The sequence below is a fragment of the Luedemannella helvata genome, assembly GCF_039528415.1.
GTDB lineage: Bacteria > Actinomycetota > Actinomycetes > Mycobacteriales > Micromonosporaceae > Luedemannella > Luedemannella helvata.
In genome coordinates, this window is sequence record NZ_BAAALS010000005.1 from 1 (window position 1) to 227,845 (window position 227,845).

A 227,845-nucleotide genomic window follows, 5' to 3' on the forward strand; every position below is an offset into this window, starting at 1 on the left:
CGATCGTCGCACCGGAGTTCCCGATGATCGTCTTGTTCGACCGCACCCGCAGCATTCCCGAGCAGGAGATCGTGCCCGACACCCGGATCACGGCCGCGTTCGTCGACCCCAACGCCGAGGTCAACGCCGAGGCGGAGGTGACGGTGGTGACCCCCGCGCTGCCGCCGCCCGTCGTGCCGCCGTTCTGGGTGGCCCAGCCGACCAGGCCGGTCGTGTTCGTGCCGCCACCGCCGCCGCCGCTCGTGGTGGGCGTGGTGCCGCCGCCCGTGCCGACCTGGACGAGCTGCCACTGCTGGTTGGCGCCGTCAAGATCCGCGTACTGCGACACGATGCCGCCATCCGCCACCGACCACTGCCACATGTCGAGCGCCTTGCCGCTGTGGCGGTTGATGAACCGCACGTAGCCGCCCGACGAGTCCGCCACCCGGAAGTGCTGCTTCGTGTCGGAGCTCGCGGTCGTCTGGATGACCTGCACCCCGTCGTTGGAGTTGGGAACCGCGACGACCTTGCCGCTGTGGCGGCTGCGCAGCTGGTAGTAGCCGCCGCCCACGTCAACGAACTGGAACTGCTGGTTGTCGGCGTTGGTGCGGGTGTACTGGCGGAGGTGGCCGCCGTCGGCGGTGGACCATTCCCAGACGTCCATGGCCTTGCCGCTGTTGCGGTTGACCAGGACGTACCAGGCGCTGGTGTTGATCGTGGCGGCGTTAGCCTGGGTGATGGCGAACGCGCCGATGCCCGCGGACAGGGCCAGCGCGGTCGTGATGATGGCGGGCAGCCGCCAGCGGTGCCTGCCGGTGGTGGATCGGGCTCGGTTCATGGGACTCTCCCGGACTTGTGCGGACGGTCCCGTCATCCGGTCGCGTGGTGGACCGCGTTGACCGTGACGTGGTCCGCCCGCAGGCGGACTGATTACCGCGCCTCGCACGCGTTGAACTACCGCGCGACCCGTCGAGGAAAACGCTTTCCGCGATGCTAGGGGAAGCAGTGATAACTGTCAATCATATCGGCGCCGCCCTACCGCGCGCGCCCGCCGTCGGGCATGCTGTCCCCCTGTCCCCGTGATCACACCGGATGGAGACTGGATGCGCAGCCGGGAGCTGACCCTCGGACGCACCTTCGCGGTGGTCTTCGACCACGGCGAGGACTTCATGACGGCGCTGAGCGAGTTCTGCGCGGCCAACGACGTCCGCCAGGGCTACGTGCCCGGCTTCCTCGGCGCGTACAGCAGCGCGGACCTGGTCGCCACCTGCGAGGCGCCCGCCGACCCGGTCGCTCCGGTGTGGACGCGCCTGCAGGTCGAGTACGTGGAGGCGATCGGCTGCGCCACCCTCGCCTGGGATCCGGACGCCGGCCGCGTCGTCCCCCACGTGCACCTGGCGACCGGCGTCAAGCGCTACGCGGCCGCCGGGCACACCAGCCACCTGCTCGGCGCGACCGTCCAGTTCGTCAACGAACTGCTGGTCTTCGAGGTCGTCGCCCCGCAGCTGCGCCGCCCCCCGCGCCCCGACCTGTACGACATCCCCGTTCTCACCCTGGAGGATTAGGCAGGTCAGAAGCGGAAGTGGACGAAGACGCGGCCGAAGTTCTTCGAGTCCTTCTCCACCCGGTGGTACAGGGCCTTGATGTCCTTCTGGTCCAGAAAACGCAGGACCCGCTTCTTGAGCTGACCGGAACCCTTACCCGGGATGATCTCGACGAGCTCCGCCTTCTTGCGGATCGCCTCGTCGATGATGCCGCGCAGCGCGCGGTCGATGTCCTGGTTGCGGTTATAGATGTCGTGCAGGTCCAGCTTGAGTTTCACGCCGCGAATCTACTGCGTGGCGACGGCGGCGCGCCCGCGGGAGTTCAGCACCTTGTGCGCGGCGACGCGGGTGTCGCAGGGTGCGGGCCGGCCGCACGCCCGGCAGCAGCCGGTCCACGGGACCTCCGTGTGCGCGGCGAGGACACGGCGCGCGGCGGCCAGCCGCTCGGCGGAGAACTGCGCGTACGAGTCACGGTCGCTGATCATCGCGTGCCCTCGGGCGTCGTGCCGGTGATCAGCATCGCGTAGAGCGCGTCCGGACAGGGCCATTCAGCGCCGCAGTCGATGCACACCCGCCGCACGACCGGGCGGGCGGCGTGGATGTCGAGGATGTCCCTCGCCTGGGCGACATCGGCCCGGGAGGCCAGCGACGCAAGCGGCACGGACAAGTCGCGATTCATCCGGTTGGGGTCACGTCGCGGTTCGGCTAGTCCATCGCCCCCGGTCAGCATGGGTGTCTCCGATCTGTCGCCACTCAAGGTGATGTCAGCAACGCTATGCGTCAACGTTATGGCATAAGTTTGCCTCACGCAGCGCGATCGGGCGATTTCGCCACGCGATTCCCACCCGCCCTGCTTGCTCCCCGTCGTCCCGAACACGAGACTTGTGCCCGGAAGGAGAGGCCCATGCCGAAGCCGATCGGTCCGACCATTCCGCGTTGGCAACTCGGCGAGCAGCTCGCTCGCCTGCGCGACGAAGCGGACCTGTCGCAGGCCGACATGGCCAAAAGCCTCGGCTGCTCGGTCAGCAAGATCCAAAAGATCGAGGCCGGCGATGTGGGTATCGTGCGCTCCGAGCTCCTCGCGATGCTCGACGCGTACGGCGCGATGGACGATCCCCTGCGCGCGGAGCTCCTGGAACTGCAACGTCTCGGCAAGCAGCGCGGCTGGTGGTCCACGTTCGGACAGCTCCCCACACCGTTCGCCACGCTGCTGGGCATGGAGAGCGCGGCCACCAGCATCCGCGTCTTCGAACCCACGATCGTGTACGGCCTGCTACAGACCCGGGAGTACACGACCGAACTCATCAGGGCGGCGCAGCCCGAACTGGCCGACGCCGACCGGCAATGGCGCATCCGCCACGCCCGCCAACAACGCGTGCTCGGCGATGATCCGCCCACCATTCACGTCATCCTGGATGAGGCCGCCCTCCGCCGTCCCGTAGGTGGCCCATCCGTAATGCGAAATCAGCTCAATAATCTGCTGAGCCTGCCGCGTCACGTCACTTTGCAGATCGTCCCCTTTGCAGCGGGCTCGTACCCGGGCCAATTAGGCTCGCTGGCAATCTTCGAATTCCCACCAAAGTTGCACTCCCCCGTGGCGTACGCGGAGACGCAGGCCGGCAACCTCTACATTGAGAAGGAGCAGGATCTGCACCGTTGTACGGTCCGGTTCAACCGGATTGCTGAGATGGCCCTCAGCGAAGCGGACTCCTCCGCACTAGTTACGAGAATAATTCGAGAAATGACCCAGTAGGAGACATGGTGAGTTTTGATCAGACGGAGTTCGCGTGGCGGAAAAGCTCATATTCCGCCGGGGACGGGAACTGCGTTGAGGTAGCCTCCGCCGGAGACCGGATCGCGATCCGGGATTCGAAGAACACCGACATTCCGCCGCTCGTCTTCTCGCGGGAGTCGTGGGCGACATTCATTACCGCCGTGCACGAGGGCGCTTTCGACCGGAAGTAACGGGCAATAATCTTGGGCTGCTCCGCCAGCGCAACGGCGGAGCAGCCCAAGATTGTCAGTTGCGGGAACGTGTCATGGTTAACTGATGCGTACCCACCCGGTTCCCCAACGGCTCCGCATGGCGGTACTGACGACCGCCATTCTGTCGGTGGTCGCGACAGCGACAGCACTACTTGCCTTGTCCCCGCCGATGATGCGTAATCTTGCCGACACCCGGTCGGACTGGACTCTTCTCGCCGACGTTGGCCAGACATATCAAGGCGTTGCCGCGGTGCTCGCTGGCCTGGCGTTCTGCGGTGTCGCCATGTCGCTGCTACTACAGTGGCGCCAGAATCGGACCGCGCAGATCATCGCGACCCGCGAGCGACATCAGGACCTCCTGCGCTTCGCTCTCGATAACCCGCGCTATCTACCCCTTGGCTTCGGCGACCTGGACGGCGACATCGACTACGGGCCCTGGGTGTACTCCCACCTTCTCGTATCCCACTGGAAACTCGCCTGGGATCTGGGTCAACTAAGTGAGGACTCGGTAAGAGAGCACGCACACACGCTTTTCCTGTCCCCTGAGCCATATGCCTGGTGGAGAGCGGTCGGTCACAAATGGGCCAGCGACGACAGCCGACGAAACAAGCGGTATACATCAATGATCAACGAGGCTTTTGATCTCGTTACGGCCCACCACGCCGCTCAAGCACCTGGTAGCGACGCCGCGGGCGGAGGCGAAACAAGCGCCTCCGACACGCGTATACCCAGTAAATCGTCATGATCAAGGGGTGGTCGGGGTGGGTTCGGAGGACCTACCCTGCAGGGACCGTATCGAGAGCGTGACGGCCGTCACGCACCCGTGACCGAAGGATGCCCCCAATGACGCTGGCCCTGCCGTACCGGTCGATTCCGGACATGTTCCTGCAGCGAGTCGCGGCCACGCCCGACAAGGACGCGCTCGGCTACCCCACCGCCGACGAGGACATCGCCTGGCTGAACTGGGCTCAGGTCGGCACGCGTGCGACGGCCATCGCCGCCGGGCTGCGCCAGTTGGGGGTCCGCCACGAGGACCGGGTCGCCATTCTCGCGTCGACCCGCCTGGAGTGGGTGCTCGCCGACCTCGGCGTCATGTGCGCGGGCGCCGCCACCACCACGGTGTACCCGACGACCGAGCCGGAGGACGCGGCGTTCATCATCAGCGACTCGGGCTCCAAGGTGCTCATCGCGGAGAACAACGAGCAGGTCGCCAAAGTGGCGGGGGCGAGCCTGCCCAACCTGACCCACATCGTCGTCATCGACGGCGAGCCCGCCGGCTGCGGCTCCGTGCCCGTACTCAGCCTGGCCCAGCTGGAGGCCGACGGCGCCGCGGCCCTCGCCGCGGACCCCGACCTGATCGCGAACATCGTCAAGGAGATCGGCCCGGACGATCTCGCCACCCTGATCTACACCTCCGGCACGACCGGGCGGCCCAAGGGCGTCGAGCTGCTGCACGCCGGCTGGGTGTGGGAGGGCGTCGCGCAGGCGGACATCGACCTGCTGCGCCCCGACGACCTGCAGTACCTGTGGCTGCCGTTGTCGCACTCGTTCGGCAAGACGCTGCTGTGCGGCATCCTGCACGCCGGCGTGCAGACCTATGTGGACGGCCGGGTCGACAAGCTCGTCGTCAACCTGGGCAAGGTGCGGCCCACGCTGATGTGCTCGGCGCCGCGCGTCTTCGAGAAGGTGTACAACGCGGCGGTCACGAACGGCACGTCGGCCGGCGGCCTCAAGGCCAAGATCTTCGGCTGGGCGGTCCGGACCGGCAAGGCGAAGGTCGCGCTGGAACAGGCCGGCAAGCCCGTCCCGGCCGGCCTCAACCGCAAGCACGCCATCGCGACCAAGCTCGTCTTCTCGAAGCTGCAGGCCCGCCTCGGCGGGCGCATCCGGGTGCTCGTGTCCGGGTCGGCGCCGCTGAGCCCGCAGATCTCGGAGTTCTTCTCCGCCGCCGGGCTGCCGATCCTGGAGGGGTACGGCCTGACCGAGACGTCGGCCGGCAACTTCGTCAACCGCCCCGGCCGCCTGCGCATCGGCACGGTCGGCCTGGCCATGGGCGACCTTGAGGCCAGAATCGACACGGACGGTGAGGTGCTGCTGCGGGGCGTGCCCGTGATGCGCGGCTACCACAACCTGCCCGACGAGACCGCCGCCGCGTTCACGGACGACGGCTTCTTCCGCACGGGCGACATCGGTGAGATCGACGCCGACGGGTACCTGAAGATCACCGACCGGAAGAAGGACCTCATCAAGACCTCGGGCGGCAAGTACGTCGCGCCGAGCCACATCGAGGGCCTGTTCAAGTCGCTGGCTCCGCTGGTGTCCCAGGCCGTGGTCATCGGACAGGCGCGCAACTACTGCACCATGGTGGTCACCCTCGACCCGGACGCGCTGGCCACCTGGGCCAAGGGCGGCGAACTCGAGGGCCGGCCGTACCCCGAACTCGTGGCGGCGCCCGCGACGCACGCGGTGGTATCTGGTTACATCGACGAGTTGAATGAGAAGCTCAACCGCTGGGAAACGATTAAGAAGTTCACGATCCTGCCGCGCGACCTGTCCATCGCCGACGGCGAGCTGACCCCTTCGCTGAAGATCAAGCGACGGGCGGTCGAGGCCAGCTTCGCGCGGGAGATCGAGTCGATGTACGAGGGCACGGTCGCGCAGCTCTGACGGGTTGGGCGGCCGTCGCCTACCCAACACGGTGGAGGACTACCCCTGATGCAACCGAGCGACCCGACCCAGCCGCCCGCGCCGGGCGCCGGCGGTCCGCCGTCCGCGCCGGCCTGGCCACTCACGCTGGGCGACGCGCTGGAGATCGGCGGCGGCGCGCTGATCTTCCTCTTCTCCTTCGCGCCGTTCATCTCCTCCAGTACACCGTCGCTGTTCGGCGGGCCGGAAGGCCGCTATGACGACTGGTGGAACGCCTGGTCGCTGCAGATCTTCATGGTGCCCTTGACGCTGTTCGTCGTGGCGGCCGGCGTGCTGCTCATCCTGATGGGGTTGAGCCGCAGGTTCTGGTCGCCCGACCGCGAGGTGCTGGGCTTCAGGCCCAACCAGATCGCCGTCGGCATCGCGCTGTTCGCGTTCCTGGTGCTGCTGGGGTACGCCCTGTCGCGCAAGACGGCCTACATCTCGTTCTCGTGGGGCGGGGCGTTCATGCTGATCGGGGCGCTCGCCGCCACGGTCGGCGCGTTCCTCAACCACTTCCGGGTGGGCGGCCTGCTGCCGCTGCCGAACCTGCGCCCCCGCCCGGCCGCCCCGCCCGCCGGGCAGTACCCCGGAGCGCAGTACCCCGCTGGGCAGTACCCCACCGAGCAGTACCCGGGCGGGTACGCGCAGCCGGCCGCGCCGCCCGCCGCCCCGCCCGCACCGGGGCAGCAGCAACCGCCGGCACCGCCGGCTCCACAGTAGAACGAAACGCCGGGGTGGCCGGGTGACCGGCCGCCCCGCGCGTCGATCCGCCTCCGGTACGGTCCCTCGGGTGAGCGCCCCCGCCGACATCGCGACCGAGCCCACCGCCCCGTCCGCGCGGGCCGCGCTGTCCGCCTGGGTGCCCGCCCTCGCGCTCGCCGCCGTGGCCCTCGTGGTGCTGCGCGCCGCGCGCACACCGTGGTGGGACATCGCCGGCTACGCCGGCTACCTCGCCTACGCCGTGCTGCTGCCCGGCACCCTCGTCTTCCGGGCACTGCGCCGCTCGCCGCACACGCTGCTGGAGGACCTCACCTACGGCGCGGTCACCGGACTGCTGCTGGAGATCGGCGCATGGGCGGCGTCCTCCGCAACCGGGCTGCGGTCCTGGCTGTGGGCCTGGCCACTGCTCGTGGCGGCCGTCTTCGCGGCCGTGCCCCGGCTGCGGCGGCACTGGCGGGTGCGGGGCTACACCCGCGTCCCGGCGGCCGTGGCGTGGGCGGTCGCGGCGATCGGGGCGGGCTTTCTCGCGTACCTCTGGGTGGTCTTCCTGCGACCGACGCCGGTGCTGCCGACGGGCGAGGATCAGGGGCTCTACATCGACCTGCCGTTCCAGCTGTCGCTGGCCGGCGAGGCCAAGCACCACTTCCCCACGCATGTGCCGCAGGTGGCCGGCGAGCCGTTGCACTACCACGTGTTCACGTTCGCCCACCAGGCGACCGCGAGCCTGGTCAGCGGGGTGGACCTCACCTCGATCGTGTTCCGGTTGGACGTGCCGGCGCTGTGCCTGGCCGCCATCGCGGCACTCGTCGTCACCGGCTGGCGCGTCAGCGGCCGCCCGTGGGTGGGGGTGGGCGCCGCCGCGCTGACGTTCACCGTGGGCGAGTTCGGCTTCAGCGACCCGGTGACGTTCCCGTTCGGCACGATCGCCACGTTCATCGTCTGGAGCAGCCAGTCGATGACGTACTCCTGGGTGTTGCTCATCGCGGTCGTCGGCGTCCTCGCGGACCTGGTGGCCCGCGGACCCGGGCACGGCGTGCCCGCGCTGGGTCGTGGCGGGTGGGTGCTGTACGCGCTGCTCGCCGTCGGCTGCGTCGGCGCCAAGGCGAGTTCGCTGCCGGTGGCCCTCGGCGGCCTGGCCGTGCTCGGCGCGTGGCAGCTGCTCACCCGGCGGCGCGTCAGCCGGGGCGTCCTGCTCGCATTCGGCATCGGCGTGGCCGCGCAGCTGTTCGGCAACGCGGTGCTGTTCGCGTTCGAGACGCACGGCATGACCGTGCGGGCGCTGTGGGGGCCCGACCGGTTCTATCCGGAGGGCGGCGGGGCGGCGGCCGTCGCGGGCATCGCGCTCGGCTTCGTGGCCATCATCGGGTTGCGCCTGGCCGGCCTGCCCGTGCTCCTGCGGCTGCGCGGGCGGCGGCTCGGCGACGCCGAGGTGCTGCTCACCGGCGGCCTCGCGGCCGGCATCGGGGCGTACCTGGTCTTCGCGCACCCCGGCGACGGCAACCAGTACTTCATCCGGGCCGGATGGATGTTCGGCGTGGTCGCCTCGGCCTGGGGCTGGGCGCTGCTCGCCGAGCGGGCCCGGGTGACCGGGCCCGGCCACGACGCCCGTCAGTGGCGCGGCTGGCTGGTCTTCGGCGGCTGCCTCTACGGCCTGGGGCTGCTGTGGGCCCAGTTCGCCTTCGCGGGCCCGAACCCCGCGCGCGGCGCGTTCGCGCCCCTCGTACCGGCGCTGAGCTGGCTCGCCGTGCTCGCCACGGTGGCGCTCGTCGCCGGGCTGTGGTGGCGGGCGGTACGTCGCCCACAGCTGCGCGGGCGCGGCGGGCTGGTCCTGCTCACGGCCGTGCTGCTCGCCGGCCTGCCGGGCCTGGTCATGGAGGCGCGCACCGGGTGGACGCACCCGAACGGCGGCGGGTACGTCTTCGTCGCGATGCCCGCGAGTCGGGTCCAGGCGGCCCGCTGGCTGCGCGCCCACAGCGACCCGGACGACGTGGTGGCCACGAACTCCCACTGCCTCTACCGGACGGCCAGCGGCGCCTGCGACAGCCGCTCGTTCTGGATCTCGGCGTACGCGGAGCGCCGGGTGCTCGTCGAGGGCTGGCTCTTCGCGCCGCGCGCGACCGCCCAGGGCGCCTTCACGACCGGGGTCTACACGCCGTTCTGGGACGCCGGGCTGCTCGCGCTCAACGACGGCGCGTTCGCCGCGCCGAGCGCCGACACCCTGGCGCGGCTGCGGACCGAGCACGGGGTGCGGTGGCTGCTCGCCGACCGTACGTCGGCCGACGGGCCGGAGTCCGGGGACCTCGCTTCGCTGGCGCCGAAGGTGTTCGACAACGGCCGGGTAGCGATCTACCGGCTCGGGTAGCGGCCGTTACGCGTCGAGGACGCGGTCGGCGCGGTGCAGGGCGTCGGCGAAGTCCAGGCCGCGGATCAGGGCGCGGACCTCGTCGAGTACGGCCGGGGTGACCGACAACGCGGTGCACCCGGCGCCGATGAGCAGGGGCGCCACCCACGGGTCGGCGGCGGCGTCGCCGCACACGGTGACCGGGATGTCGGCCGCCCGGCCGGCCGCGCACACGTGCGCTATCGCCCCCAGAACCACGGGATCGCCCGTACGGCGGGGGGTCAGCGCCGGATCACGCCGGTCGACGCCGAGCAGGGCGGCCGTGAGGTCGTTCGTGCCCAGCGACAGGAAGTCGGCCTCGGCGGCGATCTCCTCGACGCCCTCCACCGCCTCCGGCAGTTCGATCATCGCGCCGAGCGGCGGGACGGGCACCCCCACGGTCGCGGCGGCGGCGTCCAGCACCTTGCGGCAGGCGCGCAGTTCCGAGACGTCGGCGACCATGGGGATCATCAGGCTGAGCCGGATGTCCGTCTCGTCGGCCGCCCGCAGGATCGCCTCGAACTGGTCGCTGAACGCGGCCGGCGCGGCCAACATGAGCGGCAGGCCCCGGCCCAGCCGACCGGCCAGGCCGGTGGCCAGGAACGGCGGCAGCTTGTCGTCGGCGAAGTCGAGGGTACGCACGGTGACCGGCAGTCCGGCAAGCGGACGCAGCACCGGAACGAGGTTGGCCAGATGCTCGGCGACGGACGGCCACCGGGCCGCGGACAGGAACGGCAGCTCCGTGCGGACCAGCCCCACGCCCTCGGCCGCGGTCACCACGGCCGCACCCGCGTCGGCCGCGCTGCCCACGTTCGCGAGCAGGTCAACCGGGTGCCCGTCGACCGTGACCGTCGGCAGCGTGCGCGCTTCCGCGAGCACCCCGCGCCGCAGCCGGGCCCGCTGGATCGCATCGCGGGCCTCCGCCCGGTCGAGCATGCCCGGCGCGACCGTCAACCGGCCCGTGGCGCCGTCCAGCAGCACCTCGGCACCCTCGGGCACGTCCAGGGCCTCGGCCGGCAGGCCGAATACCATCGGCACCCCCAACGCCCGCGCCACCGTGGCCGCGTGGCCGGTCGCGCCGCCCACCGCGGAGGCGGCCCCGGCCACGTCGCCCGGCGCCATCAGCAGGTCGTCGGCGGTCACCTCGGTCGCCATGACGATCAGCGGTCCGGGCAGCTCCGCCGCGTCCGGGTCCGGTGGGCGTACGGGGTGGTGTGCGCGGCCCAGCGCGACGCCCGGCGCCCCCGGCTGCCCCGCGAAGACCTCGCGGCCCCCGCCGGTCATGGCGCGCTGCGGTCGGTCGGGGCGGGCACGGGACTCCTTGTCGGGGGCGGGTACAGGGGCGGCCGCACCAGCGTAGGCCGCCGGCGCCACCGGGCGCTCCCCCGCCCGGCCCTACACCGGTGGCGGCACGTACACGGGCCGCGCGCGGCGGCGGCTCGCCGCCACAGCCGTGCTGACCAGGACCCCGATCGTGATGCCGATGGCCAGGTTGACGAAGGCCGTCGCCAGGCGGCTCTCCAGCGGCTGGTCCAGCGAGAGCGGCACCAGCATCGCGGCGGCCGTGGCGAGCCCGATGATCCAACCGAAGAACACCCGTGGCCGCGGGGTGGTCACGACCAACACGTGCGCGAGCGCCGTGCCGACCAGCCCGGCGACGAACGCCAGGAAGGCGTAACCCACCAGGGACATCTCGACCACCTGGCCGGACGGCTCGGCACTGAGCATGTGGATGCCCAGGACGCCGCGCACGAACAGGTACCCGACCGCGGCCACGCCGGCCGCCACGAGGGACGCGGCGACCCCGCCGGCCCACAGCCGCCCCGGGTCGACGCCGTGCCGCGCCGGAGACCCCGGCGGCGGGTACTGGCCCTGCGGGTACTGGCCCGGCGGGTACGCGTCGGGCGGTTCCGGGACACTGCCATACGTCGCCATAGCTCACCCCGGAATCCACGTTAGGCGCCCGGTACGGCGTATATGCCGTAATCGGCCAACGTGGCCGTCAGCGGACGGGGTGCCCGGCCTCCCGCAGGGCGCCCTTGACGGCGCCGACGCTCAGCTCGCCGAAGTGGAACACGCTCGCCGCGAGCACGGCGTCCGCGCCCGCCGACACGGCCGGCGGGAAGTCCGCCACCGCGCCCGCGCCGCCGCTCGCGATCACCGGGATATCCACGACCTCGCGTACGGCCCGGATCAGCTCCAGGTCGAAGCCGTCCTTCGTGCCGTCGCGGTCCATCGAGTTGAGCAGGATCTCCCCGGCGCCCAGCTCGGCGACCCGGCCCGCCCACTCCACGGCGTCGATGCCCGTACCGCGCCGGCCGCCGTGCGTCGTGACCTCGAAGCCGCTGGGCGGCCCACCGGCCCGCCGCACGTCCAGCGACAGGGTCAGGACCTGGTTGCCGAACCGGTCGGCGATCTCGGCGATCAGCTCGGGCCGGGCGATCGCGGCCGTGTTCACCCCGACCTTGTCCGCCCCGGCGCGCAGCAACGTGTCCACGTCGGCGACCGTGCGGACGCCGCCGCCCACCGTGAGCGGGATGAACACGCTCTCGGCCGTACGGGCGACGACGTCGAGCATGGTGGCCCGCGCGTCGGAGGAGGCGGTCACGTCGAGGAACACGACCTCGTCGGCGCCGGCGGCGTCGTAGGCGGCGGCCAGCTCGACCGGGTCGCCCGCGTCGCGCAGGTCGAGAAAGTTGACGCCCTTGACCACCCGCCCCGCGTCCACGTCGAGGCAGGGAATGACTCGGACGGCGACCGTCACGCTGGCACCTCGCTCCGCTCGGACATGCGCCGAGCCTAACCGAGCCGTCCGGCCGGGTACCGTTGCCGTCGTGACTTCCACCCTCGACGCCCGCCACCACGCCCGGATCCGGACGTTCCACCCCCGGCGGGGCCGGACGGGCACCCGGCGCGCCGAGGCGCTCGAGCGGCTGTGGCCCAGCCTCGGGCTCGACATCCCGGCCGATCCCGCGGCGCGCGGGCCGGTCGACACGGCCGCGCTGTTCGGCCGGCGCGCGCCACTCGTGCTGGAGATCGGCTGTGGCATGGGCGACGCGGCCGTCGCCATGGCCGCCGCCGACCCGGACCGCGACTACCTGGCCGTGGACGTGCACACCCCCGGCCTCGGGCGGATTCTCACGGAGATCGAGGGCCGCGGGCTGACCAACCTGCGGCCCGCCCGCGGCGACGCGCTCGACCTCGTCCGCGACGGGCTGACCCCCGCGAGCCTGGCGGCCGTGCACGTGTTCTTCCCGGACCCGTGGCCCAAGGCCCGCCACCACAAGCGCCGCCTCGTGCAGCCGGCCACGGTGGCGCTGCTGGCCGACCGCCTGGCGCCGGGCGGGCTGCTGCTGTGCGCCACCGACTGGGCCGACTACGCCGAGCAGATGCTCGCGGTGCTCAGCTCCGAGCCGACCCTGGTCAACCTGCACGACGGCGCGGCGCCCCGGCTGGAGACGCGGCCGGTCACCGCGTTCGAGCGGCGGGCGATCGACGCCGGCCGGCAGGTCGCCGACTTCGCCTTCGCCCGCCGTCCGTGAGTCAGGCGCCCGCCAGGACCGCGAGGGCCTCGGCCACCGTGAACGCGCCGGCGTAGATGGCCTTGCCGGTGATGACGCCCTCGACGCCGACCGGCTCCAGGGTCGCCAGCGCGCGCAGGTCGTCCAGGGTGGACACCCCGCCCGAGGCGATCACCGGCGCGTCGGTGTGCGCGCACACCTCGCGGAGCAGGTCCAGGTTCGGGCCGGTCATCGTGCCGTCGCGGCGGATGTCGGTGACGACGTAGCGGGCGCACCCTGCCTTGTTGAGCCGGTCCAGCACCTCGAACAGGTCGCCGCCCTCGCGGGTCCAGCCGCGCGCCGCGAGCGTGTGACCGCGCACGTCGAGCCCGATGGCCACGCGCTCGCCGTACTCGCCGACGACGCGGTCGCACCAGACCGGGTCCTCCAGGGCGGCCGTGCCGATGTTGATCCGGGTCGCGCCGGTGGCCAGGGCGGCGCGCAGCGAATCGTCGTCGCGGATGCCGCCGGACAGCTCCACCTGCACGTCCAGCTTCTTGATCACGTCGGCGAGCAGCGCCGCGTTGGAGCCCCGACCGAACGCCGCGTCGAGGTCCACGAGGTGGATCCACTCGGCGCCGCCGCGCTGCCAGTCCAGCGCGGCCTCCAACGGGTCGCCGTACCCGGTCTCGGAACCGGCCTCGCCCTGCACCAGGCGCACGGCCTGACCGTCGGCGACATCCACCGCCGGGAGCAACTGCAACGTCATCTCATTACCTTTCAACGGGTGCGGCGGTCGAAGGCCACCACGACCAGAACCGGCACAGCCACGATCGCGAGCACCGTCAGCCCGATGCGCACCGGCCAGGAGTCCAGCAGCAGCCACACCGCCGCGAGCGCCACCACCGTCATGGTGGTGATCACCAGCCGTTCGCCGCTGTTGCGTCGGGGCAGCAGCCGGCCGGTGCGCCGGTCGGGGACGATCCGCCGGTAGAGGGTACGCGGCGCGAGGGCGCGGCGCATCGGCCGCCACCGGGCCCGGCGCGCCACCTGCCGCGCCCGCTTGGCCTTGCGGAGCGCCTCCTCCGCCTCCCGGACCGCCCGGCGCTGCGCCCGCTCCTTGCTCACAGGGAACGGACCCAGTTGGCGAGCAGGCGGGCGCCCGCGTCGCCGGACTTCTCCGGGTGGAACTGGGTGGCGCACAGGCTGCCGACCTCGACGGCCGCGACGAAGTCGCCGCCGTGCCTCGCCGTGGTCACCGCCACGCCCGCCTCGGCGAGCGCCGGTTCGGGCCGGGCGGCGTAGGAGTGGACGAAGTAGAACCGGGTGTCCGGGGCGGCGCCGTCGAACAGCAGCGAGCCGGCCGGCGGGGTCACCGTGTTCCAGCCCATGTGCGGGACCACGTCGGCCTCCAGGCGCACCACGCCGCCGGGCACGAGCCCGATCCCCTTGGTGACGACGCCGTGCTCCTCGCCGTACGAGAAGAGGATCTGCATGCCCACGCAGATGCCCAGGACGGGCCGGCCGGCGGCCACCCGGGAGGTGATCACGGGCGCCGCGCCGACCGCGTCGATGCCGGCCATGCACGCCGCGTACGCCCCTACGCCCGGCACCACCAGCCCGTCGGCGGCCTCGGCCGCGGCCAGGTCCGGGGTGACCGTCACGTCGGCGCCGGCCCGCGCGAGCGCCCGCTGCGCCGAGCGCAGGTTGCCGGAGCCGTAGTCCAGGATCGTCACTCGGGGAGCAGCCACAGCACGCCTCCCGCGGCCGCGAGCGCGGCCAGCACACCCATGATGATCAGCGTCAGCTTGCTCGCGCCGTTCGTACGCAGCTGCAGCAGCCCGCCGACCAACAGCCCGGCGATGCCGAACAGCACGATGGGCATGACCGAACTCACAGCACGCCCTTGGTGCTGGGTACGGCGCCGCCAGGGTGCTCCACGCGCACCGCGTCGCGCAGGGCGCGGGCGACGGCCTTGAACTGCGCCTCGATCACGTGGTGGGCGTCGGGCTGGGCGCCCGGCCGGCTCGCGCGCACGACGTTGACGTGCAGGGTGACCCGCGCCGCGTGGCCCAGCGACTCCCAGAAATGGCGGGTCAGGCTCGTCGCGAACACCGGGCCGGTGCCGCCGACGAACGGAGCCAGGTTGGCCGGCTCCTCGTGCACCACGTACGGGCGCCCGGACAGGTCGACGGCCGCCTGCACGAGGACCTCGTCCAGCGGCACGAGGGCGTCGCCGAACCGGCGTACCCCCGCCTTGTCCCCGAGCGCCTGGGCCAGCGCGGCGCCGATCGCCAGCGCGGTGTCCTCCACGGTGTGGTGGGCGTCGATGTGCAGGTCGCCGTCCGTGCGCACGGTCAGGTCCAGGCCGCCGTGCTTGGCCAGCTGGGCGAGCATGTGGTCGTAGAACCCCACGCCGGTGCTGACGTCGTGGCGGCCCGTGCCGTCGACGTGCAGCTCGACACGGATCTTGGTCTCGGCGGTGGTCCGTTCCACCGTCGCGCTACGACTCATCGCTGCTCTTCTCCTGCCCCACTGTCACAGTTTCCCTGGTCCCGGACTCGGCGACCACTTCGGCCATCGCCTCGAGGAACCACGTGGTCTCCTCCTTCGTGCCCGCGGTGACCCGCAGCCAGCCCGGCAGGCCCACGTCGCGCACGAGCACGCTGCGCTCCAGCAACGCCTGCCAGGTCGCCTTCTGGTCCGGCGTGGGCGTGGCGAAGAGGACGAAGTTCGCGTCGCTGTCGGCGACCCGCAGGCCCAACGCGCGCAGCCCGGCGACGATGCGGTCGCGCTCTGCCTTGATCGCCTCGACCTGCGCGAGCAGCGTCGCCGAATGGGCCAGGGCGGCGCGCGCGGCGGCCTGGGTCAGCGCCGAGAGGTGGTAGGGCAGGCGTACCAGCTGAACGGCCTGGACCACCGCGGGGTCGGCGGCCAGATAGCCCAGCCGGACCCCCGCGAACGCGAACGCCTTGCTCATGGTGCGCGTGACGATGAGCCGCGGGTACCTGGGCAGCAGCGTCACCGCGCTCGGGGTGCCGGCGCGGGCGAACTCGCCGTAGGCCTCGTCGACCACCACGACGCCGGGCGCCTCCCGCGCCACCGCCTCGATCACCTCAAGGTCGAGGGCGGTGCCGGTCGGGTTGTTCGGCGAGCACAGGAACACGATGTCGGGCTGGTAGACCCGCACGAGCGCGGACGCGCTCTCCGGCCGCAGGCCGAAGTCGGCGCCGCGCTGCGCGTCGTGCCACTGCGTCCCCGTGCCGGCCGCCAGGATCTCATGCATCGAGTACGACGGGGAGAAGCCCATCGCGAGGTGGCCCGGCCCGCCGAACACCTGCAGCAGTTGCTGCTGCACCTCGTTGGACCCGTTGGCCGCCCACACGTTGTCGGCCGTGAGCCCGGTGTGCCCGGTCGACGCGCCCAGGTAGGCCGCGAGGTCGCCGCGCAGCGCCTCGGCCTCCCGGTCGGGGTAGCGGTTGAGGCCGCGCAGGACGCCGCGCAGCGCCTTCTCGACCTCGTCGGCCACCGCCTCGGGCAGCGCGTACGGGTTCTCGTTGGTGTTGAGGCGCACCTCGACGTCGAGCTGCGGTGCCCCGTACGGAGAGCGGCCCTTGAGGTCGGACCGCAGCGGCAGATCGTCCAGCGTGGTCATCGGCCCTGGCCCCGCAGCCGCGCGGTGACGGCCTGGCCGTGCGCGGGCAGGTCCTCGGCCTCCGCGAGCGTGACGACGTGGCGCGCGACGTCCGCGAGCGCCGTTTCGTCGTACGTGATGACGTGGATGCCGCGCAGGAACGTCGCCGTCGACAGGCCGCCGCTGTGCCGCGCGCACCCGCCGGTGGGCAGCACGTGGTTGGAGCCGGCGCAGTAGTCGCCGAGCGACACCGGCGAGTACGCCCCGACGAAGATGGCGCCCGCGTTGCGCACCCGGGCCGCCACCCCGGCCGCGTCCCGGGTCTGGATCTCCAGGTGCTCGGCGGCGTACGCATCGACAACCGCCACGCCCGCGTCGATGTCGTCGACGAGGACCGTGCCGGACTGCGGGCCGGTCAGCGCCGTGAGGATGCGGCCGGAGTGCTTCGTGACCGGCACCTGACGGGCCAGCTCCTCGTCGACCGCGTCGGCCAGCTCGGTGCTCGTGGTGACCAGGACGCTGGCGGCCGAGGGGTCGTGCTCGGCCTGGCTGATCAGGTCGGCCGCGACGTGCACCGGGTCAGCCGTCCCGTCCGCGAGGATCGCGATCTCGGTGGGACCCGCCTCGGCGTCGATGGCCACGACGCCGCGCACCGCGCGCTTGGCGGCCGTGACGTAGATGTTGCCCGGGCCGGTGATCAGGTCGACGGGCTCGCACTCGCCCGCCCCGTACGCCAGCACGGCCACCGCCTGGGCCCCGCCCACGGCGTAGACCTCGTCGACGCCCAGCAGCGCGCAGGCCGCGAGGACCCGCTCGTCCGGCAGGGCGCTCGGCTTCTGCGGCGGGCTCACCACCACGATGCTGTCGACGCCCGCCTCCTGCGCCGGCACGACGTTCATCACGACGCTCGACGGGTACATGGCCAGGCCGCCGGGGACGTAGAGGCCCACCCGCTGGACCGGCACGAACCGCTCGACGACCACGCCGCCGGGCACCACCTCGGTGGTGACGTCGGGTCGACGCTGCTCGGCGTGCACCTTGCGGACCCGCTCGATGGCGACCTGGAGGGCCTCGCGGATGTCGGGATCGAGCGCGGCCAGCGCCCGGGCCAGCTCGGCCGGGTCCACCCGCAGGCTGGCGGGGCGCACCCCGTCGAACCGCTCCGAGTAGTCGTGGGCCGCCTCCTCCCCCCGATGACGCACGTCGGCGATGATCGGCTCCACCGTGGCGAGCACGGAGGCGACGTCGACGGCGGCGCGCGGAAGGATGCCGCGGAGCGATCTCGGCGTGGGCCGGGTCCCCCGCAGGTCGAGGCGAGTCAGCACCTGGCCGAGTCTAGTCCGGGCGCCTGGCCGGGTCGACACGGTCCAACCGGCGGGACAACGCCCTACACGGGAGGGCGACGGCCGCCTAGGCTCGATGACGTGACCCCGGCCCTGCCCTTGTTTCCCCTCGGCACGGTGCTCTTCCCCGGACTGGTCCTGCCGCTGCACGTCTTCGAGGAGCGGTACCGGGCCCTCGTGCGCGACCTGATCGCCCTGCCGGACGGCACGCAGCGCCAGTTCGGCGTGGTGGCCATCGCCAGCGGGTGGGAGGTGGAGGGCGGCTCGGGCGCGGTCACGCTGCACGAGGTGGGCTGCACGGCCGAGCTGCGGCAGGTCACCGAGCACCCCGACGGCCGGTTCGACCTGGTGACGGTCGGGCGGCGCCGGTTCGCCATCGACGAGGTGGTCACGGACGACACCCCCTACCTGCGGGCGCGGGTGAGCTTCCTGCCGGAGCCGCGGGACAGCCCGGCCGCCGAGGCGCTCGCGCCCCGGGTCCTGGCGGTGTTCCGGACGTACCTGGGGCTCGTGCGCACGGATGCCGAGGAGGTCGCCGAGCAACTGCCGGAGGACCCGACCGTGCTGTCACACCTCGTCGCGGCGACCGCGTCGCTGACGCTCGCCGAGCGCCAGGCGCTGCTCGCCGCGCCGGAGACCGCCGCCCGGCTGCGCGCCGAGCTGGCGATCCTCCAGCGGGAGGTTGTGCTGTTGCGTCAGGTGCGGGCCGTGCCGGTCCCGGTGTCGGAGCTGCCGGTGCGGCCAGGGCCGAACTGATCATCGGTCGCCGGCGGCATCTGATAAGCCGGATATGAGGGATATGTCGGCTCTGGGTCCGGGCCGCGCAGCGACGCGAACCGCGACCACCCGGCGCAGCACGTGTACACGAACGCGGCCGCCAGCGCCTGCACCGCCAGCACGCCGGTCAGCTTCGGCGTCCACGGGTGGGCGGCCGCGAAGTCCGTGGCCCGCAACCCCAGCGGGGCCAGCAGCTGGGTGCCCACGGTCGCGGTCTCGCGCAGCCGCTCGAACTCCGCGAGCCCCACCTGCCGCCCGGCCCACCACGCCAGCCACGCCCCGCCCAGGCTGCCCAGCACCAGGCCGATCACGATGAACGGTCCGCGCCACCGCTTGAGCAACATCCACGCGACCACCGCGAACAGGATGCCCGCCCCGGCGCCGAGCAGCATGAACCAACCGTCCGCCGCGACCACCTGCTCCGGCTCCGCGTCCGCGTACGTGAACCCGCCGTCCACCCGCACGATCGGGATGCGCGGCGCGAGCGCCGCCCACAGCCAGCCCAGCGGCGCGCCCAGGGCCGCGACGACCACGGCGGTGAGTACGCCCACGAGCACGTCCCCCAACAGGTTCGACCGGGGCGCGGCCGGGGGCGGCTGACCGTAGCCCCACGCCGCCGGGTCGTACCCCGGCCCGCCGCCCGGCCACGCCACCGCGGCTCCGCCCGGACCGCCGCCCGGCCACGCCGCGGGGGCGCCGCTCGGACCGCTGCCCGGCCACGCCGCGGGGGCGCCGGCGACCGGCGGCTGACCCGCCACGTCGTGGTCCTGCCCGTGGTCGTGGCCCTGGCCTTGGGGCGGATCGTGGCGATCTGCGGGGCCGGTGGGTGGAAACGTCACCGCGTGATCCTCTCAGGTGGCTGCCCGTACTGACACCCGGCCCGTACCTCCGACCCCACTTTCGGCGACCGATCCGTGTGGCGCGGGGGCAGGCCGAGTCATGATCGCCGTTTCGTGCCCGGACGTGCAGCCCACCTGCACTCCGGCACCGGAAACAGCGATCTTGGTGCCGGGTCGACTCGCTCCCAGGATCGCCCAAGCGGCCGGCGGGAGCGGCCGGCGAAGCCCGGCGGGATGCGGCGCTACCGGGTCTCGACGACGATGGCGGTGATGTTGTCCCGGCCGCCAGCCGTGAGGGCCAGTTCCACCAGCTGGTCGGCGGTGCGCTGGGCGTCCGCGCCGGCCGTCAGGGTGGCGGCCAGCACGTCATCGGGCACCTCGTTGCTCAGCCCGTCGGAGCACAGCAGGAAGCGCTCGCCGGACTGGGGGGCACGCAACCAGTAGTCGGGCAGCGGCGTCGGGTCGGTGCCCAGCACCCGGGTCACCACGTTGGCGCGCGGGTGGTCGCGGCGCTGCTCCTGGGTGATCGCGCCGGCCTCGTAGAGCTCCTGCACCAGCGAGTGGTCCACCGAGACCTGTTCCAGCTCCCCGCCGAAGCTGCGGTAGAGCCGGGAGTCGCCGACGTTGAAGGCGAACCAGAAGTCGTGCCCGTCGTTCTGGACCGCGATGAGGCCCACGACGGTGGTGCCCATGCCGCCGCGGCCCTCGCCATGACGGGCGGCGTCGAGGATGGAGTCGTTCGCGTCGGCGACGACGTTGAGGACGGCCTCCGGCCGGATGGACCAGTCGCCGGCCAGCCCGTCGAACGCCTCGACGGCCAGGCGGCTCGCCACGTCGCCCGCGGCGTGGCCGCCCATGCCGTCGGCGACCACGAAGACCTGCCCGTTGGCCACGAGGCTGTCCTCGTTGACCTGTCGGATCTTGCCGACGTCGGTCGCCGCACCCCAGCTAACCGCGATCATCAGGTGGACCTCAGGCTTCTCGGCCGGCGCGCCCGGACTGCGTTATCTGTCCGACGATGACGCGGTAGGCCGCGGCCAGCGTACTTTACCCAGTGTCCAGTCGACGTGCGAGCCACCGTGTTCAGCCAATCGCACCGGGGCCGAGCAACGCCTTGAGGTCGGCCATGAGCGCGGTCGTGGGCGCCACCCGCACCGGGTTGAGGCGCAGCATGGTCGTCCGGCCACCGCCGGAGAGCAGCCGCAGGTGGACCTCGGCGGAGCCGGGGTGGCTCGTGAGGACCTCCTTGAGACGGTCGACGAGCGGCGGGGTGCAGCGGTTGCTGGGCAGGGCCACCACGACGGGCCGGCCCGCGTCGGGCTGGCTGATGTCCGGCAGTGAAAGATCCATGGCCATGAGCCGGGGTTGGTCGTCGCGGCGGTCGACCCGCCCCTTGACGACCACGATCGCGTCCTCCGCCAGGTGCTCCCCCACCACCTCGTACGTGTTGGGGAAGAACAGCACCTCGACGGCGCCGCCGAGGTCCTCCAGGGTGGCCGAGGCCCACGCGCGGCCCTGCTTGGTGATGCGCCGTTGCAGGCCCGACAGGATGCCGGCGAGGGTGACGATCTGGCCGTCGCCGACGACGCCCTCCTCGGCGAGCGCCGAGATCGACATCTCGGCCGCGTTGGCGAGCACGCCCTCCAGCCCGAGCAGCGGGTGGTCGGACACGTACAGGCCGAGCATCTCCCGCTCGAACACCAGCAGGTCGGCCTTGTCCCACTCGGTCGTGGGGATCGGCGGGGTGACCGACAGCCCGCCGCCCGACGACGACGGGTCGTCACCGAGGAGGTCGGCGAACAGGTCGAACTGGCCGACAGCCTCGTTGCGCTTGACGTCGAGGATGCTGTCGATCGCGTCCGCGTGCACGGCGAGCAGGCCCTTGCGGGTGTGCCCGAGCGAGTCGAACGCCCCCGCCTTGATCATGGATTCGATGGTCTTCTTGTTGCAGGCCACCTGGTCGACCTTGCGCAGGTAGTCGTAGAAGTCGGTGTAGGCGCCCTTCTCCCTGCGGCACCGCATGATCGACTCGACGACGTTGACGCCGACGTTGCGCACGGCCGCGAGGCCGAACCGGATGTCCTCGCCCACCGACGTGAACCGGGCCGAGGACGCGTTGACGTCCGGCGGTAGCACCTTGATGCCCATCCGCCGGCACTCCGCCAGGTAGACGGCGGACTTGTCCTTGTCGTCGCCGACGGAGGTGAGCAGCGCCGCCATGTACTCGGCCGGGTAGTTCGCCTTCAGGTACGCCGTCCAGTACGACACCAGGCCGTACCCGGCGGTGTGCGCCTTGTTGAACGCGTAGTCGGAGAACGGGACGAGGATGTCCCACAGGGTCTTGATGGCGTCGTCGGAGTATCCGTTGGCGCGCATGCCGCCGGAGAACGGCACGTACTCCTTGTCGAGAATCTCCTTCTTCTTCTTGCCCATCGCGCGGCGCAGCAGGTCGGCGGCGCCCAGCGAGTAGCCGGCGAGCTTCTGGGCGATCGCCATGACCTGTTCCTGGTAGACGATCAGGCCGTACGTGTCGCCCAGGATGTCGGCGAGCGGCTCGGCCAGCTCGGGGTGGATCGGCACGACCGGCTTGCGGCCGTTCTTGCGGTCGGCGTACTCGTTGTGGGCGTTGGCGCCCATCGGGCCCGGCCGGTAGAGCGCGAGGACGGCGGAGATGTCCTCGAAGTTATCCGGCACCATCGAGCGCAGCAGGGAGCGCATCGGGCCGCCGTCGAGCTGGAACACCCCGAGCGTGTCGCCGCGCGCGAGCAGCTCGTACGCCTTCTTGTCATCGAGCGGCAGCGATTCGAGGACGAGGTCCTCGCCCCGGTTGGCCTTGATGTTGACCAGGCAGTCGTCCATCACCGTGAGGTTGCGCAGGCCCAGGAAGTCCATCTTGAGCAGGCCGATGGTCTCGCAGGCGCCCATGTCCCACTGGGTGATGATGGCGCCGTCCTGCTCGCGCTTCTGGATCGGCAGCACGTCCACGAGCGGGTCGCGGGACAGGATCACGCCGGCCGCGTGCACGCCCCACTGCCGCTTGAGGCCCTCCAGGCCCTTGGCGGTGTCGACGACCTTCTGGACGTCGGCCTCGGACTCGTAGAGGGAGCGGAACTCCGCGGCCTCCGGGTAGCGCGGGTGGGCGGGATCGAAGATGCCCGTGAGCGGGATGTCCTTACCCATGACCGGCGGGGGCATGGCCTTCGTGATCTTGTCACCCACCGCGAAGGGATACCCGAGTACGCGCGCCGCGTCCTTGATCGCCGCCTTGGCCTTGATCGTGCCGTACGTGATGATCTGGGCGACCCGGGCCTCGCCGTACTTCTCCGTCGCGTACCGGATCATGTCGCCGCGCCGGCGCTCGTCGAAGTCCATGTCGATGTCGGGCATCGAGACGCGGTCGGGGTTCAGGAACCGCTCGAACAGCAGCTTGTGCGCGATGGGATCGAGTTCGGTGATGCCGAGGGCGTACGCGATCAGCGCGCCGGCCGCCGACCCCCGGCCGGGGCCGACCCGGATGCCCTCCCGCTTGGCGTAGGCGACCAGGTCGGCCGTCACCAGGAAGTACCCCGGGAAGCCCATCTGGCAGATGACGTTGAGCTCGTACTCGGCCTGCTGCTTGTGGCCCTCCGGCACGCCGCCGGGGAAACGGATCTCCAGCCCGCGCATGACCTCGGCGCGCAGCCACGACTCCTCGGTGTGCCCCTCGGGCACCGGGAACTGCGGCATCAGGTTGCGGGAGGCGAACACGCTCTTGTAGTCGCCGATCCGCTCGGCGATCTCCAGCGTGTTGTCGCAGGCGCCCGGCACCTGCGCGTCCCACATCGCGCGCATCTCCTCGGCCGACTTCAGGTAGAAGTCGCGCGCGTCGAACTTGAACCGCTTCGGGTCCGCCAGCGTCGAACCGGACTGCACGCACAGCAGCACCTCGTGCGCGTCCGCGTCATGGGCGTACGTGTAGTGCAGGTCGTTCGTGGCGATCGGCTTGAGGTTGAGCACCTTGCCGAGCTTGAGCAGGTCGTCGCGGACCCGGGTCTCGATGCCCAGGCCGTGGTCCATCAGCTCCAGGTAGAAGTTGTCCGCGCCGAAGATGTCGCGGAACTCCGCCGCCGACTCGACCGCCTTGTCGAAGTTGCCGATGCGCAGCCACGTCTGGATCTCCCCCGACGGGCAACCGGTCGTGGCGATGAGCCCCTTGCCGTACTCGTGGAGCAGTTCGCGGTCGGCGCGCGGCTTGTAGAAGTAGCCCTCCAGGCTCGACCGGGACGCGAGGCGGAAGAGGTTGTGCAGGCCGTCGGCGTCCGCCGCCAGCATGGTCATGTGGGTGTACGCGCCACCGCCGGAGACGTCGTTCTCGCCGCCGTCGGCCCAGCGCACCCGGGTGCGGTCGCGGCGGTCCGTGCCCGGCGTGAGATAGGCCTCCAGGCCGACGATCGGCTTCACGCCGGCGGCCGTGGCCTGCTTGTAGAAGTCGTAGGCCCCGAAGACGTTGCCGTGGTCGGTCATCGCCAGCGCGGGCATGCCCATCCGGGCCGCCTCGCTGAACAGATGCTTGAGCCGGGCCGCCCCGTCGAGCATTGAATACTCGGTGTGCACGTGGAGATGCACGAACGAGTCGGCCACGCTGCGCCTCCCTTCAGCGGTACCGCCCGAGCCTAGTCTTCCCGGCCCCGCGACACGCGCCCCGCGGGGCCTACGACACGGTGACGCTCACCCCTTGGGAAGCCGGCGAATCATGCAGTTCCAGGCGCTTCAGGACGGCCTGCTTCGGAAGATCGAACACCAGCGACCCGCTCACCTGGGCACCCACATCGACCTTGGTGAAGAACGCCGCGTGGCCGCGATTGGCGTACGCGCCCGCCAGGCTGTCCGCCCGGTACGACTTGCCGGCCGTGTCGTACGCCCGCTGGAACACGTCGCTGAACAGTCGCGCCTCCGAACCCACGTTGCGGACCGTGAGGCTCGCCACGCAGAACTGGCCGTCGGCCGTGACATGCCGGTCCGGCGTGCCGACCTCGGCCACCCCGCAGTTCGCGGAAACCACGACGAACTGCAGCACGCCGTCCGTCAGCGGGGTGCCGATGCCGCCCGCGGTCGGGTGGCCCGGCGCGGCCGGCAGCGGTGCGGTGGGCGACGCGGGCCCGGTGGTGGCCGACGAGGCACCCGACGATGTGTTGTCGGTGCTGTCGTTAAGGGCGGCGATGACAATGATCGCCCCGAGGCAGCAGAGGATGAGCAGGGCCACGAGCGCGACGAGCAGCCAGATCCACCAGCGCTGCTGCTTGTTCCCTTCGCCGGGTGGGTAGCCGGCGGGCGGCTGACCGCCGTACGGCTGGCCGGGCATGGTGCCGGGTGGATACCCGTACTGGCCCGGGTAGCCCGGTGGGATTCCCGGCTGGCCTGGCTGCCCCGGCTGGCCGGGCGGCGGGTAGCCGCCATGCGCCTGGGCTCCGGGCGGCGGCGGGCCGGGCGGCGGCGAGCCACCAGGCGGATGAGGGCCGGGCGGCGGGCCGGGCGGCGGGCCGGGCGGCGGCGGGTGCTCACCGGCGCCACCCGGGGGCGGATGACCAGCATCAGGCGGCGGCGGATACCAGCCGGCGGGCCCTTCGAGCGGCTCCTGGGGGCCGGGTGCGGCGGGCGACTGCGGCCGGTCCGGGTCCCTGCCGGCGGCACCCGACGGCGCGGAGTCGTCCGGGGCGGGCGGCCACGGTGACGGCTGCCCGGGCGGTTGTTCGGGTTCGGCGCGCGGGTCCGGCTCATCGGGCCCGGGCGTGGCACTGGTCATGCTGGCTCCTCGACCTGGCCCCACGACGGGGCGCCCGTGCATCGAGCGAACCACACCCGCCCGCCCTATGCGGGCAATTAAGACATCTCGCCGGGCCGCGTGCGCTGTGTGCGCCACAGTGCATGCGTGGGCGGCCTCGCGGCGCACGGTGGCCGCCCCGGCGCGCACCGCGGCGCGGAGGGCGGGGCGCGGTCAGCGGGCGAACGGGGCCATCATGACGGCGGCGGCGTGCAGCCAGGCGGCCCGGGTGGCGGGCGCGAGCTGCGGGAACTCGATCGACGACCCCGGCTCCAGGGCGGGGTCGTAGGGCACCACGACGACCGAGCGCGTACGGGTGGCGAAGTGTCGCGCGAGGTCGTCGAGCAGGGGCGAGGGCCGGGGTGTCGGGCACGACAGCAGGGTGACCGCGTTGGAGACGAGGGAGCTCATGCCCTTCTCCTCCAGCAGGTCGAGCATCCAGTCGGCGGTGAACGCCGCGTCCTCGCGGGGGACCGTGGTCACCACGAGCTGGTCGGCGGAGTCCAGGACGGTCTGCCAGTTGGCCGACTCCACATTGTTGCCGGTGTCCACGCAGATGACCTCGTGCGTGCGGCGCAGCAGCTCGAGCACCCGACGCACCGAGTACGGGTCGAGTTTCTCGGCGAAGCGCGGGTTCTCCTCGCCGGCGAGGACGTCGTAGGTGCCGTCGGAGGCGTGGCGCAGGAAGTCGTCCAGGCGCTCGGCCAGGGCCGGGCCGTAGAGCGCCTCCACCTCGAGGAGCTCGCGCATCAGGTGCCGGATCGTACGGGCATGCCGGGCGCTGCCGGCGCGCAGGCCGAGCGTGCCGCGCAGCTCGTTGTCGTCCCAGGCGAGCACGCCCCGGCCGCGCACGGCACCGATGGTCGCCGCCGCGAGAACCGTGGCCGTGGTCTTGTGGACGCCCCCCTTGGGGTTGGCGAACGCGAGCACGCGGGGCCCGCCGAAGCTGCGCCGCAGCAACTGCAACGCCGGATCGTTCGGGGCGGCCTGCGGCGGCGGGGACGCGTGCCCGACGGGAGCGGACGACGCCCGGCCGTGGGCCGGGGGCGCGTAGCCCTGGGGCGGCGGGACGGGTCGGGGCGGGAGACGGCCGTCGCGCTGCGCCGGGTACGGGTGGTCCTCGGGCGGCGCCGCCCGGCCACCGTGGCGGCCGAGGTCGCGGAGCGCGCGCCACCGGCCGTCGGCGTCGGCCTGGGCCCGCTCGGTGTCCACGCTGCTCCTCCCGAACCGTGATGTCACGCCAAGGCTACGGACTGCGGCGCCCTTTGCCATCCCCGCACGGCCAACTATTGGTGGTCGGTCGGGCAGCTCATCCTATCCAGCGGGACAACGCTCAGGCCGCGGCCCGCAGGGTCCCGAGCGCGTCCGCCAGATCCGGGGGGTACTCACTGACGAAGGTCACCTCGTCGCCCCGGGTCGGGTGCTCGAACGTCAGCGAACGGGCGTGCAGCCACTGCCGCTCCAGCCCCAGCCGGGCCGAGAGCGTCGGGTCGGCGCCGTAGGTGAGGTCGCCGACGCACGGGTGGCGCATCGCGGAGAAGTGGACCCGGATCTGGTGGGTACGGCCGGTCTCCAGGCGCACGTCGACGAGGCTGGCGGACGGGAACGCCTCCAGCGTGTCGTAGTGGGTCACGCTCGGCTTGCCGCCGGAGATCACCGCCCACCGGTAGTCGTGCGTGGGATGGCGGTCGATCGGCGCGTCGATGGTGCCGCGCAACGGGTCCAGCTGCCCCTGCACCACCGCGTGGTAGCGCTTCTCGACCGTGCGCTCCTTGAAGGCCCGCTTGAGGACGCTGTAGGCGATCTCACTCTTGGCGACCACCATGAGGCCGGTCGTGCCGACATCGAGCCGGTGGACGACGCCCTGCCGCTCGGCCGCGCCGCTCGTGGAGATGCGCAGTCCCATGGCGGCGAGCCCGCCCGTGACGGTCGGCCCGGTCCAGCCGGGGCTGGCGTGCGCGGCGACGCCGACCGGCTTGTCCACCACGACGATGTCGTCGTCGTCGAACACGATCCGCAGGTTGTCGACCGGGGTCGGCTCCACCTCGGTCACCGGTACGGGTGGCGGCGGCAGCACGACCTCAAGCCAGTCGCCCGCCCGCACCTTGTCGGACTTGCTGCGGGACACGCCGTCGACCGAGGCCGCGCCGTCATCGACGAGGGTGGCCGCCGCCGTGCGGGACAGCCCGAACAGCCGGGAGATCGCGAGGTCCAGCCGGAGCCCGTCGAGGCCGTCCGGGACCGGCACCGTGCGCCGCTCGCCCTCCCGCCCGGCCGGGGAGTACGCCGCCGTCACGAGCCGTCGGCGGTGGCGGGCAGGCCGTCGCGGCGGCGGCCGGTGAACTCGAGGATGATCGCGAGGACGACGCCACAGGTCAGCGCCGAGTCGGCCACGTTGAAGACCGGGAAGCGCTCGCCCGCGTCGCCGAACACGCTGATGAAGTCCACCACGTGGCCACGGAACGGCCCGGGCGCGCGGAAGATCCGGTCGGCGAGGTTGCCCATGGCGCCGCCCAGGATGAGCCCGATGGCGATGGCCCACGGTGTGGACGCGAGCTTGCGGGCGAGCGCCACGATCACGCCGCACACGATGATGGCGATGATCGGGAAGACCCAGGTCAGGTCCTCGCCGATGCTGAACGCCGCGCCGGCGTTGCGGGTGAAGGTGAGGTACACGGCACCGCCGAGCAGGCGGATCGAGTCCTGGCCGTTGCCCAGGTGCTGGATCGCCAGCGTCTTGGTGACCACGTCGGCGACGATCACCACCGCCGCCGTGATGGCGAGGAACAGCCACGCCCGCCGCCGCGAAGCCGCCGCGATGGGCCGATCTTCTTCCACCGCCTCGCGGTGGGCATCCTCCGAGCCCGGCGAAAGAAGATCAGGTGTCAACGCCGCTCCTCCAGCTGCTTGCAGGTCACGCAGAGAGTAGCCGATGGGAACGCGGCCAGCCGCTCGACCGGAATGGGGTTGCCGCACCGCTCACACCAGCCGTACTGGCCGTCGTCGAGGCGCTCCAGGGCACGCTCCACCTGGTTGATCCGGTCGAGGATGTTGTTGGCGAGCGAGATCTCCTGCTCGCGCTCGAACGTCTTCGTGCCCGTGTCGGCCTGGTCGTCGCCGGCCGAGTCGGTCAGCCGGTCGCGCTGCAGTTCGGCGATCTCGGTGAGCGTCGACTCGTACTCCTCGCGGAGTTCGTCGCGGCGGGCGGCGAGCGCCTCACGGATCTTCTCGGTCTCCGCCGCGCTACGCGAGGCCTTGACCGGCGCGGCCTTCCGGGCGGTCTTCGTGTCAGCTGGCTTCGCCATTGTCGCTCCCTCGGCCGCACTGGTGGCGGCGGATTCCGGTGCCTCGGCCCGGACGGCCGCCGGTCGCGCCGGCGGCCCCCCGCCCGTGGATGTGTTCTTACGGGTCGCCGTCCTGGTTGCCGGCGCCGCCTTCTCCGCCGACTTCTTCGCCTGGGCCGTCGTGGCCCGGGACGTCGCTGGCGCGGCCTTGGCCGCCTTCGCCGGGGCCGCCTTGGCGGCCACCGCGCTCTTCGGGGCTGTCTTCTTCGCGGGCGGCGCCTTCTTGGCGGGAGCCGCCTTCTCGACCGGAGCCGCCTTCGCGGCCGACTTCCTGGCCGGCGCGGCCTTCCCGGTGGTCGCCTGCGTGGCCGTGGTGGTCTTCTTCGTGGGGGTGGCCTCCGCGGCCGGCGCCGTCTTCGCCGGAGCCGCCTTGGCGGCGGCCTTCTCAGCCGGCGTCGCCTTCTTCGCCGGCGTCGCCTTCTTAGCCGGCGTCGCCTTCTTCGCCGGGGCGGCCTCCGTCGCCGACGCGGCCTTCGTCCGGGCGCGCGCCGAGGGCGCTTCGGACGCCGGCACGGCGCCCGATTTGTTGGCCTTCCGCACGGCACCTGCCCGCTCGGCCATGGCTGTCCCCCACATGCAAAAACGGGCACGCGGCGGGGCGCCGCGCACTCCAGAGGCTGGCAAGGATACGGAACCTGTGGGCTTCCGACAAACATGCCACACGTACGCGGACCATTTCGGGCAACGCGGAAACTCAGTGCAGCTCAGCCTCACCCTTTTCGCCGTACCAGCGGGCCAGGCGCCCGCGCCGGCTCACCGCCCGCAGCCGCCGCTCGGCGGCGTCCCGGCTGTCGGAGGTCGCGACGATGAGCAGGCTGTCACCGGACCGCAGCCGGCTGGCGGGCTGGGGCACGAAGCCCCGCCCCTCGCGCAGCACCAGGGTCACCGCGGCGCCCTGGGGCAGGCGCAGCTCGTCGATGTACATGCCGGACAGGTGGGAGCCCGGGGGCACCTTCAGCTGGAGCATCTCCGCGTTCATCTCGTCCAACGGGGCGGTCTCCACGCGCAGTTCGGTCGGCTCGGCCGGGGCGGTGACGCGCAGCCACCTGGCGACCGGGGTCAGCGAGGTGGCCTGGAGCACTGTGAAGATCACCACGAGGACGAAGACCACGTCGAACAGCCGTGTCGCGTCCGGTACGCCGGCCGACAGCGGGATGGTGGCGAGCACGATCGGCACCGCCCCGCGCAGCCCGGCCCAGGACAGGAACATCTGTTCACGCCAGCCGACCCGGAACCAGGCGACGCTCAGCAGCACCGACAGCGGCCGCGCCGCGATGACGAGGACCGTGCCCACGACGAGGGCAGGCACCACGGCCGACGGCAGCCGTGCCGGCGACGCGAGCAGCCCGAGCAGGACGAACAGGCCGATCTGGGCCAGCCAGGCCAGCCCGTCGGCGAAGCCGAGCACCGCCTGCCGGTGCGGGAGGCGGGCGTTACCGAGGATCACCCCGCACGTGTACACGGCCAGGAAACCGGAGGCGTGCACGCTGGCGCCCAGCGCGTACGCCAGGATGGTGAGCCCGGCCACCGCGAGCGGGTAGAGGCCCACGGCCGGCAGCGCCGCGCGGCGCAGCCCGAAGGCGCCGATCACCCCGACGGCCACGCCGACCAGCCCGCCGGCCGCGAGTTCGTACAGCATGATCAGCAGCTCGTGCCACCAGACGAGGTGTGACCCCGCCGGCACGGACAGGGCGAGCACCAGCAGCACGGCCGGGGCGTCGTTGATGCCGGACTCGGCCTCCAGGGTGGCGGCCAGCCGGGGCCGGACGAGCAGCCGCCGCAGCGTGGCAAAGACGGCCGCCGCGTCGGTCGAGGAGAGCACCGCGCCGTACAGCAGCGCCAACTGCAGGGGTACGTCCAGCAGCAGGTGCACGACGACGCCCACCACGGCGACGCTCACCACGACGCCGAAGGTGGCGAGCGTGGCCGCCGCCGGCAGTACGGGTCGCACGACGGACCAGCGGGCGGACAGACCGCCCTCCGCGATGATCACGACCAGGGCGCACACGCCGAGAACCCGCGTGAGATCGACGTTCTCGAAGTCGATGCCCAGCCCGGACTCGCCGAGGGCGACCCCGAGAGCCAGGTAGATGAGCAGGCTCGGCAGGCCGGCACGGGTGGACAGGCGCACGGCGGCGACGGCGACGAGCAGCACGAGCGACCCGATCAGCAGGCCTTCGTCGAGATCCCCTGTCACTGGGCGGCGTCCCCGCGGAGTTCCGCGAGCCGGTCCGACCAGGTCGCGGGCGGGGCGGCGATGGCGACGAGCTTGTCGCGGCTGGCCTGCCCGGCGCGCAGGGCCACGTCCGCGCGCCGAAGGCCGAGAGCGGTGGCCAGCTCGCGCAGCGCGGCCTCCGTGGCGCGCCCGTCGACAGCCGGCGCGGAGACGGCGACGACGAGGGCCGGACCATGAGCGCCCTCGTGGCGGCCGCCGACGCGGGGGCGGCGTGCCCCCGGTTTGACCCGGATCGCGATGATTGTCACGTCGGCACTGGCCACGCACCATTGAAGCATCGCGGCCGGCGCACCGATATCGGCGGACGGGTTATGCGTACGGGGCGGGCGCGTCACGGCGCCCACCCCGGTCACGCGTCAGTGGGCTGCGCTGTCCGTGGCGCGGCCACCGGGGCTGCCCAGGGCGCCCGCGCCGGCCGTCGCGAGGCCGCCGGCCGGGCCCGCCGGGCGCGGCGCGTCGGCGGCGCCGCCGTTGCGGGTCGGCTCGTCCTGCAGCGCCTCGCCGCGACCGGCCAGGTCGCGCAGCTGGCTCTCCAGGTAGGCCTTCAGGCGGGTGCGGTACTCCCGCTCGAACTGCTTGAGCTCCTCGAGGTGCTTGGCCAGCGCGGTGCGCTTGGCCTCGAGGCCGCCCATGGCCTCCTGGTGGCGGGTGCGGGCGTCACGCTCAAGCGCCTCGGCCTTCGAACGGGCCTCGCGGGTCAGCTCGTCGGCCTTCGTGCGCGCGTCCGTGAGCAGCTTCTCGGCCTCGCGGCGCGCGTCCGACACGTGGTCGTCGGCGGTGCGCTGGGCCATCATGAGCACCCGCAGCGCCTGCTGCTCGCCGTCGCCGGCCGCGCCGCCCTGGGCGCGCACCTGCTCCAGCTCGCCCTGCATCTGGCGGGCGGCCTGCTCAGCGGATGCCTTCTCGCGCTGCACGCGGTCGAGCGTCGCCTTGAGTTCGTTCAGCTCAGCGGCCAGCCGCGGGTCGCCGCCCGCGCCGGTCGCCGGCGCGCGGCCTCCGCCCTGCGCCCGGAGCTCGTTGTTCTCCTCGATGAGTCGTGCGAGTTCGCGCTCAACTTCGTCGAGGAAAGCATCGACCTCCTCCTCGTCGTACCCCCGCTTGCCGATCGGGGGCTTCTTGAACGCGACGTTGTGGACGTCAGCCGGGGTTAGCGGCATCGAATCTCCTCGGGTCAGTCGCGGCCGCGTGGTGTCGGGCCTAACTCGACGTTATGGCAATCAGGCTCGGAACCACGAAGTACATCAGCACGAACACAATAACCAGCAGCACAAGAGAAGCTAGGTCGACGCTCACCGTACCAACTCGCAGCGGTGGGATCACTCGCCTCAACGCCTTGAGGGGTGGATCGGTGACGCTCCAGACAACTTCCAGCGCTGCCGCGGAGCCGCGGGCCGGACGCCAGCGCCGGCCGAGACTGAGCACCGTACCCAGGATGAAACGGGCGATAAGCGTCAGCAGGAAGAAGTAGATGACCAGGTACAGAACCTGAAAGACCACCGACAGCACGTCCTGCTACGCCTCTCAGCCATGCTCAAAGAACCCGCCCTGAGCGATCTTCGCCTTGTCCTCCGCGGTGACCTGCACATTGGCGGGCGAAAGCAGGAAGACGCGGTTGGTGACGCGCTCCATGCTACCGCGCAGCCCAAACGCGAGCCCGGCGGCGAAGTCGACGAGCCGACGGGCGTCGGGCTCATCCATCTCCGTGAGGTTCATGATGACGGGCACACCCTCGCGGAAGTGCTCGCCGATCGTCCGCGCCTCCTTGTAGGTGGTCGGGTGGACCGTGGTGATCTGGTAACGGCCCTCGTGCGCCGTCTCGTAGCCCTCCCCGACCACTGCCCGCTCGCGGAGTTGGACCTGCGGCGCGAGCGCGAGGTTGTCCTGTGTCGGGTAGCTGGTGGACGCCGTGGCCCCCGGCCGCGCCAGCGACCGCACGCTGCCGCGCTCGGCCACGACGGGGTCGCCCGCGTGCCCGCGATCGGCCAGGTGGGAGCGGTCGCGCTCCACCCGCTCCCGGTCGGCTCGCTCGCGCTCGGCGGCCCGCTCGGCCGCGCGCTCCGCAGCCCGATCGGCCAGGCTGGCGCGCTCCGCGGCCCGGTCGGCGAGCCGCTCACCCGGACGCGAGCCGCGCGGGCGGACCGGCTGGAACTCCTCGTCGTCGGCGAACTCGTCGTCGTAGTCACCGGGGTAGGCGCGGTCGTCCTCCTCCTCGACCAGGCCCAGCCACACACCGGCCCTGCGCAGTGCACCCATCGCCGCGCCCCTCCGTCGCTCTGCGGCACGCCCCCGCGTCGTGCTGCCCCTCTGCGGCCGCCACCGCAGCCATCCGGCCGGGCAGTTCGCGGCCACCCGTCCTGATTCCGGTCCTGGCACCGGCTACCCCACTGACGGCGACGCGCCGCCGGTGCGTGGTCACACCGCCGGCGCGCCAAATAACAGTGATGTAGTTCAGCGCCCTGAGCACCAGGCTACCGGAGCGGCGGGCGGTTACCGAGCAATGCGCTGCCGATCCGGACATGTGTCGCGCCGTGGGCGAGCGCGTCGCGGAGATCACCGCTCATCCCCGCCGACACAGCGTGAGCGGTCGGATATCCGACACGAAGCCGTGCGGCGATGTCCGCCAACAGGGTGAACGCGCGCGCCGGAGGCCAACCGAGGGGTGCCACGGCCATCACTCCGCGTAACCGGAGCCGTTCCCCGGCCGCCACGGCGGCCGCCACCCGCTCAAGATCACGATCCGGCTCGGCCGTGGGACCCGACACGCCCGGGGCGTACCCGGGCGGGGCCACGGCGCCGCCGCGTGTCGGATCCCCGTCGAGACTGATCTGGACGAACACGTCCAGGTCGGTGTCGCGGTGCCGCCCGGCCGCCCGGCCCAGGGCATCCGCGAGCCGCACGCTGTCGACGGAGTGCACGACGTCGGCGTAGCCCACCACGGACGCGCACTTGTTGCGCTGCAGTTGTCCGACGAAGTGCCAGCGCGGCGCGGCGCCCGCGGCGGCCACCTCGGCCGCCTTGGGCGCCGCCTCCTGGTCGCGGTTCTCGCCGACGTCCGTGACGCCCAGCGCCACCAGGTGACAGACGTCGCTGGCCGGGTACGTCTTCGTGACCGCCACGAGCGTCACCTCGGCCGGGTCCCGGCCGGCCGCCGCGCAGCCGTCGGCGATCTCCGCCCGTACCCGGGCGAGGTTCTCCGACAGCTGGGCGCGGCGCGCGTGCTCCGGGGCGCTCACTCGCCGTTCTTGAGGAAGTCGGGCACGTCGACGTCGTCGAAGAGCACCCGGCGCGGGCCACTCTGCACCGGCGGCAGCGACGGGCCCGGTTGGCGGGGCTGCTGACCCTGCTCGGCGGGAACCTTGCGCTGCAGCTCCGCCGGCTTGTAGGCCGGCGCGCCGCCGTCGAAGCCGGCCGCTATCACCGTGACACGCACCTCGTCGCCGAGGGCATCGTCGATGACCGCGCCGAAGATGATGTTCGCGTCCGAATGCGCGGCGTCGGTGACCAGCTGGGCCGCGTCGTTGATCTCGAAGAGGCCCAGGTCGGAGCCGCCCGCGATCGACAGCAGCACGCCACGCGCGCCGTCCATGCTCTGCTCCAGCAGCGGGCTGGAGATGGCCGCCTCGGCGGCCTCCACCGCGCGGTTGTCGCCGCGCGCGCTGCCGATGCCCATGAGGGCGCTGCCCGCGCCGCTCATCACGCTCTTCACGTCCGCGAAGTCGAGGTTGATCAGACCCGGCGTGGTGATCAGGTCGGTGATCCCCTGCACACCGGAGAGCAGCACCTGGTCGGCCTGACGGAAGGCGTCCATCATGCTGATGCCCCGGTCGCCGAGCGCGAGCAGGCGGTCGTTCGGGATCACGATGAGCGTGTCGCACTGCTGGCGCAGCTCCTCGATGCCCGACTCGGCCTGCACCTGGCGCCGCTTGCCCTCGAACGAGAACGGCCGGGTGACCACGCCGATGGTCAGCGCGCCGAGCTTGCGCGCGATGTTGGCGACCACGGGCGCGCCGCCCGTACCGGTGCCACCGCCCTCGCCGCAGGTCACGAAGACCATGTCGGCGCCGCGCAGCACCTCCTCGATCTCGTCGCGGTGGTCCTCGGCGGCGTTCTTGCCGACGTCGGGGTTGGCGCCGGCGCCGAGTCCGCGGGTCAGCTCCCGGCCCACATCGAGCTTGACATCGGCGTCGCTCATCAGCAGGGCCTGGGCATCGGTGTTGATCGCGATGAACTCAACGCCCTTGAGACCGACCTCGATCATCCGGTTGACGGCGTTCACCCCGCCACCGCCGATGCCAACCACCTTGATGACCGCCAGGTAGTTGTGCGGAGGTGTCATCAATGCCTTCCCTTCGAGGTGCGTCGCGGTCGATCAGCGCCAGCCACCTCGCCGGTCCACGGTGGACGGTAGCCCGAGCGCGTACGGCTCAGGCGCAAACCCTCACCGTCTACTTGAGGCTCATAGTTATGTGAACTAGAATTCCTGCCCCGGACCGTAGGCGCCACAACCATCCGAACCAAGGACCCCAGCGGCGTGTCTTCCCACCGTTGTCCGGGTGTTATCCCACAGTGACGAATTCGGGCGCGCTCACATCGATGAGCGTGCCCTCTTTTTTGAGCAGCGCCGTCGCCACGCGGGCCTTCGTGTCGCTGTCCTCGGCGTCGCCCCACACGACCGTACGGCCGCCGCCGAGCTCCAGCCGGATGCGCGCCGGCGTCGGGGCGACCATCCGTACCAGGCTCTCGCGCAACTGCGGGGTGAGCGTCCGCAGCACCCGCAGGGCCGACCGGGTCGACACGTCATCCGGGCCCGGTGAGGCCAGCACGACCAGCGGCAACTCGCGCGGGCGCTGTGCCAGCGTGCGGAACACCACGCCCGCCCCGTCGATCACCGCGAACTGCGAGCCGACCGGCACGGTCGCCAGCGCCACCCGCTCCTGCACGTCGATGACCAGCGTTCCGGGCCACTGCCGGCGGACGCGCGCCTCCCGTACGGGCGCCAGCTCGCTGACGGCCGCGCGTACCCGGTCAAGGTCCACCCGGGCGAGCGGCGTGCCGGGCGCGACACCGGCCGCGGCCGTCACCTGCTCGGAGGTGAGCACGGACGTGCCCGTCACGGCCACCTCCCGCACGCCCAGCAGCGAGGTTGCGAAGATCACCCAGGCAAGCAGCGCCGCCAGCCCCAGTGCGCCGACGACGGCGAGCCACGGCGCCGCCGACCGCAGCCGGCGGCGGCGGATGCGCTGATGGAACCGCCGCACCGAGGCCGGCACCGACCGGCCCGGGGCCCGGACCAGCCGCCAACGCCGGGCGACCTCGGTGCGGATCACGCCGTCAGCCGTCCATCTCCGCGACGGCGTGCCGGGCCACGTACGCCTCGGCGGCGTGCTCGCGCCCGCGCAGGTCCAGCGCGGCGAGCAGTTCGTCACCCATGAGCGAGATCGGCGGCGCGCCCATGGTCACCACGACGTCGCCCTCGTGGGCGCGGGCGACCACCTCGGCGGCCACGTCCTCCCAGGAGGCGACGAAGACCTTCCGCTCAGGGGGCAGCCCGACCGCGGCGGTGAGCGCGATGCCGCCCTCGCCCGGCGCGCGCGCCTCGCCCGGCCCGAACACCTCCATCACGACGGCCTCGTCGGCGATGGCCAGCGCCGTCGCGATCTCGGCCTGCAGGTCGCGCGTGCGGTACACCCGGTACGGCTGGAAGACCACGATGAGCCGGCCCCGGCCGGCGACCTCGCGCAGCGTGCTCAGCGCGGCGGTCATGGCGGTCGGGTGATAGGCGTACTCGTCGTAGACGCGCACGCCGTCGGCGACGCCCTTGAGCTCGAAGCGGCGCCGCACGCCCGGGAACGCGGCGAGCGCCTCCCCGATCGCGGCGACCGGCAGCCCGAGCTTGACGGCGACGAGCACGGCGGCGGCGCTGTTGAGGCCCAGGTGGCGGCCCGGCACGGGCAGCGCGAACTCGCCGAGCGACTCCCCGTCGAGGGCGGCCAGGTAGCGGACGCCGACCGGGCTGGAACGCACCTCGCTGATGCGCAGGTCGGCGTCGTCGGCCTCGCCGTACGTGAGCACGGTCAGCCCGGCCGCGCGCACCCGCCCGGCCAGGATGCGCGCCTGCGGGTCGTCGGCGCAGATCACCACGAAGCCGTCCGGCTCGGTGCGCTGGCAGAACTCGAGGAACGTCTCCTGCAGCCCGTCCAGGTCCCCGTAGGTGTTGAGGTGATCGGCGTCGATGTTCGTCACGATCGACACGTACGGGCGGTAGTGCAGGAACGACCGGTCGCTCTCGTCGGCCTCCGCGACGAAGTACTCCCCCGAGCCGTGGTGGGCGTTCGAGCCGACCTCGGAGATCTCCCCGCCGATGACGAACGACGGGTCGAGCCCGCAGTGCTGCAGAATCGATGTGATCATGGAAGTGGTCGTCGTCTTGCCGTGCGTACCGGCGACCGCGACCGTGCGCCGGCCGGCCATGCACGCCGCGAGCGCCTGCGAACGGTGCAGCACCCGCAGCCCGCGCGAGCGCGCCTCGACCAGCTCCAGGTGGTCGGACGGGATGGCCGTGGAGTAGACCACCGTGTCGACGCCGTCGAGGTTGTCCGCCACGTGCTGCATGTGGATCGTGGCCCCCAGGGCCCGCAGGGCGGCCAGCGCCGGCCAGTCCTTCAGCTCGCTGCCGGTCACCGGGACCCCGCGGGTCAGCAGCAGCCGCGCCAGCCCACTCATGCCGACCCCGCCCACCCCGATCAGGTGAACCGTGCCGAGCTCCTCCGCCGTCAGCTCGCTCATGCCACGACCTCCAGGAGGTACTCGCGCAGCCGCTCGTCGCCGTCGCGACGGCCGTACGCGGCGGCGGAGATGCCCATGGTGGCCAGCTTCCCGGGGTCGGTGACCAGCGGCAGCACGGTCCGCTCGATCCACTCCGGAGTCAGGTCGGCATCGGCCACGAGCAGGCCGCCGCCGGCCTCGACCACGGGCAGGGCGTTGCGCCGCTGCTCGCCGTTGCCGTAGGGCAGCGGCACGTAGACGGCCGGCAGCCCCACGGCGGTCACCTCGGCCAGGGTCATCGCCCCGCCGCGCCCGACGAGCAGGTCGGCCGCCGCGTACCCCTGCTCCATCTCGCTCAGGTACGGCACGCAGACGTACGGGGTGGGCAGGTCCGGCGGGATCTCCACGGGCTCGTTACGCGCGCCGATGACGTGCAGCACCTGCACCCCGGCGGCGGCGATCGCCTTGGCGGCCCCGGCCATGGCGCGGTTGACCGACCGGGCGCCCTGCGAGCCGCCGGACACCAGGATCGTGGGCAGGTCGGGGCGCAGCCCGAAGCGGGCGCGGGCCGCGGCGCGGGCCGCCGGCCGGTTCAGCCCGGTGATGCTCGTGCGCAGCGGCACGCCGACGACCCGGGCCTCGGCCAGCAGCGGCGACGCGGCGGTCTGCAGCTCGAAGCCGACCGCCACATGGTTGGTGAACCGCATGCCCAGCCGGTTGGCCACGCCCGGCGGCACGTTCACCTCGTGGATGACGATGGGGGTCTTGCGACGCCAGGCGGCCAGGTAGGCCGGCACGGACACGTACCCGCCGAAGCCCACGACCGCGTCGGCCTCGACATCGTCGAGGACCGCGCGGGCGGCGCGCATGGAACGCAGCATCCGGGTCGGGGTGCGGGCCAGGTCCAGGTTCACGGAGCGGGGCAACTGGTAGGCCGGCACCTGGCGCAGCTCGTAGCCGGCCGCCGGGATGAGCTGGCCCTCCAGACCCTTGGCGCTGCCCACACAGGTGATGCGGATGTCGGGCTGATGGCGACGTAGGCAGTCGGCGAACGCCAGCAGGGGGTAGATGTGGCCGCCGGAGCCGCCACCGGCCAGCACCACGGATCGCAGCTGGGTCATGCCGTCACCTCCGCTCCGCTCCGGCGCCGGCATGACATGGCACTGCGCCTAATGATTCCCTCGCTTCGCTCGGTCATACCGTCACCTCCGCTCCGCTCCGGCGCCGGCATGACGTGGCACTGCGCTTAATGATTCCCTCGCTTCGCCCGGTCATGGGCTCACCTCTCGCCCGCGCTCGCCGACGGAGCCTCCCGCTGCCGCGCGCGGCGCGGAAGCGGCGGCAGCGGAGCCCAGAGTAGCCGGCCCAGTTGGCCGGGCGGACGGGCATGCAGGGCATGCGCCGCGGCGGGCTCCGCCCGGGCGAACGACGCCAGGACACCGATCATCGCCATGGTCACCACCAGGGCACTTCCGCCGTCGGAGATCAGCGGCAGCGGCAGGCCGGTGATCGGCAGCAGCCCCACCACCCCGCCGAGGTTGATCGCGGCCTGACCGGCCAGCCAGACCGTGATGCCGGCCGCCACGAGCCGGCGGAACGATCCGGGGACCCGACGGGCGATGCGCAGGCCCGTGTACGCGAGCACCGCGAACAACCCCAGCACCACGACGCAGCCGACCACGCCCAACTCCTCGGCGATGACGGCGAAGATGAAGTCGTTGTGCCCGTTGGGCAGCCAGCCCCACTTCAGCTTCGCCCGGCCAAGGCCGACACCGAACCAGCCCCCGTTGGAGATGGCGAACAGGCCCTCCATCGCCTGGTACGCCATGCCCTGGGCGTGCGCGCCCGGATCGAGGAAGGCGTCGAGGCGCTCCTGGCGGTAGCCCACCCCGGGCATTTTGATCAAGACGAACACGCCGATCAGCGCGAAGGCGAACATCCCGCCGAGCACGGACAGCCGCACGCCGGCAGCCCACAGCACGCCGACGAACATCACCACCAGGCACAGCATGGTGCCCAGGTCGTTGTAGCCCACCAGCAGGAACAGCAGGCCGGCCACCGGGAACAGCGGCCGGGACAGCTCGCGCCAGCGGCCCGCCAGCGCGCCCTTGCGCACGAGCACGTCGGCCGCCCACACCACAAAAGCGATCTTGGCCAGCTCGGAGGGCTGCAGTTGCACCGGGCCGAGGTAGAGCCAGAGTTCGTCCGCGCGCAACGGGCCGATCTTCGGATCGTGCAGGATCTTGGCCTCGGCCAGCAGGGCCAGCACGTCCAGCAGGATCAACAGCACGAACGCGGCGATCAGACCGGGCCGGGCGAGCCACCGGTAGGTGCGCGCGGGCAGCCGCTGGCAGGCCCAGAACGCCACGAACCCGATGAGCGCCGAGGTCGCCTGCTTCTCGATCGAGGTGAAGGCGTTGCCGTGCGTGGCGTACGCCTGCAGGCTCGTCGCGGAGAACACCATCACGAGGCCGACGATGAGCAGCAGGCCCGCGCTGGAGATCAGCAGATAGTACGACGCGAGGGGCCGCGACAGCAGCCCGCGCAGCAGTGCCGTCCAGGCGAGGAACGGACTGCCCGGCGCGGGCGGCGAGGGAGCGTCGGCCTCACGGGACCCCGTGGTGACCGGCCCCTCCCCACGCTCGCTCATGCCGTCGCCTCCCTCAGTCACCCCGCAAGCTCGGCCACCGCGGCGGCGAACGCGTCGCCGCGGTGCGAGTAGCCACGGAACATGTCCAGGGATGCCGCCGCGGGGGCCAGCAGCACCGTGTCGCCGGGGGCGGCCATGGCCGAGGCCGCGCGGACCACCTCCCCCATCGCACCATCATCGGTCCTCGCCACATCCACCACACGCACCGCCGGCGCGTGTCGCGCGAGCGCGCGGGCGATATCCACGCGGTCGACGCCCAGCAGTACCGCGCCGGCGAGCCGGGGCGCCACCGTCGCCACGAGGTCGTCGATGTCGACGCCCTTGAGCTGCCCGCCGGCGATCCACACGACGCGCGGATACGTGGCCAGGGAGGCGAACGCGGCGTGCGGGTTGGTGGCCTTGCTGTCGTCGACGTACGCGACACCCTCCACAGTGGCCACCAGGGCGTTGCGGTGCGGTTCGGGCGTGTAGCCCGCCAACCCCGCCGCGACCGCCCCGGCCGGGACGCCGTAGGCGCGGGCGAGCGCCGCCGCGTGCAGCGCGTTGCTGAGGTTGTGGGCCCCGGCCGGCCGCACCGCCGCGGCGGTGCCGAGTTCCACGGCGTCGTCATCGAAGGCGCGATCCACGAGTACGCCGTCGACGACGCCGAGCTCGCCGCGCTCCGGCTCGCCCAGCGTCACGCCGACCGACCGCCCGGACACGGCGAGAAGGCGCGCCGCCACGCGCGGATCGTCGAGATTGCCCACGGCCACCCCGCCGCCCGGCGCGCCCCGCCAGATCGCCTCCTTGGCGCCGGCGTACGCGTCGAAGCCGCCGTGCCAGTCGAGGTGGTCGTCGGCGAGGTTGAGCAGCGCGCCCGCGTACGGCGCGAGCGTGTCCGACCAGTGCAGCTGGAAGCTGGACAGCTCGACGGCGAGCACGTCGTAGGCGGCCTCGTCGAGGCCGACGAGCGGCTCGCCGATGTTGCCCAGCGCGGCGGTGCGCTTGCCGGCCGCCCGCAGGATCGACGCCAGCATGGTGGTCGTCGTGGTCTTGCCGTTCGTGCCGGTCACGGCGAGCCACCCGGGCGCGGCCGGGCCGCGCAGCCGCCAGGCCAGCTCCGGCTCGGCGTAGACGGGCAGCCCGGCCGCCAGCGCGGCACGGGCCAGCGGCGAGTGCGGGGCGAAGCCCGGCGACACGACGACCTCGTCGATCCCGTCGAGCAGCCCGGCCGGCGGGGTCTCCGCGACCACCACGGCGGCGCCGGCCGCGCGCAGTGCCGCGAGGCCCTCGGAGTCGCGCCGGTCCAGCACGGTGACGGTCGCGCCCCGCGCGAGCAGCGCCCGCGCGCTGGCCGCGCCGGCCACGGCCGCGCCGGCCACGAGCACGTGCCGGCCAGCGTAGGCGGTCATTTATTGACCACGGCGGCGCCCACCACCCGCAGGAAGTCGGCGTAGAACAGGCCGAGCGCCGTGGCCACGCCGAGGCCCGCGATGATCCAGAACCGGATGACGATGTTGACCTCGCTCCATCCGGCCAGCTCGAAGTGATGATGGAGCGGCACCATGCGGAACACGCGGCGTTGCCAGATCTGGTACGACCCGATCTGGATGATCCAGGTGATCGTGATGATCGTGAAGAGCATGCCGAGGATCGGTACGAGCAGCACGGTGCGGGTGGCGAACGCGAGACCGGCGATGAGCCCGCCGAGGCCGAGCGCGCCCGTGTCGCCCATGAAGATCTTCGCGGGCGACGCGTTCCACCACAGGAAGCCGAAGCAGGCGGCGGCCGCTCCGGCCGCGATGATGCTGATCTCCAGCGGGTCGCGCACGTAGTAGACGTAGTCGCCCTTGTAGCTCGGGTCGGCCGCCCAGTGCCGGTACTGCCAGAAGCCGATGAAGGCGTAGGCGCCGAGCACCATGACGCAGGCGCCGGTGGCCAGGCCGTCGAGGCCGTCGGTGAGGTTCACCGCGTTGGACATGGCCATGACCACGAACACGAACAGGGCCAGGGCGCCGAGCTTCGTGATGGTGAGCCAGTTGACGTCCTTGACGAACGAGATGTACTCGCTCGCCACCGTGCCGGCATCGCCGCGGCCCGGCACGTACAGCGCGATAACGCCGAAGATCGCGCCCACGATCGTCTGCGCGATGAGCTTCTGCTTCTCGCTCAGGCCGGCGCTGTTGCGCTGGCGCACCTTGAGGTAGTCGTCGAGGAAGCCGACGAGGCCCAGCGCCACGAACAGGCCCAGCACCACGAGCGCGGTGATCGTGGGACCGGTCGGGTGCAGCTGGGCGTCCGGCAGCGTGAGCAGCGACAGGTGCCCGGCGATGTAGGCGATCACCGTGGCCAGCACGAAGACGACGCCGCCCATGGTGGGCGTGCCCTTCTTGCTCTGGTGGGTCTGCGGCCCTTCCGTCCGGATCGGCTGGTCGGCCTTGAGCTTCGTGAACCCCTTGATGGCCAGCGGCGTGCAGAACAGCGACAGCAGGAACGCCACGGCCGCAGCGACGATGACGGCCCTCACGCTGCCACCTCGCGTCGCGGGGCGTCCGCGCGGGTCAGACCTGAGCTGATGCTTCGCTCGCTCACGCTCCGGCCTCCCGCAGCGAGTCAGCGATGTCCCACGTGCGGTACCGCGAGCCCTTCACGAGTACCACGTCCCCCGGCTTCAGCTCGTCCCGCAGCAACGCGACGGCCTGCACCTGATCGGTCACGTGCACCGACTTTCCTCCCCACTGAGCAACCGTGAGCGCGCCGTCGTGGATCGCGCCGGCAGTGCCGACCGCCACGAGCAGGTCCACGCCAAGTTGGGCGGCGAGCCGTCCCACCCCTTCGTGGCCGGCCCGTTCATGATCGCCCAACTCGGCCATGTAGCCCAGCACGGCGATCCGGCGGCGGCCGTCGCCGACCGTCGTCAACGCGCGCAGCGCCGCCGCCATCGAGGACGGGTTGGCGTTGTACGAGTCGTCGATGACCGTGACACCGTCGGCACGGTCGAAAACATCCATCCTTCGGCTCGACACCGACCGCAGATCGGTGAGGGCCTCCGCCACAGCGGCCAGGGTCATGCCGGCGGCGAGCCCCACAGCGGCCGCGGCGAGGCTGTTGCCGACCTGGTGGGCGCCCGGCACGGGCAGTGCCACGGGCGCCGAGCCGCCGGCCGTGACCAGCGTGTACGACGCCCGCCCGCGCGCGTCCAGGCGCACGTCCACGGCGCGCACGTCCGCCCGCTCGTCCTGGCCGACGAACGTCACGCGCGCGCCGGTACGCGCCGCCATCGCCCGTACCCGGTGATCGTCCACATTGAGCACGGCGACGCCGGCGGCGGGCAACGCCTCGACCAGTTCGCCCTTGGCCCTCGCGATCGCCTCGACGGAGCCGAACTCGCCGATGTGGGCGTCGCCGACATTGATCACGACGCCGACGCGGGGCGGCGCGATGCCGCACAGGTAGGCCACGTGGCCGATGCCCCGGGCGCCCATCTCCAGCACGAGGTAGCGGGTGCCGGCGTCGGCCTTGAGCACCGTGTGCGGCAGGCCCAGCTCGTTGTTGAACGAGCCCGCCGGCGCCACGGTCGCCCCGTGCCGGGCGAGCACCTGGCCGATCTGGTCCTTCGTGGTGGTCTTGCCGGACGACCCGGTGATGCCGACGATCGTCAGTTCCGGCAGCCGGTCGACGACCGCGCGGGCGAGCCTGCCGAGCGCCACGAGCGGGTCGGCCACGACGATCGTCGGCGCGTCGACCGGCCGGGTGCCGAGCACGGCCACGGCCCCGGACGCCAGCGCGGCCGGGGCGAACTCGTGCCCGTCGACCTTCGCGCCGGCGAACGCCACGAACAGGCCGCCGGGGCGCACCGCCCGCGAGTCGTACTCCACCGGCCCGGTGATCAGAAGATTTTCATCGGGTACGCCGTGGAGCGTGCCGTCGACGGCCGCGGCCACCTCGGCCAGCGTCATGGGGATCATGCGACCGCCCCCGCGAACCGGCCCGCGAGGGCCTCGGCGAGCACGACCCGGTCGTCGAAGGGATGCACCTGGCCGTTGACCTCCTGGCCGCGTTCGTGGCCCTTGCCCAGCAGCGCGATCACGTCGCCGGGCCGGGCCAGCCGCACGGCCTCGGCGATCGCCGCGCGCCGGCCGGCCACCTCGATGACCTCGCCCGCGCCGGTCGCGCCCGCGAGGACCTGCGCGCGGATGGCCGCCGGGTCCTCGGTGCGCGGGTTGTCGTCCGTGACGATCACCAGGTCGGCGCCCTCGGCGGCCGCCGCGCCCATGACCGGCCGCTTGCCCTTGTCGCGGTCGCCGCCCGCGCCGATGACGCAGATGAGCCGGCCACCGTCGCGCAGCGACTCGCGCAGCGCGGCCAGCGCCGCCACGATCGCTCCGGCCTTGTGCGCGTAGTCCACGAACCCGGCCACCGGGCCGGGCGCGGCGACCCGCTCCAGCCGGCCGGGCACGCCCGGACAGTCGGCCACGCCTTTGGCGGCCACCGCCGGGTCGACCCCGAGCGCCGCGAGCGAGGCGAGGGCCAGGAGCGCGTTCGCGACGTTGTGCAGGCCGGGCAGGCGTACGGCGGCGTCGAGGACGAGCCCGCCGGGACCGTGCGCCGTGAACCGCTGGCCGGACTCCGCCGGGCGCACGTCGGTCGCGCGCCACGTGGCGGCCGGGTCACCCGCCGCCGAATAGGTCACGGTCGCGGGCCGCACGAGCCGGCGTACGGCCTGGTCGTCGAGATTGAGCACCTCGGCGCCGCACCGGCCGTCGAACAGCGCCGCCTTGGCGGCGAAGTAGTCGTCGAGGTCGCGGTGGAAGTCGAGGTGGTCGGAGCCGAAGTTGGTCCAGCCGCCCACCGCGAAGCGCACGCCGCCGACGCGGCCGTAGGCCAGGGCGTGGCTGGACACCTCCATCACGGCGGCCGTCACGCCGTCCTCCAACGCGGCCGCGAACAGGGCGTGCAGGTCGGTGGCCTCCGGGGTGGTCCGGACGCTGTCGATCACGGTGTCGCCGACCCGCGTCTCCACCGTGCCGATGAGGCAGGTGCGATGCCCGGCCGCGCGCAGCCCGGCCTCCACCAGGTACGCCGTGGAGGTCTTGCCGGCCGTGCCGGTGAGGCCGATGACCGGCAGGCGGTGGGTCGGGTCGCCGTAGACGGCGCTGGCGAGCGGGCCGAGGACCGCGCGGGGGTCGGCGACCACGAGGGTCGGCAGGCCGGCCGGGGCCGCCAGCTCGGCGCCCCGGACGTCCGTGAGGAGTGCGACCGCGCCCGCCGTGGCGGCCGCCGCGGCGAACTCGGCGCCGTGCCGGTTGGCCCCCGGCAGGCCCGCGTACAGGTCGCCGGGCCGCACGTCGGAGCTGGCGTGGGTGATGCCGGTCACCGTGAGTTCTCCGGGCAACGGCGAGCGCACCACGGCCGGGTCGGTGGGGAGCGCGTCGCGGAGCTCGACCAGGCGTCGCGGTGTCACGCCACGGGGACGGGGATAGCCGGACACGACCGCTGACCCTACCCGTTCGGTGGGGAGCGACGGTGCAGGGCGACCTGTCCGGCAACCGATCATCACGGATAAACGCGGAACTTGGGTGGTTTTGTGCCAGTTGGTGGGACGCGGAAATGCGCCAGGGTGAAGGTCATCATGTCCTTGAACGCGGGCCCCGCCACCACCCCGCCGTTGCCACCGGGCGTGTACGCGAAAACCCCGATCGCGTAGCGCGGCGCGTCCGCGGGCGCCAGGCCCACGAACGAGGCCACCTCGCCCGGGGCGTACCTGCCGTCCTTGACGACCTTGCCGGTGCCCGTCTTGCCGGCCACCCGGTAACCGGGCACCGCGGCCGTCAGGCCGGTCGCGCCCGGCACGGTCGTCACCGCCTCCAGCATGGTGCGCAGCGACCGCGCGTTCGCGGCCGACATCACCTGACGGTTCGGGACGGCCGGGACCGGGGTGACCGTCCCGTCCGGGGCGATCGTCGCGCGCACCAGGTGCGGGCGCACCCACACGCCGTCGTTGGCGATCGCCGCGTACGCCGCCGTCATCTGCAGCGGGGTCACGGAGACGCCCATCCCGATCGGGATGGAGCCGGCGCTCGACCCGCTCCAGTTCTTCGGCGGCTGCACCAGCCCGGTCGCCTCGCCCGGCAGGCCCTCGTGGGTCGAGGCCCCCAGGCCGAACCTGCGCTGGTACTCGTAGAGCTTCTGCGGACCCAGCCGGTCGGCGATCATGATCGTGCCCACGTTCGAGGAGTACGCCAGGATGCCCGGGATCGTCATCCGGTCCTTCTCGGGCCAGTGGGTGTCCGTGTACGTGGTGTCGCCCTTGCGGATCGAGCCGCTCACCGCGAGGGTGCTGTCCGGCGTGATCACGCCCTCCTGCAACGCCGCCCCGACGACGATCGCCTTGTGCACCGAGCCCGGGTCGACCGGGTTGCCGGTGGCGCAGTCGCCCCGGTCCTCCGGCTTCGACTCGAACCAGGCTGCCGCGTTGAACACGGGGTAGGACGCCTGGGCCAGCACCTCCCCGGTCTTCACGTCCAGCACGATCGCGCAGCCGAAGGTCGCCTTGACCTCCTTCATCCGCGCCGCCAGGACGCTCTGTACCTCGAACTGAAGGTCACGGTCGATCGTCAGTTGCAGCGTGGTGCCCGGCCGGGCCGGCGTCTCCTCGTGGTACCCGCCCGGGATCTCATGGCCGAGGTCGGACTCCTCCTGGCCGACCTCGAACCGGCGCTCGCCGTCCTCGCCGTGCAGCACGTCGTTGTAGGTGGCCTCCAGGCCACCGAGGCCCGTGAGGTCCTGGTTGGTGAAGCCGATCAGGTTCGCGGCCAGGTCATGGCCGGGCACCAGGCGCCGCTCGTCGCGGCGCACCTGGATGCCGCGCAGGTTCAGCGCCATCACCTTGTCGGCCCGGGCGATGTCGATGCCCCGGGCCAGGTACACGAAGCGCTGCTCGATGCCGTCCTTGCGGACGTGCCGCTTGAGCTTGGGCAGCAGTTCGGACTTCGGCACGCCCAACACCTGGTAGAGCTGCTCCGCCGTGCGCTCCGGGTCCACCACCTCGACCGGGTCGGCGTACACGTACCGGGCCTCCACAGTGGTCGCCAGGACGGCGTTGTTCCGGTCGAGGATGCTGCCGCGCGGGGCGACCAGCGGCACCGTGTGCAGCCGGTCCTTCAACCCTTGCGCGGCGTACGCCTTGGCGTCCGTGAGCTGGATCGCGACCAGTCGCAGGCCGATCACCACGAACAGCGCGAGCACCAGGGTCGTGGCCACCCGCAGCCGCCGGCCGGGGTCGGCCAGCGGCGGCAACGGTCGCTTGGGGCGCGGCGCGCCGGCCATGGGCGCCCGCCGTCGCAGAATCCCGCCCCGGGCCGGCCGGCTGAGGACCCCGGCCCGCCCGCCGGACGATCTGCCCGTACGCCCCGCCGAGCGGCCGTCGGCGGTGCGGCCCCGCCCGCCCGCGCGCCCCGCGCCGCCGGAACCGCCCGCGCCCCTTGCGCCGCCCACGCCTCTGCCCGCGCCGGCTCCTCTGCCCGCGCCGTTGCCATTGCCGGCGCTAGTTCCCTTGGCTGCCCCGGTGCCTCTGCCCGCACCGGTGCCTCTGCCCGCGCCGGCGCCTCTGCCCGCGCCCTTGCCTGCGCCGTCGCGGCCGGCCGCATCCCGCCGCGACGTGCCGGCCCGGCCGGTCGCGGCGGTGTCGTCCGCGCCTCCCGCGACCAGGCGCAGGTTGGGCCGCGCGCGGTCGGGGTCGTCCGGTTCGCCGTCGCGGACCGTACGGCCGCGCGGCTGGTAGCGGCGGGCGTCCGCCATCCGGCTGCGGCGCGTCGGCGTCCCGCTCTCGGGATCGTCGTCGCGGCGGCGCGGCATGTCGGACTCCTCGTGACGCTCGTGGGTACTCCCCGGCCGGCGGTCGGCCGGCCGGGGAGTCTCGGTCAGTTAGTTGTTCTGGGCGGTGACGCTCACCGGGCCGCTGGCCGGCTCCGGCACGCTCAGCACCCGCCCGTCGGGCAGCTGGATGACCGCCGTCGAGCCGGCCGGCACGAGGCCGAGCCGGCGCGCCGCGGCCGCCAGGTTGCCGGGCGCCTCGACCATCGTCAGCTCGTGCGTGAGCTGCTGCTCCTGCTGGTCGAGCGAGCTCTGCGAGTCGTTCATCTCGGCCAGCGTGAAGGCGTTCTCGTTGATCTTAGTGTTGATCAGCAGGACGCCGAACACGCCGGCCACGACGATCACCAGCAGCAGCACCAGGAACGGCGCGCGGGGCACGGCCACCGGCAGCGGCGGCGCGACCCGCAACCGCCCCCGGCCGGCGCGCACCGCGGCGCGGTCCGGCGCGACCGGCGCCTGCGTGCCGTCGACCCGGTCGAGCGCGTCCGGCTCCACCGGCTCCGCGGCGAGCAGCCGCTCCTGCTCGAGCACCTCGTCGTACTCGGCGATCTTCAGAGCGTTCGCGCCGACCACCGTGCCGCGCCGTGCGGCCTGGCGTGCCTCGTGGGCCGCGTCGCGCGCGGCCCGGCTGTTGTCGCTGCCCGCGGCGGTGCGGCCGGTGCCGCGCAGCGGCACGACCTGCGGCCGCGTGGCGCGCCGGATGTCGGCGCCGGTGCGGCCGGTGCGGGCGCCGGGGTTCTTCCCGTTCATCGCCCTCCCCCTCTTTCTGTCGCGGTATGGCGACCGGGACGCCCCCGCGTCCCGGGTTGGTGCATGGCGACCCGCGCCGCGCCCGGCGCGAGCGGGTCGAGGCGCTCAACCGCCCGCAGCCGCGCGGGCGCGGCTCGCGGATTGGTCGCCACCTCGGCCTCGTCCGCCTGCTCAGCCCCCCGGGTGAGCAGGCGTACGGTCGGCCCGGTGCCGGGCAGTTCGACCGGCAGGTCCGGTGGGGCGCTGCTGCGAGCGCGACGGGCGAACTCCTGCTTGACGATCCGGTCCTCCAGCGACTGGTAGGACATGACCACCACGCGTCCGCCCGGCGCGAGCGCGTCCAGCGCCGCCGGCAGCGCCGCCTCCAGCGCCGCCAGCTCACCATTCACCTCGATCCGCAGCGCTTGAAACGTGCGCTTGGCCGGGTGTCCGCCGGTACGCCGGGCCGGTGCCGGGATCGCGTCCCGGACCAGCTCGGCGAGCAGCGCCGACGACACGATGCGGTTCTTCTCCCGCTCCCGCACGATCGACGCGGCGATACGGCCGGCGAACTTCTCCTCGCCGTAGACCCGCAGGACGCGCGCCAGATCCGCCGCCGGGTAGGTGTTGACGACCTCCTCGGCCGTCGCCCCCCGGGTCGGGTCCATCCGCATGTCCAGCGGCGCGTCCTGGGCGTAGGCGAAGCCCCGCGCCACCTCGTCGAGCTGCATCGAGGACACCCCCAGGTCGAACAGCACGCCGTTCACCCTGGTGATCCGCAGGTCGGCCAGCACCTCGGGCAGTTCGTCGTAGACGGCGTGCACGAGGTGGACCCGGTCCGCGTACGGCGCGAGGCGCTCGCGCGCCTGCGCCAACGCGTGCGGGTCACGGTCCAGGCCGACGAGCTCCACATCGGGGTACGCCTCGAGAACGGCGGCCGCGTGGCCGCCGAGCCCGAGGGTCGCGTCGACGTGGACGGGTGTCGCTTCGCGGGCGGCGTCGAACGCGGGCCCCAGCAGCTCCAGACAGCGCTCCAACAGCACCGGAACGTGCCTGCGCGGCTCCCCCACGTCGACCCCCTAGATGCCACCGGTGTGACCGTTCGCGGCGGTCACACCGGAGCGAAGCGTCAGCGGTACCATTCGCACGTACCGCCAGATCCCCATCCGCCCTTCTGGCGCCTGGCACCGGGGAAGGGATGTCAGGAGCCGCGCCGAGCGGCTGGAGATCTGGCGGTACGGCTACCCCGTCGGTGTCGACAAGGGACGGATGGACCGCCAACCCCCTGCGTGCTGATCAGAGCCCGCCGGGTAACACCCCTTCCTCGATGCCGGAGAACGCTTCCTCACTCTCGTTGAGGTAGGTCTCCCACGCCTGCGAGTCCCAGATCTCCACGCGGCTGCTCGCCCCGATCACGACGACGTCGCGGTTGAGTCCCGCGTACTCCCTCAGGTGGCCGGTCACGTTGACCCGCCCCTGCTTGTCGGGAACCTCGTCGTGGGCGCTGGCGAAGAACACCCGGCTGTACGCGCGGGCCGCCTTGTGGGTCATGGGCTGCGTCTGCAACTGTTCGGCGATCCGACGGAACTCGGCGACCGGGAACACGTAGAGACAGCGCTCCTGTCCTTTAGTGATCACGACACCTCCCGCCAGCTCGTCCCGAAACTTCGCCGGAAGAATCAGCCGGCCCTTCTCGTCCAGGCGAAGGGTGTGGGTGCCCAGGAACAAGCGACCCACCCCCTTCCGCCCTGACGCATCCGCGTGCGTCTCGTTGCTGCGCGGTCCCCCCGGGGCCGGCGGCGCCTCCCGGCTTCGCCATTGCGCCCCACTCTACTCCACTTCCCTCCACCGTCAATCAGTTTGACCTCGTGTCGGGCCTGATTCACGAGTCAAATCCGCAGGTGAACAACGGTGGGGCGCAGTGGAGGGCCGGCGCGCCGCCCGACCCGCGCCCGGGCTCGGCGCGCCCGGTCACCGCCGACTTACCGGGAGCAACCAGCCGCCGTTCGACACCATTTCGACACGAACCAAGATCCCGCCAACCGGGGTACACGGCCCGGCTGGCCGACAGGACCGCGCCGCAGGTCGTCGCCATTCGCATCGCCGGGCCGGCCGGGTTCGCGGGGTCTTGCCTGGTTCGCGGTGATTGCGCGGATCGCATCGCGGGACTCGCCGGGCTCCCCCGGTTCGCGGCGCCCGGGTCCCCCGGGTTCGCATCGCAGGTTCGCCGACCGGGCTGGGGTACGGCCAATGGATCCGCCGCCTGGATTCATGCGTTTCGACGGATCACCGATGGCGAGCCGGCGACGTTCGCCGGGGTTGTGGATTCCTTGAGCGAAATAACGACCCTTTTAATCCATGACCCCCGCCCAGCCTGGGCGAGGAGGCCAAAGCAGCGCCGCCGCCGGACGCCGGGCGGGCTGCACTCGGCGGGGCCACCCGAGAAGGGCGCACACCCGCCCCCGGCGTGCACCGCAACCAAGGGCCACACTCGCGCCGGGTGGACGGCGGGCGACACTTTGAGGTATTTCACAGATAGTTGGGCGTTTTGTCATATAACCGGTGCCATAATCAGCACGGGTCTCGTGACGGGGACACCCCGGTCCTGCGGCGTGGAACGAAAGACGTGGTGGGGGTGGCCGCCCACAAGGCGGCGACCCCCACCACGTCACTTACGCGAGCAGCCAGGCGGAGCTGTTGCCGGGCAGCGGCGCGCCCTCGGTCCAGGCGCTCGACGAGCACAGCGCCACGGTCCCCCACCCGGCCGGCACGGCGAACGGCTCGTCGCCGAAGACGGTCACCACGGTCAGCGGCCCCCGCCGGTACGCCAGGACGTCCTCGCGCGCCGCCAGCCACGACAGCGGGGCGGCCCCGACGACGTCGAGCAGCGAGCGGCGCAGCTCCAGCGCCCGGGCGTGCAGCCGCAGCGTCGACGACGGGTCGGCCCACTGCGCCTCGACGGCGTAGTCGCCGAACCAGGAGGGCTGCGGCAGCCAGGCCGCCCCGGACGAGAAACCGAACGTCGGCCCGGACGCCACCCACGGCAGCGGCACCCGGCAGCCGTCGCGGCCGTACTCCGTCCCGCCGGAGCGGCGGAAGATCGGGTCCTGGCGCGCGGAGTCGGGCAGGTCGAGCACCTCGGGCAGGCCCAGCTCCTCGCCCTGGTAGAGGTAGACCGACCCGGGCAGGCCGAGCACGAGCAGCAGGGCCGCCCGGGCCCGCTGCGCGCCGAGCGCGACGTCGACCTCGCCGCGGCCGCGTACCCCGTCGCTGAACGGGTCCGCCGAGGACCCGTTGACGGACCGGACCAGGCCGTAGCGGGTGACGGAGCGGTGCACGTCGTGGTTGGCCAGCGTCCAGGTGACGGACGCGCCCGTGGCGGCGATGGTGGCCAGGCCGCGCTCGATGGAGGCGCCGAACGCCGGCCCGGACCAGCGGCACTGCAACAGGTCGAAGTAGAACGCCTGGTTCAGCTCGTCGGGACGCAGGTACCGGGCCAGGTCCTCCACGGTCGGCACCCAGATCTCGCCGATCAGGGTCAGGTCGCGATCGTAGGCCGCGGCGACCGAACGCCACCGGCGCATGATGTCGTGCACCTCGGGCTGGTTCTGGGCGTACTCGTTGTAGGCGGCGGAGCCGTCGGCGGGGAACGCCCAGTCGGGCAGCTCGGCGTGCTTGACCATCATGTGGGCGACGTCGATGCGGATGCCGTCGACGCCCCGGTCGAACCAGAATCGCAGGATGTCGTCGAAGTATTCGACGACGTCGGGCGAGCGCCAGTTGAAGTCGGGTTGGCTGGGGTCGAAGCTGTGCAGGTACCACTGGTCGGTGTCGCCGACCCGGGTCCACGCGGGCCCGCCGAACACGGACCGCCAGTTGTTCGGCGGTGCGGATCCCCGGCCGGTACGGAAGATGAAGCGGTCGCGCGCAGGCGAGCCGGCCGGCGCGGCGAGCGCCTCGACGAACCAGGGGTGCGCGGCCGAGCAGTGGTTGGGCACCAGGTCCATGAGCACCCGCAGCCCGGCGGCGTGCGCCTCGGCCAGCATGGCCTCGAAGGCCGGCAGGCCGCCGTAGAGCGGGTCCACGTCCTGGTAGTCGGCGACGTCGTAGCCGTGGTCGACGCCCGGCGACGGGTAGCACGGGTTGAGCCACAGCCCGTCGACGCCGAGGCGCGACAGGTGGCTCAGCCGGGCCCGCAGCCCGTCCAGGTCGCCGATCCCGTCGCCGTCGGAGTCGGCGAACGAGCGCAGGTAGAGCTGGTAGATGGCGGCGTCGCGCCACCAGGGCGCCCGCGTGGTCGCGACGGTGGGCACGGATGCGGCCAGTGTCATCAGGAGTCCCCCAGGAGAACAATCTGCCAGACGCCGAGCGTGGGCAGGTCGGCAATCACGTACTCGCCGTCGACGCGCGCCGGCACGTCGACGAAGAACGGCCCGCGGTCGGGGTCGGCGACCCGGACGGTCGGCGTCGCGGCGCCCACCCGCCGGAACCGCACCGTCAGCCGGTCGACCGGCGTGACGTGCGCCTTGGCGGTGTCCCAGCCGAGGTCGGCCTGGCCCACCAGGTTGATCAGGTGCACCACCGTGCCGTGCGGGGTCGCCACCACGCGCCGCCACACCTCCTCGGGCGCCTCCACGTCGATCTCGCCGTTCAACCCGCCCACGACGGAGCGGGTTATGTCAGCGTTACCCGGATCGAACAGAACATCACCTGCGGCGACGAGCAGGTCGTACCAGTCGGCCAGCATGTCCACGGTCGACGGCGCGGCCGGGTGGTTGCGCACGTAGTACGGGTCCACGAGCACGTGCCCGTCCTCGCCGGCCAGCAGCTGCGTGGCCCCGTGCGAGAACAGCGTGGCCATGGTCAGCTTCGTGGTCAGCTCGGCGTCCGCGGCGGGCAGGCGATCAAAAACCGTCTGGTACGCCGCGAGCACGGCGGGCCGCGACGGCGCCAGGGTGCGGGCGCGCACGGCGACCGCGGCCACGTCGTCGAGGGCCTCGTGCGGCTCCCACACCTCGGTGTAGGTGGCGTCCTGCGGGCTGCGCGTCGTCCGCCACACCGGAAAGTCATTGACGTTGTTGAAGATCAGCCGGGCGTCGGGCAGTTCCTCGCGTACCTCACAGATCATGGTGTGGAACGCCTCGGCCAGGTCGACGACCCGGCCGTCGGGGCGGACGGCCCGGCGCGGGAAGCCGTACTGGTCGAGGTGGAAGCCGGCCAGGCCGACCCGCTCGACGGCCTTGCGCAGGTCGGCGCGGAAGTGGGCCAGCCATGCGGGGTCGGCCGGGTCGACGATCGACAGGAAGCCGGCCAGGTCGTGCACGGTCCCGTCGGCGCGCAGCAGGGCGGCGTGCTCCCAGGCCGGCCACTCGTCCTTGCCGACGCCGTAGACGGCCGCGTACCCGATCGGGGCCGTCCCGACCGAGGCCAGGCCGGCCGCCAGGGCGCGTACGGTCGCCAGCGAGACGGGCTGGCCGAGCGGGTCGGCGTACTCGTCGGGGCCGACGAGGTCGGCGTGCCGGTACGCCCAGTCGTAGAACTGGACCGCGGTCAGGTGCAGGCGGCGGGCCAACCGCAGGACGCCGTCGATGTCGCGCCCGGGGGCGTACGAGGCGACGAACCCGTACCGCAGCCGCGCGAACGGGTCGGCGAGCACCTCGACGGCCGTGTGGCCGGCGCCGTCGCGCAGTCGCACGCCGTAGCCGCCGACGGGCAGCGGGCCGAGGTCGACGTGGTCGGCGCCGGCCGGCACGGTCACGGTGGCGACACGCACGCCGAGGCGCTCGACCTCGATGGCGCGGGCCGCCGGGGCGGCCGGCAGTTCGATGGCGACCGGCTCGCCGGGGGCGTAACAGGCCTTGGTGGGCAGCAGCATGGTGGCTCCGTGGTTCACGATTTCAGGGCGCCGGCCTGCAGGCCGGTGACGATGTGGCGCTGCCCGATGAGGTACACGAGCAGGACGGGCAGCATGCCGATGGCGGACGCCGCGAAGACCAGCCCCCAGCTCGTGGCGTGCTGGCCCTGGAACTGGGCGATCGCGATCGGCAGGGTGTACTTCGCGGGGTCGTTGATCGAGGTGACCGCCCAGGAGAACTCGTCCCAGGCGGCCAGGAACGCGAACACCGCCGAGGTGGCCAGCGCCGGCCGGGACAGCGGCAGGTAGAGGGCCACGAACTTGCGCACCGGCCCGGCGCCCTCCAGCGTCATCGACTCGTCGAGTTCCTCGGGCACGCCCTCGAAGAAGCCGCGCAGGAGGAACGTGTTGAGCGCGACGCCCGCGCCGACGTAGAAGAAGACCAGCCCGGACAGGCTGTCGTTGAGGTTGAGGGCGCTGGCCACGAGGAACTGCGGGATGAGGATGACCACGCTGGGCACCATGAGGCCGAGCATGAGCACCCAGAACAGCACCGACCGCAGCGGGAACCGGAACCGCGCGAACCCGTACGCGGCCAGCGCCGCCAGCAGCGTGGTGCACACCGTGCTGAAGCAGGCGACGAACACGGAGTTCAGGAAGTACCGGCCGAAGTCGTTGGCGCCCCACGCCTGGGTGTAGTTGGCCAGGGTGGCCGGGTTGGGGATGAACTGCGGCGGCCACTCGAACGCCAGCCGGTTGGGCTTGAACGACGTGCTGAGCATGTAGAGGAACGGCGCGATGAGCACGAGCGCGCCGGCGCCCAGCACGACCAGCCGGGCCGACATGCGGGTGCGCCGCAGGCGGGGGGTCTCCAGCGTCATCGCGCGGCCCTCCGGTTGGCGATCACGGTCTGCCCGACCGACAGGACGAGCACGAGCACCGTCATGATCACGGCGAGCGCGGACCCGTACCCGAAGTCGAGGTACGAGAACGCCTGCTTGTACAGGTAGGTCAGCGGCATCTCCGTGTCCCCGGCCGGCCCGCCGTTGGTCATGAGCAGCACCTGGATGAACACCTGGAACCCGCCGATGACCAGCAGCACGGTGACGAACAGCAGCTGCCCGCGCAGCGCCGGCAGGGTCACGTGCCAGACCCGGCGCAGGTAGCCGGCGCCGTCCGTGGCCGCGGACTCGTGCAGCTCACGCGGCACGTTCGTCAGGCCGGCGAGCAGGATGATGGCGGTCCAGCCGATGCCCTTCCAGATGCCGAGGGCGCACATGGCGAGGATCCCGGTCCACCGCGAGTCCAGCCAGCCGACCGGCTGGCCGGCGACGTGCACGCCGTCGACGAGCACCCAGTTGACCAGGCCGCCGTCGGTGGCGAACAGGTAGCGGAACAGCAGCGAGACGACGACCCAGCTGGTGACGACCGGCAGGTAGTACAGGACCCGCAGCAGGGTGCGGCCGGGCAGCCGGCTCTCCAGCAGCAGCGCGACGACCAGCCCGAGCAGGATCTGCGCCGGCACGGTGACCAGCATGTAGACGGTCGCGTTGAGCAGGGCCTTGCCGAACAGCGGGTCGCTCAGCGCCCGGGTGTAGTTGCCCGCGCCGAGAAACGTCTGCTCGACCCCGGGAAACGGGCTCCACTCGTACAGGCTGACCTGCGCGGCCTTCCCGATCGGCACGAGCATGACGACCGTGAAGATGACGAAGGCCGGCGCGATGAGCAGGTACGCGGCGAGCGAGTGCCCCGCGCGGACCCGCCGCGTGGACCGGCCCGGGGGCGGTTCCCCGGCGCTCGCGCGCCGGGGAACCACGGGTGCCTGGACTGCCATGGCCGCGGCTGCCTCAGCCCTGCGCCAGCAGCGGGTCGATCTCGGCGGCCGCCTGATCGAGCGCGGCCTGCACGGTCAGGTCGCCCTTGAAGGCGTTCTGCAGCTTCGCCTGGAGCAGGTCGTTGATCTTCGACCAGTTGGGTACGGGCGGGCGCGGCTTGGCGGTCTGCAACTGCTGCACGAACGGGCCGTAGATCGGGTTGACCGCGGTCACGTCCAGGTCCTTGAGCACGGACATCTGGCCGACCTTCGCCATGGCCAGCTGCGCCTCCTCGGAGAGCAGGTAGCGGGTGAACTCCAGGGCGGCGGCCTTGTTCTTCGACGCCCTGAACACCACGACGTCCTCGCCGCCGACCACGCTGACGCTGCCGCCGGGGCCCGCGGGCACGGGCGCGACCTGCAGCTTGAAGTCGGGGTGGGCGCTCTGGAAGATCGGGTACATCCACGGCCCGTCCAGGATCGTGGCGTACTTGCCGGTGGCGAGGCCGTCCGAGGTGGGCGTGCCGCCCGTACCGCCGAGGATGATGTTCGGCAGCTGCTTCTGCCCGTACAGGTCGAACAGCAGCTGGACGCCGGACACCGAGGCGGGGCTGTTGAGGAACCCGGTCGCCTTCGTGTACTCCGGGTTGGTGATGTCACCGCCCGCCGACCAGATCCACGGCAGCACGTTCCAGCCGGACAGGCCGTTGTCGGCGAAGGCGAACACGCCCTTGCCGTCGAGCTTGGTGGCGAGCGCGCGCAGGTCGTCGAACGTCCTCGGCGGCTCGGTCACGCCCGCCTTGGCCAGCGCGTCCGCGTTGTACATGAGGACCCGGGTGTTCGTGTCCAGCGGCAGGCCGTAGTACTTGCCGTTGTAGAGGTTGGTGGCCAGCGTGCCCGGGAACGTCCTGGCGGCCAGCTCCTGGAAGTCGGGCATGGCCGCGTCGAGCTGCTCCAGCAGGCCCAGCTTGGCCAGCTCGGAGACCCACGCGATGTCGGAGCGCATGACGTCGGGCACGTCGCCGGCCGCCGCCCCGGTGATGAGCTTCTGGTGCAGCTGGTCGTACGGGATGGCGACCTGCTTGACGTCGACGCCGGGGTGCTTGGCCTTGAAGCCGGGGAGGACGACCTCGTTGAGGGTCTTGACCTCCTGCGAGTCGGCGCTGTACGCGTGCCAGAAGGTGACCGTGCCGGACAGCTCGGCGGAGGTCGTCGGCTCGGGGTCGTCGGTCGTACAACCGGTCAGGGCCAGCGCGGTGGCGCTGAGCGCGGCTACACCGGCGGTGAGAAAACGCCGGCGGTTGAGTACGCTTCGCACGGTGCTCAACTCCTTGATGAGGGATCTTCGAGGGGACGAGTGGCCGCCAGGGGGCAGCGGCCGGCGTGGTGCGTGCGGCTGGTCAACGCATGGGGATGCCAGTTGACGGGCCGCGGAACAGCTGCGCTATCGCTACGGCCGCCGCCCCCCGCGCCCAGATCGCGTCCGGAAGCGGGCGGGTCACGAGGTCGCAGTCGGCGGCCTGCCCGAAGGCGTGCCGCGCGAACGAGGCCCGCGCGGCGGACTCGAACAGGTCGCTGGCGGCGAGGCCCTCGCCGGACAGCACGATGCGGTGCGGGTTGAGCAGGTTCGCCACGATGGCCAGCGCCCGGCCGAGCGCGTCGCCCGCGGTGGCGAACGCCGCCGCGGCGCCCCGGTCGCCCTCGCGGGCCAGGACGGCGGCGGCCGTGATGTCGAGGTCCGGCCGCCCGGTGGCGGCGCGGACCCGGTGCAGGATCGCCCCTTCCGCGGCGATCGACTCCACGCAGCCGGCCTTGCCGCAGCGTGGACACTCAGGACCGTCGGCGGTGATCGGCACGTGGCCGAGTTCGCCGGCGAGGCCGACCGCGCCGTGCACGAGCGCGCCGCCGACGACCAGGCCGCAGCCGATGCCCGCGCCGATGGTGACGACGGCGAAGGAGGGCACGTCGACCCCGGCGCCGAACCACTGCTCGGCCACGGTGAGGGAGTTGACGTCGTTCTCGATGACGACGGGCAGGCCGCAGCGGGTGCCGAGCAGCTCGCGGAGGGGCACCTCGCGCCACTCGTCGCCGGCCGCGTCGGCCAGGAACGGCGCGTAGCGCACGACGCCGGCGCGCGCGTCGACATGGCCACCGAGGCCGACGCCGAGGCGGGTGACCTGGCCACCCTGGACGGCCGCCGCGGCGCGCAGGTCGTCGACGAGGGCGCCGATGGCGTTGATGACACCGGCGACGGAGTGGTCGGTGAGCGCGACGTCGCGCGCCGCGCGCACGTTCGCGAGCAGGTCGACCACGACGCCGGACAGGTGGTCGGCGGCCAGCTTCACGCCGATGACGTACTCGCGTTCGGCCACGACGCGCAGCGGGACGACCGGGCGGCCGGGGCGCGTGGCGGCCTCGGACTCGCCACCGGATTCGGTCAGGTAACCGGCCGCCAGCAGGGGCCGCACGGCCTTGGAGACGGTGGCGGCGGAGACGCCCAGCCGGGCGGCGATCTCCGTGCGGGGTATCGGGCCGCGCGTCAGGACGGTGACGAAGATGCTCGCCGCCGTCGCGTCGCCGACCGTCGCGGCGCCCGTCACCTCGCTGTTCATGGTGATCAGGATCGGCGGCATTAGTTTCGTTCGTCAAGTAATAAACACGTCACGAACTCGTAACGCCCGCCCGATCCCTCGGGCGGGCGTGACGAGTCGTCAACCGCGGCTTACGCGACGAGGCGGCGGAACCCTACGGAACCGCTCCAGAGCTTGTGCTTGCCCACCCGGGTGCCGGGCCGGGCGGCCTCGTAGATGTAGCCGTTGCCGGCGTAGATGGCGGCGTGGTAGACGTACCCGCCGCTGTAGAAGACGACCAGGTCGCCGGGCTTCGCCGAGCCCCGCGACACGGCCTTGCCGTAGTGCTTCTGGGCGTCGGCGCTGTGCGGCAGCCGCACGCCCGCCGCGCGGTAGGCGTACAGGGTGAGGCCGGAGCAGTCGAACGCGTTCGGCCCGCTCGCGCCGAACACGTACGGCTTGCCGATGCCGCGCTGCGCGGCGGCCACGACCTTCTGCCGGGCCGTCGGCCGCACGGTCACGGTGACCACATTGGACACGGACGCCAGCCGGCTCTTCGACGCGGTCACGTAGAGCTTGAACTGGCGGGTCTGGCTCGTGCCCGGCTGGACGGTGAAGACACCGTTGCTGGTCAGCTTGCGGACCGCGACGTTGTGCCACTTCCCGCCGGCGACGCGGGCCTGCAGCGTGACCGTGGCGCCGGCCAGCCGCTTGCCGTCCGTGCCCACGGTCACGATGCCGGTCAGGCGCGTGGCCTGGCCCTTGTTGACGGTGGTCCTGCTGGCCCGCAGCGTCGCGCCCGTGGGCTGGCGCTTGGCCGCCGCGCTCGACACGGACGCGACCGACGCGGTGGTCACCGTGGTGGTCGCGGCCTGCGCGCCGCCGGCCGCGACCAGACCACCGGCGAGTACGCCGCAGGTGGCGGCGGCCACGGTGCCCAGCCGCAGGGCGAGCCGGCTACGGCTCCTTCGGGGCACACGGATGCCCGGGGTGGTGGAGTTGCGCACGAAGACAGTCCCTTCGGCACGCCTGCGGGGTTAGCTGTCGGGTTCGGGCGCGAAGGGGGCGGCGTGGGGCCGCGATGCCCGGCCGCGTGAGCGGCTACACCCCAAGGACGCCGGGGGCGACGTCCGCGAGAGTTGGTTCCCCCGCTCCTGCCCGGTTCCCTGTGCAGTTGTTGGGGGTTGGCGCGCCACCGGGCGGGCAGGACTCGGCGTGACTCCGGGTGTCGCGCGGCCCGGGCGGACCCGGGTCGGGTGCCTTTCTAACCCACATCCCCGATCACCCGAGGTGGCCGCAGAGCTACGTCTGGTGATCACCGTTGGCGAAGACGGCTCGCCTGCGCCGGGCTGTCCGAAGTGCTCTCACCTTCCGCGAAGGCGCGGTGACGCTAGGCTGACAAACGCTGGTGACCCAGGTCACAAGAAAAGTTCTGCGCCTCGCGAGAGGTATCCGATTTGTCGAGAGATGGAGCAGGCGTGGCGATCCAGGTGGCGGTCTGCGGGCCGGCACGGTGCACCTCCGCGGAGGCGGAGCAGGCCCGTCACGTGGGCGAACTGCTTGCCCGGGCGGGTGCCACCGTCCTGTGCGGCGGCGGGCCGGGCGTCATGGCGGCGGCCGCCCGCGGCGCACGCTCGGCCGGCGGCCTGGTCGTCGCCGTGCGCCCGGACGACGGGCGCGCGGTCACGCGTACTCCTGACGAGGACTTCTCGGCCGTGGTGATGACCGGGATGGGCCAGGCCCGCAACGTCATCCTCGTGCTCTCGGCGGACGCCGTCATCGCGGTGGGCGGGTCGTGGGGCACGCTGTCCGAGGTCGCGCTCGCGATGCGGCGCGAGCGGCCCGTGGTCGTCCTGGGCGGATGGCGGGTCGTGGACCCGGCCGGGGAGCCCGTCGCGGGGCCTGTCGTCGTGACGACGCCGGCCGAGGCGGTGCGGGCGGCACTGGAGGCCGCCCGGTAGGGTCGTCGCATCTGCGAGTCCCGGGAGACCACAGACGATGACGGACAACAAGCTGCCACTGCGCGCCAAGGTGGCCACGTCGGTGTCGAAGACCGCCGCCGCTTTGTCACGGGCGGCCGGCCGCGGCGACGGCTCGGTGATCGGCGGCTGGATCGGCCTCAAGATCGACCCTGACCTGCTGGCGCACCTGGCGGCCGGACGGGCGATCGCCCTGATCTCCGGCACCAACGGCAAGACCACCACGACGCGGCTCACGGCCGCCGCCATGGGCGTGCTCGGCGACGTCGCCACCAACTCCCTCGGCGCCAACATGCCGACCGGGCACACGTCGGCGCTGGCGAAGGCGGGCCACACCACGTACGCGGTGCTGGAGGTCGACGAGCACTACCTCAGGCAGGTCGTGGAGGCCACCAACCCGAAGGTGATCGCGCTGCTCAACCTGAGCCGCGACCAGCTCGACCGGGCCAAGGAGGTCGCGATGATGGCGGCGCTGTGGCGCGACGCGCTGCGCGGCGTGGACACGCACATCGTCGCCAACGCCGACGACCCGATGGTCACCTGGGCCGCCCGCGACGCCGCGTCGGTGACGTGGGTGGCGTCCGGGCAGCGCTGGCACGACGACTCGTGGGTGTGCCCGGAGTGCGGGGCGCACATCGAGCGCGACGGCGACGACTGGTGGTGCGTGGCCGGCGACCTGCGCCGGCCGGCGCCGACCTGGTCGGTCGCGGACGGCGCCGTGATCGACCCGGCCGGCGTCGCGCACCCGGTGTCGTTGCAGCTGCCCGGGCGGGTCAACGTCGCCAACGCGGCCACCGCGCTGGCGGTCGCGACCCAGTTCGGCGTACGGGTGACGGACGCGCTGCCCCGGCTGTCGTCGGTCGCCTCGATCGCCGGGCGGTACGCCACCGTGGAGCGCGACGGCCGCACCATCCGGCTGCTGCTCGCCAAGAACCCGGCCGGCTGGCTGGAGGCGTTCGACATGGCCGAGGACGCGCCGACCCTGCTGTCCATCAACGCGCGCGACCCCGACGGCCTGGACACCTCCTGGCTCTACGACGTCGACTTCTCCCCGCTGCGTGGCCGCCGGGTGCTCATCACCGGCGACCGGGCGATGGACCTGGCCGTGCGGCTGGAGGTCAACGCCATCCCGTTCGAGCACGTCACCTCGTTCGACCGGGCGCTGAACGCCGTGCCGCCCGGCCGGCTTGAGGTGATCTCCAACTACACCGCCTTCCAGGACATCCGAGCGGAGCTTGACCGTGTCAACTGAGCCGATCGGTCGCGGATCCACCTCCGGCGAGAGCCACCCCTCCGGAAGCCACGCGACGAGTCCCTACGGCACCCCGGGCTACCGGCCCGCCCACGCACGCCCGGACGACACGGACACCTACGTGGCGATCGTCGACGAGGCGGCCGCCGATGTCGCGGCCGCCTCCCACCTGGACGGCGGGTCGTCGTCCGCGCTGCGGATCGTGTGGCTCTACCCCGACCTGCTGTCGACCTACGGCGACCGGGGCAACCTGCTGATCCTGGTGCGCCGCGCGCAGGTGCGCGGCCTGGCCGTCGAGGCGATCGAGGTCCGCTCCGACCAGGCGGTTCCCGCCGACGGCGACATCTACCTGCTCGGCGGCGGCGAGGACGGCCCGCAGGCGCTGGCCGCGCAGCGGCTGGCCGCCGACGGCGGTCTGCACCGCGCCATCGACCGGGGTGCGGCGGTGCTCGCCATCTGCGCCGGCTACCAGCTGCTCGGCCGGTCCTTCTTCGCCAAGGGCGCCAAGTACCCCGGCCTGGAACTGCTCGACCTCGACTCCGACCGGGGGCCGAGCCGGGCCGTCGGCGAGCTGGTCGGCGAGCCCGACCCGGCCCTGGGCCTGCCCACCATCACGGGCTTCGAGAACCACGGCGGGCGCACCCACCTCGGCCCCGGCGTGCGCCCGCTCGCGCGGGTCAGCGCCGGCATCGGCAACGACGGCACGACCGAGGGCGCCTGGCGCGACAAGATCGTCGGCACGTACATGCACGGCCCCGCGCTGGCCCGCAACCCCGCCCTGGCCGACCTCGTGTTGGGTTGGGCCACCGGCGCGCAACTGACCCCGGTCGACGACACGTGGCCGGGCCGCCTGCGCAGCGAGCGCCTCGGCGCCGTCCGGACCGGATGACGTCTCAGGCCACCTCGCGGGCGCGCGGGACGGAGTCGGCGGACGGCCGGCCGCGCGGCAGGCGGGCGGTGGCGTTGCGCGCCGCCGGACTCGTCGGCGGCGTCGCGGCCCTGGCCGTGGTGTCGGCGTTCGTGCCGGTACGCGAGGCGGCCGAGGCGGTCGCCGGCCTGGGCGCGGTCGGCTGGGTCGGCGTCGGGTTGCTCGTCGTGGTGCTCCTGGCCGGCATGGTGCCGCGCACGCCGATCTCGATGGCGTGCGGCGCGCTGCTCGGCCCGGTCGCCGGTCCCCTCGTCGCGGTCGTCGCGGCCCTGGTCGCGGCCGTGGTCACGGCCGCGGCCGGCCGGGCGTTGGGGCGCGAGTTCTTCGTGCGGCACGCCGGCGGCCGGCTCCGGCGCCTGGACCGCTTCGTCTCGGGGCAGCGCACGCTCGGCATCGCCGCGATCCGCGCCCTGCCCATCGGCCCGTTCGGGCTGGCCGGCTACCTGTACGGCGCCACGGGCGTGCCGTGGCGGCACTACCTGCTGGGGACGGTCATCGCCGCCCCGCCGGCCGGCGTCAGCTATGCGCTGCTGGGCGCGGCGGTGGTCAGCGATGACCCGTTCAACCCCGTCACGTTGCTGCCGATGGCGTTCAGCCTGCTGCTCACGGTCGCGGCCGTCACCGCCTGGCGCCGCCGCACCCGTGTCATCCCCGTGAGCCCGGGTCCGGTCGACCCCGGCGGATCGCCCCGGGCAGGGCGGTGACCGCGGGCCCACGCCCGTCAGCCGTAGGCGCCCCTCAGCCCCAGGCGATCGGCGGCTGGCCCGCCTCGGTCAGGGCCGCGTTGGCCGCGCTGAACGGCCGGCTGCCGAGGAAGCCCTTCGGGTTCATCGGGCTCGGGTGCCCGGCCTCCAGCACCACGTGCTGCGGCCCGGTGACCAGCTGGGCCTTCTTGCGCGCGTAGCCGCCCCAGAGCAGGAACACGACCCGCTCCGCCCGGGCGTTGAGCGCGCGGATGGCCGCGTCGGTGAACTCCTCCCAGCCCTTGCCGGCGTGCGAGCCGGGCCTGGCCTCGCGGACGGTCAGCACGGAGTTGAGCAGCAGGACGCCGGCTTGCGCCCAGGCGGTGAGGTCGCCGTGCTTGGGCGGGGTGACGCCGAGGTCGTCGCGCAGTTCCTTGTAGACGTTGCGCAGCGACGGCGGCACGGACACGCCCTGGCGGACGCTGAAGCTGAGCCCGTGCGCCTGGCCGGCCTTGTGGTAGGGGTCCTGGCCGAGGATCAGCACCCGGGTCGCCTCCGGCGGGCACAGCCGGAACGCGGCGAACAGGTCGTCACGCGGGGGGTACACGGTCTCGTTCGCGTATTCCTTGTCGACGAACGCGGCGAGCTGCGCCACCGCGGCCTGGTCGAGGAAGGGCGTCATGGCCGCGCGCCACGGCGCGGGCAGCAGGTCAAGCAGATCCGAAGTCACGCCGGACACGCTATCGCCACCCACCGACACGGGATGGAGCAACGGCGTCCACCGACATGCGGGATCATCCGCCGAAGCCGGGAAGGTTGCCGTTGTTGCCCGACACCGGGTCCGGGTACGACCGCGCGCCCTTGGCCCACGGCGCCAGGCCGGGCGGGTAGCGGTTCACCGAGACGACCGGGTCGCCGTCGCCGGAGCGCAGGCTTGCCTTCGCCGACACCGTGATCGTCCCGCCGGCCTTGACGTCGGCCGTGCGGCACCACAGCAGGTAGTCGGCGGGGTTCGTGGTGGAGGTGCCACCGGTGCAGGAGTGCAGCCCTGAGCCGGCGGAGATGGTGCGCGCGTTCCGGACCCAGATGAACACCCACACGCGGGTCGCGGCGACGGTGCTCTTGTTGCTGATGGTCACCTTGAGGGCGCCGGCCTTGCCGGCCGTCAGCGCCGCGGCGAGGTCGACGACGAGCGGGTTGGGCGGGAACTGCGTGGGCCCCGACGGGGCGAACGCCATGTACGGCGTGGTCGACGTGACGTACCGGTACGCGCGCCAGTGGTGGACCTGCACCCCGGGCAGCTCGCACCCGCTGTACTCCGCGACGCGCGCCTCGACCACCCCGGCGCGCGGCACCCGGATCCGCTCGATCGACTGGATCTGTCGTTGCATCGCGACGACCTGCAGCGACATGAAGACCTTGCCGGCGGCGTCCCGGTCGACCACGGCCACCTGGGCGATGACGGCGCAATCGGACCTGCGTTGGCAGTGCAGCAGCGCCACGGTCTCGCGCCGCCCGTCGCCATCGACGTCGCTGGCGATGGCCTGCCTGATGGTGATCTGGTAGCCGCCGGTGCTCGCCCTACCTCCGCGGAACCGCAGCGTCTTCGTCGGACAGTCCTCGCCCCAGTTCAGGATCGGCAGCGTCTGCTCACCGAGCTTGGCCAGGGTGAAGGAGGCGTCCGGCCCCGGTGGCGCCGAGCTGGGCGCGACCGGCGGCGAGGCCGTGGCGCCGGTCGCCGGGCTCCAGACGGCCGCCGGCTCGCCGTCTGACCCACATCCGCTCACCGCGAAAGCGAACGCTCCTACGAGAAGTACGCCCACCCAGCGCACGCGACAACCGTCCACAGTGCCCTCCCCGTAAGCCTGTGCGCGCATCCTATGCAACCCGTCAAGGGCTGAACCGCAGCCGCACCAGCGTCCCGCCGATCACCGGGTGGGTGGTGACGTCGTCGCAGATGAGGCCCACGATGGCGAGCCCACGGCCGCCCTCGGCGCTCGCCGCGGGCATCGCGCCCGCAACCGACCGGTCAGGTCCGCCGTCGACCACGTCGCACACGACCTGGCCGCCGTCGAACCAGACCCGCACGTGCCCGCCGCCGGCGGTGTGCATGAGCGTGTTCGTGGCCAGCTCGCTGACGGCCAGGGTGAGCAGGTCGGCGCGGCCGGTCGCCAGGCCCAGCGCGAGTCCCCGCGCGCGGACGAACGCGCGCACGGCGACAAGGTCGGCCGCGGCGGCGTAGAACATGGAGTCGGCGGCCGGGCTCATGCCGGCCCTCCCGCGCTGAGCAGCCGGGACACGCCGGTCATGTCGAGCACTTCGGCGACCACGCCGGTCGCGCCCGTCAGGTGGAGCGCCTTACCCGCCCGTACCGCGAGATGGTGGGCGCTGACCAGCTCATGGATGCCGCTGGAGTCCAGAAATGTCAAGCCGCTCGCGTCGACCGTGACCGTACGCCCGACGCCGAGCGCCTTGCGGAGCGTGGCCGCGAGCTCCTCGCGGGCCGCGAGGTCGCACTCGCCGGTGAGGGACACCACCACCGCGTCGGGGCCGCCGGAGGTGCTCGCCGTGAAGACGGTCATCGCACCACGCCCTTCCCGCCCTCGGCCGCCCGGGTCATCATGCCATCCCGAAGGCCCATCGGTCGCTTGCGCGACCGATGGGCCTTGTCCAGCGGGGGTCAGGACAGGACGTCGTTGACCCAGACGCGCACGACGGGGATGTCGACGCGCTGGTAGCCGCCGAGGTAGCGGCAGTTGTCGGTGTACCCGTAGCTCGTCACGGCCACCAGGTAGCCGTTCAGGAACACCGGGCCGCCCGAGTCGCCGAAGCAGGTCCCGCCGCCGCCGCGGACGTCGTTGGGGTTGCCGTTGAGCTGCAGGATCTGCTCGGTGAGCTTCTGACCCGGCCCGGTGGTGTACCGGCGGATCAGGGGGTAGCTCATCGGCTGCGGCTTCTGCGGCCCGGCGTCCGGCTTGCGGACCTCCGTGCCGTAGCCGACCAGGTCGAACAGCGTCTTCGACAGGGCCGGCTGCTGGTACTGGTCGAGGTAGCCGACCGGAGCGAGCGTCGCCGGGGCGATGCCCGTGACGGGCGAGTCGAGAACCACGACCCCGACATCGTTCCAGTTGCGCAGGTCGGTGAAGTTCGAGTACTCGGGGTGGGTGAGCGCGGTGCCGGAGAGGTAGCCGGCGGCCGCGAGCTCGGCGGCCGTGTACCCGGCGGCCGGGTCCGCCGCCACCGGGAAGGGGGACGGGGGCTGCTCGGCGATGACCGGGTCGAACGAGACCAGCGTCTTGCCGACGGTGCCCGAGGTGCAGTGCGCGGCCGTGATCAGCACCGTCGGTGTGATCAGGGTGGCCGAGCAGCGGAACCGGCCGTCGGGGTCGTAGAACAGGATGATTCCGACGTTCGGGTGACGGTTGCCGTCGGGCTCACCACCCGTGATCGCCTGTGCCGGGGCGGCGAGCCCCAGCACGGTGACCACGGCCATGGCCAGCACGGCGGCGGTACGGCGGATTGACTTCATGCAGGTGCGCCTTTCCGTTGTGGGGAGTCCTTCGCCACTGCGCCGAGCAGCGTAAGGCAGTCCGAAATACGGGATCAAGACCCCCACACAAGCCGGTGACCTGCGCTTGGCATCTGCGGGACCGGCCGGTAAGCCCGGCCGACCCGAACCGGGGTGGGGACGGCGACGCCGCTCCACCCCGGTTCGGCTCAGCAGGCCAGGCCGTCGGCGTCGCGGTCCAGCCGGTGGGTGTCGCGGCCGACCACCTTCAGCGGTGGGTAGCCGTGCTCGCGGAGCCAGGCGCACGTGTCCCTGACCCCCCGCGGGAACGTCAACGGCACGCAGGCGTTCGGGCCGGCGTAGTTGTGGTCGCAGCCGTCCTGGCCCACCGGCAGCGTCAGCTTCGCCGTGGGCGACGCGACCGGCGCCCTCGGCTTGCGGGTACCCGTCGCGAAACCCTGCACGAACGGCTTGGGGCCCCGGCTCTGCGGGGGCGATCCCGTGCGCACGGGTGGCGTGGTGCGCACGGGCGTGCCGCCCGGGCGCGACGGCGGCGCCACGCCGGTCATCCCGGCCGGAGCACCGGACGGACGCGCCGCCACGGGCACCATCGCGTCGGCGGCGGCACCCGCGCCGCGGGTGCTGCCCGACGCCCCCATCAGGAGGATCACCAGGACCACGGCGGTCAGCCCCAGCAGCGCGGAGCCCAGGGAGAGCAGTCGTTCCCTCATGAGAGGTTCACCCACTTAGCGACCGAGGGGACGCCGTTGGCGCCGAGGACGAAGAGCATGTACCAGCCCGGCGGCGCCAGGTTGGGGTTGCTGGTCACGTTGAGCCCCACGGTCGACCCGCTCACGCTCATCGGCAGCTCGATGGAGCGCTGGTTCGGGTCCGACGAGTGGGTCACCGCGGCCGGGCGGATCAGCATGGCCCGGGTCACCGGCGCGCTCACCGTGATCGTCTGGGTCGAGCCGTACGCCCAGGACGCGCTCGACAGGGTGCGGATCTGCGGCCGGCCGCCCTGGAACAGGTACGGCGGCGAGTAGATCGACACGTGCGTGGCGAACGTGCCGTTGCCCGGGTTGTCGCCGAACGCCATCACCCGGCCGTCGGGCAGCAGGAACGCCGACGAGTGGTAGGTGCGCGGCATCGGGTCGGTCGCCATGCCCGGCGTGAACGTGTTCGTCGCCGGGTCGAACATGGACGCCTCATACACGGGATCGGCGCGGTTGTGCAGGCCGCCGCCGGTCTCGAAGACCTTCCCGTCGGGCAGGATGACCGCGCTGACGTACATCTTGCCCTGCGCGCCGGTCTGCGGCACGCCGCCGGTCATCGTGCCCTGCGGCAGCAGCGGCCCGGCCACGTAGGTCGGGTCGACCTGCTTGAGGTCGATGATGTCGGTGTACCGGTTGGCGTCCGGGTTGGTCTCGATGTTGCCGCCGCCGAGCGTCATGACCCGCTGGTCCTGGGCGGGCGGCAGGAGCAGGCTGGCCGACTGGTCGCGCTCGTCCTTGCTCTGCAGGCCGGGCACGTCGGTGACCGAGCCGGTGGCGTAGTCGTAGATCGACGCGCCGGTGCCGGGCAGGCCGTTGCCGAACACGTGACTGCCGGAGTAGAACAGCCGCCCGTCCTGCATGAGGATCATCGACGGGTACAGGCCCCAGAAGCGCCAGGTCTGGTTCGCCTCCCACAGCGCGAGCCAGCGGTTCTCCGACGCCTTGTAGTACTCGGTGGCGACCGTGCCCGACGAGTCCTCCCCCAGGCCGCCCAGCGACAGCACGTCGCCGTTGCCGAGGATGGTCGCCGACGGGTACCAGTGCCCCGCGTTCATATCGTTGACGCGCGTGTAGGAGTTGGTGGCCGGGTCGTAGACGTAGGAGTCCCTGAGCCCCTTGTAGCCCACCGTCCCGTCGACGCTCGGGTAGTCCTTGTTGCCGCCCATGACGAGCACCTTGCCGTCGCTGAGCTGCACGTGCCCGGCGCAGAACAGGTCGGCCGGCGTCGGGACCTCCACGAACGTCCCGGAGTACGGCTGATAGAGGGCGGTTTTGAAGGTCCCCGCCGCGAACAGGTCGGTGTCGTTGCCCGAGCCGGCGATGAGCAGGACGTTGCCGTTGTGCAGTACGACGGCGTGCATCGCGCGGGCCGGCGCGTCGAACGGCATGACCTGCCACACGCCCTTCGTGCACGCGTCACCGGCGCTGCACTGCGTGCCCGGCGTCGGCTGGGTCGCGTCGACCATGGCGTAGTCGTCCGTGAGCAGCGTGCCGGCGCCGTAGATGGTGACGCCCCAGGTGATCTGGTCGGTGCCCGGCGGCACCGGCGGGGTGCGCACGGTCTTCTTCGTGTAGCTGCCGGCCACCTCCAGCGACGCCAGGTCCGTCCAGTACTGCCAGCCGTTGGCGACGTCGTGGCGGAACATCGTCATGACGGTGTCCGGCGTGGTCGTCTGGTACCAGACCGACAGGTCGTACTGGTGGCCCGGCGTGACGTTGGGCGCGCACGACGGCGACTCGAGCATCATCGCCTTGCGGTCGCCGTCGACCCGGTTGGCGACGGTGATCGACATGGCGTTGCCGCCGGAGTGCGCGTTCGTGGTGAGCGCCCACGTCACGTCGTTGGTGCCCCAGCCCGACTTCTCCCAACAGACGGGGAACCCGTCGTCGACAACTTCCAGGTCCCCGTTGACGAGCAGATTCGCGTCGGCGAAGGCCGCCGACGACGGCATCGCGGCCGTGATGAGCAGCGTGAGGACCAGGATGCGCCGCGTCGCGCGTTCCCAGCGTCGTGTCGGGCCTGAGGTCATGGCGTCTCCCACACCGAGGGTGAAGGCTTCGAGGTACGGACGTAGACGAGCCGGTCGAGGATCAGGAACCGGACCAGGAACATGACGGCCAGCGTGATGGCCGTGCCGCTCAGGTAGCCCAGGCCGAGATCGCCGACGAGCAGCGCCAGCAGGGGGATGCGGGCCACCAGGTCGACGTTGCCGAGCACGGCGAACTGGCCCATCCGGCTCCACAGGCTGCGCCGCCTGCGGCTCCGGAAGATCAATCTGTCGGTCAGGACGAAGTTCCAGCCGATCGCCACCTGGTTCGCGATGACGGCCGCGGTCAGGTAGTGCACCCCGAAGACGGCGGTGAGCAGCTGGAGCGCCACCAGGTTGGGCAGCACCCCGGACACGCCGACGGCGGCGTACCCGAGCATGCGCAGCTGGCTGTCGCCCACGCGGAGCGTGGCCAGGTGCCGCAGGAACCGCAGGCCCTCCGACAGGCTGGACTTCGACTCCCCCGCGAACCGGGTACCGAAGCTGAACGGCACCTCGACGACCTTGCGCGGCTTCGCGCGGACCATCAGTTCGAGCAGGATCTTGTAGCCGAGCGGGCGCAGCGCGGCCGGGTCGAGCGCCGTCGCCCGTACCGCGAAGAAGCCGCTCATCGGGTCGCTGACCCCGGCCAGCGTGCGTCCGAACATCGCCTTGGCCAACCGGGTGGACCCCTGCGAGACATAGCGCCGGTAGGCGTTGGCCAGGCCGTCGCGGGTGCCCCCGTCGACGTAGCGACTCGCCACGACAAGGTCGGCGTCGGCCTCGTCGCCGGCCGCCACGAGCTGCGGCACCAGGTCCGGCGGGTGTTGCAGGTCGGCGTCCATCACCACGACCCAGGTGCCCTGCGCCCGGCGCAGGCCCTCGACCACGGCGCCGCCCAGACCGCCGGTGGCCTCGGCCCGGTGGTGGACGGTCACGGTGACGTCCAGCTTCTCGGCGGCCGCCCGGATCGCGTCCACGGTGTCGTCGGAGCTGTCGTCCACGAAGATCAGCTCGGTGTCGACCGGGACGGCCGCGACGAGCCGGCCGAGTAACTCCTCGACGTTGTCCCGCTCGTTGTACGTGGGCACGACGACGGAGATGTGCGGCGGATGGACACCGGCGGCCGGCGCGCCCACCGCCCGGGTCACCCCTTCGCGCTGCGCCACTGTGGTCATTGCGCCTCCTGGTCGACTCGTCGGATCTCGATGCGGTCGTCGCCGGTGCCGAAGGTGACCACGACGTGCGAATGGGTCAGCACGGCAGCGACGTTGGGCAGGATGTTCGGGTCGGCCCGCATGGCCGGGGACGAGATGACGTAGTCGACGCTGCGCCAGCCGCGTGGCAGGGTCGCCGTGACCGCGGTGTCGAGGTCGAGCTTGTAGAACCAGATGACGCGCTCGCGCTCGAACCCGGCGTTGACCGCGTCGAGCCACAGCACGTCGTCGAGCACGACGCGGGCATGCGGCTCGACGGGGGCGTGCGCGCGCAGCCAGACCGCGGTCGCCTCGTACCCGGAGTTGTCCGCGCGGGTGACGGCCCGGCCGAGGCCGGTCGTCCAGACCGGCACGACGAGCACGACCGCGGCGACCGTCGACGCCACGAGCAGCGCCACGCTGGCCCGGTACCGCCGCCCGTGGCGGAGCGGATCGACGGCCAGCAGCCGGCGCGCCGCGATCTCCACGAGCCCGACGGTCGCGATCGCGAAGAACGGCAGCAGCCCGATGACGTACATGGCGGGCAGGTAACCGCCGGGGCGCACCACCATCACCGCGAGCAGCACGGCCGCCAGCGCCGGCGCGCGCAGCCGGCGGACGAACAGTCCCGCGACGACGGCGATCGCGCCGGCCACCGGCAGCACCCAGTCGTAGAACAGCCACGACTGCACCAGCTTGTTGGCCGATGAGCCGGCCTCGAACACGCTGCCCGAGCCGGTGCGGTTCTGCAGTTGGAACTGCCACGCCCCGATGAGGGAGACGTGGTCCGGGCCGGGGAACAGCTCGCCCTTGAGCAGGGCGTACAGCGGGAAGAACACCCCGACCAGCGCGAGGCCCGCGGTGGCACCGACCAGGGAGTACCCCCGAAGGCCCCGCAGCGTGCCCTGCCACAGCGCCACCGCGACCGCCGGCACGGCGACCAGCATCGTCTCCTTGGACAGCACCGCCACGGCCGCGGCCGCGCCCGCCGCCACGTGATGCCACAGGTGCTTGCGCGGCGACAGCGCCAGCACGAGCGCCGCGAGCAGCCACGCCACCGCGAAGGTGTCGAGGAACAGCTGCCGGTACAGGGTGACCGTCAGCGGCGACAGGCCGAGCAGCAGCAGCGCGGCGGCCGCCGTCGGCCGGGCGAAGCCCAGGCGCCGGGTCAGCACGTACGTGAGCGCGAGGATGATCGCGACGACCGGGACCATCGCGTAGCGGCCCGCCGCCACCGCGAGCGCGTCCGGGGCCACGGCCGCCGGCAGCCAGGCGAGGGCCGCGAGCTGCAGCCAGCCCACGGGCGGGTGGTCGTACCAGTACGTGTAGTGCGCCAGGCCCAGGCCCTCCCGCACGGCCCACGCCTGCGCGAGGTAGGTGCCCTCGTCGTCGCTCGCGCCCGGGAAACCGCCGATGTTGGGCAGATAGACGCAGCCGACGACGGCGACCAGCGCGGCCACGATCACCGCGTCGCGGGACGGCCACCGGCGCAGCGGCGCGGTGACGAGCACCGCGACCCGGCGGGCCCGATCGCGCAGCGGCGGCCGATCCTCCGGCGGGACCTCGACAGCGGGCGGCTCGGCGAGGGTCGTCATGCCGCGGCGCCCTCGAGAACGGGCTCGCCGCCCTGCGGCAGATGCGCGCCGACGTGCTTGGTCAGTTCCCAGTTGTTCTTACCGGTCCATTCCCGCCACACCGCGCGCACCGCGGCCAGCGACAGCACGAGCGCGTACGGGAATGCGCCCAGAACCAGGCGGGCGTAATGCAGGGCGCGGATACGCAGCCCGTATTGCTGCCCGAAGTCGCGCAGCCCGACTATCTGGAACATCAGAGTGGCGATCATGGGCACGACAGGCGTAAATGTGAGCAACGCAACATTCACCGGCACGTCCATCACGAGGCCGATGTAGAGGCCGATCGGAATGGCGACAGCGGAGAACGCCTGCACGAACGGACCGGTCAATGTATAACGCGCGAGCATGCGCTGGCGCATGGTCGGCAGCCGCTTCCAGTCGCGCTTGCGCAGCACCTGCAGGAAGCCCTGATTCCAGCGGGTGCGCTGCTTGAGCAGGCTCATGAGCGTGTCGGGCGTCTCCTCCTTGGTCACGATCGCCGACTCGTACGCGACGACCACCTTCGCGCCGACGCACGACAGCCGTACGCCCAGGTCGCAGTCCTCGGCCAGGCACGTGCCGTCCCAGCCACCGGCCGCGCGCAGGACCTCCGTGCGGACGAAGACGGTGTTGCCGCCCAACGGGATGAACCCCTTGCGCGCGTGCAGGTGCAGCCGGCTTCGGAACCAGAAGAAGTACTCCAGGCAGTTGTGCAGGCTGAACCAGCTGGAGTGGAAATTGATCAACTGCACGCCGCCCTGAACGACGTCGGCGCCGGTGGCCCGGAACGCGCTGTCGACGTGGGCGAGCAGGTCAGGGTGCACCTGGTCCTCCGCGTCGAACACCCCGACCACGGCGCCGCGGCAGTGCGGCAGCGCCGTGTTGAGGGCCTTGGGCTTGTTCTTCGGCACGTTCGTGTCGGTGATCACGCGGATGCGCGCGGGGTCCGTCGCCGCGATCTTCTCCGCGACGGCGGCCGTGCCCGGGTCGTCGTGCCCGACGATGATCAGAATCTCCAGGTCGGTGTGCGTGGCGGTCATCAGGCGCGCGACCGTGTGCTCGAGGACCTCCTCCTCGTGGCGGGCCGGCACCAACAGGGAGAACGTGAGGTCATGGGTGCCGTCCGGCGCGGCGAATCTCGTGGCGGCCAGGGTCTCGGGCGTACGCCAGGCGTGCATGGTCCACCACAGCGTCATCGCCGCGAAGGCAAATAAGAGCACGGACATGGCAGCGAGCATGACGGCAGGCATTGCCCTCCCCTTCACCAGGAAATGCGACCACGATTGGCACTCGGATGACACCAGCAATTGCCATGAGACGAAATTGCCGAGCAAATAGTCAAGGCGCGCCACAGGGATTTAACTGCCCGAGGGAATCACTGTCGAGAACAGGACTCACGGTTGTTACAGACACCGGCACGCGCTCCGGAAATTCGGGCGAATCGAGCGCCGACATCGAATAATCACAGGTCGGAGATCTGGCTTTAACATTCAGCGCACCCTACCCCGGGCAGGACACGTGAAATTGATTCTTCATCGCGAGAAAGAGTGAATAGGCGCCGACGACGCATCGCATTCACACAATGGCAGTACGCATGAAACGTCGGATGTTTGTTTCACTCACCCGTGAGGTGACGCGTTCCGGACCCGCTGGCGGAGGATCACCAGTCGGCGACCATGGGACCCGCCCGGGCCGGTTACGGGGCCGGGTGAATGGATATCAGGGCCAGGTCGCGGCGGGAGGTCAGGTCGCCGGGGCCGCCGCGGGCATAGGTGCCGGAGGTGGGGGCCACGTCGGCGTAGTCGCGGCCCGTCGCCACCGTGACGTAGCCGGCGTGGGCGCGGCGGGCGTGGCACGGGTCGAAGGCGACCGCCTCGGCACCCGACGGGTGGGCCACGATGACCTCCACCCACGCGTGCGTGCCGCCCTGGCTGAGCAGGTGCCCGGACACGTAGCGGGCCGGCACCCCGGCCGCCCGGCAGGCCGACACCATGATGTGCGCGTAGTCCTGGCACACCCCCCGGCCCGCGGCGAGCGCCTCGGCCGCTGTGGTCTCGACCGTGGTGACGCCGAACTCGTACCGCATGCGGCGGTGCGTCTCGACGCACAGCCGGTCGGCGACGGCCAACGGGTCCGGGCCGTGCGCGCGGGCGTCAGCGGCGAGGGCGAGCAGCGCGTCGTCGGGCTCGGTGAGCCGGCTCGCGAGCAGGTGACGCGGATCGCGCAGCGCCGTGGCGGGCAGCAGCACCGGCCCCGCGCCGCGCACCCGCTCAAGGATCGCCTGGAGCTGGAACTCCACGTACTCCTCGACGTGCGCGACCGTGAAGCGTACGACCGTGTTGCCCATGGCGTCGCGGACCGTGCGCCGCCTGGCGGCCGCGCCCTCGACGGCGACGCGTGCGCCGCGCAGGTGCACCTCGCCGTGCCGGGTGGGCGGCACGACGACCAGCCGGTGGCGCAGCGACTCGATCGGGGTCGCGTAGGTGTAGCGGAACGTCTGACACAGCCGGAAGGTGAGGCTGTCCGCGGCGGCGAGGTCGAGCGCGGTGTGGTCGAGGGTCGGCGCGTCACACAGCGGGTTCACGGGGCCTCCTCGTCGGCCCACACCACCATGGACTCCAGCCGCGGCGCGCCGAACGTCGTCGCCATCGCCACGTCGGAGGCGTCCCGGCCGCGACCGATGAGGATGCGGCCCTTGCGGGCGGCGTTGTTGCGCGGGTCGAACGTCCACCAGCGGTCGCCGAGCCAGACCTCCATCCACGCCGCGAAGTCCATCGGCGCCGGGTCGGGCGGCACGTCCATGTCGGGCAGGTAGCCGAACACGTAGCGGGCCGGGATGTTCAGCGCGCGGCAGAAGGTGATCGCCAGGTGCGCGAAGTCACGGCACACGCCGAAGCCGGCCTCGTACACGTCCGCGGCCGTGGTGGTCGCGGTGCTACTGCCGTAGCGGAAGGTCACCCGCTCGTGCAGATGATCAATAATCGCCTGTACGCGCCGGTAGCCCGGCGGGTGGTTGCCGAACTCCCGCCAGGCCACGTCCCCGAGCACGTCCGGCAGGCAGTACCGGCTGGGCAGCGTGTAGAGCAGCACGTCGTCGGGCAGTTGCTCGGGCGACAGCTCCGGGGCGTCGAGGTCGACGTCCTCGGTGCTGTCCGGCACGAGCGCCAGCGCGTCGTAGCGCAGCACCGACCGCCCGGCCGGCAGCACCGCCCGCAGGCACGGGTTGCCGTAGTGGTCGACGTAGCGCCGGGTCACGATCTCGGGCTCGGTCGACCACTCCTGCCGCGCGAGCGTGACCGGGGCCTCGTCGCGCGGTTGCACCTGGAACACCGTCGGCGTCGGCTGGGCAGCGTCGTGCACGAACTCGCACCCGATACGTACCGCGCGACGATTCATCCATCCATGGTGCGTCATGCGTGTTAGGACCGGGTTAATCGGCCGCCCGGTCACCGCCCGCGTGCCTACGCGACGACGCTGACCATCCGACCCGGCACGACGATCACCTTGCGGGGCTCCTTGCCGCCCAGGTGAGCGGCCACCTCGGCCAGGGCCGCCGCGCGCACCGCGTCCTCCGGCGCGTCGGCCGCGACCTCGATGCGACCGCGGACCTTGCCGTTGACCTGCACCGGGTACGTCACGGACTCGGCGACCAGCAGGGCCGGGTCGGCCTGCGGGAAGTCGGCGTACGCGATCGTGGAGTCGTGGCCCAGGCGATGCCACAGCTCCTCGGCCAGGTGCGGGGCGAACGGGGCGACCATCAGGGTCAGCGCCTCCGCCAGCGCCCGGGGCGTGCCCGCCGCGCCGACCGCGGTGGCCCGGTTGGTCAGCTCGATCAGCTTGGCGATGGCCGTGTTGAAGCGCAGCTCCGCCATGTCGGCGCGGACGCCGTCGATCGTGCGGTGCAGCAGCTTGTTGGTCTCGTCGTCGATGGGCGCGTCCGTCACCCGCAGGGCGCCGGTGCTCTCGTCGACGATCAGGCGCCACACGCGCTGCAGGAACCGCTGCGAGCCGATCACCGCGCGGGTGTCCCAGGGGCGCGACACATCCAGCGGGCCCATCGACATCTCGTACACCCGGAAGGTGTCCGCGCCGTACTCGGCGCACATGTCGTCCGGGGTGACGACGTTCTTCAGGGACTTGCCGATCTTGCCGAACTCACGGTTGACCGGCTCGCCCCGGTAGAAGAACTGGTCGCCGACCTGCTCGACCTCGCTGGCCTCGACGTAGGTGCCCCGCGAGTCCGTGTAGGCCGGGGCCTGGATCATGCCCTGGTTGAACAGGCGCCGGTAGGGCTCCACGCTGGACACGTGGCCCAGGTCGTACAGGACCTTGTGCCAGAAGCGCGCGTACAGCAGGTGCAGCACGGCGTGCTCGGCGCCGCCGACGTACAGGTCGACGCCGCCGATGTCGCCGTCCGGGCCCATCCAGTACCGCTCGATCTGCGGGTCGGCCAGCTGCGTCTCGTTGGTCGGGTCCAGGTAGCGCAGCTCGTACCAGCAGGAGCCCGCCCACTGCGGCATCGTGTTGGTCTCGCGGATGTAGGTGCGCGGCCCGTCGCCCAGGTCCAGCTCGACCTCGACCCAGTCCTTGCGGCGCGACAGCGGCGTCTCCGGCGAGGTGTCCGCGTCGTCCGGGTCGAAGGTGCGCGGCGAGAAGTCGTCGACCTCGGGCAGCTCGACCGGCAGCATCGACTCGGGCAGGGCGATCGGCAGGCCGGAGTCGTCGTAGACGATCGGGAACGGCTCGCCCCAGTACCGCTGGCGGCTGAACAGCCAGTCGCGCAGGCGGTACGTGACCGCGCCCGTGCCGTGCTCGTTCTCCTCCAGCCAGGCGATGATGCGCGCCTTGGCCTCGGCGACGCCCAGGCCGTCCAGGGAGATCCCGTCGGCGGAGCTGTTGATTGCCGGGCCGTCGCCGGTGAACGCCTTGCCGTCGAAGCCCGGCGTCGGCTGCACCGTGCGGATGATCGGCAGGTCGAAGACCTCGGCGAACGCCCAGTCGCGTTCGTCCTGGCCGGGCACCGCCATGATCGCGCCCGTGCCGTAGCCGGCCAGGACGTAGTCCGCGATGAACACCGGGATCTGGGCGCCGTTGACCGGGTTCGTCGCGTAGGCGCCGACGAAGACGCCGGTCTTCTCCTTCGCGTCGGCCTGCCGCTCCACGTCCGACTTGGCGGCCGCGAAGCGTCGGTACGCCGAGACGGCCTCACCCGGCGTGGCGTGCCCGCCCGTCCACGCCTGCTTCGTGCCCGCCGGCCAGACGTTCGGGATCAGCTGGTCGACCAGCTCGTGCTCGGGGGCCAGCACCATGTACGTGGCGCCGAAGACCGTGTCGGGCCGGGTGGTGAAGACGCGGATGGGGCCCGCGCCGGTCGGGAAGTCGATGTGCGCGCCCGTGGAGCGGCCGATCCAGTTGCGCTGCTGCAGCTTGATCGGCTCGGGCCAGTCCAGCAGGTCCAGGTCGGCCAGCAGCCGGTCGCCGTACGCGGTGATGCGCATCATCCACTGCTTCAGGCTCCGCTTGAAGACCGGGAAGTTGCCGCGCTCGGAGCGGCCGTCGGCGGTGACCTCCTCGTTGGCCAGCACCGTGCCCAGGCCGGGGCACCAGTTCACCGGCGCCTCCGACACGTACGCCAGGCGGTAGTCGTTGATGATCCGCCGGCGCTCCACATCGGACAGGTGCGCCCAGGCCCGGCCGTCGGGCGTCGGGCGGCGGCCCTCGGCGAATTCACTCTCCAGCTCCGCGATCGGCCGGGCCTTACCGGCGTCCGCGTCGTACCAGGAATTGAAGATCTGCAGGAAGATCCACTGGGTCCAGCGGTAGTAGGACACGTCGATGGTGGCCACCGAGCGGCGCGGGTCGTGGCCCAGGCCCAGCCGCCGCAGCTGCTCGCGGTAGCGCACGATGTTGGCCTCGGTGGTGATCCGGGGGTGCTGGCCGGTCTGCACCGCGTACTGCTCGGCCGGCAGACCGAACGCGTCGAAGCCCATGGAGTGCAGCACGTTGTGCCCCGTCATCCGCTGGAAGCGGGCGAAGCAGTCCGTGCCGATGTAGCCCAGCGGGTGCCCGACGTGCAGGCCGGCGCCGGACGGGTACGGGAACATGTCCAGCACGAACAGCGGCGGGGCGGTCGCCCGGGGGTGGTCCGGGTCGGCCAGGTCACCGGACGGGTTGGGGGCGTTGAAGGTGCCGTCGGCGGCCCAGCGGCGCTGCCAACGCGACTCGATCTCGTTCGCCAGCGCCGCCGTGTAGCGGTGGGCGGGGATCTCGGCGTCCTGCGTCATGGTCTGCTTCCTATCCTCGTCTAGAACCATCATGAGCCGGGGCTGGACATAAAAAAGCCCCTCGCGCAGGAGGGGTGGCCGTGCCGACGTGGAGCCTGGTCAGCACGGCTCGATAAGAAGCAGGAATGTCCCGGCCATGCCCGCAGTGTACCGCGTCGCCCGGCGGGCGCTCCACCGCGGAGGGGCGGAGAGCTTTGGCCGTCGATATGGTCATTCGTCGGGCACCGACCGGACATTCGCGTTCGGCAGGTACCCACAAGGCGTGGTTAACCTGTAAGGATGCGGGGGTCTTCGCGGGAAGGCACGTCCGCTCACGCACTTCCCGCGAACCGATCTACGCGCCCGTGCGTCGTTACCACGAGGCGTGGTTCGACGAGGAGGAGACGCCGGTGACGATTCCGCAGCGCACGGGGGATGAGCTCGGCGAGCCGTTGAGCCCCGAGGAATTCGGCCGGCAGGCCAGCGCGATCGTGGCGAACATCGAGCAGGTGATCGAGGGCAAGACGGCCACGGTGCGGCTCGCTCTGGCCGTCCTGCTCGCCGAGGGACATCTGCTGATCGAGGACGTGCCGGGCGTGGGCAAGACCAAGCTCGCCAAGGCGCTCGCCCGCTCGATCGACTGCTCGGTCCGCCGCATCCAGTTCACCCCCGACCTGCTGCCCAGCGACGTGACCGGGGTGAGCGTCTACAACCAGGAGACGCGCGAGTTCGAGTTCAAGCCGGGCGCGGTGTTCGCCAACCTGGTGGTCGGGGACGAGATCAACCGCGCCTCGCCGAAGACGCAGTCCGCCCTGCTGGAGTGCATGGAGGAGCGGCACGTCACGGTCGACGGCGTCACCTACTTCGTGCACACGCCGTTCATGGTCGTGGCGACGCAGAACCCGATCGAGATGGAGGGCACGTATCCGCTGCCCGAGGCCCAGCGCGACCGGTTCACCGCCCGCATCGCCGTCGGGTACCCCGACCAGCAGGCCGAGCTGGCCATGCTGGACCACCACGGGGGCCACGACCCGCTCGACGACCTGAACCCGGTCACCGACGCGGTCACCGTCCGGCGCATGATCGCCACGGTGCGCGACATCCACGTCGCGCCGTCGGTGAAGCAGTACGCCGTGGACCTGGTCACCGCCACGCGCGAGTCGACCGACCTGCGCCTGGGCGCCTCGCCCCGGGCCACGCTGCAGCTGCTGCGCACCTCGCGGGCCGTCGCCGCGCTCGACGGGCGCGACTACGTGCTCCCGGACGACCTGCAGGCCCTGGCCGTGCCCGTTCTCGCGCACCGGATCATCCCGACCGCCGAGGCGCAGCTGGCCCGGCGCACGACGGACGCGATCCTGGCCGACATCATCCACCGGCTTCCGCTGCCGGTTGAGCGCCCACGCCCCGCGCTGAGCCCGCGCACCGGCGGCGAGCACCGCTACGACACGGACGGCCGGAGGCGCTGACGTGCGCACCGCCCTACGCGGCCTGACCACCCGCGGCCGGTCGTTCCTGGCGGCGGCGGTGGCGGCTGGCCTGTCCGCGGTCATCCTCGGCGAGAAGGACCTGCTGCGGGTGGCCGTGCTGCTCGCCGCGCTGCCGCTGCTCGCCGCCCTGTACGTGGGCCAGACCCGGTTCCGGCTGTCGTGCATCCGCTGGATCGAGCCGGTCCGCGTGCCGGTCGGCTCGCCCTCGCGGATCATGCTGCGGCTGACCAACCTGTCCCGGCTGCCCACGGGCACGCTCATGCTGGAGGACCGCCTCCCGTACGCCCTGGGCAGCCGGCCACGGCTGGTCCTGGAGCGGCTGTCGGGGCAGGGCTCGTCCACGGTCGCGTACACGGTCCGGGCCGAGATGCGCGGCCGCTTCGACGTCGGCCCGCTGGCCGTGCGGGTCACGGACCCGTTCGGCCTGTGCGAGCTGACCCGCGCGTTCTCCACGGTCGGCAAGCTCACCGTGGTGCCGCAGACGGTCGACCTGCCCAACGTGCGCCTCGCCGGGGAGTTCGCGGGCGCGGGCGACAGCCGGGCCCGGTCGGTCGCCGTGCACGGCGAGGACGACGTCGCCACCCGGGAGTACCGCGACGGGGACGACCTGCGCCGGGTGCACTGGCGCTCCACCGCGCGCGTCGGGGAACTCATGGTGCGCCGCGAGGAGCAGCCCTGGGACAGCCGCGCCACGGTCGTGCTCGACACCCGCAAGCAGGGACACCGGGGCGACGGGCCCACCGCGAGCTTCGAATGGGCCGTCTCCGCCGCGGCCAGCATCGCGCTTCACCTGCGCCGCAACGGGTACAAGGTGCGGCTCGTGACCGGCGGCGGGCTCGACATCGACGCCGCCGAGCGGGCCGGCGAGGGCGTCATCCTGGACGGGCTCGCCGAGGCGACGACCTCGGCGGCGCACGACATCGGCACCCTCGTCGAGCGGGTCCGCCGCCGCTCCGACGGCGGCATGATCGTCGCCGTGCTCGGCCAGCTGACGGTCGCCGAGGCGGAACTGCTCGGCGCGCTGCGCTCGTCGGGCACCACCTGCCTGGGCCTGCTCATCGACGCGACGAGCTGGCGGCCCCCGCCGGACGCGCAGCCGGACCCCGTGCACGACGCGGCGGCCGTCACGCTGCTGCGCGGCGGCTGGCGGCTCATCGGCGTCAGCCACGGCGCCTCCCTTTCGGCGCTGTGGCCGCAGGCGGCGCGCGGCACGCAGGGCTTCGCGCTGCGGGCCACCATGGCCGAGACGGTCTCCCGGGTCACCACCCCCGTGGGCGGGGAGGCGCGATGAACAGCCGCCACCACGTGGCCGTCATCGGCGGCATCGTCACCATGCTCGGCTCGATGAGCCTGCTCAGCATCTTCTCGTCGTGGAGCTGGTTCTTCTACGCCAGCGGGGCCGTCATCGCGGTCGTCGGTACCGCGATGATCGCGCGCAGGCTGCGCGTCCCCCTGTGGGGCCAGACCCTGCTCATGATGGCCGCCCTCACGGTCATCCTCACGCTCTACTTCCCCACCGGCGCGGAGTTCGTCGGCTTCATCCCGACCGCGGAGACGTTCCGGCACTTCGGCGAGCTGCTCGGCGAGGCCGGGGCGGCCATCCAGCAGGAGGCCGTGCCCGTCCCGGACCTGGACGGGCTGCTGCTCATCGTCACGCTCGGCATCGGCGGGGTCGCGATCATCGTCGACCTGTGCGCGGTCGGGCTGCGCCGCCCGGCCCTGGCCGGCCTCGCCCTGCTGGCCATCTACTCCGTACCGGTCGCGGTGCTCACCACGAGCGTGTCGTTCATCCAGTTCGGGCTCGGCGCGGCCGGCTTCCTGTGGCTGCTCATCACCGACAGCGTCGACCGGGTGCGCCGGTTCGGCCGCCGGTTCACCGGCGAGGGCCGCGACATCGACGTGTGGGAGCCCTCCCCGCTCGCCGCGGCCGGCCGCCGCCTGGGCATCGTGGGCATCGTCGTCGCCGTCCTGCTGCCGGTCGTCACGCCGGGCCTCACCACCGGGCTCATCGACAAGCTGCGGCCCAACGGCGGCACGAACGGCACCGGCACGGGCGCCGGAACAGGCGGCAGCGGCGCCGTGGACCTGACCGCGATGCTCACCGGGTCGCTGCAGCGCGATCGGCCGTACCCGATGGTCCGGGTGACCAACTCCGACCCGACGCCCTACTACCTGCGTTTCGGCGTGGCCGACCAGGTCAACGAGAACGGCTTCACCAGCCGGGTCGCGGCCGGTAACCGCGCGCTGCCCAACGACCCCGACCGGGCGCTGCCCCGCATCGAGGGCACCAGCCTGGAGAAGGGCAGCGCCCGGATCGAGATCGTCGACTTCGACATGCCCCTGGCCCCGATCTACCTCGAGGCCATCGACATCGACGGGCTGGACCCGACCTGGGGCCTCGACCGGCGGTTCGACGTCGTGGCGTCCCGTCAGTCCAGCACGGTCCGCAAGTCCTACACCGTCACCTACAGCCGACGCGTCTACACGGCCGACGCGCTGCGCCGGGCCGGCACCTACCTCAACGACGAGCAGGTCACGCTGACCACCGTGCCCCAAGTCCAGGAGATCACCGCGCTGGTCAAGCGGCTGACCACCGGCAAGGACACGCAGTACGACAAGGTTCGGGCCCTCTACAACTACTTCGGCCCGGAAAACCGGTTCGTGTACAACCTGAACGTGCCCAAGGGCGACAGCGGCAACGCGATCGTCGACTTCCTCAGGGGCAGGCAGGGATTCTGCGTCCAGTACGCGGCCGCCCTGGCGTGGCTCGTGCGCGCCGCCGGCTACCCGGCCCGGGTCGCCTTCGGCTTCACCCGCGGTGAGAACGCCATCAACGGCCAGGTCACGCTCACCAACCGCAACCTGCACGCCTGGACCGAGGTGTACTTCCCGAACCTCGGCTGGGTGCCGTTCGACGCGACCCCGTCGGCCAGCGTGCCCGGCTCGGTCGACCCCGGCTACGCGCCCGACCTGGTCGACACGACGACGCCGGGCGCGCAGGACGATCCGGACACCGGTCCCAGGTCCACGGCGGAGGCCAGCCCCGGGCCGACCGACCCGGAGGCGGGGCCGGAGGATCCCGGCGCGGCCGGTGGCGGTGACAACGGCGCCCCCCTGTGGGTCTGGCTCACCGGCCTGGGCGTGCTGCTCGTCCTGGTGGTCCTGGCCGCCCCGGCGGTCGGCCGCGAGCTGCTGCGCCGCCGCCGACGGTCGCGCCACCAGCAGGTGATCGCCCTGGACGTCGCCACGGCGGCCGGCGGGGGCGGGCCGAGCGACCTGCTGTCGTCCGCGGACCCCCAGGGGATCGCCCAGGCCCGCCACGACGCCCACCAGGCGTGGGCCGAGCTGCTCGACACCATGACGGACTTCGCCATCCCCGTCGACCCGACCGAGACCCCCCGCGCGACGGCCGACCGCCTCGCCGCCGTCACCGGCACGGACACCGACGGCGAGCGGGCGGTCACCAAGCTGGCCCGCACGGAGGAGTTCGCCCGGTACGCCCGCCGGCCGCTCGTGCCGGACGGCCTCGACGAAGCGGTCCGCCGCGCCCGGGACACCTTCGCCGCGCAGGCCACCCGTTGGGAACGCCTGTCGGCGACCTTCATGCCCCGCTCCACCGTGCTGCGCTGGCGGCTACGGTGGCTGCGCGCGAGCGGCTACACCGTGGCCCGCACGGGTCGGTGGCGCGACCGGCTCGCCGCCCGCCTCAGCCCGCGTCGCCTGCTCACCGGCCGCCGCTAGGGCCCCTGCCGGCGGTGCCGCTCCGGGGCGCCGCCGGCGTGACGGACGCTCCCGACCGGGGCGCCACCCACCCCGGCGCCGCCGGGGGCGCACAAGGGCGAGCGCCGCGCGTCCGTCGCGCGCCTGGGTTAGGCGGCAACGGACACGCGGCGCTCGTGAGCCCGCGTGCGGGGGGCGCTAGAGCTGGTCTTCGGGGCGCTGGCGCCAGCGGTCCTCGAGGCGGTCGATGAGAGACGGGCGCCGCCCCTTGGTGGAACGGCTCGCCGTGCCTCCGACCGAGCGCAGCTCGGGGTGGCGGGCGCGACGCACCGACTGGATCGCGAACGCGACCGAGCCGAGCATGACAACGAAGCCGGCGACGCCCAGCAGTGGCAGCGGAGCGGCCACGCCGTAGATGAGCAGGGCGAGACCGACCAACACCCCGAAGCCCGCCAGCAGCACCCGTCGCCTCGCATGGAAGCGCGGGTCACTAGCGCGCACGGCTGAGGCGAACTTGGAGTCCTCAGCCAGCGACCGTTCGATCTGCTCGAACAGCCGCTGCTCGTGTTCGGACAGCGGCACGGCACTCCTCCCCGGTCCTCATGCCGACCTCGTGGGATCGGCAGACCGCCAGCAGCCGATCGGCCGCATAGGGCAAGTCTACGAGGGGGGCAGCGGGTCGGAAAGCGGATCGATGATGCGTTCTTGGCCAACTGTTGAGACGAGGCTCGCTGGACGGATCATGCCCGGCCCGAAACGGACAGCTACGGCGTCCGCGGCACGCTCCGCCTCGCGCCATCCGACCTCGCGGTCGCCCAGGGTGAGCTGCCGTGACATTGCGTCGACCTGGCCGAGTGACTCAACTCGCACCCCGACGAGGCGCACCGGGGAGGTCGGCGCGAGCGCGCGGAAAAGCTGCCACGCCGTGTCGAAGAGTTCCCGCGCCACGTCCGTGCCGGTGTGCAGGGTGCGCGAACGGGTCAGCGTGGTGAAGTCGGCCAGCCGGACCTTCAGCGCGACAGTGCGTCCGGCCTGGCCAGCGGTGCGCAGCCGGCCCGCGACCGTGCCGGACAGGGCCAGCAGCGTGCGGCGGATGACCTGCGGGTCGGTCACGTCGGTGTCGAACGTCGTCTCCGCGCCGATCGACTTCTCGACCCGCTCAGGGGTCACCCGGCGGGGGTCGTGCCCCGCCGCGAGCGCCGACAGGTGCGCGGCGGCGGCGTTGCCCACGGCGTGGCGCAGCATGCCGGCCGGCGCCGCCGCGACATCGCCGATCGTGGTCAGGCCGAGCCGGCGCAGCGTCTCGGCCGTACGGTCGCCGACGCCCCACAGCGCCTCCACCGGCAGCGGATGGAGGAACTCCAGCGTCGCGGCGGCCGGCACGACCGACAGGCCGTCCGGCTTGGCCCGGGTGGAGGCGAGCTTCGCGACGTACTTCGTGGCGGCCACGCCGACCGAGCAGGTGAGGCCCTGTTCGGCGGCGATGCGCCGGCGCAGCTCGGCCGCGATCTCGGCCGGCCGGCCGAACAGCTTCGTCGCGCCGGCGACGTCGAGGAAGGCCTCATCGACGGACAGCGGCTCGACCAGCGGCGTCACGTCCCGGAAGATCGCCATGATGGCGGTCGACGCGGCCTGGTAGGCCTTGTGATCAGGGTGGATGTAGATCGCGTGCGGGCACAGGCGACGGGCCCGGGCGGTGGGCATCGCGCTGCGCACCCCGTACTCCCGGGCCTCGTAGCTGGCGGAGCTGACCACGCCGCGCGGACCGACGCCGCCGACCACGACGGGCCGGCCGGCCAGTTCGGGCCGGCGGCGGATCTCCACGGAGGCGAAGAACGCGTCCATGTCGACGTGCAGGATGGGGCAGCCGGTGTCGTCCCCGTCCGGCCCGTACGCCCCGGACGAGGAGCCGCGGATCTGCTGGCTGCGCCCCATGGGGGGAGGTTATCCGGCCCCTGTGACTGTCAGGTACGGGCGACCAGCAGCGGGATCGTCATCTCCAGCGCGGTGACCGACCCGTGCACGGCGACCTGCCGGCTCACGGACGCCGGGGAGGTTTGGGTGGCGAGCAGCACGGTGCGATCCCGGCAGATCGCCACGACGTCGCCGACGCGCTGCAGGTGCGCCTCGCTGACCGGCCCGAACAGGCCCTCGGCCACGGCCTCGTCGCGGGGCAGCACCCACGCGTCCCCGCCGAGCACCCCGCGCCAGGTGGCGAGCACGTCATCGGCGGCGCCGGGCAGTGTGTGCAGGTAACGGACGCGGGGCTCGCCGGCCAGGACGCGCAGCCCGTCGCGCAGGCCCGGCTCGGTGTCCACGTCGACGCGCCGGCCGCCGGCCACGTTGAGCTGCCCGTGGTCGGCCGTGACCAGCAGCGCGGCGTCCGCGGGCAGGCCCTCGACGAGACGGGCCACCATGCGGTCCACGTCGCGTACGGCGTCGAACCACTGGGCGGACCCGACGCCCGTCTCGTGTCCCCAGCGGTCGACGTCCGGGACGTACCCGTAGACCAGCGCCGGGGCGGGCGCGGTCGCCAGCGCGTGCAGCATGCGCGCGGCCACGGCTTCCGGGTCGGCGGCGCCGACGAACTGCCCGCCGCGCCACGCCGCCGTCGTCAGCCCGCTGCCGGCGAACTCGGGCTTGGCCACCACGTACGAGGCGACGCCGTGGTCGGCGGCCACGTCGAACTGGGTGCGCAGCGGCTGCCAGCGCAGCGGGTCGGGGTCGTCGTCCCAGCGGATGTGGTTGAGCACCCGGTCGGTGCCGGGCACGTTGAGCAGGAAGCCCACGAGCCCGTGCGCGCCCGGGGCGGCGCCCGTGCCGAGCGACGCCAGGCTGGTCGGCGTGGTCGACGGGAAGCCCGAGGTCAGGGTCCTGGACCGGGAGTCGGCCGCCAGGGCGGCCAGCGCCGGCGCCCGCGGCGCGGCGATCGGCAGCTGGTGGTGCCCGAGGCCGTCGACGAGCAGCACGGCGACCTTGCGTACCCCGGCCAGCGGGCCGGTCGACAGGCCGATCGGGTCGCTGGAGCCGGGTACGCCGAGCGCGGCCAGCGCGCCGGGAAAGAGGTCGGCCAGGCTCGCCTCGCCGTACCGGGGCGAGACGGTCTCCAGCCCGCTCACGGCCGGCGGGCCAGCAGGTGCAGCTGCGTGGCGATGTCGCGGTAGGGCGAGCGGCCGGCGGCGGTCAGCTCGAACGCCAGCAGCGCCTCGTGCTCGCGTTCCAGCACGGCGCCCGGCACGAGGTCCGCGACGACCCGTACGCCGTGGATCTCCACGACCGTGAGGCCCGCGGCGGTGAGCAGGTCCGTGGCCTCGGCCACGTCGAAGCGGCGCCGCACCGCGCCGCGGCCGCCGCCGCCCGACGCGGGCTCGCGGCGCTCCCCCGGCGCCTCGCGCAGCAGCTCCACGGCGGCGTCGACCTGCCCGTTGATGGCCCGGGCCAGCGCGGCGGCCACCCGGTTGGCGACCACCACGCTCGCGGCGCCGCCCGGGCGCAGGATCGTGGCCAGCGCCGTCGACACCCCGGCCGGGTCGTCGACCATCTCGAGCAGGCTGTGGCAGAGCACGAGGTCGGTGCTGTCCGGCGCGACCAGGTCGGCGAGGGCGTCGCCGTCGCCCTGCACGGCCGTGACCCGGGCGTCGACGCCGGCCTCCGTGGCCCGACGGGTCAGCGCCGCGAGGGCGTCGGGGCTGGCGTCCACGACGGTGACGTGGTGGCCGAGCTGGGCCAGGGGCACGGCGAACCCGCCCGTGCCGCCGCCGACGTCGACGACGCGCAGCCCGGGACCGCCGAGCCGGTCAAGCTCGCCGCTCAGCACCTGCCAGACCACCGCGGTGCGCGCGGCGGCGTGGGGGCCGGCGGGCGCGTGGGTCGAACTGCTCACCCTGCGAGAGTAGGCCACCGGTCCGCGCGTCGCGTTCGCCCACCCACGTGGGTACGCGGCCGCGAAGGCGCGGCCATGACATGCGACCCTGGCGCAAAAGGACCAGTGAATGAACATAGGGTTGCACATATTTAGGTGGACATGCACCATTGCGTGGCACCCATTGCCACAGACGTTGCCGGTCGTTGGTTCCTTTATACGACGACCAAGCGTTACGTGTCATGACCCCTGCGTAACCCTTCCCCCTTCATGCACGATCCAATGAGACCAGTCGACCGATAGGTTACGTGCGAGTACCGCCTTACCATCGGTCCGTCCCGGCCCTGAAGCTGAGGAGTAGTGGTGCTATGCCGTCTTCGCACCGCGACCCGACGGACCCGCCAGCGATGGCCAGTCTGGACCTGCGCGACGTCACCGCCCGCATCGACTACGACGAGTTCGGTGAGCCCGTGCTCGTGGTGACCGACGGCGAGGTCACCATCGAGTTCACCGGCGGCCTGCGCGGCACGTCGATGACCGCCGCGCTGGGGGCCCGGCAGCTGTCGACGGCCGCCAACGACTACGCCGAGACCGTCCGCGCGCTGCTGCGTGGTCGGCCCAACGCGCTCGGTGAGTCGGCGCCGCTCAGCGGAAGTCACGCGACCGGCCGGTGACCGGCAGGGCCAGCGGTTCCAGGTGGTCGGCGACCAGGTTCACCACACTGTCGACGATCTCCAGCCGGCCCCGCACGAGCATCGCCTGGGCCGTGCGCGCCACCCGGCGGTAGCGGTGCCATAGGCCGGGCGAGCAGACGACGTTCAGCATGCCCGTCTCGTCCTCCAGGTTGAGGAACGTGATGCCGCCGGCCGTCGCCGGGCGCTGCCGGTGGGTGACGATCCCGCCGACGAGCACGCGCTCGCCGTGGCGACGGTCCGGCAGCGCCCGCACCGGTAGCGCGCCGCGCCGGGCCAGGGCCGCCCGGGCGAACCCCACCGGATGGGCGTCCGGCGACAGGTTGATCGCCCACACGTCCGCCACCATGCGTTCCACGTCGTCCATGCCGGGCAGCGCGGGCGCGCGTACGCCCGGGGTTGTCCCGGCGAGGCGGTCGGGCCGCTCCTGCGCCGCGGCCCCGGCCGCCCACAACGCCGCGCGGCGGTCCAGCCCGAAGCAGGCGAACGCGTCCGCGGTGGCGAGCGCCTCCAGCTGCGCTGTGGTCAGCGGCCGGCCGGTCGCGGCCACGCGCCGGGCCAGGTCCCGCAGGTCCCGGTACGGCCCGCCGCGCGTGCGTTCCGCGACGATCCGTTCGGCCAGCTCCGTGCCGATCGTGCGCACCTCGGCCAGCCCGAGGCGCACCACCGGCCCGCCCACGCCCCACAGCGTCGGCGGCGACCCCGGCCCGTTGCGCGGCCCGCCCGGCTGCGCGGGCGGCTCCAGGGTGCACGGCGCGTCGCTGGCGTTGATGTCCGGGCGGCGGAACGTCACGCCGTGCCGGCGGGCGTCGTCGACCAGGCTCTGCGTGGAGTAGAAGCCCATCGGCTGGGCGTTGATGAGCGCCGCGCAGAACGCCGCCGGGTGGTAGCGCTTGAACCAGGCGCTGGCGAACACCAGGTACGCGAAGCTCATCGCGTGGCTCTCCGGGAAGCCGTAGCTGGAGAACGCGGCCAGTTTGAGGAACAGGTCGTCGGCGAGCTGCCCGGTGATGCCCCGCTCGGCCATGCCGTCGTAGAGGCGCTGGCGCAGCCGGCCCATCCGCTCGGCGGAGCGCTTCGAGCCCATGGCGCGGCGCAGCTCGTCCGCGCCGGCCGCGTCAAACCCGCCCACGTCGATGGCCATCTGCATGAGCTGCTCCTGGAACAGCGGCACGCCCAACGTCCTTTCGAGGGCCTTCGTGAGCAGCGGATGCGGCGGCGTCGGTGCTTCCCTGCCCTGCCGACGGCGGATGTAGGGGTGTACCGAGCCGCCCTGGATCGGCCCCGGCCGGATCAGCGCCACCTCGACGACCAGGTCGTAGAACTCCCTGGGCCGCAGCCGGGGCAGCGTCGCCAGCTGGGCGCGGCTCTCCACCTGGAACACCCCGACCGCGTCGGCCCGGCACAGCATGTCGTAGACCTCGGCGTCGGCCAGGTCGAGCGTGCCCAGGTCCATACCGGGGTCGACGAAGTCCATCGCGGAGCGCAGCGCGGCGAGCATGCCGAGCCCCAGCAGGTCGAACTTGACCAGACCGGTGGCCGCGCAGTCGTCCTTGTCCCACTGCAGCACCGTGCGGCCGGGCATGCTCGCCCACTCCACCGGACACACCTCGATGATCGGCCGGTCGCAGATCACCATGCCGCCCGAATGGATGCCCAGGTGGCGCGGGAAGGTCAACAGCTCGTTGGCGTACTCGATGACGTGCGGCGGGATGTCGTCCACGTCGGCGGCCGCGACCCCGCCCCACCGGTCGATCTGCTTGCTCCACGCGTCCTGCTGCCCGGGCGGGTAGCCGAACGCGCGGGCGATGTCGCGCACCGCCGAACGCGGCCGGTAGGAGATGACGTTGGCGACCTGGGCGGTGTGCCGGCGCCCGTACCGCGCGAAGACGTACTGGATGACCTCCTCGCGGCGGTCGGACTGGATGTCGACGTCGATGTCGGGCGGCCCGTCGCGCTCCGGCGCGAGGAACCGTTCGAACAGCATCTCCCAGCGCACCGCGTCCACATTGGTGATCCACAGCGCGTAGCAGACGGCCGAGTTCGCCGCCGACCCGCGCCCCTGGCACAGGATCCGGTTGTCCCGGCAGAACCGCACGATGTCATAGACCACCAGGAAGTACCCCGCGAAGCCGAGCTTATCGATCATGTTCAGCTCGTGGTCGATCTGTTTGTACGCGTCGGGGCGCTGCTCGCGGGTGCCGTAGCGCTGCCTGGCCCCCTCCTCGACGAGGTGGCGAAGCCAGGTCATCTCCGTGTGGCCCGGCTCGGGCAGCGGGTAGTCGGGCAGCTTCGGGGCGACCAGGCTCAGGTCGAACGCCAGCTCCCCGGCCAGGGCGGCCGCGTTGGTGACCGCGTCGGGATAGGCCGCGAAGCGGCGCGCCATCTCCGCCCCGGCGCGCAGGTGCGCGGTGGCCGCGGCGGGCAGCCACCCGTCGAGCTCGTCGAGGCTGCGCCGCGCTCTCACCGCGGCCACGGCGGTGGCCAGGCGCCGGTTGCGCGGGTGCGCGTAGTGGACGTTGTTGGTGGCGACGACGCGCAGCTTGCGGCTGCGCGCGAGCGCCGCGAGGGCGTCGTTGCGGTCGCTGTCGGTCGGGTCGCCCAGGTCGGTCAGCTCGACCGCGACGTGCCCGGCGCCGAACAGGTCGACCAGCCGGTCGAGCTCCCACGCCGCCGCCTGCGGCCCGTCGACGCGCAGCGCCTCGGGCACGTGGCCCTTGCGGCAGCCCGTCAGCAGCTGAACGTGCCCGCGCAGGGCGTCGGCGGTGCGTTCCAGGTCGTACACCGGGCGGCCCTTCTCGCCGCCGGCCAGCTGCGCCTCGGCGATGACCGTGCCCAGCCGGGCGTACCCGTCCGTGCCCCGGGCCAGCACGAGCAGGTGGTTGCCGGCCGGGTCGGCCTCCCCGTTCTGCCGCTTCGGCAGGCCCATCGACAGTTCGGCGCCGAAGATCGTGGGCAGCCCGTACGCGGCGGCGGCCTCCGCGAAGCGGACCACGCCGTAGAAGCCGTCGTGGTCGGTGACCGCGAGCCCGGTCAGTCCCAGCCGGACCGCCTCCTCCACCAGCTCCTCCGGCTGGCTCGCCCCGTCGAGGAAGCTGAAGTTGGTGTGGCAGTGCAGCTCCGCGTAGTCCACGGTGGACTCGTCGCGGACGACCTCGGGGGCCTCGTACGGCGGGCGCTTGCGGGTCCAGGCGGGCGTGTCGCCGCCGTCACCGTGGTCGATGGTGATCGGATCGTGCACGACGGGCCCGCGCCCCGAGAGCACGCGCTCGACCTCCGACCACGGCACCGGCGGGTTGTTCCAGCCCATCAGTGGCCCCGATCCGGGACCGCACTTTTGTGGAACCGCTGTGGAACCCCTATGGACGTTTGGTAGCAACACCCGCCGCGACGACACATGTCCACCGGGCCGCGTCCCTCAGTCATAGACGGCTACCACCTGCCACTGGCCGCCGGCGAGCGCGACGAGCAGCGCGCGGCCGTCGGCGAGCTGGAGCTGCAGGCGGACCATGCGCCGCGCCTCCGTGGGGGCCCACCAGCGCTCGTCCACCGGCCACGGGCCGGCCCACGCGGCGATGTCGACGGGCCGGTCGCGGCCGATCGCGATGCGGGCGGGCGCGCCGCTCATCGCCAGTCGCGCGGTGACCGACACCGGCGCGCCGGTCGCGTCGAGGACGGTGGCCGGGGTCGGGTCGGGCGGCACGACGGCGGGCGACGGCGCGGGCAGCCGGCCCGGCCACGGGGCCTGGGCGGCCGGGCCGGGGACGCGCTCGTCTCCCCAGACCACGAGCCGGACCTGGTCGTCGTGACCGCGCCCGCCGTCGGCGACGGCGGTGACCACGGCCTCCGGGCCGAGCATGCCCTGCACCCGCACGAGTGCGCGCCGCGCCCGGGCCTCCGCCTCGCCGACCTCGCCCCACAGCCCGGCCTGCAGGCCTGCCTGGGCGACCAGCCCGTCGGGCAGCAGGCGCAGCCGGTCGATGCCGGCGCTCGGGCGGCCCCCTTCGGCGGTGCGGGCCGTGCCGGACAGCCAGCCGTCGAGCTGCCAGCGCACCCGGTCGGCGATGGCGGCCGCGTCGAGCAGCCCGTCGTGGCGCCACACCCGGTGCAGCTCCTCACCGGCGGCGGTGCGCGCCTCGATGCCCAGCCGGGTCGCGGCCAGCCCGTGGCCGGTGAGCCGCTCGTGCAGCCGCTCGGCGAGCGTCCGGCCGGCGAAGGCGGCCGCGTCGACCCGTTCCAACGGCGGGTCGTACTCGCCGGCGACCGCGAGGTCCGGCGGTGGGTCGCGCAGGACGAGCCGCTCGTCGGCGACCCCGGCCGCGAGACGGTGGGCGTAGGCCGCGTCCGGGCCGAACCGGGACAGGACGTCCGCGGCGGGCAGCGCCGCGAAATCCCCGAGCGTACGCACGCCGAGCCGGCGCAGCAGGTCGGCGAGGTTGGGCCGGTCGAGGGTGCGGATGTCCATGCCGGCGAGGAAGGCCGGCGTCCGCCCCGGCGGCACGAGCTGCCCCTGCCGGGCGGCGAGCAGGGCGGCGAAGACCCCGTCGGCGACGCCGACCTGCGCCTCGACCTGACACCGCAGGGCCACCTGCTCCACGAGCCGCTCGGCGGCCCGTTCCTCCCCGCCGTAGTAGTTGCCCGGCGCCTGGGCCGGCAACGCGCACGCGCCCGGGCGGACGACCGCGACGCCGGGGGTGAGCTCCTCGACCGCCGCGAGGACCGGCTCGAACGCCCGGGCGTCGCGGACCGGGTCGTGCTCCACGGCGACCAGTCCCGAGCAGCGGCCCTGTGCCTCCCGCTTACGCAACCCCCGCCGTACCCCCTCGGCGCGAGCGGCCTCGGAGCAGGCGATGACCCGGTTGGCGTGCAGGACGGCGACGGGCCGGTGCACGTCGACGCCCTCGACGAGGCCCGCGGCGATCACCGGCCAGTCCGGGCACCACACCAGCAGCACGCGCTCGGTCACGCGGTCACCTCCGCTGCGCTGCGACGCTGTCGCTCGCTCACGCCACCTCCTCGGCGCGCACGAGGCGCAGGCCGGCGGCCTCCCCGGCGGGTGCCGTCGCGGGGGTGGGCGGGTCGCCCAGGCGGAGGGTGGCGCGGCGCGATCGGGTGGCGCCGCCCCGGCCGACGGCGGCGACCGTCAGTTCGCGGCGTCGCAGCCGGCCCCGGCCCGGTTCGAGGCCGGACCAGTGCCCGTCGTTGACGGTCAACGTCAGGTCCACCCCGGCCCACTGTCCGAAGGGGACGAGTACGCTGCCCCGCTGGCGGGCGCGCGCGGCCAGCCGGCCGCTGGTCGCGGCGGACACCGGGCCGGGCGTGGCGGCCACGACGATGTCCACGCCGTCGAGGAGGGCGGCGACCACGCTGACCCAGTCGGGGCCGGGCGCCGGCACGAGCGCGAGCCGGGACAGGTCCACGCCGGCCTCGGCCGCGGCGACGAGGCCGAGATCGGGGCGCCCCACCACGGCGCACCAGGCCCCCGCCGCGACGGCGTCGGCGAGCAACGCGTAGAGCAGGGAGGTGGCCCCGGGCGCGGCCCCGGGCGCCACCGCGACCGTGCCGCCGCGCCGCAGGCCACCCCATGGCAGCAGCCGGGCCAGGGCCGGTTCGACCGGCAGGACGTGGGCGACCCCGGTCGGGTCGGCCGGCGCGCTCGCCGGCCGGATCAACCCGCTGGCCCGCAACCGGTGCAGGCCGTTCGGCTCCCCGGCGGGACGCGCGGACGGCCTGGTAGACGGCGCGGATGGCCCGGTGGGCGGCGCGGACGGCCCGGTGGGTCGCGCGGACGGCCCGGTGGGCGGCGCGGGTTCCACGGCCGTCGGCGGCGCGGGCGCCGCCCCGGTCGGGACGGCCTCCGCGACGGCAACGGCGACCTGCGACGGCCGGTCCGACCGCCGCAGCGCCACGACGTCTGCCACGACGACCTCTGTTCTTCGCTGTGCTGTGGTGCTGGCTGTGCTGTTGGTGCTGACTGTGCTGTGTGCGGGCGGTGACCCGCTAGGGGCGGTGGGAGATCAGGAGGCCAGGCCCTCGATGGCCGGCTGGTAGGCGAGCCCGAGCTCGTCGGCGACGAGGTCGACGAACTGACCGGCGGACCGCAGCAGGTCGTCGGCCTCGCGGGTGGAGACCGCGCGGGCGATGCCCGCCTCGGCGGCCGCGCGCTTGTTGGCCCCGGCGGCGAAGAACGCGGCCCACTCGCCCAGCTCGGGCGCGACGAGCACGAGCAGGGCCCACACGCTGGTGACCCGGCTGCGGCGCCCGACGCCGGGTCGGGCCCGGGCGGCCAGGACGGCGGCCGCCGCCCGCAGCGCGGCCAGGTGGGCGGTGGCGTAACGCAGCCCGTCCGCCTCGGTGCGGGCCGCCTCCACGAGCCCGCGGCGGGCCAGGATGAGCAGCTCGACCGGGGTGCGGTGCGGCAGGACGTGCGCCGGCAGCGTCGTCGGTGTGCGGGCCGCCGGCGTGCGGGCCGTCGTCGGGCGCGCGTTCACCGGTGGGGCGGTCGAGCCGACGGAGACAGGCACCATCACGACATCACTCCTCCGCTGCGGGCCACGACGGCCCGCACGTCTGTCGTCGCTTCTGTCGTCGCTGCGGAGAAGGGCAGCGTGTTGTCTGTGCCGGTGCTGGCCGGGTGAGGAGCTTCCCCACACCCCACCCGGCCAGCCGTCCGACGCGAACGCCGGACCAACGGTCGGGGCCACCGCCCGCCACCCAGGGGTCGAGGGTGGCGGGCAGCGAACCCACCCATGGGCCGAACCCGCGAATGCCCGGCCCAGGTGGAGGAACGTGCCGCGAACACGTCCTCCCGCCCTCGAACACGTGATCTATTATCGAACCCGTGTTCGAACACTCGTACAGAGTAAACCTCACCCCCGACAAGTTCGCAACGATTCCTGGCAGGACGGCCGGGTAGCCGCGAGCCACGACCGCCCCCGGGCCGCGCCGCGCGGTCGCGTCCCCCAAGATGGACGCATGCAGGAGCACCCCAACGTGATCGCGGTCCAGGACGCGCTCGACGCGGCCGGGGCGACCGGTCAGGTCCGGATCCTGCCCGACGCGGTGCACACGGCCGCCGCTGCCGCCGAGGCCCTCGGCGTGACCGTCGGGCAGATCGCCAACTCGCTCATCTTCGCCGCCGACGGTGACCCGCTGCTCGTCCTCACCTCGGGCGCGCACCGGGTCGACACCGCCAAGGTCGCGGCCGTCCTCGGGGCGGCAGCGGTGCGCCGGGCCACGCCGGAGTTCGTGCGTGAGCACACCGGCCAGCCGATCGGCGGGGTCGCTCCGCTCGGCCACCCCAAGCCGGTCCGCACCCTGGTCGACACCGCCCTGGCGCAGTACGACGAGATCTGGGCCGCCGGCGGCGTACCCCGGGCGGTCTTCCCCACGACCTTCGCCGAACTGGTCCGCATCACCGCCGGCACCCCCGCCGAAGTGGCATGAGCGTGGGGTCGCCTGTCCTGGTCCGGTGGACGGCCGACGAGCTGGTCGGGCGTCTCGACGAGGTGCTCGCCGTCTACGCGGCCGCGATGGGCTACCCCCCGGACCTGGTCTCGGCGCGGCGCGGCTTCATCACCGCGCATGCCCGCCGGGCGGGCTTTCGTGCCGTGGCCGCCCTCGACGAGAACGACGCCGTGCTGGGCTTCGGCTACGGCTACCTGTCGACCGCCGGCCAGTGGTGGCACGACCAGGTGCGCGGTGCCATCCGCCGGGGCGAACGCCGCCGCTGGCTCACCGACGCGTACGAGCTGGTCGAGCTGCACGTCCTCCCGGAGGCCCAGGGTGGCGGTCTGGGCACCCGGCTCCTGCGCGGGCTGCTCGACGGCGCCCCGGGCCGGGTCGTGCTGCTCTCCACGCCGGAGGTCGCCGACGAGTCGTCCCGCGCGTGGCGGCTCTACCGGGCCCACGGGTTTGTCGACGTGGTGCGCCGGATGCGCTTTCCCGGCGACGACCGGCCGTTCGCGATTCTGGGCCGGCCGCTGCCGTTGCCGCCCACCTGACCGGCGCCCGGGCGGTCAGGCCAGCGTGTCGCGGACGGTGGAAACCAGTCGGATCAGGCCGACGAAGGCCAGCGCGGCCCACACGAACACGGTGACCGTGGCGATGCCGGCCACGAGATCGGTGCTGGTGAGCCCGCCCAGCCCGGCGGCGGTCAGGCCGAGCACGACGACAGCGACCCGCACACCGCGCCCGCCGATGGTCGCGACCCCGCGCCCGCTCATCCCGACGAGCACCGCGCGAGCGCGGATGTACTCGAACACGCCGGTCAGCACGCCGGTGGCCACCACCGCCCCGGCCGGCCCGCCCAGCAGCCACAGCACCGCCAGCCAGCAGACCTCGCACACCCGGTCGGTCACCGGGTCGTAGACGACGCCGAGCCGGGTGAGCCGGCCCGTACTCGCGGCCACCGGCCCGTCGAGGGTGCCCGCCACGCCGGCCACGAGCACCAGACCGGCCGCGACGGCCGGGGCACCGTCGCGATAGGCCGCGACCGGCAGCGCGGCGACACTACAGACGACCGAGAGCGTACGCAGCAGCCAGGGCGCCACCCGGACGCGGCTGAGCAGCCGACCGAGCCGGTTGGTGCCCCGCCCGATCCCACTGGTGACCGTGACGAGCGGGACGGCGGTGGCCCCGTCGTCATCCGAGTCCCAGGGCAGATTCAGCCCTGGCGTGCCCATCGCGTCGCCCGCCGCCGTCGCCCGGCTACACCTGGGCGCCCAGGCTGAGGTTCTGCCACACCTCGCGGGTAGCCGTCGACCGGTTGAGGGTGATGAAGTGGATCCCCGGCGCGCCCTCCGCGAGGAGCCGCTCGGACAGGCGCGTGGCGAACTCCACCCCGATGGCGCGCACGGCGATCGGGTCGTCCGCCACGGCGCGCAGCCGCTCGGCCAGGTCCTGCGGGAAGACGGCCCCGGAGAGCGTGGCCATCCGCTCGATCTGGCTGACGTTGGTGACGGGCATGATGCCCGGGATGATCGGCACGTCGCAGCCAGCGGCGACCACCGCGTCGCGCAGCCGGCACCAGTCCTCCCAACGGAAGAAGAACTGGGTGATCGCGAAGTCGGCGCCGCTGCGGACCTTGGCCACGAAGTGGCGCACCTCGGACTCGAAGTCAGGCGAGCGGGGGTGCTTCTCGGGGAAGGCGGCCACACCGACGCAGAATTCGCCCGAGTCCCGCACGAGGCTGACCAACTCGTGGGCGTACGTGAGGCCGCGCGGGTGCGGCACCCACTCGCCCTGCGGGTCGCCGGGCGGGTCGCCGCGCACGACGAGCACGTTGTGGATGCCGGCCCCCGCGTAGCGCCCCACGATGTTGCGCAGTTCGGCGACCGAGTGGTTGACCGCGGTGAGGTGCGCCATCGGCAGCAGAGTGGTCTCGGTCGCGACGCGCTCCGTGACCGAGACGGTCGTGTCCCGGGTCGACCCGCCGGCACCGTAGGTGATCGAGACGAAGGACGGCCGCAGCGGCTCCAGCTCGCGGATGGCCTGCCACAGGTGCCGCTCGCCGTCCGGGGTCTTCGGTGGGAAGAACTCGAAGGAGAACGTGGGCGTGCCCGCACGCAACAGCTCACCGATGGACGGCTGACCGCCGGGCAGGGTCGAAGGGAGTCCAAGAGCCACGTAACGACTCTAACCGTCCGCGCGGCTCTCGCCGGGGATCGTCCCACCTGTGCTCCGGGTGCCCGCCGTGTCGGCGCGCTCCTCCCAGCGCCCCCGGTTGGGCGGGCCGGCGCCGCGCGGGCCGGTGCGTAGCGCGCCGATGAGGCCCCGTTCGGCCAGGCGTCGGGCGGCGCACGGCCACGGCTGGCGGCACTGTCGGCAACCGGACGGGCCCCCGCCGGGGTCCGCGTCCGGCTCAGGCGAGTGGTCACGGAAAAGCCGCACGGCTACGCGCCAATAGGACGGGTCGGCCCCGGCCGGTGGCTCATCGGGCGGGTCCTGCGGGTCGAACGAGACCTGGATCAAGGGCTCCTCCTGGGGCTGGGGCGGTGCGTCAAGCCAACCGCGCCGGCGCGTTGTCGGGAGGGGCCAGCGGGCGACGATTTTCCGCCCCAGGGGGCCAAATGATCTGTTGAGTATCGATGAACACGGCCATGGCGGCATCGGGAGTGGCGCGAGCGCCGGCCGCGCCGGGACCGCGCCAGGGACCAGGCGGCCCGGCCGCGTCGTTGTGTCGTACGCCCGTGGCAGAGTGGGCCCGTTCGCGGGCGCCGAGGGATCGGGGGTCACGCACGTCGAACACGGGGTCAACGACAGAGCGCCGATGGATGAGGCGTCAGGGGTCACGCACACCGGATCACCGCGGCAAGCCACGGAGGAACGATGCGGCACGACACCGGCCCGAGCCGATCGCTGGGCACCCTGCTCGTCGAGGCGCGGCAGCGCGCCGGCATCAGCCAGGCGCGCCTGGCCGATCGACTCTGCGCGTCCGCCGGCGTGCCGACGGTCACCCGACACGAGATCTCCCGCTGGGAACGCGGCGAGCGCGTGCCCAGCGGCTTCTGGCTCGTCTGGCTCGCGCTGTGCCTCGACGTCCCGGTCGGGCCACTGGAACGGGCCGCCGCGGCGGCCCGGCGCGCCCGGCCGGCACCGGCATCACCGCAGTGGCACCTCGTCGAGCCGGGCGTCTACGCCCGGACCTCCCGCGCGACGGCGGCCTGATGACGCCGTATCGCTCCTATGAGCGAACTCGATCGCCTAATGTGAGACAAGCACGCTATGTCGCTTACCATCCTGAATCGCCCCGTTCCCTGCCTGTCTACCCGTGCCGGAGAAGGCCATGCGTGGATCCCGCTCGCCCTGGGCGCGCACCGCCGCCGCCCTCGCCCTCGTCGCCGCCGCCATCACGACCTCGGGGGCGGGCCTGCCACGCGACTCGCCGACGCACGGTGCCGCACCTGCCGGGCTGTCGGCAGCGGCATCGTCGGCGGCTCCCCCGGCCGCGCCACCGGCCGGCCGGAGCCCGACGCCGGACATCGCGGGCAGCCGAACCCCCGCCACCCTGCCGGTCGCCGCGCAGAGCGGGCGCGACCTGGCCGTGCGGCTGGCCGCGTCGTTCGCCTCCATGATCATTGGCGCGGTCGTGCTCATCCTCCTGCGCCGCCGCCGCGCCGGAGACTGACCGCGCCGCCGCCGCGCCGGAGACTGAGCGCGCCGCTTCTCACCGCGCCGGATGGAAACCAGCGGCCCCACCGGTGCCGGTGCGCGCCAACGGTCTAGCGTCGGTCGCGTGCACCCGACGGACCACGCGGATCTACGCGCCCGGGTCGGCAAGGCGCTCGCCGCCTTCCTGACCGACCAGCGCGCCCTCCTCCGCGGCATCGACCCCGCCCTGGCCGACGTGGCCGACGCCATCGACGACTTCGTGCTTGGCGGCGGCAAGCGGCTGCGGCCCGCGTTCGCGTACTGGGGCTACCGGGCCGCAGGCGGCGTGGACGACGACGCGGTGGTCGCCGCGGTCGCCGCGCTCGAACTGGTGCAGGCCAGCGCCCTCATGCACGACGACCTCATCGACGGGTCGGACACCCGGCGGGGCGAACCGGCCGTGCACCGCCGCTTCGCCACCCGCCACGCCGGCTCCGGCTGGCAGGGCGGGGCGGACGCCTTCGGCGCGGCGGCGGCCGTACTGCTCGGCGACCTGTGTCTGGTCTGGTCCGACCAACTGCTGCACACGTCCGGCCTGGACGGCACCGCCATCGCCCGGGCCCGGCCGGTCTTCGACCTGATGCGCACCGAGGTGACCATCGGCCAGTACCTGGACGTGCACACGCAGGTCACCGGCGACACGTCGCTGCGCCGGGCCAGCACGGTGGCCCGGTACAAGTCCGCGAAGTACACGGTGGAGCGCCCGCTGTTGCTGGGCGCCGCGATCGCCGGCGCGCCCGCGGCCATCAGCGCCGGCCTCTCTGACTACGGGCTGCCGCTCGGCGAGGCGTTCCAGCTGCGCGACGACGTGCTCGGCGTGTTCGGCGACCCGGCGACCACCGGCAAGCCGGCCGGCGACGACCTGCGGGAGGGCAAGCGCACCTACCTGGTCGCGGCCGCCTTCGACGCGGCCGACCGGACGCGCGCCGACGCCCTGCGGGCCGGCCTGGGCGACCCCGACCTCAGCGGCGACGAGGTGACCCGGCTGCGCGACATCATCGTGGACACGGGCGCGCTGGCGCGCACCGAGCGCCGCATCGACGATCTCACCACCACGGCGCTCGCGGCCCTCGACGCGCTGCCCATCGACCCCGGGGCCGCTGCGGTCCTGCGCGACCTGGCCTCCGCCGCGACCCGCCGCACGTTCTGACGCCCGGTCCCTACGGCGGGACGAGCAGGTGCAGGGGCGCGCGGCCCAGGCCCGCCCGGGTGATCGCCGACGACGCGAACACGTCCAGGGCCGTGCGCCACGCCGCCGGGTCGGCCTCGGCGAGGGCGGCCGAGTCCGTCCAGAGCAGGGCCGTGCCCGGGCCCGGCAGCCAGGACAGGTCCACGAGGCAGTCGCCCAGGGCGTCCCAGTTCTGCCCGTACCAGTGGGGGAAGTCCAACGCGCGCCCGCAGGCGGCGAGAAAGGCCACACCGTCGCGGACGCCGGCCTCCGGCAGCCGGCGCACCGTCCAGCCGGCCGCGCCCACCTCGGCCGCCATGACGTCGGCTGACGGCACCAGGGCGCCCCGGTGCACCGGCGGCGCGGCACCCGACAGCAGCTGCGCCGCGGACAGTCCGGTCACCGCAGGACCTGACGGAACGTCCGGTAGTGGTCCTCGGTGTAGTAGAGATCGCCGGCCCGTCCGGCCACGATGCGGCGCGGGCCGCGGCCGGGCTCCTCCGAGGACCCGACCGTGAACTCCCGGTAGTACCCCTCGCCCTGCTCCGGCAGGCGACGCTCGTAGTTGCGGAAGGTGGTGCCGTCCTCGCGGTGCGGGTACGGCCCGCCGCTGTCGATCAGGTCGATCGTCTCGCGGGCCTCGGGCGGCAGTTCCTGCTCCTCGACCGTGGGCAGGCTCGACCGGGGCGTGCCCGTCGTGGTCGGCATGGTCACCGAGGGGCTCTCGCCGTTGATGACCGGACCGCCGCCCCCGCGGAACAGCATGATGCCGATCAGAGCCACCGCCGCCACGGCGGCGCCGACCCACCAGCGTCCGCCCACTCGCCATCCGCCGGCCACCGCGTCCCCCTAGCTCCGCCTCCCCCGGCCCCAGACTGTTGCATCCTTACCGGGACGGTACGGCCGAGCAAGGCGGCGCGGCGTCCGATATGGCATGATCCGCAGATGCCCGCCCCCGGGAGGATGACCGGCGAGCGCCGCCCCGGCCTCCCGGGCTACGCGCGCTACGCGGGGCTGGCCGGGTCCGCGCTGCTGGCGCTGGCCGCGACCCGGATCGGCGCGCGACCCGGCGCGGCGGACCTCGACGGGCTGCCCGCCGCGGCCGACCTGCCCTGGCTGCTCGCCGCCGTGGCCGGCCTCGCCGTCCTCGCCCTCGCCTGGTGGCGGGTCGACCGCCTGCCTGCGCTGCCGCCGACGCGATGGCTGCTGGTCACGGCCGCGCTGTGGGCCGTGCCGTTGCTGGCGACCACGCCGCTGGCCAGCCGTGACGTGTACGCGTACGCGTGTCAGGGGGCCAGCGCCGCCGCCGGGCTGGACCCGACGACGACCGGACCGGCCGTCCTGCCGTGCCCGTGGCTCGACTCCGTGCCGCCGATCTGGCGCGACGCGCCCAGCCCGTACGGGCCGTTGGCCGGGCTGGTCTCGCACGCGGCCACCGCCCTGGCCGGCGACCGGCTGGCCGTGGCGGTCGGCGTCTTGCGCGTCGCCGCGCTGCTCGGCGTGGTGCTCGGGGTCGTCTTCGGCGGTCGGCTCGCGCGCGCGTGCGGCGTGCCCGTGGGCCGGGCCGCGTGGCTGGGCCTGGCCACCCCGCTCGTCCTGCTGCACGTGGTGAGCGGCGCGCACCACGACGCGCTGCTGACCGGTCTCATCGTGGCCGCGCTCGGCGTGGCGGTCGCCTCCCCTCGGGCGCCCGCCCGGCGCCCGGGCGGCGCGCTGCTGCCGGGCGTACTCGCTGGGGTTCTGCTGGGCGCCGCCGCCGCGGTGAAGGTGACCGCGGTGCTGGCGTTGCCGTTCGCGGTGCTGGCGCTCCTCGCGGCGAGCCGCCCCGCGTCCGTGGGTCGGCTCGCCGGCGCGGCGGGGACGGTGACGGCCGGCGCGGCGGGCGCCTTCGCGGCGCTGAGCGTGGCGGCCGGCAGCGGGTTCGGTTTCCTGTCCGCGCTGGGGCGTACGGGCGACCTCACGCAGTGGACGTCACCGCCGTCGGCCGTCGGGATGACCATCGGGTACGCGCTGCGCGCCCTCGGGCTGCCGGGCGGCGGCGTGGCACTGGCGGTCGTGCGGCTGCTCGCGCTGGTCGCGCTCGCCGCGTTCGTCGCCACGGTGTGGTGGCGCGCGTGGCGCGCGCCGGCCGGGTCGGCGCGGTGCGCGGCCGTGCGCGGCGCGGGGCTCGCCTTCGCGGCGCTGGCGCTGCTCGGGCCGGTGTTCTACCCCTGGTACGCCCTGCCCGCACTGGCGCTGCTGGCTGTCTCCACGGTGGATGCCCGCGGTCGGACCTGGCTCGCGGGCGCGGCGACGGCACTCGCGTTCCTCGTCCTGCCCAACGGCGCGGGCCTCGCCGCGCGCACGAAGTTACCGGGGGCGGTGCTGGTCACCGTCGCCCTCGGCGTCGCGGCGTGGCGGCTCGTCAGAAACCGAGGGCTTGCGCGCGGCGCTTGACCTCACGGGCGCGGTCGCCCGAAAGGGCCACCGCCGGGGTGCCCTGAAGGCTGGAATCCGGCGTGTAGAGCCACCGCAACGCTTCGGCGTCGTTGTACCCAGCGTCGTGCAGCAGGGTCAGCACTCCCGGGAGGTGTTTGAGGACGTTGTGCCCGGCCACCAGTTCCGCAGGGATCCGCAGGACGCCGCCGCGGCGCACCGCGATGAGCGCACCGTCGCGGATCATCTGGTGGACCTTGGTGATCGGGACGTCGAGTCGCTGTGCCACGTCGGGCAGATCGAGCCAGCTGGAAGGCTCTTCGGGCAGGTCCTCGACCGTCGGCGGCGTCTCTCGCAGGCGCGTGCCGGGATGGGAATCGCTCACCCTGACAGCCTGCCATGAAACGGGCTACGCACACCATCTCGGACGCGAAAAACCACACCCCCACACGAAAGGCACGCTGTGAGCGTATACAGCGCGCGCCGCCGCGGCAGTCACGCGTCCCGGCGCCCCGGCCGCCACGCCCCCCAGCCCGCCGTACGCCCCGGCCGGCCGGCGCTGGACGCGGACACCGGCGCGTACGAGCGGGTGCCCGGGCGGCGCACCGCGATCATCGGAGTCTGCCTGCTCGTGACGAGCGGCGCGGTCGGCACGTTCATCGCCGCGATCAGCCTCGCGGCCACCCGCGCGGACGATCCCGCGGAGCTGTCCCTGGCCGAGGATCCGCCCTCGGCGGCCGCGCCCGCCGGCGCGGTCGAGCCGTCACGGTCGGCCACCATGACGGCCAGCCCGCTCGCCCCGCACACCTCGGCCGCGGCCACCGTCACGCTCGACGCCCCGATGACGACCCCCGTGGGGCCGATCGCCCCGCCGCCCGCCACGACGCGGGGCGCGTCCCGGGCGGCGTCGCCCACCACGCCGGGCGCACCGACCAGCTCGGCGCAGCCGACCGGCCCCGACCGCACCACGGCCGCGCCCACCTCGACGGACGCGCCGTGCCCGACCTGCGAGGACGACGGCCGGCGCCCCCGGCTCGAGGGCGGTCCGCAGCCGACGAGGACGGTCGTTCCGACCCCTCCGTCAGCGGGTTTCCGCAGCTCGACCGCCCCTTCGTGGCGGTCGTCGACGCCGCCGGGCGACGGCCTGCAGCTGATCACGGCGGTTCCCCACTAGACTGCCCACACGATGGACACGATGGTCGCCGATCCCCTCAACGGGGCGCTGCTGGACGGGCGCTACCGCATTCGCGGTCGCGTGGCCCGTGGCGGCATGGCGACCGTGTACCACGCCACGGATGAACGGCTCGAGCGCACGGTCGCCATCAAGATCATTCACCCCACGTACGCGCGGGACAACCGGTTCCTGGCCCGCTTCGCCGACGAGGCGAAGACGATCGCCCGGCTGACCCACCCGAACGTGGTCGCCGTCTATGACCAGGGCATCCACGACGGCATGCCGTACCTGGTGATGGAGTACGTACGCGGCCGGACGTTGCGCGAGATCCTCGCCGAGCGGCGCCGGCTCGAGCCGGCCGAGGCGCTGGCCGTGCTGGAGCAGATGCTCGCCGCGATCTCGATCGCGCACCGCGCCGGCCTCGTGCACCGCGACGTCAAGCCCGAGAACGTCCTGGTCGCCGCCCCGCCCAACGGCTCGGGAAACCTCGTCGACGCGGTCGTCAAGGTGGCCGACTTCGGCCTCGCGCGCGCCGTCGAGGCGTCCGCCGAGGACCAGCACGGCCAGCTCATGGCCACGGTCGCCTACGTGGCGCCCGAGCTGGTCACCGGCAGCCACGTCGACTCGCGCGCGGACGTCTACTCGGCCGGGATCGTGCTGTTCGAGATGCTCACCGGCCGGGTGCCCTACGACGGCGAGCGGCCCGTCGACGTCGCGTGGCAGCACGTGGACCGGGACGTGCCCGCGCCCTCGAAACTGGTCGCGGGCCTGCCCCCGCTGGTGGACGAGCTGGTCGCCCGCGCCACCCGACGCGACCCGGGCGGGCGCCCAATGGACGCCGGCGCCATGCTCGCCGAGGTGAGCGCGGCCCGCGAGGACCTCGGCACGCAGACCTTCGTCGCCCATGTCTTCGCCCAGCCCACGATGGAGATTGCCGCGGTCGACCAGCGGCCCAACTGGGCCCGGCTGCCCGGGGGCGCAGCCCCGCCCACGAGAACGATGCCGCGCGCCGCGCCGGCCGGGGGCAGGGGCGGCAGGCCGCCGCTCATGGACAACCTGCGGGCCCGCGTGGCCCGCCTCACGGCGACCGAGCGCAACCGCCGCAAGCTGCTCGCCGCCGCCGTCGCGATCGGCGTCGTCGTGCTCATCAGCGGCTACTGGGTCGGCATCGGCCGCTACACGGACGCGCCGTCGCTGCTCAACCTGACGCAGGCCAACGCGGCCGCCGAGGCCAAGCGGCTGGGCTTCGGGATGAAGGTCGGGTCGGGCATCTTCAGCGACACCGTGCCCAAGGACACCGTCATGCAGCAGAACCCGGCGCCCGGCGGCCGCCTGGTGCGCGGCGGGGAGATCACGGTGAACCTCTCGCTCGGCCCGGAGCTCTACCCCGTGCCGGAGATCGCTGGCCAGCTGGCCAGCGTGGGCCTGGAGTCGCTCAAGGAGCACTTCAAGGTCCAGCAGATCAACGACTATTCCGACACCCTGCCCAAGGGATACATCATCAGCACGGACCCGGCCGTCGGCACGCAGTTGCCGCCGGGCGCGACCGTCAAGGTGTACGTCAGCAAGGGCGACTATCCGATGCACGTGCCCACGGTGGTGGGCAAGAACATCAACGAGGCGCGCGCCATCCTGGAGGCCGAGGGCCTGGTCGTCGGCAAGGTGGAGTACGTCGACAACCAGAGCCGCCCGCGTGACGAGGTGCTCGAACAGGACCCGGCCCAGGGCGCCGGCGTGGTCAAGGGCGCGAAGGTCAACCTGAAGATCAGCAACGGCCCGCCCGGCTTCCCGATGCCGGACGTCAACAACTGGAACTGCGGCGACGCCAAGCGTGAGCTGGAGCGGCAGAACCTGCGCGTGCAGGTGCAGACCGAGGGCTTCTTCGGCGAGAACGGCAACGTGCGCGGCCAGCAACCGGCCCCCGGCCAGCCCGTGCAGATGGGCCAGGAGGTCGTTATCCAGTGCCGGCTGTTCTGACGGACACGCCCGCGCGCGCGAAGCTCCTCGGCGCTCACGCGTCCGTGGGCGGCGGGCTCGCCCGCAAGGGCCTGCCGTACGTGGACGGGGCGGGCGCGGGCGCCGTGCAGGTGTACGTCTCCAACTCGCGCGGCTGGGCGCTGCCCGACGGCGACCCGGAGCAGGACGAGCTGTTCCTCGCCGGCTGCGCCGAACGGGGGATCCCGGCCTACATTCACGCGTCGCTACTGGTCAACCTGGGCTCGCCGACGCCGCAGACGGTGACCCGGTCGGCCGAGACGCTCGCGCACGCGCTGCGCCGGGGCGCCGCGATCGGCGCGCGCGGCGTGGTGTTCCACGCGGGCAGCGCGGTCACGGACGGGTACGCCGCGACGGCCCTGCGCCAGGTGCGCGACGTGCTGCTGCCGCTGCTCGACGAGACGGCCGAGCGCGGCGGGCCACGCCTGCTCGTCGAGCCGAGCGCCGGCGGCGGGCGGTCCCTGGCGTCCAAGGTGACCGACCTGGCCGACTATCTCGACGCGGTGGGCGGGCATCCGGCGCTCGGCGTCTGCTTCGACACCTGCCACGCGTGGGCGGCCGGCCACGACCTGCACTCCCCCGGCGGCATGACCCGCACGCTGGACTCGCTGGTGGAGACCGTCGGCGCCGGGCGGCTGGCGCTTGTGCACGCGAACGACTCGAAGGACGCGTGCGGCTCCACCCGCGACCGGCACGAGACGGTCGGCTCCGGCACGATCGGCGAGACGGGGTTCGCCGAGTTGCTCGCGCATCCCGCCGTGGCGGGCGTACCCGTGATCGTGGAGACGCCGACCACCGGTCACGCCGGGCATGCCGCGGACATCGCGACGTTGGCGCGCCTGCGCGCCGTTTCGGACGCGAACGCGTCGACCGTCCGATAAAAGTAGTGACCGTCGTCACATCACTTGCTCTGACCAGGCCTTTTAGGTCACCCTAACTGAGGTTTGCCTAACCAGCCTGCATCGGAGAGCCATGTACGTCTGCATCTGCGAGCGGGTCCGCGAGTGCGAGGTGCGCTCCGCGATCCGCTGCGGCGCCCGCACCGAGGAGTCGGTGGGCGACGCGTGCCGCGCCGGCACGGGGTGCGGCATGTGCCTCGACCGGATCTGCGACCTCATCGACGAGGAGTCGGTGAACACGCTCGCGGTTATTAGCGCATAAAAGCGATAAATCGGGCATAAGCTGATCCCCGCTTTGGTACAGAGGGGGTCAGCGCCATGCAGGGCGACGCGCGTGTCATCGAGTTCCTGAACGAGCAGCTCACCGCGGAACTCACCGCGATCAACCAGTACTTCCTGCACGCCAAGATGCAGGAGAACCTCGGCTACACGACGCTGGCCGCCTACACCCGGCACGAGTCCATCGACGAGATGCGCCACGCCGAGATCCTCACCGACCGGATCCTGTTCCTCGACGGCCTGCCGAACTATCAGAAGCTGTTCGCGCTGCGCATCGGCGAGACCGTCAAGGAGATGTTCGAGTGCGACATGAAGATCGAGGTCGAGGCCGTCGACCGGCTGCGCCGGGGCATCGAGTACATGCGCTCCATCGGCGACGTGACGTCCGCGAACATCTTCGAGTCCATCCTGGCCGACGAGGAGACCCACGTGGACTACCTGGAGACCCAGCTCGGCCTCATCGAGAGCCTCGGCGAGAAGCTCTACCTCCAGAACGTCACCAAGCACCCCGACGCCGACTGACGCTGTCCTGGATGAGGGCCCGCAGGTCCTCCATCGGGTCGTCGTCCGCGTCGAAGGCCAACCGGTTCCTGGTCGCCGCGACCGACAGCCCCAGCTCCGGGAAGCCGTAGGCGAGGCTGCCGCCGCTGCCGGACGCCCCGAACCATGCCCCGCCCCCGTCGATCGCGTAGCCCAGCCCCATCGACACGGGCTGCCCGAACACCCAGTCCGGCCCGCTCGTGGCCGGGGCCGTCGCCGCGCGCAGCCGCGCCGGCGATATGAGCCGGACCCCGCCGACCCGCCCCACCAGCGCGGCGAACAATCGCGCCGCCGCCCGCGCGGTCATGGTGCCGACGGCCGGCACGTCCGCGCGCAGCACGTCGCGCCGGTTGCCGATCGTCGCGTCGGGCCGCACGCCCGGCGGCGCCACCCGGTCGAGGTTCGGCAGGTGCCCGGCGAGCGTCTCAAAAGCCGCCGACCAGTTCCGGTCGTCCAGGTGCGCGAGCCGGTCCAGCTGATCGTCGGGAACCCCGAAGAACAATTCACCGGGTACGCCCAGGGGCGCCGCGATCTCGGTCGCCAGCACCTCGGACACGGTACGCCCGGTGGCCCGCCGCACGGTCTCCCCGACGAGCCACCCGAACGTCCACGCGTGGTAGCCGTGGGCCGTCCCCGGCGGCCACTCCGGCCGCGCGTCCGCGATGAGCGCGCACATCCGGTCCCAGTCGGCGAAGTCCTCGGCCCGGATGTCGGCGGGCAGCGCCGGGACTCCCGCCGCGTGGGTGAGCGCGTGCCGCAGCGTGGTGGCGTCCTTGCCGTGCCGCGCGTACTCGGGCCAGACGTCGGCGATCCGCAGGTCGTAGTCCAGGTGCCCGCGTTCGGCGAGCACGTGCACGACGGTCGCGGTGAGGCCCTTGCCCGTGGAGAGGCTGAAGATGGGGGTATCGGCGGTCATGGGCCGCCCGGTGCGGGCGTCGGCCACCCCGGCCACCACATCGATGATCGGCTCGCCGTCGAGGTAGGCCGCCACCTGCACGCCGGCCTCGTCGCCCGAGGCGACCAGCCCGTCGACCCTGGTCCGCACGGTCGCCGCGAGTTCGTCCCATTGCCCGGTCACGATGTCCCAGCCTGCCACACCGCGCACGCGGGCACGCCCGCCTTTCCGGGTCGGCGCTATGCTGCCGCGCATGTCCACATGGGTCAGTCGGCCAGCGGTCCTCGCGGCCATCGGCGCGACCATCGCGGCGGCCGCGGCGGTCGTGATCGTGACGGCCAACGGTTCGGCCCACCCGCCCACCGCGACGGACGGCGCGACCGCGCCGACCGTCGGCCTGCCGGTCGTCAACGGCTCCGCCGGCGCGAGCGCCGGTGCTTCGCCGTCGGCCACCCCGTCGGCCTCACCGTCGGCGAAGCCCACCCCGACGGTCGCGAAGACCACCCGGCCCGCGACGTCCCGGCGCACCGGCGTCGGCGTGCCGGCGGGCCTCACGCTCAAGCGCCACAACGGCAACCTCGCCATCACCAAGGACGGCACGGTCGTCGACGGCCTGGACATCTACGGCTTCGTGAGCGTGCGGGCCAGCAACGTGACGATCCGCAACTCCCGGGTGCGCGGCACCGACCCGGGTACGACCAACAGCGCGCTCATCTCCGCGTACGGCGACCACCGCAACCTGCTCATCGAGGACACGACCCTGCGCGCGGACCACCCGTCGCCATACCTGAACGGCCTGCAGGGCCGCAACTTCACCGCCCGCCGGCTCGACATCTCCCAGGTGGTCGACACCGCGATGATCTTCGGCGACAACGCCACCATCGAGGACTCCTGGCTGCACGGCAACACGCACTTCGACCCGGACCCCAACCAGCCCGACGGCAAGAGCCACGACGACAACATCCAGATCGAGGGCGGCACGAACATCCTCATCCGCAACAACACCATCGAAGGGTCGTTCAACGCGGCGATCATGGTGACGCAGAACTACGCGCGCTCGTCCAACATCCGGATTTCGGGCAACCGCATCTCCGGCGGCGGGTGCTCGATCAACCTGTCGGAGAAGGGCAAGGGCCCGATCACCGGCATGACGATCGAGAACAACGTCTTCGGCCCGTCCCGCGTGGACAACTGCGCCGTCATCGCCCCGCCCACGTCGACCCCGACCATGCGCGCGAACACCTACCGCGACGGTACGACCGTGAAGGTCCGCAAGGGCATCTAGTCGAGGCGCGTGGTGCCGGGACCGCGTTGCATCATGAGTTCCACAGCGATTCCACAAAATGTCCACACAACGTCCATGCGACCACGAGGGAGCAGCGCTACCACCACCTCGGACATGGGCCCGGATCAACCCGCGGAGTAGACCATCAGGCGAGCAGGCGCGGGAGCACCTCGGCGGCCCGGTCGACCGCGGCGTCGTCGACGTCGAGGTGGGTGAGCAGCCGGGCGGTGCGCGGCCCCAGCACGGACACCAGGATGCCCTCGGCCCGGGCCGCCGCGCCGAACGCCGGGGCGTCCAACGGAGCGCGGCTCAGGTCCAGCGGAATGATGTTGGTGACCACCCGGGCCGCGTCGACGACGCCGGTCGGGGCCAGCGCCTCCGCCAGCCGCCGGGCGCGCGCGTGGTCGTCGGCGAGCCGGGCGATGTGGTTGTCCAGGGCGTAGCGGCCGGCCGCCGCCAGGACGCCGACCTGGCGCATGCCGCCGCCCATCCGCTTGCGCAGCACGCGGGCCCGGGCGATGTTGTCGGCGGTGGAGAGCACCAGGGAACCGATCGGGGCGCCCAGGCCCTTCGACAGGCACACGGACACGGTGTCGAACAGCCGCCCGTACTCCGTGAAGGGGACGCCCGTGGCGACGTGCGCGTGCCAGATCCGGGCCCCGTCGCAGTGCAGGCCGACGCCGGCGTCGTCCGCGACGCCGCGCAGCCGCTTGAGGACCTCGAGGTCGATGATGGCGCCGCCGCCCCGGTTGTGGGTCTGCTCGACGGCGATGGCCCGGGTGGGCACCGCGTGGAAGCCGGCGGGGCGCACCATGGCGGCCACGGCGTCCGGGTCGATGTCCGCGCCGACGGGCGACCAGGTGCGCGTCGAGATGCCGCCGATCGCGGCGGCGGCGCCGATCTCGTACGTGACGACGTGCGCGTCGGCGTCGCAGAGCAGCTCCTCGCCCGGCGGTACGAGCAGTTGCAGGGCGATCTGGTTGGCCATCGAGCCCGTCGGGCAGAACAGGGCGGCCTCGTGGCCGAACAGCTCCGCGACGCGGCCCTGTAGGGCGTTGACCGTGGGGTCCTCGGCGTAGACGTCGTCGCCGACCTCGGCCGCGGCCATGGCCGCGCGCATGCCCTCGGTGGGACGGGTGACCGTGTCACTGCGGAGATCGATCATCCCCGGAGCATCTCCGCCACGAGGAACGCGAGTTCCAGCGACTGCTGGGTGTTGAGCCGCGGGTCGCAGGCGGTCTCGTAGCGGCCGGCCAGGTCGGCTTCCTCGATCGCCTGGGCGCCGCCGAGGCACTCGGTGACGTCCTCGCCGGTCAGCTCGACATGCAGGCCGCCCGGGTGGGTACCGAGCTGGCGGTGCACCTCGAAGTAGCCGAGCACCTCGTCGACGATGCGGTCGAAGTGGCGGGTCTTGTACCCGTTCGACGACTCGTGCGTGTTGCCGTGCATCGGGTCGCACTGCCACACGACCTTGGCGCCGGCCGCGGTGACCTTCTCCACGATGGTGGGCAGCACGTCGCGGACCTTGAGGTTGCCCATCCGGGAGATCAACGTCAGGCGACCCGGCACGTTGTCGGGATTGAGCTTCTCGCACAGCTCGATGGCGGTCTCCGGGGCGGTGCCCGGGCCGAGCTTCACGCCGATCGGGTTGGCGACGCGGGAGATGAAGTCGATGTGCGCGCCGTCGAGCTGCTTGGTGCGCTCGCCGACCCAGAGGAAGTGCCCGGACAGCCCGTACGCCCGGTCGCCGGCGACGCGGGTGAGCGCCCGGTCGTACTCCAGGGCCAGCGCCTCGTGGGAGCAGTAGAGGGTGACCGTACGCAGGGCTTCGTCGTCGGTGAGGCCGCAGGCGCGGATGAAGGCCAGCGCCCGGTCGATCTCGCGGGCGATCGCCTCGTAGCGCTCGCCGAACTTGGAGGTGCGCACGAAGTCACGGTTCCAGTCGTGCACGGCGTGCAGGTCGGCCATGCCGCCGCCGAGGTACGCCCGGAGCATGTTCATCGCCGCCGCCGAGTTCGCGTACGCCCTGATCATGCGCTGCGGGTCGGCGATGCGCGCCTCGGGCGTCGCCTCCAGCGAATTGATCATGTCGCCCCGGTAGGCCGGCAGGCCGAGGGAGTCCGTGGCCTGCGAGCGCGGCTTCGTGAACTGGCCCGCGACCCGGGCCACCTTCACCACGGGCAGGCTCGCGCCGTAGGTGAGCACCACGGCCATCTGCAGCAGCGTGCGCGCGTTGGCGAGCAGGTGGCTCTCGGTGTTGTCGGCGAACGTCTCGGCGCAGTCGCCGCCCTGCAGCAGGAACGCCCGGCCCTCGCACACCTCGGCCAGGCGCTCGCGCAGCTGGTCGACCTCGTACGGCGCGACGACCGACGGGACGGTGTTCAGCACGCCGCAGACCTCGTCCACGACCGACTGGTCCGGCCACGGCGGGGTCTGCGCGCGCGGCAGGCTCCGCCACGCGTCCAGGCCGAGGCGGTCGGCCTCGGCCGCGTCCACGGTCGGCCGGCCGATCTCGACGACCTGCCCGCCGGCCGGGTTCCGGAACTGGTGCCACTCACGGCTCATGTCGAACACATTACGTGCCAGGGTGGTCGGCGGATCAGTCGCGGGCGCCGGTCTCGGCCTATGGAATGACCTCGCCGCCGGGTCGTGTGGGCAGGCCGGCGGCCTGCCACGCGACGTACCCGCCGGCCAGGTCCGTGGCCCGGTGCAGGCCCAGATCCCGCAGCGAGGCGGCCGCCAGCGAGGACGTGTACCCCTCCTGGCACAGCACCACGACCCGCAGGTCGAAGGAGGCGATCGGCAGCCGGGCGTCGCTGCGCGGGTCGAAGCGCCACTCCAGCACGTTGCGCTCGATGATCAGCGAGCCGGGGATCTCCCCGTGCGCGCGCCGCTGCGCCGCCGGCCGGATGTCGACCAGCACGGCCCCGTCCGCGGCCGCCGCGGCGGCCTCCGCCGGGCCGATCCGGTCCAGCCGGGACCGCGCGTCCGCCAGGATCTCGTCGATGGACCGCCCGCGTGGGGCCACTGAGCTGACCGTCCGCTCGCTCACCAGTCCACCCCCGCCTGGGCCATCGACTCCACCAGCAGTTCGCCGCCGGCCAGACGGTAGCGGGTCATCGCCGTGAGCGCCGGGGCGTAGACGTGCACGCTGACCGCCGGCACCGTGCCCCGGTTGGCCACCCGGTGCACGTGGTGCGCGCCGAACTCCCGCACGGTCCCCGCGCTCATCGGCGTGTCCGCGAGGGCGCCGCGGCTCACGAGCGACTCGGTGAGCACGCCGGTGACGACGAGGAAGGCTCCCGCCGAGCCGCCGTGGTCGTGCAGGTCGGTCTCCTGGCCGGGCAGCCAGGTCAGCACCCACGCCTCGTGGTCCGGGCCGGCGCCCAGCCGGGCGTACCACCGGCGCCCGGCGTCGAAGCGGAGGTCGAGCGGCCCGGCCGCGTACCGGCGGGCGAGGTCAGCAAGGCGCGTACGAGTTGTGATCATGGCGGGAAGGTCTCCGGTCTCCGTCGGTAGGTGTTTTCGGTAATACCTATCTGTTGGATAGGCCTTTTGGATACTTACCGATCACCCACGACAGAGCGCGCTCGCATGCCGACCGAGGTCGACATCAAGACGAGCAGTCAAAAAACGGACCAACCACCGCACGCGACGATCTTCTCCGGCCACTTATGGCCACGTCAACGCGCTGTCCAAATAATGAGATCCTACGATCAGGGCGCCAAGAGTACGAGCGCGGCCGACCCCAGCAGCACCATGGCGAGGATCGTCAGGAGCAGCCCACCGCTGCCGTCGAAGCTCGAAGTCCGCGCGGTTTCCTGGGGGGTGGTCATGGCGGCCTCCTCGGCGTCGTCTCTTCCACGGTAAGAGGTCCCTGACCTGCCGCGAACCATTTTCACCCGGATTCGTGGCAGCTCATGCCTTCGTGGGAACACGTTCACCCGGGCGGGCGTTCCGCAAACCCGGGTGCGTCGTTGATCACCCGTGGACGTGCCCGACCTCACCGAGTACCGGCTGCACCGCGTGGCCGAGCAGGCGTGCGTCGACGGCGTACCCATGGCCGGCCTGTCGGCCGCCTTCTACCGCCGCACGGCACCCGAGGGCGAGCGCAGCGTCGGCGTCTACCGGTTCGCGGGCGCCGAGGTCCTGCAAGCCTGGGGGTACGTCAATGAGCCCCACTGCCGGGCCCACCGCGTCCGGCAACCCGACGGTAAGTGGGGCGAGGCGCTGCCCGGCTGCCCGAGAGTCCGCGCCGCGACACCGGCGGACCCTCCCGCGCTGCGCGCCGCGTCCGGCACCTGGCTCCCCCTGGCCCCGGCGCCCCACGCCCGCTGACCCACCGCCGCCAACCGACTTTATGGATCTTGGCATGCTTCGCCGGTCATGGCCGGCTTTCGATGCCAAGATCCGGTGCCCTGAGTCAACGCCGCCGACCGCCTCTGCGGCGGCCGGCGGCCATCTTCCCCCAACGGTCGCGCCTTCCCCGGCCCCTTGCGGACCACGCGACCGAGCCTTTGCTAGCCCGGGTCGGTCACGCGGGCGGCGGCCGGCGCGGGCGCGGCGGGCGTCCGGCGCACGTACACGAGAGACCCGGCGGTCACCAGGAGCGCCGCGACGAGCGCGACCGCGTGCAGGGTCGGGTCGACCAGCGGGACGAACCCGACCAGGCCCACGGGCAGCTGGATCACGGCGATCAACGCGACGAGCAGGCCCCGGTTGCGGCGGCCGCCCCACAGGTAGGCGGTCCAGACCGGGGCGCTGACGACGGTCAGGGTGAGCACATCGAGGAGCATGTGCAGCGGCACGTTGTGCACCCTGTTGTGCGCGAACGCCGAGGCCGGCGACGCGACCAGCAGCACCGCGAACACCACGCCGAACGCCACCGCGAGTCGCCTCATGTCCCGCCTCCGTCAGCGAGTCGTTACCCGTCGTAATGACGGTACGACGGAGGGTTCAGCGGGCGGAAGATGTGAGCGCGTGAATGAAAGAAATGCTCACGTGCTCTGGTCGGCGATCTCCCGGGCGCGGTCGCGGGCGGCCTCCAGGGCGGCGAGCAGCGCGGCGCGTACCCCATGGTTCTCCAGCTCGCGGATCGCGGAGATCGTGGTCCCCGCGGGGGAGGTCACGGCCTCGCGGAGCTTGACGGGATGCTCGCCGGAGTCGCGCAGCATGACCGCCGACCCGATGGCGGTCTGCACGATGAGGTCGTGCGCCACCTGGCGGGGCAGGCCGAGCAGGATACCCGCGTCGGTCATCGCCTCGACGAGGAAGAAGAAGTACGCGGGGCCGGAGCCGGACAGGGCCGTGACGGCGTCCTGCTGCGACTCGGGCAGCCGGATGGTGCGGCCGAGCGGGGCGAACATCTCCTCGGCGATGGCCAGGTGCTCCCCCGTGGCGTGCGGGCCGGCGGAGATCGCCGTCATGGCCTGCTCCACGACGGCGGGGGTGTTGGTCATGACCCGCACGACCGGAGTGCCCGTGGGGAGGAACTTCTCGAAGAAGCTGATGGGCAGGCCGGCGCAGAGGGTGACGACGAGCTTGCCGGTCGGCATGATCGGGCCGATCTCGGCCATGAGGATGCCGGCGTCCTGCGGCTTCACCGAGATGAGGATGACGTCCGCCGCCTCGACCGCCGCGGCGTTGCTCAGCATGCGGATGCCGTAGCGCGCGGTCAGCTCGTCGGCGCGCTCCTGCCAGCGCTCGGTGGCCACCAGCCGGTCGACCGGCCAGCCGCTGCGCAGCAGCCCGCTGATGACCGCCTCACCGATCTTGCCGGCCCCCATGACGGCGATGGTGTGCATGACGCCCCCCTCAGGAGATCCTGGAGCCGGCCGGCACCGCCGACCGGCCCCAGGATCGCGCGGATCAGCTGCCGAAGAAGGTCTCGACCTCGGTGTAGCGCTCGACCGGGACGGTCTTGAGCTCCCGGGTGCCCTCGATCAGCGGGACGCGGACGATGTCGGTGCCGCGCAGCGCCATCATCTTGCCGAAGTCGCCCTCGTGGATGGCGTCGATCGCCTGCAGGCCGAAGCGGGTGGCGAGCACCCGGTCCGCCGCCGTGGGGGTGCCGCCGCGCTGGATGTGGCCGAGCACGACCGTGCGGGCCTCCTTGCCGGTCTTGGCCTCCAGCTGCTCGGCGAGCCACTGGCCGATGCCGCCGAGGCGGACGTGACCGAAGGCGTCGAGCTCCTGGTTGTGCAGGACCATCTGGCCGTCGAGCGGCTGCGCGCCCTCGGCGACGACCACGATGGGGGCGTACTGGTGCTGGAAGCGCTTCTCGACGTAGGCGGCGACCTGCTCGACGTCGAACTGCTTCTCCGGCAGCAGGATCACGTTGGCGCCACCGGCGATGCCGGCGTGCAGGGCGATCCAGCCGGCGTGGCGGCCCATGACCTCGACCACGAGGGTGCGGTGGTGGGACTCGGCCGTGGTGTGCAGCCGGTCGATGGCCTCCATCGCGATGTTCACGGCGGTGTCGAAGCCGAAGGTGTAGTCGGTCGCGCCGAGGTCGTTGTCGATCGTCTTCGGCACGCCGACGACCTTGACGCCCAGCTCGTCGAGCTTCGTGGCGACGCCGAGGGTGTCCTCGCCGCCGATGGCCACGAGGGCGTCCACGCCCAGCTCGGTGAGGTTGTTCTTGATCTTCTCGACGCCACCCTCGATCTTGAAGGGGTTCGTCCGGGAGGAACCGAGGATCGTGCCGCCACGCGGCAGGATGCCACGGACCTCCTTGATGCCGAGGGTCATCGTGTTGCCCTCGAGGGGCCCGCGCCAGCCGTCGCGGAAGCCGACGAACTCGTGGCCGTAGGTGTCGACGCCCTTGCGAACCACCGCGCGGATCACCGCGTTCAGGCCGGGGCAGTCGCCGCCACCGGTCAGCACTCCGATACGCATGACTAGCTCGTCCTCCAAATTATTGGGTTCCCAGTACGTGCCCCTGGGCCCGAGTCGAGGAGACCGTCGGCACCGTTGCCAGCCCGGGGCGGGCCGCACCGCGCACTGTATCCGGTTCAGGTAACACATATGAAACCGGCACCCCGGGGCGGGGTCAGCCGGTCAGCACCCGCCACCGGGCCAGATTGTGGCGGGCGTCCACGAGCGCGTCGTGACGGGCCGCCGACGCGGCCGGCAGCGGGGGCCGGCCCCGGTCGTCCCAGAGCTGGCGCAGGTCCTTGGTGAACCGGGGGATCTCCCGCGGCAGGGCCGGCATGGCGCCCCAGAGCTGGGCCAGGGCCACGTGGTCGTACGCCGCGTACCAGGCCCACAGTTCGATCTTGTCGTGCGGACGGTCCCGGACCGGCTCCAGGAGGAACTCCTCCAGGTCGTCGCGGATGCGCGCCCGCGACCGCCAGGCCGGGTCGGCCGGCGAGGGCAGCTGGTCGAGCACGTGCCGACGTACCCAGGGGACCGCGTTGCGGTCGTCGAACTCGGTCGACACGGCGTAGTACTCACGCCCGTACTCGTCGACGACGCCGATCGACACCAGGTCGATGGTCCGGCCGTCCTCGATGAATTCGCAGTCGTAGAAGTAGCGGTAGGTCATCGGGCACCATTCTGCCCGGCCAGCTACCCTGTGCGGCCATGACCTTCTCGATCGTGGGGCGCTCGACCGACGGGCAGTCGCTCGGCGTGGCCGTGGCCAGCAGGTTCCTCGCCGTGGGCGCGGCCGTGCCGGCCGCCGAGGCGCAGATCGGGGCGGTTGCCACCCAGTCGTACGCGAACCTGGCGTATCGGCCGCAGGGACTGGCGTTGCTGCGTACCGGGGTGTCCGCGGCCGGGACCGTCGCGGGCCTGACGGCCGCCGACGAGGGCCGCGCCGCCCGGCAGCTCGGCGTGGTGGGCGCCGCGGGGGACGGGGCGACCTTCACCGGCGACGAGTGCCACCCGTGGGCCGGGGGCACGGCGGGCGACGGCTACGCGATCCAGGGCAACATCCTGACCGGCCCGGAGGTCGTCGCGGAGATGGAGCGGACGTGGCTCGCCTCGACCGACGAGGTCAAGCTGGCCCGCCGGCTGCTCGCCGCGCTCGCGGCCGGCGACCGGGCCGGTGGCGACCGGCGGGGCCGGCAGAGCGCCGCGCTGCTCGTCGTGGCGAAGGGCCAGGGGTACGGCGGGACGAGCGACGTCGTCGTGGATCTGCGCGTGGACGACCACCCGGACCCGGTCGCCGAGTTGGGCCGCCTGCTCGACCTGCACGCCCTCTACTTCGACAGGCCGGACCCGGCCACGCTGCTGCCGCTCGACGGCGCACTGGCCGACGAAGTACGCACAATCCTGGCCAAACTGGGCTATCCGGGCGAAATCGACATCGCACTCGCCGACTGGGCCGGCGTGGTGAACTTGGAGGAGCGGATGGTGCCCGGCGCCATCGACCCGCTCGTCCTCGACCACCTGCGCATTAACGCCGCGTAAGGGGTGCCGCAGGGTCACGACTCTGCGTCAGTGGGTGAACAGCGCGTACTCCGAATAGGCGAAGGTCATGGCAGCGTACTAACCTGTCGTGCCGAACCCTACGCTCACCGTTGTGGGTGGAGGGGTGTACAGAGCGCGACGCGCACGCGATGATCGGGGGGCTTGTCGCGGCGCCGCGACGACACAGGTTACGACCGTGTGTCACGCGATGTCGCGAGCCATATGGGGAGGAATGTGACCGTGGACGGCCGCCCGAGCGACGCCGGCGACGCGCTGACCGGCGTTGACATGTTCGCCGGGCTCGAGCCCGAGGCCCGCGCGCGGGTCTTGGCTGCCGCCGTGCCCCGCACCTACCGCAAGGGTCAGCTCCTGTTCGTCGAGGGCGACCCGGGCGAGTCCCTCATCGTGCTGCGCCGCGGCGCGGTCGCGGTCTTCCGCACCGCACCCACGGGCGAGCGCGCCGTGCTCACCGTCGTGCGCCCGCCGGACGTGCTCGGCGAGGTCTCGCTGCTCGACGGCGCGGCCCGCTCGGCGTCGGCCGAGGCGATCGAGGACTGCCAGGCGCTGGCCCTGTCCCGCCCGGCGTTCATCGAGCTCGTGCACGCCAGCCCGCGCCTGCTCGACGCCGTGATGCGCTCGCTCGGCGGGCTGATCCGGCGCCTGACCGAGCAGAACGCCGACCACGTCTTCCTCGACCTGCCGGGACGGGTGGCCAAGACCCTCGTGCGCCTCGCCGGCGACGCGCCCGCCCCCATGGTCACCATCGAACTCAACCAGAGCCAGCTCGCCGAGATGGCCGGCGGATCGCGGCAGAGTGTCAACCAGGCCATCGGCTCGTTCGCCAACCGAGGCTGGCTGCGCACCGAGGGGCGGCGCATCGTCGTCACCGATCTCGCCTCGCTACGGCGCAGGGCCGGCATGACGGAACGCTGACCCGCGCCATGCCCTCGGCGGCCTGCGCGAAATGCGGCCGGGCGGCAGGGCCGGAGGACCGGTTCTGCGGCTGGTGCGGCAGTGCCCTCCTGCTCGTCTGCGAACGCTGCGGCAAGGCCCACACCATCGACATCGCGTTCTGCACCGGCTGCGGCAGCCCGCTGCGCGAGGCCGGCGCGCCGCCGCCGGCCGCCGAGGAACGCCGCCGGGTGAGCGTGCTGTTCATCGACGCGGTCGGTTCGACAGCGCTGGCCGAGCACACCGACCCGGAGACCGTCCGGCGCATCCAGACCGCGTTCTTCGACACCGTCCGGCGTACCGTGCGCCAGTACGGCGGGGTGGTGGAGAAGTTCATCGGCGACGCCGCGATGGTGCTCTTCGGCGCGCCGGTGGCGACCGAGACCGACGCCGTGCGCTGCGTCCGGGCCGGCCTGCACCTGCAACGCGACCTGGCCGCGAGCGACGAGACCAACGCCTGGCAGTACCGGGTGGGCATCGCGACCGGCGACGCGCTCGTTGACGTGGCGGTCGCCCACGACGGCGGTCAGGCCATTGTGGCCGGTGACGTCGTCAACACGGCGGCCCGGCTGCAGGGCGAGGCCCCCGTCGGCGGCGTCCTCGTCTGCGGCGTCACCCACGCGGCGAGCCGCACGGACATCCGCTACTCCGCGCAGGAGGCCCGCACGCTGCGCGGTCGCTCCGCGCCGACCGAGGTGTGGGTGGCGCTGGGCCCCGTGCAGCAGCAGCTCGACCCGGCCACGGACACGACCGAGATGGTGGGCCGCGATCACGAGCTGAGCGTGCTCACCACCGCGCTGCACCACGTCGTCACCGAGCGCACGCCACGCATGGTGACCGTGCTGGGCCGCGCCGGCATCGGCAAGAGCCGGCTGGTACGCGAGCTCTACCGGCACGCCGACCAGTCCCCCGGCCGCACGATCTGCTGGCGCAAGGGCCGCTGTCCGCCGTTCGGCGAGAACGTCGGGTACGCCGCCCTGGCCGACATCGTCCGGGCGCAGGCCGGGATCCTCGACACCGACCCGCCCGAGGTGGCCCGGGGCCGGCTGGACGCCGCGCTGCGCGACCTCGTGGAGCCCGGCGAGTGCGACCGGCTCTCCGACGCGCTGCGCCCACTGCTGGGCCTGCCCGGCTCCCCCCTGTCCACGGAGGACGCTGAGTCGGCGTGGCGGCAGTTCCTGCTGGCCCTCGCCGCAGCCGGCCCCACGGTGCTCGTCTTCGAGGACGTGCACTGGGCCGACGAGCGCATGCTGCGCTTCATCGAGCTGCTCGGGGCGAGCGTGCGCGACGTGCCCCTGCTCATGATCTGCACCGCCCGGCCGGAGCTGCTCGACCGCGCCCCCGGCTGGTCGGGCGCCCTGCCCGGCATGATCTCGCTGTCGCTGACCCCGCTGCGCGACGAGTCGATCGCCCGCCTGTACAGCCAGATGCTGGGCGCCGCCGCGTTCCCGGCCGCCCTCCTGCGCCCCCTGGTCGAGCTGGCGGACGGGATGCCGCTCTACGCCCAGGAGTACGTGCGGATGCTCATCGAGCGGGGCACCCTGCGGCAGGCCGACTCCAGCTGGGTGATGGACACGGGCGCCGGGCTGCCCATGCCCGACAGCGTGCACGCGGTCATCGCCAACCGCATCGACCTCCTGGAACCGGCCGACCGCACGGCGCTGCAGGCCGCCGCCGTGGTGGGCACCCGGTTCTGGCCGGGCGCGGTGGCCGCCGCGCTGGGCGCGAGCGTCGACGGCGTCGAGCGGGCGCTGCGCGGGCTGGCCCAGCGCGACCTGGTGCGCGAGGAGCCGACCTCCCGGATGGCCGGCGAGGTGGAGTACCGCTTCCGCCACTCCCTCGTCGGCGAGGTCTGCTACGAGCGGCTGCCCCGCGCCGAGCGGGTCGCCCGGCACACCCGCACGGCCGACTGGCTCGACGCGCACGCGGACCCGCGCGGCACCGAACTGGCCGAGCTGGTGGCGCACCACCGGTACACGGCCTACCGCACCGCCGCCGAGCTGGGCCAGCCGACCGCCCCCTACGCGGTGTCCGCGCTGGCCGCACTGCGCCACGCCGCCCGCCGCGCGGTCACGGTGAACGCGTTCGACGCGGCCGCCGCGGACCTGGCCCGCGCGGAGCAGCTCGTCGACTCGGGTACGGCCGAGAGCGACCGGCTGTCCGTCGAGCTGCTGCGCACCGAACTGGCCTTCCACGCCGAGGAGGTGACCTTCGTCGACGGGCCCGGCCCGGAGCGGCTGCACGAGCTGGCCGACCGGCTCTACCGGGTGGGCGAACACACGGGCGCGGCGCGGGCGTGGACGCTGCTCGGCCAGGCCGCCTGGCTGAGCGGCGACCGGGCCGCCGCGCTGCGGCACCTGGACCGGGCCGTGGAACTGTTCGACGCGGCCCCCAACAGCCCGGAGAAGGCCCACGCGCTGGCCGAGGTGGCCCGGCTGCACATGCTCAACTACGAGCACGTGCCGGCACTGGCCGCCGCCGGCATGGCTCTGGAGATCGCCGACGAGCAGGGGCTCGTGGAGGTGCGCGCCAACGCCTCCATCACGATCGGCATGTGCCACTACCAGGCGGGCACCCAGGGTGGCCTGGCCCACCTCGTCGAGGCCATGGAGTTCTGCCGTACGCATCAGGTGCCGAGCCTGCGACGGGCCACCCGCAGTGTCGCGCTGGCCTGGTGGGAGGAGGGCGAGATCGACCGGGCGGCGCAGCTGCTCGGTCCGGTCGGCTCGCTCGGCGAGGCCGCGTGGCAGGCACTGTCCGCCGGCGACTGGCCGCGCTTCCTCGCGGCCACGGACGCGTACCTGCCGGATTCGCCGCTGGCGCGGGCCGAAATGGGCCGGGCGGCCCGGCTGGCGGCGGCGCGGGCGGCCGTGCTGGCCCTGCGCGGCGAGGCGCGGGCGGCCGACGACGCGGCCCAGGCGGTCGCCGTGGCGCGGGCCAGCCGCTCATGGCGGCGGGTGTGGCCCGCCCTGGCGCACGCCGCCCTGGCGTGGGGCGCTCTCGGGCACCGGACGGAGGCGCTCGACGCGCTGACGGAGCTGGCCGACGCGTGGCGGGGGCCGCGCGTGCTGGCCAGCCGGCAGTGGCTGCCCGCCGCCGCGCACGCGGCCACCCTGCTCGGCGCCCAGGGCGCGCAACTGGTGCGCGGGCTCATCCTGCAGGTGCCCCGGCACACCCCGTGGTCGCGGGCGGCGCTGGCCAGCCTGGCCGGCGCGCTGGCCAGCGACGGTCCCACGGCCGTGCGCCACCACCTCAACGCCGCCCGCCGCTACGGCGACCTGCGCAGCGTCACCGACCGGGCGCTCGCCCTGCGGGCGGCCGTGTCGGCCGGCGCCGACGGGGAAACCCGCACGGAGCTGGCGAGCTTCCGCGCGGTCAACGGGCTGCGGCCTTGACGGTCTGGGCGTACACGTCGACGTACTCACGGCCCGACAGGGTCATCAGCTCGTACATGATCTCGTCCGTGACGGCGCGCTCGACGAACCGGTCGCCCGCCGTGCCGGCGTACCGGGAGAAGTCCAGCGGCGTCCCGAAGCGGATGCGGGGACGGATCAGCCGCGGGATCTTGCGGCCGGGCGGCTGCAGTTCGTCGGCGTTGAGCATGGCGACCGGGACGACCGGGACGCCGGCCTCCAGGGCCAGCCGGGCCACTCCGGTCTTGCCCCGGTAGAGGCGGCCGTCGGGCGAGCGGGTGCCCTCCGGGTAGATGCCGAACAGGTGCCCCGCGCGCAGCACCCGCAGGCCCGTGTCCATGGCGGCCTGGGCGGCCTGGCCGCCGGAGCGGTCCACCGGGATGCAGCCGGCGCCGACGAAGAACATCCGGGTGAGGAACCCTTTGAGGCCCGTGCCCGTGAAGTACTCAGCCTTGGCGACAAATGTAACTTTCCGCCGGATGACCAGCGGCATGAAGATCGAGTCCACGAACGCCAGGTGGTTGCTCGCGATGATCGCCGCACCGGTCCGCGGAACGTTCTCCCGTCCCTCGACGTGCGGCCGGAACAGCAGCCACAGCCAGGGGCCGAGAAAGATGTACTTCAGCAACCAGTACACCATCGCCGACGCGTCCCTTCACAGCGGTCCCCCGAGCCTAGGGACCCCGCGGCCGGGGCGCCACCCGTACGGCCCGCTCACGGCCGGTCAATCCGCGGAGTAGGGTCGGCATGTCACACGCCAGGGAAGGGAGCGCGGTGGCGAGCGGAAGCCCCGGCCACGGCCGGCGGGACAACGGCCTGGTCGCAGCGGAGTACGCGGTCGCTGGCGACGTCGACCCGCGGGTGGGCGAGCACCTGTTGGACCTGCTCGCCCTGGATGGGATCGCGGCCTACCTCGGTCCGACCACCGACCTGCACCCCGTGACCCGCACCACAACCCTGCCCGACCGGCCGACCGACCGGCTGTACGTCGACCGCGCCCACCTCGCGGCCGCCCAGGCCTACCTGAACCAACTGGCCGAGGAGCGGCGGGAGACCACGGACGTCGACGAGGCCTGGGCGGCGATCGTGGCCGGCTACAACGCGGACGTGGGACCGCACCGGTCATGGCCGGCCGCGGAGGACGTGCCCGACGACGACCCGACCCCGGCCCGCCAGCCCGGCCGCGCCGCGTCGGGCTCAGCGGTGGTCGCGGCGACCCCGGCCGACGAGCCGTCGCTGCTCGACGGCCTGGACACGTTCGGCGCCACCCTGCCCGACGACGAGGAGGGCTACACGCCGCCTCCCCCGCCGCCGCTGCCGAAGCCGGCTCTGCCGACCGTGCTGGGCGTGCTCGGCATCCTGGTCGGCCTCGTCCTCGTGCTCAACCCGGAACTGCTCAGCATCGGTGCGGGCGGCACCATGCTGCTCGGCTTTCTCGCGATCCTCGGCGGGTTTGTTACTCTTCTGCTGCGACTGCGTCCCGGTGACGAGGACGACGATATCTACCCAGATGACGGTGCGCGCGTCTAAAATAGACGCCGCTCGTAACGCTCAATTAACCTGAGGCTAACCCAGCCTCTTGTAGCGTTCTTCTGTCCCAAACAGTGACAGCAGTTGACGCTGAGTCATGGGGTTCAGCGGTGCACCCAGCGAGCGCACGACGTGAGCGGGTCGGGAACCCGGCGCTCTCCCGTAAAAGGAAAAGGAGCCTCAGGGGTGCTGTTGGCCGACGACCTCTACTTCGTCGCACACGAGGAGACCAGCGGGAAGTCCCGCCTCCATCCGCGCGTCACGGGCCTCGCCCTTGCCGCCGCGCTGCTCGGCGAACTGGTCATGGATGGCAAGATCGACCTGCGGGCTGGCATGATCACTATCATCGACCGGCAACCACCGGTCGACGCGCTCGCGCACACGATTCTCGACCAGCTGGCGAGCGAACGTCAGCAGCACGCCACGCACAACTGGCTGGCGTTCCTCGGCAACAGCGCCACCGACCAGGTGTGCCAGCGCATGGTCCGCTCCGGCCATCTCAACCGCAGCGAGAGCCGCGGGCTGCTGCGCACCACCGTGCGTTTCGTGCCGGCCGACCGCTCCGCGGCCGCCTGGCCCGAGGCGCGGCTGCGCCGCTTCCTCACCCGCGGCGAGCAACTGACGATTCAGGACGCCGTGCTCGCCGGCCTCATCGAGGCGAGCGACCTGACCCGGCACGTGCTGTGGGACGGCGACGCGCGCAGCTTCCAGTACCTGGCCTGGGTCCTGTCCTCGCTGCCGCCGCCGCTACGCGAGCTGGTCACGCAGGCCCAGGCGGCCATCGGCAACGCGGTGATCACGACCCTCAACTGAGACCGGTGGCCCGGGCCCTACGGCCCGGGCCACCGTCCACTCAGGATGCCCGCGGTTCGCGCCACATGGGAAACAGCGGGGGTCCGCCGTCCGGCAGGTAGTACGGGCCGCCGTGGTCGGTGTAACCCGCCCGCTCGTACATGCGCCGCTGGCGCGGCCCGGCCGCCTCCAGGTAGGCGCCCACCCCGTCCCGGTCGAGGTCCGCGTGGTGCGCCGCGATCAGCGCCGAGCCCACGCCTCGGCCCTGCCGGTCCGGGTGGACCGCCAGCATGGCCAGGTAGTGGTGGTCGACGCCGTGCGGGTGGTGCGCACGCTGCAGGGCCTCGAAGGTACGGAACCGGTCCGCGTAAGGGCCGCAGACCTTGTCGAGGACCGCGTCCCACCGGCCGGGGTCAGGCTCGGGGTCGGCGGCCGAGGTTGGTACCCACACGGCCACGGCGTCGCGCTGCGCCGTCCACTCCACCACGCCGCCGGCCGCCATGACCTCGGCCACGACGTGCGTGAAGTACTCCGGGAAGATCCGGCGGGCGTCCGCCGGATCCCCGATGATCCACTGTGACGCGTCGAGGTCCCAGAAAGCGTCGGCGATGAGGACGCCGACCCGGTCGGCGTCCCCCTCGCCGGCGCGCTCGGGACCGGTCACCGCGATCCCAACGGCGCGAAGGGGTGCTGCTGCCCCTCGTCGATGATCGCGCGTCCGGTCACCGCGTTGGCGCCCAGGCCGATGCCCCGGTAGACGTCCTGGCGGGCCGCCTTGAGCCAGAACCCGTACAGCAGGCCGATGACGGCCGCGGCGGCGTACGCCGACGGCAGCGCCCAGGCCGGCGTCGCGCCGGGCTCCACGCCGAGCAGCTGCGAGAAGTTCGACAGGCCCGAGTACAGCATGTAGATGAGGAAGATCAGCGCGATGACGGGGGCGATGATCCGCCGCCATACGTTCTCCCCCTGCGGGTCGCGGGCGAAGAAGGCGATGATGGCGACCGCCGTCGTGATGATCATGATCAGTACGCCGAGACCGCCCGTGGTGCCCAGCCAGAAGAACAGCTGCACGACCGGGTCCCAACCGAACACCGCGTACATGACGATGACGAGCAGACCGATCAGGGACTGGGTCAGCGACGCCGCGCGCGGCGCGCCCGTACGCAGGTTGGTGCGGCCCAGGGCGCGCGGCAGCACCCGCTCCCGGCCGAGGGCGAACATGTAACGGCCGACGGCGCTGTGGAACGACAGCATGGCGGCGAACAGGCTCGACAGGAACAGCACGGTCGCGATCTCGCCGATCGTCTGGGTCGACATCGCGAAGAGCATGCCGGGACCCATCTCGCCGGCGGTCGCCGCCACGTTCTCGGTGCCGTAGTGCACGCTCATCGCCCAGGACGCGGCCGCGTAGACCACCGCGATGACGGCGAGCGAGGTGTACGTCGCGATCGGCACCGTACGGCGCGGGTTCTTCGACTCCTCGGAGAACACCGCCGACGCCTCGAAGCCGACGAAGCCCAGCAACGCGGTCACCAGCAACGCGCCGATGCCGGCGGCCCCCCGCAGGTCGGCCGGGTTCAGGCTGTCGAAGGCGATGCCGTCGGCGGGCTTGCTCAGGCCGCCCACCGTCAGCACGAGCACGACGGCGACCTCGGCGGTCAGCAGCACCGCCAGCACGATGCCGTTGAGGTCGACCCGCATCAGGCCGAGGATCGTGACGATGGCCCACGCGGCCAGCGAGTACCAGTACCAGTCGACGACCGGGCCGCCCTTGCCGGCGACGTAGTCGGCGACCTGCGCGCCGAACATGCCGTAGAGGCCGACCTGCAGCAGGTTGTAGGCGACCACGGCGACGAGCGCGATACCGACGCCGGCAGGCCGGCCCAGGCCGCGCGAGACGAAGGCGTAGAACGCGCCCGCGTTCGTGATCCGCCGGGCCATCGCCACGTAGCCCGCCGCGAAGATCGCGAGGACGGCAGCCACGACCAGGAACGCCGCGCCGATGGCGACCAGGCCGGTGACCGCGTACAGGGTGGTGACCACGCCGGCGACAACGGTGAGCGGTGCGACCGCACTCAGGATGAAGAAGACCACTGCGGGCACGCCAAGGCGGTCCTTGGCGAGGGCAGCGGAAACGCTGCCGGTTGAGCTAGGGGAGGACATGGTTTCGAGCATCTCCGTTTCGGGAGCGGGGAAGGAACGCCGACCAGGCATCGCGGGGCCGGCTTACGATGCTTTCAGGCCGACATCATGCCGTGCTGATGTTGCAAAAGCATCCCCTGATGGCGTAACAACCACATGCTGGTCGTACAAAATGGACGTTGACCTGCACAGATCGCCACTGTGGACCCGGATCAAAGGGACTTGTCGATCCAGTCGAGGATCGCGTCGATCGGCTCCTGCCAGCGCGCGTCGAGCATCATGTCGTGCCCCATGCCCGGAAAGAGCAAGGGCGCCGCGCCGTAACGGCGGGCGGCGCGCTCCAGCGCGCGCCGGGGCACCACCCGGTCGTCCGGCGAGCCGACGACCAGCACGGGCGGGTCGCCCACCGGGTCCTCGACGGACGGCCCGGCGAGCAGCTGCCACTGGGCGAGCGGGGCGGCCGGCGTCTTCACCTGGGCGGCGAACTCCCGCGCCGCCGAGGTGGTCAGCTCGCGGCCGAACAGCTGCCCCCGGCGCAGCCGCAGCCGCCCGCCGAACAGCGCCGGAAGGGTGCCGGCCGGGTTGCGGCGCAGCGCGTTCAACGCCGTACCCGGCCCGCCGAACACCGGGCTGACCAGCACGCCGGCGCGCGCCGGATAGCGGGCGAGCGTGCGGGCCACCGCGAGGGCGCCCGTACCGTGGCCGACCAGGACCGCCTGGCGCGGCAGGCGCGCGGCGACCTGGGTGACGTCGTGGGTGTACGCCCGGATCGTGGTGCGCGGCGCCGCGGCGCTGTCGCCGTGCCCGCGCAGGCTCATCGCGTACGCCGGGAAGCCCCGGCCGGCCGCGTGCTCCAGCCAGCGCGCGGCGAACGCCCACGCCCCGTGCCCGAGGCCGGGCACGAACAGCACCGGCGGGCGGGGCCGGTCGGCCTCCGCCTCGGTCGGCGTGGCGGCGAGGATCTCCCGCTCCACGGGCGTCACCGGGTAGGCCCACTCCATCGGCCTGAGCACGCGGGTCACCGGGCCACCTCCAGCTCCTTGAGCGTCTTCTCCAGTGCCTTCAGGTACACGGTGTGGCTCACCTCGAACCAGTGGCGGGTCGAGCGCTTCATCTTGGCCGCCGCGAACGGCGTGCCGACCTCGCGGTGGTGGCGCGCCCAGAACTGGCTGGCCTTGTCCGGGGCGGTCTGGCGCATCCGCAGCCACCGGGCGATCGTCTGGGTCTGCCAGTGGACCAGCGCGAACACGCCCGAGTCGGGCTGCAGCAGCCCGACGACGGCCAGCGTCGGCTGGTGCGGCGGGATGGCGTGCAGGTAGAGCCGGGGCCGGCCCTCACCGTCCACATTGAGCAGATCGGGGGCGAGGAACTCGAACCGTGGCAGGTAACCCGTGGCGAACACGACCAGGTCCGGCTCGGCGACCCGCCCGTCCGTGAACTCCACGGAGGTCCGGTCGAAGCGCGCGACGTCGGGCACGGGCGTGATGCCGCCGTGACCCACGTAGTACACGAGCTGGCTGTTGACGATCGGATGGGTCTCGAAGACGCGGTGGTCCGGGGCGGGCATGCCGAACCGGGTCACGTCGCCCACGGTGTTGCGCACGGTGCGCTGCACGAACCATTGCCGCAGCCGCAGCGGCAGGCCCAGCGCCAGCACGGCGTCGCTGACCTGGTCGGCCGGGCGCCCCCGGACATACTTGGGCAGGTACCAGTACCCCCGCCGGGTCGAGTGCCAGCAGCGGGCGGCCTGCTGGGCGGCCTCCACGGCGATGTCGGCGCCGGTGTTGCCGCCGCCGACGACCAGCACCCGCCGGCCGCGCAGCTGCGCCGCGTCCTTGTAGGCGGCCGCGTGGATGACCTCGCCGGAGAACCCGTCGAGGCCCTCGTACGACGGCAGCTTGGGCGACCAGTTGTGCCCGTTGGCCACGACCACGGCCGAGTACCGCTGGGTACGGGCCGCGCCGCCGCCCCGGGCGCCCTTGATCGTGACGTCCCAGGCCCCGTCCTCGGTGGGCTGCACGTTGGTGACCTCGGTGCCGAACCAGATGTGCTCGCGCAGTCCGAAGTGCTCGGTGTAGCGCTCCAGGTAGGCCAGGACCTGGCTGTGGTGCGGGTAGTCCGGCCAGGAGTCCGGCATCGGGAAGTCCGGGAACTGGGTGAACGGTTTCGACGAGATCAGGTGCGTGCTCGCGTAGACCGGGCTGCGGTCGTGGCGCCAGTTCCACGCGCCACCCACCCCGGTCTCGCGCTCGTAGCAGTCGACCGCGAAGCCGTGCTCGCGCAGGTTCTTGATGGCCACCAGGCCGCTCGCGCCGGCACCGATGACGCAGACGGTGTCGCTGCGGTCGAACACCGGCGTGCCGCCGCGCCAGATCGTGGCCTCTTCCGGTCGTGCCAGGTTGTCGTAGGTCACCCTCGTCCTCCCCCTCGCATTCCTCCCGGCGCGCATCCTCTTGGCTCGGGGCGCTTTTGTCCAGGCAACCCGGGCGCCCGCGAGGTCACCCCTCGATGACGAGATCGGCCACGACCGGCAGGTGATCGCTGGCCCGGCGGGCCAACGGGGTGTCGAGCACCCGGTGCCCCACGACGCGCACACCCGGCCCCGCGAGCACCGCGTCGATGCGGCTCCGCGGCGCGGCGGCGGGGAAGGTAAGGGCTTCTCCTAGATCAACATAGCCTTCGGCGAGGGTACGCCAGGACGACCCGTCCGGCCCCTCGTTGAGATCGCCCGCGAGGACGACCGGACCGGCCTGGCCGTCGAGCGCCTCGCGCAGCAACCGCGCCTGGCCGGGGCGCTCGACCGGGTCGGTCGCCAGGTGGGTGCCGGCGACCAGGAACTCCACCCCACGCACCCGGCAGCGGGCGAACACCGCGCCGCGCAGGTGCCGCCCCGGGGTGAGCGGGTAGCGCAGGCACCAGCTCTCCAGCACCCGGGTGCCCAGCCCGACCAGGGCCACGTTGCCGAGCGCGGGCAGCCCGCCGGCCGCGTACACCAGGCGGCACCGGTTGGCGAGGTCGGCGCACTTGGCGCGCCAGCGCAGGCGGCGCGGCCCCTCCTGGACGAGCAGGATGTCCGGGGCGAGACCGCGCACCACCTCGACGAGGGCGCGTCGGTCGTCGCGCTGCCCGTGGATGTTGTAAGAGACCACCCGTACTGTCGGCGCGTCGGCCATGAGCGGCCACCTCCCGTCAGGGGCGCCTTATCGACGGGCGAGGTCCGCGGCGCCCACCACGCCGGCCACGTTACCCATGCTGGCCCCGACCACGTCGGCGACCGGCAGGGTCCCGCGTGCGGCGAGTTGCTCGGCGAAGGCGTCGCGGGTCGGGCCGAGCAACAGCTCGCCCGCGTCGATGACACCGCCGCCGACCACCAGCACCTCGGGGTCGAGGATCTGGACCAGGTCGGCGAGGCAGCCGCCCAGCCAGGTGCCGATCTCCGTGAACGCGGCCATCGCGACCGGGTCGCCGTCACGCGCCGCGCGGGTGACCATCGGGCCGTTGATCGCCTCGACCGTGCCCCCGGCCAGGTCGAGCAGGTGCGCGCCGGCCGCCGGGTCCTGCATGGCCACGTCGCGGGCATAGCGCACCAGGGCGCTGCCGCTGGCGTACTGCTCGATGCAGCCCTGCCGGCCGCAGCCGCAGTGCCGGCCGCCGGGCATGGCCCGCATGTGGCCGATCTCGGCGGCGATGCCGTGCGCACCGCGCACCAGGCCACCGCCGAGCACGATGCCGCTGCCGATGCCGGTGCCGACCGTGACCAGGACCATGGAGTCCCTGGCCGCGCGTGCCGCGCCGAAGCGGAACTCCGCCCACGCCGCCACGTTGCCGTCGTTCTCGACGATGACCGGCAGGTCGACACGTTCGGCGACCTTGTCCCGCAGCGGCTCGTCGCGCCAGGCGAGGTTGGGGGCGAACAGCACCCGGGAGCGACTGGCGTCGATCCAGCCGGCCGCGCCGATGCCGACCGCGCTCACGGGGTGCTCGGCGGCGAGTTCCTGGACCACCTCGACGATGAAGTCGAGGGTCTTGGAGACGTCGTCGGCCGGAGTGTCACGGCGGGCCTGGGCGAGCACCTCCCCGGCCGCGTCGACCACCCCGCCGAGCACCTTGGTGCCGCCGATGTCGACGCCGATGGTCAGTGCCTCGCTCACGTGCTCTCCTCCGTACCTGAGTCACCTTCATCCTGGCCCGTTGCCGGCGCCGTTGCCGTGTCCCTGGGTGGTACCGCTGCCTTCTTGACCGCCTTGCGCGCCATGGGCGCGCGGGGCGGCGGCGAGGTGGGTGGGGTGGACGTCGCCGCGCGCCAGGGGTCGTCGACGGGCTCGTCGCCGTCGGGTCCCCCGGGCCCGGCGTCGTGGGTCGCGCCCGCGGCCGAGGCCGCGTGGTGCGCCGCACCGGAGAGCGAGCGAAGCATGCTCGCCACCCCCGTGGCAAGGTCTGCGGCGCCCTCGGCCAGCCGGTCGGCGAATTCCGGGCTCGGATCGCGCATGGCGGCGATCACCCGGCAGACCGGACAGACGCAGCATTCCGGGCTACCGGTGGACAGGTGGGCGCCGGCCAGGCCGTTCGCGGCCACGGACGCGGCCGCGAGCGCCGCCGCGACCAGCCGCTGCGCCTCCTCGCGGATCGGGTCCGGGGCCGTCATGCCGCCACCGACTCGACACGCCGCTTGAGCTCCGTGAGCGCCGTATCCATGATCATTTTCTCGGCCTTGCGCTTGAACATGCCGAGCATGCCGATGGCCAGGTCGACCGCGAGCGTGTAGGTGACCGTCGAGGTGCCGTCGCCGTTGTCGACGATGTCGTACGAGCCGTCCTGCGCCTTCTGCATCTTCGACGGCTCCACGAGGTGCCACTCGATGCGCGAGATGTCCTCGGCGTACTCGTAGGCCAGCGTGTACTCGTCGGAGACCACGCCGGCGTCGAGCGCGAAGAACACCTGGCTCGCGTAGCCGTCCTCGTACTCCTCGACCACCTCGACGCGGCGCGCCGCGGAGACCCACTCGGGGTACCGCGCGAAGTCACAGATCACCTCCGCGACCTGCGAAGGAGCTGCGTTGATCACGATTGACTGCGTCGACGTGTCGGCCACGGCAGGCAATCTACCTGGCGATCGGCGCGGGTGCCGGGTCCAGGGCGTCGCGACCTGCCCGGGCGACGCGCGCCGCGCCCCACCATCGCGCGCGCGACGACAACCGCGATAGGTTCACTGCGGGCGACGCGGCCCGAGCAAGAGGAGCCACACGTGCGCGAGTTCACCGTCCCACCCGCCGTCACGATCAGCGACACCACGACCCTCGTCCAGGCGGTCTGGAGCAACGCCGAGGCGACCCCGGCGGCGGCGCAGTTCGCCCGCCGGACGGACACGGGCTGGGAGGACATCAGCTTCGCCCGGTTCCGCGACGACGTCATCGGCGTGGCCCGGGGCCTCGTCGCGGCCGGTGTCCAGCGGGGTGACCGGGTGGCCCTGATCAGCCGCACGCGCTACGAGTGGACCCTGGTCGACTACGCGATCTGGGCGTGCGGCGCGGTGACCGTGCCGGTCTATGAAACCTCCAGTCCCGACCAGATCCGGTGGATCCTGTCCGACTCCGGCGCGGTGGCGTGCGTCGTGGAGACCGCCGGGCACGCCGCCAGCCTCGCCGCGGTCCGCGGCGACCTGCCCGACCTGCGCCACATCTGGGAGATCGACGGCGGCGGGCTGGCCGACCTGGCCGCCGCCGGCGCGGACGTCGACCCGACGGAGATCGACCGACGCCGGCTCGGCGGCCGCGCCGACGACCTGGCCACGATCATCTACACGAGCGGCACGACCGGCCGGCCGAAGGGCTGCGTGCTGACGCACCGCAACATCTACGCCGACATCGCCAACGCGATCCCCCACATGCCCAACCTGTTCAAGCCGGACGCCGCCACGCTGCTGTTCCTGCCGCTGGCGCACAGCTTCGCCCGGCTCATCCAGGTCGGCGTGGTGCAGGCGCGGGTCCACACGGCCTTCACCGCGGACGCCCGCAACCTCGCCGCGGACCTCGCCTCGTTCAAGCCGACGTTCGTGCTCGCCGTGCCCCGGGTCTTCGAGAAGATATTCAACGGCGCCCGACAGAAGGCGGCCACCGAGGGCCACGAGTCGATCTTCGAGCGGGCCACGCAGGCCGCCGTGGCCTATTCTGAGGCGCTCGACAAGGGCGGCCCCGGCCTGATCCTGCGGCTGCGCCACGCGGTGTTCGACCGACTGGTCTACCGCAAGCTGCGCGCCGCCATAGGCGGGCGCTGCCAGGCGGCGATCTCCGGCGGGGCGCCGCTGGGCCCCCGGCTGGCCCACTTCTTCCGGGGCGTGGGCGTGACCATCTACGAGGGGTACGGCCTTACGGAGACCTCCCCCGCCGTCGCGGTCAACCTCAAGGACCACATCCGCATCGGTACGGTCGGGCGGCCGCTGCCCGGCGTCACCGTCCGCATCGACGAGGACGGCGAGATCCTCGTCAAGGGCGACCTGGTCTTCGGCGGATACTGGAACGCCCCGCAGGCCACGGCCGAGGTGCTCGACGCCGACGGCTGGTTCCACACCGGTGACCTGGGCGCCCTGGACGACGACGGCTATCTGTCGATCACCGGCCGCAAGAAGGAGATCATCGTCACGGCCGGCGGAAAGAACGTCGCGCCGGCCGTCCTTGAGGATCGAATTCGTGCCCATCCGCTGGTCAGCCAGTGCATGGTTGTCGGCGACCGGCAGCCGTTCGTCGCCGCGCTGGTGACCATCGACGAAGAGGCCCTCCCCGCCTGGCGCAGCGCGAACAGCAAGCCGGATGACGCGCGACCGGGCGACTTGCGCGACGATGAGGACCTGCGCCGCGAGGTGCAGAGCGCCGTCGACGAAGCGAACCGCGCTGTCTCCAAGGCGGAGTCGATCCGGGTCTTCCGGATCCTCCCCGAGGACTTCACCGAGGCCAACGGAATGTTGACGCCATCCCTCAAAGTGAAGCGAACCATTGTGGCGAAGGAGTACGCCGACGAGATCGCCGCTATCTACCGCTGAGCGTCCGACCCGGTCGACGCGCTCCCCCGGCGCCCCGCGCAGCCTGAACGCCACGGGCGCGGAGCGGGCGGGCCTCGCGCTGCGCCTGGCCATGCTGGCGCTCATCGCGGTCTTCACGACCGCCGCGACGGGCGACGTCGCCGCCCTGACCTGGGTGGCCCTGCTCGGCGCCGCGAGCCTGGCGGCCTGGGCGGGCCGCCCGCCGCTGCTGCCCGCCCTCGGGCGGGTGGCCGAGGTGCTGATCACCGCTCTCGGCGCGAGCAGCGTCGCCATGGAGCTGGGCGGGACGGGCGGCACGATCCTGCCGTACCTGACCATCCCGATCGTCGTGCCGGCCATCGAGGGGCGCATCAGGGAGTCGATGGCCCTCGTGGGGCTCGCCGCCGTGGCGTTGGCCGCCGCCGGCGCGCCCGACGGGCTGCTGCGGGACACGTCGTACGTGCTGTCCTGCGCCGAATGGCTCGCCATCGCGGGACTGCTCGCCGCCTTCGTGTACGCGTCGCCGCGCCTGCTGACCCCGGAGGCGGGCGACGCCCCGGCGCCCTACGCGGAGGCGACCCGGCTGCTGACCCAGCTGCGTACGGTCGCCCGCCAGCTGCCCGGCGCCACCCTGGACCCGGGGAGCATCTCCGAGCACCTGCTGGAGGACGTGCGCCGCATCGCCCCGGTCGACCGGGCGGCCGTGCTGTCCGCCAGCGGCGGCGGCCGGCTCGTGGTCCTCGCCCAGCTCGCCCCCGACCGGGTCGACTGGGAGACCAGCCTCGACTCGGACTCCGCGATCGCGGACGCGTGGGCCGCCCAGCAGGCGCAGGTCGCCAGCCGCTCACAGGCCCGCACCGCCTCGGCGGACACCCCGGTGTCGACCCTGGTCGTGCCCCTGCTGTCCGGGGTACGCACGATCGGCCTGCTCACGCTGGAGACCGACCGAGCGGGGGCCTACCCGCCGGACGTGGTGGCCGACGTGACCGACCTGGCCTCGGCGGGCGCCCTGCGGCTGGAGGCCGCTCTCCTCTTCGACGACGTGCGCTCCATCGCCACGAACGAGGAGCGCCAGCGGCTGGCCCGGGAGATCCACGACGGGGTAGCCCAGGAGCTGGTCATGGTCGGGTACGGCATTGACAACACCCTGGCGACCCTGCCCGAGGACGCGGCGGAGAGTGCCGCCGAGCTGCGCGCGCTGCGCCAGGAGGTCACCCGGGTGATCACCGAGCTGCGGCTGAGCCTGTTCGAGCTGCGCAGCGAGGTCGACCGGCACGGGGGCCTGGCGGCCGCCATCGCCGAGTACGCCCGCACCGTGGGCTCCTCGGCCGGCCTGCGGGTGCACCTGTCCATCGACGAGACCTCCGCCCGGCTGCCCGCCGCCACGGAGGCCGAGTTGCTGCGCATCGCCCAGGAGGCGATCACCAACGCCCGCAAGCACGCCAACGCGAGCAACCTGTGGGTTACCTGTGAGGTCGACCCGCCGTACGCTCGAATTGAGGTGAGTGACGACGGAGCCGGAATGTCAAGCCACCGGTCGGATGGCCGCTACGGCCTTGCGATCATGGCAGAGAGGGCGGAACGTATCCGGGGCCAACTGGAGATCACGCCGCGCGCCTCCGGCGGCACCTCAGTGGCCGTGGTGCTCAGCGCCTCGCCCCGACGGGGTAGCTTGTGACAAGCAGAAGGGGAGATCATCGGGCATGACGACCAGCACCACCACTCCGCCGAACCGGACCAAGGTCCTTCTTGTCGACGACCACGACCTCATCCGGAAGGGTCTGCGGCACGCTTTCGAGCGCGACCGTAACTTTGAGGTCGTCGGCGAGGCGGCCACCGCGGCGGAGGCGGTCCGTCAGGCCGGCGCCCTGCAGCCCGATGTCGTGATCATGGACCTCCGCCTGCCGGACGGCAGCGGCCTGGAGGCCGCCCGCGCGCTGCGCAAGGGCAGCGCCACGATGGGCATCGTGGTGCTCACCATGTACGCCGGCGACGACCAGCTGTTCGGCGCCCTGGAGGCCGGCGCGAGCGCGTTCGTGCCCAAGACCGCCCCGGCCGACGAGGTCGTCGCGGCGGCCCGCCACGCGGCCTCCTCCCCGAGCGCGTTCACGGCGGCCGACCTGGCCGAGGCCATGAAGCGCCGCCTCGCCCCCGCGGGCCCGCAGCTGTCCCCCCGGGAGAGCCAGGTGCTGCGCCTGCTGGCCGACGGCATGAGCGTCGCGGGCATCGCCAAGCAGCTCTACGTCAGCGAGTCCACCGCCAAGACCCACATCTCGAAGCTGTACGAGAAGCTGGGCGCGGCGAACCGGGCCCAGGCCCTGATGACGGCGCTGCGGCTCGGGCTGCTCGAGGCCCCCGACGCGCCCAAGTTCTGACCTAGGCGAGCGAGCCACAGGCTCGACTCCTGGATCTCGGCGGCACCCGAGCGCCGTGGAGGCAACGGCATGATCGATCCCCTCGACCCGGGCACGTCGCTGGACGACCTGGCGGCGGGCGCATCCCGCACGGCCACCCGTGGCCGGCACCGGCGCGCGTTTCCGGACACGGACTGGCGCGCCGACCGCGTCGGCGCCGCCCGGCGCGACGAGAACCCCACCGTGCTGGCCCGGATGCGCACCGGCTGGGCCGCGATCGGCGACACGCAGTACCTGCCCGGATACTGCGTCCTGCTCGCCGACGCCCCGGACGTCGACCACCTCCTCGACCTGCCCCGCTCGGCGCAGGTCGACTTCCTCACGGACATGGCCCTGCTCGGCGAGGCCGTCTCCCACGCCTGCAACGGCCTGGACCCGGCGTTCCGGCGGGTCAACTACGAGGTGCTGGGCAACTCGATGCGCCAGCTGCACGCCCACGTGCACGCCCGGTACGCCTGGGAGCCGGAGCGGTACCGCTCGGGTCCCGTCTGGCGCTACCCGGACGACCTGCGCGAGGCCCCCGAGCACCTGCTCGGCGAGCAGCACGACGCTCTCCGCGACGCGATCGTCATCGAGTTGGAGCGCGTGATGCTCGACGCCTACGGCACCCTCCTCTGACCCCTGCGGTTATGGATTCTCTGGCCGGCACAGCGGCACATCGAATCCACAACCCCGGCAGCGTCAGGACGACAACAGGGTCGTGAGGCGGGCGGCCTGGTGGTCCCAGCCCCATTCGCGCTCCACCCACGCACGACCCTCGGCGCCCAGGCGCTTGGCTAGGGCCGGGTCGGCCAGCAGGGTGGCGACCCGGTCGGCCACGGCGGCGACGTCGCGGCCGGGCGCGACGAACCCGGTCTCCCCTTCGCGGACCGCGTCGGGCGCCCCGCCGGAGTCCCCCGCCACGACGGGCAGCCCGGTGGCCGACGCCTCCAGGTAGACGATCCCGAGGCCCTCGACGTCCAGCCCGCCGCGCCTCGTCCGGCACGGCATGGCATAGACGTCGCCGGCCGCGTAGTGCTCGGGGAGCCGGGCCCACGGGACCGTCCCGGTGAACCGCACATGGGCCGAGACATCCGTCTCCCGCGCGAGCCGCTCAAGATCGGCACGGTACGGGCCGCCGCCGACGATGAGCAGCGCCGCGTCGGGCACCCGGCGGCGGATCGCGGGCAGGGCCCGGATCAGCGTGTCCTGCCCCTTGCGCGGCACCAGCCGCGACACGCACACGACCACCGGCCGCCCGACCAGGTCGTGCTCACCACGCACGGCGTCACCCGAGACCGCCGGCGAGTAGGCGTCCGTGTCGACCCCGGGCGCCAGCCGCTCCAGTGACGTCAGCGACCCGAGCGTCCGGTCCAGCCGCGAGCGCTGGTACTCCGTCAGATACGTCACCACGTCCGCGCCGCGCGCGATGCGCCGCAGCAGGCCCCGCGCGCCCGGAAGGGCGGCCCAGCCGATCTCGTGCCCGTGCGTCAGCGCGACGACCCGCGACACGCCGGCCCGCTCCCGCAGCCCCTGCGCGAGCAGGCCCAGCGGCGCGGCCGCCCCGAACCACACGCGCTCACACCCGTACTCCCGGGCGAGAGCGGCGACGCGGCGGGCGACGCGCCTCGTGGGCAGCAACAACCCCGTGTCCTCGCGGATGACCGGGAAGGGCAGCTGCGCGTCGTGCCCGGCGGCGCCGCGCCAGGTGGAGGCGTACGCGACCAGCGAGCCGGGCGGCTGGCGGATGGCGAGGTGGTGGACGAACTGCTGGATGCCGCCCGGGCGGGGCGGGAAGTCGTTCGTGATGAGCAGGGTGCGCAAGGTCAGCGCTCCCCGCGGGCGAAGGCGCGGGCGGCGGCGATGCGCTCCACGGTGGACGGGTGGCTGGCGAACATCAGGTACTCCAGGCGGTTCGGGTCGACGTCGGAGAGGTTCTTCAGCGCGAGGCGGCCGTCCATCTTCTCCACGGTGGCGGGGTCGTCGGTCACGGCGAGGGCGTGCGCGTCGGCGCGGGCCTCGATGAGGCGCGACACCGCGTTCTGCAGCGGGGTCGCCACCAGGCCGGCGATCGCGGCGAGGGCGAGCAGCAGCGCGAGCGCCCTCGGCTGGGTGACCGACTCGACACCCGCCAGCCGGAGCAGCCCGGTCCAGGAACCGACGAGGAACGCCGCGCAGACGGCCGCGGCGGCGCCGAGCGCCCCGAGCGCCGTGCCGGTGAACACGTCATTGAGCTTGGCGTGGCCGAGTTCGTGCGCGACGACGGCCTGCACCTCGGCCGGCGGCGCCTCGTCGAGCAGCGTGTCGTAGACGACGACGCGCCGGGTGGGCCCGAGGCCGGAGACGTAGGCGTTGAGCGCCGTGGTCCGGCGCGAGGCGTCGGCGACGAGGACGTCTTTGACGGGTACGCCGTCGCGGGCGGCCATGGCGATCAGGCTGTCGCGCAGCTCCCCGGCCGGCATCGGGGTGAACTTGTTGAACACGGGCTCGATGAGCACCGGCAGCACGAAGCTGAGCAGCACGACCAGCCCGGCGGCGCCGGCCGCGAGCCAGGCCCACCACCAGTCCGGCGTCAGGCGGGCGATGCCGAAGAACGCCAGGAGCACGATCGCGCCGAGCACCGCGCCGATGGCCATGCCCTTGAGCAGGTCGACCGTCCAGCCGCCCCAGGTCTGGGTGGACAGGCCGTAGCGGCGCAGGACGGTCTCCCGCCAGGCGGCCAGCGGCAGGGTCGCGACCTGGCCGATGAGCATGATGGCCAGACCGCCCAGCAACGCCTCGGCGATCCAGTTGCCGCCGAACGGCCGGCCGGCCGCCGCCACGATCCGCGCGCCGAGCGGGGTCAGGCCCAGGATGAGTGAGATCACGAGGCCGAGCAGCAGCGAGAAGTAGGCCGGCGGGCGCAGGGCGGCGTGGAAGGCCCGGCCCCGGGCGACCGCGTCGGCGGGCAGGTCGCGCAGGGCGGCGACCTGGTCGGCGCGCGGCGCGGGCGGGCTCGACCACGGCACCCGGACGGCGGCGACCACGAGCAGGGCCACCGCCAGTACGGCGAGGGTGAGCACCGCCCAGAGCCGGGGCGTCATCGTCATAGCCACTACCTATCAGGCACGCGCCAGGCGCCGCAAAAGGGTGTCGGAGCTGAGCGGGTACGCGCCGTGGCGGCGCACCCCCTCGGCCACCTCCCGGTCGGTCGAGATGACCACGACGGGGCGGCCCGCGGGCTCGGCCCGCACGAGCCGGCGGATCAGCTCGTCGGCGGTCTCGCCCTTGCGGCTGAACAGCACCCGCACCCCGCGCGGCGGCGTGGGCGCGGCCACGAGCTTCTCGGCCCCGTCGAAGACGACCGTGACCTCGGCGCCGGTCTGGGCGGCGATGCCGCCGATGCCGGTGATGAGGCGGCTGCGCTGCTGCTCCAGGGACAGCTCGCCGTACCCGTTCTTGGTGACGTTGTACCCGTCGACGATCAGGTGGACCTTGGGCAGGGCGAGCAGCTGGTCGAGGCGGGCGGGGTCGTCGGCGTCCAGCGCCCGGGCGCCGGCCGTGGCCGCGCCGCCGGGGCGCTCCGCGTGGGTCGAGGCCACGTGGTCGCCCGGCAGCAGCGTGGCCGGCTCGATGGCCAGCTCTCGCTTGAGCCCGACGGCGGCCTGGCCGATGGTCTCCAGCAGCAGCCACAGGCGCGCCTCGTCGACCGCGCGGGCCTCCTTGGCGGCGTGGCGGGCACCGCTGGCCAGGTCCTCGGCGTCGGCGAGGCGGATGCGCAGCCGGCGCAGCTCGGCCTCGTTGTCGGCGGCGGCGCGCTGCGCCCGGCCCTTCTCGACGGCGAGCAGCTCGGTGGCGCGCTTCTCCTTGGCCTGGGACTCGCGCAGGCCGCGGCCGAGGGTACGGACCTCCTCGCGCAGCGCGGCGGCCTCCTCGCGCAGCCGGGCCAGCTCGTCGCGGAGCTTGTCGGCCTCGACACGGGCGACCGCGCGCTCGTGTTCGGCCCGGGCCGCACGCTGCTCGGCCGTCTGGATGCGGTCGGCGACCGCGGTGTTCTCGGCGTCGACGCGGACGGCCTCGGTGGCCGAGGTGACGAGGTCGGCCCAGCCGGCCGGCCGGCACAGGTACGCCAGTGCGGCGACCTCGACGGGGTCGGCGGCGGCGGGGACGGTGCCCTCGGCGATGGCCGCGCCGAGCGCCCCGGCCGACTCCTGCGCCCGCGCGCCGACACGCTGGCGGAACAGCGGGTCGGAGTCGAGGTGCAACGCGATGAGCGGGCCGCCGAGGCGGGCGCGCCGGTGGGGGGCGAAGTTGGCGACCCGGCGCAGCGGGACGGGCAGCTCGTCGGCGCTCAGCGCGCCGAGGGCGTTGGCGGCGAGGACCACCACCCGCTGCCGGACCGGCTCGGGCAGCGGCGGGTCGACCGCGGCGACGGCATCCTCGCCGATCAAGTCATATCCGGACATACCGGACCCATCGGCCGATGTCCCACCCGGCGGGGTCCCGCCCGGGGGGTCGGCGAGGTCGTCTCGGTCCGGCATGTCGTCAAGTGTCCCACCGCCGCGACCAGACCGCCCCGGTCAATCGACCATGGCGGACGCGCCACCCGGCCCCCGGTCCGGGGATGGCGGAATCGCGGCTGGTCAGGTCAGCGGGACTGGAGCGCGTCGAGGCCGACGGCCATGGCGATGACCAGGCGACGGTCGATCGTCGGGTCCGGAATCTCGATCATGTACCGGTCCCGGAAGCCCCATTTGCGGTCCACGGAGAAGATCGGCCGGTCGCCGGCGACGAAGTCGAAGTGGTACGGCAGCCAGGACAGGGAGTCGGTGAACCGCCGCAGCAGCGCCACCGCGAAGTTGCGCTCCTGCCCGGTGACCTGCGGCAGGCCCGGCTGCTCCACGTGCCAGGTGGAACGCAGCAGCGACTTGGCGAAGTCCTTGCGGAACAGGCCGATCGGGTTGCCCTGCGCGTCCATCACGTCGTAGGTCGCCCCGAGGTCCAGCACGCTGCGCGCCTTGAAGCCCAGCACCGGCACCTGCTTGGTGTCGTCGGTGTAGAGCGTCACCTGCTCCTTGAAGGCCATCCGCTTCTGCTGGGCGAAGGCGACGAGCGGACCCTCGGAGTCGCCCGGGCCCACCGTGTGGATCTCGTACTGGTTGACCATCATCCGGATGCGCTGGCGCATGATCAGGCGCTGCTCACCCTGGAGCGTCTGGAGTGTCATGGGGGGTGTCACCATTCGTCGGGGGAACCGCCGAGTGTGCCACATCCCCGCCAGCTCAGTCGTCCCCCTCCACCGGGTAGGGGGCGAAAGTGCTGCGATTCTCGTCGATGTCCAGCGCCCGGCCGATCTGCGGGAACGCCCGCTGCGGGCAGGCGGGCCGCTCACACACCTTGCAGCCGATGCCGATGGGCACGGCCGCGTCGGTCGCGTCGAGGTCGAGGCCCGCCGAGTAGACCAGCCGCCCGGCCTGGCGCAGGTCGCAGCCCAACGCCACCGCGAAGGTCTTCGCGGGCTGTCCCCACCGCCCCGGCGCCCGTGTGATCGTGCGGGCGATCCAGAAGTACCGGCGCCCGTCGGGCATCGCGGCGATCTGGGTGAGGATCCGGTTCGGCGCCCCGAACGCCTCGTAGATCACCCAGAGCGGGCAGGTGCCGCCCGTCCGCGACAGGTGGAAGCCGCTGGCCCCCTGCCGCTTGGACATGTTGCCGGCCCGGTCGACCCGCACGAAGGAGAACGGCACCCCACGGGCCTTCGGCCGCTGCAGCGTGGACAGCCGGTGGCAGATGGTCTCGAAGCTCACCCCGTAGTGGTGGGCCAGGCGCTCGATGTCGTAGCGGTAGCGCTCCGCGCTGCCCAGAAAATCGGAGTACGGCATGATCAGCGCCGCGCCGAAGTAGTTGGCGAGCCCGATGCGCGCGATGGCCCGCGACTCGGCCGTGATGAACGGCTCGGCCTGCACCAGCCGGGCGATCAGGTCGCCGCACTCGACCAGCGCCAGGTGCGAGGCCATCCGGAAGGCCACCTGGCCGGGCCGCAGGTCACCGGCGACATGCAGCACCCCGGAGGCGGCGTCGAACCGGTGCAGCTCGCCGCCCAGCTCGCGGTCGCGCCGGATGCGGATGCCGTGGGAGTCCAGGCGCGCGGTCAGGGCAGGCAGCACGTCGCCCGGCACGATGCCGATCTCCGCCGCCAGCCGCTCGGCCGCCTCGTCGAGGTCACCCACGTAGTTGTGGCGCTGGTGCAGGTACTCCCTGATCTCCTCGTGCAGCATGAGGGCGGGCATGGCCGACTCGTGCTCCCGCTCTCCCGTCAGCGCGGCGAGCTGCTCGACGACCTGGCGGTAGCGCCGGTGCAGGGTGACGAAGGCGTGCGCGGTCTGCGGCCAGTGCCGGGCCAGGTCCGCGGCCTCGTCGGGCGGGATGTCCAGGCGCAGGGTGTCGTCGGCGGCCACCTCGCGCACCTCGGCGGTGAGCCGGGCCGTGTCGTGGCCGGCGAAGAAGCCCGCCTCCACGCCGAGCGTCTCGGAGATGCTCAGCAGGACGGGCACCGTCAGCGGGCGGGTGCCGCGCTCGATCTGGTTGAGGTAGCTCGGCGAGATGCCGAGCATGCGGGCCAGCGCGGCCTGGCTCAGTCTCCGTTCCTCCCGCAGCCGCCGCAGCCGCGCTCCAGCGACTGTTTTCTGCATGCTGCGAAGATACGCTTCGCAACCTTGGCAAACCAGCGTCGTGATCTTCGCAATAATTGGCGTCTTCCGTCCCTCGACCTGCGCGTTCGTTCGTGTGACCGTCTTCGGTACTGGCGAGTAACCCGTTGCGGAGGCGACCATGAACGCAGAGCAGCTCGAATCGAAGTGGGCCACCGACCCGCGGTGGCGCGGCATCCGGCGCGACTACACGGCGGCCGACGTCCTGCGGCTGCGCGGCAGTGTGGTCGAGGAGCACACCCTGGCCCGGCGCGGCGCGCGCAAGCTGTGGGACCTGCTGCACACCGAGGACTACGTGCCGGCGCTGGGCGCGCTCACCGGCGGCCAGGCCGTCCAGCAGGTGAAGGCGGGCCTCAAGGCGATCTACCTGTCCGGCTGGCAGGTCGCCGCCGACGCCAACCTGGCCGGCCAGACGTACCCCGACCAGAGCCTCTACCCGGCCAACTCCGTCCCGGCCGTGGTCCGCCGGATCAACAACGCGCTGCTGCGGGCCGACCGGATCACCGTGTCGGAGGGTGGCTCCGGGGACTGGCTCGTCCCGATCGTGGCCGACGCCGAGGCCGGCTTCGGCGGCGTCCTGAACGCGTTCGAGCTGATGACCGCGATGATCGCGGCCGGCGCGGCGGGCGTGCACTGGGAGGACCAGCTGGCCTCCGAGAAGAAGTGCGGCCACCTGGGCGGCAAGGTCCTCATCCCGACCGGCCAGCACATCCGCACGCTGAGCGCCGCCCGGCTCGCGGCCGACCTCGCGGACGTGCCCACGCTCATCGTGGCCCGCACGGACGCCGAGGCCGCCACGCTCATCACCACCGACGTGGACGAGCGCGACCGGCCGTTCCTCACCGGCGAGCGCACCGCCGAGGGCTTCTACCGGGTGCGCAACGGCATCGAGCCGTGCATCGCCCGGGGCCTGGCCTACGCGCCCTACGCCGAGCTGCTCTGGATGGAGACCTCCACCCCCGACCTGGCCGCCGCGCGCCGGTTCGCCGAGGCGATCAAAGCCGAGTACCCGGACCAGCTGCTCGCGTACAACTGCTCGCCGTCGTTCAACTGGCGTAAGCACCTCGACGACGCGACCATCGCTTCGTTCCAGAAGGAACTGGGCGCCATGGGGTACAAGTTCCAGTTCATCACCCTCGCCGGGTTCCACGCGCTCAACCACTCGATGTTCGCGCTGGCCCACGAGTACGCCGCGGCGGGCATGCCCGCGTACGTCGACCTGCAGGAGCGCGAGTTCGCGGCCGAGGCGGAGGGCTACACGGCCACCCGGCACCAGCGCGAGGTCGGCACGGGCTGGTTCGACCTGGTCAGCACGGTCGTCAACCCGGCCAGCGACACGACCGCGCTGCGCGGGTCCACGGAGGAGGCGCAGTTCTGATGCGTTCCCACATCACGGCCGCCGACGGCGACCCGACGATCCTCACCCCGCAGGCGCTGGAGTTCATCGGCGCCCTCGACGCCGCCTTCGCGGCCCGGCGGGTGGAGCTGCTCGTGGCGCGCCGGCACCGCCGCGCCCTGCTGGCCAGCGGCGCCGAGTCCCTGTCGTTCCTGTCCTCGACCGAGCACGTGCGCACCGACGACACCTGGCGGGTGGCCGGCGCGGCGCCCGGCCTCGTCGACCGCCGGGTGGAGATCACCGGGCCGCCCGACCGCAAGATGACCGTCAACGCCCTGAACTCCGGTGCCCGCGTGTGGCTGGCCGACTTCGAGGACGCCACCTCCCCCACCTGGGCGAACGTGGTCGACGGCCAGCGCAACCTGCGCGACGCCATCGACGGCCTGCTGGACTTCGAGTCCGGCGGCAAGCGCTACGCCGTCGGGCCCGACCCGGCCACCATCGTGGTCCGGCCGCGCGGCTGGCACCTGGTGGAGAAGCACGTGCTCATCGACGGCCGGCCGGTCGCGGCCGCCCTCGTCGACGCGGGCCTCTACCTGTTCCACTGCGCGCGGCGACAGCTCGACCGGGGCAGCGGACCGTACTTCTACCTGCCCAAGCTGGAGAGCCACCTCGAGGCGCGGCTGTGGAACGACGTGTTCGTGCTGGCCCAGGAGCTGCTCGGCATCCCGCGCGGGACGATCCGGGCCACCGTCCTCATCGAGACCATCACGGCCGCCGTGGAGATGGAGGAGATCCTCTACGAGCTGCGCGAGCACTGCGCGGGGCTCAACGCGGGCCGCTGGGACTACCTGTTCAGCATGATCAAGACGTTCGGCGGCCGGCCGTGGTTCAGCCTGCCGGACAGGTCCGCGGTGGGCATGACCGTGCCGTTCATGCGCGCCTACACGGAACTGCTCGTGCAGACATGCCACAAGCGGGGCGCGTACGCCATCGGCGGCATGGCGGCGTTCATCCCGAGCCGCGACGCGCGGGCCAACGCGGTCGCGCTCGCCCGCGTCGCGGAGGACAAGCGGCGCGAGGCCGCCGACGGGTTCGACGGTTCCTGGGTGGCGCACCCGGGCCTGGTCGACACCTGCCGGGCGGCGTTCGACGCGGCGCTCGGCACCCGCCCCAACCAGCTGCACCGGCACCGGTCCGAGGTGACCGTCGACGTCGCCGACCTGCTCGACGTCGCCAGCGCCGGCGGGTCGGTCACCGAGGCCGGGGTGCGGTCGAACGTGGCGGTCGCCCTGCGGTACTTCGACGCCTGGCTGCGGGGCACCGGCGCGGCGGCCATCAACGGCCTCATGGAGGACGCGGCCACCGCCGAGATCTCCCGCTGCCAGCTGTGGCAGTGGATCCACTCGGGCGCGGTCGAGCGCGAACTGGTGGAGAAGCTGATCGCCGAGGAGCTCGCGGCCCTGCGCGCGGAGCCGGACGCGGCCGGGCACCGCTGGGACGACGCGGAGGAGATCCTGCGCCGCACCGCGCTCGACCCGCACCTCCCCGAGTTCTTCACGACGGCGGCCTACGCCACCCACCTCGCCTGACATCATGGATCCTGGGACGACATCGTTGCGCAAGCGGCGCTGTCGTCCCAGGATCCGGTGGTCGGCGCCGGCTGTTGTCAGACCCACGGCCTAGCGTCTGCGTCCGTGCCGTCCGCCTATCAGCAGCTCGCGCTCACCGACCTCGGGACGCCGTTGCGCGACGTGACGTTCGTGGTGCTTGACCTGGAGACGACCGGCGGGGCCCCGGACGGCGACGGCATCACCGAGATCGGCGCGGTGAAGGTGCGCGGCGGGGAGCAGGTCGGCGAGTTTCACACCCTGGTCAACCCGAACGCGCCCATCCCGCCGTACATCACGGTGTTGACCGGCATCACCGAGGCGATGGTCGCGCCCGCCCCGCGCACCCGCGACGTGCTGCCCACCCTGCTGGAGTTCCTGCACGGCGCCGTGCTGGTGGCGCACAACGCGCCGTTCGACACGGGCTTCCTCAAGGCGGCGTGCCACCTGCACGGCTACCCGTGGCCGGCGCCCCGGGTCCTCGACACGGCGATGCTGGCCCGCCGCCTGCTCACCCGCGACGAGGTGCCCAACCACAAGCTCGCCACCCTGGCTGCCTACCTGCGCACGGCCACCCAGCCCACGCACCGGGCGCTGGACGACGCGCGCACCACGGTCGAGGTGCTGCACTTCCTCATCGGGCGGCTGGGCAGCCACAAGGTCTTCACGCTGGAGGAGACGGCCGAGTTCGTCAAGGCGATCTCGCCGGAGCAGCGCCGCAAGCGGCACCTGGCCGAGGGCCTGCCGGACGCGCCGGGGGTGTACATCTTCCGCGACCGCGACAACCGCCCGCTCTACGTCGGCACGTCCTCGTCCATCTCGACGCGGGTGCGCAGCTACTTCACGGCCGCCGAGACGCGCAAGCGGATGTCGGAGATGCTCCACATGGCCGAGCGGGTCGAGGCCGTGACCTGCGCGCACGCCCTGGAGGCCGAGGTGCGCGAGCTGCGCCTCATCGCCGCGCACAAGCCCCCGTACAACCGCCGTTCCAAGTACCCGGAACGGGTCAGCTGGCTGAAGCTGACCGCGGAGGCCTACCCGCGCCTGTCCATCGTGAGCGCGCTGCGTCCGGACGGCGCCACCTACCTGGGCCCCTTCGGGTCGCGCCGGGTCGCGGAGGCGGCCGCCGCGGCCGCGCACGAGGCGCTGCCGTTGCGGCAGTGCACCCTGGCGCTGTCGACCCGCACGACGACGCCGGCGTGCGCGCTGGCCGAGCTGGGACGATGCCCCGCGCCGTGCGAACACAGGATCACCACCCAGGAGTACGCGCTGCGCGCGGCGGGTCCGTTCGTGGCCGCCGTGGCCGGCGACCCCGGCCCGGTCGTCGAGAGCCTGCTCGCCCGCATCGCCACGCTCGCCGACGCGACCCGCTACGAGGAGGCCGCCCAGGTCCGCACGAGGATGGCCGCCCTGCTGCGCGCCGCCGTGCGCATGCAGCGGCTGGCGGCGTTCACCACGATCGGTGAACTGGCCGCCGCCCGACCGGGTCCGACCGGCGGCTGGGAGATCGCGGTCGTGCGCCACGGCCGGCTGGTCGCCGCGGGCGCGTCCGCGCCGGGCACCCACCCGCGCCGCACCCTGGAGGCCATGATGGCCACCGCCGAGACGGTCGTGCCCGGCCCGGGGCCGACGCCGTGCGCGAGCGCCGAGGAGTCCGAGCGGCTGCTGGCCTGGTTGGAGCGGCCGGATGTGCGGCTGGTGGAGGCGAGCCACGGCTGGGAGTTTCCGGCCGGCGGGGCCGCCCGCTTCGGCGAGCTGCTCGCCAAGGTGGACGCGGCCCGGTCCGCGGCCGACCCGCTCGGTGGTCGCTGACGAGCGCGTCCTGGGTCCTTCCGCCGGGTGATCGTGACCACCGGCCACGAAGGACTGTCTGACAGGCCGACATGAGCGGCCGATCGGACGATGCTGTGACGGATAAGGTGGGAGACACCCGACACCCCGACACGTAGCAGGCGGGAGGTGCGTCGTGGACTTCGACTTCGGCCGAAGCCCCCAACTCATGACACAGCGTGTCCGGGCTATGTTCCCGTGGAGCGCCACCACGCCCACAGAGCCTGTCGGGGCCCTCATCCGAACGCACCGCGCCATCCATACGAGCGCCGAGGTCCAGGCCATCCGCAAGGCGTACACGGTGGCCGAGCGGATGCACCGCGGCCAGATGCGCAAGAGCGGCGAGCCCTACATCACCCATCCGGTCGCCGTCGCGAAGATCCTGGCCGAGCTGGGCATGGACACGACGACGCTGGTCGCGGCGCTGCTGCACGACACGGTCGAGGACACCAGCTACACCATGCCGCAGCTGCGCAACGACTTCGGCCGCGAGGTCGCGCTGCTCGTCGACGGCGTGACAAAGTTCGACAAGGTCTTCTACGGCGCGTCCGCCGAGGCCGAGACCATCCGAAAAATGCTCATCACCGCCGGCCAGGACGTGCGGGTCCTGGTGGTGAAGCTCGCCGACCGGCTGCACAACATGCGCACGCTCGACGCCCGATCCACGGCGTCGCGGGCCCGCATCGCGCGGGCCACCCAGGAGGTGCTCGTCCCGCTCTGCGACCGGCTCGGCATCCAGGCGCTCAAGCGCGAGCTGGAGGACACCGTGCTCTGGGCGCTGGAGCCCGAGACCCACGCGAAGTACGTCGCCTACGTGTCGCACCGCCCACAGTGGATGGCCTACCTGCAGAGCTTCGTGGCCCAGGCCGAGGCCACCATCAAGGCGGCGAAGATACCCGCGCGGGTGATGGCCCGCCCCCGGCACCTCTTCTCCATCTGGAAGGACACGGCGGCCGGAGGCTACGCCGAGCCGCACGACCTGCCCCGCATCCTGGTGCTGGTGGACGGCCCGGAGACGGAGTGTTACACCGCGCTCGGCGAGATCCACGGGCGATGGCGCCCCGTGCCCGGCCGGTTCAAGGACTTCATCGCCTCGCCCAAGAACAACCTCTACCGCTCCCTGCACACCACCGTGGTCGGCCCCAACCACCAGCAGGTCGAGGTGCTGCTGCGCACCGAGACCATGCACCGCAACGCCGAGTACGGCATCGCGGCCTCCTACCGCTTCCCCGTCCGGGAGAACGGCTCGACCGCCGGCAAGGCCGCGCGGAAGACCCGCACGGACGCCACCCGCGCCGAGCACCTCGCCTGGCTGCACCGCGTCGTCGAGTGGCAGGCCGACGCGGTGGACCCCGCGCAGTTCCTCGACTCCCTGCGCTGCGACCTCACCGAGGCCCAGATCCACGTCTTCGCCGGCCAGCAGCGGCTCCTGCTGCCCGCGGGCGCCACCCCGGTCGACGTCGCGTACGCGCTGGGTGAGGCGGTCGGCTCCCGGTGCGTCGCGGCGAGCGTCAACGGCCAGCTCGCCCCGCTGTCATCCCTGCTCGACGACGGCGACCGGGTCGAGATCCACACGGCGGCGCCTGGGCGGACGGCACCGGACGGCAGCCCGATCGGCCCGGCGCGCGAGTGGCTGAGCTTCGTCCGCACGCCGCACGCCCAGCTGCACATCACCCGCTACCTGGACGAGCAGGAGGCCGACGCCGAGGACGAGGGCCCGCTGCCGATCGGCGTACGGGTGCGGTTGGGCCGGGCCGCGGTCGCGCTCGCCCTGCACCACCGCGAGCGCGGCCTCGCCGACGAGGAGCCCCTCGTGAAGGTGGCCGCGCAGCTGGGCCTGCCGGACGTGGACGCGCTGTTCATCGCGGTCGCCGACAAGACGATCGAGGCCGATGACGTGGTGACCCGATTGATTAAGACGGTGGACGAGTTCACGGCCTCGTCGGCGAACTGAACCGGCGCACCGTAGCCTGTCGGACATGACCACCTCCCCTCGCTGGCTGCGTTCCGCGTTCTACCGGGCGTTCTATTCCATGCCGGTCCGGCTGCGGGTGCGCGTCGTGCGGCTGTTCTCGGCGAAGTTCATCGTCGGGTCAGTGGTGATCGTCCAGGACTCGGACGCCCCGGAGCCCGGCCGGCTCCTGCTGCTGCGCCAGCCGCCGGGGGTGGGTTGGTCGCTGCCGGCCGGCCTCATGGAGCGCGGCGAGCGGCCGATCGAGGCGGCCGCCCGCGAGCTGGCCGAGGAGACCGGCATCGTCATCGACCAGGACGACCTGCGGCCGGCGGTACCCAACGCGATCGTGCACACCGCCAACGGCCGCTGGATCGACATGGTCTTCGAGGGACGGGTGTCCGCGCGCGACACCGTGCTGTCCGTCGACGGGGCTGAGGTTCTCGAGGCCGGCTGGCACCGGCTGGACCAGCTGCCGCCGCTCACGCGGGCGAGCGCCCGGCTGCTCGGGCACTACGGGATCGGCCCGCTCGCCGGTTTCGACGAGGCACGGGCGACGACCGCGGGCGGCCCGACCGTCCGCGAGACGGGCGAGGACAGCGAACTGCCGGAGGCGCGCCTGTGACGGCGGCGGTCTGCGCGGTCGTCCTGGCGGCCGGGGAGGGCACCCGGCTGCGCCCGCTCACCGAGAACGTACCCAAGGCGCTGTGCCCGGTCGGCAACGTGCCGCTGCTCGACCTGGCGCTGGCCCGACTGGCGGCCATCGGGCTGGCCGGCCCGGCGATGGTCGCCGTGAACGCCTGCTACCTGGGCGGTCAGGTGGTCGCGCACGTGGGCAACCGGGCCCACCTGTCGGTGGAGCCGGGCGCCCCGCTCGGCACCGGCGGCGGGGTGGCCAACCTGCGCGACTGGATCGGCGGGCGCGGCGTCCTCGTGGTCAACGCGGACGCGTACCTGGCCGCGCCGGGCGACACTCCGGCGCTCGCGCCCCTGCTCGCCGGCTGGTCCGGGCGGACGCTGCGGCTGCTGGGCGTGCCGACCGGACCGACCGACCCGTACCGCTTCGGCGCGCACCGCTTCGCCGGGGCGAGCCTGTTGGCCCCGGCGGACGTGGCCGCGGTGCCGGACGGCCCGGGCGAGCTGGTCAGGTCCGCGTGGCGACCGGCTGAGGCCGCGGGCCGGCTTGAGGTCATCGAGTTCGCGGGCACGTACCTGGACACCGGTACGCCCGCCGACTACCTGGCCGCGAACCTGCACGCCGCCGCCGACGGCAGCCTGGTCGCCGTGGACGCCGAGGTGCACGGCAGCCTCGACCGGGCCGTGGTCGGCGCCGGCGCGCGGGTGTTCGGCCGGGTCACCCGCGCGGTCGTCTGGCCGGGCGGGCACGTGGGCGCGGACGAGCACCTGGTCGACGCGATCCGCTACGGCGCCGGCACGGACACGGTCCGCGCCGCCCGCTAGGGTCAGTGGAGGATCACCGTCGACCCGCGAGGAGCTTCCTGTGATCACCGCCATCGTGCTCATCGACTGCGCCACCGACTCGATTCCCGAGGTCGCGGAGACGCTGGCCAACATCCCGGGCGTCAGTGAGGTCTACTCCGTGGCCGGCCACGTCGACCTCATCGCGATCGTGCGGGTGCGCGAGTTCGACGACATCGCCGACGTGGTCGCCGGGGCGATCTCCAAGACCCCGGGTGTGCTCAACACCGAGAGCCACATCGGCCTGCGCGCCTTCTCCCGCCACGACCTGGAGGAGGCCTTCGCGATCGGGTACGCCAACGCGGAGTAGTCAGCGCACCAGGCGGTACCGCCCGGCGTGGTAGAGCAGCGGGGCGCCGTCGCTCGCGTGCTCGCCATGGATGGGTTCGGCCAGGACGATCGCGTGATCGCCGGCCGCGACCCGCTCGACGACCCGCGAGACCAGTACGGCCTGCGCGCCGTCGAGCAGCGGCACCCCGTACGGGCCGGTCCGCCACGCGGTGGGCGCGGCGAAGCGGTCCACCCCGGACGTGGCGAAGGTGCGGGCGAGCTGCTCCTGGCTCTCGTCGAGCACGTGCACGGCGACGTGCTCGGCCAGGGCGATCACGGGCCAGCTCGACGCGGCCCGGCTCAGGCAGAACGAGACCATCGGCGGTTGCAGGGACACGGACGTGAACGAGGTGGCCGTGAAGCCGGCCAGCCGGCCCTCCACCTCCGCCGTCACGACCACGACGGCGGCGGCGTGCCGGCGCAGCAGGCCCCGGAAGAGGTCGGCCTCGATGGGGGCACCGGCTCCCGCAGGGCGTTGGACAGTCACAGTCACCAGCTGCTCCCTTCCTCGACACGGATGATCTCCGGGAGATCCGCGCCGAGGCGCAGCCGCTCCAGGAACGTCACCACCTGGGCGGCGACGCTGCGGTGCTGGACGTCGTTGAGGACGTCGTGGCGACCGCCCGCCACGGTCACGAGGCGGGCGCGCGGCAGTCGCCGGGTGAGCGCGGCGACCGGCTCGACGGGGCTGAGCAGGTCGGCCCGGCCGTGCACGAACAGGACCGGCACGTCCGTCGTCGCGCCGGCGGCGTCGAGCGCCGCCCACGCCGGGGCCGCGACGTCGGGGTCGAGCACCTCGCCCCGGCGCAGCGTGAGGTCGTCGTTGAGCCGGCCGCGGTGGGTCGGGCAGGCGGTCCGCGCGTCCAGCTCGGCGGCCCAGCTGACCTCGATGAGCAGCCCGTCCCCGCGAGCCGGCACGCCGGCGGCGACGACTCCGGCGAGCGGCACGCCGTGGGCGCGCAACCGGTCGGCCAGCGCCAGCGCCCACAGCGCTCCGGTGTCCGAGCCGAGCAGCACCACCGGCCCCGGCCCGTCGAGCGCGCTGAGCAGCTCCGCGTCGAGATCGTGCGCCTCGCTCAGGCCGTCGACGGCGCGGACCACGTAGCCGTCGGCGGCGAGCCGCTCGCCCAGCCGGCGGTACACCCCGCCGCGCTCACCGCGGCCCGGGATGACGGCGAGGGTGCCGCGCGGTGGCGCGCCGGTGCGCGGCTGCCACTGGTGCGCCCACCGGGCCACGTCGGCGACCCTGCCGGCGGTCCCGCCGATCTGATCGACAGACATAAGATCTCCAAGAGGTACGGCCGGACGGCGCGGTCATCGGGGGCTGATGGCGACGGTTACGGGCGACAGGCCGCCGAACTGACCCGGAGGAGGTCGATATGACCCCGGGTGATGAGATCCACCGAGCGCGGCATGACAAAAGCCTAGCTAACCTATAGGAATTGTCAAGACCTCGACGCGATCACTACCCGGGCAGACGGAACGACATGTCCGGCTCGATCGCGGCTGTGTCCATCTGCGCCTTCTGCAGCCGCCCCGAGTAGTCCCAGTTCATCGCCTGCCATCGGGTGAACTGGTCCAGCACCCACCGACCCGACTGCCGCGACCCGTTGCCCGAACGACCGTTGCCGCCGAACGGCAGGTGCGCTTCCGCGCCGGAGGTGGAATTGTTCACCGACACCATCCCGGCGCCCACCCCGGCCCGGAACCGGAACGCCTCCGTCGGGTCGGTGGTGTAGATAGACGACGACAGCCCGTACCCGGGGAGGTTGGCCAGCTCGATCGCCTCGGCCAGGTCGCCGTAGCGGGTCACGCCGATGATCGGGCCGAACGTCTCCTCCAGGAACAGCCGGTCGTCCGGGCGGACGTTGTCGACCACGACCGGGTGGTAGAACAGGCCCTTGCCGGGGTCGCCGACGAAGCCGTCGCGGGGGTTGTCCGCGCCGATACGGCCGGTCGCGCCGCGCACGGCGTGGTGGTCGCCGACCCAGGTCAGGTACTGCTCGTACCGCTCGGCGAAGCGGGGCGCCAGCAGCGGGCCATAGAGGACGTCCTCGCGCGGGTCGCCGATGCGGGCCGCGGCGACGGCGCCCGTCAGCGCGTCCACGAACGCGTCGTGCACGTCGTCGTGGACGATGACCGTGCCCAGCGAGGTGCACCGCTGGCCGGCCGTACCGAAGCCGGAGAACAGCGCGCCCTCCACGGCCAGGGCCAGGTCGGCGGCCGGCGTGATCACCATAGGGTTCTTGCCGCCCAGCTCCAAGCAGGGCGACTGCAGGTGGCGCCCGCACAGCTCGCCGATCCGCTCGCCGACCGCGCTGGAGCCCGTGAACCCCACCTTGTCGACGAGGCGTTGCCCCAGCGCCTGCTCCAGGCCCCCGAACGTGGCCGGGCCGTCGGCGTGCACGATCTGCAGCACCCCGTCGGGCAGGCCGGCGGCCGCGAACAGGTCGTACATCGCCTGCGCGCTCGCCGCGGCGTACTCGGCCGGTTTCCAGACCACCGCGTTGCCGCACAGGAGCGCGGGCACGAGGTACCACGAGGGCACCGCCACCGGGAAGTTGCCCGCCGTGATCACCGCGGCCACCCCGACCGGCACCCGGAAGGTGAACAGCTGCTTGTCGGGCATCTCGCTCGGCACGGTCTCGCCGTAGAGCCGCCGGCCCTCGCCCAGGAAGAAGTCGCACGTGTCGACGATCTCCTGGACCTCGCCGAGCGCCTCCGCGAACGGCTTGCCGACCTCCCGGGTGACCAGGGCCGCCAGGGCCGCCTTGTTCGCCTCGACGATGCGGCCGATCGACGCGATCACCTGGCCCCGCACCGGCGCCGGGACGGCGGCCCAGCCGGGCTGCGCGGCCCGGGCGGCACGGGTCGCGGCCACGAAGCCGGCGGCGTCGGTGAGCTGGACCTCGGCCACCGTGTCGGCGAGGTCGGCCGGGTTCACGGAGGTCACGGTGCCGGCCACGGCGGCGGTGGCGCCGGCGGCGAGCTGGGAGGCGACGGTACGCATGATCGGCATCGTAGTCGCGCGTCTTGTTACCAGTCAGTAAGGTAGGCGCCATGTACGTCCAGGAGTACCTCGACCGCGGCACCGACCGCCTCGGCCTGCACCACTACGCCGCCCCGGACGCGGACACGGTCGCCCTGCTGTGGCCCGCCATGGGCACCCCGGCCGGGTACTACCGCCCGTTCGCCGCCTCGCTCGTGGCCGCCGGTGTCGAGGTCGTGGTCGCCGACCTGCGCGGCACCGGGTCGAGCACGCCGCGCCCGTCGCGCGCCTCCCGGTACGGCATGGCCGAACTCGTCGACGACGTCGGCGCCGTCCGGGATTGGTTGGCGCCGTCGCTGGCCGGACGCCGGTTGGTCATGGTCGGGCACTCCCTCGGCGGACAGGCCGCTCTCCTGCACGTCGCCGCGGCGGGCGCCGGGTCGGTCGCCGGCATCGCGCTGATCGCGGTCGGCCTGCCGTACTGGCGCACCTATCCGGGGCCGGGCCGCTACGCGGTGCTGGGCTACACGCAGGCCATCGCCGGGCTGACCTCCGCGCTGCGCGTCTGGCCAGGGTGGACGTTCGGCGGCGTGCAGGCGCGGGGGGTGATCGAGGACTGGGCGTACACGGCCCGGCGTGGCCGCTACCGTCCCATGGGCGACTTCGACGCCGAGACCGCGCTTGCCGGCGTGACGACCCCGGTGCTCGCGGTGAGCGTCGACAACGACCGCTACACGCCGGCCACCACAGTGGACCACCTGTGCCGGAAGCTGGTCGCGGCGCCCGTCTCGCGCCGCCACCTCGACGCGGCGCAGGCCACCGGCCGCCTGGACCACTTCCGCTGGGCACGGTCGACCTCCCCGCTCGCCGGGTGGGTCGGCGACTTCGCGCGGGCCATTCCATAGGCTTTGACCTGGGTAAAGGTGAACACGCCTGAATATGTCCGGCGCGCCTGGCAGACTGGCTCCATGACGACGCCGCTGAGTGCCGACCTCTTCGACGACGTGTGCGACTTCGTGACGGCCGAGGTCATGGCGGGATACCTGCCGACCGAGGCCATCGTTGACGAGGCGCTGGCCCGGTTCGGCCAGAACTCATCCGACCACGACCGGCTGCGGCGGGCAGCGACCTCGGTCGCCGAGCGCGCCATGGTCGCCCACCGCGAGGCGCAGCAGGCGTGGCCCACCCCCACGGACTGCGAACGCCTCGACGCCGCGTTCGCCGCGCTCGACAACGTCGGCGTGGTCGCCCGCCAGCACTACAGCTGCTGCGGCACGTGCGGGGCCGACGAGATCCGCGCCGAGCTGCAGCAGGCCCACAAGGCCGGGCGGCCGGCCCGCGGCTACACCTTCTTCCACGTGCAGGACACGGCCCACGCCATGTCGGGCGAAGGTCTCTACCTCAGCTACGGGGCCCACGAGCCCGGTTCGGACGCCGCCGTGGCGATCGGCCACGAGGTCGTCGCCGCGCTGCGCGACCAGGGCCTGTCCCCGGCCTGGAACGGCAAGGTGGCCCACCGCATCCTCCTGCCGCTGGAATGGCGCCGCCGCCGGGATGACTCCCGGTCATACCGGGGGTAGGATGTCCGACATGACTGCCAAGGTGACACTCTCCTTCGCGGACGCCACCATCGAGACCGCCCGCGAGTCCGCGAAACGCGCCGGCGTGTCGCTGTCCGCCTGGATGGACCGCGCCGCCCAGGAACGCGTCCTGCGCGAGATCTTCACCGCGCACGCCGACGCCGTCCGCCGCGCCGGCCTCGACAACGAAAAGGACGCGCTGGCCGACGAGCAGGACATCGAGGCCGTCGACCGGGTGCTCTTCGGAGGTGCCCGGCTTGCGCCGAGGTGAAGTCTGGGTCATCCACGGCACGCGCTCACGCCTCGGCCTGATCATCAGCTCGGACATCTTCAACAGCACCGACGTACCGATCGTCGTGGTGGCGGAGGTCGTCGAACGCGAACGCCTGCGCGACTCCCCGCTGGCCGTCGACCTGGGCGAGGATCACCTCGTCCTGCCCGACCGGCTGTCCTCCCCGTTGAAGGTCTGGTTCGTGGAGCAGGTCGACGTCGCCGACACGGACACCATGAACCGCGTCTCCCGCGCGCTGCGCACCATCCAGGACATCTAGCCGGCCGGCGTCCTAGGCGGTCGGGGCCAGGGACCTGGCGAAGGTGATCCAGCGGTCCAGGGTCGCCGCCGCGGAGCCGGAGTCGATGGCCTTCTCCGCGCGGGCCACCCCGTCGCGCAGCGCGTCGAGAATGTCGCCGCCGAGCGCCCCCTCGTACGCCGCGAGGCCGGCGGCCGCGTTGGCCACCACGGCGTCGCGGACGGGGCCGGTCTCGCCGGCCAGCACCCGGCGGACCACGTCCGCGTTGAACGCGGCGTCGCCGCCGCGCAGGTCCTCCGGCTCGGCGCGGGACAACCCCAGGTCGGCCGCGTCGACGAGGGTCTCGCGGACCGTACCGCCGTGGGCCACCCAGATGCGGGTGGCCGTCGTGGTGGTCATCTCGTCGAGCCCGTCCTCGCCGCGCAGGACGAGGACGGAGTCGCCCCGACCGGCGAAGACGCCGGCCATGACGGGGGCCATGCGGGTGTCGGCGCAGCCGACCGCGCCGGCGCGGGGGCGGGCCGGGTTGGTCAACGGCCCGAGGAAGTTGAAGGCCGTGGGGATGCCCAGCTCGCGGCGCGCGACCGCGGCGTGGCGCATGCCGGGGTGGAAGCGCGGGGCGAAGCAGAACGCGATGCCGGCCTCGGCGACGCACCGGGCCACCTCGTCGGGGCCCAGCTCCAACGGCAGGCCCAACCGCTCCAGCACGTCGGCCGTACCGCAGGCGGACGACGCCGCCCGGTTGCCGTGCTTGACGACGCGCACCCCGGCGCCGGCCACGACGAGGGCCGCCATGGTCGAGATGTTCACGGTGTGGGCGCGGTCGCCGCCCGTACCCACGATGTCGACGGCGTCGCGCGCGGCGGCCTCGCCGAGCAGCGGGGCGAGGTCGACCCGCACCGCGGCGCCGAGCATCGCCCGCACGAGGCCGGCGAGCTCCTCGGGGGTCTCCCCCTTGGCCCGCAGGGCGGTGACGAACCCGGCCGTCTGCACGGGCGTGGCGTTGCCCGCCATGATCTCGCCCATGGCCCAGGCCGTGTCGTCGGTCGCCAGCTCCTGGCCGCGCAGCAGCGAGGAAAGCAGGTCCGGCCAGGTGCGCTCGCCCACGGCAGCCTCCGGGGTATCGATGTGGGCCAGCAGCTTACCGCGCGGCGCGCTCGAGGAGCACGGTCGCGATGGTGTCCCCGGTCGTCATCGGGTCGAGGGGGTGCTGCAGGGTCGCGTCAGCGCCGGAGTAGGCGGCCAGCCAGCGGTCGGCGGCCCGGGCGATGACGACGATGACCGGCGGCGCGGGGCGGACCTCGTCCTTGATCTGGCGGCTGATGCCGAGCCCGCCGGCCGGGGCCGCCTCGCCGTCGAGGACGACCAGGTCGATGTCCTCCGTGTCGAGCAGCCGGAACACCTCGCCGTGCACGCTGGCCTCGATGAACCGGACGGACAGGTCGGCCGTCGGCTCCGCGCCGATGGCCAGGCGCATGGCCTCCCGCACCTTCGGGTCGTCGCTGTACAGCAGCACCAGGGCCCTACGGGCCGGTGCGGACGTGTCGGTCATGCCTGGACGCTCCCACCTCGTAGCTGTTGCAGATCGTACTCAGCCTGTCGGGCGGCCTCGGCCTCGGCCCGGTCCAGCGCCCGGTCGATGCGCCGGGCCTCCTTCTCCGCGTGGCGCATCCACTGCACGACCAGGGCACCGAGCATGACGACGCTCACGATCTCGCCGCCGGCCCACAGGATGCCGCCCGCGAGCTTCTGGTCGTCGTACGGGTCGGCCCACGTGAGGCCCAGGTTGGGGTACCAGTCGCCGCCGAAGAGGGTCGCGCTCTGCATGACGGTCAGCCCCAGCACCGTGTGGAAGGGGGTCGACAGGAACATGAGCAGCGCGCGCATCGGGTACGAGATGCGGCCCGGCAGCGGGTCGATGCCCAGCAGCGGCCAGAAGAACAGGCAACCCGTGACGATGAAGTGCAGGTGCACCCACTCGTGCAGCCAGACGTTGTCCAGCGTGGCGCGGTACAGCCCGGAGAAGTAGAGGACGAACGGGTTGGCGATGAAGATGCCGAAGGACACGAGGGGGAAGCTGAGCACGCGCGCGACGCGGCTGTGCAGCACCGCCAGCACACCCTTGCGCGGCCCGGCCGGCAGCGTGCGCAGGGCGAGCGTGACCGGCGCGCCCAGCGCCAGCAGGATCGGCGCGATCATCGACAGGATCATGTGCTGGACCATGTGCACGCTGAGCAGCGTCGTGTCGTAGGCGGCGATGCCCGTCACGGTCACCGACGCGATCGCGACCAGGCCGCCGAGGAACGCCACCGTCCGGCCGACCGGCCACCGGTCGCCCCGGCCGCGCAGCCGCGACACGCCGGCCAGGTAGGCGCCGCCGGCGGCGACCACCAGCACGGCCGCGAGGCTGGCCGGCTCGGCCTCGGTGAAGAAGCTCGCGGGGGTCAGCGGCGGCACGGGCCCGCCGTCGGCGAGCACGACGCCGGCGGCCCACGGCACGAGCGCGGAGGTCACCACGCCCAGCAGGCTATTCCTCCCGCGCGGGCGAGCGTCCGGCACCCCCGGGCACTGTCGCCCGTACCCGTGAAAAGTCCCTGGTCAGAGGGCTACGACACGCGGCTGCCCTACCCCGCACACACGCTGACCTGATCACGGGCAATAATGACCGCGTGACTGCGGCCCCAGCCATTCCGAAGAGCCAGATCCATTCGTTGACCAGGCCCAATATGGTCAGCGTCGGAACCATCGTGTGGCTCTCCAGCGAACTGATGTTCTTCGCTGCCCTCTTCGCCATGTACTTCGCCATCCGCGCGACAGAGCAGGGCAAGGCGCAGTGGGAGATGCACACGGAGGTTCTCAACCTCCCCTACGCGGTGACCTTCACGGTCATCCTCGTGCTGTCGTCGGTGACCTGCCAGATGGGCGTGTTCGCGGCCGAGAAGGGCGACGTCTTCGCCCTGCGGCGGTGGTTCGCGTTCACGTTCGTCCTCGGCCTCATCTTCGTGCTCGGCCAGGCGAACGAGTACCGCGAGCTGGTCCACCACGGCGTGAAGATCAACGCTGACGGGTACGGCTCGATGTTCTACCTCACGACGGGCTTCCACGGCCTGCACGTGACCGGTGGGCTCATCGCCTTCATCTACTTCATGGTCCGCACCACACTGTCGCGGTTCACGCCTGCTCAGGCCACGGCCGCCATCGTCGTGTCGTACTACTGGCACTTCGTCGACATCGTGTGGATCGCTCTGTTCAGCATGATCTACTTCCTGCAGTAAGCGGCCCCCCACCGCGTACTGCCGTAACAACTTCACGTAAAAGACGCGGCTGCCTGCCGGCCGCCCGGATTGGTGAGGCCATGACTGGTTCTGACAAGCCCGCCGGCCCTCCCGGTGGAGCGTCCCCGGGAACGTGGCGTCGGCGACTGCGACCGGGCGCGCTGCGGCGTCCGGCCGGCGCCCGCAGCCGGACCCGCCGCCGGGTGAGTTCCGGCCTACGGCTGGTTGCCGCCCTGTCCCTGTTCGGCGCCCTGTACGCCGGGTTCGCCCCCGGCCTGCAGTCCGCGTCGGCGGAGGACGCCAACGGCCTGTCGGCCGCGGCCGCCGAGGGCAAGCAGATCTTCGACAACAGCTGCATCAGCTGCCACGGTCGCAATGCCGAGGGCGTGCCCGACCGGGGCCCGAGCCTGATCGGCGTCGGTTCCGCGGCCGTCGAGTTCCAGGTCGCCACGGGCCGCATGCCCATGGCCCGCCAGGAGGCGCAGGCCGAGCGGAAGACGCCGCACTACACGCGCGAGCAGGCGGCCCAGATCGGGCAGTACATCCAGGAGCTCGGCGGCGGCCCCCAGCTGCCCAGCGGCGAGAAGCTGCGGCTCACCGAGGAGCAGGACCTCGCCAAGGGCGGCGAGCTGTTCCGGATCAACTGCTCGTCCTGCCACGCCTTCGGCGGTGGCGGCGGCGCGCTGTCCTCGGGCAAGTTCGCCCCGACGCTGGAGCACGCCTCGGACCGCGACATGTACGCGGCCATGCTCACCGGCCCGCAGAACATGCCGGTGTTCGGCGACTCCCAGCTCACCCCCGAGGAGAAGATGCAGATCATCGGCTACATCCAGAACCTCAAGAGCGACCAGGACCCGGGTGGTTGGGGCCTCGGCCGGCTCGGGCCGACGAGCGAGGGCGTGGCGATCTTCCTGATCGGCATCGTCGGCATCGTCCTGGCAACGCTGTGGATTGCGGGGAAGTCATGAGCACGCATGTGCCGGACGGGCAGGAGCCCTTCGACGTCGAAGATCCCGCGCTGACCCGGTTCGACCTCGTCCGCGAGGGGGCCCGACGGGACGGTGTGGAGATCGTCCACTACAAGCCGCGCTTCCCCGTGCCGGGCACCAAGGTGGAGCGGCGCATCGAGCGCAGCATCGCGCTCATGCTCGTGCTGTGCGGGCTGTTCGCGCTGGCCTTCGTCGTGGCCTACATCTGGTGGCCGTGGGAGTACAAGACCGGCGCGAACATCAACAAGTGGTACACGCCGGTCCTCGGGTTCACGCTGGGCATGTCGCTGGTCCTGCTGGCCGTGGCCATCATCACCTGGGGCAAGAAGCTGCTGCCCGAGGAGATCTCGGTGCAGGAGCGCCACGAGGGCGCCTCCACCCCCGACGAGGCGGCGCTCACGGCCGCCACGATCGGCAACATGGGCGACGAGCTCGGCATCCAGCGGCGTCCACTGCTCAAGGCCGCGGTGCTGCTACCCGGCCTCGGGCTCGGGGCGGCCGCGGTCGCCCCGCTGGTCGGCGGCCTGATCCGCTCCCCCCACGAGCCGGACGCGATCTTCTTCGAGACCGGCTTCAACCCCAAGTTCAACCACGGCCAGCCGGTTCGCCTGGTCCGCGAGGACGGCACGCCGATCCGGCCGGAGGAGGTCAGCGTCGGCGGTCAGATGACCGTCTTCCCGGGCATCCCGGGCGGCGCGACCAACAAATGGGCGGACTCCCCCACGCTGCTGATCCACCTGCGCCCGGAGGACGCGGCGATCACCCTGGAGAACGCCAAGCCGGTCAACGAGGGCGCGCAGTGGGGCAACTTCGTGGCGTACTCCAAGATCTGCACGCACGCGGGCTGCCCCGCCAGCCTGTACGAGCAGCAGACCAACCGCCTGCTGTGCCCGTGCCACCAGTCGCAGTTCAACATCACTGACAACGCCCGTCCGATCTTCGGCCCGGCCTCGCGCAGTCTGCCCCAGCTTCCGATCGGACGGGACGCAGAGGGGTACTTCATCGCGACGTCGGACTACCGGGTCGCGGTCGGTCCGGCCTTCTGGGAGCGGCCATGAAGCGACGCAAGATTGACCTCGCCGCCCTGCCCGGCGCGTCAGCCCGGGAGGTGGACGAGCGGCTGCAGGTGGCGACGCCGCTGCGGCGCCTGTTCAACAAGGTCTTCCCGGACCACTGGTCGTTCCTGCTCGGCGAGATCGCCCTCTACTCGTTCATCGTCCTGCTGCTGACCGGTACGTTCCTGACCCTGTTCTTCGACCCGTCCATGGCCGAGGTGAAGTACAACGGCAGCTTCGTGCCGCTGCGCGGCATCGAGATGACCAAGGCGTACGAGACCGCGCTGAACATCTCGTTCGACGTGCGCGGCGGCCTGATCATGCGGCAGATGCACCACTGGGCGGCCCTGCTGTTCATGGCCGCGATCGTGGTGCACATGTTCCGGGTCTTCTTCACGGGCGCGTTCCGCAAGCCCCGCGAGCTGAACTGGATTATCGGCGTCCTGCTCTTCTGGATGGGCTTCACCGAGGGCTTCGCAGGCTACTCGCTGCCGGACGACGCGCTGTCCGGCACAGGCCTGCGGATCGCCTCGGCGATCATGCTCTCCATCCCTGTGGCGGGCACCTGGATCACGACGTCGCTGTTCGGCGGGGAGTTCCCCGGCACGGAGATCCTGCCCCGGCTCTACATCGTCCACGTGCTGCTCCTCCCCGGCGTCCTGCTCGCGCTGATCGCGGCGCACATGGGCCTGCTGGTGAAGCAGAAGCACACGCAGTGGCCCGGCCCCGGCCGGACCAACAGCAACGTGGTGGGCGTGCGGATGTTCCCGGGCTTCGCGGTCAAGGCCGGCGGCTTCTTCATGCTGGTCTTCGGCGTGATCGCGCTGATGGGCGGCCTGCTGCAGATCAACCCGATCTGGCTGTTCGGGCCGTACGAGGCGGCCGTGGTGTCCGCGGCGAGCCAGCCCGACTGGTACGTCATGTTCCTCGACGGCTCCACGCGCCTCATGCCGGCCTGGGAGATACGCGCCTTCGGGTACACGATCCCCGCGCTGCTGTGGCCGACCCTGGTGCTGCCCGCGTTCCTGACGATCCTGCCGCTGATCTACCCGTTCATCGAGGCCCGGTTCCTGAAGGACCGTGCGTCGCACCACCTGCTGCAGCGGCCGCGCGACGTGCCCTTCCGCACGGCGCTGGGCGCCATGTCCATCGCGTTCTACATGGTCCTGGCGCTCTCGGGCGGCAACGACGTCATCGCCGACAAGTTCCACATCAGCCTGAACGCGATGACCTGGGCGGGCCGCATCGGCCTGCTGATCGCCCCGCCGCTGGCGTACTTCATCACCTACCGGATCTGCCTCGGCCTCCAGCAGCACGACCGGGAGGTGCTGGCCCACGGCGTGGAGACCGGCATCATCCGGCGCCTGCCGGACGGGCGGTTCATGGAGGTCCACCAGCCGCTGTCGCCGGTTGACGAGCACGGTCACCCGACCGAGCTGCCGTACGCCGGCTGGGTCGTGCCGAAGAAGATGAACCGGCTCGGCGCCGTGGCGCCGGCGATCCGGGGCTTCTTCTTCCCGATCGAGAAGCCGGCCCCGCCCCAACCGCCCGCCGGGCCGGCCGAGGTGGAGACCCCCGAGCGCGACGAGGTCACCAGCGGCCACCGCTGAGCCCGCCGACAGCGCCACAACGAGGGCCCGTCCGTATGGACGGGCCCTCGTGCCGTTGCAGGGCCGCTACGCCCGGATGAGCGGGCCGGTCGGGCACCGCCAGCGCGTATCCTGCTCCGCAGCCACCGGCAGACAAGGCGACGCGCACATGAATGACTCGTTCTACTCGCACGCGAGGCTGTACGACCTGATGTTCCCGGGCGGCGGGCCCGCGGTCGACTTCTACCGGGCCGAAGCCGACCGGCGGGGCGGGCGCGTCCTGGAACTCGGCTGCGGCACCGGGCACAAGCTGGTCCCCATCGCGTCCGACGGGCACTCGTGCGTCGGCCTGGACTTCTCCGCGCAGATGCTGGCCGAGGCCCGGCGCAAGGCGGACGAGCGCGGTGTGGCGGTGGAGTGGGTCCAGGGCGACATGCGGGCCTTCGAGCTGGGCCGCACCTTCGACCTCGTGTTCATCACAGCCAATTCCCTGCTACATCTGCACGAGTCGCAGGACCTGCTGAGCTGCTTCCGGTCCGTTCGTAGCCACCTGGCACCGGGAGCGCGGTTCATCTTCGACGTGTTCAACCCCAGCGTGCGCCTACTCGCCGGGGCCGATGGCGTGCGGCGCACCCGGGAGTCGTTCGTGGACCCCGACCGTGGCACCGTCAGTGTCGATGTCGCTGAGACCTACGACGCGCCCGCGCAGGTGACCCGCGGGACGTGGTATTTCTCGACCGGCTCGGAGCCGGACTTCGTCGTCGCACCACTCGACATGAGGAGCATCTTCCCGCAGGAGCTGCCGCTGCTCGTCGCCCTCGGCGGCCTTCGGCTCGTGGAGCGCTTCGGCGACTGGGCCGGTGGTCCTTTCGCCGCCGACGCTCCGCTTCAGCTCTGTATCTGCGAAGCCGCCTGAGCATGCCGAGGGCCCGCCCGCGACGTGCGCGGACGGGCCCTCGGTGAGGTCCGCTGCTAGTGCTCGACCTTGCGCGTACCGGTGTAGTACTCGAACAGCAGGCCGCCGCTCGCGGCCAGCACGGCGAGCAGGCCCGCCGCCACGAGCCACCACTCCTTGAACACCAGGCCGGTGCCGGCGGTCACCGCGGCGGCCGCCACGCCGATGGGCCAGTAGCTGCCCGGGCTGAAGAAGCCGATCTCGCCCGCGCCGTCGCTGATCTCGGCGTCGTCGCGGTCCTCGGGGCGGGGATCGATGCGGCGCGACACGAACCAGAAGTAGCCCGCGCACATCAGGCACAGCATCCCGGCCAGGGCCAGGCCCATCGACCCGATCCAGTCGACCGCGCCCAGGTCGTAGTCGGTCCACCAGGCGTAGACGCCGAGCGCTACGAAGAGGAACAGCGCGACGACGATGAAGATTCGCCATTCGGTCTTCATGGTGACGCTCTCCCTTAGTTAATGGTCTCGGCGTCGCGCTTGGTGTCGAACGGCGCGGTGGTCGTGGCGTAGAGGTCCTTGCCACTGAAGCCGGCCGCCGCGAGCGCTTCCGGCGTGGACTTGCCCGCCTTCTTCGCCACGAGGAACTTCTCGTACTGCTCCGGCGTCACCGCGCGCAGCTCGAAGTTCATCATCGAGTGGTATGTGCCGCACAGCTCGGCGCAGCGGCCCACGAACGCGCCCGTCTGGTCCACCGTGACGGCGAAGAAGTTCTCCGCGGCGGGGTCGTACTCCGTGCCGGGGAACACGTCGCGTTTGAACAGCAGCTCCGGCACCCAGAACGAGTGGATGACGTCCTCCGCCTTGAGGCGGAACAGGATCGTCTTGCCGACCGGCACGACCAGGACCGGGATGTAGTCGCTGCTGCCGATCGTCGAGACGGGCTGGCCGTCGGGGCCGTTCTGGCCGTCGTACTCGAACTCCCAGTTCCACTTGAACGCGGTCACGCTGACGGTGACGTCCGCCTTCTCGGGCAGCTTGTTCACGTCCGTCTGGATGATCGCGGTGTAGTAGAACAGCACCGAGATGACCAGGAACGGCGCCACGGAGTAGAGCAGCTCGATCGGCAGGTTGTAGCGCGTCTGCGGCGGCAGCTCCTCGCCCCGCTTGCGGTAACGCACCACGCACCAGAAGATCAGCGCCCACACGAACACGCCGACGACCAGGGCGGCGATGGCCGACCCGATCCACATGTCAAACATCCGCTGGCTCTGCAGCGTGATGCCGCCCTTGGGCCAACCGAAGTAGAAGACGTCCTCGACCGAGCACCCGGTCAGCGTCATGACCAACGCGACCCCGGTGCCAGCGAGCCCAACCACGCGAGCGGCGGCGCTCCGCCGACGCCGGGCGGGTGCCATCTGCTGACGCCCAGCGCCGGACAGCCTTTCTGCGACCACGTGCTCCTGCCTCCTTAGCAGCGCCTCCGCATCCCTGGTAGGCGGATACGGCAAGGTCGACTGACGACGAGTCGCACACTACTCGACCTCGGAGCACCCGCATGGCCTGGGGTCGGTGTGTCGGGAGGTGCGGGCGATAACGTGATCCCCATGGCCGGCAACGGGTACTTCGACGTCGCGGCCGGCGCCCCGCTGCACCCGGTCGCCCGGGAAGCGCTCGCGGTGGCGCTCGCCGATGGCTGGGCCGACCCGGCCCGTCTATATACGCAGGCCCGCCGGGCACGCCAGCTCCTCGACGCGGCGCGGGCCGCGACGGCGGAGACCCTGGGCGTACGCGCGGATGAGGTCGCCTTCTGCGCCAACGGGACGCAGGCGTGCCACCTCGGGGTCCTCGGCCTGCTGGAGGGACGCCGTCGCGTGGGCGGCACGCTGGTGCACTCGGCCATCGAGCACTCCGCGGTGCTGCACGCCGCGCAGTGGCACGCGGCACGCGGCGGCGCGGCGGTCAGCGTCCCGGTCGACCGGGCCGGCCGGGTCGACCCCGACGCCTTCACGGCGGCGCTGGCGAACGGCGGGGTCGGCGCGGCGGCGCTCATCGCGGCCAGTCATGAGGTCGGCACGGTGCAGCCGGTGGCCACGGTGGCCGCCGCCTGCGACAGGACAGGCGTGCCCCTGTATGTGGACGCCGCCCAGTGCCTGGGCCGCCAGCCGGTGCCGGCCGGGTGGTCGGTGCTGTCCGGCAGCGCGCACAAGTGGGGTGGCCCGCCCGGCGTCGGCCTGCTCGTCGTGCGTACCGGGGCACGGTGGGTCGCGCCGTTCCCCACGGACGAGCGGGAGTCCGGCCGGGCTGCCGGCGCCCCCGCGCTGCCGGCGATCGTGGCGGCCGCGGCGGCACTGCGCGCGGTCGCGGCCGAGTCGGCCGCGGCGGACGCCCGGCTGCGTACTCTCGTCGACCGCGTACGCGCGACCGTGGCGGCGACCGTTCCCGACGTGGAGGTCGTCGGTGACCCGGTCGACCGGCTGGCCCACCTGGTCACCTTCTCGGTCCTGTATGTCGACGGCGAGGCCCTGGTGCACGAGCTGGACCGGCTGGGCTTCGCGGTCTCGTCCGGGTCGTCATGCACGTCCTCCACGCTGGAGCCCAGCCACGTCCTGGTCGCCATGGGCGTGCTCTCGCACGGCAACGTGCGCCTGTCGCTGCCGGCGGACGTGGACGAGACGGAGGTCGACCGGTTCCTCGCGGTGCTGCCCGGCGTCGTCGCCCGCCTGCGCGCGCAGTCCGGGGCGGTGGGCCTGTGATCCGGCCACGGGCGGTCGGTGTCCGGTGGACAGGTGAGGACGGTCGCGGCGATGGACGTTGACGAGGTGCTCGACTGCCGGGGCGAGCGGTGCCCGCTGCCGGTGATCAGGCTGGCCCGCCGGATGGCGGACGTCCCGCCCGGCACGGTCGTGCGGCTGCTCGCCGACGATCCGGCCGCCGCCGTGGACGTGCCGGCGTGGTGCCGCATGCGCGGCCAGGACTATCTGGGCTCGCCAGCGGCGGCCACGTTCGACGTCCGCCGCACGAATTGACAGACATATATGTTCCACCCCACAATGGGAGCGCTTCCATCCCCCTGAAGCACTGGCCGACCGGGTGTGGGTGGTCTGGGCGACGCCCTCGCGGGGCGGCCGGATCACAGAGGTCGGCCCGCGTGGCCCCCGGCCAAACCCCCGCCGGGGGCCACGCGCTCAGGCCAACGGGCGCAGGTGCCCGGCCACCTCATCGGCGGCGGCGTCGCCGTAGGACTCCGCGAGGCGCTTGACGAAGATGTCCGAGCGGACCTCGTACTCCTGGGTGCCCACCGTCTCCAGCACCAGGGTCGCGAGCAGCGAACCGACCTGGGCGGAGCGCTCCAGGCCCAGGCCCCAGGACAGCGCCGAGAAGAACCCGGCCCGGAAGGCGTCGCCGACGCCGGTCGGGTCGTAGGCGCGGACCTCCTTGGCGACCGGCACGTGGATGCGCTCGATGTCGCGACCGGTGATCTCCACGCCGTCCTTGCCGAGCGTGGTGACCCGGATCTTGACGTGGTCGAGCACCTCGGCGCTCGTGAGACCCGCCTTGGACTCCAGCAGCGACTTCTCGTAGTCGTTCGTCAGCAGGTAGTCCGCACCCTCGATGAGGGCGCGCACGTCGGCGCCGTCCATGCGGGCGAGCTGCTGCGACGGGTCGGCGGCGAACGCGTACCCCCGGGTGCGGCACTCGGCCGAGTGGCGCAGCATCGCGTCGGGATCGTTCGCGCTGATGATCACCAGGTCGAGCCCCTCGAAGCGGGCGGCGACCGGGGCGAGCTCGATGTTGCGGGCCTCGCTCATCGCACCGGCGTAGAAGGAGGCGATCTGGCACATCTCCTCGTCCGTGGTGCAGACGAAGCGGGCGGTGTGCGCGACGTCGCTCACGTGGACGGAGTCGCAGTCCACGCCGTGGCGCTCCAGCCAGGAGCGGTAGTCGTCGAAGTCGACACCCACGGCGCCGACCAGCACCGGGGTCAACCCGAGCTGGGCCATGCCGAACGCGATGTTGGCGGCGACGCCGCCCCGGCGGACCACGAGGTCGTCCACGAGGAACGACAGGGAGACCTTGTGCAGCTGGTCGGCGAGCAACTGGTCGCCGAAGCGGCCCGGAAAGTGCATGAGGTGGTCAGTAGCGATTGAGCCGGTGACGGCGACTCTCATCGGACGGGCCCCTAGGTGTCGGCGCGGCGGAAGTGGCGCGCCGCGGAGATCTCGGCGCGGCAAGCGGCGCACGACGACGGCAGAGCCGCCTCCGACCGGGCCGGTTGCCCGCCAAGCCTACCGGCCGACGGCGCCCGCGAACACCACCGGCCCGGACCGCGCGTGGCGGCCGGGCCGGGTGGTGCTGGTTCGGAGTCCGCTCAGTGGAACGAGTCGCCGCAGGCGCAGGAGCCCTGGGCGTTCGGGTTGTCGATCGTGAAGCCCTGGGCGTCGATCCGGTCCACGAAGTCGATCGTGGCGCCGGTCAGGTACGGCGCGCTCATGCGGTCGACAACGACGCCGACGCCGCCGAACTCGGTCACGACGTCGCCCTCGAGCTCGCGCTCGTCGAAGAAGAGCTGGTAGCGCAGGCCGGAGCAGCCGCCCGGCTGCACGGCGACGCGCAGCCGCAGGTCGTCGCGACCCTCCTGGTCGAGCAGGGCCTTCGCCTTGGTCGCCGCCGCGTCGCTGAGCACCACGCCGGACGCGGTCTGGGTCGACTCGGGGGTCTGCGAAACAGTCACGGTAGGTACTCCCTGACGCCGGTGATGAGGTCCGTCCGGGTTAACGCTACCCGCCCGGCCCGCAATTCCCCATCCAAGGCCTGTCATCCCCACCACATGATCATGTGACAGGCGCACCGCGCCGGTGGGTCACCGGCTCCACTGGCGGGCCAGGCGGGCCGCCAGGTCGTGGAGGACCTCGGCGGGCCGGGCCAACGCCGTGGCCAGCCCGCCGGCCTGGTCGGCCAGCGCGTGGGACTCCGTCACGCCCGCCGCCAGAGCGCCGCGCCGGCCGGCCTCCACCTGGCCGGCCACGACCAGGCACGGCAGGCCGCGGTCGCGGGCCGCCTCGGCCACGCCGGCCACGACCTTGCCGCGCAGCGACTGGTCGTCGAACGTGCCCTCCCCGGTGATCACCAGGTCCGCCTCGTCGAGGGCGGCGTCGAGGTCCGTGAGCCGCCGGACGAGTCCGATGCCCGACTCCGTACGCCCGCCGAGCGCCAGGATCGCCGCGCCCAGGCCGCCTGCGGCCCCCGCCCCGGGCAGTTCGGCGAGCCCCGGCGGACAGGTCGGCAGGTCGCGCTCCAGCACGGTGGCGAACCGCTCCAGCGCGGCGTCGAGCAGCAGGACCTGCTCGCGGGTGGCGCCCTTCTGCGGGCCGAAGACCGAACTGGCGCCGTACAGGCCCGTGAGGGGGTTGTCGACATCGGTGGCGGCCACCAGGCGCGCGTCCCGCAGCCGGGGGGCGCCGTCGAGGGCCGCGCAGCCGAGCAGGCCGGCACCCCCGTACGGCACGGCGAAGCCGGCCTCGTCGAGCGGTGTCGCGCCGAGGGCGGCGAGCAGCCCGGCCCCGGCGTCGTTGGTGGCCGAGCCGCCCAGACCGACGACGACCTCCCGGGCCCCGTGCTCCACGGCTGTCACCAGCAGGGCGCCGAGCCCGTACGAGGTGGTCACCGAGGGGTCGCGCTCCGAACGGTCCAGCAGGTGCAGGCCGCAGGCGTCCGCGCTCTCGACATACGCCGTCGGGCCGGCGACCAGGATCCTCCCCCGGACCGGGCGGCCCAGCGGGTCGACCGTCGGCACCTCGACCACGCGCCCGTCGACGGCCTCGGCCAGGACGGAGACGAAGCCCGGCCCGCCGTCCGACAGCGGTCGCCGCCGCAGCTCGTCGAACGGCGCGGCGGACGACCAACCCTCGGCCACGGCCCGGGCCGCCTCGACGGCGGTGAGGGTGCCGGCGAACTTGTCGGGACAGATCAGTACGCGCACGGTGCGAAGTCTGCCGGATCACACCCCCATGGCGTGGCGCCGCCGTCATGGGACCATGGATGTGTGACCGTCTTCGCTGAACCCTCGCCGACCGCGACCGCCCTGCTGCTGCTCGGTCGGGGCAGTGACGCCGACTCCGAGCGCGGTGTCGACTGTCCGGGCGACCTGCCGGCGCCGAGCGACCCAGACCTCGTGGCCCGCGCGACCGCCGCCAAGGAGGCGCTCGGCGAGCGGCTGTTCATCCTCGGGCACCACTACCAGCGCGACGAGGTCATCCAGTTCGCGGACGTGACCGGCGACTCGTTCAAGCTGGCCCGCGACGCGGCGGCCCGCCCCGGGGCGGAGTTCATCGTCTTCTGCGGCGTGCACTTCATGGCGGAGAGCGCGGACATCCTCACCACCCCCGAGCAGCGGGTCATCCTGCCGGACCTGGCGGCCGGGTGCTCGATGGCCGACATGGCCGTGCTGAGCCAGGTGGAGCAGGCGTGGGAGCTGTTCGAGGCCGAGGGCATCGCGGACCAGGTCGTCCCTGTCACGTACATGAACTCGTCGGCGGCGATCAAGGGCTTCGTCGGGCGCCACGGCGGCGTCGTGTGCACCTCGTCGAACGCCAAGCGGGCGCTGACGTGGGCCTTCGAGCAGGGCCAGAAGGTGCTCTTCCTGCCCGACCAGCACCTGGGCCGCAACACGGCCGTGCTGGAGATGGGCTTCACGCTGGACGACTGCGTCCTCTACGACCCGCACAAGCGCGACGGCGGCCTCACCAGCGACCAGCTGGCCGGCGCCCGCATGATCCTCTGGCGGGGTCACTGCTCGGTGCACGGGCGGTTCAGCCTCGACTGCGTCAACGAGGTGCGCGAGCGCATCCCGGGCGTCAACGTGCTCGTGCACCCCGAGTGCAGGCACGAGGTCGTGACGGCGGCGGACTACGTGGGCTCCACGGAGTACATCATCAGGACGGTCGAAGCGGCGCCGGCCGGCTCGGCATGGGCCATCGGCACGGAACTCAACCTGGTGCGGCGGCTGGCCAACCGGCACCCGGACAAGACGGTCTCCTTCCTCGACCGTACGGTCTGCTACTGCTCGACCATGAACCGCATCGATCTGCCGCACCTGGTGTGGGCGCTCGAAGAGCTGGTCGCCGGACGGGTACCGAACGTAATCACGGTCGACCCGCAGACGGCGCACTACGCCCGCGTGGCCCTCGACCAGATGCTCGCCCTGCCCGCTCAGTAATCGTCCGGTCGCCGACTGTCGCACCTGCGCCTATGGGGTTTGCGGGGACCCGCGGACGGTTATGCTTCCGGCCTAGGCGCGTGTGATCCCGCAACTCTGGCGCCGGACGTCCCGTGCTTTCATTCCCGCCGGAGGTTCACGTTGAGCAACGACGTTCTCGTGGTGCACGGAAACACCCCCCTGCGCGGAGAGATCCGCGTGCGTGGGGCCAAGAACCTCGTGTCGAAGGCGATGGTGGCCGCGCTGCTCGGCCAGACGCCCAGTCGCCTGTTCAACGTTCCGCGCATCCGTGACGTCGAGGTCGTCCGTGGCCTGCTCGAGGTGCACGGCGTGCGGGTCAGCGAGGGCGCCGAGCCGGGCGAGCTCGTCTTCGACCCCACGAACGTGGAGGCGGCGACCGCGGACGAGATCAATGTCCACGCCGGGTCGAGCCGCATCCCGATCCTGTTCTGCGGGCCGTTGCTGCACCGTCTGGGCCACGCGTTCATCCCGGACCTGGGTGGCTGCCACATCGGCGACCGGCCGATCGACTTCCACATCGGCGCGCTGCGCGAGTTCGGCGCGATCGTCGACAAGCAGCCGCACGGCATGACGCTGACGGCCCCGAACGGCCTGCGCGGCACCAAGTTCGAGCTGCCCTACCCCAGCGTCGGCGCCACGGAGCAGGTGCTGCTCACGGCCGTACTCGCGGAGGGCGTCACCGAGCTGCGCAACGCGGCGGTCGAACCGGAGATCATGGATCTCATCTGCGTGCTGCAGAAGATGGGCGCGATCATCAAGGTGCACACCGACCGGGTGATCGAGATCGAGGGCGTGTCCCGCCTCGACGGCTACGCCCACCGCCCGATCCCGGACCGCATCGAGGCGGCGAGCTGGGCCTCCGCGGCGCTGGCCACGGGCGGCGACGTGCTCGTGCGCGGCGCCCGCCAGGCCGACATGATGACCTTCCTCAACGTGTTCCGCTCGGTCGGCGGCAAGTTCGAGGTCACGGACCCGCACGGGCCGGACGAGCTCGGCGGCATCCGGTTCTGGCACCCGGGCGAGGAGCTGCGCGCCACCGTCCTGGAAACGGACGTGCACCCCGGCTTCGGCACGGACTGGCAGCAGCCTATGGTGGTCGCGCTCACCCAGGCGCGGGGCCTGTCGATCGTGCACGAGACCGTGTACGAGCGCCGGCTCGGTTACACGAAGGCGCTCAACCAGATGGGCGCCACGATCCAGGTGTACCGGGAGTGCCTGGGCGGCACGCCCTGCCGGTTCGGGCGGCGCAACTTCAACCACTCGGCCGTGATCGCGGGCCCCAGCAAGCTGCACGCCACGGACCTGGTCATCCCCGACCTGCGCGCCGGCTTCAGCCACCTGATCGCCGCGCTGGCCGCCGAGGGCACCTCCCACGTGTACGGGGTGAGCCTGATCAACCGCGGGTACGAGGACTTCGAGGCGAAGCTCGCGGCCCTCGGCGCGCACGCCGAGCGCCCGTGACGCTGGTTACGCGCGCCGTTCACCTCCCGTAGGCGGGGCGGCGCGGCTCGGCTACCCTTGCCCCGTGCCCACACTGTTCCGTCGCAAGTCCAACGATCTCGTCGCCAACGCCGAGGTCGCGTCCGCGCCTGAGGTCCACGAGGCCGCAGAGGCCGACGAGGGCTCGCTGGGGGACGCCAAGCCCAGGTCGTACACGCCGGGCAAGGGCCGGGCCACGCCCAAGCGCAAGGACGCCGGCCGCCGCGTCGCCGAGGCGCCGCCGAAGAACCGCCGCGAGGCCTACCGGCGGCTGCGCGAGAAGGACCGCGCGGAGCGGGCCGAGAACCGCGCCGCCATGCTGGCCGGCCGCGAGGACAAGCTGCTCCCCCGCGACCGGGGTCCGGAGCGTCGGCTCGTCCGCGACATCGTCGACTCGCGGCGCAACATCGGCACGATGTTCTTCGTGGGCGCGCTCATCGTGATCATCGGCTCGATGAAGTCGATGCCGGTGCCCGTGCAGGTGGCCGCCAACCTCTTCTGGGTGTTCCTCGCCCTGGCCGTGATCGTCGACAGCTTCCTGCTGTGCCGCAAGGTCCGGCGCCTGATGAAGGAGCGCTTCCCGAAGACGACGACCAGGATGGGCGGGCACTACTTCTACGCGATCATGCGGTCGATCACGTTCCGCCGCATCCGCATGCCCGCCCCGCAGGTCAAGATCGGCGACAAGATCTGACGCCGGTCACGGCACCCCGAGCAGGCGAAGCCCCGCCGCGACCGCCGCGGCGGCGACGACCACGGCGATGAACGGCGCCCGCCGCCACGCCAGCACCGCCCCCACGAGGACGCCCGCGGGGCGCGCCACGCCCACGAACCCGCCGCCCTCGGTGAAGGCCGCCGTGGCGGCCAGGGCGGCGAGCAGCGCGATCGCGGACAGCGGCAGCAGCCGCTGGGCCCAGCCGGGCAGGGTCACCTTGCCGTGCAGGGCCGATCCGCCCAGCCGCAGCGCGTAGGTCCCCACGGCCAGCAGCCCGATCACGATCATCAGCGTGGCCGCGCTCATGCCGTCGCCTCCGCCCGGTCGACCCCGCCGGACGGCCCTTCCTGACCGGCCTGGCCGGGCCTGCCGACCCCAGCGGCCACGAGGCCGACCAGCGACAGCAGCACCGGCAGGCCGGCGGGCAGCAGCGGCGTAGCGAGCACCGCGACCAGCGCCCCGATAACGGCCACCCGGCGCGCGGCGGGCTCGCGCAGCCCCGGCAGGATCAGCGCGAGCAGGCCGGCGGGAAACGCCGCGTCCAGCCCGATCGCCGCCGGGTCCCCGACCGCGTTGCCGAGCAGCAGCCCGGCGACCGTGCCGATGTTCCAGCACACGAACAGTGCGAACCCCGTCATCCAGTACGCCTGGCGGCGCAGGCGCGCGTCCGGCTGCGCCAACGCGAAGGCGACCGACTCGTCGATGAGGATGTGGCTGCCCACCAGCCGGTTGCGCCACCGGGCGCCGAGCACGTCGGCGACCGCCATGCCGAACGGGAAGTGGCGCGCGTTGAGCAGCAGCCCACCCAGCACGGCGGCGACCGGGTTGCCGGCGACCAGCATGCTGACCGCCATGAACTGCGAACCGCCCGCGAAGACGATCGCGGACATGGCGATGACGGCCCAGCCGGGCAGGCCGGAGGCGATCGCGATGGCGCCGAACGACAGGCCGACGAAACCCGCCGCGACGCTCAACGCGAGCACGTCACGCATCAGCCGGCGGTCCAGTGTTCGCCATAACGTACCCATGGTTCAAAATAGTGAACGCGACGAGCGCCGTTCGTCAAACCGAATACCCCGACCGATGGAGCGAACACAGAGATGAGCGAGCCCGGGATCGCGACGGTCATCGCGGCCGCCCTTCGTCGGGAGCGCGAGCGGGCCGGGCTCTCGCTCACGGAGGTGGCCCGGCGCGCCGGCATCGCGAAGTCGACCCTTTCCCAGTTGGAATCGGGGACGGCGAACCCGAGCGTCGAGACGCTCTGGTCGCTCGGCGTCGCCCTCGATGTGCCGTTCTCCCAGCTGGTTGAGCCCGTGACGCCAACCGTACGCGTCGTTCGCGCCGGCGAGGGCGACCCGATCCGCTCCGACAAGGCGCACTTCGCCGGCACGCTGCTGGCCTCCGGCGGGCCGGGCGTGCGCCGCGACATCTACGTCATCCGCATGGAGCCCGGCGCCCCCCGTACCGCCGAGGCGCACATCGCCGGCAGCGTCGAGCACCTGGTGGTCGGTGCCGGCGCGATGCGGGCGGGCCCGACGGACTCCCCCATCGAGCTGTCGGCGGGCGACTACGCCTCGTTCCGGGGTGACGTTCCCCACTCGTACGAGGCCCTCGCACCCGGCACCTGGGCCACCCTGATCATGGAACACCGCTGACCTGACCGTCCACATCGGATTCGTGGACGGAAGCTGGCGCCAGGGCACCCCATCGCGCCCACGAATCCACATGCGACGGTCAACCGCGCGGCTCAGGCGCGCGGGCGGCCTCCGCCGAGGGGGAGGCGTAGAGCTGGGCGACGACGTCCTCGATGGTGGGCTCGGTGACCCTCAGGTCGCGGATCGGGCCCGACTCCGACAGCCTCGCCACGAGCGCCCCGGCCGTCGTGACGGTGCCGTCGATGGAGAAGACGACGCGGTCGCCGGCATGGGACTCGACACTCACCCCGGCCATGTCGAACGACACGGCCACCGGCACCTCGAAGTCCACCTCGACGCGGCGGCGCGAACCGTAGCGGGCGTGCAGGTCGGCGAGCGTACCGTCGTGGACGACGCGACCGTGGTCGATGACGACGAGGCGGCGGCAGAGGCGCTCGATGTCGGCGAGGTCGTGGGTGGTGAGCACGACCGTGGTGTCCCCGGCGTCGCGCAGCTCCGTCAGAAACGCCCGTACCGCCTGCTTGCTCACGACGTCCAGGCCGATGGTGGGCTCGTCGAGAAAAAGCACGCGCGGGGCGTGCAGCAGCGCGACGGTGAGGTCGCCGCGCATCCGCTGTCCCAGCGACAGTTGGCGTACGGGCGTGTCGAGGAAGCCGTCGAGATCCAGCCGGTCGCGCAGCAGCCGCAGCCGCGCCGCGTGCTCGGCCGCCGGTACCCGCCAGATGTGGCGGGCCAGCTCGAACGACTCGCGCAGCGGCAGGTCCCACCACAGCTGCGTACGTTGGCCGAAGACGACGCCGATGCGCCGCGCCAACCGGGTGCGCTGCGGCACCGGTTCGAGACCGCATACCTGCAGATACCCGGCCGTCGGGGTGAGCACGCCGGTGAACATCTTCATCGTGGTGGACTTGCCGGCGCCGTTGGGACCCAGATACCCGAGCAGTTCCCCCTCCTCGACCGCCACGTCGACGCCGTCGACCGCCGGCACCGTTTCCCGGGACCGGCGCAGCCGCCCCGCCGGCTTCGTGACGGTGAACTCCTTGCGCAACCCGCGTGCCTCGATGACGTTCATGACCCCGTACTCCGGTAGTGCCTGATGCCCAGCCGCCACGACAGCGCCGCGCCGGCGACCGCCACGGCCGCGACGGCGGGCGACACCCATCCGAACCAGCCGGGCAGGCCCAGCGGGTCGGCCCGGTCGAGCAGCGCCAGCGCCGGGTAGTAGGCGACAAAGGCGAAACCCAGCCCGTACGCGAAAAGCCGGCGCATGGCCGCGCCGTAGATGTTGATGGGGTACGACGTGAAGTCGCGTCCGCCGTTGGTGAGCGAGAACGCGAGTTCGCCCGAGTCGATCCACCAGAACGCCACGGTCGCGGTGGCCACCATGACGGCGCTGAACATCACCGCGCCGGCCAGCGGCGCCACGACCGCCAGGACGGCGGTCGCGGGCGTCCAGGTGATGTCCGCGCGGGCCAGCGCGACAACGAGAATGACCACGGCCACGATGACCCGGCCGGCCCGGCGCGGCGTGAAGTCGACGACGACGAGTTGCCCGAACGCCGACAGCGGACGCAGCAGGACCCCGTCGAGCAGGCCGGAGCGGACGTAGAACTGGAGGCGTTCGAGATTGCCGACGGCGAGGTCGGCAGCGGCGAACGCGGTCGACGACAGGCCGAACATCACCAGCACCTCGGCCGTGCCGAAGCCGCCCATCGACCGCGCCACCCCGAACAGCACCAGAACGACGACCAGGTCGAGCGCGGCGAAGACGCCGCTGATGGTCACGGACATCAGGAAAGACGCCCGGTAGGTGACCTGGCTGCGCATCTGGGCGGCGAGCACCCGCCGGTAGATGCCCACCGTGCCGGCCACGGCCCCCTGGTCAGCCACCCTGGATCACGAGCTTGCGTTCGGCGCGCTGCTGCACGTACGCGCAGCTGAGGAGAAGGACCACCGACCAGAGTGACTGGGCCAGCAGGATGAGGCCCTGGTGGGCCTGGCCGCCCCGCTCCACGAGGATGTCCAGTGGGCCCTGCATGATCGAGGGGAACGGCGTGGCGATCCACAGGGTGGCCTCCGCCCAGTCGGGCAGGAAGGGCAGCGGGAACGTCAGTCCGACAAACAGGCCGGTGACCACGAACCAGGCGGCGATGACTCCCCGCAGGTCGAGCAGCCAGTAGCCGACGGCGTTGAGCAGGAAGCGACAGCCGAAGCAGACGACGACGCCGAGGATCATCGAGACGGCGAACAGCGGATAGGTCGCCAGGTGGCGCGGGACGTAGAGGTCGAAGAAGAGCGCGCCGACCGCGACCGGCACGACGAAGCGGATCAGGACGGCGAACCCGGCCCGGCCGAGGTCGATGGCGAGGTAGCTGAGGACGGGGTTGAGCGGACGCAGCAGGTCGGCCACGACATCGCCGGTGCGGATGCGGTCGCCCAGGTCGGTCCAGCCCCACAGGGCGACGACGCCGATCAGGCCCTGGGTGACCCAGCAGAAGGTCAGCAACTGCTCGGCGGTGTACCCGGCGGCGTTGGCGACTCCGGTCGCGGCCGTCGCGCCGGCGATCGTCGCCAAGAAGACAAAACTGCGGAGGAAGCCGAATACCGAGTTGGTAACGCACGCAGCCACGGTGGCCTGCCGGTAGGTGGAGTAACGCCGGAATCCCGCCACGGCGAGGGCCCACAAAGGGGACATTATGGACGGTCGGGCATCGACTGGTTCCGGGGGCACGGTGGCAAGATCGGGATGCACGCCGTAACCTCCGTACGCAGCCGGCTTGGAGACTTTACCCACAGCATCCCTGGGCCGGCCTACCGCATTTCCGCACTGACCGTGACGAGGTGGCCTGGTGAGTGACGACCGCCGCGACGAACGGCCGGAGCGTGCCGCCCCCTCGTGGGCGACCGTCCCGACGATGCCGTGGACGCGGGTCACGCCCACCGAGGACGCCGATGACGACATGGCGGACCTGCTCGAACGCGAGCGTGCCGCCCGGCGCGCCCGGGCCCAGGCCGCGGACGGCGGCGACGGCATGCCGCGCGCCGGCGGGCCACCGCCGGGCTACCCGCCGCCCGGTGCCGGACAGCCTCCGGGCCAGCAGCCGTACGGGCCGCCGCCAGGGCACGCGCCCGCCCCGCCCCACGGCCCCCGGCCGGGCCCGCCGCAGGGTCCGGGGCAGCCGGGCGCCGCGCCACGCGGACCCGGCCAGCAGTTCCCTGGGCCGCACGGACCGGCCCAGCCCGTCTCCGGACCCCACGGGCCGGCCCAGCCCGTCCCCGGCCCGCACGGTCCGGGGCAGCCGGGCGCCGGGCCACACGGTCCTCACGCGCCGGGTCCCGGGCAACACGCGCCCGGACCTGGGCAACACGCGCCCGGACCTGGGCAACACGCGCCCGGTCCCGGGCCGCACGGTCCGGGGCAGGCCCGTACCCAGGGCGAGGTCTACGGGGCGCCCAACCGGCCCGGCCCGCCGCCCCCGCGGCAGGCCTACGCCAGCGCGCCACCGTACGCCCCGCCGGGACGCGGGGCGCCGGCTCCCCACGCGCCGGCTCCCCACACGCCCGGTCCGCCCCCGCCCGGTCAGCCTGGACCGCGGGCCGGCACGCAGGGACGCGGGCCGACCGTCTACGGCGCCCGCCCGGGCGAGCCCGACACGGCCGCCATCGCGGAGCCGACCCCGCCGGTTCCGGTCTCACCCGTACCCGTGCCGGCCGCGCTCGACGCCCCCGGCTCCGTGTCTCCCGCGCTGGTCTCGGCCGCGCCCGGCGAGAGCACCAATCCCGAGCAACTGCTCGCGGCCATCGACCTGGACCTCGACCCGGCGACGCTCTACGAGACCACCCGCGACCCCGAGCCCCTGACCGAGATCCGCGACCTGCTCACCGCCCGCATCAACGGGTCGGAGGACAACGCCAGCCGCGCCCGCCTGCTCGGGCTGCGCTCCGTGGTCGCCCGGGTGCTGGGCGACGTGCGCGCGGCGCACGCCGACGCCAAGATGGCGCTCGTCCACGCCGAGGCCACCGGCCAGCTGCGGCGCATCGCCATCGCGAAGTCGCGGCTGGCCAACGTTCTCGTGCAGCTCGACGAGCACGCCGAGGCCGACCAGCTGTTCGCCGAGGCCAACACCAACGAGCTGCCCGAACGGCTGCGCGCCGCGATCCACCACTACGCGGGCAAGTGCGCGTTCGCGCAGAACCGCTACATCGAGGCGGTCCAGCACTTCGAACAGGCCCTGGAGCTGCGCCGCGACGGCGACCCGGAGCTGGTCGCCGCGACCGAGATCGCCCTCGACTCGCTGTTCTCCCGGGTGGCCGAGCGGGGCTGGGGCCCCTATCCCCGCTCGCGCGACGAGATCGTGCGCACGCACCGGCCGCCCGTGCCCCAGTTCGACGAGGTCGCCGACCGCTGGGGTTACCAGGACGCCGCCGGGAACTGGCCGGTCCCGCCGCAGTTCGCCGACGTGCAGCCGTTCCGCGACGGGGTCGCCTGGATCCGGCCGGTCGGCCTGGAGACGTGGGGGCTCATCGACGAGACCGGCCGCGCGCTGATCCACCCCGCCAACGGGTTCCTCGGCGTGGCCAGCTTCTCCGACGGGCTGGCCTGGGTGTCCCGCGACGGGGTGGGCGGCTGGCTCGCCATCGACAAGGCCGGCCGGGTGCTGCTCGGCGGCAACTTCGACGACGTGCGCCCGTTCCGGCGCGGCATCGCGGCCGTACGCCAGAACGGCAAGTGGGGCGCCGTGGAGCGCACCGGCCGGCTCGTCGTGCCCTTCGCGTTCGACGCGTTCGCCACCGGCCTGACCGACGGCCGCTACGTCGACGGCTTCACCGACGAGGGCCTCGCGGTGGTCGAGGTGGGCGGCCGCAAGGGCGTCATCGACCGTACGGGCCGCCAGGTCGTGCCCCCGGTCTACCCGACCGTGGTGGTGCACCCCGTCGCGTACCTGATCGTGGACGACAACCACCGGTGGGGCGCGCTGGACCGGCACGGCCGGCCGCTCATCGACCCGGTGCACGCGAGCCGCAGCGCGGTCGGTCTGGAACTCGAGGACCTCATGGCGGACAGCCGTCCGCTCCTCTGAGGCCCGCCGGCCCGGCTAGGGTCAGCATCATGGAGTTTCGTCATCTGGGCCGGTCCGGCCTCATCGTCAGTGAAATCTCGTACGGCAACTGGATCACGCACGGCTCGCAGGTCGAGGAGGACGCGGCCACCGCGTGCGTACGCGCGGCGCTCGACCTCGGCATCACCACGTTCGACACCGCGGACGTGTACGCCGGCACCCGTGCGGAGGAGGTGCTCGGCCGCGCGCTCAAGGGCGAACGGCGCGAAGGGCTGGAGATCTTCACCAAGGTGTACTGGCCGACCGGTCCGGGCCGCAACGACCGGGGCCTGAGCCGCAAGCACATCATGGAGTCCATCAACGGCTCGCTGCGCCGGCTCCAGACCGACCACGTCGACCTCTACCAGGCGCACCGATTCGACGTCAGCACGCCGCTGGAGGAGACCATGGAGGCGTTCGCCGACGTGGTGCACAGCGGCAAGGCGCACGCCATCGGCACCTCCGAGTGGACCGCCGAGCAGCTGCGCGAGGGTCACAAGCTGGCCCGTGAGCTGCGCATCCCCTTCATCTCCAACCAGCCCCAGTACTCGATGCTGTGGCGGGTCATCGAGGCCGAGGTCGTGCCCGCCTCCGAGGAACTGGGCATCGGCCAGATCGTCTGGTCACCCATCGCGCAGGGCGTGCTCACCGGCAAGTACCTGCCGGGGCAGCCGCCGCCGGCCGGCTCGCGCGCCACCGACGAGAAGTCCGGCGCGCAGTTCATCTCGCGGTTCATGACGGACGACGTGCTCAGCCGGGTGCAGCAGCTGGTCCCGCTGGCCCGGCAGGCCGGCCTCACCATGGCGCAGCTCGCCGTGGCATGGGTCCTGCAGAACCGGAACGTGTCGTCCGCGATCGTGGGGGCCTCCCGCCCCGAACAGCTCGAGGACAACGTGAAGGCGGCGGGTATCACCCTGGACGCTGACCTCCTGAAGGCGATCGACGACATCCTGGACCCGATCGTGGAACGCGACCCGGCGAAGACCCAGGTCCCCGAGTCGCGCCCGTAACCCACCACCACGCCGCCCACCCCCGCCTCCCGCGCCGTACCCCCTTCCGACCCGCAGATTGGCCTTACGTACCGAATGCCGGCCGGCATTCGGTACGCCATTGGCCCTAGTGAGGGAGGGCGGCGCGGGAGAGCGGGGCGGGTCAGGCGGGCACGACCAGGAGGGCGTCGTTGTCCAGGGGGAGGTCGGGGGCGTTGACGCCCGGATCGTAGACCGCCAGGCGGAACGCCGCCGCGCCGCCGAGCGCCGGGTCGCCCGCGCCGAGGCGCTGGCCGGCGATCGCCGTGCCGCCCTCAACGAGCATGCCGGCGAGCTGGCGTACGACGCGGTTGACCGTACGGGCGGTGCCCGGGCGCACGACCGCCACGACGTCGGGGCGGGCGAACTTCGCCAGGCCCCGGGTGAACAGCACATGGCCGAAGCCGCCGGCCCCGTCGGTACGCAGCACGACGTTGACCTCCTCGTCGAGGTCGAACGGGCGCTCCGGCGGCCAGGTCTCCAGGAGCGCGGCGTCGACCCAGCGGCCCGCGTACGTGTCCAGGACCGCGAACGCGCCGTGCGCGACGAGGCCCTGCGCGAGCGCCCAGCCGGCCTGCAGGTGGCCGAGGTCGGGCGGGTCGGGCAGGTCGGCGGTGATCGACACGCAGTGCCCGGCGACGTCGAGTTGGTCGGCGTCCACGAGGTCGTGCTCGGCGTCGGTACGCCACAGGCCCGTGCGCCACTGGTCGAGCCAGGCGGGGTCGTCGTGCTGGGTCACCGTCAGGCCGGCGAGATGATCACCGTCCGGTAGCCCGTACTCACCGGGTTTGATCTTTATGTCCGGCAGCGGGCCGGCCGCGAAAGCGAGCAGTCGCAGCACCGCCCGCCGGGCGGTGCGCTGGTAGTTGAGGCGGGGCCACACGGCGGTCGCAGCGTCCACGCGGCGTAGTGTGCCACCGCCGCGCCTGCCGTGCTGTCCGACGCCGGTCAGGTCCAGAAACGCATGAGGTCGAGGCCGGCGCCGTACAGCCGCTCGGGCAGGCCCAGGGCCTCGCTGATGACGGAGACCAGTCCGAAGAACGCGGCGCGGATGCGTGGCTCGAACAGCAGGGCGAACAGCAGCAGCAGGCCGAAGGGCGCGAACAGGTCGAACATCCGGGCCACGTCGCCGCGCAGCCACGGCCGCAGGGCGTTGCCGCCGTCGAGGCCCGGCACGGGCAGCAGGTTCAGGATGCCGGCCGTGAGCTGCAGGAAGCCGAGCGCGGCCACGCCCGCCCAGAACCCGGGGTGGGCGCCGACGTCGACGCCGATCCAGAACGGCACGGCCAGGATCGCCGCGAACAGCAGGTTGGTCGCCGGGCCGGCCAGGCTGATGAGGCTGTCCAGGACCCGGTTGCGGATGGCGTGGTGGTCGACCCAGACGGCGCCGCCGGGCAGGCCGATGCCGCCGAGCAGCACGAAGATGACCGGCAGCACGATGGACAGGAACGGGTGGGCGTAGCGCAGCGGGTTGAGCGTCAGGTAGCCCTTCGCGGCCACCTGCACGTCGCCGGCCCGGTACGCGATGAGCGCGTGGGCGTACTCGTGCAGGCTCAGCGAGACGATCCAGCCGGCGACCACGAACAGGAAGACGTCGAAGCCGACATTGCCGTACCCCTGCCAGGCCATCACCCCGCCGGTGACGAACAGCGCCACCACGCCGAGGAAGACGGGAGAGGGACGGAACAGGTCGCGGTCGCCGCCCCCGATGACGATGGGACGCTGGTGGGGCCCCATCGTCACTCGCTGGCCGGCAGCAGGCTCATCTTGTATTCCACCCGGTCGTCCTCGCACAGCACGGCGGTCACCACGCCCTTGGCGGCGAGCTCACGCCAGGTCTGACCGAGCCATGACTCGGCGTCCGACTGGCTCGGGAAGGTCTCGCTCGCACTCTCGTGCGCCGATCCCGCCGCGCCCTCGTACCGCCAGGTCCACGCCATGGTCACCGCTCCTATATGTCCGGTTTCGCACGATCGAGGCTCCCCCGACCGCCGCTGCAAGAGTAGTCCGAGGCCATAGGGTACGAACATGGCGCCGTCGGGACATCCGCACACACTGGTGCTGGGCGGTATCCGTTCGGGAAAGTCGGAGTACGCGGAGGGACTCGCGGCTTCGGCACCCCGGGTCCGTTACCTCGCGACGGCCCGCGACGACGGATCCGACCCCGCCTGGTCGGCCCGCATCGCCGCCCACCGGGACCGACGGCCGGCCGACTGGGCGAGCGCCGAGGTCGGCTCGGCACCCGGCGACCTGATCGACGCGTTCGCCGGGGCGGTCGCGGGCGAGACCCTGATCGTCGACGACCTGGGCACGTGGCTGGCCGGGGCGCAGGAACTCTGCGACGGCGACGGCGCTGCGCTGCGCCTGCTCGTCGACCGGCTCGCGGACGCGGTCGCGGCCTGCCCGGCGACCGTCGTGCTGGTCAGCCCCGAGGTCGGCCTGAGCCTCGTGCCGGCGACCCCGCTCGGGGCGGCGTTCGCCGACGCGCTCGGCGCGCTCAACCGGGCGGTGGCCGCCGTGTGCGAGCGGGTCGTGCTGGTCGTCGCCGGCCAACCGGTGGACATCAAGCCGCCCGCGACCGGCGGTGTGGCCATCCCGAGATCCACCGAGGGGCTTGCCGACCCGCCCGCGCGCGGTACGGTGAGCGCCGTGCACCAGACGACCGTCCCCCCGGTCCCCGTTCCCGGCGACGCCACCGACAGCGGCGCCCCCGAGGAGATCGTCCCGGGCCTGACCCTGCCGCGTCCGGACGACGCCGCCGCGCAGGCGGTCCTCGACCGGCTGACCTCACTGGACCTCGGGGTGGGCACGCCCGCCAACCCCGGCCTGGGCGCGCTCGCGGACGCGGTGGCGTTCGCCGCCGGTACGCGCGGCAGCCCGTACCCCCGGCCGTTCCTGGCCTCCCGGGTGGTCCTCGTCGCCGGCGGGCACGAGGGCGGCGTCGCGGCCGGGTACGCGGCGGAGGCCGGCCGCCGGCCCGCCCCGCTGACCTACCTCGCGGGCGCGGCCGGGGCGAGCCTGGTGACCCTGGAGTGGGAGAACGCCGCCGCGCCGATCGAGACGAGCGACGCGATCGGCCCGGCACAGCTGCAGGCGGCGCTGCGCGCCGGCTGGGCGGAGGCCGAACGGGCCGCCGACGAGGGCATCGAGCTGCTCGTCCTCGCGGCCACCGGGGCGGGCGCCGCGACGGCCGCGACCGCCGCGATCGCCGCCGTCACGGGAGCCGAGGTTCAGCCGCTGCTGGCCCGGGTGGTGACCGCGGACGGGTACGACGACGAGTCGTGGATGCGCCGCTCCGCCGCGGTGCGCGACGCCCTGCACCGGGTGCGCCGTCGCGACGGCGACCCGCGCACGGTCCTCATGGCGCTCGGCGGCAGCGACCTGGCGGCCGCGACCGGCCTGCTGCTGGGCGCGGCGAGCCGGCGCACCCCCGTGATGATCGACGGCCCGGTCGGGGCGGCGGCCGCGCTGCTGGCCCGCGACTTCAGCTTCCTCAGCCGCATGTGGCACCTGCTGCCCGACCACGGCCGGCACCCGGCCACCAAGCTCGCGGCCGACGTGCTGGGCCTGGAGACGTTCCTCGACCTGCGGCTCGACCTCGGCGAGGGGGCGACCGCGCTCGCCGCTCTGCCGCTGTGGCAGGCGGCCCTGACGATCGCGGGCGGCGGCGCCGGGCGCACGGGCGAGGCCGGCGAGACGGACGCCGGCGATGAGGCCGATGACGGGGCCGACGCCACCTGACCGGCCCTCGGGCGCGGGGACGCTGCGGGCCGGGTTCCGGCTCGCGGTCACGACGCTGACCGTGCTGCCACTGCGGCCGGGCCGCATCGACCGGCCGGCCGCCGGGGCGGCCATGGCGCTCGCGCCGGGCGTCGGGCTGGCGCTGGGCGCGGTGGCGGGCGCGGTGGGCGCGGCACTCGTCGAGGTCGGGGCGAACGGGCTGCTGGCGGGCGTACTCGTGGTGGCCTTCACGGCCCTGGCCACGCGCGGCCTGCACCTGGACGGGCTGGCCGACACGGTCGACGGGCTGGGGTCGCACCGGCCGGCCGCACAGGCTCTGGAGATCATGAAGCGGCCGGACGTCGGGGCGTTCGGGGCGGCCGCGCTCGTGTTGACGCTGCTGGCACAGGCCGCCTCGGCGGCGGCCGTCGTGTCGGCCGGCTGGCTCGCCGCCGTCGCGGGTGTCGCGGCCGCGCTCGGGGCGGGGCGCCTGGCGATCGCGACCGCGTGCCGGCGCGGGGTGCCGCCGGCCCGGCCGGACGGGCTGGGCGCCCTGGCCGCCAGCACGGTGGGCTGGCCGGCCCTTTCGGCGGGCGCGTTGGCCGTCGCGGCCGTCGCGGTGTGGGCGGTGCCGGGCCGGCCGTGGGCGGGCCCGCTGGCCGTGATGGCCGGGCTGGTCGTTTCCGTCCTTCTCACGGCGCACTGCGTACGGCGGTTCGGCGGGGTCACCGGCGACGTGCTCGGCGGGGCGTGCGAGGCGGCCACGACCTTTACCTATATAGTCTTATCAATTTGTATCTGAGCAGGTCGGGGCCAATGTGACCGGCCGGGGCGCCGGGACACCCGTTGCGTGCGGTGGGTGCGGTCAGTACCGTGCCGCAGGTGGGCTGGGAGACGCAACGCACGACCGCGCTGCCCGAGGTGCCCGGTCCTCATGGCGCCGGTCGGCACCGGCGCCGCCGCCGGCTGGGCGGCCTCGCGACCGCCGGCGTCCTGCTGACGATCGGCGTCACCGGCGCGATGCTCTCCCCGGTGCTCATCGGCTGGACCGGCCCGCTCGTCCCGCCGGCCGCGCGCGCCTCCGCGGTCGTGCCGCCCACCGGCCCCGCCCCCGCGGCACCGACCTCGGCCCCGCCGACCACCGGGCCGCCGGAGTCGCCCACGGTCAAGGCGTCGCAGTTGCCGCCGTCGAAGAAGAACAGTCCGTACGCGTACGCCGAGCTGGAGGACCGCGTCTTCGCGCTGACCAACCAGGCCCGGGCCCGCGAGGGCTGCGGGGCGCTGCGGCGCGACGGCAAGCTCGTGAAGGCGGCCCGCGCGCACAGCACGGACATGGCCAGGAACCGGTTCCTGGAACACACCGGCAGCGACCGCAGCTCGCCCGGCACGCGCATCGAGCGGGCGGGCTACAGCGCGGGCTCCGGCTGGGCGGAGAACATCGCCTACGGCTACGCGACCCCGGAGGCCGTCATGGACGGCTGGATGAACAGCAGCGGGCATCGGCGCAACATTCTGAACTGCGGACTCAAGGCACTCGGCGTGGGCGTCGCGCGCGCCGCCAACGGCTCGCTCTACTGGACGCAGGACTTCGGGGGGTCCTGACCGCCACCGCCGGGTCACGCCCCTCGTTCACGTAATGTGACAAATGCCGGACTTGGCCCGGCGCTCAGCGTGCTGGTCACGGTGGCCGGCCCCGCGCCCCACCTCCGCGCCTGCCTCGACAGCATCCTCGACCAGTCCGGTGAGGACATCGAGCTCGTCCTCGTCGACGAGAGCGCCGATGCGCCCACCGGACGGATCCTCATCGAGTACGCCTCGGGGCTGCGCGGCGACGCGCCCCACCGGGCCGACCAGTCCGGCCGCCGCGCCCGCCACGACGCGGCCGGTGCGCCCGGATCGGTGCCCGTACGGCTGGCGGGCGCGGACGGACCCGACCCGGCCGGCGGCCATGTGTGGTTCGTCGAGCCGGACACGCTGCTCGCCGAGGGCGCCGCCCGGGCGGTCGTGCGCCGGCTGCGCGAGACCGGGCCTGACCTGCTCCTGCTCGACCAGGCCGAACTGGACTGGGCCGGCGGCGCGCGGCGCGGCCCCGCCAGCGCGCTGCTCGCCACGGCCGGGGCACCCGACGTCGTCACGCTGGCCGAGCGGCCCGCCCTGGCCCGCCTTGATCCGCGCACCACGGTGACCGTGGTCAAGCGGTCGCTGCTCGACCACGTGGGCCTCGACCTCACGGATCTGACCCAGGCCGCCCACCGACGGGCCCTGCTGGAGGTCGCCAACCGCATCGCCACCCTCGACCGGGTGTGCCTGCTGCGCCGGCCCGCCGCGGCGCCCGCCGGCCGCCGGCCGCCGCGGGCCGCCGCCCGGCCGCCCGTGCGGTTGGCCCGCTCGGTCGGCCGGGGTGGGCGGGCCGTGGGCCGGGGCGTGCGGCGGGCCTGGTACCACCTGCACCTGCGGCTGCCGCTGGACCGCCGCCTGGCGCTGTTCACCGCCCTGGGCGGGCGCGGCTACCTGGCCCACCCGGCCGCCGTGCACCGCGCCGCCACCCGCCTGGCGCCGCACGTGCGCGGCGTCGTCGCCGTGCGCCGCGACGCGCGCTCGGCCGTACCGCAGGGCGTGTCCACCGTGGTCATCGGCGGGTTCGCCTGGCACCGCGCGATGGCCCGGGCGCGGTGGGTCGTCAGCGACACCCCGCTGGGCATCCCCGCGCAGGTGGCACGCCGGCGCCCGGGCGCGACCCACGTGCACCTGCACCACGGCGTACCGCTGAGCGGGGCCGGGCTCGACCGGGCCGCGAGCGTCGCCGAGGCGGCCGCCGTGGCCGCCGCGTCGGCCCGCTGGGACGTGGCGCTCAGCGCCTCCCCGCACGCCACCGAGGTGTGGCGGCGGGCGTACCCGGGCCGGCACGAGATCTGGGAGATCGGCCAGCCCCGGCTCGATGGCCTGGTCCGCGCCGGGGCCGCCGCGGTCGAGCGGGCCCGCGCGCTCTACGGCCTGGAACCGGGCCAGACGTCCGTCCTGTACGCCCCGACCGGGCGCGACTACCGCCCGCAGGGGCGGCGCGGGCTGTTGCTCGACGCCGAGTGGCTGGCCGACGAGCTGGGCCCGGACGTGGTCGTGCTGCAACGCCACGGCGACACGTACGCCCCCGGCAGCACGGCCCGCCACCCCCGGGTGCGCGACGTGAGCCGCCACCTCGTGCTGGAGCCGCTGCTGCTCGCCTCGGACGTGCTCATCACGGACTACTCGGCGGTCATCTGCGACTTCGTCCTGCTCGACCGGCCGATCGTGCTGCACGCCCCCGACTGGGACAGCTTCCGCCGCACCACCGGGGTCGCGGTCGACCTGCTCGCCGACCCGCCGGGCCTGGTCGTGCGTGACGCCGCCGAGCTGCGCGACGCCTGGCGGGCCGACCTGCTCGATGGCCCGGAGGCGGCGGACGCGCGGGCCCGGCTGCGCCGCTGGTGCTGCCCCAACGAGGACGGCCGCGCTGCGGAACGGCTGGTCAGCCGCCTGTTCCTGGACCCCGTACTGGGTGGTCAGCCGCCTGCGTCGTAGGCCTTCACGAGCTTCTTCGGCGCGGTGCGCCGCCACGCCTCGATGATCAGCTCCCGCAGCTCGTCGGCCTGCACGCCGGCCAGCCGGATGCTCGTCCAGCCGAACCGCCCGACGTACGCCGCGGCCGTGTAGGTCCGCGGGTCGGTCGCGAGCAGTTCCTCCTGCTCCTCACGGGAGGTCTTCACGGAGATCGTCGGTGACCCCTCGCTACCCATGACGAAGATCTTGCCCCGGATCCGCCAGGTGGCCTCGACCTCCCAGGTCAGCTCCTCGGTGACCTCCGGCAGCGCGAGGCACATCGCGCGTACCTTCGCCAGCGTGACCGCCATCGGCGCTCACCGCACCGACGAGGCGACGAACGGCGGCCGCACGACTGTCATCGCGGAACGGCGGCCGCGCACGTCGACCTCGACCGCGTCGCCCTCCGCCAGGCCGGCGGCCGTGTCGAGCAGGGCCAGACCGATGCCCACCCGCAGCGTCGGCGAGAACGTCCCGCTGGTGACCTCGCCCACCCGGTCGCCGCCGGGCAGGTGCACGGCCATGTGCTGGCGCGGGATGCCGCGGTCGGTCGACCGCAGGCCCCACAGCTGCCGGCGCGGGCCCGCGGCCTTCTCGGCCACCAGCGCCTCGCGGCCCCAGAACGCCGGCTTGGACCAGCCGACCGCCCAGCCGCAGCGGGCCTGCACCGGGGTGATCTGCGCCGACAGGTCCTGCCCGTGCAGCGGATAGCCCATCTCCGTACGCAGCGTGTCGCGGGCGGCCAGCCCGCACGGCCGGGCCTGCGCGCCCTCGCCGGCCTTCAACAGCGCGTCCCACACCGTGCCCGCGTCCGCCGCGCGTACCACCAGCTCGTAGCCGTGCTCGCCCGTGTAGCCCGTACGGCAGACCACGCCGGTGGCGCCCGCCGCCCCCGTGCCGTCGAGCGGGGCCACCGCGAAACTCATGTACTCGTGCCCGGTCGGCAGGCCCAGCCCCGCCAGCACCTCGGCCGAGCGCGGCCCCTGCACGGCCAGCACGGCGTGCGCCTCGTGCTCGTCCGTCACGGTGATCCCGGGCGGGGCGGCCGCGGCCAGCCGGCGCACCACCTCTGCCGTGTTGGCCGCGTTGGGGATCAGGAAGACATGGTCGTCCGCGTGCAGGTAGGCGATCAGGTCGTCCACCACACCGCCGTCCTGCGCGCAGCACAGCGTGTACTGCGCCTGGCCCGGGCCGATGCGTGCGAGGTCGTTGGTCAGGCACGCGTTGACGAACTCGGCCGCGCCCGGGCCGGTGACCCGAACCTTGCCGAGGTGCGAGACGTCGAACACACCCACCGCCTCGCGGACGGCGGCGTGCTCGCGCAGGACGCCGCCCCCGGCGTACTCCAGCGGCATGTCCCACCCGCCGAAGGCTGCGAACTTCGCACCAAGGGCGATATGCCGCTCGTGCAGTGGCGACCGGCGCAGTTCCTGGTTCATACCGCCACCCCCGCCGCGCCCCCGCACCGGCATGAAACTGTCCTGAGCTGATGATTTGCCCGCTGCCGCTCCCTCATGGTCGCAACCTATCGTCTGGAGCCGACGGCGGCAGTTTCGCCGGGCGGATCACCCCCGGTCACGACTGCGGCTAGCATCTGGTGCGTCCGCCCCGCCCACCCGTACCACTTCGGAGCCGCGACGTGGCCGCTACCAGCCTGCCGTCCCTGACCACCACTCTGAGCCTGGTCGACACCGACCCGGCCGAACTGGCGGTCGACGCTATCGTCGTCGGCCTGCACAGCTCGTCCGGCGACGGCGAGCTCTCTGGACCTCTGCTCGCCCCCGGCGCGGAGAGCGTGGCCGCCGCCTTCGACGGCAAGCTCGCACCCACCCTGAAGCTGCTCGGCGCCTCCGGCGGCGCGTGCGAGGTGACCAAACTGGCGACGCTCGGCACGATCACCGCTCCGGTGATCGCCGCCGTGGGCCTCGGCGCGGTGCCGGACGACGCGGGGGTACCCGCGGAGACGATGCGCCGGGCCGTGGCCGCCGTGGTCCGCTCCCTCGCCGGCACCGCCAGGATCGCGCTCGCCCTGCCCCTGCCCGACGGGGCGGACGGCGGCGATCCGGCCACCCTGCGGGCGGTCGCTGAGGGCGCGCTGCTGGGTGGCTACCGGTTCGCCGGCTACAAGACCAAGCCGCAGCCCGGCCGGCGCGACCCGGTGAAGTCCGTCGCCCTGCTCGTCCCCGACGCCGCCGACAAGCACGCCAAGGCCGAGCTCAAGCGGGCCGCCATCGTGGCCGCGGCCGTGGCGCGCACCCGCGACTGGGTCAACACCGCCCCCAACGAGCTGCGCCCGCCGGACTTCGCGACCGCGGTGTCCGCCGTCGCGACCAGCGCCGGCCTCGACGTCGAGGTCCTGGACGAGAAGGCTCTCAAGAAGGGCGGCTACGGCGGCGTGCTCGCGGTGGGCATGGGCTCGTCCGCCCCGCCCCGGCTGGTCATCCTCCGGTACGCCCCGAAGGGCGCGAAGAAGCACGTCGCCCTGGTCGGCAAGGGCATCACCTTCGACACGGGCGGCTACGCCATCAAGCCGGCGCAGGGCATGTGGGAGATGAAGTCCGACATGGCCGGCGCCGCCGCCGTGGCCTCGACCATGGTCGCGATCGCCGCGCTCAAGCCGAAGATCGCCGTGACGGCCTACCTGCCGATGGCCGAGAACATGATCTCCGGCACGGCGTACCGGCCGGGCGACGTCGTCACGATGTACGGCGGCAAGCGGGTCGAGGTCCTCAACCCGGACGCGGAGGGTCGCATGATCCTCGCGGACGCGATCGTACGCGCCGCCGAGGACGACCCGGACTACCTGGTGGAGACGTCGACCCTCACCGGCGGCCAGGTCATCTCGCTCGGCAAGAAGATCTCCGGCGTGATGGGCGACGAGGCGTTCATCGCCCGGGTGGCCGCGGCCGGCGACCGCGTCGGCGAGCCGGCCTGGCCCATGCCGCTGCCCGACGACGTACGCAAGGGCATGGACTCCGACGTCGCCGACATCTCCCAGATCAACGCGGGCATGGACCGGGCCGGCCACATGCTGCAGGGCGGCGTGTTCCTGCGCGAGTTCGTCGCCGACGGGCTGCCCTGGGCGCACATCGACATCGCCGGCCCGTCGTACCACAGCGGCGAGGCCACCGGGTACTGGACCAAGGGCGGTACGGCCATCCCGGTCCGCCTCCTCCTGGACCTGGTCGACGACATCGCCACCAACGGCTGACGCCGCAAGCGCGTGACGGGCGCGGCGGGAGCCGGCCCCCGAGGGGACGGTTCCCGCCGCGGCCGGTCAGGAATGGCCGCGCTTGCGGCGTTCGTTGAAATCGCGCATCCGCTGGGGATAGCCGACGAGGGCGACGTCGTAGACCGGGATGCCCATCCGGTTGCCGAAGGCACGGGCCGCGCCGTGATCGGGCACCCGGCGGCGGGTCCACTCGCCGTCGTGGGCGATCAGGACGACCGTGGTCTCGGTGACCGTGGTCTTGGGTTCGAGGAACGCCTCGACCCCGCGTCTGGTCTGGACGAAATGCTCAAGGTGAGCAAAGCCGGCCTTTTCGGCCTCCTTATCGTGGCGCACCCCGGGCGCCGATCGGCGTCGGAACCAGGCCACCTGGCAACCTCCTGGGTCGTGACCTTGTAGCTGTGATGGCATCCGGGGACGTGCGGCCCTGCGTGGCGGTCAGGGCTGGCCCAAGGGTACTCAACCTCCGCCCACCCTGTGCGGGACGTCACGTTCGGCGCACTCGTGAGCAGGTCGGACCGCCTGAACGTGTCTTTGGGCACCTCTCGTCGCCCACCGGATCCACAAGTGACAAGATGACCCAAGGTATGCGCCTATCGACGCACAGCTGGAGATGACGTGAGTGAGCGGGACGCCGAGTTCGACGTTGTAGTGCTGGGTGGTGGCAGCGGCGGCTACGCGGCCGCGCTGCGCGCCGCACTGCTGGGTCGATCCGTCGCGCTCATCGAGAAGGACAAGCTCGGCGGCACGTGCCTGCACCGGGGCTGCATCCCCACGAAGGCGCTGCTGCACGCCGCCGAGGTCGCCGACACCGCCCGCGAGGCCGCCCAGTTCGGCGTGAAGGCGGACTTCGTCGGCATCGACATGGCCGGGGTCAACGCCTACAAGGACGGCGTGATCTCCAAGATGTACAAGGGCCTGCAGGGCCTCATCAAGAGCCGGAAGATCACCGTGGTCACGGGGTCGGGCCGGCTCGTCGCACCCACGACGGTCGAGGTGGACGGCGCCCGGTACACCGGCCGCGACCTCATCCTCGCCACCGGGTCGTACGCGAGGAGCCTGCCCGGCCTGGACATCGACGGCGAGCGGGTCATCACCTCCGACCAGGCGCTCTTCCTCGACCGCGTGCCGTCGTCCGCGGTCGTGCTGGGCGGCGGCGTGATCGGCGTCGAGTTCGCCTCCGTGTGGCGGTCGTTCGGCGCGGACGTGACCATCGTGGAGGCGCTGCCCCGCCTGGTCGCCGCCGAGGACGAGGCGGTCTCCAAGGGCCTGGAGCGCCAGTTCCGCAAGCGCGGCATCGGCTTCAAGGTCGGCAAGCCCTTCGAGAAGGTCGAACGCACCGAGGGCGGCGTGCGGGTCAGCATCGCGGGCGGCGACAGGATCGAGGCCGAGCTGCTGCTCGTCGCCGTGGGCCGCGGTCCGACCACCGCCAACCTCGGGTACGAGGAGCAGGGCATCGCCATGGAGCGCGGGTTCGTGCTCACGGACGAGCGCCTGCGCACGAACGTGCCGCACGTGTACGCCGTCGGCGACATCGTGCCCGGCCTGCAACTGGCCCACCGCGGTTTCCAGCAGGGCATCTTCGTGGCCGAGGAGATCGCCGGCCTGAACCCGCCGGTCATCGACGAGCTGGGCATCCCCCGCGTGACGTACTGCGAGCCCGAGATCGCCTCGGTGGGTCTCACCGAAGCCAGGGCCCGCGAGAAGTACGGTGACAAGATCGAAACTGTCACGTACGACCTGACCGGCAACGGCAAGAGCGCGATCCTCAGGACGTCGGGCTTCGTGAAGCTCGTCCGCGCCGTCGACGGTCCGGTGGTCGGCGTGCACATCCTCGGCGCTAGGGTCAGCGAGCTGGTCGGCGAGGCACAGCTGATCTACAACTGGGAGGCCTTCCCGGCCGAGGTCGCCCAGCTGATCCACGCCCACCCCACACAGACCGAGGCCATGGGCGAGGCACACCTGGCCCTGGCCGGAAAGCCGCTGCACGTCCACTGAACCAGCGGTCAACGAGTACATAGACCTTGCACCCAAGGAGGCAACTTCAGATGGCGGTATCGGTCACCATGCCCCGGTTGGGCGAGAGCGTCACCGAGGGCACCGTTACCCGCTGGCTCAAGCAGGAGGGTGACCGCGTCGAGGTCGACGAGCCCTTGCTTGAGGTGTCCACCGACAAGGTCGACACCGAGATCCCCTCGCCGGCCGCCGGGGTGCTGACACGGATCGTGGTGGGCGAGGACGAGACCGCCGAGGTGGGCAGCGAACTCGCTGTCATCGCCGGCGAGGGCGAGGACGCCGGCGCGTCCGCCCCGGCGCCGGCGCAGGCCGCCGCCCCCGCCCAGGCCGCCGCCCCCGCCCAGGAGGAGGCCCCCGCCCAGGAGGAGGCGCCGGTCGGGCAGACCGAGGCGCCCCCGCAGGAGACCCCACCGGCGGCGGGTGGATCGGCCGGTGGCGACGCCACCCCGATCACCCTGCCCGCGCTCGGCGAGAGCGTGACCGAGGGCACCGTGACCCGCTGGCTCAAGCAGGTCGGCGACACCGTCGAGGTGGACGAGCCGCTGCTGGAGGTCTCCACCGACAAGGTCGACACGGAGATCCCGTCGCCGGTCGCCGGCACGGTCCTGGAGATCAAGGTGGCCGAGGACGAGACCGCCGAGGTCGGCGCCGTTCTCGCGCTGATCGGCGCGGCCGGCGCCGCGCCGGCAGCCGCGAAGCCCGCCGCACCCGAGAAGGCCGCGGAGCCGGAGAAGCCCGCCGAGGCGCAGAAGCCGGCCGCCCAGGCCGCCCCGCCGCAGCCCCAGGCACCCCAGCCCCAGGCCCAGGCGCCACAGGCCGCCCCGCCCCAGGCCGCCGCGCCACAGGCTCAGGCCGCCGCGCCGCAGGCTCAGGCCGCTGCACCGCAGGCTCAGGCCGCGCCCGCTCCAGCGCCCAAGCCCGCCGCGCCGACGGCGCCCAGCAACGGCGGCGGCCCCGATGGCGACGCCGGCTACGTGACCCCGCTGGTGCGCAAGCTCGCCGCGGAGAAGGGCGTCGACCTCGCCACCCTCTCCGGCAGCGGGGTGGGCGGGCGCATCCGCAAGCAGGACGTCCTCGACGCGGCGGCGAAGGCCGCGGCGCCGAAGGCGGCCGAGCCCCAGGCCGCGCCGACCACGACGGCGCCCGCGCCCGCCAAGGCCGAGCCCAGTCCGCTGCGTGGTCGCACCGAGAAGATGTCGCGGCTGCGGGCCGTCATCGCGAAGCGGATGGTCGAGTCGCTGCAGGTCTCGGCGCAGCTCACCACGGTCGTCGAGGTCGACGTCACCAAGATCGCCAAGCTGCGGGACGCGGCCAAGGGCGAATTCGTCAAGCGGCACGGCGTGAAGCTGTCGTTCCTGCCGTTCCTGGCGCTGGCCGCGATCGAGGCACTGCGCGTGCACCCGGACGTCAACGCCTCCATCGACATGGAGGCGGGCACGATCACGTACCACGCGGCGGAGCACCTCGGCATGGCCGTGGACACCGAGCGCGGCCTGATCGTGCCGGTGATCCACAACGCGGGCGACCTGAACCTGGCCGGCATCGCCAAGCGCATCGCCGACCTGGCCGAGCGCGCCCGCACGAACAAGCTGACCCCGGACGAGATCTCGGGCGGCACGTTCACCCTGACCAACACGGGCTCGCGCGGCGCGCTGTTCGACACGCCCATCATCAACCAGCCGCAGGTGGCGATCCTCGGCACGGGCGCGGTGGTCAAGCGGGCCGTCGTGGTGAACGACCCCGAACTCGGCGAGATCATCGCCCCGCGTTCGATGATCTACCTGGCCCTCTCGTACGACCACCGGCTGGTGGACGGCGCCGAGGCGGCCCGCTTCCTCACCACGGTGAAGCAGCGGCTGGAGGCCGGGGCGTTCGAGAACGACCTGGGCCTGTAGGGCCCAGCCGAGCGCAGGGGGTGTCGTCGCACGCGCGACGGCACCCCCGCTTCGTTCGCCAGCGACCGCCGATAGCGGAGGATGGACGCATGCGTATCGTGCTCGCCGGCGGCTCGGGGTTCCTGGGCGCCCGGCTGCGGGCCCGTTTCGCCTCGGCGGACGTCGAGGTCGTCAACCTGGTGCGCCGGCCCCCGGCCGGGCCGGACGAGGTGCGCTGGTGGCCGGACAAGGGCGAGCTGGCGCCCGCCACGCTCGCCGGAGCCGACGCGGTGATCAACCTGGCCGGCGCGCCGGTCGCCCCGCGCCGCTGGACGAGCGGGTACCGGGCGACGCTCGTGCGCAGCCGCGTCCAGTCGACCGCCACGATCGCCCGTACGCTGGCCGCGCTGCCGGCCGGATCGCGGCCCGACGTCCTGCTCAACGCGTCCGGGGTCGGGTTCTACGGCGACACGGGCGACACGGCGGTCGACGAGACCGCGCCCGCCGGCGACCGTTTCCTGAGCGAGCTGGCCCAGCTGTGGGAGGCAGCCGCCGAGCCGGCCGCCGAGGCCGGGGTACGGGTGGTGCTGCTGCGTACCGGCCTGCCGCTGCACGCCTCCGGCGGGTTGCTCAAACCCCTGCTCATCCCCTTCCGGCTGGGCCTCGGCGCCCGGTTCGGCGGGGGCGGGCAGTGGTGGCCGTGGATCTCGATCACCGACTGGGAGGACGCGGTCCGGTTCCTGCTCGACCGCGCCGAGCTCAGCGGCGCCGTGAACCTCACCGGCCCGCACCCGGACACGAACGCCGAGTTCACCCGTACGCTGGCCCAGCTGCTGCGCCGGCCCGCCCTGCTCACGGTGCCGTCGCCGGCGCTGAAGCTGGCCGTGGGCGGGTTCGCCGACGAGGCGCTGATCAGCCAGCGGGTGCTGCCGGGGGTGCTCACGTCGGCCGGGTTCGCGTTCCGGCACCCGACGCTGCGCGAGGCGCTGTCGGTGGCGCTCGACCTCGACCGCCCCGCCGGGCTGCCCCACCTCTGACCGGTCGTCGGGCGGCGTGAGATCCAACACGCCGCCACGGCGCGCGGCGCGGCCTACGCTGGCGGGGTGACCACCGTCATTGAACCGACCTCGCTGGCGCCGCTGACCGTCATCCGGGCGGGCGTCGTCGACTACGAGACCGCCTGGCAGCACCAGCGCGACCTGCACGCGGCCGTCGTCGCCGGGGAGCGCGACGACACCGTGCTCCTGCTGGAGCACCCCAGCGTCTACACCGCCGGCCGGCGCACCGAGCCCTGGGACCGCCCGCTGGACGGCACCCCGGTCGTCGACGTCGACCGCGGCGGAAAGATCACCTGGCACGGGCCGGGGCAGATCGTCGGCTACCCCATCCTCACGCTGCCCGAGAAGCGCGACGGCAAGCCGTTCGACGTGGTGGCCTACGTGCGCCGGATGGAGCAGCTGCTCATCGACGTGTGCGCCGAGTTCGGCGTGGCCACCGGCCGGGTCGAGGGCCGCAGCGGCGTCTGGGTCGCGGCCGACGACCGGGGCCCCGACCGCAAGATCGCCGCGATCGGCATCCGCGTCGCGCGCGGCGTGACCCTGCACGGCTTCGCCCTCAACTGCGACTGCGACCTGCGCGCCTTCGACGCCATCGTGCCGTGCGGCATCAGCGACGCCGGCGTGACGTCGCTGAGCGCGGAACTGGGCCGCGACGTCACGGTCGCCGAGGCGCTCCCGGTCGTCGAGCGCCACCTGGAGACCCTGCGGTAGCGGGGCGGGCCGGGCCCGCCCCGCTACCGGCTACGGCGTGAGCCGGTGCAGGTCGCGCGGGAACAGCGTGACCTCCCGGACGTTCGTGGCCGCCAGCAGCCGCATCATGAACCGTTCCAGCCCGATCGCGAACCCGCCGTGCGGCGGCATCCCGTGCCGGAACACCTCCACATAGGACTCGTACGGCTCAAGCGGCTCGCCCGCCGCCGCCAGCGCCGCGACATAGTCCTCGTACCGGTGCAGGCGCTGCCCGCCCGTGACCAGCTCAATGCCGCGAAACAGCAGGTCAAAACCGTTCGAGTACGCCGGGCGCGCCGGGTCCGGGTGCGTGTAGAACGGCCGCTTCGCCATCGGGTACCCCGTCACGAACAGGAAGTCCGACCCGTGCTCGCGCCGGGCCCACTCCCCCAGCCAGCGCTCGTGCGCGGGGGCCAGGTCGGGCTCCGCGCTGAGGTCCTCCCCGAGGGCCGCGCCGACCAGCGCCAGCGCGTCCGCGAAGTGCACCTCCGGGATGGTCCGCGGCACCTCGGGCAGGCTCAGGCCCAACGCGGCCACCGCGCCCGGCTCCCGCTGCGCGACACTCGCCGTCATGGCCGCGAGTACGGTCCGGAGTACGCGCATGACGTCACGATGGTCGCGGATGAACCCCAGCTCCACGTCCAGGGACGTGTACTGGGCCAGGTGGCGCACCGTGTCGTGCGGCTCGGCACGGAACACCGGGCCGACCTCGTAGACCCGCTCGAAGACCCCCACGAGGGTCTGCTTGTAGAACTGCGGCGACTGCGCCAGGTACGCGGGCCGGCCGAACCAGTCGAGGGAGAACACGTTCGCCCCGGACTCGGTGGCCGACGCCACGACCTTGGGGGTGTGCACCTCCACGAACCCGTCGGCGTCGAGGCTGGCCCGGAAGCCGGCGACCGCCGCCGCGCTGAGCCGGAACGCCTGCTGGCGCGGCGCGTGGCGCAGGGCGACGGCCGCGTGGTCGAGCATGGTGGGCAGGGTGGCGGTGAGCTGCGGGCGGTACAGGTCGAACGGCGGCGACGCGGCGGCGCCGTGCGGCGCGCGTACCACGGGGTTGATGAGCTCGACGCCCGCGGGCGCCGCGGCGTTCGCGACCACCTCGCCCTCGACCTCGACGATCGTCTCCTCGGTGAGCTTCTCCATCAGGTCGCGGGTCGCCGGCTCGGCGACCACGACCTGGGCGAGGCCGGCACGGTCGCGGACGATGAGGAACGCCACGGACTTCAGCAGCCGGCGGCGGTGCGCCCAACCGGCGATGGTGACCCGCTCGCCGACGTGCGTGGCGAGCTGGCTGGACAGGATGCGTTGCATGGGTGGACCTCCTCTGTGTTCGCAACGCGATCCCCAGGGAGGTGTGGGCGAGCGGGAACCTCGCGGTGCCACCACACCTTCGCCGCGGCCCTGGCGGGCCGCGGCCTCGTTCGTCGCCTGATCACGGGGGCCGGCCGGCGGGGTCTACTACGCCGTCGTGGCGGTTCTTCCCGCAGCTCAGGAGGGTCTTCGCGGTCCGGCGCCAGGCCACCTTCGCAGCTGCCGGTGGCTCTCTTCGCTGGCGGCCCGGAACGCTACTCGGCTCCGTCGTCGCTGTTGGTGTACGACGCTAGCAGCCGACCCCGCCGGTGGCCTCCCGTTTTAGCCGGAGTACGGCGCGTCGACGTAGCCGATCTCGGCCAGCTCGTTGTTCTCGATGAGCTGGTACGTCGCCGTGCGCTTGATGTTGAGCACCGCCATCGGGGCGTCGTCGGCGCGGGTGAGGTAGACGACCTGGGCCCGGCCGTTAGTGATCTTGATTGACGTCACCGGCGTACGGTCGCCCAGCCCCGCCACCGCGACGCAGACCGGCGTGCCGCCGCCCTCGTCGAGCCAGGCGACCAGCGCAAAGAAGGTCCCGGAGCCGCCGCCGTTCTCGCTCACCACGCCCAGCGCGTCGCCGTCACCGTCGCCGTCCAGATCGCCGATGGCGCACGGCTTGTGCAGCTCGACGGTGTTGCCGTCCTCGCCGGACCAACGCCCGTCGACGAGCGGGATCACGTCCTGGTAGCCGAAAAAGTCCATCTTCTTGCCGCCCACCGGGGTGTTCTTCAGCATCTCGCACGTCATCGGGTTGTCCCCGGGATCCGCGCTCGGCGCGGTGTCCGCGCTCGCCGTCACGACCACTTCCGGCCCAGCGCCGGTCGCCGCCGGATCACACCCGGCCAGTACCCCCGCCACACCCAGCGCCAGGGTCGCGACCGCGACCCTACCGACCAACCCGGCCACATAGACCCCTCTCATCGGCCATCGTCGCGGGAAGAGTAGGGCGGTCAGTGTCCGGGTGTCCGAATAGGGTCGTGATCCGGACTGCCCCCACCCATCGACGTGACGCTCGTCGCGGTCACGACCGGTTCGTCCGGCCCGGGCGTAGGCTTTTTGCGTGACCACCGTTGCCCCTGAGGGACGCCGCCTGCTCCGCATCGAGGCGCGTAACGCCGAGACGCCGATCGAGCGCAAGCCGCCATGGATCAAGGTCAAGGCCACCATGGGCCCCGAGTTCAGCCAGCTGCGCGGCCTCGTCCAGCGGGAGGGCCTGCACACGGTGTGCCAGGAGGCGGGTTGCCCCAACATCTACGAATGTTGGGAGGACCGGGAGGCCACCTTCCTCATCGGCGGTGACCAGTGCACGCGCCGGTGCGACTTCTGCCAGATCGACACCGGCCGGCCCGCCGAGTTCGACGCCGACGAGCCCCGCCGGGTCGCCGAGTCCGTCGCCGCCATGGGCCTTCGGTACGCCACGATCACCGGCGTCGCCCGCGACGACCTGCCCGACGGCGGCGCCTGGCTCTACGCCGAGACGGTCCGCCAGATCCACAAGCTGCTCCCCGGCTGCGGCGTCGAGCTGCTGATCCCGGACTTCAACGGCGAGCCGTCGCAGCTCAGCGAGGTGTTCGGCGCGGAGCCGGAGGTGCTCGCGCACAACCTGGAGACCGTGCCCCGGATCTTCAAGCGCATCCGCCCGGCGTTCCGCTACGAGCGCTCCCTCGGCGTGATCACCCAGGCCCGGGCCGCCGGCCTGGTCACGAAGTCGAACCTGATCCTCGGCCTCGGCGAGGAGCGCGCCGAGGTGTCCCAGGCGCTGCGCGACCTGCACGCCGCCGGCTGCGAACTGATCACCATCACGCAGTACCTGCGGCCGACCCCCCGCCACCACCCGGTGGAGCGTTGGGTGAAGCCGGAGGAGTTCGTCGAGCTGCGCGAGGAGGCCGAGGAGATCGGCTTCTCGGGCGTGATGAGCGGCCCGCTGGTCCGCTCCTCCTACCGGGCCGGCCGCCTCTACCAGCAGGCCGTCGCCGCCCGCGGCTGACGTCGGCCACCGCTAGTTGGTGGCCGACTCCGCCAGCAGGCCCAGGCGGTGGGCCACTGCGGCGGCCTCGATGCGGTTGGCCACCGCGAGCTTGGCGATGATGCGCGACACGTGCACGCTGGCCGTCTTCGGCGAGATGTAGAGCGTGTCGCCGATGCGGCGGTTGCTGTGCCCGGCCGCCACGAGACGCAGGACCTCCACCTCGCGGGCCGTGAGGACCTCGGCGCGGCCGCCGGGGCCGCTCGTGGCGGAGCGGACGGCCGCCCGCAGGCCGAGCCGGCGCGACAGGGTGGTCAGCCGCTCGCGCAGGGGTGCCACATCGAGGGCGGCCGCGATGGCGCACGCCTCGACGATCACGTCCGTGGCCAGCGCCCGGTCGCCGGCCGCCGCGGCGGCCTCGGCGAGCCGGCCCAGGGCCACCGCCAGCGGGTACGGCTGGCCGTCGTGACGCCACGCGGCCACGGCCCGCCGCCACGCGAGGTTGGCCTCCTCCGGTGCGGCCAGCTCGGCGGCCACCTGGGCGGCGTACGCGAGTTCCGCCGGGTGGTTCGCCGGTACGGAGCTGGCGAGGCCCCGTACCCATTCCCGCAGCGCGCCCACCGCGGCGGCCGGCACCGCGCCGTCCGCGGCGACCGACGCGGCGCGCGCGGCGACCGCGAGCAGGGGCCAGGCGTAGCGGGGTTCGGACGCCAGGGCGGGATCGCCCAGACCGCTGGCCGCGCGGGCGACCGCCTCGGCGGCGTCGTTCGCGGACAGCGCCGCCGCGACCCGCAGCTCGCGCAGCGGCAGCCGCTGCTGCGGACCCAGGTACGGCAGGGAGAGGAAGGCGACCGCCCGGGCCACGAGGTCGTCGGCGCTCGCGTGCCCGCGGGCGAGCCGGAGCCGGGCGCGCTGCATGAGCCAGAGAAGTTCCAGGGTGCCGGGCGGGTCGAGGCGTGCCGCCTCGCCGAACAGCGCGTCGGCCTCGTCCCACTGGCCGAGGGCCACCAGGGCCTCGCCCCGGTTGGCGAGCAGGAACACCCCGGTGGTGCGGCCGATGCCGACCCGGCCCGCGTCGGCGAGGCCGCCCAGGGCCACCTCGGCGGACTCGGCGTACGCGCCGAGGTCGAACAGCAGGTCGGAGATGTTGACGTTGGCCCGCACGAGGCCGGGCAGGTCACCGGCCCGCTGCGCGGCCGCGGCCGCCCGGCGCATCTCGACGAGGCCCGACTCGGCCGACATCTGGCGACCGTGCAGGCGGCCCATGGTCACCGCCGCCGACACCTGGGCGGCCGTGTCCTGCAGGTCGCCCGCGACGAGCGCCGCCTCCTTGACGATGCGGCTGCCCTCGTCGCGCTCGATCGTCACCATGATCGCGGCGATGTCGGCGAGCAGCTCGGCGCGGCGGGGGTCGTCGGGCACGGGGGCGATGAGCTCGTACGCCTCGCGCAGCTGGGCCGAGCCGTCGCTCTTGCCGAAGGTGCGCAGCAGCTTGGCCCGCTGCACCAGCATCCGGGCCGCGCGCATCGGCTGCGCCGCGCTGTCCACTTCGGCCAGCGCCGCCTTGGCGAGGCCGAGCGCCCGGTCGTAGTCGCCCGCGCCGATCGCCGCGGACAGCGCCGACTCCAGCAGGCCCAGGTGGTCGGTGCCGGTGCGGACGGGGGCGTCGTCGACCTGCTCCCACAGCTCCAGGACGCGCTCGAGCAGGCGGCTCTTCTCCGCGTACGCGTAGCGCTGCCCCGCCACCGTGGCCGCGTGCATCGCGGCGGTCAGCGCGCGGGGGTGGTCGTGCGCGGCGTACCAGTGGTGGGCGATCTCCGCGGGCGCCAGGCCGACCCCGACGAGGGTCGGGTCGGCCTCGATCGTGGCGGCGTAGCGCGCGTGCAGTCGCGCCCGCTCGCCGGGCAGCAGGTCGTCGTGGACGGCCTCGCGCACCAGGGCGTGGCGGAACTCGTAGCCGCCGTCGGAGTCGACGATGACCAGGTGCGCGGCGACGGCCAGCCGCAGCGCCTCCTCCAGCGCGGCGTCCGAGACGTCGGCGGCGGCGGCGAGCAGCCGATGCCCGATGCGTACGCCGCCGGCGGCCGCGATGCGCAGCACCCGCTGGGCGGTCTCCGGCAGCCGGTCGACCCGGGTGAGGAGCAGGTCGCGCAGGGTGTCCGGCAGCAGGTGACAGCCGCTGGGGTCGGCGCAGGCCGTGAGCTCCTCGATAAAGAACGGGTTGCCCTGGGCGCGCGCGTGAATGCTGTCGATGAGCGGGGCGGCCGGCTGGCCGCCGAGCAGGTCGGCGACGATCTCGGCGGTCGCCTCCCGGTCGAGGCGGCCCAGCTCGATGCGCTCCACGCCCCGCAGCCGGTCCAGCTCGGCGAGGAACGGCCGCAGCGGGTGGCCGCGGTGCAGCTCGTCGGCGCGGTAGGTGCCGACGACCAGCACCCCGGCCGCCCGCGTGGAGCGGGCGAGATAGGCCAGCAGCTCGCGGGTGGAGCGGTCGGCCCAGTGCAGGTCCTCGATGATCAGAATCAGCTGCCGTTCGGCGGCCAGCCGGTCGAAGAGCGCGCCGACGAGGTCGAACAGGTAGCCCCGGGTCGAGTCGGAGAACACCTCCGGGCCGACCGGGCCGAGCTCGGGCAGCAGCCGGGCGAACTCCTGCTCGTAGCCGGCGAACGCGGCCGGCCCGTGCCGGCGCAGCAGGTCGCGCAGGGCGGCGGCGAACGGGGCGAACGGCAGGCCGTCCTCCCCCAGCTCCAGACAGTGCCCGATGAGCACCTCGGCGCCGCCCGACGACGCGAACCGGCCGAACTCCTCGACCAGGCGGGTCTTGCCGACCCCCGCCTCGCCGCCGATGATCACGGAAACGGGCTCGTGCCTGACGCGCATCACGGCGTCACGCAGCAGACCGAACTCGGTCTCGCGGCCGACGAAGATAGTGGCGCGGGCGGTCACGGAATCGAGCATGCCATGCCGCACCGACGAACTCGTCATGGCTTTATCGGACCCGCCACCTCCGCACGCACGGTCGCCCGGCGCGCGGCGGCGCCGGTCGGCCGCGAGCGCCAACGGGCCCACCACCTCGGACGTCGTTCGTCCTGCTGGGCGGCATAATGGCCGGCCAGTCCCGACGCGGCGAGCCGCCGCAGCCGCTCCTCCCGCAACCGGGCAAGTTCCAGATTGTTATAAACGTCGGTCCCCGTGAACATCGTCGCGTGCCTCCACGACCGGGCCGCCTGCGGATGCGGCGGGCTTCCGCAATCGACGATGCGCCGGCAGCCGGCCGGTCGACATGGGCACCGCGCCGCATGTTCGGGGCCTCTGGTGGGCTTAGCCACACTGTGCGCGGGCCGAGTACCCGTAAGGCCCTTACGCCCGTTCGGGCCTTGCCGCCGGTCAGCGTTGGTCGCCGCGGGTGGCCGCCGACCTGAGGCGGTGGAAGACGTACCAGAGGCCGCCGACCACGAGCGCGCCGACGATGAGATAGAAGGCCAGCGAAACGAGCGTCTTGACGAGCGACACGACGAGCGAGCCGACGGCCAGCAGCACCACGACGCCGATCGCCACCCAGAGCAAGGCCTTCGCCATGATCACGCCCCCTTTTCGCCCGCAATACTGGCACCCGCCAGCCACGCGCACCACTCGGCACTCACGGCCGGACCGGGACGGAGCCCGCGCGGGATGGCCACTAGACTTCCCGCCATGGCGAAGGCGCAGGAGCAGGAGAAGGTGGGTTTCCGGACCCGCCTCAAGCAGATCGGCATGGTGTTCTCGTTCACCGCTAAGCGGGACCGGCTGTTCGTGCCGCTCGTGCTGCTCGCCGTGCTCGTGCCGGTGGCGTTCGTCGTGGTCGCCGTGGTGCTCGGCTGGGGCCTGCTGTGGATCCCGGTGGGCATCATGCTCGCGCTGCTCGCCGTGCTCATCGTGCTCAACCTGCGCTCGAACAAGGCCATGATGGCCGAGGCGGAGAAGCAGCCCGGCGCCGCCGCCCAGATCGTCGAGACCATGCGGGGCGACTGGCGGGTGACCCCGGCCGTCAGCTCCACCACGCAGTTCGACATGGTCCACCTGATCATCGGTCGGCCCGGCATCATCCTGCTCGGCGAAGGTCAACCTCAGCGGGTACGGGCGCTGATCGGCCAGGAGCGCAAGCGCCTGTCGAAGGTGATCGGCTCCGCCGACCTGCGCGACTTCATGCTCGGCAACGGCGAGGGCGAGGTCCCGCTGGCCAAGCTGCGCAGCACGCTGACCCGCCTGCCCCGCACCCTGTCGGGCAAGGAGGTCAACGCGCTCGACAAGCGACTCAAGGCGCTGACCGCCGCCCGCCCGCAGCTGCCCAAGGGCGCCATCCCGAAGAACATGCGGCCACCGAAGGGTGCCTTCCGCTCGATGCGCGGCCGGTAATCCCGGCCCATTCGTGCCCGGCGGACTCGCCGGGTGCGCAAGCGGTCACGTCTACCGCAGTCGCCCATTGGGTCGATATTCTCGCACCGGACGGGTAGACCCGCCTGGCCAGTGGTGTTGGCCTGGTCACACCGTAACGCGGTGACCCCGCCGCGTAACACGGTAGAAACAAATGAGATACGCCCGGGCAACGCCGCCAACCTACCGTCGCTGGCAGCCGCCCAGAGCCCCAACTATCTGGATGCCCAGGAGGACGTGTGTTCGCCAATTCGGAGGAATTCCTTCGGTACCTCAAAGACGAGGGCGTGAAGTTCGTCGACGTACGATTCTGCGATCTGCCCGGCGTGATGCAGCACTTCAACGTGCCGGTCGAGTCGTTCGACGCCAGTGTCTTTGAGGACGGTCTGGCGTTCGACGGCTCCTCGATCCGCGGATTCCAGCAGATCCACGAGTCCGACATGATGCTGCTGCCGGACGTCTCCAGCGCCTTCGTCGACCCCTTCCGGGTCGAGAAGACCGTGGCGCTGAACTTCTTCATCCACGACCCGTTCACCCGCGAGGCCTACAGCCGCGACCCGCGCAACGTCGCGAAGAAGGCCGAGTCCTACCTGGCCGCCAGCGGCATCGCCGACACGGCCTACTTCGGCCCCGAGGCGGAGTTCTACATCTTCGACTCGATCCGGCACGAGACCAGCGCCAACCAGGCCTACTACTACATCGACTCGGTCGAGGGCTGGTGGAACACCGGCAAGGACGAGCCGGGTGGCAACCGCGGCTACAAGACCGCCTACAAGGGCGGCTACTTCCCGGTGCCGCCGGTCGACCACTACGCCGACCTGCGTGACCAGATGGTGCAGAACCTGCTCGGCGCCGGCTACACGGTCGAGCGCTCGCACCACGAGGTCGGCACCGCGGGCCAGGCCGAGATCAACTACAAGTTCTCGACCCTGCTGCACGCCGGTGACCAGCTCCAGCTGTTCAAGTACATCATCAAGAACACGGCGTGGGCCGCGGGCAAGACCGCGACCTTCATGCCGAAGCCGCTCTTCGGCGACAACGGCTCGGGCATGCACACCCACCAGAGCCTGTGGCTGAACGGCGACCCGCTGTTCTACGACGAGACCGGCTACGGCGGCCTGTCGGACACCGCCCGGTGGTACGTCGGTGGCCTGCTCAAGCACGCCCCGTCGCTGCTCGCCTTCACCAACCCGACCGTGAACTCCTACCGGCGCCTGGTGCCGGGCTACGAGGCCCCGGTCAACCTGGTGTACTCGCAGCGCAACCGCTCCGCCTGCACCCGTATCCCGGTGACGGGTACGAACGCGAAGGCCAAGCGCATCGAGTTCCGGGTGCCCGACCCGTCGGCCAACGTCTACCTGGCGTTCGCGTCCATGCTCATGGCCGGCCTCGACGGCATCAAGAACAAGATCGAGCCGCCGGAGCCGATCGACAAGGACCTCTACGACCTGCCGCCGGAGGAGGTCGCCGCGGTCAAGCAGGTTCCGGGCTCGCTGCCGGAGGTGCTGGACGCCCTGGAGGCGAACCACGACTTCCTGCTCGAGGGTGGCGTCTTCACCCCCGACCTGATCTCGACCTGGATCGACTACAAGCGCTCCAGCGAGATCGACCCCGTGCGCCTGCGCCCGACCCCGCACGAGTTCGCGATGTACTACGACGTTTAGTCGTGATCAAGGCGCTGACCAGCACCGCAAGGTGACTCAGCGATCTTGAGTACATGGCTGGTACAACCCGCAGGACGGCGGTCACGCCCGGCCCTTGGCCCGCGTGACCGCCGTTCCGCTTTCCCGAGCGCCCCGTCGATCAGGGTCCGGGTGCGGTCCACCACGTCCGGCACTCGTGGACGTAGGTGTTCAGCGCGATCGTCGGAGTGGAGTGGCCCAGCGCGAGTTGCACCGTCTTGACCGACGCGCCGCGTGGATCAGCAGCGTGGCGTAGTGGTGCCGCAGCCGGTGGATCCCTCACCGGTCCGTGTCATCGTCGACAGCCACGGCGGTGATGTCCCGCTCGATGTGCACCCCCAGCGGGTCCGCCACCCGATTGTTGATCGGCCACCGCACGGACGCCGTCGCATCTAGGCGCAGCGCCAGCAGGTATCCGCGTGCCGCGATCCTCGCCGGCTTGCACGGCCATCCGACGCTGTCCCTGCAGGTGACGCAGCACTGTGTCTGGTCGGGCTGGTGGGCAGCGCGGATCTCGTGCGCCATGCGCCACACCAGCGGGTCGGCGGCGGCCGGCGGCTCGGGGGGCGGGTTGTCCGGGTCGAAGTTCACGCGAATCACGGGCCACTCCTCTCGGTGGGCGAGCACGACGGCCGGGCCTGCTGGAACGTCCGACCGTCGCACCCGTTCCACGTAGCCTGCTGGCTACGGACGGTGAGGTTAAGGTGGCGCGCGTCCTCGGGTGTCCGCAGACAAATAGCGGACGGCTCAGCCGTTGCCGTGCGGGCGAAACGTCTCGTAGGCGTCGCGCAGCCCGGCCGCCTCATCGGCGCCGGCCGCCGCGACTCCCGCAAGCACCTCGGCGGCCCGCCACCAGTTCGACGCCACCACCCGCCCCGACTCCACGGCTGCGGTAGCCACAGTGGCCGCCTCGTCTGCGCGACCGGCGCCTAGCAGCGCCAGCGACAGGTCCAACCGGGCGGACGCGATGCGCCGCGGCCGGGTCACCCCGTCATCAGCGGCGAGCAGCCGGGCCAGCGCCGCGCGAGCGAAGTCCACCGCCGCCGGGTCACCCACCCACGCCAGCGTCGTAGCGGTATACGCCATCGCCTTGGCCGGGTCGTACTGGTAGTGATGCTCAGGCCGCTCCGGCCCCGTCATGCCCGCTACCTGCCGCTCAAGACGCGCCAGCGCCCCCAGCGTCTCGGCCGAGCGGCCCATCCGCGCCCACGCCCGTCCCTCCTGCGCGGTTGCCTGCGCATGTGCCGAGGACCCACGCGCCGCCAACGCCTGCGCCTGCCGCGACAGATCCAACGCGCGGGCGTAGTCGCCGCCGGTAAGCGCATCCCACGCCCTAGTCTCCAAGCACCACGCCAGGATCTCCGGCCGCTCGGCGTGCCCGCCCAACTGCACGGCCGTTCGCAATCGGGCCTCAGCCGCACGGTCCTGCCGCAGGTCGATGTGCACGGTCGCGGCCAGCAAAGACAGCCACCCGCCCACGGTCACCAAACGGCGGCGCTGCTCAATCGTGGCCCGCGCGTCAACGAGCTGCCCGACGTAGCCGAGGTGCTCGCGCAGCCGGGGCAACAGGTGTTGCGGCAGGGTCGTCGTGTACGCCATCGCCAACTCGTCGACGACCGTCTCCAAGCGCTCCAGCGTCGGCGCGCTCACGTCGGATGCCTCGACCCGGCGGGCCAGCTCCAGGGCCTCGCACTCGTCGTCGCCGGTTCTGACCACGCGCACAAGTGCGACCAGCTCGCCGCCAGCGCCAAGCGCCTCGTCGACCCGCTCGGCCGCGTCTACCGTCGGCGCCTTGCGGCCGGTAGCCAGCTCATGCAGGTACGAACGCGAGTAGAACGTGCGAGCAGCCAACGCCCGGTACGAGACTCCGCCCGCCTCCAGCAGGGCACGCATACGCTCGCCGAAACGCGGATCGGATGTGCGCGGCATCGTGAACCGTCCCTGGAAGCAGTCAGAGCTGCGGCGCACCGGCCGCCACTCCGGCATGCCGGCGTGCTCCCACGGTACGCGGAATCGGACAGCCGGGCATGACGCAGACAGCGCTAGATCGCCTCATCGGCCATCAACAACTGTCGTTGATCACAACCCGTGAGTGGATAGACACCGGTCTGCAGTACTCCTACGGTCCTGTTCGTGATGTCAAAGCCGGACTGGTCCGCATTCAAGGGAGCAAAGGGCAGGATCCGACGTCTGCGCATCCTCGGCTCGACCGAGAAGCCTATGTATAAGCCGCCACCAGAAGAGGAGTGCCACTGCGAAACGTTCGTTTTTCACCCAACCGGACGGGAAAACGATCCGATCAAGCTACATGTTCGTTTTATGCAATACCAGGGAAAGATCGTCGACTTCTCGATCAATCAGGTCTTCGTCCTGGACGGAATTTCCCATGACATCGCACGGATCGACACAGCTCACGGCACTATCCATAGACATCAGTTTTTTCCTCGGAGGCAGCAAGTACGTACGGTGATCACGGAAATTCCGGTGGACGACGGATGGAACGTTGTCGACAAGGGGTATGACAACGCCCTGGATGTGATGCAAGATGAATGGGATGACAACCTAAGGAGGTGGAATAGTGACAGAGCGTAACCCTGAGTTGGCTGCGGCCTTCGACTTTGCACGTCGCGTGCGTGATCCTGAGTTTCGCAAGGTCATCCACGACCACGGTTGCCAGAGCGACCAAGACGTGGTGATCACAGTCGACAACACCCCCGTGGCCGAGGTGCTGGATCGAGTCTTCACGCGCTGCCGTCCTCCGGCGCTCGTCGCGGTGCACCGCCCGGCCGCCCCGCTCAGCTTCGTCTTCCTAGCAGTCGAGCCGATCATCTCTGAAATGAACTCAGCCAACCCGCCCGAAGGGCTCGGCGAGGATACGAGCATCGGCATGTTGTACGACTCCATGCCCAGCACGAACGGAACCCACTTCGTCCTGGGCCACAACCGGAGCTACAACGTGCAGCCCGTTTCCGCCGAGACCGTCTCGGTCTAACGAACGGCCTGTTCAACCACATCGCTTCCGCCCTGCCGCAATGACCCCTGATATCGCGGCGGCCCCGCCCCACCGACTCGTCGTCGGGTGCGGCGGGGCCGCCGCCTGTGCGGCGCCATCTCAGGATGGTCGGCCGGCGCCGTACCGGCCGACAGGGCACGTCCTCCGCGACCTCGATGCGCGGCACGCGGTTGGGCGGCAGGCGCTCGACGGCTCCGTGACGACAACCTTGGCCCGGCGCTTGCGCCAGTATCACATCGACGTCGCGCCAGTGCGTGCCTCGTCCAAGACGACCGCGGCTACCGCGTAGCCGAGCCGCACGCAGTGCGCCAGGTGCAGGCCCGCCCAGCGATGGATCTCGCTGCGGCCCGGATGCAGATGACGGCGCGTAGGACATCGAGCACTGGTGTGCCCGCGTCACATGCCCGGAACCCGGCGGCCGGGCCTGGACTCGTCCGAGCATGAACGTGGCCCGACGTCGCCTGGCGCTTGTGGTGATCGCCTGCGTCCTGGCGGCGCTGACAACGGCCGCCGCCGGCAACCTGTGGGGCGAGGAGCAGACCCGCGCCGACAGCACAGGGACGTACTCGCCGGACACCTCGCTGCCGGCGACGGCGCCGCATCCCGAGGCGCGCTGCCCGGGTCCCGGCGCCCCGCCGGTGCACCGGACGCTGGCGGGCCCGATGGTCGCGGTGAAACAACTCGTCCTGACCACCGCTGACGGGGTCAAGCTCGCCGCCGTACGGGTCGGTGGCGGCGGCCGGGGGGTGGTGCTGGTCCACGAGGACGACAGCGATCTGTGCACCTGGTGGGCGTACGCCCGGCGACTCGCGGCGGGTGGGTACCACGTGCTCGCGTTCGACCTGCGTTGCCACGGGTTCAGTGAGTGCGGCCGGCGGCGCGACTACGCGGCGGACGCGCACGCGGCGGTAGCGGCCCTGCGGGCCGCCGGCGCGGCGCGGGTGGTCGTCGCGGGCACCGAACTCGGGGCCAACGTGGCCGTGGTCGCCGCGGCCCGCGACGCCGGGACGAGTACGGGCGCGGTCGCCCTGGCGCCCCGGCCCTTCGACGTCCCGGTCACGGACGAGTCCGGGCCACGCACGATCGCCGAGGCGGTGCCGCGGCTGCGGGTACCGGTGTTGGTGTGTCTCGGTGAGCTTGACGCGGTCCTCACGCTGCTCGGCGAAGCGTGGCGGGTGCTGCCGCGCCTGTGCGACGGCCGCGGCATGGACGCGCTGACCGAGGGCCCGGACAGCGTCGAGCCGCACGTGGCGGCCTTCCTGGCGGCCCATACCTGATGGGCCGGGCGGAGCCCGGGCGGGAACGGCTCAGCCGACGACGGTCAACGCTTCCTCCGCTGGAGGTGGACGACGTTGTCGACCGGCCGGTCGTCATAGATGTCGTCCGCGGTCGGCGGCTCCAGCTCAGGATCGTCCTCCATCTGGCGCGCGAGCGCGATGATGGCGGCCCGGTGTTCGCGTACCAGCTCCACGAAGCGGGGCACGGATTCCGCGATGGCGTACTCCGTCCCATCCACCAGGCGGACCACCGTGCTCGGGGTTGCGTCGACCCGCTGAACGAGGTCCGGGTTCAACGCGAACACCACACCGTCGGGTCGCGTCACGAGTATCACGGTTTGTTCCCATCCTCAGTTGCCGTATCAGTTCCCATCGGCACCCGCGCTGAGGATTTAAGGAAAACCCGGCCGCTAGCTCACGTTGCTCGCGGTCGCGGGCAGCCCGAGGAGGTCCGTCATCGCCAGTCGCGACCGCAGGTCGCCCATCGCGGCGACGTCGGCGAAGTAGCTGGCGCGCCGGCGGGCTACGCACCCGTCCGGCTTAGGGGCCACCAGGTCGGGATCCAGGTGGGTGTTCAGGGCGTCGCGCAGCAGGCCGAGCGCCTCGGTGCGCAGCTGCGAGACGCGCGACTCGGTGACCCCGAGTTCCTCGGCGATTTCGGCCGTCGGCCGCTCCTGCAGGAACTGGCCCGTGATGACCGTGCGGAGCCGGTCGGGCAGCGCCTGGATGGCCTGGTGCAGGTAGCCGATGCGCTCCCGGTAGAGGAGCAGGTCCTCCGGGCCGGTCGCGATCTCGACGATCATGTCCTCGGCGGCGCCGGGCGCGAAACCCTCCAGGCTCAGCACGGCGGCGCGACGCACCTCCCCGTCGACCTCGGCCACCTTGTCGGCCGCTACGCCCAGCGCCTCGGCGACCTCCGCGTTCGTGGGCACGCGGCCCAGCGCCGAGGTGATCTCCTGGCGGACGCTCTCCGCCTGCCGTGCCCGCTGGCGCACCGAGCGGCTGGCCCAGTCCAGTCCGCGCAGTTCGTCCAGGAGAGCACCGCGGATGCGCATGGCCGCGAAGCGCTGGAACGGGGTGCCCCGGCCCGCGTCGTAGCTGCGGGCGGCGTCCACCAGCCCGGCGAGCCCGGCCGAGATCAGATCGTCGCGGTTGACGTGGGCGGGCACGCGGCCGAGCAGCTCACGAACGAGGTGACCGACCAGCGGCAGGTGGCCCCGGACCAGGTCGTCCAGAGCGCGATCTGAGCAGGCAGAGGGCATTACCGGGACTTTCGGGGGCGGCGCCGGCCGGGGGACGGCGCATCCAACGTACGCGAACAACTTTCGCATACAATGCACCGAACCGGTCACGCTCCGTGACCGATGGGACGTAGATCACTACGGAGCGTGGAAAAGGCGGTCGGCCGTCGCGCGGGCCCGGCGGGTCACCCGGAGGTACTCGTCCAGGAACTCCCCCGGATCGCGCCCCGCCGGGCGGCCCAGCACCCGGGCCACGGCCGCGAGCTCGGCCCCCTGCCGGGGCAGCTGGTCGGTCGGCCGGCCGCGTACCAGCATCAGCGCGTTACGCACCCGGGTCGCCAGCGTCCACGCCGTGCTCAACGCGACCTCGTCGGCCGGTGAGACCAGCCCCGCCCGCGTCGCCGCGGCGAGGGCCTCGAGCGTACGGGTGGTCCGCAGGCCCGGCACGTCGTGCCCGTGGCGCAGTTGCAGCAGCTGGACGGTCCACTCGATGTCCGCCAGGCCGCCCCGGCCCAGCTTCGCGTGCGTGGCCGGGTCGGCGCCGCGGGGCAGGCGCTCGGTGTCGACCCGGGCCTTGATCCGGCGGATCTCCACGACCTGCTCGTGGCTGAGGCCCGCGGCCGGGTAGCGCACCCGGTCGGCCAGGGCCAGGAACCGGGCGCCCAGCTCCTCGTCGCCGCAGACGAACCGGGCCCGCAGCAGGGCCTGCGCCTCCCAAACCCGCGACCACTTGGCGTAGTACCGCTCGTACGCGGCCATGCTGCGCACCAGGGGCCCCTGGCGTCCCTCCGGCCGCAGGTCGGCGTCGATGCCCAGCGGCGGCTCGGGCGCCGGCGCCGACAGCAGGCGGCGCAGCTCCTCGGCGATGGCCAGGGCGTGCCCGCTGGCGGCGTCCTCGGCCATGCCCGGCGGCGGCTCGTAGACGAACAGCACGTCGGCGTCGGAGGGGTAACTCATCTCGGCCCCGCCCAGCCGCCCCATGCCGATGATGGCGAAGGGCAGGTCGGCGGCCCGTACCCGGGACTTGGTGGCCCGCAGCGCGGCGGCGAGGGTGGCGTCGGCGACGTCGGCGAGCGCCTGGCCCACCTCGGCCGCGTCCAGGCGCACCGTGGACAGCGGCGCCCCGTTGGGCGGCGCGAGGCCGCCCAGGATGTCCGCGCACGCGGTGCGGAACAGTTCGCGCCGGCGCAGCGCCCGCACGGCGCTCACGGACGCGCCCGCGCCGAAGTGCCGGTCCGCCGCGGCGAAGAACCCGTCCATCAGCGACTCGCGGGTGCGCGGCACCTGTTCGGCGTCGTCAGCCAGCAGCCGCAGCGCTTCGGGGTCGCGTACCAGCAGTTCGGTGATGTACCGCGACAGGCTCAGCAGCCGGGCCAGCCGCAGCGCGACCGGCCCGCCGTCGCGCATGAGCCGCAGGTACCAGGGGGTGGCCCGCAGCGTGTCGGACACCTGGCGGTAGGCGAGCAGGCCCCGGTCGGGCTCCGGCGCGTCGGCGAACTCCGACAGCAGGACGGGCAGCAGGGTGCGCTGGATGGCCGCGTACCGGGACACGCCGCCGGTCAGCGCCTCCAGGTGGCGCAGGGCGCCCGGCGGGTCGGCGAAGCCGAGGACCTCCAGGCGCGCGCCGGCCTCCTTCGGCGTGAGGCGCAGGTCCTCGCTCGGCACCCGGGCCACCGCCTCCAGCAGGGGCCGGTAGACGAGCTTGGAGTGCAGCCGGCGCACCTCCTGGGCGTGGGTGACCCACGCGGTGCGGAACTGCTCGACGGCGTCGGCGTGTGGATCGGTGCGGTAGCCGAGCGCGTGGGCGAGCCAGCGCAGCGCGACCGGGTCGGTGGGCACGGTGTGGGTGCGCTGCAACCGCTGCAACTGCAGGCGGTGCTCGACCGTACGCAGGAACCGGTACCCGTCGACGAGCGCCTCGCCGTCGGCGCGTCCCACGTAGCCGCCGCTCGTCAGGGCCCGCAGGGAGTCCAGGGTGGACGGTGAGCGCAGCGCCTCATCGGCCCGCCCGTGCACGAGCTGCAGCAGCTGGACGGCGAACTCGATGTCGCGCAGCCCGCCCGGCCCCCGCTTGATCTCCCGGTCGAGTTCCTTGCGGGGCACGTTGTCGATGATGCGCCGGCGCATGGCGCGCACGTCCTCGACGATGTCCGGCCGCTCGGCGGCGCCCCACACCAGGGGTTGCAGCGCCTCCAGCCACTCGGCCCCCAGCGCCAGGTCGCCGGCAGCCGGCCGGGCCTTGAGCAGGGCCTGGAACTCCCAGGTGCGCGCCCACCGCTTGTAGTACGCCAGGTGCGAGGCGAGGGTGCGCACGAGCGGCCCGCGGCTGCCCTCGGGTCGCAGGTTGGCGTCGACCTGCCAGGCCGCCTGGCCGCAGATCACCATGAGCCGGCTCGCGATCGCCTGGCCGGCCGCGAGGTCCTCGTCGCCGGCCACCACGAAGATCACGTCGACGTCGCTGACGTAGTTCAGCTCGCGCCCGCCGCACTTGCCCATGGTGACCACGGCCAGGCGGGGCGGGGTGCCGCCACGCTCGGCGACCGCCAGCAGGTACGCCGCGCGCAGCGTCGCGTCCGCGAGCAGGGACAGCCGCGCCATGGTCTGCTCGAGGTCGGCGGCGCCGGTGAGGTCGGCGGCCGCGATGCGCAGCACCGCGCCCCGGTACGCCCGCCGCAGCGCGGCCGGCGCGTCGATCGCCAGCCCGGCGTACGGGTCGGCGTCCAGCGCCTTGTCCGGCGCCGCGATCATGGCAAGCTCGCCCGGGTTGGCCACGAGGTCGTCGCCGAGCGCCGTGGACGCGCCCAGCACGGCGGTCACCCGCCGGCGCAGCCGCTCGTCATCGCGCAGCGCCGCCACCGGCGGCGGCGTCCCGAGGCGGGTCGCGGTCTCGGTCAGGCGCACCAGCTGGCGCAGCGCGAGGTCCGGGTCGGCCGCCGCGCCGAGCGCGGTGAGCACCTCGCCGGCCGTCGCGTCGACCGGCTGCTGGCCCGTTTCGTCCCACAGGCCCAGCCCGCCCGCGGACAGCGACGTCGCGGCACGTTCGGCGTCGAGGAAGCCGTACCGGGCGAGCCGGCCGGTACCGCTCGTGGGTCGGGTCATGCCGGCGCCGCGCTCAGTGGCCCAGCAGCGGCAGCGGCCGCCCGGAGACCGACGCGCCGGCGAGTTCGCCGCGCACCACCGCGGCGAACCGTTCCGCGAACGGCCGCCACGCCTCCTCCAGATCGCCCATGGCCGCCTCGGTGCGGTCCAGCAGGCCCTCCGGGTCGATGCGGCACTCGCGCAGCAGGCCGATCGAGTCCAGCGCCCAGGAGGCCACCATCTGCGTGTCGCACTCGATGTGGAACTGCACGCCCCACGCCTTCTCCCCCAGCCGGAACGCCTGGTTCGGATAGTTCGTCGAGGCCGCCAGGAGCACCGCGCCGACGGGCAGGGCCACGATCTCGTCGGTATGCCACTGCAGCACGTCCATGAGCATGGGGGCGCTGGCGAACAGCGGGTCCTCCTCGGCCTTGTCGCGCTTGGCGGCGAGCCTCGGCCCGATCTCCGGGCCGGCGCCTGCCGGCTCGACGATCCCGCCGTGCGCCTGGGCGAGCAGCTGCGCGCCGAGGCAGATGGCCAGCGTCGGTACCCCGTGCCGCACCGCCTTGCGCAGCAACGACTCCAGCTGCGGGAACCAGGCCGCGCCGGGTACGGCGTCCGGGTCGTCGTACGCGCTCTGTTCGCCGCCGAGGACCACCAAGCCGGCGACGCCGTCCAGGTCGGCCGGCAGCGGGTCGCCGGCGTGCGGGCGTACCACGGAGAGGGTGAGGCCCGCGGCCGTGAGCCAGTCACCCAGCCGGCGCACGTCGTCGGTCGGGTCGTTCTCGATCACCAGGGTGAGGCCGCTCATGGTGATGAGGCTATCCAGATTAAGCTCAGCCGCCATGTCCGACCTCACGACTGCGGTCCGGCCGGCCGCTCTGCGGCCCGGCGACCGGGTGATGCTCGTCTCACCATCCGGACCGACCCGTCCGGAGCGGGTGGCGCGGGGCGTCGAGCTGCTCTCGGAGTGGGGCCTGTCGGTCGACGTCGCGCCGAATGTCTACGCCCGCTCCGGCTACCTCGCCGGCACGGACGACCTGCGCCTGGCCGACCTGATGACCGCCCTCGGTGACCCGACGGTACGCGGGGTGATCTGCACGCGGGGCGGCTACGGCGTGCAGCGCATCGTCGACGGCATCGACATGGCGGTCGTCCGCGCCGACCCCAAGATCGTCGTGGGCTTCTCGGACATCACGGCGCTGCAACTGTCGCTGTGGCGCGGCGCGCGCCTGGCCAGCGTGCACGGCCCCGGCGCCGCGTGGCTGCACGAGCGCACGGGCCCCGACTCCGTGGCCGCCCTGCGCCACGCGCTCATGGACCCGACTCCCGTGACGATCTCCGCGCGTCAGGATGAGGAGACCTCTGCGGTACGCGTGCCCGCGGCGGCCGTTTCGGGGCCCCTGCTCGGCGGGAACCTGTGCCTGCTCGCGGCCACGGTCGGCACCCCAGATTTCCCGGACATGTCGGGCGCCATCCTGTTGATCGAGGAGGTGGGCGAGCCGCCGTACAAGGTCGACCGGATGCTCACCCACCTGCGCCGCGCCGGCGTCCTGTCCCAGGTCGCGGGCGTGGCCGTGGGCCAGTTCACCGACTGCGCGGACGGCTGGTCCACCACGATCGTCGACTGCCTCCTGGAACGCCTCACCCCGCTGGGGGTCCCGGTGCTCGGCGGTCTCCCGATCGGCCACGGGCGCGACCAGATCGCCGTACCCTTCGGCACACTGGCCACCCTCGACGCCACGCTCGGCACCCTCACTGTCGCCCCGGCGGTGCGCTGACCGCCCGACCGGCGCGTCAGCGGGTCGCCGTGAAGATCGCGAAGGTGGGATTCGCGCGCAGCGGCGCCCAGTACTGCTCGCCGTGCTCGGCGACCAGGTCCTCCGTGATCGTCGTGGGCACCCGGCGCACGTCCGTGAGCCCGGCACGCTCCAGGGCCGGCTCGATCACCCCGGGCGGCCAGGAGAAGCCCTCGAAGTCGACCGGCGGATCGCCGGGGATGTGCACGGCGTACCCCTGCCGGCCGGCGGACTCCTCCGTCCGGCGCGCCGAGATGCCGTACGCCGGCAGGATGTCCGCGTTGTCCCAGTCGAACTCCGGGTTGGGCACGAGGACGACGAAGGTGGCGCCCGGCGCCAGGTTGGCGACCAGCTTGCCCACCATGAAGTCGAGCGCCTCGACGCCGGGGGCGTACCCGAGCAGCCACACGGCCGTGACGACGTCGAACGACCCGAGGACGGGCAGCTCGGCGCCGTCGAACTGCTCGTAGGTGATGCCGAGCGGCTCGCGCTCCTCCACCCGGCGGGCGTAGGTGATCATCTCGATGGAGGCGTCGATACCGACGACCCGGGCGGCGCCGCGCGCGGCGAACATGCGGGCGTAGAAGCCCGTGCCGCAGCCGGCGTCGAGGACGGAGCGGCCGGCCAGGTCGGGCAGCGCCGCGAACAGCGTGCCCCGCTCGGCGAGGCCGACAGGGACGAGCTTGCCGCGCTCGTACAGCGCCCCGATCACGTCGTACTGGTCCGTCATCGTGTGACCTCCATCGCTTTCAAGGTCGGTCCACTATAGAGCGCCGGCCAGCGTCATCCCGTGCGTCGCAACAGAACTACCGCAACGTCGTCGTTGACTGCCGATTCGGCCCCGTCGGCCGCCGCCCGACGCATGATCTCGTCCACGCACCCCTCGACGTCGTCGCACGAGACCTCCGCGAAGTCGGCGGCGAGCGTGGCGATGCTGTCGGTGATCGCCTGGTCCCGCCGCTCGATGAGCCCGTCGGTGTAGGCGAGCAGCGTCGACCCGACCGGGAACCGCGCGTACGCCATGGGCGTGTCCATCCGCAGGCCGCCGAGCAGCCCGTACTGCGCCCCGTCCAGGGTCGACACGGTCCCGTCGGGCGTGCGCAGCAGCGCGTACGGGTGACCCGCGCTGACGTAGCCGACCCGGTCCCGGGCGAGGTCGACCTGCAGCAGCTGGGCCGTGCCGTACGAGCCGTCGGCGCCGCCGAGCGCGGCCTCCAGGTGCCCCACGATCTGCTCGGTCGGCACGCCCGTGTGCACTGCCGCCGAGATCACGTGCTGCATCTGCGTCATCGCGGCGACCGCCTCGACCCCGTGGCCGACGACGTCGCCGACCACGACGACGAGTGACCCGTCGGCGCGCGGCAGGAACTGGTACCAGTCCCCGCCCATCCCGATGGCGTGCGTCGCGGGGCGGTAGCGCGCCGCGATGGCGAGGCGCCGCAGGCCCGGCGGCGCGGGCAGCAACCGCCGCTGGAGGGCGGCGACGAACTCGTGGCGACCCTCGGCGTCACGGGCGCGGTCGAGCGTCTGCCCGCACATCTCACCCACCGTGCGCAGCACCGCGGCCGTACCGCTGTCGAACTCGCGCGGCTCGCGCCAGAGGAGGCTCAGGACGCCGAACACGGCGCCCGTGTCGTCGCGCAGCGGCACGGCCGCCGCCGATCGGAAGCCCGACGCCCGCACGTCCGACAAGATCTCCGGTTCGTCGGCCTGGTAGGCCAGCAGGTCGTCGACGAACACCATGTCGCGCTGGCGCACGGCCGCGGTCGTCGGCAGGTGGGCGTTCAGCGCGACCCGGCGGTACCTGCTCACCAGCTGCGCGTCCAGGTCGCCGGTGCTGGTGCCGAGCATGCTCAGGTGCCGGTCGCCCAGCAGCAGGCCGATGTCGGCGGAGTCCGCGCCGACCAGGGGCGGCACGTGCTCCTCGATGACCGCCACGACCGCGTCGAGGTGACGGGCCTCGGCCAGGCCGCGGGCCACGCCGGCCAGCCGTTCGGCCCGGCGCGATTCCTCGGCTGCCCGGGTCGCGAACGCGGCCCTGGTCCGCTCGAACCGCCCCTCCCGCACCCACAGGATCCCCAGGAGTACGGCCAGCAGCAGGGTGGCGACGAGAATGACCGCCGGCAGCGTGCGATCGGTCGGGGTGGGGTCGTCGGCCGTGACGCTCCAGCGCCGCCCGGCCACGGTGACGGTCGTGGTGGCACCGCCGGCCGGCGCGTCCGCGATGACGAGCGACCCGTCGCTCACGCCGACCCGGGTGCCGGCCGGCAGGCGGCGGTGGGCGGCGTCGACGAGGTTCTCCGCCAGCAGGCCGGTCGAGACGAAGCCGACGAGGGTGCCGGAGCTGTCGGCGCGGGTGAAGATCGGCTGGGTGAGGAAGTAGCCGGGCCGCCCGCTGGGCGCGAGCCGGGTCGGCGCGCTGAGCACGAACCGCCGGGTGGTGGCGGCCTCGTACGCGGCGGCGGAGCGCACCGCGTCGCTGTAGGTGTCGAAGCCCAGCACCGGGCGCGTGGTGTCGTTGACCGGCTCGACGTCCAAGACCACGGCGTACTGGGCGCGCCGACCGGCCGGGACGAACCGCCCTTCGGCGTTGCGTTCGATGATCGGCCGGCCGACCCGCGCCTCGAAGGCGTCGCGCTCGCCGTCGCGGACGATCACCACGTGCGCGAGCGTCGTCAGCGCCGAGGCGCCGATCACGTCGGCGGCGAAGTGCCGGAACTCCGCCGGCGTGACCGTACCGTCCGAGGCGATGCCACCCACGCCGCTGAGCGCCGTGGTGGTCCGGGCGAGGCTGTCGCTGAGCGCCGCGGCCGCGACCGTGGCGGCCTGCCGGTCCCGCTGGACGGCGCGGGCATCCTCCGCCATGACGGCCGCGTACACGCCCGTGCCGCCGACCAGCAGCAACGCGAGCAGGCCCGCGAGGGCTGCAACCCGTTTGCCCGTGACGTCCGATATGGACCCAGCGGGAGCGGGAGCGCCTGCGCGCGATTCGACGGCATGTTCAAGCGAGAAACGAATGCAGGGAGCATATGTCCCCTGTCAACGGCAGGTGGACCGCTGTCCCACGACAACGGTCGCGTACTCGTCGTCGGCCGTCACGACAGCGGCCCGCAGCCCGTGGCCCGCCATGATCGCGACGGCGGTCGGCGCCTGCCGCTCGCCCGCCTCGACCAGCAGGTGCCCGCCGGGCGCGAGCCAGCCGCCCGCCCCGGCGGCCAGCCGGCGCAGCACGTCCAGCCCGTCGGCACCACCGTCGAGCGACGCGCGCGGCTCATGGTCACGCGCCTCGGGCGGCATCAGCGCGACCTCGTCGCTCGGCACGTACGGCACGTTGGCGACCAGGACGTCGACCCGGCCGCGCAGCCCCGCTGGCAGCGGCTCGAACAGGTCGCCCTCGAAGACGCCGGCCGCGACGCCCGCGAGGTTGCGCCGGGCGCAGCGCACGGCCGCGGGGTCGATGTCGGCGGCGTACAGCTCAACACCCGGCACGGCGTCGGCGAGCGCCGCGCCGATCGCGCCCGCACCGCAGCACAGGTCGACCACCACGCTCCCGGGCCGCGCGACGGCGGCCGCCCGGTCGACGAGGAACGCGGTGCGCTGGCGCGGCACGAAGACGCCCGGCTCCACCGCCACGCGCAGTCCCCGGAACTCCACCCAGCCGATCACGTGCTCCAACGGTTCACCGGCGATCCGCCGCGCGCTCAGGGCGTCCAGTTCGGCCTCGCTGGCGGCCGCGGCGACCAGAAGCGCGGCCTCGTCCTCGGCGAACACGCACCCGGCCGCCCGCAGCCGGGCAACCAGCGCGGTCAGGGACGAGGGTGTGATCGGCACAGACATAGGCGCCGGCAACCTTACTCGCACCATAGGGTGACCACATGACCGACATGACGACCGATGCTCACGTGCTGACCAACCAGTACTCCGAGCCGAGCCGCCTGGTCGCCCGTCAGGCGATCTGGCAGTGGCGGCGTGGACCGGCGCTGCCGGACGTGGTTCTCGATCTCGCGGCGGCACGCGGTGACGAGGTCGTCGCGGACGTCGGCTGCGGCAACGGACGCCTCCTCGAGGCACTGCGGGGCCGCGGCCACACCGGTCCGCTTCTCGGCCTGGACAGGTCGCCCGGCATGGCCCGCGTCAGCGCCGGGTACGGGTTCGGGGCGGCCGCCGACGCCCAGGCCCTGCCGCTGCGCGACGCGAGCGTCGATGTCGCGCTGTGCCTGCACATGCTCTACCACGTGCCGGACATCGGCCGGGCGGTTGCCGAGCTGCGCCGGGTCGTACGCCGGGGCGGCACCACTGTGGTCGCCACGAACGACGTCGGCCACGCCGCCGAGATCCGGGCGATCCGCTCCCAGGCGGCGCGCACCGTCCTCGGCGTCGACGTGGACCTCGACTGGTCGGACTCCCGCTTCAACACCGACATCGCCCGGACGGCGCTCGCCGCGGCGTTCGATGAGGTGCACGTCCACCAGCACGTCGGTACGTCGGTGGTGCCCGACCCGGCACCGGTGCGGGCCTACGTCGCGAGCTGGCCGCCCGAGACGCTCGGCCTGACCGCCGGCCCGACGTGGCACGCGGTGCTCGCCGAGGCGGACCGCCTTATCGCGGCGCACTTCGCCGCCCGGCCCACCTTCCCGGTCACCAGCCGCGCCGCCGTGCTGACCTGCCGTTAGGCGTCAGCCGGTGGAGCGGCGCTGCCAGGCCTCGCCCAGGGCCTCCACGGCGGCGCTGATCGCCGGGCGGGCGGCGGACGCCGTACGCCAGGCGGCCGAGACGCGCCGGGTCGGCACCGGCTCGATGGGTACCACGGCGACGCCCGCCGGCAGGTAGGTGCGGGCCAGCCGGGGCACGATCGCGACGCCCAGGCCGGCCGCGACCAGCGTGAGCTGGGTCTCGAACTCGTCGACGTGGAAGGCCGGCCGCACGTTCGGCAGCACCCGGGTCAGCCAATCGTGGCAGATCGAGCCGGGCGTCGACGCGACCCACCGCTGCCCCACCACGTCCGCCAGTCGCACCGGTCCGCCGGCCGCGAGCGCGTGCCCGGCCGGCACCACCAGGTCGGCGACGTCCGGCCCGAGGTCCACCTGGGACAGCCCGGGCGGCAGGGCGACCGGGGCCTCCGGCCAGTCGTCGATGACCGCCACGTCGGCCTCCCCGCGCGCCACCAGGTCGAGGCTGATCGCGTTGCCGCCCTCGCGCAGGGCCGGTTCGAGCGCCGGGTGCGACGCGAGGAGCCGCGACAGGGCGGCGGGCGCCAGGCCCCGGCACGCTGTCGGGAACGCCGCGATGACGAGCCGGCCGGTGACGGTCTCGCGGTGTGCCGCGAGCGCCGCCTCGGCCTCCTCGACGGCGGCGAGGACGGTGGCGGCGTGCCGGACGAGCACCCGGCCGGCCTCTGTCAGGCGCAGCCCCCGCCCGTCCTTTTCCAGCAGCGCGCTGCCGGTCTCCCGCTCCAGCTTCGCCAGGTGCTGCGACACCGCGGACGGCGTGAGGTGCAGCGCCCGCGCGGCGCCGGTCACCGTGCCGTACGTGGCGACCGCGTGCAGGGCGCGCAGCCGGGCGACGTCAATCATGAAGCAACGCTACATCTTCAGTGAAGAACAACGCGCTGGTGCTTAACGAAGGTAGGTCGCAGGCTCGACGCCATGAGACCTCGGCACATCGCCCTCGCGGTCGCGGTCGCCGCCGCGTGGGGATTCAACTTCGTCGTCATCGACGTCGGCCTGCGGGAGTTCCCGCCGCTGCTGTTCTCCGCGCTGCGGTTCGCGCTCGCGGCGTTCCCGGCCGTACTGCTCGTGGGTCCCCCGAGGGTGCCGTGGCGGTGGGTGTTCGCGGTCGGGGCCGCCCTGGCGGTCGCGAAGTTCTCGCTGCTGTTCCTCGGTATGGCGGCGGGCATGCCGGCCGGGCTGTCGTCCGTGGTCCTGCAGGGTCAGGCGATCTTCACCGTGCTGTTCGCCGTACTCCTGCTGGGAGAACGGCCCGGGCGGCGGCAACTCGCGGGACTCGGGGTGGCCACCGCGGGCATCGCGGTCGTCGCGGCCCGGTTGGGGCCCGACCGGCCGGCCGCCGCGTTCGTCCTCGTGCTCGGGGCCGCCGTCTGCTGGGGCGTGGCCAACATCGCCATGCGCAGGGCCAACCCGCCGGACACGCTGCGGTTCATGGTCTGGGTCAGCGCCACCGCGCCGCTGCCGCTGCTCGCGCTGTCGCTGCTCACCGAGGGTCCGGCGGCCGACCTCGCGGCGCTGCGCGGCATCGACTGGACGGGCGTCGGCGCGCTCGGCTACATCGCCGGGGTCTCCACGCTGGCCGGATTCGGGGCGTGGGGTGCGTTGATCCGCCGCTACGGGGCGTCGTCCGTGGCACCGTTCTCCATGTTCGTGCCGTTCTTCGGGATGGCCTCGGCCGCGCTGCTGCTGGGCGAGCCGGTCCACCCCACGGACGTGCTCGGTGGGCTGCTCGTCGTCGGCGGCGTGCTGGCCGGCGCCGTGCGGTCCCGGTCGCTTGACCCTCACGCGGCGGAAGGGACCACGCTGGTCGTCGAAGGAGGGAACCATGGCGTACACGGTGGGGAAGGTGGCCCGGCTCTCCGGCGTGACGGTGCGGACGCTGCACCACTACGACGAGATCGGGCTGCTGTCGCCGAGTGAGCGCTCCGCAACGGGCTACCGCCGCTACGACGAGCGCGACCTCGACCGGCTGCAGCAGATCCTGTACTACCGCGAGCTGGGGTTCCCGTTGGAAGAGATCGCGACCATCCTCGACGATCCGGGCACCGACGCGGTGGCGCACCTGCGCCGACAGCACGAGCTGCTGACCGCGCGGATCAAGCGGATGCGGGAGATGGTCATCGCGATCGAGTTCGCGATGGAGGCACGCAAGGTGGGCATTCAACTCACCCCCGAGGAGCGCTTCGAGGTCTTCGGGGAGTTCAACCCCGACGAGTACGCCGAGGAGGCCGAGCAGCGCTGGGGCGGCACGGACGCGTACCGGGAGTCGACGCGGCGCACGTCCGGCTACACCAAGGCCGACTGGCAACGGATCAACGAGGAGACCGCGCAGTGGGGCGGCCGGCTCGCCGCGCTCATGGACGCGGGCGTCCCGGCCGACTCGGTCGAGGCGCGCGAACTCGCGGAGGAGCACCGGGCGCACATCAGCCGGTGGTTCTACGAGTGCTCGTACGAGATCCACACCGGCCTGGCCGACATGTACCTCGCCGACCCCCGGTTCACGGCGACCTACGAGAAGATCAAACCGGGTATGACCCGGTACCTGCACGACGCGATCCACGCCAACGCGATCGAACGGGCGTGAGGCGCATGATCCGCTGAAATCCGTTGTACGACAGGCTTGGCAGCCGGGATCATCAATACATGCGTACTCCCCGGCAGTTTCCCGTCGAGCTCGGCGCGGGCAGCGCCAGCCCCGAGTCGGTGCTGCCCATCGTCGTGACGGTCGACGACGCGGATTCCCCGCGCGACATCATCGACGCGTTGGCGCTCGCCCCGTTCGTGGCCGGCCACCAGCCGTACGCGAAGACGGTCGACCTCACCAACGTGCGCGAGGACGCGATCCTGCTGCCGCCCGGCGTCACCGTGCTGCGGGAGGCCGCGTCCGAGGACGAGCGGGCCTTCCTCGCCGCCGGCGAGGGCTGGACGATGCGGGTGGTGAGATGGACCCGGGCCAAGAACGCCCAGGTCGCGGTCACGGCCGTCACCGCGGAACTCCGCGACGACATCCTGCGCCAGACCACGGACGGCACCACGGAGCCGCCGCCGCAGGACGACGCGGTCTCGATGGGCTTCTGGTACACGACCGCGCACGGCCCGCAGCGCAACCCACGGGCGATCGCCACCCCGGCGTGGAACGAGATCCGGGGCAACTACGCCAGCTCGGCCGGCAACCGGCTGGACCGGCTGTTCGAACTGGACCGCGACGACGTGCACGGTCGGCTCGTGCTCCTGCACGGCCCGCCGGGCACGGGCAAGACCACCGTCCTGCGGGCGCTCGCGCACGCCTGGCGTGACTGGTGCCAGTTCGACTGCGTCCTCGACCCGGAGGCGCTGTTCAACAGCCCGGCGTACCTGATGCAGGTGGCGCTCGACCGCACGGGCGACTGCAAGTGCCCGGACCGCAAGCACGAGAAGTGGCGGCTGCTGCTCCTCGAGGACTGTGACGAGCTGATCCGCGGCGAGGCGAAGGCAGCCACCGGGCAGGCCCTGTCCCGGCTGCTCAACCTCACCGACGGCCTGCTCGGGCAGGGGCGCAAGGTGCTCGTCGCGATCACCACGAACGAGGACCTGGCGCGTCTGCACCCCGCGGTCGTGCGGCCGGGCCGGTGCCTGGCCCGCATCGAGGTGCCGGCGCTGCCGTTCGGCGAGGCGCAGGACTGGCTGGGCACCTCGGTCGGCATCCCGGTCGGCGGCGCGACCCTCGCGGAGCTGTACGCGCTGCGCGACGGGTACGCGCCGATCGAGCGGGAGGCGCTGCCGAGCGGGCAGTACCTGTAACGAGCCAGCGTGTGATCACACGCGAGATCGGCCGTCGGTGAGCCGCTGAAGCTGCGGCTCACCGACGGCCGATCGAGCGACAGCTCCCGCACCAGGCAAGATCCGTTATCCTCGCCCGATGCGCCCCCGGCAACTGATCGACTATCTCGGCATGGCCTTGATCTGGGGATTCTCGTTCCTGTTGCTGCTGCGGGTCGTGCAGGCGTTCGGCTGGGTCGGCGCGATCGCCTTCCGCGCGCTGATCGCCAGCGGCGCGCTGCTGGCGATGGCCCTGGCCACCCGACGCCGGCTGGTGTTCGGCCGCTGGCGGCCCTTGGCGCTCGTGGGCGCCACCACGGTCGCCGGCCAGCTCATCGGCCTGTCGGTCGCCACACCCCTGATCGGTACGGCGATGACCGCCATCGTCGTCGGCACGATCCCCCTCTTCTCCATGGTGATCGGCCAGCTGTGGGGCCTCGAACGCGTCTCCGGCCCGGCGAGATCCGGGCTGCTGCTCGGGTTCGCGGGCATCGTCCTGCTCGTCGGTTTTC

General features: G+C 72.8%; 217 protein-coding genes, 1 pseudogene and 1 riboswitch (1 of these 219 cut by a window edge). Of the genes and pseudogenes, 84 read left to right on the plus strand and 134 right to left on the minus strand.

The genetic code is table 11. The features are described from left to right. Positions 1-817 (minus strand): RICIN domain-containing protein (locus ABD191_RS06370; RefSeq protein ID WP_344077874.1); only part of this gene is annotated, 817 nt, incomplete at its 3' end. Positions 818-1,082: 265 nt separating this feature from the next. Between ABD191_RS06370 and ABD191_RS06375 the strand changes: the two genes are divergently transcribed. Beyond that, positions 1,083-1,544, plus strand: coding sequence for a PPC domain-containing DNA-binding protein (locus ABD191_RS06375; RefSeq protein ID WP_344077876.1), 462 nt, complete (start codon positions 1,083-1,085; stop codon positions 1,542-1,544). A gap of 5 nt (positions 1,545-1,549) precedes the next feature. Here the strand turns inward: ABD191_RS06375 and ABD191_RS06380 are convergent, their stop codons facing one another. Genes ABD191_RS06380 through ABD191_RS06390 form a run of 3 tightly spaced genes read right to left on the minus strand, consistent with a single transcriptional unit; the run spans position 1,550 to position 2,202 of the window. Then, positions 1,550-1,801 (minus strand): Smr/MutS family protein, encoded by a 252-nt coding sequence (locus ABD191_RS06380; RefSeq protein WP_344077878.1) that lies wholly within the window; start codon positions 1,799-1,801, stop codon positions 1,550-1,552. Positions 1,802-1,810: 9 nt separating this feature from the next. Beyond that, complete coding sequence (locus ABD191_RS06385; RefSeq protein WP_344077881.1) at positions 1,811-2,008, minus strand: hypothetical protein; 198 nt, start codon at positions 2,006-2,008, stop codon at positions 1,811-1,813. Then, entirely contained in the window at positions 2,005-2,202 is a 198-nt protein-coding gene (locus ABD191_RS06390) for a hypothetical protein (protein WP_344077883.1), read from the minus strand. Before ABD191_RS06390 ends, ABD191_RS06385 begins: the two co-directional genes overlap by 4 nt. Positions 2,203-2,427: 225 nt before the next feature. Here ABD191_RS06390 and ABD191_RS06395 point away from each other — a divergent pair, with 225 nt between their 5' ends. The 6 genes from ABD191_RS06395 (at position 2,428) to ABD191_RS06420 (ending at position 9,279) form a co-directional block, all read left to right on the plus strand. Next, complete coding sequence (locus tag ABD191_RS06395) at positions 2,428-3,276, plus strand: helix-turn-helix domain-containing protein (protein WP_344077886.1); 849 nt, start codon at positions 2,428-2,430, stop codon at positions 3,274-3,276. A gap of 5 nt (positions 3,277-3,281) precedes the next feature. Further along, positions 3,282-3,488 carry a DUF397 domain-containing protein gene (locus ABD191_RS06400; RefSeq protein WP_344077888.1) on the plus strand — a complete coding sequence of 69 codons (207 nt, stop codon included), beginning with the start codon at positions 3,282-3,284 and terminating at the stop codon, positions 3,486-3,488. A gap of 85 nt (positions 3,489-3,573) precedes the next feature. Continuing rightward, on the plus strand, positions 3,574-4,254 hold the full coding sequence (locus tag ABD191_RS06405) for a DUF6082 family protein (protein ID WP_344077891.1): 681 nt from the start codon (positions 3,574-3,576) through the stop codon (positions 4,252-4,254). 98 nt (positions 4,255-4,352) lie between these two features. Next, entirely contained in the window at positions 4,353-6,176 is a 1,824-nt protein-coding gene (locus ABD191_RS06410) for an AMP-dependent synthetase/ligase (RefSeq protein ID WP_344077894.1), read from the plus strand. A 48-nt stretch (positions 6,177-6,224) separates the two neighbouring features. Further along, on the plus strand, positions 6,225-6,917 hold the full coding sequence (locus ABD191_RS06415; RefSeq protein WP_344077896.1) for a hypothetical protein: 693 nt from the start codon (positions 6,225-6,227) through the stop codon (positions 6,915-6,917). A gap of 70 nt (positions 6,918-6,987) precedes the next feature. Beyond that, positions 6,988-9,279 carry a hypothetical protein gene (locus tag ABD191_RS06420; RefSeq protein WP_344077898.1) on the plus strand — a complete coding sequence of 764 codons (2,292 nt, stop codon included), beginning with the start codon at positions 6,988-6,990 and terminating at the stop codon, positions 9,277-9,279. 6 nt (positions 9,280-9,285) lie between these two features. On the opposite strand, the gene ABD191_RS06425 is transcribed toward ABD191_RS06420, so the two are convergent. The 3 genes from ABD191_RS06425 to hisF form a co-directional block, all read right to left on the minus strand. Beyond that, positions 9,286-10,671 (minus strand): putative PEP-binding protein, encoded by a 1,386-nt coding sequence (locus ABD191_RS06425; protein ID WP_344077900.1) that lies wholly within the window; start codon positions 10,669-10,671, stop codon positions 9,286-9,288. Positions 10,672-10,692: 21 nt separating this feature from the next. Beyond that, positions 10,693-11,232, minus strand: a complete 540-nt coding sequence (locus ABD191_RS06430; RefSeq protein WP_344077903.1) for a DUF6069 family protein — start codon at positions 11,230-11,232, stop codon at positions 10,693-10,695. Positions 11,233-11,299: 67 nt separating this feature from the next. Then, positions 11,300-12,061 carry an imidazole glycerol phosphate synthase subunit HisF gene (gene hisF / locus ABD191_RS06435; RefSeq protein ID WP_344077905.1) on the minus strand — a complete coding sequence of 254 codons (762 nt, stop codon included), beginning with the start codon at positions 12,059-12,061 and terminating at the stop codon, positions 11,300-11,302. A 70-nt stretch (positions 12,062-12,131) separates the two neighbouring features. Between hisF and trmB the strand changes: the two genes are divergently transcribed. Beyond that, positions 12,132-12,839, plus strand: coding sequence for a tRNA (guanosine(46)-N7)-methyltransferase TrmB (trmB, locus tag ABD191_RS06440; protein WP_344077908.1), 708 nt, complete (start codon positions 12,132-12,134; stop codon positions 12,837-12,839). 1 nt (position 12,840) lies between these two features. Here trmB and priA read toward each other — a convergent pair whose 3' ends face one another. The 7 genes from priA to hisD are packed head-to-tail and all read right to left on the minus strand — an operon-like array spanning position 12,841 to position 17,756. Then, positions 12,841-13,566, minus strand: a complete 726-nt coding sequence (gene priA, locus ABD191_RS06445) for a bifunctional 1-(5-phosphoribosyl)-5-((5-phosphoribosylamino)methylideneamino)imidazole-4-carboxamide isomerase/phosphoribosylanthranilate isomerase PriA (RefSeq protein ID WP_344077910.1) — start codon at positions 13,564-13,566, stop codon at positions 12,841-12,843. An 11-nt stretch (positions 13,567-13,577) separates the two neighbouring features. Further along, on the minus strand, positions 13,578-13,925 hold the full coding sequence (locus ABD191_RS06450; protein WP_344077912.1) for a hypothetical protein: 348 nt from the start codon (positions 13,923-13,925) through the stop codon (positions 13,578-13,580). Then, positions 13,922-14,548: an imidazole glycerol phosphate synthase subunit HisH gene (hisH, locus tag ABD191_RS06455; protein WP_344077914.1), complete on the minus strand. Its 627-nt coding sequence runs from the start codon at positions 14,546-14,548 to the stop codon at positions 13,922-13,924. Before hisH ends, ABD191_RS06450 begins: the two co-directional genes overlap by 4 nt. Next, positions 14,530-14,694 (minus strand): hypothetical protein, encoded by a 165-nt coding sequence (locus ABD191_RS06460; RefSeq protein WP_344077916.1) that lies wholly within the window; start codon positions 14,692-14,694, stop codon positions 14,530-14,532. The genes hisH and ABD191_RS06460 overlap by 19 nt, the downstream gene beginning before the upstream one ends. Continuing rightward, positions 14,691-15,311: an imidazoleglycerol-phosphate dehydratase HisB gene (gene hisB / locus ABD191_RS06465; RefSeq protein WP_344077918.1), complete on the minus strand. Its 621-nt coding sequence runs from the start codon at positions 15,309-15,311 to the stop codon at positions 14,691-14,693. The genes ABD191_RS06460 and hisB overlap by 4 nt, the downstream gene beginning before the upstream one ends. Continuing rightward, positions 15,301-16,452, minus strand: coding sequence for a histidinol-phosphate transaminase (locus tag ABD191_RS06470; RefSeq protein WP_344077920.1), 1,152 nt, complete (start codon positions 16,450-16,452; stop codon positions 15,301-15,303). The genes hisB and ABD191_RS06470 overlap by 11 nt, the downstream gene beginning before the upstream one ends. After that, on the minus strand, positions 16,449-17,756 hold the full coding sequence (hisD, locus tag ABD191_RS06475; protein ID WP_344077922.1) for a histidinol dehydrogenase: 1,308 nt from the start codon (positions 17,754-17,756) through the stop codon (positions 16,449-16,451). Before hisD ends, ABD191_RS06470 begins: the two co-directional genes overlap by 4 nt. A gap of 99 nt (positions 17,757-17,855) precedes the next feature. On the opposite strand from hisD, the gene ABD191_RS06480 reads away from it, so the two are divergent. Continuing rightward, positions 17,856-18,530: an LON peptidase substrate-binding domain-containing protein gene (locus tag ABD191_RS06480; RefSeq protein WP_344077925.1), complete on the plus strand. Its 675-nt coding sequence runs from the start codon at positions 17,856-17,858 to the stop codon at positions 18,528-18,530. Here ABD191_RS06480 and ABD191_RS06485 read toward each other — a convergent pair. The 34 genes and pseudogenes from ABD191_RS06485 to ABD191_RS06650 all read right to left on the minus strand — a co-directional run bounded on the left by ABD191_RS06485 (position 18,470) and on the right by ABD191_RS06650 (position 60,012). Continuing rightward, positions 18,470-19,390, minus strand: a complete 921-nt coding sequence (locus ABD191_RS06485; protein ID WP_344077928.1) for a DUF2567 domain-containing protein — start codon at positions 19,388-19,390, stop codon at positions 18,470-18,472. The two genes, ABD191_RS06480 and ABD191_RS06485, sit on opposite strands and share 61 nt — an antisense overlap. A 242-nt stretch (positions 19,391-19,632) precedes the next feature. Then, complete coding sequence (locus tag ABD191_RS06490; RefSeq protein ID WP_344077931.1) at positions 19,633-20,352, minus strand: PP2C family protein-serine/threonine phosphatase; 720 nt, start codon at positions 20,350-20,352, stop codon at positions 19,633-19,635. A 121-nt stretch (positions 20,353-20,473) separates the two neighbouring features. Beyond that, on the minus strand, positions 20,474-24,010 hold the full coding sequence (gene dnaE / locus ABD191_RS06495; protein ID WP_344077933.1) for a DNA polymerase III subunit alpha: 3,537 nt from the start codon (positions 24,008-24,010) through the stop codon (positions 20,474-20,476). 70 nt (positions 24,011-24,080) lie between these two features. Next, positions 24,081-25,172, minus strand: a complete 1,092-nt coding sequence (locus ABD191_RS06500) for a DUF4352 domain-containing protein (protein ID WP_344077935.1) — start codon at positions 25,170-25,172, stop codon at positions 24,081-24,083. Positions 25,173-25,364: 192 nt separating this feature from the next. Next, positions 25,365-26,336 (minus strand): annotated as a pseudogene (locus ABD191_RS06505) (MinD/ParA family ATP-binding protein); the annotation flags it as partial. Positions 26,337-26,523: 187 nt separating this feature from the next. Beyond that, positions 26,524-27,486 (minus strand): RluA family pseudouridine synthase, encoded by a 963-nt coding sequence (locus tag ABD191_RS06510; protein WP_344077937.1) that lies wholly within the window; start codon positions 27,484-27,486, stop codon positions 26,524-26,526. Further along, positions 27,483-28,124, minus strand: coding sequence for a signal peptidase II (gene lspA / locus ABD191_RS06515; RefSeq protein WP_425560672.1), 642 nt, complete (start codon positions 28,122-28,124; stop codon positions 27,483-27,485). The genes ABD191_RS06510 and lspA overlap by 4 nt, the downstream gene beginning before the upstream one ends. Next, entirely contained in the window at positions 28,076-28,495 is a 420-nt protein-coding gene (locus ABD191_RS06520) for a TraR/DksA family transcriptional regulator (protein WP_344078385.1), read from the minus strand. Before ABD191_RS06520 ends, lspA begins: the two co-directional genes overlap by 49 nt. Before the next feature lie 733 nt (positions 28,496-29,228). Then, positions 29,229-30,731, minus strand: a complete 1,503-nt coding sequence (locus ABD191_RS06525) for a potassium/proton antiporter (RefSeq protein ID WP_344077939.1) — start codon at positions 30,729-30,731, stop codon at positions 29,229-29,231. Beyond that, positions 30,728-31,048, minus strand: a complete 321-nt coding sequence (locus ABD191_RS06530) for a DUF167 domain-containing protein (RefSeq protein ID WP_344078386.1) — start codon at positions 31,046-31,048, stop codon at positions 30,728-30,730. The genes ABD191_RS06525 and ABD191_RS06530 overlap by 4 nt, the downstream gene beginning before the upstream one ends. A 78-nt stretch (positions 31,049-31,126) precedes the next feature. Further along, a complete protein-coding gene (locus ABD191_RS06535) occupies positions 31,127-31,927 on the minus strand; it encodes a DivIVA domain-containing protein (protein ID WP_344077941.1) in 801 nt (266 codons plus the stop codon). Between the two features lie 40 nt (positions 31,928-31,967). Continuing rightward, a complete protein-coding gene (locus tag ABD191_RS06540; RefSeq protein WP_344077944.1) occupies positions 31,968-32,276 on the minus strand; it encodes a YggT family protein in 309 nt (102 codons plus the stop codon). 15 nt (positions 32,277-32,291) lie between these two features. Continuing rightward, complete coding sequence (locus ABD191_RS06545) at positions 32,292-33,023, minus strand: cell division protein SepF (RefSeq protein ID WP_344077946.1); 732 nt, start codon at positions 33,021-33,023, stop codon at positions 32,292-32,294. A gap of 215 nt (positions 33,024-33,238) precedes the next feature. Further along, complete coding sequence (locus tag ABD191_RS06550) at positions 33,239-34,003, minus strand: YggS family pyridoxal phosphate enzyme (protein ID WP_344077948.1); 765 nt, start codon at positions 34,001-34,003, stop codon at positions 33,239-33,241. Then, positions 34,000-35,106 carry a cell division protein FtsZ gene (ftsZ, locus tag ABD191_RS06555; RefSeq protein ID WP_344077950.1) on the minus strand — a complete coding sequence of 369 codons (1,107 nt, stop codon included), beginning with the start codon at positions 35,104-35,106 and terminating at the stop codon, positions 34,000-34,002. Before ftsZ ends, ABD191_RS06550 begins: the two co-directional genes overlap by 4 nt. Positions 35,107-35,326: 220 nt before the next feature. Further along, positions 35,327-36,097: a cell division protein FtsQ/DivIB gene (locus tag ABD191_RS06560; protein WP_344077952.1), complete on the minus strand. Its 771-nt coding sequence runs from the start codon at positions 36,095-36,097 to the stop codon at positions 35,327-35,329. Positions 36,098-36,101: 4 nt separating this feature from the next. Beyond that, complete coding sequence (murC, locus tag ABD191_RS06565; RefSeq protein ID WP_344077954.1) at positions 36,102-37,556, minus strand: UDP-N-acetylmuramate--L-alanine ligase; 1,455 nt, start codon at positions 37,554-37,556, stop codon at positions 36,102-36,104. After that, the gene (murG, locus tag ABD191_RS06570) at positions 37,553-38,656 is read right to left on the minus strand and encodes an undecaprenyldiphospho-muramoylpentapeptide beta-N-acetylglucosaminyltransferase (RefSeq protein ID WP_344077956.1); all 1,104 of its coding nucleotides are present in this window, start codon (positions 38,654-38,656) and stop codon (positions 37,553-37,555) included. The genes murC and murG overlap by 4 nt, the downstream gene beginning before the upstream one ends. 158 nt (positions 38,657-38,814) lie before the next feature. Next, positions 38,815-40,185: an FtsW/RodA/SpoVE family cell cycle protein gene (locus ABD191_RS06575; protein WP_344077958.1), complete on the minus strand. Its 1,371-nt coding sequence runs from the start codon at positions 40,183-40,185 to the stop codon at positions 38,815-38,817. A gap of 17 nt (positions 40,186-40,202) precedes the next feature. After that, complete coding sequence (gene murD, locus ABD191_RS06580) at positions 40,203-41,576, minus strand: UDP-N-acetylmuramoyl-L-alanine--D-glutamate ligase (RefSeq protein ID WP_344077960.1); 1,374 nt, start codon at positions 41,574-41,576, stop codon at positions 40,203-40,205. Next, positions 41,573-42,691: a phospho-N-acetylmuramoyl-pentapeptide-transferase gene (gene mraY, locus ABD191_RS06585; RefSeq protein WP_344077963.1), complete on the minus strand. Its 1,119-nt coding sequence runs from the start codon at positions 42,689-42,691 to the stop codon at positions 41,573-41,575. The genes murD and mraY overlap by 4 nt, the downstream gene beginning before the upstream one ends. A gap of 61 nt (positions 42,692-42,752) precedes the next feature. Further along, on the minus strand, positions 42,753-44,132 hold the full coding sequence (locus tag ABD191_RS06590; RefSeq protein ID WP_344077966.1) for a UDP-N-acetylmuramoyl-tripeptide--D-alanyl-D-alanine ligase: 1,380 nt from the start codon (positions 44,130-44,132) through the stop codon (positions 42,753-42,755). Further along, positions 44,129-45,721 carry a UDP-N-acetylmuramoyl-L-alanyl-D-glutamate--2,6-diaminopimelate ligase gene (locus ABD191_RS06595; RefSeq protein WP_344078387.1) on the minus strand — a complete coding sequence of 531 codons (1,593 nt, stop codon included), beginning with the start codon at positions 45,719-45,721 and terminating at the stop codon, positions 44,129-44,131. Before ABD191_RS06595 ends, ABD191_RS06590 begins: the two co-directional genes overlap by 4 nt. After that, a complete protein-coding gene (locus ABD191_RS06600) occupies positions 45,721-47,493 on the minus strand; it encodes a peptidoglycan D,D-transpeptidase FtsI family protein (protein ID WP_425560673.1) in 1,773 nt (590 codons plus the stop codon). The genes ABD191_RS06595 and ABD191_RS06600 overlap by 1 nt, the downstream gene beginning before the upstream one ends. Before the next feature lie 597 nt (positions 47,494-48,090). Further along, the gene (gene ftsL, locus ABD191_RS06605) at positions 48,091-48,789 is read right to left on the minus strand and encodes a cell division protein FtsL (protein WP_344077970.1); all 699 of its coding nucleotides are present in this window, start codon (positions 48,787-48,789) and stop codon (positions 48,091-48,093) included. Next, a complete protein-coding gene (rsmH, locus tag ABD191_RS06610; protein WP_344077972.1) occupies positions 48,786-49,838 on the minus strand; it encodes a 16S rRNA (cytosine(1402)-N(4))-methyltransferase RsmH in 1,053 nt (350 codons plus the stop codon). The genes ftsL and rsmH overlap by 4 nt, the downstream gene beginning before the upstream one ends. 226 nt (positions 49,839-50,064) lie before the next feature. Further along, the gene (gene mraZ / locus ABD191_RS06615; RefSeq protein WP_344078389.1) at positions 50,065-50,496 is read right to left on the minus strand and encodes a division/cell wall cluster transcriptional repressor MraZ; all 432 of its coding nucleotides are present in this window, start codon (positions 50,494-50,496) and stop codon (positions 50,065-50,067) included. 944 nt (positions 50,497-51,440) lie between these two features. After that, on the minus strand, positions 51,441-53,093 hold the full coding sequence (locus tag ABD191_RS06620; RefSeq protein WP_425560674.1) for a glycoside hydrolase family 13 protein: 1,653 nt from the start codon (positions 53,091-53,093) through the stop codon (positions 51,441-51,443). A gap of 5 nt (positions 53,094-53,098) precedes the next feature. After that, positions 53,099-54,643, minus strand: coding sequence for a glycoside hydrolase family 66 protein (locus ABD191_RS06625; RefSeq protein WP_344077976.1), 1,545 nt, complete (start codon positions 54,641-54,643; stop codon positions 53,099-53,101). A 14-nt stretch (positions 54,644-54,657) separates the two neighbouring features. Then, positions 54,658-55,503, minus strand: a complete 846-nt coding sequence (locus ABD191_RS06630; protein ID WP_344077979.1) for a carbohydrate ABC transporter permease — start codon at positions 55,501-55,503, stop codon at positions 54,658-54,660. Continuing rightward, positions 55,500-56,456, minus strand: a complete 957-nt coding sequence (locus tag ABD191_RS06635) for a carbohydrate ABC transporter permease (protein WP_344077981.1) — start codon at positions 56,454-56,456, stop codon at positions 55,500-55,502. The genes ABD191_RS06630 and ABD191_RS06635 overlap by 4 nt, the downstream gene beginning before the upstream one ends. Positions 56,457-56,469: 13 nt before the next feature. Next, a complete protein-coding gene (locus ABD191_RS06640; RefSeq protein WP_344077983.1) occupies positions 56,470-57,753 on the minus strand; it encodes an extracellular solute-binding protein in 1,284 nt (427 codons plus the stop codon). Between the two features lie 82 nt (positions 57,754-57,835). Continuing rightward, a complete protein-coding gene (locus ABD191_RS06645) occupies positions 57,836-59,047 on the minus strand; it encodes an ROK family protein (RefSeq protein ID WP_344077985.1) in 1,212 nt (403 codons plus the stop codon). A 110-nt stretch (positions 59,048-59,157) separates the two neighbouring features. Further along, positions 59,158-60,012, minus strand: coding sequence for a C40 family peptidase (locus ABD191_RS06650; RefSeq protein ID WP_344077987.1), 855 nt, complete (start codon positions 60,010-60,012; stop codon positions 59,158-59,160). A gap of 4 nt (positions 60,013-60,016) precedes the next feature. After that, positions 60,017-60,186, minus strand: a riboswitch (cyclic di-AMP (ydaO/yuaA leader). 297 nt (positions 60,187-60,483) lie between these two features. Between ABD191_RS06650 and ABD191_RS06655 the strand changes: the two genes are divergently transcribed. The 4 genes from ABD191_RS06655 (at position 60,484) to ABD191_RS06670 (ending at position 63,868) form a co-directional block, all read left to right on the plus strand. Further along, complete coding sequence (locus ABD191_RS06655; protein ID WP_344077989.1) at positions 60,484-60,966, plus strand: TIGR00725 family protein; 483 nt, start codon at positions 60,484-60,486, stop codon at positions 60,964-60,966. Positions 60,967-61,003: 37 nt separating this feature from the next. Continuing rightward, a complete protein-coding gene (locus tag ABD191_RS06660; RefSeq protein ID WP_344077991.1) occupies positions 61,004-62,236 on the plus strand; it encodes a MurT ligase domain-containing protein in 1,233 nt (410 codons plus the stop codon). Positions 62,237-62,405: 169 nt separating this feature from the next. Further along, positions 62,406-63,125 (plus strand): type 1 glutamine amidotransferase, encoded by a 720-nt coding sequence (locus tag ABD191_RS06665; protein WP_344078391.1) that lies wholly within the window; start codon positions 62,406-62,408, stop codon positions 63,123-63,125. Then, positions 63,122-63,868, plus strand: a complete 747-nt coding sequence (locus tag ABD191_RS06670) for a TVP38/TMEM64 family protein (RefSeq protein ID WP_344077993.1) — start codon at positions 63,122-63,124, stop codon at positions 63,866-63,868. The genes ABD191_RS06665 and ABD191_RS06670 overlap by 4 nt, the downstream gene beginning before the upstream one ends. 34 nt (positions 63,869-63,902) lie before the next feature. On the opposite strand, the gene ung is transcribed toward ABD191_RS06670, so the two are convergent. The 13 genes from ung to leuS form a co-directional block, all read right to left on the minus strand. Beyond that, positions 63,903-64,577 (minus strand): uracil-DNA glycosylase, encoded by a 675-nt coding sequence (gene ung, locus ABD191_RS06675; RefSeq protein WP_344077995.1) that lies wholly within the window; start codon positions 64,575-64,577, stop codon positions 63,903-63,905. A 64-nt stretch (positions 64,578-64,641) separates the two neighbouring features. Continuing rightward, positions 64,642-65,634: a hypothetical protein gene (locus ABD191_RS06680; RefSeq protein WP_344077997.1), complete on the minus strand. Its 993-nt coding sequence runs from the start codon at positions 65,632-65,634 to the stop codon at positions 64,642-64,644. Positions 65,635-65,737: 103 nt separating this feature from the next. Then, positions 65,738-66,115, minus strand: a complete 378-nt coding sequence (locus ABD191_RS06685) for an ATP-binding protein (protein ID WP_344077999.1) — start codon at positions 66,113-66,115, stop codon at positions 65,738-65,740. Then, on the minus strand, positions 66,112-66,429 hold the full coding sequence (locus ABD191_RS06690; RefSeq protein WP_344078001.1) for an STAS domain-containing protein: 318 nt from the start codon (positions 66,427-66,429) through the stop codon (positions 66,112-66,114). The genes ABD191_RS06685 and ABD191_RS06690 overlap by 4 nt, the downstream gene beginning before the upstream one ends. 98 nt (positions 66,430-66,527) lie before the next feature. Further along, positions 66,528-67,376 carry a S1 family peptidase gene (locus ABD191_RS06695; RefSeq protein ID WP_344078003.1) on the minus strand — a complete coding sequence of 283 codons (849 nt, stop codon included), beginning with the start codon at positions 67,374-67,376 and terminating at the stop codon, positions 66,528-66,530. A 188-nt stretch (positions 67,377-67,564) separates the two neighbouring features. Then, complete coding sequence (locus ABD191_RS06700; protein WP_344078004.1) at positions 67,565-68,086, minus strand: hypothetical protein; 522 nt, start codon at positions 68,084-68,086, stop codon at positions 67,565-67,567. After that, positions 68,083-70,161 carry a galactose oxidase early set domain-containing protein gene (locus ABD191_RS06705; protein WP_344078005.1) on the minus strand — a complete coding sequence of 693 codons (2,079 nt, stop codon included), beginning with the start codon at positions 70,159-70,161 and terminating at the stop codon, positions 68,083-68,085. The genes ABD191_RS06700 and ABD191_RS06705 overlap by 4 nt, the downstream gene beginning before the upstream one ends. Then, entirely contained in the window at positions 70,158-71,336 is a 1,179-nt protein-coding gene (locus ABD191_RS06710) for a glycosyltransferase (RefSeq protein ID WP_344078007.1), read from the minus strand. Before ABD191_RS06710 ends, ABD191_RS06705 begins: the two co-directional genes overlap by 4 nt. Beyond that, positions 71,333-72,949, minus strand: a complete 1,617-nt coding sequence (locus ABD191_RS06715) for a glycosyltransferase family 39 protein (protein WP_344078009.1) — start codon at positions 72,947-72,949, stop codon at positions 71,333-71,335. The genes ABD191_RS06710 and ABD191_RS06715 overlap by 4 nt, the downstream gene beginning before the upstream one ends. Then, a complete protein-coding gene (locus tag ABD191_RS06720; RefSeq protein WP_344078012.1) occupies positions 72,946-74,217 on the minus strand; it encodes a glycosyltransferase in 1,272 nt (423 codons plus the stop codon). The genes ABD191_RS06715 and ABD191_RS06720 overlap by 4 nt, the downstream gene beginning before the upstream one ends. 446 nt (positions 74,218-74,663) lie before the next feature. Next, a complete protein-coding gene (locus ABD191_RS06725; protein ID WP_344078015.1) occupies positions 74,664-75,551 on the minus strand; it encodes a transglutaminase domain-containing protein in 888 nt (295 codons plus the stop codon). After that, positions 75,548-76,363, minus strand: coding sequence for a transglutaminase-like domain-containing protein (locus ABD191_RS06730; protein ID WP_344078017.1), 816 nt, complete (start codon positions 76,361-76,363; stop codon positions 75,548-75,550). The genes ABD191_RS06725 and ABD191_RS06730 overlap by 4 nt, the downstream gene beginning before the upstream one ends. Positions 76,364-76,428: 65 nt before the next feature. Next, positions 76,429-79,251, minus strand: a complete 2,823-nt coding sequence (leuS, locus tag ABD191_RS06735) for a leucine--tRNA ligase (RefSeq protein ID WP_344078019.1) — start codon at positions 79,249-79,251, stop codon at positions 76,429-76,431. 395 nt (positions 79,252-79,646) lie between these two features. Between leuS and ABD191_RS06740 the strand changes: the two genes are divergently transcribed. The 3 genes from ABD191_RS06740 to ABD191_RS06750 are packed head-to-tail and all read left to right on the plus strand — an operon-like array spanning position 79,647 to position 84,458. Next, on the plus strand, positions 79,647-80,696 hold the full coding sequence (locus tag ABD191_RS06740) for an AAA family ATPase (protein WP_344078393.1): 1,050 nt from the start codon (positions 79,647-79,649) through the stop codon (positions 80,694-80,696). Position 80,697: 1 nt separating this feature from the next. Then, positions 80,698-82,008: a DUF58 domain-containing protein gene (locus ABD191_RS06745; protein ID WP_344078021.1), complete on the plus strand. Its 1,311-nt coding sequence runs from the start codon at positions 80,698-80,700 to the stop codon at positions 82,006-82,008. After that, the gene (locus tag ABD191_RS06750) at positions 82,005-84,458 is read left to right on the plus strand and encodes a transglutaminase TgpA family protein (RefSeq protein WP_344078023.1); all 2,454 of its coding nucleotides are present in this window, start codon (positions 82,005-82,007) and stop codon (positions 84,456-84,458) included. The genes ABD191_RS06745 and ABD191_RS06750 overlap by 4 nt, the downstream gene beginning before the upstream one ends. A 177-nt stretch (positions 84,459-84,635) precedes the next feature. Here ABD191_RS06750 and ABD191_RS06755 read toward each other — a convergent pair whose 3' ends face one another. The 4 genes from ABD191_RS06755 to ABD191_RS06770 form a co-directional block, all read right to left on the minus strand. After that, positions 84,636-85,019 (minus strand): DUF3040 domain-containing protein, encoded by a 384-nt coding sequence (locus ABD191_RS06755; RefSeq protein WP_344078025.1) that lies wholly within the window; start codon positions 85,017-85,019, stop codon positions 84,636-84,638. Between the two features lie 78 nt (positions 85,020-85,097). After that, positions 85,098-86,372 carry a DNA polymerase IV gene (locus tag ABD191_RS06760; protein WP_344078027.1) on the minus strand — a complete coding sequence of 425 codons (1,275 nt, stop codon included), beginning with the start codon at positions 86,370-86,372 and terminating at the stop codon, positions 85,098-85,100. A 29-nt stretch (positions 86,373-86,401) separates the two neighbouring features. Further along, on the minus strand, positions 86,402-87,556 hold the full coding sequence (locus tag ABD191_RS06765) for an alkaline phosphatase family protein (RefSeq protein WP_344078029.1): 1,155 nt from the start codon (positions 87,554-87,556) through the stop codon (positions 86,402-86,404). Beyond that, a complete protein-coding gene (locus ABD191_RS06770) occupies positions 87,553-88,320 on the minus strand; it encodes a methyltransferase domain-containing protein (protein ID WP_344078031.1) in 768 nt (255 codons plus the stop codon). Before ABD191_RS06770 ends, ABD191_RS06765 begins: the two co-directional genes overlap by 4 nt. 386 nt (positions 88,321-88,706) lie before the next feature. Here ABD191_RS06770 and ABD191_RS06775 point away from each other — a divergent pair, with 386 nt between their 5' ends. After that, entirely contained in the window at positions 88,707-88,973 is a 267-nt protein-coding gene (locus ABD191_RS06775) for a hypothetical protein (protein ID WP_344078033.1), read from the plus strand. Here the strand turns inward: ABD191_RS06775 and ABD191_RS06780 are convergent. The 4 genes from ABD191_RS06780 to ABD191_RS06795 all read right to left on the minus strand — a co-directional run bounded on the left by ABD191_RS06780 (position 88,945) and on the right by ABD191_RS06795 (position 95,518). Then, on the minus strand, positions 88,945-92,301 hold the full coding sequence (locus ABD191_RS06780) for an error-prone DNA polymerase (RefSeq protein ID WP_344078035.1): 3,357 nt from the start codon (positions 92,299-92,301) through the stop codon (positions 88,945-88,947). The genes ABD191_RS06775 and ABD191_RS06780 overlap by 29 nt on opposite strands. Positions 92,302-92,409: 108 nt before the next feature. Beyond that, entirely contained in the window at positions 92,410-93,957 is a 1,548-nt protein-coding gene (locus tag ABD191_RS06785; protein WP_344078037.1) for a DNA polymerase Y family protein, read from the minus strand. Between the two features lie 37 nt (positions 93,958-93,994). Then, a complete protein-coding gene (locus tag ABD191_RS06790; protein ID WP_344078395.1) occupies positions 93,995-94,687 on the minus strand; it encodes a hypothetical protein in 693 nt (230 codons plus the stop codon). Between the two features lie 321 nt (positions 94,688-95,008). Further along, entirely contained in the window at positions 95,009-95,518 is a 510-nt protein-coding gene (locus ABD191_RS06795; RefSeq protein ID WP_425560675.1) for an SAV_6107 family HEPN domain-containing protein, read from the minus strand. 448 nt (positions 95,519-95,966) lie between these two features. Here ABD191_RS06795 and ABD191_RS06800 point away from each other — a divergent pair, with 448 nt between their 5' ends. Together ABD191_RS06800 and ABD191_RS06805 are read left to right on the plus strand one after the other, a co-directional pair. Continuing rightward, positions 95,967-96,437, plus strand: coding sequence for a YbaK/EbsC family protein (locus ABD191_RS06800; RefSeq protein WP_344078041.1), 471 nt, complete (start codon positions 95,967-95,969; stop codon positions 96,435-96,437). Between the two features lie 2 nt (positions 96,438-96,439). Then, positions 96,440-96,994, plus strand: coding sequence for a GNAT family N-acetyltransferase (locus ABD191_RS06805; RefSeq protein WP_344078043.1), 555 nt, complete (start codon positions 96,440-96,442; stop codon positions 96,992-96,994). 15 nt (positions 96,995-97,009) lie between these two features. Here the strand turns inward: ABD191_RS06805 and ABD191_RS06810 are convergent, their stop codons facing one another. The 3 genes from ABD191_RS06810 to ABD191_RS06820 are packed head-to-tail and all read right to left on the minus strand — an operon-like array spanning position 97,010 to position 98,963. Then, complete coding sequence (locus ABD191_RS06810; RefSeq protein WP_344078045.1) at positions 97,010-97,675, minus strand: CDP-alcohol phosphatidyltransferase family protein; 666 nt, start codon at positions 97,673-97,675, stop codon at positions 97,010-97,012. Between the two features lie 25 nt (positions 97,676-97,700). Next, positions 97,701-98,618, minus strand: a complete 918-nt coding sequence (gene metF / locus ABD191_RS06815) for a methylenetetrahydrofolate reductase [NAD(P)H] (RefSeq protein ID WP_344078047.1) — start codon at positions 98,616-98,618, stop codon at positions 97,701-97,703. A gap of 9 nt (positions 98,619-98,627) precedes the next feature. Beyond that, complete coding sequence (locus ABD191_RS06820; RefSeq protein WP_344078049.1) at positions 98,628-98,963, minus strand: hypothetical protein; 336 nt, start codon at positions 98,961-98,963, stop codon at positions 98,628-98,630. A gap of 357 nt (positions 98,964-99,320) precedes the next feature. On the opposite strand from ABD191_RS06820, the gene ABD191_RS06825 reads away from it, so the two are divergent. The 3 genes from ABD191_RS06825 to ABD191_RS06835 all read left to right on the plus strand — a co-directional run bounded on the left by ABD191_RS06825 (position 99,321) and on the right by ABD191_RS06835 (position 101,292). Then, complete coding sequence (locus tag ABD191_RS06825; RefSeq protein WP_344078051.1) at positions 99,321-99,659, plus strand: helix-turn-helix domain-containing protein; 339 nt, start codon at positions 99,321-99,323, stop codon at positions 99,657-99,659. 118 nt (positions 99,660-99,777) lie between these two features. Then, positions 99,778-100,119, plus strand: a complete 342-nt coding sequence (locus ABD191_RS06830; RefSeq protein ID WP_344078053.1) for a hypothetical protein — start codon at positions 99,778-99,780, stop codon at positions 100,117-100,119. Positions 100,120-100,170: 51 nt separating this feature from the next. Then, complete coding sequence (locus tag ABD191_RS06835) at positions 100,171-101,292, plus strand: polyprenyl synthetase family protein (RefSeq protein ID WP_425560663.1); 1,122 nt, start codon at positions 100,171-100,173, stop codon at positions 101,290-101,292. Positions 101,293-101,302: 10 nt separating this feature from the next. Here the strand turns inward: ABD191_RS06835 and ABD191_RS06840 are convergent, their stop codons facing one another. Both ABD191_RS06840 and ABD191_RS06845 read right to left on the minus strand, forming a co-directional pair. Beyond that, complete coding sequence (locus tag ABD191_RS06840) at positions 101,303-101,713, minus strand: barstar family protein (RefSeq protein WP_344078057.1); 411 nt, start codon at positions 101,711-101,713, stop codon at positions 101,303-101,305. Next, positions 101,710-102,132, minus strand: a complete 423-nt coding sequence (locus ABD191_RS06845) for a guanyl-specific ribonuclease (protein ID WP_344078059.1) — start codon at positions 102,130-102,132, stop codon at positions 101,710-101,712. Before ABD191_RS06845 ends, ABD191_RS06840 begins: the two co-directional genes overlap by 4 nt. Before the next feature lie 123 nt (positions 102,133-102,255). On the opposite strand from ABD191_RS06845, the gene mptB reads away from it, so the two are divergent. After that, the gene (gene mptB, locus ABD191_RS06850; RefSeq protein ID WP_344078061.1) at positions 102,256-103,746 is read left to right on the plus strand and encodes a polyprenol phosphomannose-dependent alpha 1,6 mannosyltransferase MptB; all 1,491 of its coding nucleotides are present in this window, start codon (positions 102,256-102,258) and stop codon (positions 103,744-103,746) included. Here the strand turns inward: mptB and ABD191_RS06855 are convergent. Continuing rightward, positions 103,715-104,083: an Rv2175c family DNA-binding protein gene (locus tag ABD191_RS06855; protein WP_344078397.1), complete on the minus strand. Its 369-nt coding sequence runs from the start codon at positions 104,081-104,083 to the stop codon at positions 103,715-103,717. The genes mptB and ABD191_RS06855 overlap by 32 nt on opposite strands. Before the next feature lie 105 nt (positions 104,084-104,188). Between ABD191_RS06855 and ABD191_RS06860 the strand changes: the two genes are divergently transcribed. The 5 genes from ABD191_RS06860 to bfr all read left to right on the plus strand — a co-directional run bounded on the left by ABD191_RS06860 (position 104,189) and on the right by bfr (position 108,594). Then, on the plus strand, positions 104,189-104,899 hold the full coding sequence (locus ABD191_RS06860) for a hypothetical protein (protein WP_344078064.1): 711 nt from the start codon (positions 104,189-104,191) through the stop codon (positions 104,897-104,899). Between the two features lie 12 nt (positions 104,900-104,911). Beyond that, the gene (locus ABD191_RS06865; protein WP_344078066.1) at positions 104,912-106,876 is read left to right on the plus strand and encodes a Stk1 family PASTA domain-containing Ser/Thr kinase; all 1,965 of its coding nucleotides are present in this window, start codon (positions 104,912-104,914) and stop codon (positions 106,874-106,876) included. Beyond that, positions 106,861-107,775 carry a deoxyribonuclease IV gene (locus ABD191_RS06870; RefSeq protein ID WP_344078068.1) on the plus strand — a complete coding sequence of 305 codons (915 nt, stop codon included), beginning with the start codon at positions 106,861-106,863 and terminating at the stop codon, positions 107,773-107,775. The genes ABD191_RS06865 and ABD191_RS06870 overlap by 16 nt, the downstream gene beginning before the upstream one ends. A 91-nt stretch (positions 107,776-107,866) precedes the next feature. After that, positions 107,867-108,055, plus strand: a complete 189-nt coding sequence (locus tag ABD191_RS06875; protein WP_344078070.1) for a (2Fe-2S)-binding protein — start codon at positions 107,867-107,869, stop codon at positions 108,053-108,055. Positions 108,056-108,111: 56 nt separating this feature from the next. Next, positions 108,112-108,594, plus strand: coding sequence for a bacterioferritin (gene bfr, locus ABD191_RS06880; protein WP_344078072.1), 483 nt, complete (start codon positions 108,112-108,114; stop codon positions 108,592-108,594). On the opposite strand, the gene ABD191_RS06885 is transcribed toward bfr, so the two are convergent. Beyond that, positions 108,569-109,690: a serine hydrolase domain-containing protein gene (locus ABD191_RS06885; protein ID WP_344078074.1), complete on the minus strand. Its 1,122-nt coding sequence runs from the start codon at positions 109,688-109,690 to the stop codon at positions 108,569-108,571. The two genes, bfr and ABD191_RS06885, sit on opposite strands and share 26 nt — an antisense overlap. Before the next feature lie 70 nt (positions 109,691-109,760). Here ABD191_RS06885 and ABD191_RS06890 point away from each other — a divergent pair, with 70 nt between their 5' ends. Continuing rightward, complete coding sequence (locus ABD191_RS06890; RefSeq protein ID WP_344078076.1) at positions 109,761-110,792, plus strand: right-handed parallel beta-helix repeat-containing protein; 1,032 nt, start codon at positions 109,761-109,763, stop codon at positions 110,790-110,792. A gap of 145 nt (positions 110,793-110,937) precedes the next feature. Here the strand turns inward: ABD191_RS06890 and ABD191_RS06895 are convergent, their stop codons facing one another. From ABD191_RS06895 to ABD191_RS06910, 4 genes are read right to left on the minus strand one after another with little or no spacing between them, the layout of a single operon-like run. Continuing rightward, positions 110,938-111,957, minus strand: a complete 1,020-nt coding sequence (locus ABD191_RS06895) for a threonine aldolase family protein (RefSeq protein ID WP_344078078.1) — start codon at positions 111,955-111,957, stop codon at positions 110,938-110,940. Further along, positions 111,954-113,357, minus strand: coding sequence for a class II 3-deoxy-7-phosphoheptulonate synthase (locus ABD191_RS06900; RefSeq protein ID WP_344078080.1), 1,404 nt, complete (start codon positions 113,355-113,357; stop codon positions 111,954-111,956). The genes ABD191_RS06895 and ABD191_RS06900 overlap by 4 nt, the downstream gene beginning before the upstream one ends. Before the next feature lie 58 nt (positions 113,358-113,415). After that, a complete protein-coding gene (locus tag ABD191_RS06905; RefSeq protein WP_344078082.1) occupies positions 113,416-113,844 on the minus strand; it encodes a rhodanese-like domain-containing protein in 429 nt (142 codons plus the stop codon). Further along, positions 113,841-114,281 (minus strand): cysteine dioxygenase, encoded by a 441-nt coding sequence (locus ABD191_RS06910; RefSeq protein ID WP_344078084.1) that lies wholly within the window; start codon positions 114,279-114,281, stop codon positions 113,841-113,843. The genes ABD191_RS06905 and ABD191_RS06910 overlap by 4 nt, the downstream gene beginning before the upstream one ends. 498 nt (positions 114,282-114,779) lie before the next feature. On the opposite strand from ABD191_RS06910, the gene ABD191_RS06915 reads away from it, so the two are divergent. Then, positions 114,780-115,130 carry a hypothetical protein gene (locus tag ABD191_RS06915; RefSeq protein ID WP_344078086.1) on the plus strand — a complete coding sequence of 117 codons (351 nt, stop codon included), beginning with the start codon at positions 114,780-114,782 and terminating at the stop codon, positions 115,128-115,130. 182 nt (positions 115,131-115,312) lie between these two features. On the opposite strand, the gene ABD191_RS06920 is transcribed toward ABD191_RS06915, so the two are convergent. The 4 genes from ABD191_RS06920 to ABD191_RS06935 all read right to left on the minus strand — a co-directional run bounded on the left by ABD191_RS06920 (position 115,313) and on the right by ABD191_RS06935 (position 118,338). Further along, complete coding sequence (locus ABD191_RS06920; protein ID WP_344078088.1) at positions 115,313-115,693, minus strand: hypothetical protein; 381 nt, start codon at positions 115,691-115,693, stop codon at positions 115,313-115,315. Between the two features lie 96 nt (positions 115,694-115,789). After that, positions 115,790-116,596, minus strand: coding sequence for a pyrroline-5-carboxylate reductase (proC, locus tag ABD191_RS06925; RefSeq protein ID WP_344078090.1), 807 nt, complete (start codon positions 116,594-116,596; stop codon positions 115,790-115,792). Positions 116,597-116,660: 64 nt separating this feature from the next. Further along, positions 116,661-117,689: a 6-phosphofructokinase gene (locus ABD191_RS06930; protein WP_344078091.1), complete on the minus strand. Its 1,029-nt coding sequence runs from the start codon at positions 117,687-117,689 to the stop codon at positions 116,661-116,663. Positions 117,690-117,843: 154 nt separating this feature from the next. Then, complete coding sequence (locus ABD191_RS06935; protein WP_344078092.1) at positions 117,844-118,338, minus strand: polyadenylate-specific 3'-exoribonuclease AS; 495 nt, start codon at positions 118,336-118,338, stop codon at positions 117,844-117,846. 38 nt (positions 118,339-118,376) lie between these two features. Here ABD191_RS06935 and ABD191_RS06940 point away from each other — a divergent pair, with 38 nt between their 5' ends. From ABD191_RS06940 to ABD191_RS06950, 3 genes are all read left to right on the plus strand, one after another. Then, positions 118,377-119,207, plus strand: coding sequence for a DUF1028 domain-containing protein (locus ABD191_RS06940; RefSeq protein WP_344078094.1), 831 nt, complete (start codon positions 118,377-118,379; stop codon positions 119,205-119,207). A 288-nt stretch (positions 119,208-119,495) separates the two neighbouring features. After that, positions 119,496-120,140, plus strand: coding sequence for a Crp/Fnr family transcriptional regulator (locus tag ABD191_RS06945; RefSeq protein ID WP_425560676.1), 645 nt, complete (start codon positions 119,496-119,498; stop codon positions 120,138-120,140). Between the two features lie 8 nt (positions 120,141-120,148). Next, on the plus strand, positions 120,149-123,553 hold the full coding sequence (locus ABD191_RS06950; RefSeq protein WP_344078097.1) for an ATP-binding protein: 3,405 nt from the start codon (positions 120,149-120,151) through the stop codon (positions 123,551-123,553). Here the strand turns inward: ABD191_RS06950 and ABD191_RS06955 are convergent. After that, complete coding sequence (locus ABD191_RS06955) at positions 123,534-124,211, minus strand: lysophospholipid acyltransferase family protein (RefSeq protein ID WP_344078099.1); 678 nt, start codon at positions 124,209-124,211, stop codon at positions 123,534-123,536. The two genes, ABD191_RS06950 and ABD191_RS06955, sit on opposite strands and share 20 nt — an antisense overlap. Before the next feature lie 134 nt (positions 124,212-124,345). Between ABD191_RS06955 and ABD191_RS06960 the strand changes: the two genes are divergently transcribed. Beyond that, positions 124,346-125,101: a DUF308 domain-containing protein gene (locus tag ABD191_RS06960; protein WP_344078101.1), complete on the plus strand. Its 756-nt coding sequence runs from the start codon at positions 124,346-124,348 to the stop codon at positions 125,099-125,101. A 186-nt stretch (positions 125,102-125,287) separates the two neighbouring features. After that, on the plus strand, positions 125,288-125,914 hold the full coding sequence (locus tag ABD191_RS06965) for a GOLPH3/VPS74 family protein (RefSeq protein WP_344078103.1): 627 nt from the start codon (positions 125,288-125,290) through the stop codon (positions 125,912-125,914). 40 nt (positions 125,915-125,954) lie between these two features. On the opposite strand, the gene ABD191_RS06970 is transcribed toward ABD191_RS06965, so the two are convergent. From ABD191_RS06970 to ABD191_RS07005, 8 genes are all read right to left on the minus strand, one after another. Next, positions 125,955-126,557 (minus strand): GNAT family N-acetyltransferase, encoded by a 603-nt coding sequence (locus tag ABD191_RS06970; protein WP_344078105.1) that lies wholly within the window; start codon positions 126,555-126,557, stop codon positions 125,955-125,957. Continuing rightward, positions 126,554-128,056, minus strand: coding sequence for an APC family permease (locus tag ABD191_RS06975; protein ID WP_425560665.1), 1,503 nt, complete (start codon positions 128,054-128,056; stop codon positions 126,554-126,556). The genes ABD191_RS06970 and ABD191_RS06975 overlap by 4 nt, the downstream gene beginning before the upstream one ends. Before the next feature lie 191 nt (positions 128,057-128,247). Continuing rightward, a complete protein-coding gene (locus ABD191_RS06980) occupies positions 128,248-129,036 on the minus strand; it encodes an alpha/beta hydrolase (protein ID WP_344078401.1) in 789 nt (262 codons plus the stop codon). A gap of 17 nt (positions 129,037-129,053) precedes the next feature. Then, complete coding sequence (locus ABD191_RS06985) at positions 129,054-130,448, minus strand: flavin-containing monooxygenase (protein WP_344078108.1); 1,395 nt, start codon at positions 130,446-130,448, stop codon at positions 129,054-129,056. 85 nt (positions 130,449-130,533) lie between these two features. After that, positions 130,534-131,208 carry an endonuclease/exonuclease/phosphatase family protein gene (locus tag ABD191_RS06990; RefSeq protein ID WP_344078110.1) on the minus strand — a complete coding sequence of 225 codons (675 nt, stop codon included), beginning with the start codon at positions 131,206-131,208 and terminating at the stop codon, positions 130,534-130,536. Between the two features lie 27 nt (positions 131,209-131,235). After that, complete coding sequence (locus tag ABD191_RS06995) at positions 131,236-132,186, minus strand: ROK family glucokinase (RefSeq protein ID WP_344078112.1); 951 nt, start codon at positions 132,184-132,186, stop codon at positions 131,236-131,238. Further along, entirely contained in the window at positions 132,183-132,680 is a 498-nt protein-coding gene (locus ABD191_RS07000; RefSeq protein WP_344078114.1) for a hypothetical protein, read from the minus strand. The genes ABD191_RS06995 and ABD191_RS07000 overlap by 4 nt, the downstream gene beginning before the upstream one ends. Next, entirely contained in the window at positions 132,677-133,126 is a 450-nt protein-coding gene (locus ABD191_RS07005) for an SRPBCC family protein (protein ID WP_344078116.1), read from the minus strand. Before ABD191_RS07005 ends, ABD191_RS07000 begins: the two co-directional genes overlap by 4 nt. Positions 133,127-133,279: 153 nt before the next feature. On the opposite strand from ABD191_RS07005, the gene ABD191_RS07010 reads away from it, so the two are divergent. The 4 genes from ABD191_RS07010 (at position 133,280) to ABD191_RS07025 (ending at position 138,081) form a co-directional block, all read left to right on the plus strand. Further along, a complete protein-coding gene (locus tag ABD191_RS07010) occupies positions 133,280-135,070 on the plus strand; it encodes an AMP-dependent synthetase/ligase (protein WP_344078118.1) in 1,791 nt (596 codons plus the stop codon). 91 nt (positions 135,071-135,161) lie between these two features. Further along, positions 135,162-136,727, plus strand: coding sequence for a GAF domain-containing sensor histidine kinase (locus tag ABD191_RS07015; protein ID WP_344078119.1), 1,566 nt, complete (start codon positions 135,162-135,164; stop codon positions 136,725-136,727). Positions 136,728-136,752: 25 nt separating this feature from the next. Then, the gene (locus ABD191_RS07020) at positions 136,753-137,424 is read left to right on the plus strand and encodes a response regulator (RefSeq protein ID WP_344078122.1); all 672 of its coding nucleotides are present in this window, start codon (positions 136,753-136,755) and stop codon (positions 137,422-137,424) included. Between the two features lie 69 nt (positions 137,425-137,493). Then, positions 137,494-138,081: an HIT family protein gene (locus ABD191_RS07025; RefSeq protein WP_344078124.1), complete on the plus strand. Its 588-nt coding sequence runs from the start codon at positions 137,494-137,496 to the stop codon at positions 138,079-138,081. A gap of 63 nt (positions 138,082-138,144) precedes the next feature. Here ABD191_RS07025 and ABD191_RS07030 read toward each other — a convergent pair whose 3' ends face one another. The 5 genes from ABD191_RS07030 to ABD191_RS07050 form a co-directional block, all read right to left on the minus strand. Further along, complete coding sequence (locus ABD191_RS07030; protein WP_344078126.1) at positions 138,145-139,266, minus strand: glycosyltransferase family 4 protein; 1,122 nt, start codon at positions 139,264-139,266, stop codon at positions 138,145-138,147. Positions 139,267-139,268: 2 nt separating this feature from the next. After that, entirely contained in the window at positions 139,269-140,525 is a 1,257-nt protein-coding gene (locus ABD191_RS07035; RefSeq protein WP_344078403.1) for a M48 family metallopeptidase, read from the minus strand. 18 nt (positions 140,526-140,543) lie between these two features. Continuing rightward, entirely contained in the window at positions 140,544-141,962 is a 1,419-nt protein-coding gene (locus ABD191_RS07040; RefSeq protein WP_425560667.1) for an NYN domain-containing protein, read from the minus strand. A 107-nt stretch (positions 141,963-142,069) separates the two neighbouring features. Next, entirely contained in the window at positions 142,070-142,648 is a 579-nt protein-coding gene (locus ABD191_RS07045; protein WP_344078130.1) for an LURP-one-related family protein, read from the minus strand. A gap of 55 nt (positions 142,649-142,703) precedes the next feature. After that, positions 142,704-144,113, minus strand: coding sequence for a short-chain fatty acyl-CoA regulator family protein (locus ABD191_RS07050; protein ID WP_344078132.1), 1,410 nt, complete (start codon positions 144,111-144,113; stop codon positions 142,704-142,706). A 139-nt stretch (positions 144,114-144,252) separates the two neighbouring features. On the opposite strand from ABD191_RS07050, the gene aceA reads away from it, so the two are divergent. The 7 genes from aceA to ABD191_RS07085 all read left to right on the plus strand — a co-directional run bounded on the left by aceA (position 144,253) and on the right by ABD191_RS07085 (position 152,647). Next, on the plus strand, positions 144,253-145,509 hold the full coding sequence (gene aceA / locus ABD191_RS07055; protein WP_344078134.1) for an isocitrate lyase: 1,257 nt from the start codon (positions 144,253-144,255) through the stop codon (positions 145,507-145,509). Beyond that, on the plus strand, positions 145,509-147,059 hold the full coding sequence (aceB, locus tag ABD191_RS07060; RefSeq protein ID WP_344078136.1) for a malate synthase A: 1,551 nt from the start codon (positions 145,509-145,511) through the stop codon (positions 147,057-147,059). The genes aceA and aceB overlap by 1 nt, the downstream gene beginning before the upstream one ends. 105 nt (positions 147,060-147,164) lie before the next feature. After that, positions 147,165-148,889: a DEDD exonuclease domain-containing protein gene (locus tag ABD191_RS07065; RefSeq protein ID WP_344078138.1), complete on the plus strand. Its 1,725-nt coding sequence runs from the start codon at positions 147,165-147,167 to the stop codon at positions 148,887-148,889. A gap of 187 nt (positions 148,890-149,076) precedes the next feature. Next, positions 149,077-150,861, plus strand: coding sequence for a RelA/SpoT family protein (locus ABD191_RS07070; RefSeq protein WP_344078139.1), 1,785 nt, complete (start codon positions 149,077-149,079; stop codon positions 150,859-150,861). A gap of 25 nt (positions 150,862-150,886) precedes the next feature. Next, positions 150,887-151,483 (plus strand): NUDIX domain-containing protein, encoded by a 597-nt coding sequence (locus ABD191_RS07075; RefSeq protein ID WP_344078141.1) that lies wholly within the window; start codon positions 150,887-150,889, stop codon positions 151,481-151,483. Then, positions 151,480-152,319: a sugar phosphate nucleotidyltransferase gene (locus tag ABD191_RS07080; RefSeq protein WP_344078142.1), complete on the plus strand. Its 840-nt coding sequence runs from the start codon at positions 151,480-151,482 to the stop codon at positions 152,317-152,319. Before ABD191_RS07075 ends, ABD191_RS07080 begins: the two co-directional genes overlap by 4 nt. Positions 152,320-152,359: 40 nt before the next feature. After that, positions 152,360-152,647, plus strand: coding sequence for an Lrp/AsnC family transcriptional regulator (locus ABD191_RS07085; RefSeq protein WP_344078144.1), 288 nt, complete (start codon positions 152,360-152,362; stop codon positions 152,645-152,647). Here the strand turns inward: ABD191_RS07085 and ABD191_RS07090 are convergent, their stop codons facing one another. From ABD191_RS07090 to ABD191_RS07100, 3 genes are all read right to left on the minus strand, one after another. After that, positions 152,648-153,160, minus strand: coding sequence for a flavin reductase family protein (locus ABD191_RS07090; RefSeq protein ID WP_344078145.1), 513 nt, complete (start codon positions 153,158-153,160; stop codon positions 152,648-152,650). Continuing rightward, complete coding sequence (locus ABD191_RS07095) at positions 153,157-153,948, minus strand: alpha/beta hydrolase (protein WP_344078147.1); 792 nt, start codon at positions 153,946-153,948, stop codon at positions 153,157-153,159. Before ABD191_RS07095 ends, ABD191_RS07090 begins: the two co-directional genes overlap by 4 nt. A 184-nt stretch (positions 153,949-154,132) precedes the next feature. Beyond that, complete coding sequence (locus ABD191_RS07100) at positions 154,133-155,677, minus strand: aldehyde dehydrogenase family protein (protein ID WP_344078149.1); 1,545 nt, start codon at positions 155,675-155,677, stop codon at positions 154,133-154,135. 50 nt (positions 155,678-155,727) lie between these two features. Between ABD191_RS07100 and ABD191_RS07105 the strand changes: the two genes are divergently transcribed. The 4 genes from ABD191_RS07105 (at position 155,728) to ABD191_RS07120 (ending at position 157,787) form a co-directional block, all read left to right on the plus strand. After that, the gene (locus tag ABD191_RS07105) at positions 155,728-156,561 is read left to right on the plus strand and encodes an alpha/beta fold hydrolase (protein ID WP_344078151.1); all 834 of its coding nucleotides are present in this window, start codon (positions 155,728-155,730) and stop codon (positions 156,559-156,561) included. A gap of 63 nt (positions 156,562-156,624) precedes the next feature. After that, entirely contained in the window at positions 156,625-157,236 is a 612-nt protein-coding gene (locus ABD191_RS07110) for a DUF6891 domain-containing protein (RefSeq protein WP_344078153.1), read from the plus strand. Positions 157,237-157,246: 10 nt separating this feature from the next. Then, positions 157,247-157,507: a hypothetical protein gene (locus tag ABD191_RS07115; protein WP_344078155.1), complete on the plus strand. Its 261-nt coding sequence runs from the start codon at positions 157,247-157,249 to the stop codon at positions 157,505-157,507. Further along, positions 157,494-157,787 carry a type II toxin-antitoxin system PemK/MazF family toxin gene (locus tag ABD191_RS07120; protein WP_344078158.1) on the plus strand — a complete coding sequence of 98 codons (294 nt, stop codon included), beginning with the start codon at positions 157,494-157,496 and terminating at the stop codon, positions 157,785-157,787. The genes ABD191_RS07115 and ABD191_RS07120 overlap by 14 nt, the downstream gene beginning before the upstream one ends. A 12-nt stretch (positions 157,788-157,799) precedes the next feature. Here the strand turns inward: ABD191_RS07120 and trpD are convergent, their stop codons facing one another. From trpD to ABD191_RS07135, 3 genes are read right to left on the minus strand one after another with little or no spacing between them, the layout of a single operon-like run. Then, positions 157,800-158,873 carry an anthranilate phosphoribosyltransferase gene (gene trpD, locus ABD191_RS07125; RefSeq protein ID WP_344078161.1) on the minus strand — a complete coding sequence of 358 codons (1,074 nt, stop codon included), beginning with the start codon at positions 158,871-158,873 and terminating at the stop codon, positions 157,800-157,802. Positions 158,874-158,907: 34 nt separating this feature from the next. Then, on the minus strand, positions 158,908-159,318 hold the full coding sequence (locus tag ABD191_RS07130; RefSeq protein ID WP_344078164.1) for a response regulator: 411 nt from the start codon (positions 159,316-159,318) through the stop codon (positions 158,908-158,910). Further along, a complete protein-coding gene (locus tag ABD191_RS07135) occupies positions 159,315-160,292 on the minus strand; it encodes a cytochrome c oxidase assembly protein (RefSeq protein ID WP_425560677.1) in 978 nt (325 codons plus the stop codon). The genes ABD191_RS07130 and ABD191_RS07135 overlap by 4 nt, the downstream gene beginning before the upstream one ends. Before the next feature lie 143 nt (positions 160,293-160,435). Here ABD191_RS07135 and ctaE point away from each other — a divergent pair, with 143 nt between their 5' ends. The 5 genes from ctaE to ABD191_RS07160 all read left to right on the plus strand — a co-directional run bounded on the left by ctaE (position 160,436) and on the right by ABD191_RS07160 (position 165,590). Further along, positions 160,436-161,041 (plus strand): aa3-type cytochrome oxidase subunit III, encoded by a 606-nt coding sequence (gene ctaE / locus ABD191_RS07140; RefSeq protein ID WP_344078167.1) that lies wholly within the window; start codon positions 160,436-160,438, stop codon positions 161,039-161,041. A gap of 80 nt (positions 161,042-161,121) precedes the next feature. Next, a complete protein-coding gene (gene qcrC, locus ABD191_RS07145) occupies positions 161,122-162,009 on the plus strand; it encodes a cytochrome bc1 complex diheme cytochrome c subunit (protein ID WP_344078170.1) in 888 nt (295 codons plus the stop codon). Beyond that, entirely contained in the window at positions 162,006-163,088 is a 1,083-nt protein-coding gene (gene qcrA / locus ABD191_RS07150; protein ID WP_344078173.1) for a cytochrome bc1 complex Rieske iron-sulfur subunit, read from the plus strand. The genes qcrC and qcrA overlap by 4 nt, the downstream gene beginning before the upstream one ends. Then, positions 163,085-164,695: a cytochrome bc1 complex cytochrome b subunit gene (gene qcrB, locus ABD191_RS07155; protein ID WP_344078176.1), complete on the plus strand. Its 1,611-nt coding sequence runs from the start codon at positions 163,085-163,087 to the stop codon at positions 164,693-164,695. Before qcrA ends, qcrB begins: the two co-directional genes overlap by 4 nt. Positions 164,696-164,843: 148 nt before the next feature. Continuing rightward, entirely contained in the window at positions 164,844-165,590 is a 747-nt protein-coding gene (locus tag ABD191_RS07160) for a class I SAM-dependent methyltransferase (RefSeq protein WP_344078179.1), read from the plus strand. Positions 165,591-165,646: 56 nt separating this feature from the next. Here the strand turns inward: ABD191_RS07160 and ABD191_RS07165 are convergent, their stop codons facing one another. Both ABD191_RS07165 and ctaC read right to left on the minus strand, forming a co-directional pair. Then, the gene (locus tag ABD191_RS07165) at positions 165,647-166,069 is read right to left on the minus strand and encodes a cytochrome c oxidase subunit 4 (RefSeq protein ID WP_344078182.1); all 423 of its coding nucleotides are present in this window, start codon (positions 166,067-166,069) and stop codon (positions 165,647-165,649) included. 14 nt (positions 166,070-166,083) lie between these two features. After that, complete coding sequence (gene ctaC / locus ABD191_RS07170) at positions 166,084-166,986, minus strand: aa3-type cytochrome oxidase subunit II (RefSeq protein WP_344078407.1); 903 nt, start codon at positions 166,984-166,986, stop codon at positions 166,084-166,086. A 189-nt stretch (positions 166,987-167,175) separates the two neighbouring features. On the opposite strand from ctaC, the gene ABD191_RS07175 reads away from it, so the two are divergent. Together ABD191_RS07175 and ABD191_RS07180 are read left to right on the plus strand one after the other, a co-directional pair. Continuing rightward, positions 167,176-168,324, plus strand: a complete 1,149-nt coding sequence (locus tag ABD191_RS07175) for a cysteine desulfurase family protein (RefSeq protein ID WP_344078185.1) — start codon at positions 167,176-167,178, stop codon at positions 168,322-168,324. A gap of 51 nt (positions 168,325-168,375) precedes the next feature. Further along, positions 168,376-168,597, plus strand: a complete 222-nt coding sequence (locus ABD191_RS07180; protein ID WP_344078188.1) for a sulfurtransferase TusA family protein — start codon at positions 168,376-168,378, stop codon at positions 168,595-168,597. Between the two features lie 159 nt (positions 168,598-168,756). Here ABD191_RS07180 and ABD191_RS07185 read toward each other — a convergent pair whose 3' ends face one another. The 3 genes from ABD191_RS07185 to ABD191_RS07195 all read right to left on the minus strand — a co-directional run bounded on the left by ABD191_RS07185 (position 168,757) and on the right by ABD191_RS07195 (position 171,551). Continuing rightward, positions 168,757-169,740 carry a carbohydrate kinase family protein gene (locus ABD191_RS07185; protein WP_344078191.1) on the minus strand — a complete coding sequence of 328 codons (984 nt, stop codon included), beginning with the start codon at positions 169,738-169,740 and terminating at the stop codon, positions 168,757-168,759. 200 nt (positions 169,741-169,940) lie between these two features. Continuing rightward, complete coding sequence (locus ABD191_RS07190) at positions 169,941-170,303, minus strand: HesB/IscA family protein (RefSeq protein WP_344078194.1); 363 nt, start codon at positions 170,301-170,303, stop codon at positions 169,941-169,943. A 129-nt stretch (positions 170,304-170,432) separates the two neighbouring features. Then, positions 170,433-171,551 (minus strand): glycerate kinase family protein, encoded by a 1,119-nt coding sequence (locus tag ABD191_RS07195; RefSeq protein WP_344078197.1) that lies wholly within the window; start codon positions 171,549-171,551, stop codon positions 170,433-170,435. Positions 171,552-171,614: 63 nt separating this feature from the next. Here ABD191_RS07195 and nadA point away from each other — a divergent pair, with 63 nt between their 5' ends. The 3 genes from nadA (at position 171,615) to ABD191_RS07210 (ending at position 174,981) form a co-directional block, all read left to right on the plus strand. After that, on the plus strand, positions 171,615-172,787 hold the full coding sequence (gene nadA / locus ABD191_RS07200) for a quinolinate synthase NadA (protein ID WP_344078200.1): 1,173 nt from the start codon (positions 171,615-171,617) through the stop codon (positions 172,785-172,787). A 141-nt stretch (positions 172,788-172,928) separates the two neighbouring features. Then, the gene (gene murA, locus ABD191_RS07205) at positions 172,929-174,269 is read left to right on the plus strand and encodes a UDP-N-acetylglucosamine 1-carboxyvinyltransferase (protein WP_344078203.1); all 1,341 of its coding nucleotides are present in this window, start codon (positions 172,929-172,931) and stop codon (positions 174,267-174,269) included. A 64-nt stretch (positions 174,270-174,333) separates the two neighbouring features. Then, positions 174,334-174,981, plus strand: a complete 648-nt coding sequence (locus ABD191_RS07210; protein ID WP_344078205.1) for a DUF3043 domain-containing protein — start codon at positions 174,334-174,336, stop codon at positions 174,979-174,981. Positions 174,982-174,987: 6 nt separating this feature from the next. Here the strand turns inward: ABD191_RS07210 and ABD191_RS07215 are convergent, their stop codons facing one another. After that, positions 174,988-175,308 (minus strand): AzlD domain-containing protein, encoded by a 321-nt coding sequence (locus ABD191_RS07215; RefSeq protein ID WP_344078207.1) that lies wholly within the window; start codon positions 175,306-175,308, stop codon positions 174,988-174,990. Next, positions 175,305-176,030 carry an AzlC family ABC transporter permease gene (locus tag ABD191_RS07220; RefSeq protein WP_344078208.1) on the minus strand — a complete coding sequence of 242 codons (726 nt, stop codon included), beginning with the start codon at positions 176,028-176,030 and terminating at the stop codon, positions 175,305-175,307. Before ABD191_RS07220 ends, ABD191_RS07215 begins: the two co-directional genes overlap by 4 nt. 72 nt (positions 176,031-176,102) lie before the next feature. Here ABD191_RS07220 and ABD191_RS07225 point away from each other — a divergent pair, with 72 nt between their 5' ends. Next, positions 176,103-176,657, plus strand: a complete 555-nt coding sequence (locus ABD191_RS07225; protein WP_344078210.1) for a helix-turn-helix domain-containing protein — start codon at positions 176,103-176,105, stop codon at positions 176,655-176,657. 79 nt (positions 176,658-176,736) lie between these two features. On the opposite strand, the gene ABD191_RS07230 is transcribed toward ABD191_RS07225, so the two are convergent. Genes ABD191_RS07230 through ABD191_RS07240 form a run of 3 tightly spaced genes read right to left on the minus strand, consistent with a single transcriptional unit; the run spans position 176,737 to position 179,232 of the window. After that, positions 176,737-177,729 carry an ABC transporter ATP-binding protein gene (locus ABD191_RS07230; protein WP_344078409.1) on the minus strand — a complete coding sequence of 331 codons (993 nt, stop codon included), beginning with the start codon at positions 177,727-177,729 and terminating at the stop codon, positions 176,737-176,739. Beyond that, positions 177,726-178,547 carry an ABC transporter permease gene (locus tag ABD191_RS07235; protein ID WP_344078212.1) on the minus strand — a complete coding sequence of 274 codons (822 nt, stop codon included), beginning with the start codon at positions 178,545-178,547 and terminating at the stop codon, positions 177,726-177,728. Before ABD191_RS07235 ends, ABD191_RS07230 begins: the two co-directional genes overlap by 4 nt. Continuing rightward, a complete protein-coding gene (locus ABD191_RS07240; protein WP_344078214.1) occupies positions 178,540-179,232 on the minus strand; it encodes an ABC transporter permease in 693 nt (230 codons plus the stop codon). Before ABD191_RS07240 ends, ABD191_RS07235 begins: the two co-directional genes overlap by 8 nt. Before the next feature lie 274 nt (positions 179,233-179,506). On the opposite strand from ABD191_RS07240, the gene ABD191_RS07245 reads away from it, so the two are divergent. Both ABD191_RS07245 and ABD191_RS07250 read left to right on the plus strand, forming a co-directional pair. Then, positions 179,507-181,738 (plus strand): WG repeat-containing protein, encoded by a 2,232-nt coding sequence (locus ABD191_RS07245; RefSeq protein WP_344078216.1) that lies wholly within the window; start codon positions 179,507-179,509, stop codon positions 181,736-181,738. 29 nt (positions 181,739-181,767) lie between these two features. Next, positions 181,768-182,766: an aldo/keto reductase family protein gene (locus tag ABD191_RS07250; RefSeq protein WP_344078218.1), complete on the plus strand. Its 999-nt coding sequence runs from the start codon at positions 181,768-181,770 to the stop codon at positions 182,764-182,766. A 142-nt stretch (positions 182,767-182,908) separates the two neighbouring features. Here the strand turns inward: ABD191_RS07250 and ABD191_RS07255 are convergent, their stop codons facing one another. Genes ABD191_RS07255 through ABD191_RS07265 form a run of 3 tightly spaced genes read right to left on the minus strand, consistent with a single transcriptional unit; the run spans position 182,909 to position 184,724 of the window. Continuing rightward, a complete protein-coding gene (locus tag ABD191_RS07255) occupies positions 182,909-183,685 on the minus strand; it encodes a hypothetical protein (RefSeq protein ID WP_344078220.1) in 777 nt (258 codons plus the stop codon). 47 nt (positions 183,686-183,732) lie between these two features. Further along, positions 183,733-184,521, minus strand: a complete 789-nt coding sequence (locus tag ABD191_RS07260) for a site-2 protease family protein (RefSeq protein ID WP_344078222.1) — start codon at positions 184,519-184,521, stop codon at positions 183,733-183,735. Between the two features lie 2 nt (positions 184,522-184,523). Further along, positions 184,524-184,724 carry a hypothetical protein gene (locus ABD191_RS07265; protein WP_344078224.1) on the minus strand — a complete coding sequence of 67 codons (201 nt, stop codon included), beginning with the start codon at positions 184,722-184,724 and terminating at the stop codon, positions 184,524-184,526. An 88-nt stretch (positions 184,725-184,812) separates the two neighbouring features. Between ABD191_RS07265 and ABD191_RS07270 the strand changes: the two genes are divergently transcribed. The 4 genes from ABD191_RS07270 to ABD191_RS07285 all read left to right on the plus strand — a co-directional run bounded on the left by ABD191_RS07270 (position 184,813) and on the right by ABD191_RS07285 (position 190,062). Beyond that, entirely contained in the window at positions 184,813-186,525 is a 1,713-nt protein-coding gene (locus ABD191_RS07270) for a bifunctional adenosylcobinamide kinase/adenosylcobinamide-phosphate guanylyltransferase (protein ID WP_344078226.1), read from the plus strand. Continuing rightward, positions 186,503-187,306, plus strand: a complete 804-nt coding sequence (locus ABD191_RS07275; RefSeq protein ID WP_344078228.1) for an adenosylcobinamide-GDP ribazoletransferase — start codon at positions 186,503-186,505, stop codon at positions 187,304-187,306. The genes ABD191_RS07270 and ABD191_RS07275 overlap by 23 nt, the downstream gene beginning before the upstream one ends. An 80-nt stretch (positions 187,307-187,386) precedes the next feature. After that, positions 187,387-188,106: a CAP domain-containing protein gene (locus tag ABD191_RS07280; RefSeq protein WP_344078230.1), complete on the plus strand. Its 720-nt coding sequence runs from the start codon at positions 187,387-187,389 to the stop codon at positions 188,104-188,106. A gap of 69 nt (positions 188,107-188,175) precedes the next feature. Beyond that, positions 188,176-190,062: a CDP-glycerol glycerophosphotransferase family protein gene (locus ABD191_RS07285; protein ID WP_344078231.1), complete on the plus strand. Its 1,887-nt coding sequence runs from the start codon at positions 188,176-188,178 to the stop codon at positions 190,060-190,062. Here the strand turns inward: ABD191_RS07285 and ABD191_RS07290 are convergent. Both ABD191_RS07290 and gcvT read right to left on the minus strand, forming a co-directional pair. Then, a complete protein-coding gene (locus tag ABD191_RS07290; protein WP_344078232.1) occupies positions 190,044-190,391 on the minus strand; it encodes an MmcQ/YjbR family DNA-binding protein in 348 nt (115 codons plus the stop codon). The two genes, ABD191_RS07285 and ABD191_RS07290, sit on opposite strands and share 19 nt — an antisense overlap. Before the next feature lie 6 nt (positions 190,392-190,397). Then, positions 190,398-191,519, minus strand: coding sequence for a glycine cleavage system aminomethyltransferase GcvT (gene gcvT / locus ABD191_RS07295; RefSeq protein WP_344078234.1), 1,122 nt, complete (start codon positions 191,517-191,519; stop codon positions 190,398-190,400). Positions 191,520-191,734: 215 nt separating this feature from the next. Between gcvT and ABD191_RS07300 the strand changes: the two genes are divergently transcribed. Further along, positions 191,735-193,291, plus strand: coding sequence for a leucyl aminopeptidase (locus ABD191_RS07300; protein ID WP_344078411.1), 1,557 nt, complete (start codon positions 191,735-191,737; stop codon positions 193,289-193,291). A 66-nt stretch (positions 193,292-193,357) separates the two neighbouring features. Here the strand turns inward: ABD191_RS07300 and ABD191_RS07305 are convergent, their stop codons facing one another. Further along, positions 193,358-193,720 (minus strand): hypothetical protein, encoded by a 363-nt coding sequence (locus ABD191_RS07305; protein WP_344078236.1) that lies wholly within the window; start codon positions 193,718-193,720, stop codon positions 193,358-193,360. A gap of 207 nt (positions 193,721-193,927) precedes the next feature. Here ABD191_RS07305 and lpdA point away from each other — a divergent pair, with 207 nt between their 5' ends. From lpdA to lipB, 4 genes are all read left to right on the plus strand, one after another. Next, positions 193,928-195,307, plus strand: a complete 1,380-nt coding sequence (gene lpdA / locus ABD191_RS07310; RefSeq protein WP_344078237.1) for a dihydrolipoyl dehydrogenase — start codon at positions 193,928-193,930, stop codon at positions 195,305-195,307. A gap of 50 nt (positions 195,308-195,357) precedes the next feature. Continuing rightward, the gene (sucB, locus tag ABD191_RS07315) at positions 195,358-197,220 is read left to right on the plus strand and encodes a 2-oxoglutarate dehydrogenase, E2 component, dihydrolipoamide succinyltransferase (RefSeq protein ID WP_344078239.1); all 1,863 of its coding nucleotides are present in this window, start codon (positions 195,358-195,360) and stop codon (positions 197,218-197,220) included. 89 nt (positions 197,221-197,309) lie between these two features. Next, complete coding sequence (locus tag ABD191_RS07320) at positions 197,310-198,236, plus strand: TIGR01777 family oxidoreductase (protein WP_344078241.1); 927 nt, start codon at positions 197,310-197,312, stop codon at positions 198,234-198,236. 66 nt (positions 198,237-198,302) lie between these two features. Next, complete coding sequence (gene lipB / locus ABD191_RS07325) at positions 198,303-198,968, plus strand: lipoyl(octanoyl) transferase LipB (protein WP_344078243.1); 666 nt, start codon at positions 198,303-198,305, stop codon at positions 198,966-198,968. A gap of 30 nt (positions 198,969-198,998) precedes the next feature. Here lipB and aspS read toward each other — a convergent pair whose 3' ends face one another. Continuing rightward, a complete protein-coding gene (aspS, locus tag ABD191_RS07330) occupies positions 198,999-200,300 on the minus strand; it encodes an aspartate--tRNA(Asn) ligase (protein ID WP_344078245.1) in 1,302 nt (433 codons plus the stop codon). Positions 200,301-200,621: 321 nt separating this feature from the next. Further along, on the minus strand, positions 200,622-201,263 hold the full coding sequence (locus tag ABD191_RS07335) for a hypothetical protein (RefSeq protein WP_344078247.1): 642 nt from the start codon (positions 201,261-201,263) through the stop codon (positions 200,622-200,624). A 139-nt stretch (positions 201,264-201,402) separates the two neighbouring features. Here ABD191_RS07335 and lipA point away from each other — a divergent pair, with 139 nt between their 5' ends. After that, positions 201,403-202,329 carry a lipoyl synthase gene (lipA, locus tag ABD191_RS07340; protein ID WP_344078249.1) on the plus strand — a complete coding sequence of 309 codons (927 nt, stop codon included), beginning with the start codon at positions 201,403-201,405 and terminating at the stop codon, positions 202,327-202,329. A gap of 12 nt (positions 202,330-202,341) precedes the next feature. Here lipA and ABD191_RS07345 read toward each other — a convergent pair whose 3' ends face one another. Both ABD191_RS07345 and ABD191_RS07350 read right to left on the minus strand, forming a co-directional pair. After that, positions 202,342-205,290: a helix-turn-helix transcriptional regulator gene (locus ABD191_RS07345; RefSeq protein WP_344078251.1), complete on the minus strand. Its 2,949-nt coding sequence runs from the start codon at positions 205,288-205,290 to the stop codon at positions 202,342-202,344. A 402-nt stretch (positions 205,291-205,692) separates the two neighbouring features. Continuing rightward, positions 205,693-205,884 (minus strand): DUF5326 family protein, encoded by a 192-nt coding sequence (locus ABD191_RS07350; protein WP_344078253.1) that lies wholly within the window; start codon positions 205,882-205,884, stop codon positions 205,693-205,695. Positions 205,885-205,998: 114 nt separating this feature from the next. On the opposite strand from ABD191_RS07350, the gene ABD191_RS07355 reads away from it, so the two are divergent. Together ABD191_RS07355 and glnA are read left to right on the plus strand one after the other, a co-directional pair. Then, positions 205,999-206,700, plus strand: coding sequence for a DUF4191 domain-containing protein (locus tag ABD191_RS07355; protein ID WP_344078255.1), 702 nt, complete (start codon positions 205,999-206,001; stop codon positions 206,698-206,700). Between the two features lie 257 nt (positions 206,701-206,957). Beyond that, on the plus strand, positions 206,958-208,382 hold the full coding sequence (gene glnA, locus ABD191_RS07360; RefSeq protein WP_344078257.1) for a type I glutamate--ammonia ligase: 1,425 nt from the start codon (positions 206,958-206,960) through the stop codon (positions 208,380-208,382). A gap of 297 nt (positions 208,383-208,679) precedes the next feature. Here glnA and ABD191_RS07365 read toward each other — a convergent pair whose 3' ends face one another. Next, positions 208,680-209,000, minus strand: coding sequence for a hypothetical protein (locus tag ABD191_RS07365; protein WP_344078259.1), 321 nt, complete (start codon positions 208,998-209,000; stop codon positions 208,680-208,682). A 147-nt stretch (positions 209,001-209,147) separates the two neighbouring features. Further along, positions 209,148-210,329 (minus strand): helix-turn-helix domain-containing protein, encoded by a 1,182-nt coding sequence (locus ABD191_RS07370; RefSeq protein ID WP_344078261.1) that lies wholly within the window; start codon positions 210,327-210,329, stop codon positions 209,148-209,150. A gap of 207 nt (positions 210,330-210,536) precedes the next feature. On the opposite strand from ABD191_RS07370, the gene ABD191_RS07375 reads away from it, so the two are divergent. The 3 genes from ABD191_RS07375 (at position 210,537) to ABD191_RS07385 (ending at position 212,690) form a co-directional block, all read left to right on the plus strand. Continuing rightward, the gene (locus ABD191_RS07375; RefSeq protein WP_425560678.1) at positions 210,537-210,992 is read left to right on the plus strand and encodes a DUF7718 family protein; all 456 of its coding nucleotides are present in this window, start codon (positions 210,537-210,539) and stop codon (positions 210,990-210,992) included. Next, the gene (locus ABD191_RS07380; protein WP_344078265.1) at positions 210,979-211,392 is read left to right on the plus strand and encodes a hypothetical protein; all 414 of its coding nucleotides are present in this window, start codon (positions 210,979-210,981) and stop codon (positions 211,390-211,392) included. Before ABD191_RS07375 ends, ABD191_RS07380 begins: the two co-directional genes overlap by 14 nt. Before the next feature lie 461 nt (positions 211,393-211,853). Beyond that, positions 211,854-212,690, plus strand: coding sequence for an alpha/beta fold hydrolase (locus ABD191_RS07385; RefSeq protein WP_344078267.1), 837 nt, complete (start codon positions 211,854-211,856; stop codon positions 212,688-212,690). Between the two features lie 44 nt (positions 212,691-212,734). On the opposite strand, the gene ABD191_RS07390 is transcribed toward ABD191_RS07385, so the two are convergent. The 4 genes from ABD191_RS07390 to ABD191_RS07405 form a co-directional block, all read right to left on the minus strand. Next, positions 212,735-213,016, minus strand: coding sequence for a flagellar FlbD family protein (locus tag ABD191_RS07390; protein WP_344078269.1), 282 nt, complete (start codon positions 213,014-213,016; stop codon positions 212,735-212,737). Positions 213,017-213,100: 84 nt separating this feature from the next. Continuing rightward, the gene (locus ABD191_RS07395) at positions 213,101-213,952 is read right to left on the minus strand and encodes a sigma-70 family RNA polymerase sigma factor (RefSeq protein ID WP_344078271.1); all 852 of its coding nucleotides are present in this window, start codon (positions 213,950-213,952) and stop codon (positions 213,101-213,103) included. Between the two features lie 117 nt (positions 213,953-214,069). Further along, a complete protein-coding gene (locus ABD191_RS07400) occupies positions 214,070-217,030 on the minus strand; it encodes a bifunctional [glutamine synthetase] adenylyltransferase/[glutamine synthetase]-adenylyl-L-tyrosine phosphorylase (protein WP_344078273.1) in 2,961 nt (986 codons plus the stop codon). A 13-nt stretch (positions 217,031-217,043) separates the two neighbouring features. Further along, positions 217,044-217,856, minus strand: a complete 813-nt coding sequence (locus ABD191_RS07405) for a type 1 glutamine amidotransferase (protein WP_344078275.1) — start codon at positions 217,854-217,856, stop codon at positions 217,044-217,046. On the opposite strand from ABD191_RS07405, the gene ABD191_RS07410 reads away from it, so the two are divergent. Continuing rightward, on the plus strand, positions 217,855-218,790 hold the full coding sequence (locus ABD191_RS07410; RefSeq protein ID WP_344078277.1) for a S66 peptidase family protein: 936 nt from the start codon (positions 217,855-217,857) through the stop codon (positions 218,788-218,790). The two genes, ABD191_RS07405 and ABD191_RS07410, sit on opposite strands and share 2 nt — an antisense overlap. Positions 218,791-218,806: 16 nt before the next feature. Here the strand turns inward: ABD191_RS07410 and ABD191_RS07415 are convergent, their stop codons facing one another. The 3 genes from ABD191_RS07415 to ABD191_RS07425 form a co-directional block, all read right to left on the minus strand. Then, positions 218,807-219,538, minus strand: a complete 732-nt coding sequence (locus ABD191_RS07415; RefSeq protein ID WP_344078279.1) for a class I SAM-dependent methyltransferase — start codon at positions 219,536-219,538, stop codon at positions 218,807-218,809. 53 nt (positions 219,539-219,591) lie between these two features. Then, the gene (locus ABD191_RS07420; protein ID WP_344078281.1) at positions 219,592-221,712 is read right to left on the minus strand and encodes a SpoIIE family protein phosphatase; all 2,121 of its coding nucleotides are present in this window, start codon (positions 221,710-221,712) and stop codon (positions 219,592-219,594) included. A gap of 135 nt (positions 221,713-221,847) precedes the next feature. Next, positions 221,848-222,645, minus strand: coding sequence for a putative protein N(5)-glutamine methyltransferase (locus tag ABD191_RS07425; RefSeq protein WP_344078283.1), 798 nt, complete (start codon positions 222,643-222,645; stop codon positions 221,848-221,850). 38 nt (positions 222,646-222,683) lie between these two features. Here ABD191_RS07425 and ABD191_RS07430 point away from each other — a divergent pair, with 38 nt between their 5' ends. Beyond that, positions 222,684-223,481: a class I SAM-dependent methyltransferase gene (locus ABD191_RS07430; RefSeq protein WP_344078285.1), complete on the plus strand. Its 798-nt coding sequence runs from the start codon at positions 222,684-222,686 to the stop codon at positions 223,479-223,481. Between the two features lie 3 nt (positions 223,482-223,484). Here ABD191_RS07430 and ABD191_RS07435 read toward each other — a convergent pair whose 3' ends face one another. Continuing rightward, complete coding sequence (locus ABD191_RS07435; RefSeq protein WP_344078287.1) at positions 223,485-224,381, minus strand: LysR family transcriptional regulator; 897 nt, start codon at positions 224,379-224,381, stop codon at positions 223,485-223,487. A 72-nt stretch (positions 224,382-224,453) separates the two neighbouring features. On the opposite strand from ABD191_RS07435, the gene ABD191_RS07440 reads away from it, so the two are divergent. The 4 genes from ABD191_RS07440 to ABD191_RS07455 form a co-directional block, all read left to right on the plus strand. Further along, on the plus strand, positions 224,454-225,455 hold the full coding sequence (locus ABD191_RS07440; protein ID WP_344078289.1) for an EamA family transporter: 1,002 nt from the start codon (positions 224,454-224,456) through the stop codon (positions 225,453-225,455). Continuing rightward, positions 225,361-226,119, plus strand: a complete 759-nt coding sequence (locus tag ABD191_RS07445; protein ID WP_344078291.1) for a MerR family transcriptional regulator — start codon at positions 225,361-225,363, stop codon at positions 226,117-226,119. The genes ABD191_RS07440 and ABD191_RS07445 overlap by 95 nt, the downstream gene beginning before the upstream one ends. Before the next feature lie 59 nt (positions 226,120-226,178). Then, positions 226,179-227,315 carry a DUF5925 domain-containing protein gene (locus ABD191_RS07450; RefSeq protein ID WP_344078293.1) on the plus strand — a complete coding sequence of 379 codons (1,137 nt, stop codon included), beginning with the start codon at positions 226,179-226,181 and terminating at the stop codon, positions 227,313-227,315. A 118-nt stretch (positions 227,316-227,433) separates the two neighbouring features. Beyond that, positions 227,434-227,845: the start of a DMT family transporter gene (locus ABD191_RS07455; RefSeq protein ID WP_344078295.1), read on the plus strand. Its footprint extends 467 nt past the window's final position; the window shows 412 of its 879 coding nt (coding positions 1-412); its start codon is at positions 227,434-227,436; the stop codon falls past the right edge of the window.

Bases quoted from the DNA above. Each gene is read 5' to 3' on its own strand.
- ABD191_RS06695 (WP_344078003.1), bottom strand. From the start codon at position 67,376: ATGAAGTCAATCCGCCGTACCGCCGCCGTGCTGGCCATGGCCGTGGTC.
- ctaC (WP_344078407.1), bottom strand. From the start codon at position 166,986: ATGGCACCCGCCCGGCGTCGGCGGAGCGCCGCCGCTCGCGTGGTTGGG.
- ABD191_RS07335 (WP_344078247.1), bottom strand. From the start codon at position 201,263: ATGAGAGGGGTCTATGTGGCCGGGTTGGTCGGTAGGGTCGCGGTCGCG.
- ABD191_RS07095 (WP_344078147.1), bottom strand. From the start codon at position 153,948: ATGTCTGTCGATCAGATCGGCGGGACCGCCGGCAGGGTCGCCGACGTG.
- ABD191_RS06545 (WP_344077946.1), bottom strand. From the start codon at position 33,023: ATGGGTGCACTGCGCAGGGCCGGTGTGTGGCTGGGCCTGGTCGAGGAG.
- proC (WP_344078090.1), bottom strand. From the start codon at position 116,596: ATGCACACCATCGCCGTCATGGGGGCCGGCAAGATCGGTGAGGCGGTC.
- sucB (WP_344078239.1), top strand. From the start codon at position 195,358: ATGGCGGTATCGGTCACCATGCCCCGGTTGGGCGAGAGCGTCACCGAG.
- ABD191_RS06530 (WP_344078386.1), bottom strand. From the start codon at position 31,048: ATGCTTCAATGGTGCGTGGCCAGTGCCGACGTGACAATCATCGCGATC.
- ABD191_RS07375 (WP_425560678.1), top strand. From the start codon at position 210,537: ATGTCAAAGCCGGACTGGTCCGCATTCAAGGGAGCAAAGGGCAGGATC.
- ABD191_RS06715 (WP_344078009.1), bottom strand. From the start codon at position 72,949: ATGACGACCCTCGCCGAGCCGCCCGCTGTCGAGGTCCCGCCGGAGGAT.
- ABD191_RS07100 (WP_344078149.1), bottom strand. From the start codon at position 155,677: ATGCGTACCGTCGCCTCCCAGCTCGCCGCCGGCGCCACCGCCGCCGTG.
- mptB (WP_344078061.1), top strand. From the start codon at position 102,256: ATGCCCGCCCCCGGGAGGATGACCGGCGAGCGCCGCCCCGGCCTCCCG.
- ABD191_RS07130 (WP_344078164.1), bottom strand. From the start codon at position 159,318: ATGACCGACACGTCCGCACCGGCCCGTAGGGCCCTGGTGCTGCTGTAC.
- ABD191_RS06385 (WP_344077881.1), bottom strand. From the start codon at position 2,008: ATGATCAGCGACCGTGACTCGTACGCGCAGTTCTCCGCCGAGCGGCTG.
- ABD191_RS06645 (WP_344077985.1), bottom strand. From the start codon at position 59,047: ATGAACAGCGAGGTGACGGGCGCCGCGACGGTCGGCGACGCGACGGCG.
- ABD191_RS06415 (WP_344077896.1), top strand. From the start codon at position 6,225: ATGCAACCGAGCGACCCGACCCAGCCGCCCGCGCCGGGCGCCGGCGGT.
- ABD191_RS07450 (WP_344078293.1), top strand. From the start codon at position 226,179: ATGCGTACTCCCCGGCAGTTTCCCGTCGAGCTCGGCGCGGGCAGCGCC.
- ftsL (WP_344077970.1), bottom strand. From the start codon at position 48,789: ATGAACGGGAAGAACCCCGGCGCCCGCACCGGCCGCACCGGCGCCGAC.
- ABD191_RS06830 (WP_344078053.1), top strand. From the start codon at position 99,778: ATGCGTGGATCCCGCTCGCCCTGGGCGCGCACCGCCGCCGCCCTCGCC.
- ABD191_RS06595 (WP_344078387.1), bottom strand. From the start codon at position 45,721: ATGATCGGTTGCCGGACAGGTCGCCCTGCACCGTCGCTCCCCACCGAA.
- ABD191_RS06760 (WP_344078027.1), bottom strand. From the start codon at position 86,372: ATGGGGCGCAGCCAGCAGATCCGCGGCTCCTCGTCCGGGGCGTACGGG.
- ABD191_RS06700 (WP_344078004.1), bottom strand. From the start codon at position 68,086: ATGAGGGAACGACTGCTCTCCCTGGGCTCCGCGCTGCTGGGGCTGACC.
- ABD191_RS06810 (WP_344078045.1), bottom strand. From the start codon at position 97,675: ATGGGCACGCCAGGGCTGAATCTGCCCTGGGACTCGGATGACGACGGG.
- ABD191_RS06705 (WP_344078005.1), bottom strand. From the start codon at position 70,161: ATGACCTCAGGCCCGACACGACGCTGGGAACGCGCGACGCGGCGCATC.
- aceB (WP_344078136.1), top strand. From the start codon at position 145,509: ATGCGTTCCCACATCACGGCCGCCGACGGCGACCCGACGATCCTCACC.
- aspS (WP_344078245.1), bottom strand. From the start codon at position 200,300: ATGCAACGCATCCTGTCCAGCCAGCTCGCCACGCACGTCGGCGAGCGG.
- ABD191_RS06470 (WP_344077920.1), bottom strand. From the start codon at position 16,452: ATGACCACGCTGGACGATCTGCCGCTGCGGTCCGACCTCAAGGGCCGC.
- ABD191_RS06980 (WP_344078401.1), bottom strand. From the start codon at position 129,036: ATGGAGTGGGCCTACCCGGTGACGCCCGTGGAGCGGGAGATCCTCGCC.
- ABD191_RS06490 (WP_344077931.1), bottom strand. From the start codon at position 20,352: ATGATCGCGGTTAGCTGGGGTGCGGCGACCGACGTCGGCAAGATCCGA.
- hisB (WP_344077918.1), bottom strand. From the start codon at position 15,311: ATGAGTCGTAGCGCGACGGTGGAACGGACCACCGCCGAGACCAAGATC.
- ABD191_RS07045 (WP_344078130.1), bottom strand. From the start codon at position 142,648: ATGACACTCCAGACGCTCCAGGGTGAGCAGCGCCTGATCATGCGCCAG.
- ABD191_RS07110 (WP_344078153.1), top strand. From the start codon at position 156,625: ATGACGACGCCGCTGAGTGCCGACCTCTTCGACGACGTGTGCGACTTC.
- ABD191_RS06920 (WP_344078088.1), bottom strand. From the start codon at position 115,693: ATGAGGCGACTCGCGGTGGCGTTCGGCGTGGTGTTCGCGGTGCTGCTG.
- ABD191_RS06825 (WP_344078051.1), top strand. From the start codon at position 99,321: ATGCGGCACGACACCGGCCCGAGCCGATCGCTGGGCACCCTGCTCGTC.
- ABD191_RS06410 (WP_344077894.1), top strand. From the start codon at position 4,353: ATGACGCTGGCCCTGCCGTACCGGTCGATTCCGGACATGTTCCTGCAG.
- ABD191_RS06795 (WP_425560675.1), bottom strand. From the start codon at position 95,518: ATGGTGCCTGTCTCCGTCGGCTCGACCGCCCCACCGGTGAACGCGCGC.
- ABD191_RS07370 (WP_344078261.1), bottom strand. From the start codon at position 210,329: ATGCCGCGCACATCCGATCCGCGTTTCGGCGAGCGTATGCGTGCCCTG.
- ABD191_RS07040 (WP_425560667.1), bottom strand. From the start codon at position 141,962: ATGCCGGACCGAGACGACCTCGCCGACCCCCCGGGCGGGACCCCGCCG.
- ABD191_RS07105 (WP_344078151.1), top strand. From the start codon at position 155,728: ATGTACGTCCAGGAGTACCTCGACCGCGGCACCGACCGCCTCGGCCTG.
- ABD191_RS06670 (WP_344077993.1), top strand. From the start codon at position 63,122: ATGACGTCTCAGGCCACCTCGCGGGCGCGCGGGACGGAGTCGGCGGAC.
- ABD191_RS06945 (WP_425560676.1), top strand. From the start codon at position 119,496: ATGTTCGCCGGGCTCGAGCCCGAGGCCCGCGCGCGGGTCTTGGCTGCC.
- ABD191_RS07385 (WP_344078267.1), top strand. From the start codon at position 211,854: ATGAACGTGGCCCGACGTCGCCTGGCGCTTGTGGTGATCGCCTGCGTC.
- ABD191_RS06685 (WP_344077999.1), bottom strand. From the start codon at position 66,115: ATGAGCCCGGCCGCCGACTCCATGTTCTACGCCGCCGCGGCCGACCTT.
- ABD191_RS07320 (WP_344078241.1), top strand. From the start codon at position 197,310: ATGCGTATCGTGCTCGCCGGCGGCTCGGGGTTCCTGGGCGCCCGGCTG.
- ABD191_RS06800 (WP_344078041.1), top strand. From the start codon at position 95,967: ATGCAGGAGCACCCCAACGTGATCGCGGTCCAGGACGCGCTCGACGCG.
- ABD191_RS06750 (WP_344078023.1), top strand. From the start codon at position 82,005: ATGAACAGCCGCCACCACGTGGCCGTCATCGGCGGCATCGTCACCATG.
- ABD191_RS07215 (WP_344078207.1), bottom strand. From the start codon at position 175,308: ATGAGCGCGGCCACGCTGATGATCGTGATCGGGCTGCTGGCCGTGGGG.
- bfr (WP_344078072.1), top strand. From the start codon at position 108,112: ATGCAGGGCGACGCGCGTGTCATCGAGTTCCTGAACGAGCAGCTCACC.
- ABD191_RS06430 (WP_344077903.1), bottom strand. From the start codon at position 11,232: ATGGCGACGTATGGCAGTGTCCCGGAACCGCCCGACGCGTACCCGCCG.
- ABD191_RS07015 (WP_344078119.1), top strand. From the start codon at position 135,162: ATGCTGGCGCTCATCGCGGTCTTCACGACCGCCGCGACGGGCGACGTC.
- ABD191_RS06500 (WP_344077935.1), bottom strand. From the start codon at position 25,172: ATGACCAGTGCCACGCCCGGGCCCGATGAGCCGGACCCGCGCGCCGAA.
- ABD191_RS07075 (WP_344078141.1), top strand. From the start codon at position 150,887: ATGACCACCTCCCCTCGCTGGCTGCGTTCCGCGTTCTACCGGGCGTTC.
- ABD191_RS06875 (WP_344078070.1), top strand. From the start codon at position 107,867: ATGTACGTCTGCATCTGCGAGCGGGTCCGCGAGTGCGAGGTGCGCTCC.
- ABD191_RS06390 (WP_344077883.1), bottom strand. From the start codon at position 2,202: ATGAATCGCGACTTGTCCGTGCCGCTTGCGTCGCTGGCCTCCCGGGCC.
- ABD191_RS06535 (WP_344077941.1), bottom strand. From the start codon at position 31,927: ATGCCGCTAACCCCGGCTGACGTCCACAACGTCGCGTTCAAGAAGCCC.
- ABD191_RS06990 (WP_344078110.1), bottom strand. From the start codon at position 131,208: ATGGCCGACGCGCCGACAGTACGGGTGGTCTCTTACAACATCCACGGG.
- ABD191_RS07000 (WP_344078114.1), bottom strand. From the start codon at position 132,680: ATGACGGCCCCGGACCCGATCCGCGAGGAGGCGCAGCGGCTGGTCGCG.
- ABD191_RS07355 (WP_344078255.1), top strand. From the start codon at position 205,999: ATGGCGAAGGCGCAGGAGCAGGAGAAGGTGGGTTTCCGGACCCGCCTC.
- ABD191_RS07225 (WP_344078210.1), top strand. From the start codon at position 176,103: ATGAGCGAGCCCGGGATCGCGACGGTCATCGCGGCCGCCCTTCGTCGG.
- leuS (WP_344078019.1), bottom strand. From the start codon at position 79,251: ATGACGCAGGACGCCGAGATCCCCGCCCACCGCTACACGGCGGCGCTG.
- ABD191_RS06935 (WP_344078092.1), bottom strand. From the start codon at position 118,338: ATGACCTACCGCTACTTCTACGACTGCGAATTCATCGAGGACGGCCGG.
- ABD191_RS07050 (WP_344078132.1), bottom strand. From the start codon at position 144,113: ATGCAGAAAACAGTCGCTGGAGCGCGGCTGCGGCGGCTGCGGGAGGAA.
- qcrC (WP_344078170.1), top strand. From the start codon at position 161,122: ATGACTGGTTCTGACAAGCCCGCCGGCCCTCCCGGTGGAGCGTCCCCG.
- ABD191_RS06910 (WP_344078084.1), bottom strand. From the start codon at position 114,281: ATGATCACAACTCGTACGCGCCTTGCTGACCTCGCCCGCCGGTACGCG.
- ABD191_RS06720 (WP_344078012.1), bottom strand. From the start codon at position 74,217: ATGCCTGCCGTCATGCTCGCTGCCATGTCCGTGCTCTTATTTGCCTTC.
- ABD191_RS07350 (WP_344078253.1), bottom strand. From the start codon at position 205,884: ATGGCGAAGGCCTTGCTCTGGGTGGCGATCGGCGTCGTGGTGCTGCTG.
- ABD191_RS07270 (WP_344078226.1), top strand. From the start codon at position 184,813: ATGGCGCCGTCGGGACATCCGCACACACTGGTGCTGGGCGGTATCCGT.
- ABD191_RS07345 (WP_344078251.1), bottom strand. From the start codon at position 205,290: ATGACGAGTTCGTCGGTGCGGCATGGCATGCTCGATTCCGTGACCGCC.
- ABD191_RS06375 (WP_344077876.1), top strand. From the start codon at position 1,083: ATGCGCAGCCGGGAGCTGACCCTCGGACGCACCTTCGCGGTGGTCTTC.
- murG (WP_344077956.1), bottom strand. From the start codon at position 38,656: ATGACCCAGCTGCGATCCGTGGTGCTGGCCGGTGGCGGCTCCGGCGGC.
- murC (WP_344077954.1), bottom strand. From the start codon at position 37,556: ATGAGCGAGCTGACGGCGGAGGAGCTCGGCACGGTTCACCTGATCGGG.
- ABD191_RS07230 (WP_344078409.1), bottom strand. From the start codon at position 177,729: ATGAACGTCATCGAGGCACGCGGGTTGCGCAAGGAGTTCACCGTCACG.
- ABD191_RS07070 (WP_344078139.1), top strand. From the start codon at position 149,077: ATGACACAGCGTGTCCGGGCTATGTTCCCGTGGAGCGCCACCACGCCC.
- qcrA (WP_344078173.1), top strand. From the start codon at position 162,006: ATGAGCACGCATGTGCCGGACGGGCAGGAGCCCTTCGACGTCGAAGAT.
- ftsZ (WP_344077950.1), bottom strand. From the start codon at position 35,106: ATGACACCTCCGCACAACTACCTGGCGGTCATCAAGGTGGTTGGCATC.
- ABD191_RS06955 (WP_344078099.1), bottom strand. From the start codon at position 124,211: ATGGTGTACTGGTTGCTGAAGTACATCTTTCTCGGCCCCTGGCTGTGG.
- ABD191_RS06930 (WP_344078091.1), bottom strand. From the start codon at position 117,689: ATGCGTATCGGAGTGCTGACCGGTGGCGGCGACTGCCCCGGCCTGAAC.
- ABD191_RS07160 (WP_344078179.1), top strand. From the start codon at position 164,844: ATGAATGACTCGTTCTACTCGCACGCGAGGCTGTACGACCTGATGTTC.
- ABD191_RS07025 (WP_344078124.1), top strand. From the start codon at position 137,494: ATGATCGATCCCCTCGACCCGGGCACGTCGCTGGACGACCTGGCGGCG.
- ABD191_RS06600 (WP_425560673.1), bottom strand. From the start codon at position 47,493: ATGGCCGGCGCGCCGCGCCCCAAGCGACCGTTGCCGCCGCTGGCCGAC.
- ABD191_RS07275 (WP_344078228.1), top strand. From the start codon at position 186,503: ATGACGGGGCCGACGCCACCTGACCGGCCCTCGGGCGCGGGGACGCTG.
- ABD191_RS07440 (WP_344078289.1), top strand. From the start codon at position 224,454: ATGAGACCTCGGCACATCGCCCTCGCGGTCGCGGTCGCCGCCGCGTGG.
- ABD191_RS07165 (WP_344078182.1), bottom strand. From the start codon at position 166,069: ATGAAGACCGAATGGCGAATCTTCATCGTCGTCGCGCTGTTCCTCTTC.
- ABD191_RS07180 (WP_344078188.1), top strand. From the start codon at position 168,376: ATGGACGTTGACGAGGTGCTCGACTGCCGGGGCGAGCGGTGCCCGCTG.
- ABD191_RS07430 (WP_344078285.1), top strand. From the start codon at position 222,684: ATGACCGACATGACGACCGATGCTCACGTGCTGACCAACCAGTACTCC.
- ABD191_RS06630 (WP_344077979.1), bottom strand. From the start codon at position 55,503: ATGACGCTGGAGACCCCCCGCCTGCGGCGCACCCGCATGTCGGCCCGG.
- ABD191_RS06775 (WP_344078033.1), top strand. From the start codon at position 88,707: ATGGCCAGTCTGGACCTGCGCGACGTCACCGCCCGCATCGACTACGAC.
- murD (WP_344077960.1), bottom strand. From the start codon at position 41,576: ATGACCGCCTACGCTGGCCGGCACGTGCTCGTGGCCGGCGCGGCCGTG.
- ABD191_RS07415 (WP_344078279.1), bottom strand. From the start codon at position 219,538: ATGACGGACCAGTACGACGTGATCGGGGCGCTGTACGAGCGCGGCAAG.
- ABD191_RS06780 (WP_344078035.1), bottom strand. From the start codon at position 92,301: ATGGGCTGGAACAACCCGCCGGTGCCGTGGTCGGAGGTCGAGCGCGTG.
- ABD191_RS07445 (WP_344078291.1), top strand. From the start codon at position 225,361: ATGGCGTACACGGTGGGGAAGGTGGCCCGGCTCTCCGGCGTGACGGTG.
- ABD191_RS07035 (WP_344078403.1), bottom strand. From the start codon at position 140,525: ATGACGCCCCGGCTCTGGGCGGTGCTCACCCTCGCCGTACTGGCGGTG.
- ABD191_RS07250 (WP_344078218.1), top strand. From the start codon at position 181,768: ATGGAGTTTCGTCATCTGGGCCGGTCCGGCCTCATCGTCAGTGAAATC.
- ABD191_RS06520 (WP_344078385.1), bottom strand. From the start codon at position 28,495: ATGGCGAAGCCAGCTGACACGAAGACCGCCCGGAAGGCCGCGCCGGTC.
- ABD191_RS06900 (WP_344078080.1), bottom strand. From the start codon at position 113,357: ATGAGCCGTGAGTGGCACCAGTTCCGGAACCCGGCCGGCGGGCAGGTC.
- ABD191_RS06625 (WP_344077976.1), bottom strand. From the start codon at position 54,643: ATGCTGCTGCCCACCAAGGCCTGTTACGCCCCCGGCGAGCCGGTCGCC.
- ABD191_RS07115 (WP_344078155.1), top strand. From the start codon at position 157,247: ATGACTGCCAAGGTGACACTCTCCTTCGCGGACGCCACCATCGAGACC.
- ABD191_RS06710 (WP_344078007.1), bottom strand. From the start codon at position 71,336: ATGACCACAGTGGCGCAGCGCGAAGGGGTGACCCGGGCGGTGGGCGCG.
- ABD191_RS07265 (WP_344078224.1), bottom strand. From the start codon at position 184,724: ATGGCGTGGACCTGGCGGTACGAGGGCGCGGCGGGATCGGCGCACGAG.
- ABD191_RS06395 (WP_344077886.1), top strand. From the start codon at position 2,428: ATGCCGAAGCCGATCGGTCCGACCATTCCGCGTTGGCAACTCGGCGAG.
- ABD191_RS07410 (WP_344078277.1), top strand. From the start codon at position 217,855: ATGTCCGACCTCACGACTGCGGTCCGGCCGGCCGCTCTGCGGCCCGGC.
- priA (WP_344077910.1), bottom strand. From the start codon at position 13,566: ATGACGTTGCAGTTGCTCCCGGCGGTGGATGTCGCCGACGGTCAGGCC.
- aceA (WP_344078134.1), top strand. From the start codon at position 144,253: ATGAACGCAGAGCAGCTCGAATCGAAGTGGGCCACCGACCCGCGGTGG.
- ABD191_RS07435 (WP_344078287.1), bottom strand. From the start codon at position 224,381: ATGATTGACGTCGCCCGGCTGCGCGCCCTGCACGCGGTCGCCACGTAC.
- ABD191_RS07405 (WP_344078275.1), bottom strand. From the start codon at position 217,856: ATGGCGGCTGAGCTTAATCTGGATAGCCTCATCACCATGAGCGGCCTC.
- ABD191_RS06690 (WP_344078001.1), bottom strand. From the start codon at position 66,429: ATGACCGTCTTCACGGCGAGCACCTCCGGCGGCCCCGACGCGGTGGTG.
- ABD191_RS06890 (WP_344078076.1), top strand. From the start codon at position 109,761: ATGTCCACATGGGTCAGTCGGCCAGCGGTCCTCGCGGCCATCGGCGCG.
- ABD191_RS07175 (WP_344078185.1), top strand. From the start codon at position 167,176: ATGGCCGGCAACGGGTACTTCGACGTCGCGGCCGGCGCCCCGCTGCAC.
- ABD191_RS06975 (WP_425560665.1), bottom strand. From the start codon at position 128,056: ATGTCCTCCCCTAGCTCAACCGGCAGCGTTTCCGCTGCCCTCGCCAAG.
- ABD191_RS07305 (WP_344078236.1), bottom strand. From the start codon at position 193,720: ATGCCATCACAGCTACAAGGTCACGACCCAGGAGGTTGCCAGGTGGCC.
- ABD191_RS07185 (WP_344078191.1), bottom strand. From the start codon at position 169,740: ATGAGAGTCGCCGTCACCGGCTCAATCGCTACTGACCACCTCATGCAC.
- ABD191_RS07400 (WP_344078273.1), bottom strand. From the start codon at position 217,030: ATGACCCGACCCACGAGCGGTACCGGCCGGCTCGCCCGGTACGGCTTC.
- ABD191_RS06400 (WP_344077888.1), top strand. From the start codon at position 3,282: ATGGTGAGTTTTGATCAGACGGAGTTCGCGTGGCGGAAAAGCTCATAT.
- ABD191_RS06635 (WP_344077981.1), bottom strand. From the start codon at position 56,456: ATGGCAGTCCAGGCACCCGTGGTTCCCCGGCGCGCGAGCGCCGGGGAA.
- ABD191_RS07395 (WP_344078271.1), bottom strand. From the start codon at position 213,952: ATGCCCTCTGCCTGCTCAGATCGCGCTCTGGACGACCTGGTCCGGGGC.
- qcrB (WP_344078176.1), top strand. From the start codon at position 163,085: ATGAAGCGACGCAAGATTGACCTCGCCGCCCTGCCCGGCGCGTCAGCC.
- ABD191_RS06405 (WP_344077891.1), top strand. From the start codon at position 3,574: ATGCGTACCCACCCGGTTCCCCAACGGCTCCGCATGGCGGTACTGACG.
- ABD191_RS06590 (WP_344077966.1), bottom strand. From the start codon at position 44,132: ATGATCCCCATGACGCTGGCCGAGGTGGCCGCGGCCGTCGACGGCACG.
- ABD191_RS07020 (WP_344078122.1), top strand. From the start codon at position 136,753: ATGACGACCAGCACCACCACTCCGCCGAACCGGACCAAGGTCCTTCTT.
- ABD191_RS06835 (WP_425560663.1), top strand. From the start codon at position 100,171: ATGGAAACCAGCGGCCCCACCGGTGCCGGTGCGCGCCAACGGTCTAGC.
- ABD191_RS06940 (WP_344078094.1), top strand. From the start codon at position 118,377: ATGACCTTCTCGATCGTGGGGCGCTCGACCGACGGGCAGTCGCTCGGC.
- ABD191_RS07220 (WP_344078208.1), bottom strand. From the start codon at position 176,030: ATGGGTACGTTATGGCGAACACTGGACCGCCGGCTGATGCGTGACGTG.
- ABD191_RS06660 (WP_344077991.1), top strand. From the start codon at position 61,004: ATGACGGACAACAAGCTGCCACTGCGCGCCAAGGTGGCCACGTCGGTG.
- ABD191_RS06730 (WP_344078017.1), bottom strand. From the start codon at position 76,363: ATGAATCGTCGCGCGGTACGTATCGGGTGCGAGTTCGTGCACGACGCT.
- ABD191_RS06575 (WP_344077958.1), bottom strand. From the start codon at position 40,185: ATGAGCGAGCGTGGGGAGGGGCCGGTCACCACGGGGTCCCGTGAGGCC.
- ABD191_RS07290 (WP_344078232.1), bottom strand. From the start codon at position 190,391: ATGGCGGTCACGCTGGCGAAGGTACGCGCGATGTGCCTCGCGCTGCCG.
- ABD191_RS06865 (WP_344078066.1), top strand. From the start codon at position 104,912: ATGGACACGATGGTCGCCGATCCCCTCAACGGGGCGCTGCTGGACGGG.
- ABD191_RS06895 (WP_344078078.1), bottom strand. From the start codon at position 111,957: ATGATCGATCTCCGCAGTGACACGGTCACCCGTCCCACCGAGGGCATG.
- ABD191_RS07425 (WP_344078283.1), bottom strand. From the start codon at position 222,645: ATGTCTGTGCCGATCACACCCTCGTCCCTGACCGCGCTGGTTGCCCGG.
- gcvT (WP_344078234.1), bottom strand. From the start codon at position 191,519: ATGAACCAGGAACTGCGCCGGTCGCCACTGCACGAGCGGCATATCGCC.
- ABD191_RS07260 (WP_344078222.1), bottom strand. From the start codon at position 184,521: ATGGGGCCCCACCAGCGTCCCATCGTCATCGGGGGCGGCGACCGCGAC.
- ABD191_RS06950 (WP_344078097.1), top strand. From the start codon at position 120,149: ATGCCCTCGGCGGCCTGCGCGAAATGCGGCCGGGCGGCAGGGCCGGAG.